We start from the raw sequence: 230216 nt of genomic DNA, 5'->3' as shown, positions 1-230216 counted from the left end.
TCGGCACCATCGCCGAGTTCGTGAGCTGGAATGCCGTCGCGCTGGACGTTTATGACTTCGACTACGGCGAACACCTGACGATGCCCAACCCGGACTATGGCAGCAAGAGCGCCGACGCGATCGCACCCGGCCAGCGGATGATCCGCGTCTACCACAAGAACGCTCAGCGGATCGAAAAGGCAGGTCTCGCGGCCCCCTACAAAGTGAAGGTCGGCCCCTGGAAGGTGACGGACACCAAGCTCCTCGCCTCCCACCGGCTCAACGTGGCAAACCACGACTAGGTCGCGCTTGCGGCGGACAAACAAGCATCACGACAATGCCCCGAGGCACCGGCGAGCGATTGCCGGTCGCTCGTGCGCCCGCCGCGCCGGAACGGACAGGGCTGCCATTCCGGCGCGCATCTCGTGCCGGCCGTGCGATTGTGTTTGATCGGGCGTTCGGTGATCGGTACGGCGCGCCGTGCGTCGGGGCCGGTTGCCCTGTCCGATGGCTGGCCGGGGCGCCGCTATCGTTGACCGCGATAGGGTGTTGGAGATCGAATTGACAGAAACTTCAGTATTGGCACCGGACCGGAACGCGGCAAAAGGGTCCTGGGTCCAGCGCCTTCGCCTGGCCTCCGGGCTGGTGCTGTTTGCCTTCGTGCTCACCCACTACCTCAACCATGCGCTGGGGCTTTACAGCGTGGAGGTCATGGAAGCTGTGGGGGCGGTCCGCCGGGCGATCTGGCACACCGATGTCGGCACAGTGCTTCTCTACGGGGCGCTGGCGGTCCATGCCGCGCTCGCCCTTTACAAGACAGCGCGGCGGCGCACCTGGCGCATCCCCATCCCCGAAGCGTTGCAGCTTGTCCTCGGGCTCATCATCCCGGTGATGCTCATCGACCATGTGGTCGGCACCCGCGGCCTCCACGACTGGTTCGACATCTCAAATTCCTATTTTGCGGTGCTGGAGCTCTTCTGGCCGGGGCTCCTCACCTGGCAGACCGTTCTCCTGTTTGTGGTGTGGGTTCATGCCGTCATCGGCCTGCGCTACTGGCTGCGGCTGAAGTCCTGGTACAAGCGGGCGATGCCCCTCCTCCTCACGCTTGCCGTTTTGGTGCCGGTGCTGGCCAGCCTCGGCTGGATCGAGGGGGCGCGCCGGATCGCGCTCACCGGCGCCGGCACGGCCGACCTCACCCGCGAGGCCGTCGCATGGTCCACGCCCATCATCCACACCGGCCGCCAGATCATTCTGGCCACCATTGCCGCCACCTTGCTGGTCGCACTGGCGGGCACGCTGGGCCTGTTTTCGCGCGGGCGCGTTTCGGTGACCTATCCCGGCCAGCGGACGGTTCTGGCCAAGCCCGGATTGACGCTACTGGAAATCAGCCGTCAGCACGGCATTCCCCACACGTCGGTCTGCGGGGGGCGGGCGCGCTGCTCCACCTGCCGCACCAGGATCGAGGAAGGGCTCGACACGCTTCCCCCGCCCGATGCCGCCGAGCGCGCCGTGCTCGAACGGATCCGCGCAACGCCCGACGTGCGGCTTGCCTGCCAGCTGCGCCCCCGCACCAACCTCACGGTGCACCCGATGTTTCCCGCGCGGGACGTCAGCGGTGTCGCAAACGTCAACACCGACAGCTACCGCTGGGGCGTGGAACAGCCCGTCGCCGTGCTTTTCGTGGATTTGCGCGGCTTTACCGCCCTGTCGGAACGGCGCCTTGCCTTCGACGTGATGTTCATCCTCAACGAATATCTGCAACTGATGAGCCGGATTGTCTTCCGCAACGGCGGGATCGTCGACAAGTTCATCGGCGATGCGGTGATGGCCCTTTACGGGGTCACCACATCGGCCGAAGTCGGCGCGCGTCAGGCGCTGACGAGCGCGGCTGAGATGATCGACGAGATCGAGACGTTGAACGCCCAGCTTCAGGCGCAGCTTGGCGAGACGCTTCGCATCGGCATCGGCATCCACGCCGGCCCCGCCATTCTGGGGCGTGTGGGCACCGGACGTGCCGGCGAGGGACTGACGGCCCTCGGCGACACGGTCAACATCGCCAGCCGGCTGGAAAGCGCCACCAAGGATTATGGCGTGCCCATGGTGGCCTCCGGCGCGACGATGGCGTTTGCCGGTGTCGATGCAAGCGCCTTCGACGTGGCGCAGATCACCGTGCGCGGCCGCACATCGAGCCTCGACGTGCACCCGGTGAAAAATGCAGCCGCCTTGCGGGCGGCGCTGGCAAACACCGGCTCGCGGGAGCCCGGCGTTGCCGGACGCACGCTGGCAGCTTCGGTCGCCGGCCCGCGCGGGTCCGAGAACGCCTGAGCGCCGGATCAGGCCTCGGTGCGCTCCGGCGGCAGAAAGAATGCCAGAACGCCGATAACGGGGAGCACCGCGCACACGTCGAACACGAAGCCGATGCCCATCGCGTCGGCAAGGACGCCGAGGGCTGCGGCGCCGAGGCCCGCAATGCCGAACGCAAAGCCGAAGAACAGCCCCGAGACCATCCCCACCCGTCCGGGCAGGACACTTTGCGCATAGACCAGAATGGCCGAGAACGCCGACGCGTTGATCAGCCCGATGAGAAAGCTGAGCGCTGCGGTCCAGAACAGGTTCATGTGCGGCAACGCCAGAGTGAACGGCAGGACACCCAGAATTGAAACGATGATGATGGTGCGCCGCCCGTAGCGGTCGCCAAGAGGGCCACCGGCAAAGGTGCCGATTGCGGCCGCGCCCAGGAAGACAAACAGGAGCAGCTGCGAGCTCTGCACGGACACGCCGAATGCCTCGATCAGGTAGAAGGTGTAAAAGCTCGTCAGGCTGGTGATGTAGATAAACTTGGAGAAGGTCAGCATCCCGAGGATCATCAGGACGAACACGGCGGAGCGGCTGATCGGCGGCGGGACCAGACGCGCCGGCCGCCCGGCCGCCAGATGCCGCGCCTTTGCCCAGCTGCCGACCTGCCACAGCACAAGCATGGCGCAAAGCGCCAGCGCGCCGAACCACACCACGCTCCCCTGCCCGAATGGCAGCACAACGAACGCGGCCAGCAGCGGCCCGATGGCGGTGCCCGCATTGCCCCCCACCTGAAAGACCGACTGGCTGAAACCGTAGCGTCCTCCCGATGCTGCCCGTGCAATGCGCGAGGAATCAGGGTGGAAGATCGCCGACCCGAGGCCGACGCACATGGCCGCGACCACCAGCAGCGCCAGGCTTCCGGCCTGGGCAAGCACCACAAGGCCGATTGACGTTGCCCCAGAAGTGTCCCCGCTCATAGCTGGACTCTGTTCGTGTTGTGGTCCCATCGGGACCGGGTTGCAAACTCGTTCGGGGTGAGGCCGCCCAGGCTGGTGTGCGGCCTGTCGTGGTTGTAGTCGGTGCGCCATTCCTCAATGATGCGGCGAGCGCCCGGAAGGCTGCGGAAGAGATGCTCGTTGAGGCACTCATCGCGGAAGCGACCGTTCAGGCTCTCTACGAAGCCGTTCTGCATCGGCTTGCCGGGCGCGATGTAGTGCCAATTGACGCGGCGGTCCTCCTGCCATTCGAGGATGGCATGGGAGGTCAGCTCGGTGCCGTTGTCGCTGACGATCGTGAGCGGCTTGCCGCGACTGACGATCAGGCGGTCGAGTTCCCGTGCCACGCGAGCCCCCGACAGTGATGTGTCGACAACGAGCGTCAGGCACTGGCGGGTGAAGTCGTCGAGCACCACCAGCACACGGAAGCGGCGCCCGTCGCTGAGCTGGTCGGAGACAAAGTCGAGGCTCCAGCGCTGGTTTGGTCCTCGCGGCAAGGTCATTGGCGCCCGCGTTCCGATGGCACGTTTTCGGCCGCCGCGCCGTCGTACACTCAGCCTCTCCTCGCGGTATAGGCGGAACAGCTTCTTGTGGTTCACCTCGATACCCTCGCGCCGCAAAAGGATATGCAGCCGCCGATAGCCGAACCGGCGCCGTTCGTTCGCCAGCGTTTTCAGGCGTTGGCGCACCGTCGCATCGTCCGGCCGCTGCGACCGGTAGCGGTAAGTCCTTGGATGCATCCCGATCAGGGCACAGGCGCGCCGCTGGGAATACCCCTTCTTTTCAATCGCCCAACTCACGAAGCCTCTCCGTGCGCTGGGCGTCAGAAGTTTTTTCCCAGAGCGTCCCGCAGCGTCGCCACATCGAGCATCTGTTCGGCGAGAAGCTTCTTCAGGCGGCCGTTCTCATCTTCCAGCGCCTTCAGCCGCCTGGCTTCAGACACTTCCATTCCGCCGTAGCGCTTGCGCCACGTGTAGAACGTCGCGTCGCTGATCCCGTGCTTGCGGCACAGCTCCGACACACCGATCCCCGCGGCATGCTCCTTCAGGACCGCGATGATCTGCTCTTCGCTGAAGCGGCTCTTCTTCATCTCCGTCTCCTTCTGACGGAGTCCAGTTCAGACCGAGGACATTCCAAGGGGCAACGTCACAGGCGAACGCGCGGGCCCCTGCCGCTAGGCAGCATCGGAGAGGCCGCGGATTCGGTCGGCAATTTCGCGGACAGAGCTGGAAGAGCGCGCCGTATTATCGGAAATATCCTTGGTCACTGCGCTCTGCTCTTCGATGGCACCCGCCGTCGCGGTCACCAGATTTTCGACCGAGTCGGCCGAAGACATGACCCGCTTCACGCCGTCGGCCACCGACTGCGCGACGGACTGCACGTTGTTTATTTCGCTGAAAATGCGGCTGGTCGCGGCCGTCGTCTGCGAGGCGAGCCCCTTTACCTCGGAGGCGACCACGGCAAACCCCTTGCCGCTTTCACCGGCGCGGGCAGCCTCGATGGTGGCGTTGAGCGACAGGAGGCTGACCTGCTTGGCAATATCGTCGATGATGTCGACGATGCCTTGCATGGAAGCCATGGATTCCAGAAGCCGCTGCGCGTTTTCGTTGGAGGTCCGCGTCAGCGTCATGATTCCCTGCGCGGCGTCGGTGGTCTGGGCCATGTTGCCGCTGATCTCGAGCACGGAGGCGGAAAGCTGCTCCACCGCAGCGGCGACACTCTCCACCCTGGCGCTGGTCTCGTCGGCCAGGCCGACGGTTTCCATCAGGCGCGTCATGTCGGTGGCGAACTTCACCACCTTGTACGGCTTGCCGTGGGAATCGAAGATCGGGTTGTAGGACGCCTGAATATAGACCGGGTTGCCGTCCTTGCGGATCCGCTTGTAGACGCGGGTCTGGTATTTGCCTTCCCGCAGCTGCTTCCAGAACGTGGCATAGTCCGCGTGGTCTTTTTCGGCAGCTTCGACGAAAATGGAGTGGTGCTTTCCCGTCACCTCTTCCAGCCGGTAGCCGAGGGTTCTGAGAAAATTCTCGTTGGCGGTCAGGATCTTACCGCTCATGTCGAACTCGATGACGGCCTGCACACGGCTGATTGCGTCGAGCTTGGCGGCGGCTTCGTCGGTCATCCGCTTGCTGGCGGTGATGTCGGTCGCGAACTTCACCACCCTGATGGGCTTGCCGTTCTCATCCATGATCGGGTTGTACGACGCCTCGATCCAGACCTCCTTGCCGTCCTTGCAGACGCGCATGAACTTTCCGGATACGAACTTTCCAGTGCCGAGTTTCTCCCAGAATTTGCGATATTCGATGCTCTTGGCGTACTCGGGCGTCACGAAGATGCTGTGATGCTTTCCCTTCACTTCATTAAGGGTGTAGCCGAGCGTCTTGAGGAAATTCTCGTTGGCGGCGGCGATCGTCCCGTCCATCGCAAACTCGATGACGGCCATGGACCGGTCGATAGCCTTGAGATGGGCATTGGACTCCCGCTCCTGGTTGTGGCGGGCCGTGACGTCGGTTGCGAACTTAACCACACGTTCGACTTCACCACCCCGGCCGAGGATGGGGTTGTAGGAGGCCTCGATCCACACTTCGCGGCCATCCTTGCAGATGCGGCGAAAACGGTCGACGAAGGGATGCCCCTTGGCAAGACGGCGCCAGAATTCGGTGTAGCGGGCACTGGCCACCTCATCCGGACTGACGAAAATGCGGTGGTGCTGGCCTTTCAGCTCATCAGCCGAATAGCCCAGCAAATTCAGAAAATTGTCGTTCGCCACCAGGATTTCACCCGATGGCTTGAAGCTGATGACCGCGTAGCTCTTGTTCAGCGCCTCTATGCTCGGATCGGCTTTACGGTAGCTCAGCATCTGTCGGCTCTCCCCTGGCGCACGTTGGTCGGACGACGCAACAGTCGACGCACGGGCGATGGCAGACGAATGGCCATGCCTTCTGCCGGCATTAAGGCCTGAGTCCGTCGTGGTCCGGTCCGTCGACTGCAGCTTCGCTCGTGCGCGCTTTCCAACGCGCAACACTGACAAGCCAATTTGTGTGCGATCTTGCTGGTGCGGACCTTTTCCCCCAGTGCGCCGAGCGATCGAGGCTGGCGACCTGTTCGCGGCGTGCGGCAGGCCTCACGGCAAAGCCATTCGGGAGCGCTGGCGATGCCGCAGGGCGCAGGTGTGCGCCCTGCCCTGTCCGGCCTGGCTACTCGATGCCGAGCTTGGCGCGGACGATTTCCTGCACCGCCTTGGGGTTGGCCTTGCCGCCGGTGGATTTCATCACCTGGCCGACGAACCAGCCTGCAAGGTTCGGCTTCAGCTTGGCCTGCTCGGCCTTTTCCGGGTTGGCTTCGATCACCGCCTCCACCGCAGCATCGATGGCGCCGGTGTCGGTGACCTGTTTCATGCCGCGGGTGTCGACAATTTCCGCAGGATCGCCGCCATCGGTCCAGACGATCTCGAACACATCCTTGGCGATCTTGCCGGAGATCACTTCGCCGGTAATGAGGTCGATGATGCCGCCGAGCTGGGCGGCGCTCACCGGGCTTGCATCAATGTCGAGACCTTCCTTGTTGAGGCGGCCGAACAGCTCGTTGATCACCCAGTTGGCGGCAAGCTTGGCGTCGCGTCCCTTCGCCACGTCCTCGAAGAAGAAGGACGAATCCGAATCGGCCACCAGAACCGACGCATCGTAGGGCGAGAGGCCGAGGGCATCCACGTAGCGGGCGCGCTTCTCGTCCGGCAGCTCGGGAAGCGAGGCGCGGATCGCCTCGATCTCGGCGTCGTCCAGCACGAGGGGCAGAAGGTCGGGGTCGGGAAAATAGCGGTAGTCGTGCGCCTCTTCCTTGGAGCGCATGGAGCGGGTTTCGCCGGTCTTGGCGTCGTAGAGGCGGGTTTCCTGGTCGATCGAACCCCCGTCTTCCAGGATCGCGATCTGGCGGCGCGCCTCGTACTCGATCGCCTGGCCTGCAAAGCGGATGGAGTTGACGTTCTTGATCTCGCAGCGGGTGCCGAGCTTGCCGCCCGGCTTGCGCACCGACACGTTGATGTCGGCTCTGAGGTTGCCCTTTTCCATGTCCGCGTCGGATGTGCCGAGATAGCGCAGGATGGTGCGCATCTTGGTGAGATAGGCGCGGGCCTCCTCGGACGAACGGATGTCGGGCTTGGAGACAATCTCCATCAGCGCCACGCCGGAGCGGTTGAGGTCGACGTAGCTTTTGGCCGGGTGCATGTCGTGGACCGACTTGCCGGCGTCCTGCTCCAGATGCAGCCGCTCGATGCCGACGACAATGCGCTCGCCGGACAGCATGTCGACGATCACTTCGCCCTCGCCCACAATAGGCTCGGCAAACTGGGAGATCTGGTAGCCCTGCGGCAGGTCGGGGTAGAAATAGTTCTTCCGGTCGAAGCGGGAGACCTTGTTGATCTGCGCCTTGAGGCCGAGGCCGGTGCGCACCGCCTGCTCCACGCACTTGGCGTTGATGACCGGGAGCATTCCGGGCATCGCGGCATCCACGAGGCTGACGTGGTCGTTCGGCTCGCCGCCGAATGCGGTGGCGGCGCCGGAGAAGAGCTTGGCGTTCGACTGGACCTGCGCATGGATCTCCATGCCGATGACGATTTCCCAGTCATGCAGCGCGCCCTTGATGTACTGCTCGGGCGCGGCCTGACGGGCGCCGAAGGCGGCGGGTGCGGCAGGTTCGGCAGCAGCGTCGCGCACATGCTCGTTCATCAAAAAACTCCTCGTCTGACTGGCGGCGGGCCCGTCGGCCACGCGGTGCAGCTGGCGGGACAATGGCCGACCGGGCCGCACCCTTGGCTTATCAGCGACGTTGCGTTGCGGTGCAAGACTGGTCGGAAGGTTCCGCGCCGCGCCGTGCCAGTACCACCACCGCGAGTGCGGTGAAAACCAGCCCCGCTGCAAGCCCGAATGTGACGCGCAGAGCCATATCGAGGGCACCGGGCGTGGCGTGCGCAAGTCCCGCCGGCCCCGCAGCTGCGGCAAACACCGCCCCCATCAGCGAGGCACCGGTGACGAGGCCGAGATTACGCGAGAGGCTGAGGTTGGCGGCCGTGGCACCGCGCCGTTCCGCCCCGACGCCAACCATGACGGCCGTGTTGTTGGCGGCCAGAAAAAGCTGGTAGCCGGGGGTGAGACACACGAGCGCGGCAACATACCCCGGCACCCCGACGAGACCCGGAAGCACCGCAAGCCCCGCCGTCGCAAGCCCCATGAGGACGAGGCCGGCCCGCACCATCGCCGCTGCACCGAACCTGTCGGTCAGGCGCCCTGCCGGGAGCCCGGAAAGCGCCGAAACCACCGGCCCGGTGGTCATGACGAGGCCGGTGGCGGCGCTCCCGAGGTGGAGCGCGCCGGTGAGGTAGAACGGCCCGACGACGAGGGTTGCCATGATCGTTGTTGCCACCAGCACGTTGGCCACGAGGCCGGGCCGGGCGCCCGTCTCGCCGGGACCCGCAGGGCGCTGCCGGACGCGCAGGAAGAGGACGAATGCGCCGGCCGCGGCACACAGGAGAAGCCCGCCGGTGACGTCTGCCGGGTTCGCCCGCGTCAACGCTGAAGCATAAAGGCCGAGCGCAAACGTCAGCGCTGATGCGGCGGGAAGGTCGATCCGGCCCGCTGCCTTGCCAGAGGATTTTCCCGGCGGGAGGTGGCGCGCGACCATCAGCGCCGCCACCAGCGCCAGGGGCACCAGCACGGCAAAGATCGTGCGCCATCCGCCGGCAGCCAGCAGGACGCCGCCCAGCGACGGCCCCAGCGCCGTCCCCACCGCGGACATGGTGCCGAGAAGGCCCATGGCACGCCCGGTGCGTGCTGCCGGCACGCTGGCCCGCACCATGGCAATGGCGAGCGCCAGAACGAACGCTGCGGCAAGCCCCTGCCCCGTCCGCGCAGCAATCAACACCGGGAACGCTGGTGCGGCAGTGGCCACAGCAGAGGCCAGCGCAAAAGCGAGAAGCGCCGAAGCCAGCACCCTCCGCCCGCCAAACCGATCGCCAAGCGCCCCGGCCGCAGGGCTCGCCACGGTCACGGCGAGGAGATAGGCGAGCACAGTCCACTGCAGCGCCGGCAAACCGACCCCGAAGGCACCGGACAGCGCCGGGAGCGCAACGCTGACGATGCTGATTCCGAGCGAGGCCAGCAGCATCGAAGCGCCGAGCGCCGCAACGGCAACGGGGGAAGCGCCGCTCGCTTCGGCAGGATTGTCGCGCAGGGTCATGGGGCCAGCCTTGTTGGGAGATGAATTTCGCGGCAGCGTACGAATTCAAGCCCACTTGAGGTCAAGCATGGAATTTCTGGACATTGGCACGGTTGCCGCGCGCACCGGCATCCCGCCCTCCACACTGCGTTATTATGAGGAGCTGGGGTTGATCGGATCGGTGGCGCGGCGCGGGTTGCGGCGGCAATTCGAGCCGCTGGTGATCGTGCAGCTGGCGCTGATCAACCTTTGCAAGATGGCCGGCTTCTCGCTGGGCGACACAGCCAAAATGTTCGGCAAGGACGGACGGCCGGACCTTTCGCGTCCGCAACTGCACGAACGGGCCGATGCGCTGGACCAGCAGATCAGCGAGCTGACCACCTTGCGCGACGCGCTGCGCCATGTGGCCGACTGCCCGGCCCCCAGTCACATGGAATGCGCCAAATTTCGCCGCCTGTTGCGCATGGCGGCCGGCCGCCCACGCCCCGCGAACGCCAGGGGCTGAGTCGCAGGCTTCAGTGGTAGGTGCGCAACGCCTCGTGACCCTCGATGAGGATGGCCGCGGGGTCGGCGGCCAGCGTGCTCTGGTGTTTGGACTTGTGCTCCGGCTCCACGTGGATCGAGATCAGCGCCTCGCCCACGGTCTTGCGCACGGCGCGCTCGATCCGGTCGCAGATCTCGTGCGCGTCGGTGACGTTCATGTCCTCCGGCACCACCAGATGAAAGTCCACGAACGTGCGGCGGCCAGCATGGCGGGCCCGCAGGTCGTGGGCCTCGATGGCACCGCCGGCACTTTTCGCGATGGCCTCGCGGATCCGGTCCAGCTCATCCGGCGGCGGGGCGGCATCCATCAGCCCGCCGACGCTCTCGCGGATAAGGCTCCAGCCGGACCAGATGACGTTGCACGCCACCGCCCCCGCCAGAAGTGGATCCAGAATGGCCCAGCCGGTGACGACCGAGAGGATGAGGCCAAGGAGAACGCCAACGGTGGTGACGGTGTCGGCGGCCAGATGGCGTCCGTCGGCACTGAGCGCGGGCGAGCGGTGGCGCCTGCCAAAGCGGATCAGCACCACGGCCCATGCCGCGTTGATGGCCCCCGCGCTGGCGTTGATGGCAAGCCCCAGCCAGGGCGCCTCGATCTGCTGCGGGTTCATGAAACCGCCGATCGCCTCGCGCAAAATGAGGAAAGCGGCCAGCACGATGAGCGCCCCCTCCAGAACGGCGGAGAGATACTCAACCTTGTGGTGCCCGTAGGGGTGGTTCTCGTCGGCGGGAAGCTGGCTGAGACGGACGGCAAACAGCGCTGCAATGGCCGCGCCCACGTTGACAACGCTTTCCAGGGCGTCGGACAACAGGGCAACGCTGCCCGTCAGCCCCCAGGCTGCGAACTTGATGCCGAGAACCGCAATGCCCACGGCAATGCTCGCGGCGGCAAGGTTGCTCGCGCTGATTGTCGGTTTGGCCGACATAACCTCTTCCCCAACATAGCCTTCGGCCAACTTGCGGGCCGCTCACGCAAACCGGCGGCACGGACACCGCTGCTGAAGCCCCTTGCCGCAGACGGACGGGACCTCACGTTCGCGGCACAAGTCGCAACGTGCCTGCAGCGGGTCAGATCTCCAGTTCCGTCTGGCTTACGCCAGCGCTGGTTGCGCCAGCGGGCCGGCCCGGTCAAGCCGCGAACCTGCATTGCTGCCACAGGAAAGTGTCGGGCGCCGGAAAACTTTCCGGCACGGCCTGACGAACGCCGCACGACAGCGCTGGACGCGCCGTGCATGTCTCGGCCATTAAACTTTAAAGTGTGACCGCGAACTGAAAATATTGCGCCAGATTGTAAAGCCCCGCCAACGAAGCTGCGAGTGCCGCGCCCGTAATCCACTCGGGGATCATCACATCCACCCTGTTGCCATGATGAAGCGGACGCCGGGCGCCCGGTCCCGGCAAGTCTACGAAGCGGTGCAGCCTCATGCAATGCACGAACGATTTGCCCGAAACCCACTGACCCCGGTGCCAGCCACAAAAAACCCGCCCGCAGCCTACGCTGCGGACGGGTTCTGTCTTCGGCAGCGCAGTCGCTGCCCGGCGGCAATCAGCGGGAATAGAACTCGATGACGAGGTTCGGTTCCATCGTGCCGGGGTACGGCACGTCACCCAGCGACGGCATGCGCACGTAGCCTGCGGTCATCTTGGTGTGGTCGATGTCGAGGTAGTCGGGCGTGTCGCGCTCGGCGAGACCGATGGATTCCAGAACGGCAAGCATGTTCTTGGACTTCTCGCGGATTTCGATCACATCGCCCGGCTTGCAGCGGTAGCTCGGGATGTTCACGCGCTTGCCGTTCACCAGCACGTGACCGTGGGAGACGAACTGGCGGGCGGCAAACACGGTCGGCACGAACTTGGCGCGGTAGACCACCGCGTCGAGACGGCTTTCCAGAAGGCCGATGAGGTTCTCGGAGGTGTCACCCCGGCGGCGAACGGCTTCGTCGTAAACGGCGCGGAACTGCTTTTCGGAGATGGAGCCGTAATAGCCCTTCAGCTTCTGCTTGGCGCGAAGCTGCAGGCCGAAGTCGCTCATCTTGCCCTTGCGGCGCTGGCCGTGCTGGCCGGGGCCGTATTCGCGCTTGTTGATCGGGCTTTTCGGCCGACCCCAGATGTTCTCGCCCATCCGGCGGTCGATCTTGTACTTCTGACTGTGGCGCTTGGTCATGTCACGTCTTCTATATCGCGCGTGGGGCCTGTCCCCACGGCACGGAGAGTGCCGGACAATCCGGCAAAGACGCCCCTCCTTTGTGCCCGCGGCGTGCCAGCCCGAACGCAATCGGGCCGGCGAGGATGCCGGAGCACTGACAGGGCCGCCGCGGTCAGCGTCCGCGCGGCCCGCGGGTGCGGGTGATGACGCAAAGGTTGCGTCTGGCGGCAGCGTTTAAGCGGTTGGCGGCGATCCGTCAACCATGCTGCCGGCATCGGCGGCGTTGTGCGCGCTTCCAGCATCCTTTAGCCGGGCAGCGACGTCATCGTCCTGTCACACGACGGCGGCAGGACGGGGTAACCCTGAAGTTAAGGAGCTGACTGTGAAGCGCATCCTATTTGCTGCCGCCGCGAGCCTCGCCGCGAGTGCCGCCCTCGCCGAACCCTCCGGCTCGCTGCTGCTCTATACCAGCCAGCCGAACGCGGACGCCCAGGCCACCGTCGACGCCTTCGAAAAGGCATACCCCGGCGTCAACGTTGAATTCTTCCGCGACGGCACCACCAAGGTGATGGCGAAGCTGGAATCCGAATTCACGGCAGGCACCCCACAGCCCGACCTTCTGCTGATTGCCGACACCGTCACCATGGAAGGCCTTGAAGCCGAAGGCCGGCTCATGGCCCATCCCGACGCTGACATTGCCGCCTACGACGCGCAGCTGATGGACCCGGAGCACCATTATTTCTCCACAAAGCTCATCACCACCGGCATTGTCTACAACACCGGCGCGGACATGAAGCCGGTGTCCTACAAGGACCTTCTGAAGCCCGAAGCCGACGGCAAGATCGCAATCCCCTCGCCGCTCACCTCCGGTGCCGCAACCATCACCATGGCAACGCTGACCGGCGACCCCGCCCTCGGCTGGGACTATTATGAGGGCCTTGCCGACCAGGACACGCTTGCCCAGGGCGGCAATGGTGGCGTCTACAAGGCGGTCGCCGGCGGCGAGAAGCTGTACGGCTTCGTCGTCGACTTTCTCGCCATCCGCAACAAGGCCGACGGCGCGCCGGTGGACTTCGTCTTCCCCACCGAAGGCGTCTCGTTCGTGACCGAGCCAGTGGCGATCCTCTCCACCGCCAAGAACCCCGAAGCCGCCAAGGCCTTCGTCGATTTCCTGCTGTCGCCCGAAGGGCAGGAACTGGCCTCCAGCCAGGGCTACCTGCCGGCCCACCCGGACGTGGCGCCGCCCGCAGGCTTCCCGGCCCGCTCCGAAATCAAGCTGATGGCGTTCGATCCGGCCAAGGCCCTTGCCGACGACCAGGCGAACAAGTTGAAGTTCCAGGACCTTTTCGGCGGCTGACATTTCCAGTTTCAAAAAACCGGGCGGCGGGGCCATTGTCCTCGCCGCCCTTCTCGTTCTGGCCGCCCTTCTGTTCGTGCTGCCGCTGGGGCGGCTGTTCGCGGTCGGCCTTGCGCCGGGCGGCATTGTGGACTTCGGCCCCCTTGCCGAGGCGCTGGACAGCCGCGCCGTGCGCCGGGCGCTGGCCAACAGCCTCGACAGCGGGATCTCCTCTGCCCTTCTTGCGACCATCACCGGCACGGTGCTCGCCCTCGTGGTCGGCCTCACCGACGTGCGCGCAAAGGGTCCGCTGATCTTCCTCATCCTCCTGCCCATGATGATCCCGCCCCATGTGACCGCCATCTCCTGGATCCAGGCGATGGGACCGTCCAGCCCCCTCCTGCGCACCCTCGGGCTTGCGCCCGAGCTTGGCTCCACCAACCCGCTCTACTCGCGCGGCGGGGTGATCCTGCTTCTGACGATCCAGCACAGTCCGCTGGTGTTTCTCATCGTGCGTGCGGCGCTGCGGGCGCAGCCGCGCGAGCTGGTGGATGCGGCGCGCGTTGCCGGTGCCTCGCCCCTGCGCGTTCTGGCCCGCGTGGTGCTGCCGCTGCTCACGCCCGCGCTTCTGGCAGGTCTGGCGCTGGCGTTCGTGTCTGCGCTGGGCAATTTCGGCATTCCGGCGCTCCTTGGCATTCCGGCGCGGTACACCACGCTGCCGGTGCTCATCTGGCAGCGGATGGCGAGCTTCGGCACCGGGATGCTGACCAATGTTGCGGTGATTGCGATGCTGATGGCGGCGCTGGCGGTAGTGGCCGTGGGCATCGTCTATGCGCTCCAGCGGTTCGGCCGCACGGCGCTGATCGGCCCGCCGCGCCCGCCGCTTGCGATCCGCCTTGGCAAGGCACGGATCTGGGTGGAGGCGGCGCTGTGGGGGTTCATCGGCGCCGTTGTGGTGTTGCCGCTGGCCGCGCTCTTCTCCACCGCGCTGGTGCGCACCTACGGCCTCCCCCTCAATCTGGAGACCCTCACGCTCGACAATTTTGCCGAAGTGCTGGTGCGCCAGGAGGTGACGGTGCGGGCCTTCCTCAACTCGTCGCTGGCTGCGGGGCTGGCGGCGCTGGCGCTGGCGGCCATTGCGGTTGCCGTCGGCCATGCCGCAACGCGCGGCCAGCGCGCCGGGCGCTTCACCGGCCGGCTGATGGAAACGCTGGGCGACATCACCTACGCAACGCCCGGCATCGTCCTGTCGATCGCCTTCATTCTGGCGTTCATCCGGCCGATACCGGGGCTCGGCGTGTCGATCTACAACACGCTGTTCATCATCGGCATCGCCTATGTGACGGCGTTCCTGTCCATCGCCCTGAAACCGGTTTCCGCGGCCTTCGCGCAGCTCGATCCGGTGCTGGACGATGCGGCGCGGGTGGCCGGCGCCGGCTACCTCAGGCGCCTCTGGCGCATCTTCGCGCCACTGGTGGCACCGGCCGCAGCATCCGGCGCCATCCTCGTCTTCCTGACCGCCTACAACGAGATCACCGTGTCGGCGCTGTTATGGTCGCCGGGCAACGAGACCATCGGCACCACCATCTTCAACTACGAAGATGGCGGCTACACCACGCTCGCCGCCGCCATGTCCGCCGTCACGGTCATCGCGACGGTGTGCCTGATGGTGCTGCTGGACCGTTTCGGCCGCCGCCTGCCCGCCGGCACGGTGCCCTGGCGCTAGGGTGCGCGGTCCACCGCTTCAGAGGCGGTAGAACGCCTCGCCGGTGCCGCGGAAGAGCTGGCGGCTTTCATCCGGCGTCAGCGCCAGCGCCCACTCCACCACGTCCACCCATTCGGGATAGGTGATCGCGTGGGTGGAGACCGGCCAGTCGCCGCCGAACATCGTGCGCTCGATGCCGAACGCTTCCACCGCAGTCACGATGAAGGGCTTCAGCTCCTCGCGGGTCCAGCGGTCATGGTCCGCCTCGGTGGCAACGCCGGAGAGCTTCAGCCAGGTGTTGGGCTCGGCGGCCAGCGCGCGGATCTGGCTGGCCCAGGGCTCCATGGTGCCGTCTGCAATGGCGGGCTTGCCGATGTGGTCCAGCACCATCTTCACACCGGGGCAGGCTCTGGCCAGCGCCACCGTGCTCGCCATCTGGCGGTAGGTGACGCAGATGTCGAACGAGAAATCGTGCGCTTCCAGCGCCTTCACCCCGGCCAGAAAATCGGGCAGCAGGCAGAATTCGGGGTCGGCCTCGCCTTGCAGGAGCCGGCGCACACCCCGCGTCAGCGGAAACTCGGCAAGCGCGGCCAGATGGTCGGCGACGGCAGCGCCGGTTTCCAGCGGCGCAAACGGCACCATCGCCCGAATGCGCGGGTCGCGTTCTGCCTGCTCGGTCACATAGCGCGCTTCCTCCAGCGCATCGGCAGGGTTCACGTCCACCTCCAGGAACACCATGGCGTCGACGTCAACGGCGCCGGTGGCCACGTCATAGTCAGCAAGGCTGTGGGGCTTGTTGATCTTCGGCGCCCCCGAAAGCCACGGATAGTCGAGCCGATCCGGTGCGATGAGGTGGAGATGCGTGTCGAGGATCGGAAAGTCAGGCACCGGCGTTTCCCTGTTCTGACGTGCAATGCACGGGTGTTGGGCCGCCGCAATCGACAGCCGACTGCAAATTAGTGTGCGGCATGGGCCGCGATCAACGCCCTACAGCGCACGCTTGAAGCCGGCGTGGCTGACCTCGAAGCCGATGCGTTCGTAGAACTGGCGGGTGCGCACGCGGCGCACATTGCTCGTGAGCTGGAGTGCGGCGCAGCCGGCCTTTCGGGCGCGGGCGGCAAGGTCGTCGAACAGCGCCTCGCCAATGCGCTGGCCGCGGCAGGCGGAGGCCACGCGGACGTCTTCCACCAGCGCGCGCGTCTGCCCCTCGCGGCCGAGACCGGACAGGATCGTGAGCTGCGCGCAGGCGACCACCGCCCCCTCCTTCACGCCGACAATCAGCGTATCGCGCGGGTTTTCCGCAATGCGCCGGAACGCCGCCAGATAGGCAGGCGCGGGCGGGTCGCTCACCGTTTCGCGGGCCGCCCCATATTCGTCGTCGGCCAGAAGAGCGACGACGGCGGCAACATCAGCCTCGGTGGCTTCGCGGAAGGTCAGCGTCATTTGAGGGCGGACGCGATGCGCCCGGCGGCCTCCTCCACCACCGCAGTCTCCCGGCAGACGCACATGCGCAGCCACGCGCGGCCGGACGCGCCGAACATGAAGCCCGGCGCAAGGCCGACCTGCGCTGCCTCGAGAATGCGGGTGCAGGCGGCGCGGCTGTCATCCTCCCCCTTGAGGCGGAAGAAGGCGTACATGCCGCCGAGCGGCTTTTCCGGCAGGTGGATTGCGTCGAGGCCCTTGAGGGCGGCGTAGGCGGCATCCACCCCGTCGCGGCAGCGGCGCTGGATCTCGGCCACCAGCGGCTCGCCGTCATTGATCGCGGCCGCCGCAGCGGCCTGAATGAAGGATGCGGTGCCGGAATTGACGTATTGCGTGACCGCCGAAAGCTTCGGGCGGACCGACTCGGGATGCACGATCCAGCCGACGCGCCACCCCGTCATCGCCCACGCCTTGGAAAATGAGTTGACGGTGAGCACCCGGTCCTCGGGCTCTGCCACCTGAAGGATCGACGGCGCGCCCCTCTCGTTGCCGAACCAGAGGCGGTTGTAGACTTCGTCCGAGATGATCCAGATGCCGCGCTTGCGCGCAAATTCCAGCATTGCGGCAAATTCATCGCGCGAGGCCGTCCAGCCGGTGGGGTTGGCGGGGCTGGAGAAGCAGATGGCTGCGGTGGTCTCGTCGCAGGCGTCGAACAGCCGGTCGAGGTCGAGCCGGGGGCGTTCGGCTTCGAGATCCAGCGGCACCGGGCGTGGCGTACCGCCCGCCAGCGTCACCACATGGCGGATGTTGGGCCACTGCGGCTCAATGGTGACGACGCTCTGGCCCGGATCGCACACCAGCATCATGGCAAGGTGGAGGGCCTGCATCCCGCCCGGCTGCACCGCGCTGCGATCCTCCGGGATCGGCACGCCGTGGAGCTTGGTCTGGTAGGCCGAGAGCGCCGCGCGCAGGTCGGCCGCGCCGCGCATGTCCGGCTCGTAGAAGGTGCGGCCGGCGGTAAGCGCATCGGCGGCAGCCTTCTTGATGAAGTCTGGCGTCACCACATCGCCTTCGCCGTACCAGAGGCGGATGACATCGTTGAGCTTGTTCGCCTTGGTGGCGAGGTCGGCGATGTTGTCGGTCTCAAGGTCGCGAATGAGCTGGCGCATGCCGTCAGCTGCGGGGGCGCGGGTGTCGAGGGCGGCGTGATCCATTGGGGCAATCCTGTGGTGGACTGTTTCCACACCTCGCGGCGCCATCCGTCAACTATCCCCTTTCGCACAAGGGTCCGGCGGGCCACGATAGCCCCCCGACAAGCCGGAACCTTGCCCGTGCCAGATCAGACGACCAACCCCCTCGCCAATCCCGAAGGCTTCAAGCTCGGTGTGTTTGCCGCCAACGCCGACGGTGGCCTTGCCATCACCACCGTGCCGGAGCGCTGGCGCGCCTCCTGGGCCGACAATGTGGCGGCGGCACAGATCGCCGACCGGGCGGGACTCGATTTCTTCCTGCCCATTGCGCGCTGGCAGGGTTTTGGCGGCGAAACCCGCGCGCGGGAGCATTCGTTCGAGACCTTCACATGGGCCGCGGCCCTTGCTGCGCTGACCGAGCGCATTGCGGTGTTTTCCACCGTCCATGTGCCGCTGGTGCATCCGGTCTATGCGGCCAAGGCGCTGGCGACGGTGGACCATGTGTCGGGCGGGCGCGCGGGGCTCAACATCGTCTGCGGCTGGAACCCGGCCGAATTTGCGATGTTCGGCGCAACGCCGGACGAGAGGGGCTATGAGCGGGCCGCCGAATGGATCCGGATCATCGAGCGCGCCTACACCGAGGATGCGCCGTTCGACTTCGACGGCGCCTACTACAACCTCAAGGGCGTGGTGAGCCGCCCCGCCAGCATCCAGACCCCCCGGCCCATGACCATGAACGCGGCATTCGGCCCGCCGGGGCGCGATTTTGCGGCGCAGCACTGCGACATGCTGTTCTCCACCTTCAGCGACATTGCCGACGGCGCCAGGCATGTGGCCGACATTTCCGCCAGAGCCGATGCAGCGGGCCGCGACGTCGGCATCCACACCGTGTGCCACGTCGTCTGCCGCGACAGTGCCGACGAGGCGCGCGAAGCCTATGACCGCTACGCCCTCCATGAGGCCGACCACGATGCGGTCGCCAACCACATGGCCGGCAAGAAGCAGTTTTCCAAGAGCCACGACGAGGATGCCTACACCCGCTACGCCCAGCGGTTTGCCGGCGGCGCAGGCACCTACCCGCTGGTCGGCACGCCGGACATGATTGCCGCCGACATCGCCCGCATTGCGGCAGAAGGGTACCGCGGCACGGCGCTTTCATTTCTCGACTACACCGCAGAGCTGCCGCATTTTTGCGAGCATGTCCTGCCGCTCCTGAAAGAGGCTGGCCTTCGATGAGCATTATGGACCCTAAGAAAGCACGGCTGAAAAAGGCGCTGAAGGCGGGCGGGCCGCTGGGCGTGGCCTGGTTCACGCTGGGCGCCCCGGTGCTGATCGAGGTGGCCGGGCGCCACGGCATGGATGCGGTGGTGATCGACATGCAGCACGGCCTGTTCGACAGGCTGTCGCTGGAGGCTGCGATAACGGCAAGTTCTGCCCCGGTTCTGGTGCGCACGCGCGACGATGCCGCCGCCAGCATCGGCGAAGCGCTGGATGCGGGCGCGGAAGGTGTGCTGGTGCCGCTGGTGGAGAGCGCGGAGGCGGCGGCAGCCGTGGTCTCCGCCTGCCGCTATCCGCCCGCCGGTCACCGCTCCGGCGGCGGCGTCCGTCCGCTGGCCGATTTCGGCACCTATTCGGCCACCGCCAACAATGCCGTCGTTGCCGGCGTGATGATCGAGACCGCAAAGGGGCTGGAGGCTGCCGCCGAAATTGCAGCATCCGGCGTCGACATGGTGTTCATCGGCACGGGCGATCTGGCGCTTTCGCTGGGTGTTGCGCCGGGAAGCGACGCGCACAACGCGGCCTGCGCAAGAATTCTGGCTGCCTGCAAGGCGGCAAAGACACCCTGCGGCGTGTTCGCCATGAGCGCTGCCGCCGCAGTCGCCCGCATTGGCGAAGGTTATGCCCTGTCGGTCACCACCATTGACGTGGCCGCCTTCGAGACCCGCACGGCCGAAGATCTTGCCCTCTTTCGCGAAAAGACCGCCAGGGCACCAGCAAAGCGCCCGCGCAAGAAGGCGGGCTGACCGCCACTGTGGCGGCCTGGTGCGCTCAGTCGTCCGCCTCGTGGTGGCGGACGAGCTTGCGCAGGAGCGACTTGAGGTGCGCGACCTCGGCTGCATCCAGCGCCTCGGTGGCGCTCTGCTCTCGGGCCGCAGCCTGATGCAGAAGCGCCATGAGCCGCTCCCTGCCCGCTTCGGTGATCTCGAGCCCCGCCGGGACCTCTGCCACCAGCCTGGCCGCGACCAGCCGCTGCCGGGCCTCAGAAAAGCGCGACTGCGACAGCATGGTGCGCGTTAAAAGGCTGTCCTCCCCGCACGGACTTTCGGCAAGGATCGCGAGCATCCGCATCTGGCCGCCTGTCGCGTCCCGCTCGGCGAGCGCGCCGGAGAATGCCGCGAAAAGGTGGTTGTAGGCACGGAAGAGCAGCGGAACCAGAAAGTCGTCGTAGGGATGGCGGGCCTCGATGGCGCTGCCCTGCTCGGGCGCCGGACCCGGATGCGCGGCAATGGCGCCATACCGCCCTTGCGCAAACACGAGGCACGGCTTTTCGAACCGCGCAAAGCGCCGCACGCGGCCGACGATGATGAGATGGTCCCCCCCGTCGAACGCCGTTTCCTGCACGCACTCGAAATGGCCTGCTGCGCCGCTGATGAGCGGCACACCGTCCAGCCCTTCGTCGCATGGGGTGGCGGCAAACTTGTCGGCGCCTGGACGGGCAAAGCGGTTGGAGAGGTCCACCTGATCCTGCGCCAGAATGGAAAAGGCGAAGGCCGGCGCGGCGGCGAAGGCTGCAAACGAGCGCGCCTTGCGGTCCACCGACCACAGGACCAGCGGCGGCTCCAGTGATACCGAGGCGAAGGAGTTGGCCGTCATCCCCACCGGCAAGCCGTCCGCCCCGCGGCAGGTGACAATGGTGACGCCGGTGGCGAACTGACCCAGCGTCTGACGCATCGCGCGCGTGTCGATCGGGTCGCTCACGCCTGCTCTGGCTCCACGACAAAGCGGCACTCTGCGGCCCCGGACGCCACGCACGCCGTTTCGGTCGCCGTGGCCGGAGCGCCGAGCACCATGGTGCCCACAATTGTCGCCATCCCGACAATGGCGTGGCAGGCCGGTCCCTCGAATGGCGCTGCGGCGCCGAAGGGGCTGTTGCGGACCGTCAGCCCGTAACCGTCGCCGATGCGCTCGAAATGCCAGCGGCCCCAGCCAAGATCCGCCGCGGTCGCTTCGATGACGCCCAGCAGCCTATCGATGCCATCGGCCGAAACATAGGTGGCGGCCGACTGCCCGCCGCGCTCGATGATGGAGTCGCGAAAGGCCTCCATCGCCGCTTGACGGGCGGCAGGGTCGAGCCTCGCGAAGATGCCCATCAACGCATCGGGGCGGATCATCATGTAGCGGATGTCGCCGTCATAATGAGCCCCGTTCGGCTCATCGTGGCGCAGTCTTTCATGGAACCTCATGGCGCCACCCTAGCAACGATCCTCACCGATGAAAGCCTCTGTTGCACAACATTCCAGCGCCCTGCCCCGGCAGACCACACCCGCGTCCGGCAAAACAGGTGGGGCCGCCGGCGTGCTCAATGGCCGAGATTGGGCAGGAACAGCGCAATCCCGGGGAAGGCGACCAGCAGCAGCACCAGAAGGAGGATGCAGGCGATGAACGGGAAACCGGCGATGTAGATCTCACGCATGGTGGTGCCGGGCGGCGCCACCCCCTTCATCACGAAGAGGAGGAGGCCGAAGGGCGGCGTGGTGAACGAGATTTCCAGCGCCAGAAGCACGATCAGGCCGAACCAGATGGGATCGAACCCCAGCTGCGCTGCCAGCGGAAAGAAGATTGGCACGGTGAGCAGCAGCATCGAAAGCTGGTCCATGAACATGCCGAGAATGAGGAGGATCATGAACATGATGAGAAGCATCGTGTACGGCCCCGCCTCCATGGAGGTCGCCCAGCCGATGAAGCCGGAGGACGCGCCGGAGAAGGCCAGAAGCTGCGAGAATGTGGATGAGCCGAAGATGATGAGGAAGCTCATCAGCGTCACCTTCAGCGCGCCGCGGCAGGCGGTGACGAACGCCGAGACCGTGAGGCAGCGGTAGATGGCTGCCAGAACGACCACGCCGAAGCAGCCGAACGCCGCCGCCTCGGTCGGCGTTGCCCACCCGGTCACCATCACCGTGATGACGAGGACGACCACTGCCACCATCGGCATCAGCTCGCTGATGAACAACTTTATGCGGTCCCCCCACGGCATTGCGACCACCTCGTAGGCGGGCGCTGAATCCGGGTTGATCCGGGCGAGCGTATAGATGAGCGCAGCGTAGAACCCGGCAAGGATAATGCCGGGGATCACACCCGCCAGAAGAAGCGAGCCGACGTCGATCCGCGCGAACGTGGCGAGAAGGACGGCGAGCGCCGACGGCGGGATGATGATGGCAAGGCCGCCGGTGCCCAGAATGGGGCCGATCGCCATCACCTTGGAATAGCCGCGCTTCATCATCTCCGGCAGCATCAGCGAACCGAGCAGCGCGGTTGACCCCATGGAGGAGCCCGACAGCGTGGCGAACGCCGTGCCGCCGCCGACGGTGACATAGGACAGCCGCGCCGGGAGCTTGCCCAGCAGCCGGTCGACCCCGTTGAAGACACGGGTTGCAAGACCCGTGTGGAAGAAGAGCTCGCCCATCAGCAAGAACAGCGGGATCGGCACCAGCGCGAAGTTGGTCATCGCGCCAAAACCGTTGTTGATGAGCTGGCCGATCCCCCGCTCGCCGCCCATGAAGATGAAGGCGCCGACCAGGTTGGCGCCAAGGAAGGCCAGCGCCACCGGCATCCCCAGCATCATCAACGTGAAGACCATGCCCAGAAGCAGGGCCAACGCCTGGTACCATTCCATCTAGTGGCTCATTCGTGAATGCCGGCTTCGCCGGAATGGAAAAGTTCAGCGCCGAACACGAACCTGGCGAACTCCACCGCCATCAGCCCGAACCCCAGGGGAATGCACGCAATCAGGATCCAGCGGGGGAAATAGAGCGAGCGCACGTCCATCTCGGCCGACGCGAAATTGGTGAGCGTGATGTCGAGCCCCTTGAGCGCCAGAACGCCTGAGATGACGACGCAGAGCGCCGAGACGATCCGCGACAGGGCGTTGCGGGCGCGCACCGGCAGATAGGCTGTCAGCACTTCGATGTAGACGTGGCCGCGCTCGCGCACGAGCCAGGGGGCGCCCAGCATCGTCAGATAGAGCAGGCCATATTCGGTGAAGGTGAAGAGGTGCGCCGAGGGCTGCAGGCCGAGATTACGCCACACCACCTGATAGACGATGATCAGCATGAAGGCCGGCAGGATGGCGCCGGCGATCACCGCCAACCCCACCACCAGAAGGTCGTACGCGCGAACGAGGTGCGTCACGCCGTGCACTTCGCCGGACGGATCACTTGTTGAAGTGCTCCATTAGCGGCTCGTAATTGTCCATCGTGCCCTGGGCTTCCATCTGCTCGCGCATCCGGTTCCAGGTGGTTTCGCGGGCAGCGTTCACGTAGTTCTCGCCCGCCTCGCCTTCCAGCGTGATCACCTTCTGGCCGCGCTTGTCGAGTTCGGCGAACTCGTCCTTGGCCAGCTGAACGAGCTTTTCCATGCTCGACTTCTCGTGCTCGATGGCAACGTCCTGGAGGATTTTCTTCGATTCGTCCGAAAGGGCGTTCCAGCTTTCGAGGTTCACGATCACCCCAAGGTCGGTGGAGAAGAAGCCGGGGTCGACGCGGTATGGCAGATACTCGTCCCACGACAGGTCCATCAGACCGATGGAGGTCCACCCGGTTGCCGAGATCGTGCCGCGCTGGAGGGCGGTGTAAAGCTCGGTGGAGGCAATGTTGAGTACCTGGCCCTTCAGGTAGTCGGTGAAGAAGGCGTTGAAGATCGGGTTGCCGCGCAGCTTCTCGCCCGAAATGTCGAGGTTGCCCTCGGCGTCCAGCTGAGGCTCTTCGGTCATGTAGAGGTGGAACTTGATGCCCGAATCCATCCAGCCGAGATAGTAGACGCCCATCTTCTCCTGGTGGATCTCGTTCAGGAGGTCGATGCCGCCGTTCTCGCGGGCTTCGGGGCCGGTGATGTTGGAGGCGACGAGCGCGTCCTTTTCGGCGACCGTGCCGCCGTAGAAGGAGCCGGGCGTATAGACCATGTCGACGATGCCGTCGCGCACCGCTGCCGGCTGCTCGAACATGCCGATGGCTTCCGGCCCGCCGCGCACGTCGATCCGGACGACGCCCTCGCCGGCCTCGTTCACCTTGTCGACGTATTCCAGAAAGCTCTTCGTGTAGATCAGCCCGGCCGGAAAGACGTGGGTCGCCGTGATGACATCTTCAGCTTTCGCTGCGCCGCTGAACGCGATGGCCGCGGTGACTACGGCCAGAATCGAACGCTTCATGGAACCCTCTCCAGTGTCGGTTGCTAGACGTTTTAGGTCTAAACTGTCTCATGCAGACGCCGTGCCGACAACACAATAAAATGCATCCGCATACTTCGGAGCATCGAAAGAGCAACCATGGCAACGATACGTCGCCGACTTGGGATGCGACTGAAAGAGGCATTCTGATCAATCCGCTTGCTTGCCGCTTGAAGTCGTTCACTATGATTTCAGGAGAGCAGGCGAAGTCTCCGCCATAACCTCTCCATTAAATACGAAGACCGGAAACAAGAATTTCCGGCACCATTTTGGGAGGTTTATGATGAAACTGCTTTATGCGGCGCTGCTTGGTGCACCGCTGGCGGCCTTGTCCGCCCATTCGGCCCTTGCACAGGCCGATCCCAAGGGGCCCGACGCGCCGGCGCAGGTGCGCCCGGCCGATGGCCCCCTCGCCGGCCGGCCCGAAACCGCCGGCGCCCAGCGCCTTGCCCCGGCCACCCCGCCGCCGCTCACCACCGCCGCGGCGGATCTGCCCCTCGGCAAGATCCAGGTGCCCGACGGCTTCAAGGTCGAAGTGTTCGCCAGTGGCATCAACAATGCGCGCACCTTGCGCGTGTCGGACGCAGGCACAGTGTTTGTCGGCAACTGGCAGGGCAACAACGTCTGGGCCATCCCGAAAGGCGGCGAGCCCAGGATGATCTATCAGGGGCTCGACTGGCCCAATGGCCTCGCCCTTCATGGCGGCGACCTCTACATTGCCGAGCACCACCGGATCGCCAAGGCTGCCGATATCGAGAACAATCTCGACAATCCGCCCGAGCTTGAGGAGATCTACGCCGATCTCGGCGAGCCGCGCCCGCACGGCTGGCGCTTTCTGGCGGTGAGCCCGGACGAGAAGCTGTACGTCTCCAACTCTGCCCCCTGCAACATCTGCGCCCTCGAAGAAGGCTTCGGCGAAGTCCGCGCCATGAACCTCGACGGGTCGGATGCCAAGGCTGTCCTGCGCGGAATGCGCAACACGGTCGGCTTCGACTTTCACCCCGCCACCGGCGACCTCTACTTCACCGACAATCAGCGTGACTGGCTGAGCGAAGACTTGCCGGAGGACGAACTCAACCGGATGAGCGACATCGGCAGCCAGCACTTCGGCTTTCCGTTCTGCCACAACGGGACGTTCACCGACCCGGAGTTCGGCTGGGGCTACTCATGCGATGATTTTACCGACCCCGTCGCCCTCCTCGGGCCGCACACTGCCCCGCTCGGCATGCGCTTTTACAACGGCGACATGTTTCCGGATGACTACAAGGGCCAGATCTTCATCGCGCGCCACGGCCCGTGGAACCGCTCCGAGAAGATTGGCGGCGACGTTGTGGTCGCCCACCTCGACGACAATGGCGACGTGACCGAGATCCAGCCGTTCCTGACCGGCCTCATCGAGAACAACGAATATATCGGCCGCCCGGTCGACGTGGAGGTGATGCCGGACGGCTCGCTTCTGGTGTCGGACGACTGGAACGGCGCCGTGTACCGGGTTTCTTATGGCGGGTAAGCGCCTTTGCGCCGGAGGGCGGCCGCGCGCTGCCCTCCTTCTTCTCCTCGCCGGTCTCGGTGCAACGCCTGCCGCGGCGCAGGATCTTTTCCACGAGCGTCAGGCCCAGTGCATCGCATGCCATGGCACCGAGGGCGTTTCGCAAAATGCCGAAGTGCCATCTCTCGGCGGCATCGACGATTATTATGCGCTGTTGCAGCTGGTCGCGTTCCGCGCCGGCAACCGAGAGAACGCGGTGATGCAGGCGGTGATGGACGGCATGTCCGACAACGACCTGCGCGCCGCATCGGCGTGGGTGGCAAGCCTGCCCGATCCGCCCCCGCCGGACAAACCCGGCGCCCCGGACCGGATGGCCGCCGCCCGCACCGTGTCGGAGGCCAACCGCTGCAACGGCTGCCACGGCGCCGACTATCGCGGCGGCCACCAGATGCCCCCCTTGCGCAACCAACGGGAGGACTACCTCACCAAGGCCCTGCTCGACTACAAGCACGAGCGGCGAATCGGCGATCGTGCCGCAATGGTCGAGGTGGTGCAGGACCTGACGGCGGACGATCTCGCCGAACTGGCCTACTTCCTGGCGCATCTGCCCGCCCCGTAGGAACGCCGCACGATACCTGCCCCAAGCAGTCCTTTTTCCGGCCGCGCCACGCGGTCGGCGCGGATCCAGCGACAATTTATTCTGACCAGTTAGCAGGGTATTAACCGAGAAACCGCACCAATGGGGCCGTCTCAAAGGACGGTCTCAATGCGTCGCAGTCTGATTCTCCTTCTTCCCTTCGTTGCCGCGGCGTGTTCGCCCAGCGCGCAACAGCCGCTGTCTCAAGCGCAGCTGATGGCGATGTCGTCCAACAACGGCGTCGATCTGCGCAGCGCGGACGCGGCCATGTTCCTCCAGAGCCCCAGCACCGGCTACATGGAAACTGCGCCTTCGGAGGGGATGCCGGTGGCCAGCGGGCCGGCCTCTGCAGCGCGGCGCGGATCGCTGTTCGGCGGCACGGGAGCCGGGCGCAGACTGTCCGCGCAGGAGGTTGCGCAGTCGCGCATGAGGCGGCAGCAGATGGCAAGCCGCAGCCGGGACCTTCCCGAGATCACGGTGCGGCCCCCGCGCGACGACATAGCGCCGGGCGGCACGAAATCGCTCCGGCAGGCCTTCGAGGCTGCTTACGAAGACAACCCGTCCATCAACCGAGCCCGCTCCAACCTGCGTGCCGCCGATGAAGGCATCGCGGTGGCCCGCTCCGGCAACCGCCCGACGGTGACCGCCAACGTGGATGCCGGCGTCCAGTCGGTGCGCAACGTCAACGTGGCGACGGCCGATTTCGATTCGGCCAACGTCACCGACCGCAGCACGCCGACGAGCCTGTCGCTTCAGCTCTCCCAGCCCCTGTTCCAGGGGTTCCGGACGCGCAACGCCACACGCGAGGCCGAGGCCACGGTGATGGCCGAACGCCAGAGGCTGCGCGCGACCGAGCAGGAGATCCTTCTGCGCGTCGCCATCGCCTTCACCGATGTGCGCCGCGCGCGCGAAGGTGTCCGGCTGCGCGAGCAGGAGGTCAGCTTTCTGGATGAGCAGGTGTCCGCCGCCCGCTCCCGGCTGGAGTTTGGCGAAGGCACCCGCACCGACATCGACCAGGCCGAGGCGCGCCTTGCCGAGACGCTGGCGCTCCTGTCCGAAGAACGCAGCAGTGCAGCGTCCGCGGCTGCAAGGTTCCGCGAACTCACCGGTCTCGCCCCCGAACAGCTGAAGGACGACGTCAGCGTCACCAGCCTTTTGCCCAAAAATCTCGGCAGCGCCCTCAGCCGCGCGCAGGACAACAACCCCGCCATCCACCTCGCCATTCACGAGTCGGACGCAGCCAACTACGGCGTGAAGCAGCTTGAGGGGCAGGCCCTTCCCCGCCTCAGCGTCGACGGTCAGGTCCGCACCGACATCGACGTGGATTCGGCCGACCGCAACGAAAGCGCCCAGGTCCGGCTTGTGCTTCAGGTGCCGATCTATCAGGGCGGCCGCGTGTCGGCCCAGGTGCGCCAGGCCAAGGAGACGGCCGGCAGTGCGCGCATTGCGGTGGATCTGGCACGGGACGAGACCCGCACCGACCTTGTCACCGCCTGGGCGACCTACACCACATCGCGCGATACGATCACGGCGGCGAAAAGCTCGGTCCGCGCCGCCTCACGCGCCGTCAACGGCGTTCTGGAAGAATTGCGGGTCGGCCAGCGCACCACGCTGGACGTTCTCAACGCCCAGCGCGACCTGATCCGCGCGCAGCTGACCATGGTGGAGGCAATCCGCCAGCGCGACGCCGCGGGCTTTGCGATCCTGAGCGCCACCGGCGACCTCAGCATCGGGATGTTCGGCCTCAACGTCCTGCCCTACGACCCGCGCCAGCACTACGCCGCGGTGAAGGACAAATGGAGCGGCATGCGCACGCCCGACGGGCGCTGAGCACAGCACCCGCCCCGCCCGTGCGCAAAATAAAAGCCCGGCCAGCTGGCCGGGCTTTCTTCGTGATGTGACCCCGCCATTGGCCGGGTGGTGGTTCAGGCGATCAGATTGTCGATCGGGCGAAGGTGCGCCGTCTCGGGGAACACCGCGCTCCCCAGCACCGCCTGATCGAGGCCCAGATGGTCGCGCAGGACGCCTTTCATCACGGCCCGCAAGTCGGTGGTGGGCATCAGGTCACGCCCCTCGAACAGGTCCTGCTCGCGCAGGCCCGGCCAGTCTGCCACCACCTTGCCGCCGGCCACCGCACCGCCCAGAAGCATCGCAACCGTGCCGCTGCCGTGGTCCGTCCCGTTGGAGCCGTTGAAGCGCACCGTGCGGCCGAACTCGGTGACGACGGCAATCACCGTGTCTTTCCAGACCGGACCAAGGCCCCGCTTCAGTGCGAGAATCACGTTGTCGAGCCGGGTTAGGCTACGGCCGAGGCGGCCATCGATCAGCGTTTGGGAGCGGTGCGTGTCAAAACCGCTGAGATCCAGAAAGCCGACGCGGGCGCCATCGTCTGCCGCCATGGCACGGGCCGCCGCCGTGGCGGCCGCAAGCTCCTGGCGTGCCGCACCGCGGCTTTCCATGCCCATGGACTCCATTCCGGCATCAATCTGCGCCGTAATTTCCATTTCAGAGCCGGCCAGCTTCTCCAGCGCCAGCCCCTCGGCCATCGCCTCCGCCAGCACCGGATCGGTGTGCTCGTAAAGGTTCATCAGGCGCAGGCGCGTGTCGTCGGAGGCGGTGGGCATTCCCGCCGGCAGCCAGGTGACGATGTTGGACGCACCTCGCAGGAGAAGCGGCGTGCCGGAAGCCGCCGCAAAACCGCCACCCCGCCGCACTCCGGAATCCACCGGCATCTGCGCCAGAGCACGACCGAGCCAGCCGTCTTTGTGATGGCTCTGCGACGTGGTGCCGTTCTCCAGAATGTCCTGCCCCTCGAAGTGGGACCGATCGCGGTAGGGCGTGTGGACGGCGTGGACGAAAAGCGCCTCGCCTCTGGTGTAAAGGTCTGCCACCGTGGGCAGATTCCGGTTGAGCATGAAGAAGTTGTTCAGGAGCAGGCCGGACTTGTCGCCGGTGAACGGCATCGCGTCATCGTCGCGCACTTCATCGTAGGCCGGATCGCCCACCGGGGCGACACAACCGAGCCCGTCCATTGCCCCGCGCAGGACAATGGTGATGAACCGCGGATCGCGGCCGCCGGCGGCCATGGCAAGGCGCGGGATCGAAGCCCATGCCGAGAACGCCGCAACGCCGCCGAGAAATGCGCGGCGGGAAGGATGATCGAACATGTGACTACTCACCTCCGGTGAAATGGGGGGCTCATGAGAAGGAGCACGAGCCCCTGACTCTGATCCTCTGCCCGGTCGACTGCTTCTTCGACAAATGGATCCAGCGCATCGCCGAACAATTTGATCGCCAGTTCGTCCGCACGCCCGGCGGTGGAGAACCGGCGCGCTATCTGCCGTGCAAAGTCCACCCGCTCCAGCATCGCGTCGCCGCCCAGAAAGGCGTTGTCGTCGCTGGGCCATCCGGCTGGTGACGGCGGCATCCACACCTGCTGTGCCAGATCGCGCGCGCTGCGACGGATGAACGGCCCCGGCAACGTCGACCCCGTGGCCCGTGCCGCGGCAATCATGAAGTCGTAGGGCGGCACGGTCTTCTTCGGCGCGCTATCCCAGGCGACGTCGCTGTCGATCAGCGCCAGCGTCATGGCACGCAGGTCGCCGCCGGTGTCGAGGAACGTGGTGCGAAGCTTTTCGATCAGCGCGTCCGGTGCCCCGTCGGCGACGAAGTGACGGGCAAACTTGGTGGCAATGTGCCTTGCGGTGGACGGATGCAATGCAAGGTCGGGGATGATCTCTTCCAGCTGCGTCTGGCCGCCCGCACCGTAGGTCTTGCCCAGAACGGTGCGGTAGCCGGGCTCATGCACGCGCTCTTCATAGATGAGGCCGTTGCCGGAGGGATGGAAGCCGCCAAGCCAGCCGGTCATCGCCTTGGCCAGCTCGACGACGTCTTCCTGGGTGTAGCCGCCGCCTGCGCCCAGCGTGTGCAGTTCCATCAGCTCACGCGCCAGGTTTTCGTTGGCGGACGCCACCCCGCGCCGCCGGCCGCGCTGGCTGTTGGGGCCAACCGAGCGCGCATTGTCGAGGTAGTAGAGCATGGCCGGGTGGGTTGTGGCCGCAGCCACCATATCTTCGAAGTAGCCCAGAACGTGCGGGCGGATCGCCTCACGCTCGAAATTGCCGACGGTGAGACGCACCGGGAAACCGCTCTTCGCCTCAATGGCAAAGTGGTTGGACCAGAACATCACCAGCCGCTCGACAAAGGCAGCGTTGGTGGCCACCGCGTGGTTGAACCGGGCTTCCACTTCGGGGTCCACCACGCTCTTGACGAGTGCGCGGTTGCCCATTCTGGCCGCTTCCTCGGCCGCGATCTCCGCCTCGGTCGCGCCGTCCCTCAAGGCCTTGCGCGCCTCACGATAGGCGGTGCGCACGACCATGTAGCGTTTACGAAGGGAGGTCCGGTCGTACAGGATCGGATCGGTCACGATCGCAACGCCCGGGTCCTGCAACTGATCGCGCAGATATCCGGCGGGATCGTCACCGATCGCTTTCATCTCGCCCGGCCGGGGGCCGAGACCGAAGCGGGTCAACGCCGTGAGGGCGCGCGGTCGCATCATCATGTTCGTTCACCACGGGTGGCACGCCATTGCGGCGCTATCATCGTCAGCCGTCGCGGCCGCCGGACCGGCGACCGAGATTGCCCTTTCGAGGTCTGTCACTGCTTGCAGGCAAACATAATCCGGACGCCTGAACGCCGTGTGACTGAGCCTTCCTCATCAAATGGGCCATCAGCGCTCGGTTCCAAGCCTGCGTTCACAGGAACCTGAACAACCGCCGAGCGGGGCCCGCGCAGCGGCACACCATCTGCAATAGTGCAGAAAAGACGCCGCCCCTCTCCCGGGCATTGACCTTTCGGCGTCAATCTTGCCCGATGGCGTCGACACCCGCCAAGCGAGATCACAATGCCGACCGTCTATCTCCACTGTGGTGCTCCGAAGACGGGAACGTCTTTCCTTCAGATCCTGTTCGCGCGCTATCAGGAACAGCTTCTTGCGGGCAATATCGTTTATCCGAGCGGTTCGCATCACGAAGCGGCAATGTCCGGCAAGATCACCTCCGGCAACGGGGTTGCCCTTGCAAATTATCTGGACCCGAGCCTGCCCCACAAGATCGACGACAAGAACGCATTCATCAACGTTCTGGAACAGACGCTGTCCGAGGCTGACGGTAAGGACGTGCTCTACTCATCGGAATTCATTACATTTGCTCGCAGGGAACGCGCGGAAACCCTCGCAAATGTCATTCAGCGGTCCGGCTACTCGGCAAGGACAATCTACTTCGTTCGCGATATCGGCAACGCGGCGCGGGCGTCCTACATCCAGCGCGTGAAGCGACACGCTGAAACGCTGAATTTCCGAGAATATCTTGAAACGTGGGATTGTCTTTACCGCGATAACATCCGCTTTCAGAAGCGGACGTTTTCCCGCGCGAATATTGCGATCCTCAATTACGAGACGGAAAAGCACAGGATTGCCGAGCTGATGTTTCGCGACATTCTCGGCCAGTCATTCGTGCCCAGCGAATCCACCGTGATCAACCGCTCGCTGACCGAGAAGGAAATCGAGCTGATGCGGATGATGAACGGGCTTTATCCAGCCGAAAGAGCACAGCGGCTGGCGACCTTCGTCAGCGATGCGCTGATGGAGATACCAAAAGAGACAGAGGCCGCTCTGGATCAGGCGGAATTAGACCTTCTGCAAGAGAAGTTTTCCGACGACGTTGCCTTCGTCAACCGCTTCATCCAGGGCCCGACCGGGATCGGGATCAGCCGCGAAACCGTTCAGCGGCGAGCCGACGTGGCGATCGACGATTTCGAGACCACGGTGATTGCAGTTCTCGCCAAGGTCGTCGCGACGGTCGACCGCGGCAAGCGGCAGGGTTGACCCCAAGGCGCTCGGCGGGCGGACCGTTCCGGCTCATCGCAGGGGCTGGAGGATCGACACGTAGTTGGCAACGGCAGCGCCGCCCATGTTGAAGATGCCAGCAAGTTTCGGCCCCGCAAGCTGCATGTCGCCCGCCTCCCCGGCAAGCTGCATGGCGCTGACCACATGCATCGAAACACCTGTGGCGCCAATGGGGTGTCCCTTGGCCTTCAGCCCGCCGGAAACGTTGACGGGCAGCTTTCCGTCCGGCTCCGTCCAGCCTTCCAGCACGGCGCGCGCGCCCTCGCCCTCTGCGGTCAGCCCCATCGCCTCGTACTCGATCAGCTCGGCGATGGTGAAGCAGTCGTGGGTCTCCACGAACGAAAGGTCGGACAGCGAAACGCCGGCGCTGGACAGCGCGCGTTTCCACGCCTCCGCACAACCTTCGAAGCGGATGATGTCGCGCTTGGACATGGGCAGGAAATCCTGCACATGGGCCGCGCCGCGGAACGCGACCGCCTTGTTCATGCGCATGGCGGTGCCAAGATCGGTGAGGACCACTGCGGCAGCGCCATCGGACACCAGCGAACAGTCGGTTCGTTTCAGCGGGCCGGCGACATAGGGGTTCTTCTCGCTCTCGGCACGGCAGAAATCGTAGCCAAGATCCTTGCGCATCTGCGCAAAGGGGTTCTTCACGCCGTTCCTGTGGTTCTTGGCGGCGATTTTCGCCAGCGCGTCGGACTGGTCGCCATGGCGCTGAAAATACATGCCCGCAATCTTGCCGAAAACGCCGGCAAAGCCTGCCGGAATGTCGCCATCTTCCGGCAGGTAGGACGCCTTGAGAAGGTTCTCGCCAATCTGCGGCCCCGGCGTCTTCGTCATCTGCTCGACGCCCACCACCAGCACGAAGCGCGCGGTGCCGGCCCGGATCGACTTGATGCCCTGATGGATCGCGCCCGACCCCGTGGCGCAGGCATTTTCCACCCGCGTTGCCGGCTTGAAGCGCAACCGGTCGTCGGCCTGGAGCACCAGCGAGGCGGTAAATTCCTGCGGGGAGAACCCACCGTTGAAGTGGCCGAGGACGATTTCGTCCACCTCGTCGGCCCCGATGCCGGCATCGGCCAGCGCATCGGTGGTGACGCGAGTGATCAGGCTCTCCACCGTCTCGTCGCCGAGCTTGCCGAAGGGCGTGTGCGCCCAGCCCACCATTGCTGCCGTCATGCTCTTCGCTCCTGCCGTCGCGTCACCCGGCCCTGGACTATAGGGGAGCGGCGGGCGGCCCGCCATGCCTCGGCCTTTGCCCCCCACCGCGCGGCGCGCGCACGACCTCCGCCGGCGCGGGGGCCCCGGCATGGCGACGCAGACAGTGGCGATCGGCGCCGCCGATTTCTCTTGCGTCCCCCTTGCCAGCGGAGGCTCAGCTGCTCGGCATCACGTAGTTGAGTGGCATGCGGCCGCCATCGGCATAAACGGTCTGGCCGGTCATGTAGCTTGCCTCGTCCGAGGCCAGAAACGCAACGATGGAGGCGATCTCCGACGGCTCTCCGATCCGCCCCATCGGCGTGCGCGACAGGACCATCCGCTTTGCGGCAGGGTCGCGGTTTACGCTTGCCAGCATCGCCGTGTCGATGGAGCCTGGACCGACCGCGTTGACGCGAATGCCGTGGGGCGCCAGCGACAGGGCGCAGACGCGGGTCAGCTGCGAGATGCCCGCCTTGGACAGCGAATAGGGCACCTGGCTCGGCAGCGCGAACACCGCGTTGATGGAGCTCATGTTGACGATGGTGCCGGGCTTGTCGCCCTCCTTCACCCGCTCCACCATGTGCCGGGCAACGGCCTGTGAGAGCAGGAACGCACCCTTGAGGTTGACCCGGAGGACGCGGTCGAAATCGTCCTCGGTCAGCTCCAGAAAATCGCCGCCGCCGACAATGCCGGCGTTGTTGACCAGAACGTGGACGTCACCGAAGGCGTTGAGCGTGGCGGCGAGCAGATTGCGCACGTCCAGCTTTTCGGAAACGTCGCATTCGAGGCCGAGGACCCTGTCCTCCGGGCCGATCCCGGCTGCAATGGCTTCGGCAGCTTCCCCGTCCACATCGGCAACGACGACGCACATTCCTTCCTCGTAAAGGCGTTCGGCCACGGCGCGGCCAATGCCCTGGGCCGCACCGGTCACGATGGCGATGCGGTCGGTCAGGCCCTTCACGCTTTCACACCTGCGAGGCGATCGGTTTCCTGCCGCAAGGCAAGAGCGATGTCATCGAGCGCTTTGGGGTCGTCGATTGTCGCGGGCATTGCAAAATCCTCTCCGTCGGCGATCTTTTTGATCGTCGCGCGCAACGTCTTGCCGGAACGCGTCTTGGGCAAGCGGGGGACGGGGATGACATGCTTGAATGCCGCAACGGGCCCGACCTCCTGGCGCACTTTGGCCACAAGTTCAGCTTCCAGTCCTGCAAATTCCACACCGTTTCCAAGGACGACGAAGCCCACAGGCACCTGCCCCTTGATCGGGTCCTCCACCCCCACCACGGCGCACTCCACCACGGCGCGGTGGGAGGTGAGCACATCCTCCATCACGCCCGTTGAAAGACGATGGCCGGCGACATTGATGACATCGTCGGTGCGCGCCATGATGAAGACGTAGCCGTCCTCGTCGACGAGCCCCGCGTCGGATGTGTCGTAGTAGCCTGGAAAACGCGTGAGATAGGCGGACCGGAAGCGCGCGTCGGCGCCCCAGAGCGTCGGCAGGCAGGACGGCGGCAGCGGCATCCGGATGGCAACATTGCCGAGGGTGCCGGGGGCCACAGGCGCGCCGTCGTCGGTGAGGATGGTGATTTCGAAACCCGGCATCGGGCAGGTGGGCGACCCGTGCTTGACCGGCAGCGGCTCCAGGCCGAACGGGTTGCCGACAATGGTCCACCCGGTTTCGGTCTGCCACCAGTGGTCGAGGACGGGTACGCCGAGCGCCCGCTCTGCCCAGGCGATGGTGGCGGGGTCGGCCCGTTCGCCCGCCAGAAAGAGCGCGCGAAAGGCCGAAAGATCATGCGCCTTGGGGCAATTGCCTTCCGGGTCTTCCTTCTTGATGGCGCGAATGGCGGTGGGGGCGGTAAACAGTGTGACCACCTTGTGGTCGGCGCACACCCGCCAGAACGCGCCCGCATCGGGCGTTCCCACCGGCTTGCCCTCGTAAAGCACCGTGGTCGCGCCCACCAGAAGCGGCGCGTAGACGATGTACGAATGGCCGACCACCCAGCCCACATCGGACGCGGCCCAGTACACCTCCCCCGGCTGCACGCCGTAGATGTTGGCCATGGACCAGGCGAGCGCGACCATGTGGCCGGCATTGTCGCGCACCACGCCCTTGGGCTGCCCGGTCGTGCCGGAGGTGTAGAGGATGTAGAGCGGATCGGTGCCCTTGAGCGGCACGCAGGGCACGTCCCGGCCCTTTGCCAGCGCGGCTTCAATGAGCGGGCCAAGGTCGTGATCGCCGGGCGGGATGCTGGCCGGGCCTTCGGCGCGTTGCAGGTAGAGCGCCGGAATGTCGAGCCCGGCGATGCGCCGCGCTTCGGAGATCAGCGGCTCGTAGGCCACGATGCGGCCCGGCTCCAGACCGCAGGATGCGGCAAGAATGACGGTGGGCGCTGCATCCTTCAGCCGTGCAGCCAGCTCCTTGGCGGCGAACCCGCCAAACACCACCGAGTGGATTGCCCCGATCCGCGCACAGGCCAGCATGGCCGCTACCGTTTGCGGGATCATTGGCATGTAGACGATGACGCGGTCGCCCTTTCTGACACCGCAATCGGCGAGCACGGCGGCAAACGCATTCACCTGGCGGTGAAGGTCGGCGTAGGTCCAGGTGGTGACGGTGCCGGTCAGGGGCGAATCGTGAATGATGGCGACCTGTTCGGCGCGGACGGGCAGATGCCGGTCGACGGTGTTCCACGCCGTGTTGCCCACGGCATCGGGGAACCAGCGGCCATAGACGCCGGCGTCTTCGTCGAACGCGCGGGTGGGAGGTTCGGTCCAGTCGATCGCGCCGGCTGCATCCAGCCAGAATTGCGCCGGATCGCGGCGCCACGCGTCCATCATCGCGGCATACTCGCCTGCCATCGGTCCCCTCCTCTTGCGCTTCTGTGGCGCCTGATGAGGAACGATGCCACCTCCCGCACCATGGCGCAAAGGATAGACGCCACGCGGCCGGACTGCCTTGCTGCACGCCTGCGCATGCCGCTCGTGCGATAAAGGGCGGCGGCTGCTGCGTTGTGGTTTTCAGCTGTGGTGATCGAGCAAGGCAGACAGGCAACAGGTGGCACGGGACTGCGCGGAACATGGTTCTGTTCTGCGCAGCCGGTGCGGGCGGGCTGAGATGGACGATGCTCATCCGGCCGGGTGGCTTGCAACCTGTACTTTAGTAATTATCAGAAGTGGCTGCGGCGCCAGAATGTTAGCGGCGGCGATTAATTTCGGAGACGTTCAAGCTCGTCCTTCAGGCGGAGCTTTTCGCGCTTGAGCGCTGCGGCAGTCAGTGAATCTGCCGATGGCTGGGTGGTTATGGACTGGAGCTGGTTCTCCAGGGCAGCGTGTTTCTTCTCCAACGAAACCATTCGCATATCTGCGGACATGTGCACCTCCGTCATTGAGACGTCATGAAGCTAGCACATCCCGCGGGAAGGAACACACCCTAAAATAGAAACTCAGAATTACTCGGCCGGATGGGTCGCCGCAGGCTGCATCAGTTTGCGGCCCTCCGCGAAGTAGATGATCACGACAACCATGGCGGAAAACAGACAGAAGCCGCCAAGAAGCGGGTAGACCGTCCCGTCATAAAGCTGGCCGACTGCGCCACCCAGAACAGCGCCGAGACCCGTCATCACAAATCCGACAAAGGACGACCCGGTGCCCGCAATGGCGCCGAGCGGCTCCATCGCCAGTGCGTTGAAGTTGGGCAGAACCAGCCCGATCAGGAAGAAGGCGAGCGACAGGAACACCATCAGTACCGACAGATGCGGCGTGCCAAAGATCTCGACGCCGACCCACATCAGCGCGGACGCCGCCATCAGTGCCAGGATGGCGCCATGGGACAGCCGGCGCATGCCCCAGGTCTGCACCAGGCGGGTGTTGACGAAGGAGGACACGATCATCATCCCCGCCACGGAGGCGAACACCAGCGGGAACCAGTCGACGATGCCATAAATGTCGGCGAAGACCTGCTGGGTGGTGGAGATGTAGGTCATCAGGCAGCCGAAGATGAAGCCCAGCGCCAGCATGTAGCCGACCGTCTGCCCGTTGCTGCAGATGGTGGCCAGCGCCACGCGAATGGACACTGGCTTGCGCGCCAAGGGCCCTGTGCGCGGGTTGGTCTCCGGCATCCGGATCAGCGTCCAAAGGAAGGTGCCTGCTGCAAAGAACAGGAGCACCACGAACACGTAACGCCAGCTCCCCAGCGCGCCGATGGTGGCGCCGATCGTCGGTGCAATCACCGGCAGGATGATGAACACGGTCATCACAAAGCTCATCACCTGGCTCATGGCGCGGCCGACGAAGCGGTCCCGCACAATGGCAACGGCGACAACCCGCGGTCCCGCGGCCCCGAGCCCCTGCACCGCACGGGCGACCAGCAGCATGGTGTAATTTTCGGCGATGATCGCCATGGCGGAACCGACGATGTAGATCAGCAGGCCGCCGAGAAGTGCCGGCTTGCGGCCCACCCGGTCCGACAGCGGACCGACGAAAATGTGCCCGATCGCGAATGCGCCCAGGTACACCGTGACCATGAATTGCTGCTTGTTGGGATCACCCAGCGCAAATGCCTCGACGATGTCCGGCAGCACCGGCAGCATGACATCCACCGACAGCGCGGTGATCGCCATCATGAACGCCGTGAGGGTGACGAACTCCCACATCGAAAGGGCGAAGGGTTGGTCGTCGGCGTTCTCATTCATAGGGATGCACTAGCACTTTTGATCATCGGTAAGGTTCACACGTAGGCCTGAAACAAGCAGTGACATAGCGCGCCGCTTGCATGGCAGAGCTGCCGGCGTTTCAGTCGGCAGTGCCGGAACGGCGCAGAAGAGCAGCTTCGCTGCGCCGTTTCATCTGGATGGCGATGACGGGCCCGGCGATAGACAGAAGGATGAGGCGCAGAATGTGGAGAACTGCCACGAACGCCACATCAAAACCGAGCAGGAACGAGAGTGCAATCATCGCATCGACGCCGCCCGGTGCATAGGCCAGGAACACCGCGCCCAGCGGCTCGCCCATCATGGTGGAAAAGACTGCCGCCACGCTGATGCAGACACTGAACGCTGCGGCAAATGCCGCCAGCGACAGCCAGACCGTAGTCCAGATGTCGCGCCCCTTGGTGGAATCGAAGCGCTGCGCCACGGATGCGCCAAGAACGATGAAGGTTGCCGCCGCCACCACCGGCGGGATGGAAATGGTCAGGATGCCGGCGCCCGACAGGATCGCCGAGATGCACAGTGGCAGCACCACCGGCCCGCTCGGAAACGTGAAACTGCGCGATACCAGCAGGCACACGAAGGCGAGGAGAAAGCTCAGCGCAACGTCGAGCGTTGTGGCGTCGGGCGCTGCGAACGCATCCATGGTCGAGCCGCCTTCGGAGCGGCCGAACACCAACGGGATGATCGCAACGAGGATGAAAAGCCGCAACGCCTGCGACATCACCACACGGTCAACGCGAGCGCCAAGCTCGACTGCGGTTGCAAGGGTCACTTGCAGTGCGCCGGGGATGGAGCCGCAAAGGGCCGTGAGCGGGTCCCACCCGCCAACGCGCCGAAGCACCAGATAGCTTGCCGCGGTGGCGCCCGAAACGGCAACGACGAGGCCGACGATGGCGACCGGGAGTTCGGCCAGCGCACTCAGCGTGTCGGGCTTGACGCCGGACCCCATCATGACGCCGAGGACCGCGAGAAAAGGCTCACGCAGATTGCGCGGCAGGTCCGTGCGCAGCCGAAGCGCCACGCAGAGGGTGACGGCCACCGCGCTGCCGGTGAGGAACGCTGCCGGGGCGCCCAGATAGTAAAAGAGCAAGGCGCCCGCTGTCCCGGCAAGGAGTGTCGTCGCGACCGGGAGAAAGCGAAGCATGAACCGTCCTTGACCTTGAAGGCCGGACGGGACCGCCCGGCGTCTTAGCGCGGCAGCGTCGTTTCACCCATGAGGTCGAGGTCGATCGCGCGCGCAGCCTGGCGTCCTTCGCGAATGGCCCAGACAACGAGGCTCTGTCCGCGGCGGACGTCCCCTGCGGCATACACCTTCGGGACGCTGGTGCGATAGTCCTCGGTGTTTGCAAAGATATTCGTGCGGCGGTCGCGCTCGAACTCGTAGGCGGTCACGTAGGTTTCCTCGCGCGGGCCGGCAAAGCCGATGGCGAAGAGGACGAGGTCGGCGCGAATGTCGAACTCGGTGCCCGGCAGCGGCTTGCGCGCAGCATCGACGCGGGCGCAGCGCACATGGGTGGCACGGCCCTTCTTGCCGACAATCTCCAGCGTGGCGGCCGCAAACTCGCGGTCCGCGCCTTCGGCCTGGCTGGACGAGGTGCGGAACTTGGTCGGCCAGTAGGGCCACACCAGGTCCTTGTTCTCGCGGATGGGGGGCATCGGACGGATGTCCATCTGCGTGACGGCGAGCGCGCCCTGGCGAATGGAGGTGCCGATGCAGTCGGACGCGGTATCGCCGCCGCCGATTACCACCACATGCTTGCCGGCGGCCACAATGGGCGTGTCCGGGAAGGTTTCGCGCGCAACGCGGCGGTTCTGCTGCACAAGGAAGGGCATGGCATAGTGGACGCCTTCCAGCTCGGCACCCGGCAGGCCCGGATCGCGCGGCCGCTCGGCGCCTGTGGTCAGGAGCATGGCGTCGTGTTTCTCCACCAGTGCGCGCAGGCGCTCGGCGTCAACGTCCGCGCCGAAGTGGAAGACCACCCCCTCGGCCTCCATCTGCGCAACGCGCCGCTCGACGCCGCCCTTCTCCATCTTGAAGTCGGGAATGCCGTAAGTCAGCAGGCCGCCGGCGCGCTGGTAGCGCTCATAGACGTGAACCTCGTGGCCGACGCGGGCGAGCTGCTGGGCCGCCGCCATGCCGGCGGAACCCGCGCCGACAATGCCGACCGTCTTGCCGGTCATCGCCTGCGGCGGCTGCGGCTTGATCCAGCCTTCTTCCCACGCACGGTCGGCAATCGCCTGTTCGATCGCCTTGATGGCCACCGGCGTGTTCTCGATGTTGAGGACGCACGCCTCTTCGCACGGAGCGGGGCAGATGCGGCCGGTGAACTCGGGGAAATTGTTGGTGGAGTGCAGGTTTTCGGACGCACGCTTCCAGTCGCCGGCGTAGACGAGGTCGTTCCAGTCGGGGATCTGGTTGTCCACCGGGCAGCCGGTGTCGGTCTGGCAGAACGGAATCCCGCAATCCATGCAGCGGGCGGCCTGACGCTCCACCTCCGGCCGGGACAGCGGCAGCGTGAATTCCTTGAAATGGCGAACCCGGTCGCTGGCGGGCTGATATTTCAGCTCCTGCCGGTCGATCTCCAGAAAGCCCGTGACTTTACCCATCGTGCGTCCCCGTTCTGCGCACGCGCATCCGCGCGCAGCCTCGTCCTTGGAATTGTCCCAGAAGCCGCCTTCTGCGGTAAATCGTGCCAGTTGGCAAGGCGACGCTGGCACCCCTCCCCGCGGCAGCGGCCCGCAGAGCGTTAATTGGCCGCTGTCTCTTTCAGGAATGCCTCGACCACTGCGGCGGAATTGCTGGCAGCCAGCCCCATGAAAACCTGCATCTCGTTGGCGGCATCGCTGCCGCCGGCAAGGTCCGACAGCGAGCGGAACACGATGAACGGCACCCCGTTGGCGTAGGCCACCTGCGCCACCGCCGCCGATTCCATGTCGAGCACCTTCGCGTCGAACGTATCGGACACGTACTGGCGGAAATCCTCATTGTCGACGAAAGCGCTGCCCGAGACACCATTGCCCCCCACAACGACCTTCGGCGCAGCCGAAAGGCACGCGCCGCTGACGCCGCAGTCCTCCAGGTCAAGCTTGTCCACCGCCTTCCTTGCGGTCGCCAGCAAGGAAGCGTCGGCCTCGAACCAGAATTTCGGCTCCGGCGCATCGCTGCCTTCGGAGCGCACCTCCATCGCCTGCGGAAACATCATCCCGTAATTGGGAAACGGCGTGCCGAAGAATGGCGGCACCTTGAAGCCGTCGTCGGTCTCCCGCGCGATCACCATGTCGAGGTAGGGACCCCATTTTTCCGCCACCACCACGTCGCCGATGTTGAGGTCCGGGTCCACGCCACCGGCAATCCCGGAAAAGACGATGGTGTCGATGTTGAAGCTGTCGATGGCCATCTGCGTGGTCATGGCGGCATTCACCATGCTGATGCCGGACAGGAACAGCACCACATCGCGGCCCCCCAGTTCGCCGGTAACAAAGCGCACACCGGCGCGCTCATAGGTGGCCGCGCCGGTCAGCTTTTCGTGGTGGACGCCCCATTCGGGCTCGAACGCCGAGATCAGCGCAACGCGCGGCGTCTCGTCCAGCTTCTGCGCCTCGGCGGTGACGGCGGAGGCTGCAAGGCCCGCCATCGCAACAATGCCGGCAGCAAGAATGGTGCGTTTCATCAAGGGGCTCCCGTCAACACAGCAATCCGGTTCGCAACATATTCGTCAGCGCCCGATCCGCTTGCACGAGAAAGATCCTTCGCCTACGCAATTTCTTGCAATAACTCCGACACGAGACCGACCATGACCCCCACCCTCCTCGGCATCGACATTGGCGGCACCAAGACCGCGTTCGTGCTGGGCGCGGCGGACGGCACCGTGATTGCGCGCCACCAGATCGCCTCCGGTGCAGAGCGGGGCTATGCGCCGATGCTGGCCGACATTTGCCGCGAGGCCGCGCTGCTGCTGGCCGCACATCCCAGCGTTGCTGCTGTGGGCGCTGCGGTGGGCGGGCCGCTCGATGCCGTGGCCGGGCGCGTTCTCGGCCCGCCGCACCTGCCGGGATGGGACGATGTTCCCCTCGCCGCAGATCTTGCTGCCCTTGGCCGCCCCGCCCGCATCGAGCATGATGCCAAGGCCGGCGCCCTTGCCGAGTGGCGCTTTGGCGCGGGCCGCGGCTCTGACGACATGGTGTTCCTCACCCTTGGCACCGGCATCGGCGCCGGGATTATCAGTGGCGGGCGGCTCCTGCGCGGCCGGGCCAACCTTGCCGGCGAGATCGGCCACTGGCGTGCCCTTCCCGATGGCCCGGCCTTTTATGGCAAAGCCGGCTCGCTGGAGGGCATCGCCAGCGGAGCGGGCATTGCGGCCCATGCAAGCTGGGGCTGGCCGGCGACCCTTGGCACCGTGGCAGACGCCAAAGCCCTCAAGGACCGGGCCGACACTGGCGACGCAGACGCTGTCGCCGCCATCGAGGCAGCCGGCACCGCGCTGGGGTCCGCCGCGGCCAGGCTGATCGACCTTCTGGCGCCGGAGCGGATCGTTCTGGGGAGCCTCGCGCAGCGCATGGGGCCTGCCTTCACCCGTCCGATGCACGCCGCCATCGCGCGCGAGGCACTCCCCGTCAGTCTTGCCGGGTGCACCGTGGTGGACGGTGCCTTCGGCCCCGCCATTGGCGATGTTGCAGCGCTCAGCGTCGCACTCACCGCCCTCGAAACCAGCAGCTGAGGACCCCCTGACGATGGACGACCAACTCCGCCAACTTGCCGCGACCTTTGAGGCCGTGCGCGCCCTTTCGCCCGACCTTGCCCGCGCCACCACCGCGATGGTGGAGACGCTTGAGGCGGGCGGCTGCATCTTTGTCTGCGGCAATGGCGGGAGCGCTGCCGAAGGGCAGCACTTCGTCACCGAGCTGGTCGGCCGCTACAAGCATGACCGGGCGGCGCTTCCATCCGTCTGGCTGGGCGGCGACACCGGTCAGATGACCTGCATCGCCAACGATTTTTCGTGGAATGACGTGTTCGCCCGCCCGCTCCGCGCGCTCGCCCGCGAGGGTGACCTGCTCCTCGCGCTGTCCACCAGCGGCCGCTCCTCCAACGTGGTGGCAGCGCTGGATGTGGCCGGCGAACTCGGCCTCCGCTCCATCGCGCTCCTTGGCGAACCCGGCAACATGCAGGCCCGCGCCACCATTCCCCTCACCGTCGGCCCGTTCGGCACCGCGCGGGTGCAGGAGGCGCATCTCTTTTTGATCCACTGCCTGTGTGACGGCATCGAGGCCGCCTTCCCGGCCGCCTGATCCATGGCCCGCCCGGCGCACGACCACGACAGCATCGCCGCCATCGCGCGGCTGCGCTTCGAGGACGGCCTGTCACAAGGCGAGATCGCGCGCCGGCTCGGCGTGTCGGAGGCGACGGTGAGCCGCGCCATCAAGCGCGCCTTCGCCGCCGGCATCCTGGAAATCCGGGTGACGCCGGCCGGCTGGCGGGACGCTGCCCGCGAGGCCGCGCTCTGCCGGACGCTGGGGCTGGACCGCGCCGTGGTGGTCTCCCCGCCCCGGAGCGGCCAGACGGCGGACCTTGCCAGAGCGACCGCCAGCGCGCTGGAGACGATGGTCGCCCCTGGCGACGTGATTGGCGTGTCAGACGGTGCCGCGGTGGCAGCGGTTGCTGCCGCCGCGCGGCGCGTTGCTGTGCGGGGCATTGAGGTGGTGCCGCTGATCGGCGGTATCGGCGCGCCCCGGCTTGCCACCCATTCGGGCGAAGTCAGCCGCGTTCTGGCCGCAGGCCTTGGCGCCAGAAGCTGGCAGCTCCCCGTGCCCGCCATTGTCGACAGTGCAGACATAGCCCGGCTGCTCGCGGCATCCGCCGCGCTGGCGGAACCCCATGCGCTGATCGCGCGCGCCAGCATCGCGCTGTTCGGCATCGGCGCCATGGACCCCTCCGCCTCCATCCTGCGCCACGGCATGATCGGTGCGGAGGCGGTCAACGCGCTGGCACGAGACGGTGCCGCGGGCTCCATCTGCGGCCGCTTCTTCAATGCGCACGGCGTTGCCCTCACCGGCGAGACCGACGGGCGCACCATGGCGATCAGTCTCGAGGCGCTAACCGCAATCCCCGTGCGGCTTGCGGTGGCGGCCGGCGATGCCAAGGTGGACGCCATTCATGCAGCAGCGCGCGGCGGGCTCATCACCGCGCTGGCAACCGACGCCGCCACCGCCGACGCGCTCGCCTAAAGCAGGCCCGCCGCGCGCGGCAGCCAGAGGCTGAGTTCCGGCACGAAGGTGATCACCATCAACAGTGCCACCAGCACCGCCACGAACAGCCAGATCTCGCGGATCATCTCCGCCACCGGGATCCCGTTCAGCGCCTTGATGATGAACAGCAAGATGCCATAGGGCGGCGTGATGAGGCCGATCATCATGTTGAAGACGATGACGATGCCGAAATGGTGCAGGTCGATCCCCGCAGCAGCCGCCGCCGGAATGAACAGCGGCGTGATCACCAGCATGATGGTCGATACGTCGAGAAAGCAGCCGAGGATCAGGTACAACACGTTGATCATGATGAAGAATTCGACCCAGCCCAGCTCGAACTGGTCGAAGAACAGGAACACCGCCTGCGGCACCCGCTCCACCGCAACCACGTAGTTGAAGATGAACGCACCGCACAGGACGATGGCGACCACAGCCGTGGTGCGCACACTCGACACGACGACGCCCCAGAACTGAACAAGGCTCAGCGTGCGGTAGGCAAACATGGCCAGCAGCAGCGCATAGAACGCCGACACGGCCGCCGCCTCGGTCGGCGTGAATGCACCCGAATAGATGCCGCCCAGAAGAATGACCGGCATCAGAAGCGGCGGGATGGCGCGCAGGACGATCCGCGGCAAGGCGCGCAGCGGCACGCCCACCTCCACCGGAAACCCGCGGCGCCTGGCAATCACCATCACCACAAGCGACAGCACCACCACAATGAGGATCGCCGGCGTGATCCCGCCCATGAAAAGCGCCCCCACCGAGGTGGAGGAGATGAGAGCGTAAAACACCATGGGAATGGATGGCGGGAAGATCGGGCCGACCACCGAGGACGTGGCGGTGATCGCGCCGGCAAAACCGCGCGGATAGCGGTTGTCTTCGATCATCATGTTGGTCAGCACCTTGCCGACGCCCGCAACATCGGACACGGCGCTGCCGCTCATGCCCGAGAAGATGAGGCTCGTCAGGATGTTGACCTGCGCAAGGCCGCCCGGAAGCCGCCCCACCAGCGCCAGCGAGAATTTCAGGAGCCGGTCGGTGATCTGCCCCGCATTCATGATGTTGGCGGCAAAGATGAACAGCGGAACGGCCAGCGCGACGAAGTTGCCGAACACCCCGTTCAGCACCTGCTCGGAGGCAAGGCCCACGTCGCGGCCGGAGATCAGCAGGTAGAAGATGCTCGACACGATCATGGCAATGCCCATGGGCATTCCGGAAACCGTCGTCCCGATCAGGATGACGATCATGGCAGGCAGGGCGATGGACGCCAGCATGTTAGGAACTCCGGCCTAGATTTGTTCGCGCCAGTTGGGCCGCAACAGCCCGTAGAAGCGGAACCCCGCCTGCACCACGAACCCGGCGACGAACAACAGGTAGCAGCCGTACACCCACGTCATCCGGACCCGGATCACCGGCGACTTCTTGCGCAGGAGAAAGTCCAGATAGTCGAGCGTGTAGGGAATGAGGATGACGAACGCCACGAAGATCAGCGCCATGGACACCAGCGCGAAGATCCTGCGCACCCGTTCGGGCACCACGTCGTAGACGACATCGAAGGTGACGTGCTCGCGGATCGGCACCATGAAGGCCGCAGCCCAGAACACGGCCCAGATGAAGGCGATCATCGTCGCCTCCTCGGTCCACGCCAGCGGCGAATTGAGGACGTAGCGGTAAAAGATCTGGACGATGAAGCCCGCGAACGTGGCGAGGAAAAGAAGGACGCCGACAGCGTCGGCGCCCCTTTTCAACCACAGCAATGCATTGCGCATCATGCCGCCCGGACCAGGGTTCAGTCAGCCAGCGCGTTGATGCGCTCGACCCAGCCTTCCGGCCATTCCTTGGCCCGGTCGGAGGTGAGGTAGACCTCTTGCACGTGGCTGCGGAAGGCGTCGACGTCAGGCTTCGTCACCGTGAGGCCCTCGGACTCGAAGAATGCCACCAGACGCTCTTCCTCGGCGTAGCGGTTCTCGTTGTTCCAGGCGCAGGCGGCCTTGGCAGCTTCCGTCACGTTCTGGCGCTGGGTTTCGTCAAGCTCGTCCCAGGTCTGGTTGTTGATGGCCATGGGCAGACCGTCGACCAGATGGTCCGTGAGCACGATCTGCTCGGTCACTTCGTAGAACTTGGCGGCTTCCACGGTGGGGAGCGGGTTGTCCTGCGCGTCGATCGTGCCGGTCTGAAGGCCGAGATAGACTTCGGAGAACGGCAGCGGCGTCGGGTTGGCGCCGAGCGCCTTGCCCAGGAACAGCCACGCCTCGTTGCCCGGCATCCGCAGCTTCACGCCGGCAAGGTCTTCCGGCGTCGAAACGTCCATTTTCTTGCGCAGGTTCAGTTCGCGGGTGCCGAGATAGCACACGTCGAGGAGCTGGATGCCCATCTCGTCCGACACCTTGGCCTTGAACTCGGCTCCAAGGTCCGAATCCATCACCTTGCGGTAGTGGTCCGCATCCTGGAACAGGTAGCCGGCGGTGAACAGGCCGAATTCGGGGATCGAATCGGCAATGAGCTGGAACGACACATAGGCCATTTCGGCATTGCCGCGCTGGAGCGCATCAAGGTCGCCGTTCTGGCCGAAGAGCGAGCCCGAATCGTAGAGCTGAATGTCGAATGTGTCCGGCTCAAGCTCGTTCAGCTTGTCGGCAAACACCTTCATTGCACGGGTGTGCAGATCGGTCGGCACGGAAACGGTGGTGAACTTCACCTCGATCGGGTCCGCCGCCAGCGCCGGGCCCATAGACGCGGCGGCCATGACGGCGCCGGACAGCGCGATAGCCGCGCCACGCATCATTGTCGTCATTGTCTTTCTTCTCCCTTTGAACTCGGGCGTTACCGCCGCTCTCGTTGTCTCAGCGCAACGCCGGCCGCAAGGCCTGCGCAATTTGCTTGCCGGAAGGTTGCAACATCAGAGCACTGATGTAAATGTTGATTTTGTCGTTAATCAGATGACTGATTGTATCAGTCACCAAACATTGGAGAACAGCTTGGCGAACAGCGACCTGCGCGGCATCGTCACGGCGGCAGCGACGCCGGTGGATGCGTCCTTCGAGGTGGATGTCCCGCGCCTGGCACAGCATTGCGCGCGGCTGCTGGAGGAAGGGTGCACCTTCGTCTCCACGTTCGGCTCCACCGGCGAGGGCGCGTCCCTTTCCACCGCGCAGAAGATTGCGGCAATGGCGGTGCTGAAGGCCGAAGGCGCCGACCTCGGGCGCCACATCCCCGCAATCATGACGCCAAGCGTGGACGAAGCGGCGGGCATGGCAAAAGCGGCGGCCGTCCTCGGCTGCCGCGCCATTTTGGTCCTGCCGCCGTTCTATTATGGCGCGGGAGACGCCGGCATAGTCGCCTTTGTCGACGAGATGCTGAAGCGCGCCGGGCGGCCGGACATCGACCTTCTCCTCTACAACATCCCCCAGCTGAGCCGGTTCGCCTACACCCCGGCTCTGGTGGACGCGATGCAGGCCGCCTTCGGCGAACAGGTTGTCGGCCTGAAGGATTCCACCGGCGACGTTGCCAACGGCGTGATGCTGGCCGAACGCTACCCCAACCTCTCGATCTTCACCGGCGACGACCGTGTGCTGACGCCACTTCTGGCCGCGGGCGGCGCGGGGATGATCGGCGGGATGCCCAACCTCTTCGCCGCCGACCTTTGCGCCATTTACGATGCCAACGGCAACGACACGGCCGCCCCGCTGGTGGAAAAGCAGGCGGCACGCATAGCCGCCGTCGATAATTTCGGCGGGATCGGCGCGCTGAAAGCCGGTCTTGCAGCACGCGACGGGCACCCCGGCTGGTGCCGCGCGGTGCCGCCGCTTCAGCCCATCGGCGCCAACGCCGCCAAGCAGCTGTTCGAGGCCTTCGGCCGGACCGGCGCATTTTTGACTGAGAATGTCTGACAGGGCGTGGTTTGTATGAAGCTGAGATCCGGGAGCCTGCACTGATGGCCGCCGCCGGTCCCGGAGCGAGGCGAGGAGCCGACAGCGTGTCTTCGGTCAAGAATGCAGCATACGAGCGCTTCCAGCAGGCCCTTCTCGAGGGCAAGCTGCGGCCCGGACAGCTCCTGTCGCAGAAGGATCTCGTTTCGCTTCTGGCGCTTTCGATCGGCGCCCTGCGCGAGCTTCTGCCCCGCCTTCAGGCGGAGGGTCTCCTCACGGTGATGCCCCAGCGCGGCATCCAGATCACCGTGATCGACCTGCCGATGATCCGCGATGCGTTCCAGATGCGCATCGCCCTTGAGCGTGAAGCCGTGATCAGCGCGCTGAAAACGCTCCCCGACGCGGTCCTTCTGGAGCAGCGCGAACGCCACATCGCGGTGGTCGAGCGGGTGCGCACTGCCCCCACCGAAGCCGACCTCGACGCCGGGCAGAGCCTCGACACAGAGTTTCACGACCTTCTCATCGGGTCCACCGGCAACGAGGTTCTGATTGGATCCTACAACGTCAACTCCAGCCGCATCCGGCTGATCAAGCTCGACCGGATCAAGCTCAGCGCAACCACCCTGCCCTCCGCCTTCGCCGACCACCTTGCCGTGATCGACGCGCTCCTGGCACGGGACCGCGAGCGGTCGATCGCGGCCATCGAGGCGCACATCCGCAATGCGCGCGAGCGTGCGATCGATCTTTAGGACCAGCGCGCCGATGTTTCGTCTCTTGCCAACCCACCTCACCTGCGAGCGGTTGGCCGCCCCGCGCGGTCTTGCGACCGCCACGCCCCGTTTCAGCTGGGCGCTCCAGGGCGACGCGGCGCGCCAGAGCGCCTACCAGATTGTCGTCGGCGCCGATGGGAACCACGTGAGCGACGGGCGTGGCAGCCACTGGGCACCCGACCCGGTCTCGTCGCAAAACCAGCACTTCATCGCATATGGCGGCCAGACGCTGGGTTCCGACGAGGTGCTGTACTGGAGCGTGCGCGTCTGGGATGAAACCGGCGCCATCTCGCCCTGGGCCGAACCGCGGGAGATTCTCACCGGCCTTCGCGACACGGATTGGCAGGCACGCTGGATCGCCCGTTACTTCGTCCTGCCCGCCGGGCGCGAAATTCCGGCCGACACGCCGTACGACAACCCCTTCCAGGCCCGCCCGGCGGACCACATGCGCTGCGACTTCACGGTAAAGCCCGGCCTTGCCCGCGCAACGCTCTACATCAGCGCGCTCGGCCTTTACGAAGCCTCGATCAACGGGCGGCGCGTTGGCGACGAGGTGATGGCGCCCGGCTGGACCGACTATCACCAGCGCGCCATCTATCAGGCGCACGATGTGACCGGCCACCTGACGGAAGGCGCCAACACGCTGGGCGCACTTCTGGGCGAAGGCTGGTATTGCGGCCGGGTCGGCCACAACCAGCGCCGCGCCGGCAACCACTATGGCGGCCGCCCCGCCCTCATCGCGCAGCTTCACCTCCACCACACGGACGGAAGCGTTGCCCGCATCGCGACCGGCCCCGAATGGACCACCCACCAGGGCCCCGTCGCCTACAGCGATTTCCTGATGGGCGAGCACTATGACGCCCGGCTCGAAATGGATGGATGGGACGCGCCGGGGTTCGATGACACCGGCTGGCAACCGGTGGAGGTCTTCGACCCGGACCCGCAACCGCCCCGGCTCGTCCCCGCCAAAAGCCCGCCCGTGCGCGAAACCGTGCGCTTCACGCCGAAGCTGGTGGGCAAGGCCCGCTCCGGCGCGCTGATCTACGATGTGGGGCAGAACATTGCTGGCTATGTCGCGCTGGACGTGACGGCGGCGCGGGGGGACAGCTTCACCCTGCGCCACGGCGAAATGCTGGATGCGGACGGCGAGCTTTACGTCGCCAATCTGCGCTTTGCGCAGGCGACCGACCATTTTACGGCACGCGGCGCCGGGCCGGAGCGCTTCAAGCCGCGCTTCACCTTCCACGGCTTCCGCTTTGTGGCGCTGACGCTGCCGGACGGGATTGCGGCGGATACAGTTTCCCTCACCGCCATCGCCATCCATTCCGATCTCGACATCACCGGCAGCTTCACCAGCGGCAACGCCATGGTGAACCAGCTTGCCGAAAACATCCTGTGGAGCCAGCGCGGCAACTTCCTGTCGGTGCCGACCGACTGCCCCCAGCGCGACGAGCGCTATGGCTGGAGCGCGGATGCGCAGGTGTTCTGGCGCACCGCCGGCTTCAACATGGATGTGAGCGCCTTCTTCGGCAAATGGTTCGACGATATTGCGGATGCGCAGCTGCCCGACGGCGCGTTCACCGACGTTGCCCCGTCCAAACCGCTGAACCCCTACCGCATCACCGCCCAACCCGGCGCGCCCGGCTGGGGGGACGGCCCGGTGCTGATGGTCTGGCAGCATTATCTGCGCTACGGCGATGCGCGCCTCATGGCCGAAGCCTACCCCGCCCTCTGCCGCTGGCTCGACCACATCGACAGCGCCAATCCGGACCGGATCCGCAAAAACGCCGTCTACAACAACTATGGCGACTGGCTGAATGTCGGTCCGCCGTCAGACCGTACGATGGTCGCCACGGCGTACTTTGCCCACACGGCGGACACCATGGCGCAGGTCGCGCACGCGCTCGGCCGCCCGGCCGACACCGCCGCCTTCGAGGCACTGGCGGGCGAGATCCGCACCGCCTTCAACGCCGCATTCGTGGACCCTGATGGCCGCATCACCGGCGATACGCAGACAGCCTATCTGCTTGCCCTCGATTTCGCACTTCTGCCCGAAACGCTGCGGCCCCGCGCCAGAGACCATCTCATCGAGGCGCTCGACCGGGCAGACGGGCACCTGCAAACCGGGTTTCTGGGGGTGCGCCATCTTTGCCCGGTCCTCGCCGACCATGGCGCGGCGGACTACGCCTACCGCCTTCTCCTCAATGAAACCTACCCCGGCTGGGGCTTTTCGGTGCGCCAGGGCGCCACCACAATCTGGGAGCGGTGGGACGGGTGGACGCCGGAAAACGGCTTCCAGAGCGCCAACATGAACTCCTTCAACCACTACGCCTACGGCAGCGTCGGCGAGTGGCTGTTTGCGCGCGTTGCCGGGATCGACTGGGACGAAACGAACCCCGGATTCGCCGCCGTTCGGCTTTGCCCCCTGTTCGATGCGCGGCTTGGCTTCGTCCGCGCATCCTACCGCGCGCCCACCGGCCTATTTTCTAGCGAATGGGAGATGACCGGGCGCAGCGTCCGCTGGCAGATCGCGCTGCCGCCCAACACCAGCGGCACCATCGAACTCAGCGCAGGCGACCGGCTCGTCAGCCTCGACGGCGCCCCCCTGCCCCAGACCAGAAACCAACAAGACCCGGAGCGGCACACCGTCGTCGCCGGGCCCCATACGCTCATCATCGAGCGCACCCAAGGAGCGACCCCATGACGACCCCGACAACGCAGCCGACACTGCACATGGTCGGCAATGCACACCTCGACCCTGTATGGCTCTGGCGCTGGCAGGAAGGCGTTGCCGAAGCGATCGGCACCTGCTGGGCGGCCATCGACCGGCTGGAAGAAGGCGACGGCTTCGTCTTCTCCAAGGGCGAGGCGCAGGTCTACGCCTGGATCGAGGAGCTGGACCCGGACCTGTTTGCAAAGATCGCGCACTATGTGGCGAGCGGACGCTGGCGCGTGGTCAACGGCTGGTGGATCCAGCCGGACTGCAACGTGCCGTCCGGCGAATCGGTGATCCGGCAGGCGCTCTATGGCAAGCGCTACTTCAAGAGCCGCTTCGGCATCGACGTGCCCACCGGCTACAACGTCGACAGTTTCGGCCATCCGGGCACGTTCCCGATGCTGCTGCAGCACACCGGCTCCACCAGCTACACCTATTCGCGCCCCGCAAAGCACGAGATGACGCTGCCGCAGGAGCTGTTCACCTGGCGCTCGCCGGACGGCTCGGAGGTGACGGCATTCCGCATCCAGGGCGCCTACAACACATCCAAGCGCGAAATGCCGCTCCCCCAGAAAACCGACCTCTCCCTTGAGTGGATGGCTGAATGGGGCCATTCGATCATGGTGTTCTACGGTGTGGGCAACCACGGCGGCGCGCCCACCATCGAGAACATCAACGAGATTGACCGCCGCATCGAAGCTGGCGAAAACCTCAAATATTCCGACCCGGAACGCTTCTTCAACGAGGTGCCGCGGGACGGGCTGCCGGTGATCGACCACGGCCTTCAGTTCCACGCCATCGGCTGCTACGCCGCCGCCTCCAGCCTGAAGACCGGCAACCGCAAGGCCGAAGCGCTGCTGGAACAGGCGGAAGCCGCCGCAACCCTTGCCCACCGCGAAGCCGGCACGCCCTACCCGCGCGAGAAGTTCGAGGAGCTTTGGCGCACGCTTCTCTTCAACCAGTTCCATGACACGCTGGGCGGCACCAGCATCGAGAGCGCGTGCATCGATTCAGAGCGCGAGCTGGCGATGGTGGCCGCCGGCGCGGAAATCATCCTCAACGCCTCGGTCCGCCACCTCGGCCGCCTCATCGGCAAGCCCGTCGATCCCACCGACGCCACGTTTTTCGTGATGAACTTCAACGGTCAGGACGCTGGCGGCCTGCTGGAAGCCGAACCCTGGGTCGACAAGGACGTGATCTCGAAGCGCGTGGTAATGGACGAAGAGGGCAACCTGATCCCCTTCCAGTACACCGACCCCGCGGGCAAGACGACGGGGCTCCAGCGGATCGTCTTCCCCGCCAGCGTGCCGGCCTACGGCTACCGCACATGGCGCTTTGTGGTCGACGAGCGCGGCACATCTGCGCCGCCGATCAGCTTCGGCGCGTCCACCGACCTTCGCACCTTCGAGACCGGCGGCTACCGCCTGACCCTCGACGCGGAAACCGGCGCCATCGGCAGCCTCACCAGCAAGCGGGAAGGGATCGAGCTTTTCACCGGCCCCGGACACCTTGCGACCATTGTGGAAGACCCGACCGACACCTGGGGCCACGGGCCGAGCAGCCTGCCCTTCGACGGAACGGACATGCGCCTTGCCGCCGTCACGCTGATCGAGACCGGGCCGGTGCGCACGGTCATCAAGGTCGTGGCCGAAGGCGGCGCTTCGGTGATGACCACCAAGATCGTCCTTCCCGAAGATGCCAGCCATCCGGTGGAACTGCGCGTTCACCTCAACTGGCGTGAGGAGCGTTGCCTTCTGCGGCTCGCCTACCCGCTTGGGATGGAGACGTTCGAATTCGAGATCCCCGGCGGGTGGGATGCGCATCCAACCGATGGCAGCGAGGTGCCCGGCCAGCGTTTCATGCGGGCGACCGGCGGCGGGCACGAGATTGCCGTCCTGAACGACGCGAAATATTCCTACGCGGTCAAGGACGGGACGCTGTTCATGACGGCGGTGCGCGCGCCTGTTTTTGCCCACCACGATCCCAACAAGATCGTCGACGGCAGCCACTACCGCTACATGGACCAGGGCGAACAGGCCTTCACGATAAATCTCTTCGCCGCGCCGAAAGTGAGCCGGAAAGAGGCCTTTGCGCTGGCCGAAACGCTGAACAAGCCGCTGGTCACCACGCCCCACGTGAGCCGCGGCGGCACTCGCGCTCACACCGGGCAGTGGCTTGCGGTGGAGGCCGACCACAGCGCCATCACCGCCCTGAAGGTTGCCGAGGAAGGCAACGGCACGATCGTCCGCGCCGTGGAGCTCGACGGCACGGATGACACGCTGCGCGTTGCCGGGCGTACCGTGCCTCTGCGGCCGCGCGGCATCACCACCGCCCGCCTCACCGATGCGGCCCTCACCCCATGCAGCGGCCTCGAAGACTGAGGCTGGCCACCCGCCGCCGGACAACAACGCGCCGCCCCGAAAAGGGCGGCGCTTTTCATTCGCGCGGCAGTTCAGCCACCCCGGCCTACCGCCTGCACGGTGGCGCCTGTAGGCTGGTCCTCCCTGAAGATGCACGCCAGAGCCGGACCAATCATGCGCGTTTTCCTCCCCCACACGCCGGACATGCTGGCCAACTACTATGGTCCGCGCGCTCTGGCGGCGCTTCGCGAGATTGCGGACGTTGCGATCAACGACACCGGCGGCATCTTGCGCGGCGCCGCACTGGCGGAGGCCGCCGCCGGTTGCAGCATAATCGTCGCCGACCGGATGACGCCCGGCGAGGCAGAAACGTTTGCAAACGCGCCGGACCTTGCTGCCTTCCTGCGCTGCGCCGTGGACGTCTCCACCATCGACATTGATGCAGCAAGCCGCCACGGCGTTCTGGTGACACGCGCCACGCCGGGGTTCGGCGTATCGGTTGCCGAAATGGGGCTCGGCTACATGATCGACCTGGCGCGCGGCATTTCCCGCAGCGTCTGCGATTTTCGCAGCGGCCGCGTGCCGGAAGGGCGAATGGGGCGCCAGCTGCGCGGCTCCACCGTCGGCATTGTCGGCTATGGCGAGATCGGACAGCATCTTGCCGCCATTGCCGCGCCGCTTGGACTGCGCGTTCTGGTCAACGACCCGCACCGGAGCGCGGACCTGCCGGGGTGCGAGAACGTTTCGTTCGGCACGCTTCTGGCGGAGGCGGACTTTGTGGTCTGCCTGGCGGTGTCGATCCCCCAGACGCGCAACCTGATGGACGGCGCTGCCTTTGCGCAGATGCAGCCCCACGCCTTCTTCATCAACCTGGCGCGGGGCGAACTGGTGGACGAGGCGGCGTTGCTGGCAGCGCTGGAGGCTGGCGAGATTGCCGGCGCTGCCATGGATGTGGGCCGCGCGGCAGACCAGCAGCCGAACCCGGCGCTCGCCCGCCGTGCCGACGTGATCGCCACGCCCCACATGGCGGGCCTGACGCCCAGCGCGGTTGAGCATCAGGCCATGGAAACGGTGGCGCAGGTGCGCGCCCTCAGCCGCGGCCAACTGCCCGAGCGCCCGCTCAACCTCGGCGCCGCCACCCGGCTTTCCCGGCTTGGCATCACCCCGCCGGGCTGATCGCTCCTAAAGCGCCGCGTTGAGGATCGCCACAAAGTCGGCCTTCTCGATGGGCCGCGCGTTGGTGGCGGTGGAATGATCGAGCACCGCATTGTCGGCAACCCCGTCGAACACATCCGCCGGGACGCCCATTTCGGTAAGATTGGACGGCATGCCAAGGTCTCGGTTGAGGGCTTCGATGGTGGCCGGCAGGTCGGCTGGCCGAGCAGCGCCCAGAATGCCGGCGAGCGCCACATATTTGGCGGCGGCCGCGTCGCTCGCCCCTTCGGCGTTGAAGGCGAGCACCGCCGGCAGCAGCACCGCATTCAGCGTCCCGTGGTGGAGCCGCAGATGCTTGAGAGCGCCAAGCGGGTGCGACAGGGAGTGGACCGCCCCCAGCCCTTTCTGGAAGGTCATCCCGCCCTGAAGGGCGCCCATCATCATTTCGGTGCGCGCGTCCATGTCGCTTCCGTTGCGCGTCGCCTCGCGGATATTGCGCGCAACACGGTGCAGACCGTCAAGCGCGATGGCCTCCGCGGGTGGGTTGTAGCGGGGGCTGAGGTAGGTCTCGATGCAGTGGGTCAACGCATCCATGCCGGTGGCGGCGGTCAGCATCGGGGGCAGGCCTACGGTCAGTTCGGGGTCGCAGATCGCGACGTCGGGGATCATGTAGGGCGAGATGAAGCCCAGCTTGCGACCGTCTTCGAGGGTGAGGAGCGCGGCGCGGCCCACCTCGCTGCCGGTGCCGGCCGTCGTCGGGATCGCCACCACCGGCGGCTTGTCCTTGCGGATACGTCCAAGGCCCCCGAGGATGACGGCATAGTCGGCCAGCGCGCCATCGTGCGTCGCCATCAGCGAAACGGCCTTGGCAAGGTCCAGCGGCGAGCCGCCGCCAAGACCCACGATCCCGTCGCAATCGTGCGCGCGGTAAAGGTCGAGCGCCTCATGGACGGCGGCCTCGGTCGGGTTTTCCGGCGTGCCGTCATAGACGGGGGTGTCGGCGCTGAGCCCGCCCGCCTTCAGCACCTCCGCAACCAGCCCGGCGGCCACAATGCCCTTGTCGGCCACAATCAGCGGCGCCTTGCAGCCGAGCGCGTCCAGCTCGTCCTTCAGCAGGGCCCGGGCCCCCGCCTCGAACTGGATCTTGGTGAGATAGGTGATCAACGCCATCTTGGCTTTCCTCGGATTGTTCTTGTCGGCTCCGGCGCGCACGCACCGCCGCAACCGATAGCCCGTGTCGCGCATCATGTCTCTGCCCGGACCCGGCCCGCTTGCCTCTCAGTCCGCCTTTGCGCCCCGGCGGCAATGATCGACGGTGCGGATGCGATCGCCTATTGTGACGCTGTGAGTTTCGAGGACCGCCTCCCCCATGCGCCGTAGACTGCCCTCGCTCAACGCTCTGCGGGTTTTCGAGGCGGCGGCGCGCAAGCTCAGCTTTTCGGCAGCGGCGGACGAGCTGAATGTCACGCAAGGGGCCGTGTCGCGCCAGATCAAGACGCTGGAGGCGGAAATCGGCGTGCCGCTTTTCGTCCGCCATGTGCGGCGGATCGCGCTGACAGCCGACGGTGCCGACCTCTACCCCGGCGTGCGCGGCGCACTGGACGAGCTGGAGCGCAGCGTCGCGCGAGTGGAAAAGCGCAAGGCCAGCGGCGTTCTGACCGTGTCGGCGCTGCCCACCTTTGCCATGAGCTGGCTGATGCCCCGGCTGGAGGACTTTTCCACGCGCAACCCCACCATCGAGGTGCATCTGGCCACCTCCATCGGCGCCGTGAACTTTTCGCGCGACGAGGTGGACCTTGCGATCCGCGTCGGCCGGATCGACGCCTCGGACGACCCCGACGCGCCGCGGATCGACCTCAAGATGATCGAGGACAGCGACAGCCTCAGATCGGAACGGCTGATGGTGGACGAGCTGGTCCCTGTCGCCGCGCCCGACTTCTTTACGGGGGCAGCGCCCGTAAAGCCGGAAGACCTGCTCGCCTACCCGCTGATCCACAACGCCACCCGCGGCAACGCCTGGCAGGACTATTTCAACGCGGCCGGCCTCACCGTGACAATCACACCGGAAGAACCGAAATTCGGCCATTATTTCATGGTGATGGCGGCAGCGAGGCGCGGCGATGGCGTGGCCGTCATCCCGCGCGTTCTGGTGGAAGAGGACATTGCCTCCGGCCGCCTCGTTCCGGCCATCGCCCACACCGTGCGCAGCGCCGGCAGCTACTATCTCCTCGGGCGCGAGCATCAGTGGGATTTCCCGATGATAAAGGCGTTTCGGGAATGGATCGCAGCGCAGGCAGCCCCCTACGAGACGGCAGAAAAAGACCGGCAACGGCTGAAATAAGCGCCACTTGTGCCCGCTTTATGGGCAACTCCATACATGACTAAAAATCATGCGTTGCGGCTCATTAATGAGTTGTCGGCTCATCAAGACCGCTTCTAACCTTTGTCACTGTGCAATCAGCGCCACCGTCGAAACCGGGCGACAGCCATCGTCGCCGGACCATCCGATCACCAAGAGGCCATTTCCTTGCCGCCAGCAGATGCAACCACCGCTCCCGCCAACATCCGCCTTGCGGTCGCAGGGCTGGGGGCCATCGGCCTTCAGGTGGTGGAGGCCGTCCAGTCGGGGAGCCTGCCGGGCTTCGAGATCGGCGCCGTGTCTGCCCGCAACATCGAAGGCGCCAGGGCAAAGCTTGCTGCCATCGGCCCGAACATCCCGGTCGTCGCCATCGGCAAACTCGAGCCCTACGCCGACATTGTGGTCGAGTGCGCCCCTGCGGCCTTGTTCGGCGAGATCGTCCGCCCCTTCGTCGAGAACGGCAAGAAGGCGGTCGTGCTCTCCATCGGCGCGCTTTTGACCAACGGCGACCTCATCGCGCTTGCCGATGAAAAGGGCGGGCAGATCATCGCCCCATCCGGCGCGCTGCTGGCGCTGGATGCCGTCACCGCTGCCGCGGAAGGCACGATTCACTCCATCAAGATGACCACGCGCAAGCCCGTGAAGGGTCTCGTCGGTGCGCCCTACCTGGTGGAACACGACATCGACCTTTCCACGGCCACCGGCCCCGTCAAAGTGTTCTCCGGGTCGGCGCGCGAGGCGGCCAAGGGGTTTCCCGCCAACCTCAACGTGGGGGCTGCGCTGGCGCTCGCCGGCATCGGGCCTGACCGCACCACCATCGAGATCTGGGCCGACCCCGCGTTGACGCGCAACACCCATTCCATCGAGGTGGATTCAGACAGCGCCAGCTTCTCGATGGCGATCGAGAACATCCCCAGCGACAACCCGAAGACCGGCCGCATCACCGCACTCTCCGTGCTGGCGGCCCTGCGCAAGATGACCGCCCCCTTGCGCGTCGGCACCTGACGCCCGGCCGCTCTGCGGCCGCAACACGCGCTTCCCCATCTTTTTCCCGCCGAGAGGAATCTGCCAATGAAGCTTTCCGCCCCCCTCACCGCAACGCTTGGCCGCTCGCTCGCGGTCGGTGCATTCGCCGCCATCGCCGCCGTCCCGGCCCATGCGCAGGACACCACGGTCTCCATGACCGTCGAGGCCAGCGCCATCCCCGCCTTCATCGCCGACGACCGCGGCTTCTTCGGCGACCTCGATGTCGAGGTCTCCAAGGTCGGTTACGATCAGGTGCAGGCGCTGCTGGTCGCCGGTGACACCGACATTGCGTGGATGTCCCCCATCGAGACGGTCCAGTTCGTCTCCGAAGGGTCGGATTTCCGCTACTTCTCCACCGCCGGCGCGCAGAACATGTACAACGGCATCGTCGTGCAGGCCGACAACGCTGACGAATACCCGGACGTGATGAGCCTTGAGGGCAAGCGCCTCGGCATTCCGGGCTTCGGCACCGGCACCTGGGCGACCTTCCGCGCCTTCTCCCGCGCCTACTACGGCGTCGAAGACCCCACCACGGTGTTCGACGTGGTGACGGCATCGTCCGGCGCGCTCCTCGCGCTGGTGGAGCGCGGCCAGGTGGATGCGGCGCTCCTGTTCTCCGGCTCGTCGGCCGCGGCCCGCTCGCTGCCGCAGTTCAAAACCATCTTCTCGTTCACCGAGGCGATGCAGGAAAATGCAGGCCAGCCTATGGTCATCAACGGCGCCGTCGCCACTGCATCGTGGCTGAAGGAAAACCCCGAGACCGCTGCCAAGATCGTCAAGGGCCTCGACGACGCCACCAAGTGGATCGGCGAGAACACGGCAGCCTTCGAGGACGGCGGCGAGTATGCCGACCTTGCGCGCGATGCCGGCTGGCTGGCCGGCCCCGAGACCGCGCAGACCGTGCTGACCCTCATCAAGGACGGCAAGTGGTACCTCACCTCTGACGCCTATACGCCCGAATGGATCGGCGCGATCTACACGCTGCTGGAAGAGGGCAAGTTCCTCGAAACGCTGCCCGAACAGGACGCTGCGTTTCTGGCTCCCGGCACCCTGCCTGCAGCCCAGTAAGGCACGCCGGAGACGATGATGAAGCCCATGTCCAGATCCCGCCGCCTTATCTTGAACGCCGCGCCCGTCGCGCTGTTCATCGGGATCTGGTGGTTTGTCACCAACTTCGTCCTCGTCCAGGCCCGCCTCTATCCTCCGCCGCTCGCCGTGGCGGAGGAGATCGTGCGGATCTTCTCCAACGAAGGCCCGCTCGGAGAACCCTACACCCACGCCGCCGCGACGTTCTTCCGGCTCATCCTCTCGTGGGGCATCGCGTTCGTCATCGGCACGCTCCTTGGCGTCCTCGCCGGGCGCAAGCGGCTGGTGTTCGACTTCTTCGCCAACCCGGTCTGGATCGCGATGGCGGTGCCGTCCGTCGTCTGGGTGTTCATCTTCTTGGTGCTGTTCGGGATCGACAACATCGTCCCCATCTCGGCGCTGGTGCTGCTCCTCTCGGCGCCCGTCTTCCTCGGCACCGCCGAGGGCGTGCGCGCCGTCCCGTCCGACCTCATCGAGATGTGCGACAGCTACAAGATCGGCCCCTGGCAGCGCCTCACGCATTTCTTCCTGCCGTGCATCGCGCCCTACATGGTCGCCAATGCGCGCGTCTCCTTCGCGCTCGGCATCCGCATCGTCCTGATTGCCGAGGTGATCGGGCTCCCCAATGGCATCGGCATCCTCGTCGCCTACTGGTCCGACACCCTCTACATGGCGCCGATCGTCGCCTGGGGCATCATCCTCATGGCCGCCGGCATGGCGATCGACCACCTGGTGTTCGGCCCGCTCCAGCGCCGCATCCGCCGCGAATCCGTCGCGTGACCGTCCGCACAAGCCCAAGGTTCTGGTGAATGACCCCCAAAGTATCCCTTGAGGACATCGACCTCTCCTTCCCCGGTGCGGAAGGCACGAAGGTCATTTACGACAAGTTCAACCTTGCCATCGAGGAAGGCTCGTTCACCGTCCTTCTCGGTCCGTCCGGCTGCGGCAAGTCCACGCTCCTCAACATCATCAATGGCCTGCTGGAACCGACCGCGGCGAAGGGCATCGTCATCGACGGCGAAGACCTGCGCAACAAGCCCGACCTTTCGCGCCAGATGGCCTACGTTTTCCAGGGCCCGCGCCTCCTGCGCTGGAAAACCCTGGCACAGAACGCCGAATTCGGCCTGCGCGGCCTCGGCGTCCAGCCCAGGGCGACGTGGCCGGCGCTGATCGAGAAATATTTTACCGCCGTGGGCCTGCGCGATTCCATGCACCAGTACCCGCACCAGGTGTCGGGCGGGATGCGGCAGCGCGCGGCAATCGTGCGCGCCTGGGTCAACGAGCCGCAAATCCTGCTGATGGACGAGCCGTTCTCCCACCTCGACGAGATCACCGCCGCCGAGATGCGCCGCCTCCTCATCAAGCTGTGGCAGAGCGAAGAGAAGCGCCGCACCATCGTCTTCGTCACGCACGACATTTCCGAGGCCGCGCAGCTTGCCACCGACATCGTGATGCTGACGCCCGCGTCCTCCTCCATCTGCCTGCGCCGCAAGGTGGATCTGCCCTGGCCGCGCCGGATGGAGGACGACGCCGTCATCGACCTCGAAAAAGAACTCCGCCACGCGTTCGCCGAGCGCGCCGGCATCAGCTTCTGACCGCCATGACCCGCATCACCGCCTACGCGGCGCAGATCTCCTCGCTCCTCGTCATCGTCGCCATCTGGTGGGTCGCGTCCGGCATTGTCGACAGCCGCGCGCTGCCCTCGCCGGCCGCCGTGTTCGACACGCTGTTCGGCCTCATCGGCAGCGGCGAGGCGTTCCAGCCGCTGCTGGCAACCCTCGGCCGCACCGTGATGGGCTTTCTGCTCGGCATCGTTCTCGGCACCGCATACGGCATTGCAGCCAACCTCTCGCGCACCTTCGACGAGCTGACGAGATGGCTGTTGCAGATCACCATCTTCACGCCGACGCTGATCCTCATCTTCCTGTTTTTGATCTCGCTGGGGCGCACCAACACCACGGTCATCATCCTGATCGGCCTCGTGATCCTCCCCGTCGTCGGCACCTACATCCGCGATGCGATGTCGGACTTCGACGAAGAGCTGACCGGCATGGCCCGCTCGTTCAAGGCGACGCTCGCCCAGCGGGTGAAAGACGTGTACCTCCCCTTTCTCATCCCGCCACTTCTGGCTGCGGGGCGCATCGGGTTCACGTTGTCGTGGAAAGTCGCGTTCCTGTCGGAGATTTTCGGCTTTCCCGGCGGCATCGGCTGGCAGGTGAAGACGAGTTACGACATTTACAACATCGTCTCGCTGCTGGCGTGGCTGATGCTGTTCATCTTCGTGCTTCTTGCCGCCGAACAGTTGATGCGCCTTGCCGAGAAAACCATCGTAAAATGGTGACGGTCCGCCGTTCGCCAGCACACCACACCGCCCCGGAAAGACCCTGATGACGTTCCAGCCGCTGTTCCACCTCGCCTTCCACGTCGACGACCTTGCGGCCGCGACCCACTTTTACGGCGACCTTCTTGGCTGCAAGAAGGGCCGCAGCACCGACACGTGGGTCGACTTCAACTTCTTCGGCCACCAGATCTCGCTCCACCAGGGCGATCCGTTCGAGGCGAAGGCCACCGGCAAGGTCGGCAACCACATGGTGCCGATGCCGCATCTGGGCGCCGTCCTCCCGCTGGACACATGGAAGGCCGTTGCCGGGCGCCTCACCGAGGCCGGCGTCGATTTCGTGATCCCGCCCACCGTGCGCTTCGAGGGTGAACCCGGCGAGCAGTGGACGATGTTCTTCCACGACCCCGCCGGCAACCCCATCGAGATCAAGGGCTTTGCCAGCGAAAACGCCGTCTGGGCCGCATGAGCGCGCTGATCCCGTTCATCACCACCGGGTCGCCCGAGCGGGCGGCGCTATGGCGTCAGAAGGTGGCGGACAGGCTTCCCGGCCATCAGGTGGTGGCACCGGAGGACATGTCCGACGCGGATGCGGCCGCCGCCCGCGTTGCCATTGTCGGCAACCCGGACCCGGAAACGCTGGCGCGCTTCACGGGGCTTGAGTGGGTGCAGAGCGTCTGGGCCGGCGTCGACAAGCTGATCGGCCGGCTGCCGGAAGACCTGCGGATTGCGCGGCTGGTGGACCCGGTCCTGGCTGAAACGATGGCCGAGGGCGTGCTTGCCCACACGCTCTACCTCCACCGCCACGTGCCGGCCTACCTCGCCCAGCAGCGCCAGCGTGTGTGGCGCCCGCTCGACCACCCGCGCGCCAGCGCCCGCACGGTCGCCATTCTCGGCCTCGGCGAACTTGGCCGTGCCGCAGCAGCCGTCCTGACCGCGGCCGGCTTTCGCGTGACCGGCTGGTCCCGCTCGCCGCGTGAGGTTCCGGGTGTCACCTGTTTCAGCGGCGCCGATGCGCTGCCTGAAGTGGTGGCGGGCGCCGACATCATCGTCGTCCTCCTGCCGCTCACCGATGCAACCCGCGGGATGCTGGACGCCGACATGCTCGCCCACTGCCGCCCCGGCGCCGGCATCATCAACGTCGCCCGCGGCCCGATCATCGACCGCGACGCTCTGATGGCAGCGCTCGACGACGGGCGCCTCGGCCATGCCGTGCTCGACGTGTTCGACGTTGAACCCCTGCCCGCCGACGACGCGATGTGGGACCATCCCGCCATCACGATGATGCCCCATGTTGCCGCGATAACGGATATGGACAGCGCCAGCCAGATTGTCGCGGACAACCTCTCCGCCTATTTCGAGACCGGCCAAATGCCGACGACGATCGACGCCGCACGCGGCTACTGAGCCTGCGGCCCTCCGCCGGGAGACACCGCGGAGGGCCTGGGAATCCAGAAAATTCAAGGCCGGTCACATGACCATTTGTCTGCCAATTCAACGGTAACGCTTGAGAGCGGTCTGGATGCACTGTAGCGTCTGCTTCGACGCTGCAAATTTGCGCACGGCCCGATTGCGTCTGATCGGCTGTTCAGCAACCATCATTCTAGGAGGCTAACACCAGCGCCATCCCTTCTGCCGACCGGCAGAATCCGCGCGCATCCTGCAGTCCGTTATCTGCCAAAAAACGATAATACGCACGCCAACGAGCGTGCTTACCGGAGGAAACAGCGAATGAATTCTACGCCCAAAAACCGTGCGATGGCCGTCCTGCGCACCCTCAGCCGCCGCACCCTGCTGGCCGCTGGCGTTGCATCCGTGGCGCTCGTCGCCGCTGCCGGCGCTCCGTCCTATGCGCAGGACGTGAAGACCCTCGCCTTCGTCGTCAACGTCCCTGCCGATTTCTGGAAGTTTGCGCGCGTCGGCACCGAAAAGGCCGATGGCGAACTCGATAACTACCAGGTCGAGTTCTACATTCCGGGCGAAATGTCCGCTGCGGCACAGAAGAAGATCATGGAAGATCTTCTCGCCAAGGGCGTCGACGGCATCGCCATCAGCCCGGTGAACCCCGACGATTCCACCGACATCCTCAACGAAGTCGCTTCCAAGGCCGTCCTCTTCACCCATGACGCCGACGCGCCCAACTCCGACCGCGTCATGTACATCGGCACCGACAACGTGGCCGCTGGCCGCCAGGCGGGCGAGCTGATGAAGAAGGCCCTGCCCGATGGCGGCACCGCAATGCTGTTCGTCGGCACCATGGACGCAGCCAACGCACGCGAGCGCTCGCAGGGCATCAAGGAAGCCATCGAAGGCACGGACATCGAGATCATCGACATCCGCACCGACGGCGGCGACCAGACCAAGGCAAAGGCCAACGCCGAAGACACCCTGTCGAAGTACCCGGACATCGACCTTCTGGTCGGCCTGTGGGCCTACAACACGCCGCAGATCTACAATGCGGTGAAGGCAGCGGGCAAAGCCGGCCAGGTCAAGATCGTCGGCTTCGACGAAGACCAGCAGACCCTCAAGGGCATCGTCGCCGGTGACATCCTCGGCACCGTCGTCCAGCAGCCTTACGAGTTCGGCTACCAGTCGATCATCAAGATGGCCAAGTACATCGACGGCGACAAATCCGTCGTGCCCGCCGACGAACTCGACATCGTGCCGACGAAGATCATCGATTCGTCGAACGTCAAAGAGTTCATCGAGCAGGTGCGCGCCATCCTCGGCAACTGATCCAGCCACCTTCGTGTAAGCAGTACTTGTGAAGTCGCCGCCGGGACATTCATTGTCCCGGCGGTCTTCAAAGGATCGGATATGCCTGAACCTCTGCTCGAGCTGCGCTCGGTCACCAAGATCTATCCGGGCGTGACTGCGCTCGACGATGTGAGCGTGGCGCTGATGCCAGGCGAAATTCTCGGCCTCATCGGCGAGAACGGCGCTGGCAAGTCCACCCTGATGAAAACCCTGGGGGGGATCGTCGCCCCCACCGCAGGCCAGATCGTGATCGACGGCGTCTCGCACGACCGTCTCACCGTGCCCGCGGCCACCGCGGCCGGGATCGCGTTCGTCCACCAGGAACTCAACCTCTTCGACAATCTCAGCATTGCCGCCAACGTCTATATCGGCCGCGAGCCGCGCTTTGGCGGGCCGCTGCGCCTCATCGACACGCGCGCCCTCAACGCCAAGGTCGCCCCGCTGCTGGAGCGTCTCGGCCTCGACGTGCGCCCGTCCGATTCGCTGGCAACCCTCTCCATCGCCCAGTGCCAGATGGTGGAGATCGCCAAGGCGCTGTCGCTGGACGCGCGCGTCATCATCATGGACGAGCCCACCTCCAGCCTCACCCTGAAGGAGACCGACCGTCTTCTGGAGGTGATGAGCGAACTGCGCGCGGCCGGCGTCTCGATCATCTACATCTCCCACCGGCTGGACGAGGTGAAGACCTCGGCGGACCGCGTGGTCGCGCTGCGCGACGGCAAGCGCGTCGGCGAACTCACCGGCGAGGGCATCACCCACGACGCGATGATCCGCCTGATGATCGGGCGCGACCTCAAATCCGTCTACATTCCGCCCAAGACCGAGCCCCGCGATTCGGGCGTCGTCATCGACAAGCTGGTCACCACCGCCCACCCGGGCAAGGAAGTCTCGTTTGCCTTCCGCCGCGGCGAGATTGTCGGCCTTGCGGGCCTCATCGGCTCAGGTCGCACCGAGCTTGCCCACGCCATCTTCGGCGTCGAGCCTGCGGTCTCCGGCCGCGTCCTTCTGGATGGCGAGCCGTTTGTGGCCAAGGCTGCCAGCGACGCCATCGACAAGGGCATCTATCTCGCGCCCGAAGACCGCAAACGCGCCGGTCTCCTTCTCGACCTGCCCATCGACCAGAACATAACGCTGGCCGATCTTGGCGCCTACTCCACGCGCGGCTTGCCCAACCGCAAGGCCGAACGGGAGGCCGCCGACAAGCAGGTCGCCTCCCTGTCCATCAAGACACCCAGCACCGGCACCCACGCCGTCAACCTGTCCGGCGGCAACCAGCAGAAGGTGGTTCTGGGCAAGTGGCTCTCCATGCGGCCGAACGCCGTGATCTTCGACGAGCCGACCCGCGGGATCGACGTGGGCGCCAAGAGCGAAATCTACGCCATCATGCGGGCGCTTGCCGACAGCGGTGTCGCGATCCTGATGATTTCCAGCGATATGGAGGAGGTCATCGGCGTCAGCGACCGGATTGCGGTGATGCACGAGGGCCGGATCAGCGGCCTCATCGAGCGGCCGGACTTTACCGAACACAATGTCATGCTTCTGGCCGTCGGCGGAACGATAGAGAAAAGAGCGCCCGAGAATGCTTAGAAAAGAAATCGGCCTGTTCATCCTGATCCTGGTGACGGGCACTGTTACCGCGCTCATCAATCCCCAGTTCATCTCCACCATCAACCTCATCAACCTTGCCAACCAGATCGGCCTGTTCGGCCTTCTGGCGCTGGGCCTTGGCGTGGTCATCGTCACCGGCGGCATCGACCTTTCGGTCGGCTCCATGCTGGCGCTGCTGGGCGTGATCTTCCTCGACCTTCTGGTCAATTACGGCCTCCCCTGGCCCGCCGTCTTCGTCATCGTCGTGTTCTTCGGGATGGTGCTGGGGTCGATCCACGGGGTGCTGATCTCGCGACTGAACCTCCAACCATTCGTCGTCACCTTGTGCGGCCTCCTCATCTACCGCGGCATCGCGCGCTACTACACCGCGGACGCCACGGAAGGTTTCGGCTATGCCGGCGGCTACGAGACGCTGGAATGGCTGACCTCGGGTCGCACCAACGGCATCCCGCACACGTTCATCTTCTTCATTCTGGTGGCGCTGGTGATGGCGGTTCTCCTGCACAAGTCGGTGCTGGGGCGGTACATCTTCGCCGTCGGCAAGAACGAGGAAGCGGCGCGCTTTTCGGGCATTCCCACCAAGGCCGTCATTGTGGCGACCTACGCGATTTCCGGCATCCTTGCCGGCATCTCGACGGTGTTCTTCGTGTTCTACACGCAGTCGGTTTCGCCCTCGGCGCACGGCAACTTCTATGAGCTTTACGCCATTGCCGCGGCGGTGCTGGGCGGGTGTTCGCTGCGCGGCGGCGAAGGTTCCATTCTGGGCATCGCGCTTGGCGTCGTGCTCCTTCAGGTGCTGCAGAACCTCGTCAACATGCTCGGCATTCCAAGCTCGCTGAACTTTGCCGTGATGGGTGCCGTCATCCTCCTCGGCGTCATTGTCGACGGGCAGCTCCAGAAGAGCTCGCGGGTTCGCTGACCGCAGCGGGCGGTGCCACCTGCGGCGCCGCCCGCCCGCAAACGCTGAAAGATCCTCATGCGACAGAACTCATCCCATCCAAGCCTCAACGGCCGGAACGTGCTCATCACCGGCGGTGGCTCCGGCATTGGCGCGGCCCACGTGGAAGCGTTCTGCGCGCAGGGCGCCAACGTCACCTTCTTCGACATCGACACGGCCGCCTCAGCGGCGCTGGTGGAGCGGCTGGAAAGCGCAGGCGGCACGGTACCCGTGTTCCAGAACGTCGATCTCACCGACATTGCGGCGCTGCGCGATGCGATCGACACGGCAAGCGCGCGGCACGGCACAATCGACGTGCTCGTCAACAACGCTGCCAACGATACCCGCCACAAGTTCAGCGAGATCGAGGACGCCTACTTCGACGACCGCGTTGCGGTGAACCTCAAGCATCTGGTGTTTGCCGCACAGGCGGTGGCGCCCGGCATGGCAGCCAAGGGCGGCGGCGTGATCATCAACACCGGGTCCATCACCTGGCACGCCGGGTTTGGCGGCCTTCCCCTCTACGCCATGGCCAAGGCAGGCATCGAAGGGCTGACCCGTGCCCTCGCCCGCGATCTCGGGCCGGACAACATCCGCGTCAACTGCATCATTCCGGGCTGGGTGATGACGGAACGCCAGCTCGCCCACTGGGTCGACGACGCAGCCCGCGCGCGGATCAAGGAGATGCAGTGCCTGCCGGGCTACGTTTTGCCGGAGGATTGCGCGCACATGGCCACCTGGCTCGCATCGGATGACAGCCGGATGATCTCCAGCCAGATTTTCGTCGTCGACGGCGGCTGGATCTAGGCTCCGGATCCAATCAGCAGCGCGACCTTTGCCCCGACAAGCTCGCCAATTTTGATTGTACCAAATTTTTTTGCGCGCGATCTGATCCATCCGCCGTGCCGGCCCGTATCTGTTTTCAACAACACGAGCGCTCACCGCGTAAGTGCACCGAAAACCGAATAGGAGTTCGCCATGAAAATGTTTATGACCGCAGTTGCTTTCGTCGGTATCAGCAGCCTGTCGTTTGCGCAGTCCCCCGAAACCCCCTCAGTCACCGCTGTCGACCAGCCCGTCGTCAACGGCGTGGTCAGCGCAAGCAGCGTGTCCGCACCAAAAAATGGCTGGCTGGTGGTCCACCGCACCGGCGCGGACATGAAGCCCGGCCCCGTGGTGGGCCATGCCCCTCTGCGCGCCGGCATGACCGAGGACGTGGCCGCCATCCTGACCGAGCCTGTCGCGTCCGGTGACATGCTCATGCTGATGGTGCACAGCGAAGACGGCGGCACCAAGACCGGCGTGTTCGAGTACACGCTGGGCGCCAAGGAAGACGGCCCGATCCGGCTTGACGGCAATCTGGTGATGACCACCATCACCGCCCAGTAACAACATTTCTTGACGCGGCCGCATCGCAAGCGGCCGCGTCAACCCTTTGGATTGACGCCCGGGCCGGCGGTTTGCGCCGCGGCGCCATAGGCTTCCACCGCTTCCAGCAATTCCGTGCATTCCGCATCGTCGATGCCGAGCGCCGCAAACTGGCGCACGATGTTGGCAAGATATTCCTTGCTGGTGCCCAGAAACCCGGTGCCGTGAGCGATGTAGTGGATCTGCTCGGCGCGGGTCAGTGCCGGGTCGATCTGTTCGGCCGCATGATCGGCCACGAAGGTGAGCGCGGACACCGTCTCGCCATCCAGCCTCGCCGTCACGAATGTCGGGATATAGCCGGGGCCCACCATTTCGCGGCGCCACAGGACTTCGGTCTCGGTGTCGATCTCGCTTCGTGCAATGCGGAAGGCGAGGCCCTCACAGCAATCCCCCCGGTCGAGCGCTGCCATCATGCCCGGATTGTCGACCGTCCCGCGCGCGCCCCAGACATCCTTTAGCACGAAGCGGCGGGCATATCCGTCGACCGTCGCGCGGCGCACCTCGGAAAAGTGAAACGCCGGGTCCCACATCAGCGATCCGTAGCCGAACACCCAGAGGTCTCCGCCGCCATGCGCCGCCAGCGTTTGCGTGCGGGAGTGTTCGCGCACCGCATCGGAGTGCAGGAGATCCAGCACCCAGGCAAGCTCGGGCCTGGTTGCAAACACCGAGCCGACGCTGGTCGTGCGAAAGAACGATTCGTGCGTGGCAGTGATCTTGTCCCGAAGTTCGGGGTGGTGGGAGAACGGGTCGTTGCTCACTGGCATGGGGCGTCCAAGGTTGGCGCCGGGTAGCGCTCTGTCTTCATTCCCCCCGCCATAGCAGATGCGTGCCACATGATCCGCGCGGGTGCGCCTGCCGCGTGCCCGGTCAGCGTGCAACCCAGATGCGCGTCGTTGCGGCCGGCGCGGCCTTGCACGGACGTCCGCCTTGCGGCACCAGTCGGCCAGGCGCGCATTGATGCAGCCACAGGACAGCATGAAACGAGGCCACCCTTGAGCGACACGCACGAGCTTGAGACCGCCGACGTTGTGGTGGTGGGCGCAGGGCTTGCCGGCCTCAGCGCGGCCCACACCCTCAAGGATCACCGCGTGGTGGTGCTGGAAGCATCAGGCCGGGTGGGTGGTCGCGTCCATTCCGAACAGCGCGGCGACTACTGGCTGAACTTCGGCGCGCACCTTTTCGGCAGCGACGAGACGCCGGCCGGCGCGCTTGCCCGCTCACTCAAGCTGCCGCTCGCGGACATTCCGGGGCACCGTTTCGGCATCGGCATGAATGGCAAGGTGGTTGCCGGCGGTCTGGCCGAGACCTTTCCACTACGGCTGCCGCTGTCGCTGGGCGACCGCATCTCGTTCGCGCGGCTCGGGCTCCGGCTGCGCAAGGGCGTTGCAGAGCTGCGCAAGGTGCAGGCGCGGCGGGACGGCGAGGCGGTGGACGCATTTCGCGCACGGCAGCTTTCATTCGAGAACAGCCGCACGCTCGGCGATTTCGCCGGCCGCCTGACACCAACGGTGCGCGACATGCTTGCCACCATCACCCAGCGCACCGCCGCCGACCCCGCCACCATGGCCGCCGGGTACGGGATGACGTCGTTTGCGCAGGTGTGGAGCCCCTACTCGTTCGCCCGCAACCTTTCCGGTGGCTCGGCCCAACTGCCGCTGGCGCTGGCGGCCGGGCTGGCCGATGTGCGGCTGAATGCGCCGGTGGAGCGGGTGAGCGCCGAGGGCGACCGCGTCACCGTCACCTACCGGATGGACGGCGCGCAACGCACCATCGTTGCCCGGCAGGCGCTCATTGCAGCGCCAGCCAACGTGGCGGCAGATATTGCGGCTGGCATTCCGGCAGAGACCACGGCAGCGCTGAAGGCGGTGCGTTATGGCGCGTTCCTGTCGGTCGCGCTTCTCACCGGCGAGCCCGGTCCGATGCCGTGGGACAACAAGTATGCGATCGCGACGCCGGGGCTCTCCTTCGGTGTGCTGTTCAACATGGCAAGCACCACCCGCACCGGGCCGCGCCAGCCGGGCGGCAGCCTGATGCTGTTTCGCGGCGGACCGGATGCGGCCCGCATGATGGACCTTGCAGACAACGAGATCGTCGAGCCGATGCTGGCCGACCTTGCCGCCCTCTACCCCGAAACGCGGGGGATCGTGCGCGAGGCTGTGGTGCAGCGCTGGCCGCAGGGCGCGCCTTACGGCTTCGTGGGCCGGGCCGCGCTGCAGGAGGCACTCTCGCGTCCCTCCGGCCCGATCCACCTTGCCGGAGACTATATGGAGTTTCCCTGCATGGATGCCGCGATTGCCACGGGCACCGAGGCCAGCCGCCGCATTGCGGCAGCGCTCGGCAGCGGACAGACGCTGGCGGCCTGAGCTGCCAGCGCCCGGTCAGAACCGGGCGATGAAGAGGACGAGGCCCGGCAGCGCAACCGTTGCAGCCAGTACCAGCGTCAGGACGATGTAGAACGGGATCTGGTAGCGCATCACCTCGCCCACCGAGCATTTTGCAATGCCTGCGGTGAGGAACAGCAGAAGGCCCACCGGCGGCGTCACGTTGCCGTAGACCAGCGCCAGGCACATGATGATGCCGAAGTGCACCGGGTCGAACCCGTAGCTTGCACCAAGCGGCGCGAACACCGGCACCAGGATGATGACCGCCGCGGTCACGTCCACCACGCAGCCGATCACCAAGACCACGCCCACCACCAGAATGATGGCGACGGATGGGCTCGCCGTCACGCTCTGGACCCAGGCGACCACCATCTGCGGCACCTGTTCCAGCGCCAGCACCCAGCCGAAGATGCCCGCCGACGCGATGATGAGCCCGATGATGCCGGTGGTGAGCGCAGCGTCGAACACGCTTCCCATCAGCCGCCGGAACCCCATCTCGCGGTAGACGAAGAGGCTGATCACCGCGGCGTAGACAACCGCCACCGCGCCCGCCTCGGTGGGCGTGAACACGCCGCCCAGAATGCCGCCGATGATGATGAGCGGGGCGACCAGCGCAGCGCTGGCGAGCCGCGCCGCCCGTGCCCGCTCGCGAAACGAAGCGCGCGCCTCCCCGCCCCAGCCCTTGCGGCGGGCCTGGACGGCATTCACCGCAAAAAGGCCCAGCGTGATCATCAGGCCGGGCACGATGCCGGACAGGAACAGCGCGCCCACCGAAACGCCGGCGAGCGAGCCGTAGATCACCATGATGATCGAAGGCGGGATGATCGGCCCGATGGCGGCGCTGGAGGCTTCCAGCGCCGCGGCGTAGCCGGCCGGATAGCCCGCCCGCTTCATGGCCGGGATCATCACCGAGCCGGTGGCCGACGCGCTGGCCGCGCTGGAGCCCGTCAACGAGGAAAAGATGGTGCTGGCGAGGACGTCCACCTGCGCAAGGCCGCCGCGCCAGTGGCCCACCATGGTCTGCGCAAAGCCGATCATCCGCCGCGCCATGCCGCCCTGCTCCATGATGGCACCGGCGAGGATGAAGAAGGGAATGGCGAGCAGCGAGGTGGAATCCAGAAGGACGAAGATGCGTTGCGGCACCACCGCCAGCGGGATCTGCATGTCCGACGTGAACAGCGCGAAGGCACCCGAAAGCCCCATTGCCGCCGCAACCGGAATGCGCAGCACGAGGAGGACGGCGAACGAGACGAGAAGCGGCGCCAGCATGTCAGGAGATGCCTTCGAGGGTGTCGGCGTCCGCCGCGGCGGGGTCACCGCGCACGAGGCCGATCAGGTGCTCGAGCACAAAAACCGCCGTCAGCGCACCGAAAATGGGGAGGATCGCCTGCACCCAGGCAATGGGAATGCCGGTCGCCGGAGACAGCGAGGTCCAGTTGAGCTGCATCAGCTGCCAGCCGCCAATGCCGACCAGCGCGGCAAAGGCGATCAGGCCGAGATCGGCAAGGATGAGGAGGCCGCGGCGCCCCTTCGGTCCGGCAACCTCTTCCAGCAGCGTGATGGCCATGTGGGTGCCACGCCGCGCCCCGATGGCGGCCGCCAGAAACACCATCCAGATGAAGCCGTAGCGGGAGGCCTCGTCGATCCAGCCGAGCGAATTTGCGAACAGGTAGCGCATCACCACCTGCCCGAACGTGATCAGGACGAAGAAGACGAACACGGCCGTGATCAGCCAGGCGATCAGGCGCTCGAAGAATTTCATGGCGGTGACAGTTCCTGTGACCCGGCGTGCAACGTCTCGCGGGTCACGGCCGGGGACAAGACGGGCACGGTCCGGGGGCCGGCCTCGGTCCCCGGACGCGCCTTGCGGGCTCTGCAATCAGGACTGAAGCATTTTCACCAGTTCGGCGCCCTCGGGGCCAAGATCGGCGGTGAGCTCGTCCCAGGTGGGCCGGACGATCTCGCGCAAGGGGGCGGTGTCCAGCGTGTTGACGGCAAGACCGCTGTCTTCCAGCGCCTTCAGCGCGGCCGCATTGTCGGCCCGGGCGGTGGCGCGCTGGGTCTGGAAGGCGGCCACCGCGGCGGCCTGCACGGCCTCCTGCTGCGCGGCATCGAGGCCGTCGAATGCCCGGCTGCCGATGACCAGGTGGATCGGGTTATAAAGGTGGCGGGTCAGCGAATAATATTTCGACACCTCGTTGAACTTCTGCTGGGTGACGGCGGCAGGCGTTCCCTCCGCCCCGTCCACAACGCCGGTCTGCATGGAGGTATATACGTCGGAGTACGGGATCGGCGTCGGCGCGGCGCCGAGCGCACGCATGGGCAGAAGGTGCAGTTTGGCCTCCGGCACGCGCAGCTTCAGGCCGTCGAAGTCCGCGGCACTCTCGATGGGGTGCACCGTGTTGAACACCGAGCGCCAGCCAAGCTCGCCCCACGCCAGAATGCGCATGTTGGCCTGCTTGGAGAGCGCTTCGGACAGCTTCTCGGAGAATTCGCCGTCCAATAGCGCGTCGGCGTGGGCTTCGTCGCGGTAGGAATAATACAGCGCCGCCGTCACCATGATCGGCGCAATGTTGGACGTATAGTCGGGGCCGGACGAGGTGATGTCCACCGAACCGAGCTTGATGCCCTCGTAAAGATCGCGAAGGTTGCCGAGCTGGCCGGCGGGGAACACCTTCACCTCCACCGCGCCGCCGGTTGCTTCGGCAACGCGGGCGGCGAAATCCTCGTAGCCCTTGTGGGTGGCGCTGTCGGTCGATTCGATGTGCGCAGCGCGCAGCGTCTTGGCCTGGGCACGGGCCACAAACGGCGTTGCGAGCAACACCGCACTGGCCGCCGCGCCGGTCATCAGGTTGCGCCGTGTCAGCGCCCATTTCGGGTTCGTGGTCATCCTGCTTCTCCCCATCTGGCCCCGCCAGTACCGGCGGATTGACGCGGAGCTTGCAGTGAAGCGGCCGATGCTGTCAAGATATTGGTTGGACCACTGGACCAATTCACCGGCGGAGCGGGCCTCGCCAGTCGCGGTTCGGGGTCGTTCAAGGGAGAGACACTTGCCGCAACCGGCCAACAAAACTCGCATCGCCGCCGTGAAGGTCGCGGCCTACCGCGTTCCGCTGACGCGGCCCTGGGTGTCCGCCGCCCACGCGATCACCCACCACGAGCACATTCTGGTGGACATCACCCTCAACAACGGCCTCACCGGCACCGGCTGGACGTCGACGATGGGAACGGCCGGCACTGCCGTGGAGGCGCTTGCAACCACGTATCTGGCGCCGATGCTGGTCGGGCGGGACGTTCACGAGCACGAGGCGCTGTGGTCGCTCCTGTGGAAGCGCAGTCACCAGCCGGGCGCGGGGGGCATTGGCGCCCTGGCCGTGGCGGGCTTCGACCTTGCCATGTGGGACCTTCGCGGCAAGGTCGCCGGTCTGCCGGTGCGCAAGCTCATCGGCGGTGCGGCGGACAGCCTCGAAGTCTATGCCAGCGCCGTGAACCTCCACCTCAGTGAGGCAGCGCTGGTGGATGAGACGCGGGCATTCCTCGACGCCGGCAACCGCCACTTCAAGATCAAGGTCGGCCGCGCGGATCTGGACGACGATCTTTCGCGGGTGGCGGCAGTGCGCAATGTGATCGGCAAGCGGCCGCTGATGCTGGACGCCAACCAGCGCTGGCGGCCCGGCGAGGCGCTGGCCCGCACCAGCGCATTCGCCCGCTTCAACCCGGTGTGGATGGAAGAGCCCATGGCGGCGGACGATCCGGAGAACCACGCGCGCCTTGCCGCCGTGTCGCCGGTCCCCGTCGCGCTTGGCGAGACCTTGTCCACCCGGCACGAATTCTGGCGCTACGTCGCGTCCGGTGCGGTGCACTATCTGCAGCCCAATGCGCTCAAGGTCGGCGGCATCAGCGAGTGGCTGAAGCTGGCGCACCTTGGCGCTTGCGCCAACCTCAACATTGCCCCGCACGGGGCGCTGGAGGCCTCGGCCATCGTTGCCGCTGCCATCCCCGGCTGTTACCCTGTGGAGAACATCGATGGTGGCAGCTTTGCCGACCAGGGGATCGTGCTCAACCCGTTGAAGATCGAGGATGGCCGCATCACGCTGACCGATGAGCCCGGCACCGGCGTCGCGTTCGACCGCGCCGCCCTTGCCCCCCACCGCATCGAACCTGGAACCGAAGTGCCCCTCGTCGACCCCGCCCCCTTCTTCGCGCGTGACTGACGCGCCGCCTCTGTCCGGCGCGCGCGCCGTCGCGCCCGTGCGCGTCTACCGCCAGGTTGCCGATGACCTTGAGCGGCGGATTTCGGCGGGGGAGTTCAAGATTGGCGAGAGGCTGCCGACCGAGCGCGCACTGGCCGGCGAATATTCCGTATCGCGCACCTGCGTGCGGGAAGCGCTGCTCGCCATGGAGATTGCGGGGCTGGTGTCGATCCGTGTCGGCTCCGGCGTGTTCGTCCTCGCCACCGAAATTCCGCAGACCAGGGCCCGCACCCTGCGGGCACATCAACATGGACCGAGCGAACTTCTGGAAGCGCGGCTGGTCATCGAACCGGAGCTTGCGGCCCTTGCCGCAGCGCGCGCCGGCGATGCCGAGATCGCGACCATCGCCGAAGCCATCGAGATCATGCGGGAGGAGCACCGGCTGGCCGCCGAGAGCGAACGGGGCGACCGCATCTTCCACTCCACCATTGCAAGCGCTGCCCACAACGGGTTGCTGCAAGCAATGATCGAGGAGGTGTGGACGGAGATGAGCGCCCCCATGTGGCAGGCGCTGCAAGCCCATATCCGCAGCCCGCTTCTGCGCCTTGGGTGGATCGAGGACCACGAGGCAGTGCTGGCGGCACTTTGCGCACGCGACCGGCGCCGCGCCCGCTCCGCCATGAAGGCACACATCGAAAGAGTGCGCGACACTCTCGACAAGGCCAAGTTTCTTTAGGCTCCGGTGCCTTTGTACCAGTCGAGGATCTGGCTGCCGCTCCACACCGCCACATCGTCCTTCGCGGCAATCTTCTCCAGAATCTTGCGCACATAAGGCGCGCGGTGCGGAACGCCGACAATGTAGGGGTGGAGCACCAGCGCCATGACGCGGGCGCCGTCCGCGCTGTCTTCGTAGAGCTGGTCGAACTGGTCGCTGGCGCGCTGGAAATATTCGCGCGCCGGGTGGTGCTGGATCAGCATCATCGCAACGTCGTTGCATTCCTGCGTATAGGGGATGTTGTGGATGGGGCCGGCGCGGGTGGCGAGCTCCACCGGCTGGTCGTCCAGCACCCAGTCGCACACATAGTCGTAGCCGGCTTCCACGAGGCGGTCCGGCGTTTCCCAGGTTTCGGTGAGGCCGGGGCCGAGCCAGCCGCGCGGGCGCGTGCCGGTGGCGTTCAGGATCGCCTCGGTGGTTTTCGCGATGTCGGCATCCTCGTCGTCCACCTTCTGCATGTTCTTCTGGGTATAGCCGTGGCCCATGAACTCCCAGCCGCGCGCGATGGCAGCGTCGGTAATCGGCCGGTAGGTCTCCACCGCCGTGCCGTTGATGGCGAGGACGGCCGGGAGGCTCAGCGCATCGAACATTTTCAGGAGGCGCCAGAAGCCGACGCGGTTGCCGTATTCGTGCCACGCCCAGTTGGGAATGTCGGGCGTGGGCGCGCCGCCGGCAGGCGGGGTCAGCACCGTGCGCGGCATCGTCTGCGTCGGGTCCCATTCCTCGATGTTGACGATGATCCAGACCACCATCCGCTTGCCGTCCGGCAAAGTGAGCGGCGCGCGCTCGGTGATGGGCGAATAGGCAAGGCGTTCGTGCGGCAGCATCGGCAGATCCTTATCGAACGGCGAGCCAGGCTCCGGTGATGACGAGGGCGAGGCCGGCCAGCTTCTGCAGGGTGAGCGGAACGGTGGCCGAGCCGAGAAGCCCGTAGTGGGCAACAACGGCCCCCACCAGAAGCTGCCCCGCCACCACCACCACAAAGAACAGCGACGCCCCGATCCGCGGAATGAGGTGCGCCGAGCCGACAATCATCAGGAACGCGCCAATTCCGGTGAGCGGCAGCCAGAGCGAAAGGCTGCGGATCCGGGAGAGATCGGAGACTTGCCCGGTTGCCACCGTCGCGATCAGCGCGGTGCTGAGGCCAACGATGAAGAACGGCACGGTCGCGAGCACCGGCGAGCCGAGCGCCCGCCCCATGGTGCCGACGAGCGGCAGGTAGAGCGCCATGACGGCGCCCACACCAAGACCGAGGAGAAGGTAGACCGGCTGCACCCCCTACCCCATCAGCCCGGGCAGGAACATGGAGATTGCCGGGATGTAGGTGATCAGCGCCAAGACGATGAGCATCAGCGCGATGAACGGGATCACCGCCTTCACCACTTCCAGATAGGACACGCGGAAGGTGGTGATGCCGATGAAGAGGTTGAGGCCGAAGGGTGGCGTCACCATCCCCAGCGCCACGTTGGCGACAATCACCGCGCCAAGATGCACCGCGTCGATGCCAGCGCCGAGCGCGGCCTGGTACATCAGCGGCGTGAGCACGATGATGAGCGAATTGGGATCGGCAAACATTCCGGCAATGAGGAAGAGGACGTTGATGATCGCAAGAATGGTGAACTCGGAAGAGCCGGCAAGGCTTGCCGTCACCTGCTGCGGGATCTGCGACAGGGTGAGGAAGTAGGTGAGCACCGTCCCCGCCGCCACCAGAATGAGGATAATCGAGATCGTCCCCGCCGAGGATGACGAGATGCGGAAAAGCTCTGGCACAGTGAGCTTGCGGTAGATCAGCACCTCGACGAACATGGCGTAGACGCACGCGAACGCCGCCGCCTCGGTGGGCGTGAACGCACCGCCATAGATGCCGCCGAGAATGATGACGGGCAGCCCCAGCGCGAATGCCGCCTCCTTGGTCTTCACCAGCCGTTCGGACCACGGGGCCTTGCGGTCTGTCGCGATGTTGTGCCGCCGCGCGTAGATATAGGCGTAGATGCACAGGACGATGGTGAACACGAAGCCCGAGCCGAGGCCGGACAGGAAGACCGCACCGATGGAGGTGTTGGTCTGGAGCGCATAAAGGATCATCGCAACCGACGGCGGGATCAGCATGGCGAGCGTCGACGCCGTGACGATGAGCCCGACCGCAAAGCCGCGCGAATAACCCTGCCGCACCAGCGCCGGGAACACGATGGGGCCGATGGACACCACCGCCGCCGGGCCGATGCCGGACATGGCGCCGAACAGCGCGCAGGCAAGGATGGTGGCAATGGCAAGACCGCCGCGCAGATGCCCGCAGAAGCTTTCCACCATGGCCACGAGGCGCGAGCCGATCTGCCCGCGCGCGATGATGTCGGCTGCGAAGATGAACAGCGGGATCGCCAGCAGCGAGAATTTGTTGACGCCGTCGACCATCCGCTGCGGCAGGACCATCCGCGGAATGGGCGGGGCAAACAGCTCGAACGTGCCGAAGGTCGCGGCAAGGATTGCAAGGAAGATCGGCGCGCCGATGACGAGAATGAACAGCGACGAGCCGAGGAGCAGCGATACGGGCATCAGGTGCGCTCCTGCGGCGTTGCGGGCTGGGTGTCCGCCGGTTCGGTGTCGACAGGATCGGCAAGGGCCGGGAGCGGCGGCAGGGTGTTGGTGATGGCGCGCACCAGTTTTTCGAGGAAGGCCACCGTCATCAGGACGGCGCCGACGCAGACCGGCGCAAAGAAAAGCCCGCGCGGCACGGGCAGCGTGGTGCCAAGCTGGCCGGTGCCAAAGGAGAAGGCGCAAAGCTGCCAGGCGCGCCAGGCCAGATAGGCCATGGTGAAGGTGCCGATCAGCGCCGCAATCCCGCGCAACGCGCGTTGCACCGGCATCGGCACCACGCGCACCAGAAGGTCGATGGAGACGTGCCCGTCCTCGCGCAGCATGGTGTAGGCCGCGACGAACGTGATCCAGACCGTGAGGAGACGGGCAAGCTCCTCACCGCCCAGGAACGTGGCGCCGATGGTGTAGCGGCCCGTCGCATTCAGGAAGATCGTGAAGGTCACGATGAGGAGGGCAATGCCCGCCGCCACCGAGACGAGCTTGTCGAGCGCGCCGAGAGCGGCGCGCGCGACGGTCAGGAAGAACGGCACGGGCTGTGTCCTCGACCGGCCGATCAATCTTCCATTTCAGCTTCGAAGGCGCCCACGATCGCTTCACCCTCTTCGCCGTTGGTCTCCACGTAGAACTGGCGCACGGTGGGAAGGATGGCGTCGCGCAGGGCGTTGCGCTCTTCCTCGGTCAGCTCGACAACGGTGAGACCGGCCTTTGCAAAGTCCGCCATCGCCTCGTCTTCCTGCTTCATCGTCTCCGAGAAGGTGAGTTCGTTGGCGCTGGGCATCGCGGCTTCGATGGCGGTGCGGCATTCATCCGAGAGGCCATCCCAGAACGGCTTGTTGACGAGGATGACCTGATCCAGCGTGCCATGGTTGGTCATGGTCAGGTGGCTCTGCACCTCGTGGAACTTCATGTTCCAGGAGGTGGGGTTGGGGTTTTCCTGCGCGTCGATGGCACCGGACTGGAGCGCCGAGTAGGTCTCCGGGAAAGGCATGGTGACGGGGGTGAGCCCCAGCGCCTTCTGCTGTTCGGCCAGCACCGGGGACGGCATCACGCGGGCAACGAGGCCGTCATAGTCCGGCAGCGCCTTCAGCGGGCGGTTGGCGGTCCACTGCTTGTAGCCGGTGCGCCACACGTCCAGCAGGACCATGTTGTGGTTGGCCATTGTCGCGCCAAGCTTCTCCATGGCGGGACCGTGCTGAAGTTCGTTCAGCTTGTCGGCGTCGGCGGGCCAGAAGAACGGCAGGTCGAACACGCCGAACAGCGGCTCGGTGCCGACAATGTAGGACGCCGGCATCACGCTCATCTCGATGGAGCCGAACTGCACACCCTCGTTGATGTCGTTGAACATGCCGAGCTGGCCGGAGGGGTAGACCTGCACGTCGAGGTCGCAGGTGTCATCTGCCTCGATCAGCTCTTCCAGCTTGCGGGCGCCAAGGTCGCGCGGATCGCCAGCGGGCAGGATATGGGCAATCTTGAGCACTTGCTGGGCATTCGCGTCCGGGGCGAATGTTGCGCCGGCCGCCAGAGCAAGGCCGAGGGCTGTCGTCACATTGAGGGCGATTTTCATGGCTGCCATCCTTCTGGGACCAGGGTTCGGGTGCCGTGCGGTGTCGGTTGCCACCACTGGCTGTTGCACCAATCCTGCAAATGACGTGCCATTAGTCAAGCAGACTTGACCAGGAAGAAAGTTCTTTTGTTGCACAAACCTCAATAGGTCGGCGGCGAGTTGACCCACACGACACGCACCTCGATGTCGCCCGCATTGCGGTATCCATGGGGGCGCTTGGAGGAGAAGAAGAACGAATCGCCCGGCCCCAGCACTGCGCGATGATCGTCCACGGTCAGCTCCAGCGAACCGTCGATGACGTAGCCCATCTCCTCGCCCTCGTGGCTGATGAGGCCGTCCGACGCCCCGCCCGGCGCAACGATGTGAAGCTGCGCCTGAAGGATGCCGTCGATCTCGAACGGCGTGAGGCTTTCCAGAACGATCCCGTCACCATGGCGCAGCGGATGGCTGACCAGTGTCGGCCGCCGCCCCTGCCGCAGGACGAAGGGGGCGCCGGCATCGGGCTCTGCAAACAGGTCGCCGATGGACGTGCCGAGCGCACGGGTGATCCGGTGCAGGGTGTTGATCGAGGGGCTGACATTGCCGTTCTCGATCTTGGACAGCATCGATTCCGAGCAGTGCGCCAGCGCTGCCACGTCTTTCAGGCGGAGGTGAGCGGCCCGGCGCATTTCCCGCAGGCGCAGGCCGACGCCCACCTCGTCCCGTTCCTCCAAAGCTGCGCTGTCTTCCATCCGAACCCTCCGGAGCCCACCAAAGTGACTTTACAAATGAGAAAGGCCGCTTGATTATCAGTCAAGCGCACACTGATGCGCCGGCGGGTGCGGTCTGCGCCTGCCATGCGATCAGCGTGCCAGACATATCCGGCGGCGCAAGTCCGCCAACAAGAGTTTCGTCGCCGCCGTCCCCAGCCCATGAAGCTGGCCCGGCGGGACGCTGCACGGAGCCACAGACATACCATGACCCAGACGACGCCGAGCCAGCGGATCGACTTCAGCCCCATCGTCGATCGCCCGCCCCTCAAGCTGCCGGACGGCGTGCGCCTCGTGGTGTGGCCCATCGTCAACCTGGAGGTCTGGGAAATCGAGCGGCCGATGGCGCGCCAGATCCTCCCCGCCCCCACCGGACAGACGCTGACGCCGGACATCCCCAACTGGGCCTGGCACGAATACGGGATGCGCGTCGGCTTCTGGCGCCTGAAGGCCGCGCTCGACCGGATGAACATCACGCCGACCCTCTCCATCAACGCCGGCGTCTGCGATGAGTACCCCCAGGTTGCCGCCGCGGCGCGCGATTCCGGGTGGGAGTTCATGGGCCACTCCTTCGTCCAGATGCCGACGCACAAGCTGGAGGACCAGGAGGCGACGATCATCAAGTCGCTGGAGACCTGCGAGAAATTCACCGGCAAGCGCCCCATCGGTTGGCTGGGTCCGGGCCTGACAGAGACCTACGAGACCCCGGAACTTCTCACCAAGCACGGCGTGAAATATTGCGGCGACTTCGTCTTCGACGACGAGCCCACCGTGATGCGCACCGACAATGGCGAACTGATCACGCTGCCCTACACCGTGGAGCTCAACGACATTCCGATGATGCTCGTCCAGCACCACGAGAGCGAGTACTTCGCCCGCCGCGTGATGGACCAGTTCGACCGCCTTTACTTGGAAGGCGCCGAGCGCGCGAAATTCCTTTCCGTCGCCGTCCACCCGTACATTTCCGGCGTCCCGCACCGGATCAAGTATTTTGAGGAGATCTTCGAGCGGATGGCCGGCCACGAGGGTGTCGAGTTCTGGACCGGCGAGCAGATCCACGACTGGTTCCAGACCACCCGGCAGGGCGCCTGAGCCATGGCCGACACAGAGAACATGATCGACGCGGCGCCCGACGACCTGTCGCCGCATTACGAGCCGATGGGCTGGCACCACTGGCCCGAATTCCCCTGGCTGTCCTACCAGTTTCGCCGGGGCCTCGGCGAAACGCAGGAAGGCGGCGGCGCGGTCTCCGAGCATTTCCTTGCCGCCTCGCGCATGATCCCCGGCGACAAGGAAAGCTGGCACCGCGAGTACATGACGGTCGCCGAAAACAATTTCGCGCGCGCCACAGAGGCGGAGAGCGCCGGCCACATCCAGACGGCAATCAACGCCTACCGCCGCGCCGCGGACCTCTACCGCCAGGCCGAGTTCCACCTGGAGCCCGACGACCCCCGCCGCCTCCCCGTCTTCGAGAAAATGGAGGCGTCGTCCCAGGGCTTCCTGCGCCACCTCAACCCGCCGGGCGAAGTGGTGGACATTCCCTACGAGGACGGCAAGCCGATCTGCGGCTACTTCGTCCGCGCGCCCTTCCCCGGCGACAGGATGCCGGTGCTGATCTGCTTCGGCGGCCTCGATTCCATCAAGGACGAGATGTGGTTCATGCAGGCGCACGGCGCCTTGCAGCGCGGCATCTCGGTGCTGATGGTGGACCTTCCGGGCCAGGGCGGCACGCTCCGCCGGCACGGCCTCACCGCCCGCGCCGACACCGAAGTTCCGGTCAGCGCCTGCATCGACTACCTGCTCACGCGGGACGACGTGGACGCCGACCGCATCGGCTGCTGCGGCTCCTCCATGGGCGGCTACTATGCGGCCCGTGCCGGGTGCTACGAGAAACGCCTTGCCGCAGTCATCGCCCACGGCGCGATCTGGTCGGTCCACGAGATGTGGGGCGACAAGGACGACAGCTTCGGCCTTGCCATGCACATCCGCTGGGTGATGGGCGGCAAGACCATGGCCGAGGCACTGGAAACCGCAAAGGCCTTCACGCTGGAAGGCCACATCGGCCACATGTCCTGCCCCTTTCTGGTCCTCCACGGTGGCCACGACGTCCTCACCGTAAAGGCCGCCACCCAGACCTATGAGGCGGCCGTTGCGGAAGGCGTCGATGCCACGCTGCGCATCGTCGCACCGGAAGAAACCGGCGCGGAGCACTGCCAGCACGACAACCCGACGCTGGGCCAGGAGATCCTGGCCGACTGGCTGGCTGACCGCTTCGGCATCGACCAGCGCGCGCTTCTGAAGACCGCATGGGCGCCGCTGACATGAACCTCGGCGTCGATGCCCCCCGCGCGGCCCTTGTCGCCATCGACTGCCACCGCGGCCACCTCGACCCGGCCGTGGCGACGATGCCGGTCGCCGCCGAGGCGGCGGAGCGCGTGATTGCAGCCAACAAGCGGCTGATGGACTGGTGCCGCAGTGCCGAAATTCCGGTGATCCACATCGTCACCCGCTACCGCAATGCCACCGAAATTGCCGCCAACCCCTTCTGGCGCACCCGCGCCGAAGATCCGGCCGCGACACGCAAGAACGTGCTCAGGCACAATCTCGACGGCATGCCCGGCTGCACCGTGATGCCGCAGCTTCTGCACCCCGCCGACCGGATCGTCGACACCAAAAAGCGCTACGACTGTTTCCGCGCCACCGACCTCGACTTTCACCTTCGTGCCCACGGGATCAACACACTCATCATCACCGGCGTGAATACGAACTCGTGCGTGATGGCCACCACCACCGCTGCCAACGTGCTCGACTATGCCGTCATCGTCGCCAGCGACTGCGTGGACACCATGGACGACCCTGCGCTGCACGACGCGGCACTCGCCATCATCGACACTGCGTTCGGCTGGGTGCGATCCACTGAAGAGATCATGGCGCTCGGCCTTTCCGGCGCCCGGAAGGGAGACGACTGATGGTCGAGGTGCGCAAGAAGGCGCTGATCGAGGTGAAGCTCGAGGCCCACTGCCCGACCATGAGCCTGACGGAAGTGAAGATGCGCGGCCACTCGATCGTGGTGGACGAGCCGCCTTTCCGTCACGGCACCGACGTCGGCCCCACCCCGCTCGAAACTATGCTTGCCGCGTTGATGAGCTGCACCCACGTGATTGCCGCCCGCATCGCCCACGAGCGCGGCGTCGCGCTCACCTTCAAGGGCATGTCCTGCGTCGGCTATCTCGACCATCGCGGCATCGACAGGGAGGCCGACGTGCCGGTCCCCTTCCCCCGCGTGGTGCTCGATATTCGAGCCGCAACCGACATGGCCGAGGCCGACCTCCCCGGCTTCCGGGATGAACTTGAGGAGCGTTGCCCCATGTCCGTGATCCTCCGCCAGGCCGGCACCAGGATCGAGCAGAACTGGACCTTCGCGTGATCATCGACGCGCACACCCACACGCTGTGCCCCGCCGTCAACGCCATGGTGGCGGACCATATCGGCCCAGAAAGCATTCCCTACCAGCGCGACATGTCGGCCGAGAGCAAGGCGGCCGACAAGGCGCAGTTCGCCGAGCTTTCGGACAAGTTCAACAACATCGAGAGGCGGCTGGCCGACATGGCGGCCATGGGCGTCGATTTTCAGGTGGTCGCCCCCGCCCCCGGCCAGCAGCATTACTGGGCACCGCCCGCGCTGCTTGCCGAAGTGAGCCGCGCCCAGAACGAGCACGTTGTGGCAATGGTCGCCAAGGCGCCGGACAAGTTTGCCGGCATCGGCACGCTGCCCCTGACCGACCCCGAGGCGTCCGTCGCGGAGATCGCGTGGGGCGTGAAGGCAGGCCTCCGCGCCTTCCAGATCGACACCCGCGCCGACACGCGCGAACTCTCCGATCGCGCGCTCGACCCGGTGTATGATGCCCTGCAAAGCCACGGCGCCGGGTTGATGATCCACCCGCTGGGCTTCTCCGATGGCGCGCGGCTCTCCCCCTTCTTCATGGTCAACTCGGTTGCGCAGCCGCTGGAAGAGCTGATCGCGTTCAACCACCTCGTTTTCGGCGGTGTGCTTGAACGATTTGCGAAGCTGAAGGTCTATATCCCCCACGGTGGCGGTTTCGCGCCGTCCTACATCGGCCGGTTCGACCACACCTGGAAGGTGCGGCCCGAAGTGCGCTGCCTCTCGCCCGAGCCGCCGTCGCACTACCTCAAGCGCCTCACCTTCGACACGTGCGTCTTCCGGCCGGACGATGTGGCGCGGCTTGTCGCCCTCGTCGGCGCCGAGCGGGTGATGCTGGGGAGCGACTACCCGTTCGACATGGGCGACACCGACCCCGTTGGCACCTTGCGCGCAGCGGGCCTCACCGAGGCGGAGTGCGCCACCATCCAGTCCGGCGTCGCTGCGGCATTCTTCAACCTGGACGCTGCCGCCTAGAGGCCCGTGTTGCGCTGCGGCGGCGGGCGCGGCACTGTCGCGCGGACACCGAGGAGAACCACCGCACGATGGCCGACCCCACCACGGACGCCCGCATTCCCGTCACCATCCTCACAGGGTTTCTGGGCGCCGGAAAAACGACGCTGCTTCGCCGCATCCTCAGCGATGCAAAGGGGGTGCGCTACGCCGTCCTCATCAACGATTTCGGCGCCCTCAACATCGATGCAGAGCTTGTGGTGGAGCGCACCGCGGACAGCGTCGCGCTGGAAAATGGCTGCGTCTGCTGTTCCATCCGCGACGATCTGGTGGAGGCCATTGCGGACCTTCTGGCCCGGGACGACAGCCCGGACCGGCTGATCATCGAGGCAAGCGGCGTCTCCCGCCCCCTCGCCATCGCCGACGCGCTGGAACAGGACGCGCTCAGCACGAAGACCGTGCTCGACGGCATCTTCTGCCTGGTCGACGCTGACAGCTTCTCCGACCTCGACTTTTCCTCCACCGAGCTTGCGCTCGATCAGGTGGCAGGGTCCGACATGGTGGTCCTCAACAAGGTCGACCTTGCGCAAGCCGCCACCATCGAAAAGGTGGAGACGACCCTGCGCGGCGCCCTGCCACGTGTGCGTATCCTGCGCGCCACCAATGCCGATGTGCCGAACGAACTCCTGTTCGGCCCGCGCGAGACGGCACCGCGCAACCCCGACGCCAGCCACCATCACGACCATGCGCACGACCACGACCATGACCACCACGACCACAGCACGGAGTATGCAACGTGGCAGTGGAGCACGGACAAGCCGGTGGAAGCGCGCCTCTTTCGCCGTGCGCTGAACCAGCTTCCCGTCGGGCTTCTCCGGGCCAAGGGCGTCCTGCGCACCGATGCGGACAGCCGCCGCCTCGTTTTCCATCTCGTCGGCAAGCGCAGAGAGATGGCGTTCGAGGAACACCCCGCGCCCGAAACCAGCACGCTGGTTGCCATCGGCCGGCACGACCAGATCGACCCCGAGGCCCTTGCCGCATTGTTCGAGGGTTGCCTCGCACACGCTCCGGCAAGCTGACATCCCGATCTGCGGACGCAAAAAAGGGCCGGCATCATCTGCCGGCCCTTTTTCATTTCAGCGGCGCAGCGCCCGTCAGTCGCGGAAGCGCTGGCGGGTGGCCACACTGGCAACAATGGTGAGGATCAGCGTCGTCCCCATCAAGACAAAGGCCACGGCCGCAGCGGATGGCCACGCGTTGAGCTGGAACTGGCTGTAGACCACAGGCGCCATCATCCGGAATTCCGGACCACCCAGCAGCACCGGCGTTGCATAGGCATTCATCGCCAGGATGAAGGTGAGGATGCCGCCGGCGGCGATCCCCGGCAGCGCCATCGGCCAGAGAACCCGCCGGAACATGGTCATCGGCGGCGCCCCGAGGCTGAACGCCGCCTCTTCGAGGTTCCGGTTGATGCCCTCCAGCACGCTTTGCAGCGTCAGCACCATGTAAGGCAGGTTCACTGCAATGATGCCGATGATCACCGCCGTTTCGGTGAACATGATCTCGGTCGGCTCCGTGGTGATGCCAAGGTCCATCAGCGTGACCGACAAGAAGCCCCGGCTGCCGAACAGCGTCATCCAACCGGCCGCACGCACCGCATTGCCCACGAACAGCGGAATCACCACGGCAATCAGCAGGAGATTCTTGAACCGCGTTTGCGTCCGCGCCAGCACATAGGCGAGCGGAAAGCCGATGACGAGGCAGATCGCCGTCGTCATGAGGGCCACCCGGACCGTCACGAAGAAGACACTGAGGAAGTACGAGTCGGTGAAGAACTCCACGAAGTTCTTCATCGTGAACGCTTCGATCATCCCCATCCGGGAATCGAAATCGTTGAAGCTGTAGCGCAGGAGGATCAGCAACGGGCCAATCACGCCCAGCGCGACGATGAACGTCGCGGGACCGATCAGCGACGCCGCGCTGAGGACGAGACGTCCCCCGCGCGGGCCGGAATCAGAAGTGGAAGCGGCCACTCAGGCCGCTCCGCAGGTCAGGGCAATCGCTGTGATCAAGCCTTGAACTCCCGGTCCCACCAGGTCTTGAGGTCGACGTCGTTTTCGAGCATCGCACCGAAGTCCATGGATTTCAGCTGCTCGATTTCTTCGGGCTTGAAGCCGATGCGCTCGTTGAGGTCGGGCGCGACGGTAGCGTTGGTGACGGTGGGGTTGTAGCCCATGTCGATGGCGAAGTTTTCCTGTGCGCCAGGCTCCAGCATGGCGTTGAGGTAGGCCCACGCGCCTTCCGGATTGGGCGAGTTCTTCGGCACCACAAAGCCAGACACGTAGGAGATCGCGCCACCTTCCGGCCACGATGCCTTCACCGGGATGCCGGCGTTCTGCCACTGCACCACACGGGCCTTCCACATGATGCCGGTGGCGATCTCTTCGGCTTTCATCCCCTGCGCGAATGCCTCGTTGGTGGGGTAGATCCGGCAGCCGGCCTTGCGCACTTCCATCAGCAGCGCCTTGGCGGCCTCGAAGTCGGTCAGGGTGCCGGTTGCGGCGAGCGATGCGGCGACGACGGTGTACTGGTACTGGATGTCGATGATGCCCAGCTTGTCGCCCCATTTGGGGTTGAACACGTCGGCGTAGCTGTGCGGAATTTCGGCTTCGGACACGAGATCGGGGTTATAGACCGGGACCTTGGCCGAATAGATGTGGCCGACGCCGTACTCATACTTCATCGAGGGAAGCAGGTTCTTGGCGTTGGGGATCTTCGAATAGTCGATCGGCTGCGTCAGGCCGAGCTCGTACACCTGGTACATGTTGGGACCGTTGAGGCCCTGCACGTCGGTGGAGCCCTGCGGCAGACGGCGCTCGGCCATCATCTTGGCGCGGCGTTCCGGGTCGCCGGCCTGATCCTGCAGGACCTCCCAGCCCTTGTCGATCAGGAACGGCTGCTCGATGTTCTTGTTGAGGAGACGCGCATAGTCGCCGCCCCACGTGCCGACAACTGCGGTTCCGGCGGACTGGGCGCGCACGATGGACGGCATACCCAGCGTCGACAGCCCTGCCGTTGCGGCAATCCCCTTCAGCACGCCGCGGCGGCCGATGCCCTTGTCAAATTTCGTCATTGCTCACTCTTCCCTGTGTTCTGGCCCGGCCACCGCCGCGGCCCTTTATTCCTGAAGGTCTGCATCGGCGGGGAACACCGCCGAGGTGGCCGCCCAGCCGACGTGAACGGTCTCGCCCACGCCGGGCAGCGCGATGTCGTGGTTTGGCACCTGCGCGATCACCTGATCCTCCGGCGAGAGGCGGATGTGAATGTCGATCATGCCGCCCAGATAAGAGACGAACTCCACCTTGCCCTCGAATGTGTTTTCAACATCCGCAATGGGCTTGGTGTCGACGAACACGCGCTCCGGGCGCAGCGCCATCACCGCAGGCCCCTCCACAGTGGCGGCGCAGCGCACATGGAGCCCGCCGCGCGTGGTCAGGTCGTGTCCCGACATGGTGCCCTTGAGGAAGCTCGACCGGCCCACGAAGTCCGCCACGAAATGGTCCGACGGGCGCTCGTAAAGATCCTGCTGCGTGCCGATCTGCCGGATGCCGCCAGCGCGCATCACCACAAGCCGGTCGGCCATGGTGAGCGCCTCTTCCTGGTCGTGCGTCACCATCACCGTGGTGATCCCGAGGCGCTGCTGCAGGTTGCGGATTTCCACCCGCACCTCGCCGCGGAGCTTTGCGTCGAGGTTGGAGAGCGGTTCGTCGAGCAGCAGCACATCCGGCCGGAAGGCGAGCGCGCGGGCAAGCGCCACGCGCTGCTGCTGGCCGCCGGAGAGCTGGCGCGGCAGCCGGTCGATCAGATGGTCGAGGCGGACGAGTTTCAGCGCCTCCACGATCTTGGTGTCGATCTCCGCCTTCGGAACGCTGCGCATCTCGAGGCCGAACGCCACGTTCTGGCCGACGGTCAGATGCGGAAACAGCGCGTAATTCTGGAACACAAGGCCGGTGTTGCGCTTCCAGGGCGGCAGCATCGTGACGTCGCGGCCACCAATTTTCACCGATCCCGCGGTCGGCTCCACAAAGCCCGCAATCATGCGCAATGTCGTGGTCTTGCCGCAGCCGGACGGGCCGAGGAGGACGAGAAACTCCCCCTCCGGCACGTCGAGCGTGACGTCACGCGCGGCATGGAAATCACCATAGCGCTTGGTGAGATTGTCGATTTCGAGGCGCGCCATCAGACCACCCGTGAGAGTTTGACGAAGCGGTCGGTGATCAGCATGGCGACCGCAATGATGAGGATCTGCAGGACGGAGATGGCCGCAATGGTCGGGTCGATCTTCCACTGGAGATATTGAAGGATGGCGATGGGGAGCGTGGTCCGCCCCGGCCCGACCAGGAACAGCGAGAGTTCAAGGTTGCCGAACGAGGCGACGAAACCGAACATCGAGCCTGCCACGACGCCCGGCAGGATGCCCGGCAGGGTAATCCGGCGGAAGGTGGTGAGACGGTTGGCGCCAAGGTTCTGCGCGGCCTCTTCCAGTGTCCGGTCAAAGCCGGAAAGGCTCGCCATGATCAGCCGCGTCATCCACGGGATCACCAGAAGGACGTGGCCGAGCACCAGCCCGCCGAACGAGTTCATCACCGAGTAACCGGACAAGATGGTGAACTCGACGAGCATCACATAGATGGCAAAGCCAAGGACGATACCCGGCACGATCAACGGCATCAGAAGGAGGTTGTTGGCCGCCCCCCGGCCGAAGAATTTCAGCCGTGACAGGCCGATGGATGCAGGCAGTGCAACCGCAAGGCCGATGAGGGTGGCAAGAATGCCCACCTCCGCACTGATGATGAAGGCATCAATGAACCGGTCGTTGGCAATCGCCTGACCGTACCACTTGAGGGAGTATCCTTCGGGCGGATAGGACGGGATCTCCTGGCTGTAGAAGGACAGCCAGGTGATGAAGATCAGCGGTGTGAGAATGTAGACGAAGGCAAGGAATGCCGCCGTCTTCAGCGCCCAGCGGCCCGGCCGCAGCCGAAGCCACGGCCGGCGCGAAGGCGACGAGGTTTCTGCCGTAACGCTCAAGCCGCCGCCCCGAGCCGGTTCTTGTAGAACGCACCACCCTTCACGATGGCCGACAGGTGCGCGCCCTGCCCTTCGAGCAACGTCACGTCCTTGGTCGGATCGCCGTCGACCACAATGAGGTCGGCCCACGCATCCGGCGCAATGGTGCCGAGCTGGCCCGGACGGCGCACCACTTCCGCCGCAATCGTCGTCGCGGCCCGGATGACGGTGATCGGCTTCTGCACCTCGGCGCGGATGGAGAACTCGCGGCTCTGGTCTTCGGCAAGATCGCCCAGAAGGTCGGACCCGTAGGCGACCTTGACGCCGGCTGCCTCGCAGATTTCCAGCGACTTGTAGCCGCCTTCAAGCACCACGGCGTTCTTTTCCAGCATCACAGGCGGCATACCGAACTGCTCGGCCCGCTCCCCCATCGCCACATAGGCAACAAGGTTGGCGACAAGGTAGGCGCCGTTCTCGGCCATCACCTTGGCGGCGCTCTCGTCGATGAGGTTGCCGTGCTCGATCGTGCGCACGCCGTTGCCGGCCGCACGCTTGATCGCCTCGGGCGAATAGGCGTGAGCGCAGACATAGCGGCCAAAGGCTTCCGCCTCCTCCACCGCCGCTTCGATCTCCTCAACGGTGAACTGCAGCGAATCCAGCGGATCGTTGGGTGAGGCAACGCCGCCCGACGCCATGATCTTCACCTGGTCGCAGCCCTGGCGCATCTGCTCGCGCACCACCTTGCGCACTTCCTCTTCGCCGTCGCAGACGACGCGGAGATAGGCGGCGGTGTTGCAGCACGGGCAGCTGAAGCCGGGGTTGGTGCGGGCGCGGCCGTCCGAATGGCCGCCGGTCGGGCCGATGGAGCGGCCTGCGATGAACAGGCGCGGACCCGGAATGATGCCCTTCTCGATGGCGGTCTTCATGCCCCAGTCGGTGCCGCCGGTGTCGCGCACGGTGGTGAAGCCGCGGTCGAGCATTGCCTTGATGCGCTTGGCACCGCGCGCGGCGGCCAGGGTCAGCGGCACGTCTTCCATGCGCCGCATGTAGACTTCGTCGTGCATGCAGTGGACGTGGCAGTCGATCAGGCCGGGCATCAGCACCTTGCCCTCGCAGTCGACCACGGTGGCGCCGGACGAGGTGATCGGCGTGTCCGACACTTCGCGGATCTTTTCGCCCTCGACCAGCACCTCGTAGCCGTCGCGCGGTTCGTCGAACGCGGGATCGAGGAGGCGGAGATTCTTGAACAGGAACATCTGGCTCATGGCCGGGCCTTTAACGCTGCACGGTGGAAGGGGGCGCCGGTCAATGCAGCGTCCTCTTGTGAATGGCGCCATCCTTCATGATGAGGCTCATGTGCTTGCCCTGTTCGCCGAACAGCGACAGGTCCTTCAGCGGGTTGCCGTCGATCACCAGAAGGTCGGCAAACGCGCCGGGCTCGAGGCAGCCGAGCTTGCCTTCCTGGCGCAGCACCTTGGCGGCGATGGTGGTGGCCGAGCGCACGATGTCGAGCGCGGGCACGACCTCGCTGCGCAGCTCGAACTCGCGGCTCTGCTCGGCCTGAAGCTGTCCCAGAAGGTCCGAGCCGTAAGCGACGGGAACGCCGGCGCGCTTGCAGATCTCCAGCGAGCGGAGGCCGCCTTCAATCACCACGTCGTTCTTCTCCAGCATGTCGGAAGACATGCCGTAGTCCACCGCCCGCTCCTTCATCGCGTAGTAGGCGACAAGGTTGGCGACGAGGAACATGTCCTTGCCGGCCATCAGCTTGGCGGATTCTTCGTCGATCAGGTTGCCGTGTTCGATGGTGCGCACGCCGGCGTGGGCCGCGCGGGTGATCGCTTCCGGCGAATAGGCGTGGGCGCAGACGTAGCGGCCGAAATTCTGCGCCTCGTCCACTGCCGCGGCCACTTCGCCCACCGAGAACTGAAGCGAATCCAGCGGGTCGAACGGCGAGGCGACGCCGCCCGACATCATGATCTTCACATGGTCGCAGCCCTGGCGCATTTCCTCGCGCACGGCCTTGCGCACCTCGGTCTTGCCGTCGGCAACGCCCATGCAGAAGGCGAGCGCGTTGCAGCAGGGGCAAAGCGCGCCGGGATCGGTCCGGCGGCGCATGTCGGAGTGGCCGCCTGTGGGGCCGAGCGCGCGGCCGGCAATGAAGAGGCGCGGGCCGACGCAGTAGCCCTGATCGACGGCGGCTTTCAGCCCCCAGTCGGCACCGCCGGTGTCGCGCACGGAGGTGAAGCCGCGGTCTAGCATCCCCTTCATGGCGGCCATGGCGTGGGCGGACATCAGCGTCAGCGGCATCGTTTCCATGCGGCTGATGAAGACTTCGGCGAGCACCACATGGACGTGGCAATCGATCAGCCCCGGCATCAAGGTGCCGCCGGCACAGTCGACGACGCCGGCATTGGGTGCGGAAATCGGCTTGTCGGAGACTTCGCGGATGAGATTGTCTTCGACCAGAAGCTCGTAACCGGGAAGGATGTCATCCTTCGTCGGGTCAAGCATTGCGAAGTTTTTGAACAGGATCTGCCCCAAGGAGCGGTCTCCGATTGTTTGTGAGCGGTGGGGTTACGCGCTGGCGCAAAAAGAATGCGCTAGCAAATATCAATGATCAAGGCGTGAGTTGGTGAACTTTTGGGCGTGATTATGCCTCATAACCGAACGGGTCATCGACGGTGTGGCAAGGCCCCGAAAACCATCGCGGGCCGTCCTTCGAGATGTAGGCGCAGTCCTCCAGGCGGATGCCGAATTCTCCGTAAATGCAAATGGTTGGCTCGATGGAGAAGCACATGCCGGGCGTGAGCGGGGTGGTGTTGCTGCGCACCATGTAACGCTCCTCGTGGACCTCGAGGCCGATGCCGTGGCCGGTGCGGTGCGGCAGGCCCGGCAAGCCATAATCCTTGCCGAAGCCGGCATTCTCGATGACCCCGCGGGACGCATCGTCGACCGCGTGGCACGGCGCGCCGATCTGGGCTGCCTCGAAACCGGCCACCTGTGCCTTCTTCTCAAGGTCCCACACTTCGCGCTGGCGCGCCGTCGGCTCGCCGAACACGTAGGAGCGCGTCATGTCGGAGCGGTACCCGCCGACAAAGCAACCAAGGTCGAACAGCACCATGTCGCCGTCCTTCAGCGTCTGGGGATAGTCGACGCCGTGGGGATAGGCAGAGGCCTCGCCAAACAGGATCAGCGGGGCGGACGGGGTTGGCGTTGCGCCAAGACGGCGGTGCGCTTCCTGCACGAAGGCCTGCGCCTCGGTGGTGGTCATCCCCTCGTGCAGCACCCGGGCAACGGCTTTCTGCACCGTTTCGGTGACGGAAAACGCCATCTGCATCAGTGCCAGCTCGGCATCCGATTTTTCCGAGCGGAGCCGTGACGCAACCTCGGTGCCGCTGATGAAATCGTAGCGGTTACCGTGTCGGCGCAGTCCGTCGAAGATGTAGAACGGGGTGGCCGGGTCCACCGCCACCACGCCATTTTCGTAACCAAGGCTGGCGATGGTGTCGGCCACCAGTGCGGTGGGGTCCTCGTGCTCTTCCCACACGCGGATGTCGTCGCCGAACTTCAGCATCGAGCGCGTCTTCGGCTCCTCGAACGCGGGGCTGAGGTAGGTGACGGGGCCTTCTGCGGGAATGATCGCGCCATGCAGCCGCTCGGTGAGCTTCAGGTTCACGCCGGTGAAGTAGAAGAGGTTGACCGAGGTATCGAGATAGAGGGCGGAGATGCCCTCCTTTTTCATCAGTGCCTGGGCGCGCGCCACGCGGTCCTGATGCTCGTCGACGCCAATCCGCTCGATGCCGGCGGTCATCGAAACCATCTTGTCGAGCTCGTCCTGCGCGGACGATCCACCAACGCCAATCGTCATCGCGTGCACACCGTCACTGTCAAAGCCGCGTCCATTGTCTGCTCCGTGTTCGAATAGAGATCGGGCGCACTCGTGCCCGATATGAGGTATTGCAAACATGCACTGCCGCCCGATCCGGGCCGCGCGTAACATGAGGTCTTTTCATGGACATGACTGCTTTCACCCGCGCCATTGCCGCGCCGAACCAGCCGACCGCCGCCTTCGAGGCGCTTTGCGACATGGCGGCGGCGCACGTCGGCGTGAAGCTCTTCACCGTGCTCACCATCGACCAGACGGCGGGGCTGCTGCGCCGCAGCTTCTCCAACATGCCGGACGCCTACCCTGCCAAGGGCACCAAGAAAATGACCGACACCCGCATCACGGACACGATGCTGAAGGATCGCACGTGGGTGCTGAGTGACGGCGCCGACGAAGTAAAGGCCAATTTCTTCGACCACGAGCTGATCATGTCGCTCGGCTGCGAAAGCTGCCTCAACGTCCCCATTGTGGTGGCGGACGAGGTGCTGGGCTCCATCAACCTCCTGCACGACGCCGGGCATTACACGCCGGAGCGGATCGAGGCTGCACAAAAGCTGAGCCACGCCGCCGCCACCGCGCTCCTGATCGAGCGTCAGTGGGGCGATTTGCTCGAAGCCTGACATCAGATTGACGGGTTCGCCACGGCCACCGGCGGCCGTGGCGGACGCTCCGCCAGAAGGCCCGTCGGCTTGATGCGCATGATGAGGATGAGAAGGCTGCCGATCACCATTTCGCGCAAGGCTGCACCCTGCGCGCCGGAAAGAACGGGCAGCATTCCCTCCAGAAAGCGGCTTCCTTCCAGAATGACCATGACGAGGAAGGCGCCGACCACCGCGCCGGTGGCATTGCCGGTGCCGCCCGCCGTCAGCGACAGGAAGATGTAGATGGTCAGAAGCGGGCGGAAAATGTCCGGCGCAATGTAGCTGGTGAAGTGGGCGTAAAGAACGCCGCCGAGGCCGAGGAGCGCGGCCCCCAGCGCAAACGCCTCCACCTTCATGCGGCGCACCGGCTTGCCGGCCACCGCGGCTGCGGTCTCGTCGTCGCGCAGTGCGCGCAGGGCCCGGCCGTAGGGGCTCCCCATCATGCGGCGCGACAGGAACCAGGCAACCGCCACCGCAACCATGGTAATGGCGGCAAACAGGGCATTGAACTGAAGCGGCGAGAGTGCGCTGCGGAACGGTCCCGGAATGCCGGAAATCCCGTCCGACCCGTTGGTCAGCCAGATCTCGTTGGCTGCCACCAGGCGGATCACTTCGCCAAACCCGAGGGTGACGATGGCGAGATAGTCCCCCCGCAGCTTGAGCGTCAGCTGCGAGACCAGCGCGCCAACCAGCGCCGCCGCCGCCATGGCGCACACTGCCCCCAGCGGGATCGGCAACCCCGCAATGGTGGTGAGCGCCGAGACATACGCGCCAACGGCAAAGAAGCCGGCAAGACCGAGGTTGATCATCCCCGTCATGCCCCAGATGACGTTGAGGCCAAGCGCCAGCATGGCGTAGATGCCGGCGAAGGTGAGTGTGGCCAGAAGGTAGCTCAGCATGCCTCAGCCTCCGGCCTGCGTTGGAGTTTTGAACGCACGCTCAATATTCCCGCTCCCCGAGAAGGCCGCGCGGGCGGAAGGTGAGGACGAGCACAATGGCAAAGAAGCCCACCGCGCTTCGGTAGGATGGCGACAGGACAATCAGCGAAAGCTCCTCGCCGATCCCCACCACCATGGCGCCCAGCACCGCACCCGGGATAGAGCCGAGCCCGCCCACAACGGCCGCCGCAAAGATCGGCAGGATGAAGCGGAACCCGGTGAGCGGGTCGATGGATGTGCCGACGCCAAGGAGCATGCCGCCGGTGCCGACCAGTCCCATGCCGAAGAAGACCGTGAGGCGGCCGACCAGAATGGGGTCGATCCCCTTCAGCTCCGCCAGCGCCGGGTTATCGGCCACCGCGCGCATCGACTTGCCGACCCGCGTGTAGCGAAGCGCCAGAAACACGGCCACCATGATGGCAACGGCGAGCAGGAAGTTCTCCACCTGCTGCGGCCCGATGCGCACGCCCAGAATGCGCCAGTCGCGCACGAGCGGCAGATCGTATCCGCGCAGGTCGTTGCCGTAGAAGAAGCGGACCGCATTTTCGAGGACGATGGTGAGCGCGATGGACGCAATGGCCGTGGTCAGCGCGCCGTGCTTGCGCAGCGGCCGCAGCGCCACCTCGTCGGAGGCAACGCCGATGATGGCCGGCACGATGAACGCCGCCACCAGCGACAGCTCGATCGGCAGCCCCAGCCCCACATTGGCCGCAAACCCCGCAAACGCGCCAATGGTGGCGTGGGAGGCCACCGAGAAATTGGGGAAGCGCAACACGGCAAACATTGCCGTGAAGCCGATGGCGGGAATCGCGAGCAGCGTTCCCATCACGATGCCGTTGACGAGGAACTGGGGGAGAAGGTCGATCATCAGGTGCGCGAGAAGTCGACCGCTGCGCCGTCTTCGATGCGCTGGAACAGGAACTGCGTTCCGGTGATGTCACCCACCTCGTTGAAGTCGCACGGCCCGCTGGCGCCGGTGTAGTTGACGGCGCCGCCGTCGGCGAGGATCGGCAGCCCTTCCAGCGCGCTGGACACCTCGGTCCCCTCGCCCTGGCTGACGGTCCGCAGATTTTCCATGATGCTTTCGCCCGACGCGGAGCCGCCCGCGGCCATGGCGAGGATGGCGAGATTGGCGTGGTCGTAGCACTGGGCCGAATAGGGATCGACAACCTCGACACCGAGGATCTTGGCGACGTTGGCGTAGGCTGCGCTGCCGATGGCGGGCGCCGGTGCCCAGGTGAAGATGCCTTCCAGCACTTCGGCGGGCAGCGCATCGAGAACGGTCTGGTTCACGGCGTAGGCCGGGCCGATGATCTTGCCCTCGTAGCCTGCCTGCCAGAGATCGCGCAGGAGCACCGTGGAGTCGGCCGTGTAGCCGCCAAGCAGGATGAAGTCCGCGCCCGAGCGCATGATGGTGTCCACCTCGGAGCGGTAGGTGCTCTTGTCGGCCTCGTAGATGAGGCTGTCCACCTCAAGCCCGGCCTCGCTGGCGATGCGGGTCATGTTGTCGATGTTGCCCTGGGCAAACGGGGTCTGCGGGCCGATCCAGCCGAGATGCGTCGCGCCCTCGTCGATCATGAACTTGGTCGCAACGTCGTTCTGGAGCTTGGAGTTGGGCTGGGTGCGGGCGATGTAGCCCTTGTGCGGCAAGAGCGTGATGGAGTCGGCGCCCGAAACGCAGAACAGCATCGTCTGGTTTTCCCAGCACAGCGGTGCAACGGCGGTGGTCACCGAGGAGGCCCACGTGCCCATGATGGCCGATACGCCATCCACGTCGATCAGCTTGCGGGCCGCGCGAATGGCCGCTTCCGGCGACGTCTGCGTGTCCTCGGAGGTGAGCGCGATCTGGCGGTCGAGCACGCCGCCCGCAGCGTTCACCCCGTCGATGACGCCGGCAATGGCGTCCCGCATGGACGGGCCGTAGTTGCCGCCGACGCCTGTGAGCGGCGTGAGGGAGCCGAGGTGGATCGGTCCGTCCTGTGCGAGCGCAGCGGGCACGCGCAGCACGTAGGGCGCGGCAATGGTTGCCGTCATCCCGGCGAGGACGCCGCGTCGCGTAAAGCTGAACTTGGCCATTTTAAGCTCCCTTAGTGCATTCCGAGGAAAGTTCGGCGGATATCGGGGTCTGAAGACAGGGCCTTGCCCGTGCCATCGGCATGGTTGAGGCCGGCTGCCAGAATGTAGGCGCGGTCGGCGATGGCGAGCGCTTCCATGGCGTTCTGCTCCACCAGCACGATCGCAACGCCGCTTGCGGCAATTTCCTTGATGACGCTGAACATCTGTTGCGCGGCGACGGGCGAGAGGCCGGCGGACGGTTCGTCCAGCAGCATCACCTGCGGTTCGACCATCATCCCGATGGCCATGGCCAGGAGCTGCCGCTGGCCGCCCGACAGGGTGCGCGCGGGATCGCTGCGCTTTTCAGCCAGCACCGGAAACCGCTCGAACAGCTCGGCAATGCGCGCGCGAACATTGGCGCGGTCGACCGTGCCGCCGATCTCGAGGTTCTCGCGCACGCTCATGGTGGCGAAGACGTTGGCCTCCTGCGGCACATAGGCGATGCCGCTGGCAACCACGTCGCGCGGGCGCATGCCCGTGAGGTTCTTGCCGCCAAGCATGACCGCGCCTTCGCGCACGTCGATCTGGCCGGTGATGGCCTTCAGCATGGTGGACTTGCCGGCGCCGTTGGGGCCGAGCACGGCGACAATCTCGCCAGCGTCCGCCGTCATCGACACGCCCTTCAGGATCATGTCGGCGCGGGTGTAGCCTGCAACGATCTTTTCGATGTCGAGCGTCGTCATGTGCGCCGTCCGAGGTATGCGTCCTGAACGCGGGTGTCGGACGTCACCTCATCGAAGGTGCCTTCCACCAGGGTGGTGCCCTCGGCCATCACGATCACCGTGTCGCAAAGCTCGGCCACGAGCGCCATGTCGTGCTCGACAATGAGAAAGGTGAGCCCCTCCTCCGCCAGCTCGCGGATGCGCTCGGCAATTTCGCGGCCCAGCGTGGGGTTCACGCCCGCCACCGGCTCGTCGAGCAGGATGAGCTTGGGCCGCCCCATCAGCGCCCGACCAATTTCCAGAAGCTTCTTCTGCCCGCCGGACAGGTCGGCAGACATGTTGGTGAGCACATGGTCGAGCTTGAGGCGGCGGGCGACTTCGCGGGCGCGGTCGGCCAGTTCCCGCTCGCGCTTCATCCAGCGGCCGGGGCGGAACAGCGCATTGCCCACATGTTCGCCAGGCTGCTTGTCGCCATGCAGGAGCAGGGTCTCGAACACGGTGAGCTTGGGAAAGCCGCGCGCAATCTGGAAGGTGCGGACGAGGCCGCGCAGGCTGATCTGGTCAGGCCGCCAGCCGGTGATTTCGGTGCCGTCGAAGGTCACGCGCCCGGTTTCGGGCGGGATGACACCGGAGATGCAGTTGAACACCGTGGTCTTGCCGGCGCCATTGGGACCGATCAGCCCGGTGATGCTGCCCGGCGCGACGGTGAACGCAGCGCCGTTCAGCGCGTGCACGCCATAGAAGCTGCGCGTCAGACCTTCGACCGATAGCAGGCCCGCCATAAATCTACCTTCGTAAAGCCCCCGGCACGACCGAGGGCTTGCGATCAACGTGCCTTGCCGAAAAGCAACGCCCGTGCCATCGCCGACCCGGTGCCTGTCATTGGAACAGCCAGCCCTTGGATTTGAAATTTCCGCTCATTTTTCGGTCACGTCAATCTCGACTGACATAAATTCTTGCCTCGCAGCATCGATGGATGATCCTGCATACACCGAGACGCCGGCCAACCGGCCAAGCCAGCGGGGATTTCGCGCCTTGTTTGTCCATGCTGCCGCGCCGCGCCGGCCCCGGCGCACAAATTTGTTGCAGCGCGGGCGATCGATTGCAAAGCGCAATCTTCTTGTGCCGGTGACACATTCCCGGTCTGCTTCACCGCCTCCCGCAGTCCCGATTCTGCATGCTTTCCATGCATTATATGTGCAATACGCACCGCGCATGCAGCCGGGCGTGTGCCAGATTGCGCGGCAGCGGTTCAGTCGTTTGCTTCGGCGGGCAGGAACTCCACGTCGTGCGCCGCAGACATCCGCACCACCTCCACCACGTCGGTCATCTCATCGAGGCCGACGAACAGATCCTTCAGCTTGCCTGCCGGAGAAACCCAGAAGAAGGCGCGGGCCGGCTTGTCCGACTTGTTGAAATAGCCGTGGGGAATGCCGCGCGGCATGCGCACGAGATCACCGGCCTTCGCGGTGGACCACTTGCCGTCGAGCTTCAGCTCCAGCTGCCCCTCCTGCACCAGAATGAACTCGTCCTGCGTGTGGTGGATATGGACGGGCACGAACTGCCCCGGCTCCGAATTCGCCTCGAAGGCAAAGCTCGTTTCGCAATCGGCCTTCGGAAAATAGACCTGGCCGAGAATGTTCCAGGACACCCCCTCGAAGCCGTCGCCCTCCGGCGTGATGCCGCCATCCAGTTCTTTGGTCATGATCGTGTCCCGCGGTTCGCTCAAGGCTGCGTCTTGCCAAGTTTGCGCATTGGCGCGTTCATTGTCATGCAGCTTTTTATAGCTGCACGGGACGGGCGCGCGCTCAGCCCGGCGGCGGGGTGGCGAGACCATCCACGAACACGTCGATCAGATGCAGGATCCGGTCTACCTGAGCGGGCATCTCAAACGCATGGCAGAGGCCCCACAGGGCGTTCAGGACCTCTCCGGGCGCCACGTCGGCCCGCACGGCGCCGCCTTTCTGTGCCCGCGCCATCAAGCCCTCCAGCGACCGGCGATTCAGCGCGGAGGCATCCTGCAGCGGTGTGGAAGCTGCATCATATTTCTGCACCAGCGCCGCAAGCATGCCCTTCTTGGTGGCAACCATCCGGACCGCGCCCTTCAGCCAGAGCCGCAGCGCATCGAGCGGCGCCTCTTCGGCTGCCAGCCGGGCCGCAAGGCCGGCAAGTTCGTCCGCCTCACGCCGGTAGACCGCCTCAAACAGCGCCTCGCGCGTGGGAAAATGCCGGTAGAGCGTGCCGATCCCGACACCGGCCGTGCGCGCCACAGCCTCAAGGCTCGCATCGGGACCACCGCCCGCGAACACGGTGCGGGCCGCCTCCAGAAGGCGCTCGCGGTTACGCAAAAAATCGGCGCGTGGCTTGCGTTTCGGCGGATCTCCGTCGGCGTCTGACACGAAAAAGAATAACCCCAGCTTGAAAGCGGAGGCCCCCTCCGTATATAAATCGTGGACCAACCCCTGCGCCCTGCAAGCGCAGCCAGCCCGCCTGAACAACTTTTCAATCAGCCCGCAGCCGACCTTTTTCATGGAGGGACGATGTGACCCATCCCCTGCGTCTGACCGTAAACGGCCACCCCCACGACGTCCATCTCGAAGATCCCCGCCCGACGCTGCTCGATGTCCTGCGCGACCGGCTCGGCCTCACCGGCACCAAGAAAGGCTGCGACCGTGGCCAGTGCGGTGCGTGCACGGTTCTGGTCGACGGCCGCCGCGTCAACAGCTGCCTCACGCTCGCGCTCAGCGTCGACGGCGCCGAGATCACCACCATCGAAGGGCTTGCCCGCAATGGCAGCCTTCACCCGGTTCAGGCCGCCTTCGTGGCGCATGACGGCTTCCAGTGCGGCTACTGCACGCCGGGCCAGATCATGAGCGCGGTCGGCCTCATCGCCGAGGGTGGCGCCGGCGACGATCCGGCCCGAATTCGCGAAGGAATGAGCGGCAATCTGTGCCGGTGCGCTGCCTACCCCGGCATTGCAGAGGCCGTCCGTGACGCCCAGCAGCGGATGGCAAAGAGCGACGGAGAGCCGGCATGAATGTCTTCGAATATGTCCGCCCCACCTCCGTTTCGGAGGCGGTTGCCGCGGCTGGCAGCGAGAGCGCGGCCTATCTTGCCGGCGGCACCAACCTGATGGACCTGATGAAGGCCGGCGTCGCGCAGCCGGCCCGGATCGTCGACATCTCGCACCTGCCGGAGCTGGGCCGCATCGAGACACTGCCGTCCGGCGACATGCGTATCGGCGCGCTTGTCTCCAACGCCGACCTTGCCCGAGACGCGGCGTTTGCGGCGGCAGCGCCCGCGGTTGCGGAGGCGCTGCTGTCCGGTGCATCGCCGCAGCTGCGCAACGCTGCCACGGTGGGCGGCAACCTGATGCAGGGCACCCGCTGCGCCTATTTCTACGACCCGCACAGCGCCTGCAACCGTCGCACGCCCGGCGCCGGGTGCGACGCCCGCGGCGGCAACACAGCGAGCCACGCCGTCCTCGGCTGGTCGGACTCCTGCATCGCCACCAATCCGTCGGACCTTTGCGTGCCACTGGTGGCGCTGGACGCGGTGGTGGAGATCGCCGGGCCGAACGGCACGCGGGAAACCGCGCTGGCCGCGTTCCACAACCTCCCCGGCGAGACGCCCGCGCAGCACACCGCACTTGCCGCCGGCGAGATGATCACCGCCGTGCGCCTGCCGGCTGGCGCTGGCAGGTTTGCCGGACATTCGCGCTACCTCAAGGTTCGCGAGCGCACGTCATTTGCGTTTGCCCTCGTGTCGGCAGCAGCGGCGCTGACGCTTGAAAATGGCGTGATCGCAGAAGCGCGGCTGGCGCTGGGCGGCGTTGCCGCGCGGCCCTGGCGCGTTCCCGCGGCAGAAGCCGTGCTCACCGGCAGCACGCCGGATGGCACGTTGTTCCGCCGTGCGGCCGAGGCCGCGCTGGAGGGGGCCCGCCCCTCCGGTAACAATGGCTACAAGATCGAACTTGCCATCCGGACCGCGACCCGCGCGCTGTCGCTGGCTGCCAGCGGCACGCCTGCGCAAATGCCCGCCATGCCCGGCTCGGTCTTCGCATCCACCACAATCAACGGTGACCAACATGGCTGAAACACTGGCATTCCCCGCAAGCCACGTTCGGCTCGGCTCCAGCGCGGGCCAGCCCGCCACCCGCCACGACGGCCCCCTGAAGGTGACGGGCGCTGCAACCTTCGCCGCCGACAACCGGCCGGATGGGCTTCTATATGCGGTCTTGGCGACTGCAGGCATTGCCCGCGGCCGGGTCACATTCATGGATCTGGCGGCGGCCGGCGCGCATCCGGGCGTGGTCCGGATCATCACGCCCGCTAACCGGCCGCCACTCGCCCACGACCCTGCCGAAAAGATGCACCGCCTCAACTTCCGGATCGAGGTGTTGCAGGACGATACCGTGCGCTACGCCGGCCAGCCGATCGCACTGGTTGTGGCAACGACGCTGGAGGCGGCCACCGAAGGCGCCCGCCTTCTGGCGCCGCAATACGCAAATGAACCTGTCAGAATCACGTTCGAAGACAGCGAGATGTTTGCGCCCGAAGCTGTCGGCCCCGGTGCGCCGCCCACGCTGGTGAAAGGCGATCTCGCAGCCGGCCTCGCCGAAGCTGCGACCACCACCGAAACCCGCATCGAGACCCCCTTCCAGTACCACAACGCCATGGAGCCCCACGCGCTTGTGGCCGCCTGGGACGGGGATCACCTCACCGTCGACATGCCGCATCAGGCCGTGGGCGTCGCGCGGGCAGACCTTGCGGCCTATTTCGGCGTACCGGCGGACAATATCCTGATCCGCAGCCCGTTCATCGGCGGCGGCTTCGGCTCCAAGGCGATCCTCGTCGGCCCGACGGTGCTTGCGGTGCTGGCAGCGCAGATGGTCGGCCAGCCGGTCAAGCTCGCCTTGCGCCGGGAGCAGATGTTCGGCCCGGTCGGCCACCGCGGCGCCACGCGCCAGCATTTGCGGCTGGGCATGGATGATGCCGGCCACCTTACCGCGCTCAGCCACGACACCACGGCCACCACAAGCCGGTTCGACGATTTTGTGGAGCCCGCCTCCAACGCCTCGCACAACATCTACGCAAGCCCGAACATGGCCATGCACCACACCGGCGCGCGGATCGACACCGGAACGCCGGGGCCGGTCCGCGGACCGGGCGAGGCCACCGGCTCGGCCGCGCTGGAGTGCGCCATGGACGAGGCAGCCGAGGCGTGCGGGATGGACCCCCTCGCCTTCCGCCTTGCCAACTATGCCGAGACTGACCCGGCCACCGGCAAGGCGTTCTCGTCCAAGGCGCTGCGGGAATGCTACGCCGAAGGGGCAGCGCGGTTCGGCTGGGCCGGCCGTCCGCTCCGCCCGCGCCAGATGCGGGACGCCAGCGGAATGCTCACCGGCTGGGGCATGGGCACGGCCATGTTTCCGTGCCCGATGTTCAACGCCGCGGCGCGGGCGACACTGCGCGCCGATGGCACGGCACTGATGGAAAGCTCGGCAGCAGAAATGGGCCAGGGCGCACTGACGGCACTTGGCCAGATTGGCGCCGACGGGCTCGGCATCGACAGCGATGCGCTGACCTTCAGCACCGGCTCCTCCGACCTGCCCGATGCCGGCATCGCAGGCGGTTCGGGGCACACCGCCACGGCCGGCAATGCCATCTTCGCCGCCGGCAGCGACGCCATCCGGAAGCTTGCGGACATTGCCACCGCAGATCCGGCATCGCCCCTGTTTGGCGCCGGCAATGCCGGTGTGGTCGGCCGCAGCGGGCGGCTGCACCGGGCCGACGACGACAGCCGCAGCGAGGCTTATGCCGACATCATGGCCCGCGCCGGCATCGCGTCGATCGAAGGCAACGGCACCGGCGCGCGCAACCCCGCATCGGCCGAGGAATACGCCATGTTCACCCACGGCGCCGTGTTTGCCGAGGTGAAGGTGGACCCGGACCTTTGCCAGATTCTCGTCACCCGGCTTGTGGGGGCGTTTGCGGCGGGCCGGATCATCAACCCGCGGCTGGCACGAAGCCAGCTGACGGGCGGGATGATCTGGGGCATCGGCTTTGCCCTGCACGAAGAGGCGGTCCATGACCCGCGCACCGGCCGCCCGATGAATGCCGACCTTGCCGGCTACCACATCCCGGTCAATGCCGACTGCCCGTCGGTTGAGGCCCTGCTGGTCGCGGAGGACGATCCCCATGTGAACGCGCTCGGCATCAAGGGTGTTGGCGAGGTGGGCATCACGGGTACGGCGGGCGCCATCGCCAATGCCGTGTGGCATGCAACGGGCATCCGTGCCGCGCGCTTCCCTATCCGCATCGAGCATCTCATCGGCTGAGGGCTGCGCCGGGAGGGGCCGCGCACCCGCCCCTCTCCGCTGAACTCAGGCGCCCAGCGCACGCACGGCGGAAACGGCAGCCGCCGTGCGGTTCTCGACACCGAGTTTGGCGAGAATCTTCTCCAGATGCTTGTTCACCGTGCCGGGGTTCAGCGTCAGGATCTCGGCAATGTCTCGGTTTGACTTGCCTTTGACGATCCAGTTCAAAACCTCGGACTCGCGCTGTGTCAGGCCGAAGCGCTCCGACAGCCTCTGCTCATCGGCAACCAGCCCCGGCGCAATCCTGAGAAGAACGTCGCCCGACGCGGTGCGGCCGATATAGGTCATCGTCAACCGCCCGTTGCCGGCACGCCACGGCGTCGCCGCCGACACGGCCGTGTGCACGACCTCCTCCACAAAGGCGATCAGCGACGCGTCGGTCACCACCACGTCGCGCCCGCGCGACCCGAGCACCGACGCGGCCATGTCCGCCGCATTGGCCGCGGTCCAGGTGACCACGCCGGTGCGGGACACGGCAATCAGCGGCTGCCCCACGGCGTCCAGCGCACTGCGCGCCTCCCGCACCACCCGCGCGTTGGAGACATGGACGGCAACGCGGGCAATCAGCTCATCCACCTTCACCGGCTTGGTGATGTAGTCGACACCGCCCGCCGCAAGCCCCGCCACAATGTGCTCCGTACCGGAAAGCCCGGTCATGAAAATCACCGGGGCGGACGTCGCGTCGGGACCCGATTTCAGGCGCCGGCAGGTCTCGAAGCCGTCGAGGCCAGGCATCAGCGCATCAAGCAGGATCGCATCCGGCTCCACGCGGCGGGCGAGCGAAATTGCGGTTGACCCGTCCCGTGCCACCAGCACGGTGAGGCCGGCCTCCTCCAGCGTGTCGATCAGCATCGCCAGTGTGTCGGGTGCATCGTCCACCACCAGAACGAGGTTGCCGGGCTCCTCATGCTTCATCGGACTCCTCCATCTCGTCGAGGATGGTTCCGAGGCGCTGCATGTCGAAGGTGGCGACGACGGAGCGCAGGTGCGCAACCGTGCCGGAAAGGTCCGGGGCATCGGCCTCGATGCGGGCGAGCGCCCGTGACAGGCCGCGGGGCCATCCGATCTCGGCAAAATGGCGAAGCTCCTCGATGTGCGCGGTGGGAAGCGGCACCAGATGGCCGCGGCGGGGCGCCGGCGCCAGGCCGGGCCGGGCGAGCGTGTAGGCAAGCCCGAGCTGCCGCTCCAGGCGCACCAGAAGGTCTTCGATGTTGATCGGCTTGGCGATGAACTCGTCGGCAAGCCCTGCCCGCGCCTCCCGCGCAAGCCGGTCCGCGGCATGGGCCGAAACCATCACGATGGGGGCATCGCACCCGCCGGCCCGCAGCTGTTCGGCAAGGTCCCAGCCGCTCATGCCGGGGAGCCGCACGTCGAGCAGGAAGAGGTCCGGCTCCATCTCCCTCACAAGGTCGAGCGCAATTTCCGCCGTGCCGGCAACATGGAGGGTGAAGCCGATCGGGCGCAGGACATCGGCCATCAGGCCGCCATGGTCCGGCTCGTCCTCCACCAGCATCAAGGTGCGCCGCGGCCCGGTGTAGCCGGTGACGATGCGGGTGTCCGTCACCGGAACCGAGGTGGTGCGGTGAACCCGCGGCAGCATCAGCCGCACCGAGAAGGCGCTGCCCGCGCCGGGAGCCGACACCACCTTGATCTCGCCGCCCTGCACTTCGGTCAGCAGCTTGGTGATGGTGAGGCCGAGCCCGGTGCCGGGCACCACCGGCCCGCCAGGCCGCTTCAGCCGCGCAAACGGCATGAAGATCCGCGGCACCTCCGCCGGGTCGATGCCGACGCCCGTGTCGGACACGGTGAAATGGGCCACCTCGCTGCGGTAGCCGACCTTGAACACCACCTCGCCCTTTTCGGTGTAGCGGATGGCGTTGGTGAGGAGGTTCATCAGGATCTGGCGCAGGCGCCGCTCGTCGCAGCGCACCCAGTCGGGCACCTTTTCTTCTTCCACGTAGGTGAAGGCGAGGCCCTTGTCGTCCGCCTGCATGCGGAACACTGCCACCAGCTGGTTGAGGAAATCCGGCAGGTTCACGGTGCCGGAATGGATTTCCAGCCGCCCCGCCTCGATCTTGGAAATGTCGAGCAACCCCTCGATCAGGCCGGACAGATGCTCGCCGCTGCGGCGGATCACCGACACCGCCTCGTGCCGGCGGGGCGGCAGGTCCGGGTCCGCCTCCATAAGCTGGGCGTATCCCAGAATGGCGTTGAGCGGCGTGCGAAGCTCATGGGTGATGCCGACCACGTAGCGGCTCTTGGCCCCGTTGGCGGCGTCCGCCTCCTTGCGTGCCTGACGCAACTGCGCGTCGGTGCGCTTGTGGGCGCGGATCTCGCGCATCAGAAGCTGGGCCTGCTCGTCGCTCTCGCGCATGGCGGTGCGGGAGGCTTCCTGCGCCAGCACGAAGAGCCAGATGGCAACGCCGGCCACAAACACCAGAACCGCGAACGAAAGCCACACCGCCTGCGCCGGCGTCGTGACCGATGCCGGATCGTTGGCCACAATGGCAACGTAACGCAGCGGGATGCCCATGAGGATGACCGCCAGCGTCATCAGCGCCGCAAACGCGGCATAGCGTGTCTTGAAGATGTGGCCGAGCCGCGGGGGGAACAGGAAGTCGACCAGGTGGCTTGCCTGCTCGCGCAACTGGGCGTGGGGCCGGCAGGCATCAGCGCAGCGCGCGTCCAGAGAACAGCACAGCGAGCAGATCATTCCGGCATAAAACGGGCAGTGGAGGATGTCGTCGGTCTCGAAATGGTTGCCGCAGACCGTGCATTCGGCCTCGCCGGTGGCGGCGGGTTCGGCGGGGCGGGCAATGTAGAAGCGCCCGCGCGTGCCCGCCGCAATCAGCGGCGCCAGCACGAAGGCGACGACGAATGCCAGCGGCGTTGCAAAGGCCGCGGCGGTGGCGCCGAAGTGGCCGGCGTGGGCCGCAAACCCCACGGCGACCGCGCCAACCATCGCGCCGAGCCCCACGGGGTTGATGTCGTAAAGGTGGCCGCGGCGAAACTCGATGCCCCTGGGGCTGAGGCCGAGCGGCTTGTTGACGGTGAGGTCCGCCACCAGCGCACCGACCCACGCCACCGCCACCGTGGCGTAGATGGTGAGCGTCGCCTCCAGCGCCGCGAACACCCCGAGCTGCATGAGCGCCAATGCGATGAGGACGTTGAAGACGAGCCACACCACCCGCCCCGGATGGGCATGGGTGAGGCGCGAGAAGAAGTTCGACCACGCAATCGAGCCGGCGTACGCATTGGTGACGTTGATCTTCAGCTGCGAAATCATGACGAACGCACCGACCAGAGCGGTCGCAATTGCCGGGTTCGTGATCGCGGTCTGAAAGGCGGCGAGGTACATGTGCGTCGGGTCGGCCGCATCCACGGCGGACGCACCAGCCGACAGCGCCAGCACGGCAAGATAGGAGCCGGCGAGCATTTTCGCGACGCCCAGCACCGACCAGCCCGGCCCCGCCACAACCAGCGCAGCCCACCAGCGCCGCCGCTCCCGCGCGGTTTTCGGCTCGGGCAGAAAGCGCAGGAAATCCACCTGCTCGCCAATCTGCGCAATCAGCGAAAACACCACGCCGGAGGCAGCGCCCAGCATCAGAAGGTCGAGCCCGCCGGTGCTGCCGGGCGGCGTGTAGCTTCCCCATTCGCGCAGCGAAACGCCGCCGGCAAACGCAACGCAGACGAACGGCACGATATGGAGGACCACCCAGATCGCCTGCGTCCATTTCTGGAAGAAGGAGATCTTGGTGAAGCCGTGCGTCACCAGCGGAATGACAACCAGCGCATTGAGGAGGTAGCCGACGCCGAGCGGGATGCCGAAACAATATTCCAGCGCCAGCGACAGGATTGCCGCCTCCAGCGCAAAGAAGATGAACGTGAACGAGGCGTAGATCAGCGACGTGATGGTCGAGCCGATATAGCCGAACCCTGCGCCGCGGGTGAGAAGGTCGATGTCCACGCCGGACTTTGCGGCGTGATAGGAGATCGGCAGCCCGGTGAGAAAGAGCAATGCGCCGACGATCATCATCGCCGCGACGGCATTGTCGAACCCGTAGGACAGGGTGAGCGCGGCGCCGATCGCCTCCAGCGCCAGAAACGAGATCGACCCGATGGCGGTGTTGGCAACCCGCATGGGTGTCCAGCGCCGGGCCCGCCGCGCAGTGAAGCGCAGCGCGAAGTCTTCCAGCGTTTCGTTTGCGACCCACTGGTTGTAGGTCCGGCGGCGGCGCGTGATCGTGTGAACCCGCGTCATCTGGCCAAATCTCCCAGTATTTCGAACGTCGCCTGATATTTCGGCATGGCAACAAAGTTCCGCTGTCTTCCCAACGCAAACAAATGCGCTGCGAAATCCTGCCATGCGCCAAGCCGGTTTTAGGAGAATGCCCCCCATAAATACCTAGCGCCATGGGTAGGACCACCCATTGTTGCGACGCAACACGCTCAGCGATGCTCCTTCACATCGGCGGCGCGCCCCGCGCCCCTGTTTCGCCAACCGAACACGATGCGAGGAGCACGATGAGCGAACAAGACAAGACGAAGCGGCCCTTCATGCCGCTCAGCCGCCGAAACATGATGATGGGCACGGCGGCCCTGTCCGCTGCACTCTTCATGCCGAAGGCACTGCGCGCGCAGGACTTTCCCACGGCCGAGGTGAACACCACCGGCCTTGCCGTCACCGACGACACGGTGACCATCGGCATCCTGCACTCGGTCACCGGCACGATGGCGATCTCGGAGACGGGCTCGGTCCAGGCCGAAAAACTCGCCATCGAGCAGATCAACGCGCAAGGCGGCATCCTTGGCCGCAAGATCGAGTTCATCCAGGAAGACGGCGCGTCCGACTGGCCGACCTTCGCCGAAAAGGCGCGCAAGCTCCTCGTCAACGACAAGGTCGCCTCCGTCATGGGGTGCTGGACCTCCGCGTCGCGCAAGGCAGTGCTGCCGGTGTTCGAGCAGTATAATGGCTTTCTCTACTATCCGACCTTTTATGAAGGCCTGGAGGAAAGCCCCAACGTCATCTACACCGGCCAGGAAGCCACGCAGCAGATCATCGCCGGGCTCGACTGGGTCAACCGCGAGAAGGGCGCGAAGACCTTCTATCTTCTGGGGTCGGACTACATCTGGCCGCGCACGTCCAACAAGATTGCGCGGGCCCACATCGAGAAGTTCCTCGATGGCGCCAAGGTGGTCGGCGAAGACTACTATCCGCTTGGCCACACCCAGTTCAACTCGGTCATCAACAAGATCCGCCTGAAAAAGCCTGACGTGATCTACGCGATCGTCGTCGGCGGCTCCAATGTTGCCTTCTACAAGCAGCTGAAGGCAGCCGGGATCGACATGACGGAGGAAAAGCCCCTCCTCCTGACCATCTCGGTAACCGAGGACGAGATCCGCGGGATTGGCGGCGAGAACATCGAAGGCGCCTACGCCTGCATGAAGTATTTCCAGTCCCTGCCGAATGAGAACAACCAGGAATTCGTCGCCGCCTTCAAGGACATGTGGGGCGAGGACATGGTGATCGGCGACGTGACGCAGGCCGCCTATCTCGGCCCTTGGCTGTGGAAGGCCGCGGTCGAGAAGGCCGGGTCGTTCGACGTGGACAAGGTGCGCGAGGCCTCCCCCGGCATCGAGTTCGACAAGGCGCCCGAAGGTTACGTGCGGATCCACGAGAACCATCACCTCTGGTCCAAGACCCGCGTCGGCCACGCGATGGCCGATGGCCAGTACGAGGTCGTCTACGAGACGGAAGACCTCGTCGAGCCGAACCCCTTCCCCGAAGGCTACCAGTAAGCCGCGGCGGCCCGGCCGCCTGAACGCAGCCGGACGGCGCCTCGCGCGCCGTCCGCGCCAGTGTCACCGCCGCGCCCGTCGCGGTGCCCTCTTCGCCAACAGCCAGGGGCGTAACGGCCATGTTCGAAGGCTATACTTCCAATGAACTCGTCGCGATCTTTGCCATGCAGGGGTTTGCCGGCCTGATCCTGTTTTCCGTCCTCGTCCTGATGGCGCTCGGCCTTGCAATCATCTTCGGACAGATGGGCGTCATCAACATGGCGCACGGCGAATTCATGATTCTGGGCGCCTACGTCACCTACCTGTGCTCAGGCTTCTTCAGCGAATATCTGCCAGCGCTTTTCGGCATCTACTTCTTCGTGGCGATGATCCTCGCCTTCTTTGCCGCCGGTGCGCTCGGCATGGCGGTGGAATGGCTCATCATCCGCCACCTCTACAAGCGCCCGCTCGATACGCTGCTCGCCACATGGGGCGTCTCGCTGATCCTTCAGCAGACCTACCGCACCGTGTTCGGCGCGCGCGAGGTCGGCGTCAGCTTGCCGGACTGGATGATGGGCTCGCTGCCGCTGACGGACATGATCGAGATCCCCATCAACGGCCTCTTCGTCATGGCGCTGGCGCTCGCCATCGCCGTCGGCGTCGGCGTCCTGATGCTGCGCTCCGGCTGGGGCAAGAAGGTCCGCGCGGTGATGTTCAACCGCCAGATGGCCGGCGCCGTCGGCATCGACACCGAGCGCGTCGACCGGATGACCTTCGGCATCGGCTGCGGCATTGCGGGCGTCGCGGGTGCCGCCTTCACGATGATCGGCTCGACCGGGCCGTCGTCGGGCCAGCTCTACATCGTCGACACCTTCCTCGTCGTCGTCTTCGGCGGCACGGCGAGCCTCTTCGGCACCATCGCCTCGGCCTTTTCCATCAGCCAGGCCCAGTCGATCATGGAGTTCTTCCTCTCCGGCTCGATGGCCAAGGTGCTCACCCTCCTGACGGTCGTCGGCATCCTCATGCTGCGCCCCCAGGGCCTCTTCAGCCTCAAGATCCGGAGCTGAGCCCGCCATGAACCGCCTTGCCAACCGCTATTTCACCCCGTCGGAGCTGCTCGGCTTCGTCGTCCTCGCCGCCATCATCTTCGTTGTCCTGCCCTCGGTGCTCGACGTTTTCCGCCTCAACCTCTTCGGCAAGTACCTCACCTATGCGTTTGTCGCGCTCGGCCTTGTTCTGTGCTGGGGCGCGGGGGGCATCCTCTCGCTCGGTCAGGGCGTCTTCTTCGGCCTTGGCGGCTACTGCATGGCGATGTTCCTGAAGCTGGAAGCGTCCTCACCGGAGAACACGTCGATCCAGTCCACCCCCGGCATCCCCGATTTCATGGACTGGAACCAGATCACCGAGATCCCGTGGTGGTGGCAGCCCTTCCACTCCCTCCCGGTTGCCATGATCGCGGTGGTCCTCGTGCCGGTCGCGCTCGCCTTCATCATCGGCGTTGCGATGTTCCGGCGGCGGGTGGGCGGCGTCTACTTCGCCATCATCACCCAGGCGATCGCCGCAATCCTGACGATCCTCATCATCGGCCAGCAGGGCTTCACCGGCGGCGTCAACGGCATCACCGACCTTCGCACGTTGCTGGGCTGGGACATCCGCACCGACAGCGCCAAGGTCACGCTCTACTTCGTCAACGGCGGGCTGCTGTTCGCCTGCCTGTTCATCGCCCACTTCGTCCGGCGCTCGAAGCTCGGCCGCCTGCTGATTGCCATCCGCGACCGTGAGGACCGGGTGCGCTTCTCCGGCTACGACGTCGCCAACTTCAAGATCTTCATCTTCTGCCTCGGCTGCGCGTTTGCGGGGATCGGCGGGGCGATGTTCACCCTCCAGGTGGGCTTCATGTCGCCTTCCTTCGTCGGCATCGTGCCGTCGATCGAGATGGTGATCTTCTGCGCCGTCGGCGGCCGCTACTCCATCTTCGGCGCGGTCTACGGCACGCTCCTCGTCAACTGGACGAAAACCACCTTCTCCGAGAGCTTCCCCGAACTCTGGCTGTTTGCCATGGGCGCCCTCTTCATCGGCGTGGTGCTCGCCTTCCCGTCCGGCCTCGCCGGCCTGTGGACCGACTACGTGGAGACCCCGATCCGCCGCTTGCGCGACCGCAAGACCGCCGACCGCCCGGCCGCCGCCGCCGCGCAACCGAACCCCGCGGAGTGAGCCCGATGAACGCGCAGGCAAAGCCCACCCAGTACACCAACAACGACTATCTCCTGTCGGTGGAGCACCTCACCGTCTCGTTCGACGGGTTCAAGGCGGTCAACGACCTCACCTTCTACGTCGACAAGAACGAGCTTCGCGTCATCATCGGCCCCAACGGCGCCGGCAAGACCACGGTGCTCGACCTCCTTTGCGGCAAGACGCGGGCAACCACGGGCTCGGTCAAGTTCAAGGGCCGCGAACTGACCCACATGCGCGAGGACCAGATCGTCCACGCCGGCGTCGGCCGCAAGTTCCAGAACCCGTCGATCTACGAGGACCTCACCGTCTTCGAAAACCTCGAAATCTCCTACCCCAAGGGCCACGGCGTTTTCGGTTCGCTGTTTTTCAAGCGCGGCGACGATGTGGTGGCGCGGGTGGATGAAGTCGCCGAGATGATCTTCCTGGAGGATCACCTGTCCCAGAAGGCCGCCACCCTCAGCCATGGCCAGAAGCAGTGGCTCGAAATCGGGATGCTGCTGATCCAGGAGCCCGAACTCCTGATGCTGGACGAGCCGGTCGCCGGCATGTCCGTCGCCGAACGGCAGAAGACCGCCGAACTCCTGAAGAAGATCATCGAGAACCGCTCCGTCATCGTCATCGAGCACGACATGGGGTTCGTCGAGGACATCGCCCACAAGGTCACTGTCCTGCACCAGGGCCAGATCCTTGCCGAGGGTTCGATGGAGACGGTGAAGAACGATCCGAAGGTCATCGAAGTCTATCTGGGGCATTGATCATGTTGCAAAATCTGTTGCGCGCCACCAACGCCGCCCCGCCTGTCGCCATCGAAGGCAGCGCCGCCCTCCGTGTCTCCGGCCTCCACGTTGCCTACGGCGAGAGCGAGGTCATCCACGGCATCGACCTCGATGTGGCGCCTGGCGAGATCGTCGCCATCATGGGCCGCAACGGCATGGGCAAGACCACGCTCATGAAGTCGCTGATGGGGATCATCCCGTCCAGGTCGGGCACCGTGGCGGTCGGCGGCGCCAACGTCACCGGGCTGAAGAGCCACCGGCGCGTTGCGGCCGGCATCGGCTACGTGCCGCAGGGCCGGCAGATCTTCTCCACCATGACCGTGGAGGAGAACATCGAGACCGGCCTCACCGTGACCGGCAACGCCGCCGTGCCGGCTTCGATCTACGATCTCTTCCCCGTCCTCCTCGAAATGCGCAGGCGACGGGGCGGCAACCTCTCCGGCGGCCAGCAGCAGCAGCTTGCCATTGCCCGTGCGCTCGCCGCCGAGCCGAAGGTTCTGCTGCTGGACGAGCCGACCGAGGGCATCCAGCCCTCCATCATCCGCGACATGGCGCGCACGCTGAAAAAGATCCGCGACGAGCGGGGCCTCTCGGTCGTCGTGTCCGAGCAGGTGCTGTCATTTGCGCTCGATGTCGCCGACCGCGTCCTCGTGATCGAGAACGGCAGGATCGCCCACGAAAGCCCGCGCGACAGCATCGACGAGGCGAAGGTCTCCCGCTTCCTCTCCGTCTGATCCCCCAACCGGCTGCCCGTGGACGGCGGCCCGTGCCCACCCGACCCGAACGAGAAGGTAAATTCAGATGCCCGATACTCTGATCAAGATCGACCTGTCCGACAGCCCCTACACCAACGAAAAGATCCACAACCGGTGGCATCCGGACATTCCGATGGCCGACTGGGTCGAGCCGGGCGACGACTTCCGCGTCGAGACCTATGACTGGACCGGCAACCAGATCAAGAACAACGACGACGCCGCCGACGTGCGCGACGTCGACCTCAGCCAGGTCCACTTCCTGTCCGGCCCGATCGGCGTCAAGGGCGCCGAACCCGGCGACCTGCTTGTGGTCGACATCCTCGACATCGGCGCCTTCGACGCAATGACCTGGGGGTTCAACGGCTTCTTTTCCAAGAAGAACGGCGGCGGCTTCCTGACCGAGCATTTCCCCGAAGCGCAGAAGTCGATCTGGGATTTCGAGGGCATGTTCACCAGGTCGCGCCATGTGCCGGGCGTTCGGTATGCCGGTCTCATCCACCCGGGCCTCATCGGCTGCCTGCCCGACCACAAGATGCTCGACATGTGGAACACACGCGAGAAGGCGCTGTTCGACACCGATCCCGACCGGGTCCCGGCGCTGGCCACCCTGCCGGACGGCGGGCCCTCCGCCCACATGGGCAAACTCTCCGGCGAGGCGCGCGACAAGGCCGCCGCTGCCGGCGCCCGCACCGTTCCCCCGCGCGAGCATGGCGGCAACTGCGACATCAAGGATCTGTCGCGCGGGTCGAAAATCTACTTCCCCGTTTACGTCGACGGGGCCGGGCTTTCGATGGGCGACCTGCACTTCAGCCAGGGCGATGGCGAAATCACCTTCTGCGGCGCCATCGAGATGGCGGGCTGGCTGCACATCAAGGTCGATCTCATCAAGGGCGGCATGGCCAAGTACGGCGTGAAGAACCCGATCTTCCGCCCCTCCCCGATCAAGCCGAAGTACGACGACTTCCTCATCTTCGAGGGCATCTCCGTCGATGAAGGCGGCAAGCAGCATTATCTGGATGTGCACATCGCCTACCGGCAGGCCTGCCTCAACGCCATCGAGTACCTGAAGAAGTTCGGCTACACCGGCGCGCAGGCCTACGCGATCCTGGGCACAGCGCCGGTACAGGGGCACATTTCCGGCGTGGTCGACATCCCCAACGCCTGCGCCACCTTGTGGCTCCCCACCGACATCTTCGAGTTCGACATGATGCCCGGAAAGGACGGACCGAAACTCCACCTTGACGGCTCCGTCGACGTGCCGCTCGCACCGGATCTCTGACCCCATGCCCACATACGACTATCTTTGCGCCGAGCACGGCCCGTTCCAGACCCACCGGCCGATGAGCGCGTCGGCCGATCCCGTGCCCTGCCCGGCCTGCAGCGCGCCTGCCCCGCGCGCCATCCTCACCGCGCCGCAGGTGGGTTCGCTGGACGGTGCCGCCCGCCACGCCCACGGCGTGAACGAGCGCTCCGCCGACAGCCCCAAACGCCTGAGCGCCCACGGCCCCGGATGTTCGTGCTGCTCATCCGGCACGAAGAAAAGCCGCAAGACCCTCCACCGTCCCGACGGCTCCAAGTCGTTCCCGGCTGCCCGGCCGTGGATGATCTCGCACTAGAAAAGAACCGGCCGAACACCCACCCCATGCCGCGCCGCCCGGCATGGGGTGCATTCATGGCACGCGGCTGAGCGCTTGCAGCAAGGCGCACTCACTGGCTGGCCCGTCCCCCGGCATGGTGCAGCGGCTGAACGCTGTCCCGCTCCGCCAGAACGAATGGCAAGATGACGCGGCTTGGCGGTGCGGACGGATTTCCAAGCCGGCGCATGAGAAGGGATGCCGCATGGCGGCCGATTTCCTGGCGGGACAGGAACAGCGACGTCAACGCAGGTTGCCAGAGACTGGCCTCCGCAATGTCGTCGAAGCCGACCACCGAAAAGTCTGCCCCCGCCTCCCGGCCAGCGCGCCGCAGCCCCAGCATCACGCCGAACGCCACCACATCGTTGAAGCACACGCATGCGGTGATGGTGCCGTCCGCCGCGAGAAGCTGGCCGATGGCGGCCATGCCGAACTCCCGCGTTGCAGGCCCGTCAACCACGATCGACGCGTCGAACGCCAGCCCCGCCTCCTCCAGCGCGCGACCGTAGCCGCCAAGCCGGTCGCGCCCGGTCGCAATCTTGCGGTTGATGCCGACCATGGCGATCCGCCGGTGGCCAAGGGCAATGAGGTGCGCTGTCGCGCTGCGCATTCCGTCAAGGTTCGCCCCGCCGACATAGTCCGCGTCAACGCCCGGCATGTCGCGCGAGAAGAGGACCAGAGGCAGCCCGCTGTCCTGCACGTCGCGAATGGTCGCCGGATCGGTGCCCGCCGAGGGGCACAGGATGATGCCGTCGACATTGTATTCGCGGAATGTCTCGATGAATTCGGCCTGCCGCTCCGGCGTTTCCTGCGAGTTGCCGAAGAGGACCACCCGGCCGATCCGCGTCATCTCCTCCTGCACCGCCGCAACGATCTCCGCAAAATAGGGGTTGGTGAGATCGTTGACGACAATGCCCACAGTGTGGGTGGAGGCCGTGCGCAGGCTGGCAGCGCCCCTGTTGTAGACGTAGCCGAGTTCGCGTGCGGCAGCTTCGATCCGCTCGCGCGTCTGTTTGGGGATGGAGGGGTGGCGGCGCAGCGCCAGCGAGACCGTTGCGCGCGACAGGCCCACTTTCTGCGCGATTTCGATCAGGCGAACCTTCCGGGGCGAGCCACCCGGCTTCGGGTCATCGGCCATCCGGGGCAATCTTCGGATCGAACGGCGCCCTCGCCTTCGCACTGCCGAAGCGCCACGCGGCAAGCGGCTTCTCCGGCCCGGCTGATCCATCAAGGGAAGGTGCGGGCCGCCCGATGTGGCCAAGCGCCATCATACCCTCGCGATGTGCATGCCGCCGTCCACATGGATGATGTCGCCGGTGGAGAAGGAAAGCTGGCCGCTCGCCAGCAACGCGGCCGCCTTGCCGACTTCCGACGGTTCGCCCCAGCGGTTGACCGGCGTGAAGTCGCCGCGCGCGTAAAGCCCGTCGTACCGTTCGCGCGCTACGGCGGTCATTGCCGTGCGGATGACGCCGGGGCGGATCTCGTAGGCGCCGATCCCGGCCTCGGCAAGGCGCACGGCGTAAAGCTTGGTCATCATCGAAAGCGCCGACTTCGAGAGGCAATATTCGGCGCGGTCAGGCGAAGCGGCGAATGCGTTGGCCGACGACACGGTGATGATGGTGCGGCCATGTCCATCGCCCGCGGCGGCATCCTCCAGCATCCGGCGGGCAACGGCCTGGGTGAGAAAGAACGTGCCGCGCAGGTTGACGCCGACAACACGATCGAAGCTTTCCGGCGTCACGTCCAGCATGTCACCCCGCGTCCTGACCGAAATGCCGGCATTGTTGACGAGGCACGCCAGCGGCCCGAACGCGGCGGCCGCGTCCACCATCGCGTCGTGGCTCGCAACATCGGCAATGTCGCCCGCAACAGGCGTGGCACGCCGGCCCGCGGCGCGCACCGCAGCCAGTGTGTCCACCAGCCCGTCGGCGGTGAGGTCGTTGGCCGCAATATCGAAACCGGCCTTTGCCAGCGCAATGGCGATGGCCTGGCCGATGCCCCGGCCGGCCCCCGTAACCAGCGCGACCTTGCGGTGTGAGTCAGCGTCCATTCGGCTCCTCCGCCAGCAGGCCCCGCGCGGTCATGTCGGCGGCGTTCGTCCCTTCCCGGGCCATCTTCAACCTCATCGTCCCGCGCACGCAGCTCGGCTGCGGGGCTTGCACAGCGTCAGGCCCCATCACATAATTGCACTTACTAGATCGATCTAGCGGATCAAGATCAAGCACAATCAAGAATCCGATCCGGGGAGAAAACCATGCCCGTTCACCAGCTTTGCGCGACCCTTTGCACCGCCCGCCGCTCCCGACCGGTGCCGCACGGCCAAAGGCGCGGGTGAGCGCAATGCAGATCGATGTGATGACACCCGAGGCGATTGCCGCCGAAATTGCGGATGGGGCGACCATCGCGGTCACCGGCTCCGGCGGCGGAATGCTGGAAGCCGACACCATCTATGCCGCGATGGAAGCAAGGTTCCTGGCAACCGGCCACCCGCGGGACCTGACGCTGATACACGCGCTGGGCATTGGCGACCGCAAGACGCTCGGCACCAACCGCTTTGCGCACGACGGCATGGTCCGCCGCGTCATCGGCGGGCACTGGACGTGGTCGAAGCCCATGCAGGCGCTGGCGAAAACAAACCGGATCGAGGCCTATTCCCTCCCAAGCGGCGTCATCAGCCTGCTTTTGCGCGAAAGCGGTGCGGGCCGCCCCGGCCTCATCACCAGAACGGGGCTCGGCACGTTCGTCGACCCCCTCCACGGCGGCGGCAGGGTCAACGCCGCCGCGGTGGACGACATTGTGGAGCGGGTGGAGCTTGGCGGCGAAACCTACCTTCGCTACCTGCCGCTGAAGGTGGACGTGGCAATCATCAAGGGCACCTTCGCCGACACGTCCGGCAACATTTCGATGATGGACGAACCGGCCGACCTCGATTCCTTTGCGGTGGCACTGGCAGGCCACAATTGCGGCGGCCGCGTTTACGTTCAGGTTCGCGACCGGGTTCAGACCGGCTCGCTCCGCCCGCGCGAGGTGAGCCTCCCCGGCATTCTGGTCGATGCCATCACCCTTTGTCCGGCGCAGGACCAGACCTACCGCGGCGGTTATGACCCGGCGCTGGCAGGGCGCGTGCGCACCACACTCGTGCCGGAACAGACGGACGCTGCAGGTGGCCCCAAGCGCGTCATCGCGCTGCGCGCCGCCATGGAGCTTTCGCCCGGCGCATGCGTCAATTTCGGCTTTGGGGCATCGGCCGGCGTTGCCGAAATCATCAGCGAACGCGACGCATTCGACCAATACTGGACGACCATAGAGCAAGGCATTCACGGTGGCTCGATGCTGACCGGCGACATGTTCGGCATGGCGGTCAACCCGGTGGCGATCCTCCCCGCCTCCAACCAGTTCGATTTTTACCATGGCGGCGGACTCGACGCCGCCTTCCTCGGCATTGCCGAGGTGGATGCCACCGGCAACGTCAACGTCAGCCACATCGGCGGCGAGATTGTCGGCCCCGGCGGCTTCATCGACATCACGCAGAACGCAAAGAAAGTGGTGTTCTGCGGCACGTTCGATGCCAGGGGCTCGAAGGTGGACGTGGCCAACGGCAGCATCCGGATCGAGCGAGACGGCGAGATCCGCAAGTTCGTGCCCAGCGTTGCCGCCATCACCTTCTCCGGCGCGGAGGCTCTGGCACGCGGGCAGGAGGTTTTCTACGTGACCGAACGCGCCGTCTTCCGCCTCGGCCCCGACGGGGTGGAGCTGATGGAAATTGCACCCGGCGCCGACCTTGATCGCGATATTCTGGCGCGGATGGAATTTGCGCCCGTGGTGCGGAACGTCAAACCGATGTCGGAGGCTCTGTTTCGCGCATGACCGGATCCCTTGAAATCACCGACCGCGGCCCGGTTCGCCAGCTTGCGATGACCGGCGTGCCAAGCCGCGGCAACCCGCTCTCGGTGGCGCTGATTGCCGCCCTCCACAGCGCCGTTCTGGCGGCCGAAGCCGATCCCGCCATCCGCGTGATGGTGCTGACGGGGACGGAGCGCTTCTTCTCCGTCGGCGCGGACCTGCGGGACGTGGACAAGCTCACCGCAACGGATGCGGTTCTGGCGAACTGGCTGAACGAATTCGACAGGATCGCCCGTTGCGCCAAGCCGATCGTGGCAGCGGTGCGCGGCCATGCCGTGGGCGGCGGCTTCGAACTGGCGCTCACATGCGACATGATCGTTGCCGCCGAAGATGCCGCCATGTCGCTCCCCGAAACCGGCATCGGCGTCATCCCCGGACAGGGCGGAACGCAGCGCATCCTCCAGCTTGCCGGCCGGGCCATTGCCGCCGACCTCGTCCTCACCGGGCGCATCCTGTCGGGGGTGGAAGCACGGGAGCTCGGGATTGTCGCCCGCACGGCGCCGGCTGCAGATGTGCTTGCCACCGCGCACGAGGTGGCAGACGCCATTGCCGCACGCAGCGAACCCGCGGTCCGCTTCGCGCGTGAAATCCTTCGCGAGGCGAGCGAAGGGCACCTCCAGCAGACACTGCGGATGGAGCGCCTGTTCGCCTCCCTCATCCTCGATACGGACGAGCGCCGCCAGCGGGTCGGCGATTTCCTGAAGAAGCGAGGCCGGTAAACCGCACGCCCAGCCTTCACCAACCAGCTGCAATCGGATACGCCGCAGGTCCCATCAGGCGACAGGAGTGCACGATGCTGCCGTGGATACCGCTTGCGACGGCAACCGCTCCGGGCGGCGGCGCACTCAGGCTCCTGCGGCGGGGCGACGAGTTTTCCATTCGCCTTTCAGACGGCAACGAGCTGATGAACAGCAGGCTCGGCGGTTCGGAGGAAGCGCTCGCCACCCTTGCGATGGAGCGCCTTGGCGAGCGCCCCGCTCCGCACGTTCTGATCGGGGGTCTCGGCATGGGGTTCACCCTGCGCGCGGCGCAATCGGTCGCGCCGCCGGGTGCCCGTCTGGTCGTGTCCGAAATCGTGCCGGAGCTGATCGACTGGGCCGGCGCACACATGGCGGCCGTCTTCGGCGAATGCCTGGCCGACCCGCGCGTGCGTGTGGAAACCGGCGATGTCCGGACTGCCATCCGCGAGGCATCCGGCACCTACGACGCCATCCTGCTTGACGTGGACAACGGCCCCGACGGCCTCACCCGCCCGGAGAATGACGCGCTCTACGCCGACAAAGGGCTTCTTGCCACACGCCGTGCACTGACGGCGGGCGGCGTCCTTGCCGTCTGGTCTGCCGCACCGGACCAGGCATTTTCGGCCCGCCTTGCCCGCTGCGGCTTCAGCGTCAGCACCCGGACCGTCCGGGCCGGCCGCACCAGGCGCGGCGGCCGCCACACCATCTGGCTTGCCGAAAAGGCACGCTGACTCTGCCCCGGTCAGGCGGCGTGCGCGTCGTCTATCCCGGAGATGGCCTGGATCAGGTTGTCCTCCGTCACCTCGTCGGTTTCGAAGGTGCGGCTGATCCGGCCGTGGTACATCGCGATGATCCGGTCCGATACGTGCAGCACCTCCGGCATCTCGGAGGAGATGACGATCACTGCGTATCCCTCCGCCGCCAGCTTGCGGATGATGTTGTGGATCTCCGACTTCGAGCCGACGTCGATGCCGCGGGTCGGCTCGTCGACAATCAGCACCTTCGGCTTCATGGCGAGCCACTTACCGATGACGATCTTCTGCTGGTTGCCGCCGGACAGATTCTTTGCCTGCTGGCGCCAGCCCGGCGTGCGGATGTCGAGGAGGGTCTTGTAGCGGTCGAAAATCTCGATCTCGTCGCCGTGGGACACGAACGGGCCGGCGGTCATCCCATCCACCTGCGGCAGGGTGATGTTGTCGCGCCCGTTCATGCCGAGCACCAGCCCCTGCCCCTTCCGGTCCTCCGGGACGAGGCTGATGCCATTGGCGATGGCGTCGACCGGCGAGGCCATGCGCGTCTCCACCCCGTCCAGCCAGATGGAACCTGCGGTCGGTTCGCGAAGGCCGAACAGCGTCTCCGCAATCTCGGTCCGCCCCGCGCCGACAAGGCCGTAAAACCCGACCACCTCGCCCCGGCGCACCGAAAACGATACGTCGGAGAAAAGCTTGCCGCAGGACAGCCCCTTCACCTCCAGCGCCACATCGCCGAGAGCATGGTCGGACACGCTGCGCGAAAGGTCCAGCGCGCGACCGATCATCAGCTGCGTGACCTCGTTCTCGTCAGTCTCGGCGGTGGTGAGCGTGCCGCGGAACTGCCCGTCGCGCAGGACCGTGATCCGATCGGTGATCTTGAAGATCTCCTCCATCCGGTGGGAGATGTAGATGATCCCGACACCCGATGCCTTGAGATCGGCAATCACGTCGAACAGCACGACCTTTTCAGCGTCGGTGAGCGATGCGGTGGGCTCGTCGAAGATGACCGCCTTGGCGTGGTGGGTCAGCGCACGAGCGATCTCGACCATCTGCTGGTTGGCGATGGAGAGCGTGCCGACGCGGGTTCGCGCGTCGAAGCTGACATTCAATTTAGAGAGGATGGCGTCGGTGGCGTCGAACAGCTGCTTGAAGTCCACCCGGCCGAACGATTTGCGCGGCAGTTCGCCAAGGTAGATATTTTCCGCCACCGAAAGCTCGGTCGCCAGCGAAAGCTCTTGGTGGATGAAGATGATACCCTTGGCCTTGGCCGCCAGGGGCGTCGCCATCCGCACCTCGGCATCATCCACGATGATCTTCCCGCCGTTGGGCTGGTACACCCCGCCAAGACACTTCATCAGCGTGGACTTGCCGGCGCCGTTCTCCCCCATCAGCGCATGGACTTCGCCAGGCAGGACGGAGAAGGACACATCGTCGAGCGCACGCACGCCGGGGAAAGTCTTGGTGATGCCCTCCAGCCGAAGAGCCGGTTTCAAATCGGTCATACCCTGAGCGCCTCCTTGCCCTTCACGTCGAGCTGGCGGTCGAGGAAGAGGACCGCGATGAGAATGATGCCGATGACGAGGTTCACGGTCTCGGTGTCGGCGCCGATGTGGCCGAGCCCCTTGCGCAGGAGCTGGATGGCGATGACCCCGCCCAGCGTCGAGATGATCGACCCCGAGCCGCCGGTGAGCTTGGTGCCGCCGAGGACGACCGCGGTGATGGCCCAAAGCTCGTAAAGGGTCCCGTCGTTGGGGTTCACCGAGCCGCTTTCGGAGTAGAACACCACCGCCGACAGCGCAGCCAGAAGGCCGATCAGCATGAAGTTGATCATCATGTGCGGACCGACGCGGATGCCGGCATTGACGGCCGCCTCGCGGTTGTCGCCGATGGCGTAAGCGTTCCGGCCGTGGACGGTGAAGCGCATCATGAACCACAGGACCAGCGTGGCGCCGACGAGGAACCATGTGGGCGTGGACAGGCCGAGGAAATGGGCCTCGGAAAAGTCGATCAGCGTCCAGTTCAGCTCCGAGGTGGGTTGCTCGCCGTTAATCATGAACACGAGGCCGCGGAAGCCGAGCATGGACCCCAGCGTGACGATGAACGCGTCGACGCCCGTCTTCCAGACGATCAGCCCGTTGACCGCGCCAAGCAGAAGACCGGTGCCGAGCGCGGCGGCCCACGCGACGATGATGGCGCCGACATCGCCCAGCGCCTGCACCGAGGGAAGACCCAGAACGGTGAGAAGCACGATGGCCGCCAGCGCGAAGATGGCGCCGACCGAAAGGTCGATGTTGCCGTTGATCATGACGACGGTCATGCCCAGCGCGATGATGCCGATGGGGGCCGATTGCTTGATGAGAAGCAGCATGTTGTCGGGCTGCAGGAAGGCGCTGTCGGTGACGGAGATCGCATCACCGACGATGGAGAAGAAGGCCAGCTCGATCAGGATGAACGCCCAGATCGCGCCGCGCTTCAGAAAGGTGGACAGGCTGCCGGGTTGCATGGGTTGCCTCCTCAAGCGATCGGTGACAGGAGCCGGCCGCGCTTGGCCGCCACGTCCAGCCACACCGCCAGGATGATGATGATCCAGGTAACCACGTACTGGGCGTAGAACTGGAGCCCGGCAATGAGCAGTCCGTTCTGGATGAAGCCCAGAATGAGAACGCCGATGACGGTCTTGAAGATGGTGCCCGAGCCGCCGAGCAAGGATGCGCCGCCGAGGATGACGGCGGCGAGAACTTCAAGTTCCAGCCCCTGCCCCACAGTATTCTGGGAGCCCAGCGAGCGGGACGCCTGGAGGATGCCGGCAACGCCCACGCACCCTGCCGAAATGAGGTAGCAGAAGAACACCGTGCGGGCCCGGCGAACGCCAGAGAAGGTTGCCGCCGTACCGTTGCCGCCAACCGCGTAGACCTTGCGGCCAAAGGGCGTTCTGGCGAGGAGAATTGTCAGGAGCACGGCAAGGGCTGCAAAGATGATGATCGGCATCGGCAGGCCGAGAATGTCGCCCTGGCCGAAGAAGGCGAACCAGGTGCCGTCCTTGTCGGCAATGTCCATGTTCTTGCCGCCCGAATAGGTGAGCGTCAGCCCGTGAATCGCCGATAGCATGCCGAGGGTCACAATCAGCGAGTTCAGCTTGAGATAGCCGATCAGGAAGCCGTTGATGGCCCCCAGCGCCAGCGTCATGACGAACATGCCGGGGATCGCCAGAAGCGGCCCCAGCCGGTCGTGAAGGTCGAGCACCACAATGGTGGAAAAGCTCATCATGGAGCCGACCGAAAGATCGAGGTTGCCGGAAATCACCACGAAGGTGACGCCCAGCGCCATCACGCCGAGAATTGCCGAGGACCGCACCACGCCCATGACATTGTCCGGGCTGAGGAAGCGGGGCGAGACGATGGTAAAGCCGATCATGAAGACGGCAAAGGCAATGAGGATGCCCTGTGAGGCCAGGATCTGGCCCCAGTTGCGCCCCGGTCCCGCCTCCTGTGCGGGCGCGGCGGGGCGCTGATTTGGTGGATTGGGGTTTGCGGTGTTGTCGGCGGCATGATCCGTCATACGAGTGTCATCCCCCCGTCGATCATCACGATCTGGCCCGTCATGTAATCGCTGTCCCTGGAGGCGAGGAACGTGGTGGTGCCGGTGATGTCACCGGGAACCGCAACGCGTCCGCGCAAGATGTTGGCTGAAAACTCTTCCATCGCCTGGCCCGGCCTTTCGGCAGCGCCGATCTCCATCAGGTCGCGGTCGACCTCTTCCCACATCTCCGTGGCGACGACGCCCGGCGCAAAACCGGTGACGGTGATGTTGTGGCGCGCAAGATCGCGCGCGGCAGACTGGGTGAGCGAGACTACCGCCCACTTGGACGCGCAGTAGGGCGCGACGTTGTCGAAGCCCTGGCGGCTCGCGACCGAGGCGGTGTTGACGATCTTGCCGCCCCCGCCTTGGGCAATCATCTGGCGGGCCGCCTCCTGAATGCCGATGAGGCAGCCGAGGCCGTTGACGCCCATGATGAAATTCCAGTTGGACTCGTCAACGTCCATGAAGCGCATGGGCTTGTTGACGCCGGCGTTGTTGAACTTCACGTCCAGCCGGCCGAACCGCTCCACGGTGCGGGCAATCATCTCGCGCACCTGGTCGCGTTCGCGCACGTCAACGGCAATGCCCATGGCGTTGCCGCCCCGTCCGTCTGCCTTTGCACTGGCAGCGTCGGCGACCCTGGCCGCCTTGTCGCCGTCGAGGTCGGCAAAGCAGACGCTTGCGCCCTCAGCCAGCAACGCCTCACCGATGGCGCGACCGATGCCGCGTGCGGCGCCCGTCACGAGACAGACACGGTCCGTGACCCTGCCCATAGCGCCCTCCCACTGTTTTATATAGTCTTTTGGAGAGGGGCACCTCGGCGCCCCTCCCGGTCTCGAAGGGTCAAAAAGCCGGCTCAGAACACCGGCTTGGTGTAGTCCTTCATGTTGTCCTGGGTGATCTTCGGCGTGTCGAAATAGTTGAGGAACGGCACGTCCTTGCCGTCCAGCACGTCGAGCGCAGTCTGGAGTGCGGCCTTCGCATCGTCCACCGGCGACTGGTAGATCGAGCCCCAGTAGTCGCCCGCGCTCATCGCGTCGTAGCCAACGGCGAAGTTGGTGGCGCCCACGAACACGATGTCACCGGCACGGCCGGCAGCCTTGGCGGCGTTCAGCGCGCCAACGCCCATGTTGTCATCGCCGGCATAAACACCGTCGATGTCGTCGTACTTGATGAGGAAGGCTTCCATCACCTGCTGCGACTTTTCGCGGTTCCAGTCGCCCGGCTGGGTCTCCATCAGGGTCACGTTGGGGCACACTTCCGGCAGGCGGTCCTCAAAGCCCTTCGCCCGCTCGATGGCGGTGGTGTAGCCCGGCTGACCCGAAACCTGGACAATCTGCGCCTCGTTCTCGGTGCCTTCGGCCTTGAACTTGTCGCACATGATTTCGGCAGCGTAGCGGCCTTGCGTGATGTTGTCGGGGCCGGAGAAGGACGCCACGAAGTCGAAGCCCGGCTCGGCGATGTTGGAATTGGTGACCACCACGGGGATGCCGGCCTGCTTGGCCTTGCGCACAGCGGGGATGACCGCCTCGCCATTGGTCGGCCAGATGATGATGGCATCCACGTCCTGCTGGATGAGGTCTTCGATCTGGGCGATCTGGCGGGCCACGTCGCCGCCGGCATCCAGAACGACCGTGTCGACCTTGTCGTTGGCGCCCGCCGCTTCGATGAACGCCTGCTCATACGTGGTCTGGTAGCTGTCCACGCCGACATTGTTCTGCGTGATGCCGATGGTGAATGCCTTGTCCTGTGCCAGAGCAGCGCCGGCAAAGGTTACCAGTGCCGTGGTGGCGGCCAGCGTAAGTGCGGTCTTCTTCATTAATCGTCCTCCCCAAGTGTGTTCGCAATCAAGTCTCACCAGCCCGCGACGTCTGTGTTCGCGGCGCTGGAGCGATGGCGGCCAACTTGCCGTGTTTGCCGCCACGAGCGTGCGTCCAATTTATCCATTTTGGATGCCTGTGTATTCGTTTTGAATATTTTGAATGTATCACCGGAGTTCGACTTCCAACACGTTCGGACGGACAGCAATGCGCACCCCCAAGAAATCCAAATTGGATCTTTCAAAAGAAATGCCGACCGGAGACCTTCTCCCCCGCGACGATACGCCGGCCCAGGGCGTTATCGGGCAGGCACGCGTGCGGCAGGTCATGACGTTCCTCGGCGATCTCGGTGTCGAGCTCGATGCACTTCTGGAGCTCGAACAGCCCAATCCACGCCTTAAAATCCTGTCCCACCTGATGCTCAGCCATCTGGAAGGCCGGCAGGTCACACCATCCTCGGCCATCGCGGCCTCCGGCGTTCCCTATGCAACGGCCACACGCCGTCTTGCCGAGCTTGTCGAAAGCGGGCTGATCGACCAGCGCGCGAAAACGAAGTCCGGCAAGAGCTTCACCCTTCACCCGTCCGAAACGCTGATCGACCGCTGGGACCAGCTCGCCTCCCGCGTGCCGCGGCTGGCCGCCCGCCTGGTGACCGACCGGTACGACGACTATTTTTTCGGCGCCAGCTACAACGCGACCCGCACCATCGGGCCGGTCCCCGCGATCGCAGAGCCGCTGCAGCTTGCCGGCGGCCTGCGCATCCTCGTCCACGGCGACCCGACCTTCATGGTCATGGGCAACCTCAAGCGCCAGTTTCAGCAGATCATCGGCACGGAGATCCACCAGCGCGCCTTCTCCATCGACAGGCTGCGCGAAGAGGCCCTTCGCAACGCAGAGCGCCGGCAAAGCCGCTACGACATCATCGCGGTGGACCTTCCCTGGATCGGCGAGTTCGCCGAGCGCGGCGTTCTTGCCCCGCTGGACGATTTCGTCGAGACCGCAAAGCTCGACCCGCCGGACTTCCACACCGCCGGCTGGCAGGCGAGCCACTGGGGCGACCGCCCTTACGGCGTTCCGGTGCAGACCACCCCGGAAGTGTTGTTCTACCGGCGCGACCTGTTCGCAGAAGCAGGTTTTGCCCCACCGCAGACCACCGACGAGCTGCTCGCCGCCGCCCGCCATTTCCACAAGCCCGACCAGGGCCGCTACGGCATTGCCTGGAACGGTGCACGCGGCACCGCGCTCGGCCACCAGTTCATGATGATCTGCGCAGACTTCGGCGCCACCGTGATCGACCTGCCGAAGATCGCCGGCGGCTTCAACGCCACGCACCTGGAAGGCGGCTCCTACCACGGCGGCTTCGATGCGCCCGAAGCGCTGGAAGCAGCAGAGTACATGCTTGAGCTCCTGCGTTATTCGCCGCCGGAAATCCTGTCGATGAGCTGGTACGAGCGCGTGCGCCCCTACGGCACCGGCAAGGTGCCGATGGCGTTCGGCTACACCCTCGTCGCCCCCTATTTCGACCTTGATCCGGACTCGCCCGCGCACGGCAAGACCGGCTACCTCCCCCACCCCGCAAAGCCCGGCCGCACCAACGTCGCCCCCGTGGGCGGCTACGTTCTGGGGATACCGACGAACCTTGCGCCGGAACGCCGCGAAGCAGTCGCCGACGCCCTCGTCACCTTCACCTCGCCCGAAGCGCAGAAGCTTTACGTCCTCAACGGCTCGCGCACCGTGCCGCGCTACTCGGTCAGCGCCGATCCCGAGGTGCGGCGCCTGTCGCCCATCTTCGAAGCCATCGAAGGGATGAGCTGGCGCGACGAGCTCCAGTTCTGGCCGCGCCCTCCGATCCCGCAGATCAGCGAAATCATCCGCATCTGCGGCGAAGGCATCCACGACATGCTGCGCGGCCTCATCACAGCCCCGGACGCGCTGGCGCGCATCCAGGAACGGACGGAAACGACCCTCGCCACCAGTCCCTGAGAGAGAACAACAATGGACATCAACCCCACACGCCTTAAGGGCAAGAACATCCTCATCACCGGCGCAGCCCGCGGGATGGGCTCCGCCAACGCCGAAAATTTTGCCGAGCAGGGCGCCAACGTCACCCTCGGCGACCTCAACCTCGAGGAAGCCCAAGGCGTGGCCGAGCGCATCAACGAGCGCGGCAACGGCAAGGCGGTCGCGGTGCGGATGGACGTGACGAAGCGCGAGGACAACGCCGCCGCCGTCGCTGCCACCGTGGAGGCGTTCGGGGAAATCAACGTCGCCGTCTTCAATGCCGGCCTCAACAAGCCGCGCTTCTTCATGGACATCGACGAGGACAACTGGGACCTCATCATGAACGTGAACACCAAGGCGATGTGGCTGGGCATGCAGGAGACTGCCAGGCAGATGATCGCACAGGGCAAGCGCGATTATCCCTACAAGCTCATCAACGTGGGCTCCATCGCATCGCGCAAGCCACTGGTCGACGTCACCGTCTACTGCACGTCCAAGTATGGCTGCCTGGCGCTCACCCACTGCGGGGCCATCGCGCTGGCCGAACACGGGATCACCGTCAACGGCTATGCGCCGGGCGTGGTCGTCACACCGCTGTGGGAACAACTCGACAAGGACCTCGTCGACATCGGCTTCAAGGAGCGCGAGGGGCAGGCCTACGACGACATCGTCCGCGATGCCCTCCAGATCAAGCGCGTGTCCTACCCCAACGACATCGTTGGAACCGCAGCCTATCTCGCAAGCCCGGACAGCGACTACATGACCGGACAGATGATTCACATCGATGGCGGCTGGTGCATCCAGTAACCGGCGCACCCACCCAAATATAAAAGCCCAAGGAACCCGCCATGAACCTTCACAACCCCGCCCTCACGCCCAACATCCTGACGCCCGTCGACCGCGAACCCGGCTGGCGCTGGGAAGGCCGCCTCCCCGCCTGGGGCCACACCTCGGTGGATTTCGAGCGCCGCGTCGACCACGACCGCCTGCGCCGCTACCGCCTCGCCCGCACGGTTGACGCGCTGAAAGCCTCCGACTGCGCAACGCTTCTTCTGTTCGACGTCAACAACATCCGCTACGTCTCCGGCACCAAGATCGGCGAGTGGGAGCGGGACAAGATGTGCCGCTTCTGCCTCCTGACCGGCGACGAGGCCCCTTACGTGTGGGATTTCGGCTCCGCCGCCGTCCACCACAAGAAATTCTCCGACTGGCTGGTGCCGGACCACTGCCGCGCCGGCGTCGTCGGCATGCGCGGCACCATTCCCCCGTCGTTCGGCCTGATGAAGCGCTATGCCGAAGAAATCGCCGGCCTCATCGAAGACGCCGGCATGAAGGGCATGCCCGTCGGCGTCGACTATGCCGAGACGGCGATGTTCCACGCCCTCAAGGAGGCCGGCATCAACGTCGTCGACGGCCAGCAGATCATGCTGTCCGCGCGCGAGATCAAGAACTGGGACGAAATCCAGCTTCTCACCCAGGCCGCCTCCATGGTCGATGGCGTCTACCACATGATCTACGAGGAGCTGAAACCCGGCGTCCGCGAGAACGACATCGTCGCCCTCAGCAACAAAATGCTTTACGAGATGGGCTCGGACGACGTGGAGGCGATCAACGCCATCTCCGGCGAACGCTGCAACCCGCACCCGCACAATTTCACCGACCGTTATTTCCGCCCCGGCGACCAGGCCTTCTTCGATATCCTGCAGGCCTACCAGGGCTACCGCACCTGCTACTACCGCACCTTCAACATCGGCATGTCGACGCCGTCCCAGAACGACGCCTACGTCAAGGCGCGCGAGTGGATCGACGCCTCCATCGCCGCCATCAAGCCCGGCGTCACCACCGACCAGGTGGCCAAGCTCTGGCCCGCCGCAGAAGAATTCGGCTTTCCCGACGAACTCTCCGCCTTCGGCCTGCAGTTCGGCCACGGCCTCGGCCTTGCGCTGCACGAGCGCCCGATCATCTCCCGCGCCGTCAGCCTGGAAAACCCCATGGAGATCCAGACCGGCATGGTGTTCGCGCTCGAAACCTACTGCCCCGCCAGTGACGGCTACTCGGCCGCCCGCATCGAGGAGGAGGTCGTCGTCACCGACACCGGCTGCGAGGTCATCAGCCTCTTCCCCGCGCAGGATCTTCCCATCGCCAACCGCTACTGACCCGGCACGGCCGTCGGGATTGGGCCGGGTCAAGGGCGAAGAGCGAAGCGTCCCTTGAAGCGGCCCGATCCCGACCAAGCCTCGCATAGGGGATCAGGAGGACCCGGAGCGCAGCGCGAAGCGTGAGCACCGGAAGCCCCCTGAACCCCTGCCACGTGGCGAACGGGAGGGGTGCGTGAGGGGAGGAACGCCCCTCACCTTCTAGAAAAACAATGCCGGCGCAGCGCGCCGTCCGTCCCCGGGAGGGAAACCATGACCGATATTGACGCGAGCGCATCCGCCGACCCGGCTCACAACGCCGAGGACTATCTCACCATGTACCGCCAGATGGTCCGCATCCGCGCCTTCGAGGACTGCGCCAACCAGCTCTACCTCTCCGCCAAGATGCCCGGCCTCACGCACATGTATTCCGGCCAGGAGGCCGTCGCGGTCGGCATCTGCGAGGCGCTGACGCCCGAGGACAACATCACCTCCACCCACCGCGGGCACGGCCACTGCGTCGCCAAGGGCGCCGAATTCCGAGAGATGTTCTGCGAGCTTCTGGGCAAGGCGGAAGGCTATTGCCGGGGCAAGGGCGGGTCGATGCACATTGCCGACCAGTCCAACGGCAACCTTGGCGCCAACGCCATCGTCGGCGGCTCGATGGGGATCGCGACGGGCGCTGCGCTCACCCACAAGATGCAGAAGACCGGCCACGTCACCGTCTGCTTCTTCGGCGACGGGGCGACCGCCCAGGGCCTCTGGTACGAGGTCATGAACATGGCCGCCCTCTGGCAGCTCCCCGTCATCTACGCCTGCGAGAACAACGGCTACTCCGAATATACCCGCACCGACGAGATTGCGGCAGGCTCCATCACCGCCCGCGCCGAAGCGTTCGGCATCGAAAGCCACACCGTCGACGGGCAGGACGTGCTGGCCGTCAACGAGCTCACGCGCGAGCTGGTGGCAAGGGCACGCAAGGGCGAAGGCCCCTTCTTCATCGAGCTGAAGACCTACCGCTATCACGGCCACCACGTGGGCGACATCAACCGCGACTACTACCGCGCCAAGGACGAGGAGGCGGAGTGGAAAAAGGTCCGCGATCCCATCACCAATTTCGGCAAGTGGCTGGAGCGCGAAGGCATCGTCGGCGCCGATGAACTGGTCTCCCTCAATGACGAGATCAAGGCCGACGCGGAAGCTGCCGTCGAATACGCACTGAACGCGGCCTACCCGGATGTGTCGGAAGTGGACGCGCACGTCTTCGCAGGCGTCGCCCATGCCCTGCCCTACCTTGACGGAGCCATCCGATGACCCGCGAAATCACGCTGAGCCAGGCCGTCAACGAGGCGATCCGCGAGGAGATGCGGCGCGATCCGACCGTCTTCGTCATCGGCGAGGATGTTGCGGAGGCCGGCACGCCGTTCAAGGTGCTGGCGGGCCTTGTCGACGAGTTCGGCAAGGAGCGGATCATCGACACGCCGATTGCCGAGCCCGGCTTCATGGGGATGGCCGTGGGCGCCGCAATGACCGGCTCGCGCCCGCTGGTGGACCTGATGTTCGGCGACTTTCTCTATCTCGTCATGGATCAGCTCTGCAATCAGGCGGCCAAAACCCACTACATGTCCGGCGGCAAGCTGACGGTGCCGCTCGTCCTCAGAACCAACCTTGGCGCCACCCGCCGGTCGGCCGCCCAGCACTCGCAGTCGCTCCACGCGCTGGTGGCGCACATTCCGGGGCTGAAGGTGGCGCTCCCCTCCTCCGCCTATGAAGCGAAGGGCCTCCTCAAGACCGCGATCCGGGACGACAACCCCGTCGTGATCTTCGAGGACAAGCTGATGTACCAGGACAAGGCGCCGGTGCCGGAGGAGGAATATCTCATCCCCTTCGGCCAGGCGAACATCCTCAGGCAGGGGCGCGACGTGACGCTCATCGGCACGTCGTCGATGGTTCAGGTGTGCCTGAAGGCGGCGTCGCTCCTCGAAAAGGACGGCATTTCGGCCGAAGTGATCGACCCCAGAACCATCGTCCCGCTCGACGAGGCGACCATCATCGACAGCGCGAAGAAGACCTCCCGCGCCATCGTGGTCGACGAGGGCCACCGCGCCTTCGGCGTCACCGCCGAAATTGCCGCGCGCATCACCGAAAAGGCGTTCTACCACCTCGACGCGCCGGTGCTCCGCTTCGGCGCCATGGATGTGCCGATCCCGTTTTCGCCCGCGCTCGAGGACCTGACGGTGCCGACGCCCGAAGCGGTCGCAGAGGGCGCGCGAAAAATCTGCCGCGGGGAGCTTCTCCATGCCGCATGACGTGATCATGCCGGCGCTGGGCATGGCGCAGGACACCGGCAAGCTGCTTGCCTGGTGCAAGGCGCCGGGCGATGCCGTTGCCGCCGGTGAGGTCCTTTTCGAGGTGGAAACCGACAAGGCCGCAATGGAGGTGGAGGCAGACCGCGACGGCTGGCTCGGCGCCACCTACGCCGCCGTTGGCGAGGACGTGCCGGTCGGCCGGACGGTTGCAATCCTCTCCGCCGAGCCGCCAGAGAATCCGGTGGCCCTGGCAATGGCCGAAGCGAAACCGGAGGCCAAACCTGCAAATGGCGCTGCGCCTGTTGCGGACAGCCGCCCGTCCGACCCGGCACCGGCGGGCCCGGCCAAACCGTCGGCATGCCCGAAGGACGGTCGCATTCTCGCGTCGCCCAGGGCGCGGCGGCTGGCAGCCGAGCGCGGCCTAGATCTGGCGCGCCTCGTCGCCGCCGGCCATCCGCAGCCCTACCATGCAGCCGACCTCGAAACCCTTGCCGCACTCCCCGCAAATGCTGCGCCGTCAGCGCAACAATATCCGGCCACCGTGGCGGGAATTGTCGTGGAGGCGGCGGCCGATCCCGCGCAGCTTGATGCGCTGGTGGCAGACCTTGGCGCAGACATGAGCCGCACACTCGCCGCCTTTGCCGCCGGCGCGCTCCGCCAGTCGATCTCCGCAGCGCCCGTCACGGTGGAGCTGCGCGAGGGGCCGAAGGTGCAAACGCTCACCGATCCGGACTTTGCGCGCTCCTCGGCAGACGGCACCGCGCCGGCTTTCATCCTGCGCAACCTCACCGCAACGCGCGTGACGAAGGCACCGGCAAGCGCCACCGGCATCCCCACACTGACGCTGACGAGAGCCGGCAACGCTCTCACCATCCGCCTCGATGCCGACCCCGACCGCATGGGCGAAGTCACCGCGCTCGATTTCATCGCCGGCTTTGCCGAGCGGATCGAAGACCCGATGCGCCAGCTCCTTTGACGAAAGGCGAAAACAAAAATGCAAAAAGCCGTGCAAACCGATCATTTCGAAACCGACCTCTTCATCGACGGCGCATTCCGGCCGGCGTCGGACGGTGCCCGCTTCGAGATCATCAACCCCGCAGACGAGACCGCGCTTGCCTCCGTCGCCTCGGCAACGATCGAAGATGCCGGCGCGGCGCTGGATGCCGCCGGCGCCGCCTTTGCGGACTGGGCCAGCCGCACGCCGCGCCAGCGCTCTGAAATCCTGTGCCGCGCATGGGAGCTGATGGACGCGCGCAAGGAGGAATTTGCCCGCCTCATCACCCTGGAAAACGGCAAGGCGCGGGCCGATGCCATGGGCGAGGCCACCTACGCGGCGGAATTCTTCCGCTGGTTTGCCGAAGAAGCGGTGCGTGCCGACGGGCTGATCGGGCGCGCGCCTGCGTCCGGTGCGCGGATTATCGTTCAGCACAAGCCAGCCGGCATCGCCGTCCTCGTCACGCCGTGGAACTACCCGGCCGCCATGGGCACCCGCAAGATCGCGCCGGCGCTGGCCGCCGGCTGCCCCGTCATCATCAAGCCCGCCAGCGAGACGCCGCTGACAATGCTCGCCCTCATGCCCCTTCTGAGGGAAGCCGGCGTGCCGGACGGCGTGGTCAACGTGCTGCCGTCGCGGCGGACGGGGCCGATCGTCGACCATCTGATGCACGACCCGCGGGTGCGCGTGGTCAGCTTCACCGGGTCCACCGGCGTGGGCCGCATCCTCCTGAAGGCTGCCGCCGATCAGGTGCTCAAGCCCGCAATGGAGCTGGGCGGCAACGCGCCGCTCATCGTGTTCGACGATGCCGACCTCGACGTGGCGGTCGAAGGCGCGATGCTCGCCAAGATGCGCAACCTTGGCGAGGCCTGCACCGCCGCCAACCGCTTTTATGTCCACGAAACCATCCACGACGCGTTCGTGGAGAAGTTCACCGCCGCCATGGGCCGCCTCCGGATGGGCAATGGCCTGGACGAAGGGGTCGATGTCGGCCCGCTGGTGAATGCGGACACGCGAGACAAGGTGGCTCACTTCGTGCGCGATGCGCTCAGCAAGGGCGCCACCTTGCACCTTGGCGGCGAGGCGCCGGACGGACCGGGCTTCTTCTATCCGCCCACGGTGATCTCCGGCGTCCCTCTCACCGCCGACTGCGTGAGCGACGAGATCTTCGGCCCGGTCGCGATGATCCAGTCGTTCACGGACACCGAAGACGTGATCCGCCGGGCCAACGAGACCGAATACGGCCTCGTCGCCTACGTGTTCACCGAGAATTTCAAGCGCGGCCTGCAGGTCTGCGAGCGGCTGGACTACGGCATGGTGGGCCTCAACCGGGGCCTCGTGTCGGATCCGGCAGCGCCCTTCGGCGGCACCAAACAGTCCGGCCTCGGGCGCGAGGGCGGGCACGAGGGAATGCACGAGTTCATGGAAGCCCAGTACATCTCGGCGGCGTGGTGATGAATTATACGGCAAGCCCCAGCACCCGCACCTACGCGGCCAACAACAGTGTCGACCTCGACGCGCTGGCCCGCGCCACCGGGCGGTCGCTCATCGGCCGCGAAGATGTCGACGCCTTCCTTTCCGGGACGCCGCGCCAGAACGCTGCTGCGCCAGCCAGCGCCAGCCCGGAGCGCTACTGGGACGTCGATCACGCTGCGTTCGGCCCGGTGCGCGAAGAGCCGGTGGCCAAGGTGTTCCGCGCCGCGGCCGCCAACCTTTCCGCCGCCAGCGCGATGATCCCGCAGGTCACCCACCACGACCGGGCCGACATGCGCGCCGTCGAGAGCCTCCGTGCCGCTTATCGCAGCGAAGCCGAACAACGGGGCGTGCGCCTCACCGCGCTCGCCTTCCATGTGGCAGCGCTTGCGCGGTGCCTGATCGAGTTTCCGCGGTTCAACGCCTCGCTGAAACCGGGCGGCGAAACTCTGGTGCTCAAGGACTATGTCCACATCGGCATTGCGGTCGATACGCCTGCCGGGCTGATGGTCCCGGTCATCCGCAATGCGGACCGCAAGGGGCTGTTCGAGATCGCGCGCGAGATCGGCGACCTTGCCAAACGCGCGCAGGCGCGCAAGCTGAGGCCCGACGAAATGGGCGGTGCATCAATGTCTATATCCAATCTTGGCGCCATTGGCGGATGCGGGTTCACACCCATCGTGAATCCGCCGGAGGTCGCGATCCTCGGCATCACGCGAACCGAGACCGTCCCCGTGTGGGACAATGCGGCATGGCAGCCGGTGCCCATGGTCCCGCTCGACCTTTCCTACGACCACCGCGTGGTGAACGGTGCGGACGCTGCGCGCTTCCTGTCGCGCTTTGCCACGCTGATTGCCGAACCGCGCCGGCTGCTGGTGCAGGAGGCCGCATTGTGACGATCCCGTTTTCACTGAAGGGCAAACGCGCGCTGGTGACGGGCGGCGCTACCGGCATTGGCGCTGCCATCGCCACTGCACTCGCCGACGCTGGCGCCGACGTTGCGATCACCGTCCACGTCTCGCCGGGTGATGACACCATCAGGGCCATCGAGGCGGCCGGGCAGCGCGGGATGGCGTTTTCCGCCGACATGGGCGCGCTGGACGCCAGCGGTGCGGAGCGGTTTGCGGACGAGGTGGCCGCCACGTTCGGGTCCATCGATATTCTGGTCAACAATGCCGGCATCATCCGCCGCGGCGATGCCATCGACCATGCCGAGGCCGACTGGCGGGCGGTGATCGCCACCAATCTCGATTCGGTCTGGTATCTCTCCCAGGCCGTCGGCCGGGGGATGTGCGCGCGCGAGACGGGGCGGATCGTCAATGTCGCGTCCGTTCTCTCTTTCCAGGGCGGTTTGCGCGTGCCGGGTTATGCAACGGCAAAACATGCGGTGACGGGCCTCACCAAGGCGCTTGCCAACGAGTGGGCGCGCAAAGGGGTCACGGTGAACGCGATCGCACCCGGATACACCATCACCGCGAACACAAAGGCGCTGCGGGAAGACCCCGAGCGCACGCGCCAGCTCCTCGAACGCATTCCGGCCGGCCGCTTCGCCGAGCCTGAAGAGATTGCAGGCGCGGCCGTGTTCCTCGCCTCGCCCGCTGCGTCCTACGTCACCGGGCACACACTTGTCGTCGATGGCGGATGGCTCGCGCGCTGAGGTGGGCCCCGTGCAACCGCCGCCCTTCTTCAGGCACGCGGGTCCCGGCCCGGCGCCGCAATGGAGCGCTTGACGTTCAATCCTGAACGGTGTCGTTTATTTGCGAACGCGACAGGAGACTGCGGCTGTGATGCGCACGGTGGATCTCAACTGCGACATGGGCGAAGGCTTCGGCCACTGGCGCTACGGCGATGCGACAGACGACGCGCTGATGGAGATCGTCTCGTCGGCCAATGTCGCCACCGGATACCACGCCGGCGACCCCAACATCATGAATGCCGTGGCCGCGCTTTGCGCCGAGCACGGCGTCGGCCTCGGCGCCCATCCGGGCTATGCCGACCGGCAGGGCTTTGGCCGCCGCGCCATTGCGGCAACGTCGGACGAGCTGGTCAACGACATCATCTATCAGCTGGGTGCGCTGCGCGAGTTCGGTCGCCGTCACGGCATTGCGATCCAGCACGTAAAACCCCACGGCGCGCTGTTCATGACGGTCGGCAAGGATGCCGAACTGGCGCGCGCCCTGGTGGATGCCCTCCGCAAGACGGCGCCGGACGCGTTCCTCTACTGCCTTCAGGGTTTTGAAGCGTTCAACGCGGCCACCGCCGCAGGCCAGCCGGTCGTGCGTGAATTTTATGCCGACCGGGACTACGACAGGACCGGCAACATCGTCTTTGCCCGCAAGATGCGCGTGCTCGACCCCGCCGAAGTGGCCGACAAGTGCGTGCGCGCCTGCACCGAGGGCAAGACGGCGACGGTCGACGGCGGCACCATCGACGTCAATTTTGAATCCATCTGCTTCCATTCCGATACGCCGGGCGCGCTCGCCATCGGCAAGGCGGTCCGCGAGGGGCTGACCGGCGCCGGGATCACCATCGCGCCGCCCGCCCATCTCGCTGCCGCCGCCTGACAGGGGACTTCATGGCCAAAGAGATCCGTTCGCCGCTTCCCGGCACCTTCTACCGTCGCCCTTCGCCGGACGAGCCCGTCTTCGTCGAAGACGGGGCCGCGGTGGAAGCCGGCGCCGTCATCGGCCTCGTGGAGGTGATGAAGAGCTTTCACGAGGTGACGGCCGAAGAGAGCGGCACCAACGTGCGTTTCAAGGTGGAAAACGAAGATCCGGTGACGGCAGGCGCCACCCTCGCCGAGATGGACTGACGCTTGGACCTCTCCGGCAAGACCCTGTTCGTCGCCAACCGCGGCGAGATTGCGGTGCGCATCGTGCGCGCTGCAAGGGCACTCGGGCTGCGGACCGTCCAGGCCTGTTCCGACGCGGACACCGACATGCTGGCCGTCCGCCTTGCCGATGCGTCTGCCAATGTCGGCCCGCCGCAGGCCGCCAAGTCCTATCTCGACATTGCGCGCGTGGTTGCTGCCGCCAGGGATGCCGGGGCCGATGCGGTTCATCCGGGCTACGGCTTTCTGGCGGAGAACCCGCGCTTTGCCGAAGCGGTTGAGGCGGCTGGCATGGTGTTCGTCGGCCCGCGCGCCGAGACCATCGCCACCATGGGCGACAAGGTGGCCGCCCGCGCCGCCGCAAAGGCTGCGGGCGTGCCGATCACGCCGGGCTCGGAGGGACGGCTCGAAGGGCTGGAGGCCGCCCGCGCCGTTGCGGCGGAAATCGGCTATCCGCTAATGATCAAGGCGGCGGCCGGCGGCGGTGGCCGCGGCATCCGCGTGGTGGAGAACGCCGAGGCGCTGGAAAAGCAGATCCCGCAGGCCGAGGCAGAGGCGCGTGCCGCCTTCGGCGATGGCGGCGTCTACATCGAGCGGCTGGTCGAGCGCGCCCGCCATGTTGAGGTGCAGATCCTGGGCGACGGCACCCGCGCCATCCACGCCTTCGAGCGCGAATGCTCGCTCCAGCGCCGCCGCCAGAAGGTGTGGGAGGAAGCGCCCGCCGCATGCCTCACCGAAGCGGAGCGTGCCGAAATCTGCGCAGCCTCCGTCCGGCTTGCCGAGCGCGTGAACTACCGCGGCGCAGGCACACTGGAATATCTCTTCGATGACGAGCGGCGCGAATTCTACTTTCTGGAGATGAACACCCGCATTCAGGTGGAGCATCCCGTCAGCGAGGCGATCACCGGCATCGACCTTGTGGCCGAGATGATCCGCGTTGCCTTCGGCGCATCGCTTTCGCTGCGCCAGGAGGATGTCACGCGGACCGGCCATGCCATCGAGGTGCGTATCAACGCCGAAGACCCGGCGAAGAACTTCATGCCCTTCCCCGGCGTTTGCGGTGCGATGACCGTGCCCGAAAATGTCCGCTTCGACACGATGCTGTACGAGGGCTACGCGATCCCCCCCTTCTACGACAGTCTCCTCGGCAAGCTGATCGTCCACGGTGCGGACCGGCCTGCCGCGCTGGCAGCGCTGCGCACGGCAATCGCGGCAATGACGCTCGAAGGGCTCAAGACCACACTCCCCCTTCACGCCGCACTGGCCGACGATCCTGCCGTGATCGCGGACACGGTACACACACGCTTTCTGGAAGACTGGCTCGCGAACAATCCCCTCGGCGCCTGAGCCGAACCCTTTGGACGGAGGACGCATGGAAACCCGATACTCCTTTGGGGGAGACGAGCACATCTTCGTCGAGGTCGACCACGAGATGAGCCTCGACGCCTTCTTCAAGGCGCTCTCGATCACCGGCGCGATTGCCGAAAAGAAGATCGCCGGCGTGACCGAGATCTGCCCCGCCAACGCCAGCTTCCAGGTCAAGTTCGACCCCGACGTGATTGCCCCCGAGGCGATGATGGCCGAGCTCAAGGCGCTGGAAAGCCGCGCCGCGGATGCGCCCAAGCGGATCACCACCCGGATCGTCGAGGTGCCGGTCTACTACCGCGACCCGTGGACCCACGAGACCCTCATGCGCTTTCGCGAGCGCCATCAGGACCCGGACGGCACCGACCTCGACTATGCCGCGCGGATCAACGGGTTCGACAGCGTCGAGGCCTTCATCGAGGCGCACCATTCCAACCCGTGGTTCGTGTCCATGGTGGGGTTCGTGTCGGGCCTGCCCTTCCTCTACCAGCTCGTCGACCGCGAGCGGCAGCTGCAGGTGCCGAAATATCTGCGCCCGCGCACCGACACGCCCAAGCTGACGGTCGGCTATGGCGGCTGCTTCGGCTGCGTCTACTCGGTGCGCGGCGCCGGCGGTTACCAGATGTTCGGCATCACGCCGATGCCGATCTTCGATCCGACGCAGACCATCAGCTACATGAAGGACTTCATGGTCTTCTTCCGGCCCGGCGATATCGTGAAGTGGAACCCGATCGACCGGGCCGAGCACGACCGGATCGAGGCCGCCGTGAAGGCAGGCACATGGTCGCCGAAGATCGCCGAGGTGGAATTCGACCTTGCCGCCTTCAACGCGGATATCGACGGCACCAACAAACGGCTGATGGAGGCCCTCAATGACGCTTGAGATCGTCAAACCCGGCCTTCTGACCACTATCCAGGACCTTGGCCGTCCGGGCTATTTCCACCTCGGCATTCCCATTGGCGGCGCCATGGACCGGCTGGCGCTGATTGCCGCCAACCGCCTTGTCGGCAATGACGAAGGCGCCGCTGCGCTGGAAGCGGTCTTCATCGGCCCGCAGATCGTCTTCGGCCGCGACGCGACGGTGGCGGTCACCGGCGCCGAAATGCCCGTGATGATCGACGGCGAGGAGAAACCGGGCTGGACCGCGCTGGCGGTCAAAGCCGGACAGGTCCTCTCCTTCGGCTACCTGAAGGACGGCGCGCGGATCTACATTGCGGTTTCCGGCGGTATCGCCACCCCGCCGCAGCTCGGCTCTCGCTCCACCTATGCCATCGGCGCGCTTGGCGGGGTGGACGGCCGCGCCGTTGCTGCGGGCGACGTGCTGCCGCTCGGCGACAGTGCCGGCGCTGCCGAAGGACGGTCGGTGTCCGCCACACTCCGGCGCCGACCGGGCGCACCGGCACGCCTGCGCGTTCTGCCGGGGCTCTACTGGCACCGGATCACCGAGGAGAGCCAGGCGAACTTCTTTGCCGACACGTGGATGGTGGCGGCGGAGGCAGACCGGATGGGCTACCGCTTCAAGGGCGGTCGGCCGCTGGAGTTCGTGCCGCGCGATCCGCCCTTCGGCGCGGGGTCGGACCCGTCCAACATTGTCGACGGGTGCTATCCCTACGGCTCCATTCAGGTGCCGGGGGGCACCGAGCCCATCGTCCTCCACCGCGATGCGGTGTCCGGCGGCGGCTATTTCATGATCGGCACGATCATCTCCGCCGACATGGACCTGATCGGCCAGCTCCAGCCCAACGTCAAAGTGAACTTCGAGGAGGTGGACATGCCCGCCGCCCTCGCCGCCCGGCACGAACGGGCCACCCTGGTCGACCAGATCCGCGCCGAGACCGCCTGAGCATGGACGCGCTCACCCCGATGCCGCTGAAGGCACCGTGGGTGGCGCGCCCCCGCGAACCGCTGCGCGTCCTCGGCACATCGGTCACGCAGATCGAGCCGGTGAAGCAGGCGGCGGAAGAGGACCTCGGCCTCGCGCTGGAGTTCATCACGCTGGACGGGACGGCAGCGCAGCGCCGGGGCGGCCTCGCCCCGGCCACCTTCGATGTTTACGATCAGTGGTTCCACGACCTCGACCTTGTGTGGCCGACAGGCTCCCTCCAGCCCATCGCGCTTTCGCGGGTCCCCCGCTGGGGCGATGCCAACGCCCTGTCCCGCACCGGCGGCGAGGCACAGCGCGCGGCCTACAGCGACCCGTCGCGCAACCTGTTCGTCCAGCTCGACGCAACGCTGGGGGCCACGCCCACGGACGCCATCTCGATGCTGCCCACCGTCCACAATGCCGACGGGTTTGCCGTTGTCGGCGACATGGACGCCACCAGCTGGGGCGCGTTTCTCGACCCGGCCCATGCAGGCAGTATCGTCCTCCACTCGGACCCTGCGATCGGTGCCGTCGAGTTTGCGCTGGCGATGCAGGCGGCGGAAGGGTTTGCGCCCGCCAACCCGTTCGACCTTTCGGTGGACGAGATCGACACGCTTGTGGCGCGGCTCTCTGCGGCCCTGTCCGCGGGCCAGTTTCTGCGGGTGTGGACCGACGAGGCGGAGGCCATCGCAGCAATGGGCCGCGGCGCGCCGACGATGGGGACGCTGTGGTGGTCCGGGGTGATCCGGCTTCGCGCCGAAGGGGTGCCGGTGCGCATGGTGATGCCGGCGGAAGGCTGCCGCGGCTGGTTTGGCGGCCTCGCCCTCTCAACGCTCGCCACCGGCTACGCGCGCGACGCCGCCTACGATTATCTCAACTGGTGGCTCGAGGGGCGTGCCGGCGCGATCCTCGCCCGCAACGGCGCCTACATGGCGGCCCCCGCCGCGGTGCGGCGCCATTTGTCGGCCGCCGAATGGGACTTCTGGTACGGGGGAGAGCCGGCTGCCGAAACAATCCGCGATCCGCTGGGCCGCGCTGTCTATGGCGCCGGAGACGTGCGCGGCGGTGGCAGTTACGCCGAACGCATGTCCCAGATTGTGGTGTGGGATACGGTCATGACGGAGCACAACTACCTTGTCCGCCGATGGGACGACGCGCTGGCGACCCCACACACCTAACCTGGAACGCGGCGGAGCCAGTCCGGCAGGTCGGGCGGGCTGAACAGCGAGAACGCCATCAGCCGGCGCCGCGTCCGCTGGGCGGAGAGGACGAGATGCTCGCGCAGCGCATTGGCCGCCGCGCCGCTGGAGCCGCGGGCGAGAAATTCCAGCACGATCGCGTGTTCTCGCAGCGAGACCAGAAAAGGACGCCCGCCCACCGCGTCGGCAAAGACGCGGTTCACAACCAGCGCAATCTGCGTCTGGTGGATCATCCGCATGAGGTGCGCATTGGGGGCGTGGGACAGAAGCGTGATGTGCATTCCCGTCTCCAGCGCGGCAAGGCGCGATGGCGCCAGCGCCGGCCCTTGCGCAAGGGCATCCTCCGTATCGGCCAGCATGGCGGCAATCATCGGCGGTGGAATGTGCGGCGCAGCCTCCAGCAGCGCCAGCGCCTCCAGCTGCTCGCGGATCCGGAAATAGTCCTGCACGTCCCGCGCGGTGAGCGGGCCGACCACCCAGTGCGAGCGGCAATCCTTGCGGATCAGGCCCCGGTCCTGCAGCCGTGACAGGAGTTCGCGCACGACGGTGCGGCTGACACCGTAGTGGTTGGCCGCCGCCTGCTCGTGGATGCGAAACTGGCCGAAGGGCAGCGCATGGGCCACCACCGCCTCGAAATCGGTGGCGATCCGCTCGGCGGTTGCAGCCCGGCGCGCTTGCGGTTCGGCCGCATCCAGCGCCAGCATCTGCGGCGTGAGGGGAACCCGGCGCGGCTCGCCGCCGCCTGCCACAACATACCCCCGCCCCTCGAAGCGGGTGAGAAGCTGCCGGCTTGCAAGGTCGGCAAGTGCGGTGCGCACCGGGGTGCGGCTGGTGCCGACCAGACGGGCGATGGCCTCTTCGGTCAGCACCGTGCCGGGCGGCAGGCTTCCGGACGCCAGCGCAGCCTCGATCTGGCTTGCAATGGCGACGTAGCGCGGCTCCGGCCGATTGGCGAACTCGGCACCGTTCGGGTCCCGCTCGAGGCGTTCGGTGGGGTTCACGCCGCTGCCATCTCCAACTTTCCCTTACGCAAAACGTACTGTGCGCACGAAGTGCGAACTTTAAGCACTCAATTTACGCGCATCCACGCTCATATCGCAGTCAATTAGCGCATTCTAGCGTCATTGCGATTTTTTGTATTTGACTCTTGCGCACAATGAGCAATCCTTGAGCCGTCAAGTAATACCGGGCCAGGATACGTAGACCATGATGGAGCTTGCAGGTCTCACCAAGCGCTACGGCGATAACGCCGCGCTCACCGACCTGTCGCTCACCGTGGCAGACGACGAATACCTCACGCTGCTTGGTCCTTCCGGCTCCGGCAAATCTACCCTCCTGCGCCTGATCGCGGGGCTTGAACGGCCGGATGCCGGCCGCATCCTCATCGACGGGCGGGACATCACGGCAGAGCCCGCACACCGCCGCGGCCTTGGCATCGTCCAGCAGAATTACGCGCTCTTTGCGCACATGAACGTGCGGGACAACATCGCTTTCGGCCTGCGCTTTCGTGAGGACGACCCCGTCACCGACGCCGGCGAGGTCGACCGCCGCGTCACGCGGATGCTGGGGCTCGTCGGCCTCGAAGGGCTCGGCGAGCGGATGACCAACGCCATCTCCGGCGGCCAGAAGCAGCGCGTCTCGCTGGCCCGCACCCTCATCACCGAGCCGCGGATCATCCTGCTCGACGAGCCGCTCGGCGCGCTCGACGCGAACCTTCGCGAACGGATGACCGTCGAGCTTCGCCGCATCCGCGCGTCCCTCGGCGTGACGTTCGTGCACGTCACCGGCAACGAGGCGGAAGCCCTTGCCATGGGCGACCGGATGATCGTGCTCGACAATGGCCGCACCATCATGGTGGACGCGCCGGACAACATCTTCGCGCGGCCCGCAACCACCCGCGTCGCGCGCTTCCTCAACGCCTACAACGTGCTCGAAGGCCATACCGAGCGCGGGACATTTCACGTCGCCGGCCGGACGTTGCCGTTGCCGCCGGGCATTGCCGAAGCCGCCTACTACGCCGTGCGCTACGACATGGCCTCGATCTCTCGCGAGGGCACGCCGGGCGGCGCGGCGAGCCTGGAGGGCACCTTCATCGCAAGCGAATTCATGGGCTCCCGCGTGATCTACATGATCAAGGGACCGGACGGACGGATCTTCGAGGTCGAACGCCACCTGTCGCGCGCGTACCCCGAAAACTACACCACCGGCGAACCGCTGACCCTGCACTGGAGCGCGAACGACGCGCTGGCCTTCGACGCTGCGGGCGATCTCATCACCCCGACCGCCATGCGCGGTGCCGCCTGATGGGTCCGTCCGTGGCCGAAACGGGCAGCGTCACCACGCCCCGCGAAAAATTCTGGAAGCGCAATCACCATCTCCTGCTGCTGGCGCCCGGCATCGTGTGGATGGTCCTGTTCCTCGTCGTCCCGCTCGCAATGATGGTCTACGTCTCGTTCTGGACGCAGACCACGTTCGCCATCTCGTCCGATCTGACGCTCGCCTCCTGGCAGGCCTTCTTTGCCTCCGACACCTATGTCGGCGCACTCCTGCGCACGCTCCGGATCTGGCTCACCGTTCTCGTGGTCACCTTCGTGATCGGCTACCCCACGGCGCTCTTCATCGGCCAGTTCGTCCGCAACAAGACCACGCAGACGATCCTGCTGGTGGCCTGCGTCATCCCGTTCTGGACCTCGTTCCTGATCCGCGTTCTGGCGTGGCGGCCGATGCTGGGGCGCGAAGGCGCGGTCAACATCGTGCTCGAAAATCTCGGCCTCATTTCCGAACCCATCGACGCGCTGCTCTTCACCGAGCTGTCCGTCGTCATCGGCATGACGCAGATCTACGTCGTCTTCATGGTCGGCCCCATCGCGTTCATGCTGGCGCGGATCGACGGCAGCCTGATCGAGGCCGCGCGCGACCTTGGCGCCTCGTCGTGGACGATTTTCCGAAAGATCATCTTCCCCTTGTCGCTGCCCGGTGTCGTCGTTGGCGCAATTTTCGTCTCGGTGATGGTGCTTGGCGAGTTTGCCACCGCGTCGGCGCTTTCGGGGCGCAAGGTGAATCTCCTCGGCAACATCATCGTCACGCAGGTCGGCTCGCTGAAATGGGCATTTGCCGCGGTCATCGGTGTCGTGCTGACGGCCGTGATGGCGGTGGTCATCACCGCGCTCCTGCGCGTCGTCGATCTCCGGAGGGAAATCTGATGCACCAGATGCCGATCCTGCGCGGGGTTCTGGGGAGCTACACCGCCCTCTTCCTCGTCTTCCTCTATGCGCCGTTCATCGTGATGGGGATCATCTCGTTCCAGTCGGGGCCGGAAGGCGGGCCGCAATTTCCGATCATCGAGTGGTCCACATACTGGTACGAGCACGTTCTCGGGTTCGCACCGCCGAGCCGGGTTGCGCCGCTGCCCATCGGCGAGGCGCTGCTGCGCTCGCTCACCCTCGCCTTTGCCACCATGCTCGTTTCCACCGTCCTCGGCACGCTGACGGCGAGCGCGTTCCGGCGGCGCTTCCGCGGCTCCGGCGTGGTGTTCTACCTGGTGGTGCTGGGGATGATGGTGCCGGGCGTGCTCCTCGGCCTCGGCATGGCGCTGGTTGCCCGCGAGGTCGGCATCCAGCCGACCTGGTGGGGCACCGCCTTCTTGCTCCACGTGGTCTACACCTACCCGTTCGCGTTCCTCGTCATGCTGGCGATCTTCAACCGCTTCGACCCGGCGGTGGAGGAAGCGGCCTGGGCGCTCGGCGTCCCGCCCGGCCGCACCTTCCGCAAGATCACGTTTCCGATGATCTTTCCGGGCGTCCTGTCGGCCATGCTGTTCGCCTTCACCCTCTCCTACGATGAGTTTCCGCGCACCCTCTTCACGGGCGGCTCGGATGTGACGATGCCCATTGCCATCTACGGCACCTTCGCGGTGGAGATTCACCCCAACCTCTTTGCATTCGGGGTGCTGACAACCCTGTTCTCGTTCGCGCTCCTTTCCGTCTACGGCATCCTGATGGCGGCCTCCGTGCGCAAGGCGCGGCGCGTGACCGGCGTGCAGGAGGACATTGCGTGAGCCGCCTTGCCCACCACCGCGCCCTTGTGACCGGCGCCGGCGCAGGGATCGGCCGCGCCATCGCGATCCGCCTTGCCGCCGAAGGCGCCAGCGTGACGGTGAACGACCTCGACCCGGCGAGTGCAGAGGCGACCGCCGCTTCAATTGCAAACGAGGGCGGCCGCGCGACAGCGGCACCCGGCGACGTGTCCAGCGAGGCGGACGTTGCCGCAATGTACGCGGCGGCGGAGGCCGCATACGGCCCGGTCACGCTGGCGGTGAACAATGCCGGCATCGTCACCCAGGTGCCGCTGGAAACAATGGATGCCGCCGCCTTCGACCGGATGATCGCGGTGCACCTCAGGGGCTGCTTCCTCGGCTGCCGGCGTGCCATCGGACCGATGCTGGCGGCAGGCTCCGGCGTCATCGTCAACATTGCAAGCCAGCTGGGGCAGATCGGCGGGACCGAGCTTGCCCACTATTCAGCCGCCAAGGCCGGCATCATCGGCCTCACCAAGTCGTTTGCACGGGAGGTCTCGGCGCGCGGCGTGCGGGTCAACGCCGTCGCGCCCGGCCCGATCAACACCGACCTTGTGCGCGCCATCTCGCAGGAGTGGCGCGACGCGAAGGCCGCTGAGCTGCCGCTGAAACGCTTTGGCGAACCTGAAGACGTTGCCGCCACCGTCGCCTTCCTCGCCAGCGACGACGCCAGGATCTACGTGGGCCAGACGCTCGGCCCCAATTCGGGAGATGTGATGCTGTGAGAACGGTTCTCATCACAGGCGCCGGAATCGGCATCGGCCGCGCCACCGCCAAGGCATTTGCGCAAGCCGGCGACCGCGTCATCGTCACCGACGTGCTCGACGCCGAAGGCAAGGCCGTCGCCGCCGAGATCGAAGCCGAAGGCGGCACAGCCGAGTTCCATGCGCTCGACGTCACCTCCACCGACAACGCCGCCGCGGTGGTGGCTGCCGTCGAGGCCGCCCACGGCGCCATCGACATTCTGGTCCTCAACGCCGGCATTGCCCACAAGGTCCCGCTGGCGGAGCTGACGGACGCAAAGTGGGACCATACCTTCGAGGTAGACCTGAAGGGAATGCTGCGCCTCGTGCGCCCTGCGGTGCCGGCCATGGTTGAAAATGGCGGCGGCGCGGTGGTGTGCCTCTCCTCCATCATGGGCGTCGCCTACGGGTGGGACGAGCATGTGGCCTACTCGGCCGCCAAGTCCGGCGTTGTCGGCTTCGTGCGCGGACTGGCGGTGGAGCTGGCGCGCAAGGGTGTGCGCGTCAACGGCATTGCGCCCGGCTACATCCGCACCGCGCAGGCACTGTCCGAGCAGCATTCGCTGGGCCCCGAAGGCCTTGAGAAGGCTGCCGACTTCATCCCCATGGGCCGCGTCGGCGAGCCTGAAGACATTGCCGACGTCATCACCTTCCTCGCCTCACCCAGCGCCCGCTACCTCACCGGACAGGTGCTGACCGTCGACGGGGGGCTCCTCGTCGGCCGCTACTGATCCACCCGACACCGCTTAACGAACACCAAGGGAGACTGACTGCATGCGAAACTTCCTTCACCCGTCCCGCCGCGGCTTCATGCGCGGCGCCAGTGCGCTGGCCGGGTCCGCCGCCTTCCTGCGCCCCGGCATGGGCTTTGCGCAGGACCTTGCCAGCGAAGAGCTGCGCACCGTCGGCCTGTCCGTCACCGTGCAGGAGCGGATCCTCAACGACTTCAAGGAAGCCTCCGGCGTCGGGTCCGTGTCCGGCAAGGCCGACATCTTCCCCAACACGCAGACCGAGCTTCTGTCGGGGTCCAGCGCCTACGACTGCTGGGAGATCATCGGCGAGCGGCTGCCGGCGATGACGATCACCAACACGATCGATTCCATTCCGGCCGCATCGCTGAAGAACTGGGCGAACATCCGCCCCATCTTCACCACCCCCGACCCCGCCATTGCCCCGCAGGCGCAGATTTCCGGTCAGATCTGGGCGGATGAAGCCAAGACGCAGCTCTGGATGGTGCCCACCGTCTTCAACTTCGATTCCATCGGCTACCGGCCCGACCTGGTGGAGGCCGAGGAAGCCAACACCTGGACCGCGCTGTTCGACGAGAAGTTCAAGGGCAAGACCGGCCTCAACGTCGACCCGCTGATCGCGTTCGGGCAGGCGATCCTTGCGATGAACTCGCTTGGCCTTCTCGATGTGCCGAACCCCGGCAACCCGGATGCCGAAGCGATCGACGAAGCCGCCAAGTTCCTCATTGCCAAGAAGAAAGCCGGCCAGTTCCGCGCGCTCTGGGGCGATTTCGGCGAGCTGGTGAACCTTCTTGCCTCCGGCGAGATGATCCTTGCCGACGCGTGGCAGCCCGCCGTGATGGCGGTGAAGGCGCAGGGCATCCCCTGCTCCTACGCGGTGCCCAAGGAAGGCTACCGCGCCTGGGCCATCGGCATCAGCCAGATCGGCAACTCGCCCAACGCCGAGGCAGTGCGCGCCTACGCCGACTACTGGCTGTCCGGCCCGCCGGCCATCATCGTCTCCGAGCAGGGCTACTACTCGCCCACCACCAACATCAAGGACGTGATGGCGCCGGAGAAATACGCCTTCTGGTACGAGGGCAAGCCGTGGCAGGGCCCGCCGGAGCGCGGCATCAGCGAAGGCGACCTGCGCGACGGCGGCAGCCTCGAGGAGCGCGCGTCCAAGGTCAGCTACTGGCACCAGTGGCCGGACGAGTACGACCGCCTCATCATGCGCTGGGACGAGTTCCTCAGCGCCTGATCACGGCCCACGGCCCGGCAGGGTGCCGCGCGCGCCCTGCCTCCGGTCCGCCCCCCGCGGAGCCTCAACAAGCCAGAAGCGAAAGACCGTCCATGAGCGAACCCGACCTCGAACTGGTGAAGCTGCGCAAGGTCTATCCGGGCGGGACCGTTGCGGTGGAGGGCTTCGACCTGCGCGTCGAGCGAGGCGAGTTCATCTCGTTCGTCGGCCCGTCCGGCTGCGGCAAGACCACGTCACTGCGGATGATCGCCGGCCTTGAGGACATCAGTGCCGGCGATCTTCTGATCCGCGGCCGCAACTTCACCAAGGTCCCGGCCGAAAAGCGCCCCACGGCCACCATTTTCCAGAACTACGCGCTGTTTCCGCACATGAGCGTTCGCCAGAACATCGCGTTCGGGCTTGAGGTTGCCGGCAAGCCCGCGCCCGAAGTCAAGGCGAAGGTGGATGCCATGATCGACACGCTGGAGCTTGGCAACGTCGCCCACCAGAGCGAGCGCAACCTCTCCGGCGGCCAGAAGCAGCGCGTGGCGCTCGCCCGCGGCCTGGTGACCGAACCCGATATCCTCCTCCTCGACGAGCCGCTCGGCGCGCTGGACGCGAACCTGCGCAAATCGATCCAGGAGGAACTGAAGCTTCTCCAGCGCAACCTTGGCATCACGTTCGTCTTCGTCACCCACGCCCAGTCCGAGGCGCTTTCGATGGGCGACCGGGTGGTGGTGATGAACCAGGGCCGGGTGGAGCAGATCTCCGCGCCGTTTGAACTTTACACACGGCCGCAATCCCATTTCGTCGCCCGGTTCATCGGCCGCAACACCATCATCGACGGCACGCTTGTCGATTTTTCGGCGGCCAAGGCGGTGGTCTCCACACGGTTCGGCCCCCTTTCCGGCGTGCCGGGCTTCAACGCCGCCAGCGCCGCACCCGGCTCGCCCGCGGCCATCGTGATCCCGTCCGAATATGTCGACATCACGCCGCAGGGCTCCAGCGCACACGGCGATGAGTTCGATGCCGTCAGCGGAGAGGTGACGGCGCTCGATGCGGTGGGCCAGGTGGTCTACGTCACCGTCCGCCTCGATGACGCGCTGGAGGTGCGCATCGAGAGCTACCGCACAAGGATCGAGGGCCGCGATATCGCGCCCGGCACCCGTGTTGACCTCAAGTGGCGGCGCGAACGCGCCACCGTCGTCCCCGGAACCTGACGCCACTCAACATCCCACAAGAAAAGCCCGCCAGCAGAAGGCGCAGTCACAGGAAAAGGAAGACCCTCATGATCCGAGTAGGCGTGGACGTCGGCGGCACCTTCACCGACATCGTGCTGGAGCGCACCCGCGCCGCGGACCAGGGCGGCAATGCGGTGGTGGTGACCAAGGTGCCATCCACCCCGCACGACCAGTCCGAAGGCGTCTGCAACGGCGTCCTCAAGGTCTGCGAGCTGGCCGGTGTTGCCCCTGGCGACATCGACGTCCTGTTCCACGGCACGACGGTTGCCACCAACATGGTGATCGAGCGCAAGGGCGCCGAGGTGGGGATGCTGACCACCCGCGGCTTCCGCGACATCCTGCACATGGCGCGCCACAAGCGGCCGCACAATTTCTCGCTCCAGTTCGACGTGCCGTGGCAGTCCGCACCGCTGGTCAAGCGCCGCAACCGCCTGCCGATCACCGAACGTCTGAAGCCGCCGACCGGCGAGATCGAAGTGGCGCTCGCAGAGGACGAGGTGCGCGAGGCGGCGGCGCTCTTCAATAAGCGCGGCATCGACGCGGTCATCATCGGCTTCCTGTTCTCCTTCCTCAACGACACGCACGAAAAGCGCGCCAAGGCCATTGTGGAGGAGGTGCTGCCCGACGCGTTCGTCTCCACCTCCAGCGGGGTGGTCAACGTCATCCGCGAGTATGAGCGGTTCTCGTCCACCGCAATGAACGCCTATATCGGCCCCAAGACCGCGCTCTACCTGCGCCGGCTGGAGTCTCGCCTGCGGGACAATGGCATCGACGCGTCGGTGCGGATCATGCAGTCCAACGGCGGTATCTCCACCGTTGCCCAGTCCGCGGCAAAGCCCATCGGGCTCCTTCTATCGGGGCCTGCGGGCGGCGTGATCGGCGGGCGGTGGACCGGCGCCCAGTCGGATGCGGCCAACGTCATCACCATCGACATCGGCGGCACCTCAGCCGACATCTCGGTCATTCAGGATGGCGAACTTCGGGTGAAAAACCCGCGAGATACTGAAGTCGCCGGCCTCCCCGTGCTGGCACCGATGATCGACATCGACGCCATCGGCGCCGGCGGCGGCTCCATTGCCTACATCGATGCCGGCGGCGCCTTCCGCGTCGGCCCCCGCTCCGCAGGCGCCGACCCCGGACCCGCCTGCTACGGCCGCGGCGGCACCGAGCCGACGGTGACGGACGCGCAGGTGGTTCTCGGCCGGCTCGACCCCAAGCGCTTCCTCGGCGGCGACCTCTCCATCGACAAGGCGAGAGCCGAAGAGGCGATCCGCACCCACATCGCCGAACCGCTCGGGATGACGACCACGGAGGCGGCGCTGGGCATCCTGAAGATCATCAACAACAACATGGCGCTTGCCATCAACGCCAACTCGGTTGCCAAGGGCATCGACCCGCGCGGGTTCACGCTGATGGGCTTTGGCGGCGCAGGTCCGCTCCATTCCGTCGCGCTGGCGGAAATGATCCAGGCCAAGGATGTGATCTCCCCCTCCCAGCCCGGCATCACCGCCGCCATGGGCCTTCTGGTGACGGACCTTCAGTATGAATACACCCGCTCCGTTCTCCAGACCCTCGACGATGCGGACGACGACGCGCTGGCCCAGATCAACGTCATCGCCGATGAACTGACCGCCGAGGCCGATGCCCAGCTGGATGCCGACGGCATTGCCACCGACCTGCGCCGCTTCAGCCGCGTGATGGAGTGCCGCTATGCCGGCCAGGGCTTCGAACTCAGGGCAGAAATGCCCGCCGAACCGCTGACGCAGGCCAACAAGCAGGCCGTCATCGACGCCTTCTTCGACGTTCACAAGGAAAGCTACGGCCACGCCTTCCGCGATCAGATCACAGAGGGCGTCACCCTGCGCGTGGTGGCCTCAGCCGCGGTGGAACCCCTGCGGCTCCCCGCGCTCGAAACCGGCAGCAGCACCAACCCCGATGTGGCGCTGCTTTACACCAGCGAAACCATCTTCGAGGACGGCGCACCGACCGATACGCCACGCTACGACCGTGGCAAGCTCCTCGCCGGCGACAGCGTGACCGGCCCCGCGATCGTCACCCAGCACAACTCCACCACCCTGGTGCCGCCCGGTTACACGGCCACCGTCCTTGCCCACGGCGACATGCGCGTCGCGCGCCAGTAGGAGACCGACCATGACCAAGGAACTCGACCCGATCACGTTGCAGGTCGTCGGCGGCGCGCTGCACTCCATCGCCGAGCAGATGGGCAACGTCCTTTACCGGATGAGCTATTCGTCGATCATCCGCGAAAGCCAGGACCTTGGCGCGGGCTTGTTCGACAGCGAATTCAACACGCTGTGCGAATCGGACTCCACGCCCATGCACATCGGCTCCCTCCCCGGCTACCTCAGCGGCATCGCCACCACGGTTCCACTGGACGCGTGGAAGCCGGGCGACTGCGTGATCCACAACCACCCCTACAAGGGCGCCTCCCACTCCCCCGACATCGCCATCGTGATGCCGGTGTTTGCGGACGGCGAGCTTGTCGGCTTCTCCGCCAACACCGCCCACCACGTAGACATCGGCGCCGCCACCCCCGGCCTCATCATCGACGTGCCGGACATGTGGGCCGAAGGGATGCTGCTCGACGGCCTCAAGCTCTACAACGAAGGCGTGCGCAACGAGGATCTGTGGAAATACATCCGCGGCAACACGCGGGTTCCGGCCCTTGTCATGGGCGACCTTGAGGCGCAGATCGCCTCCGCCCAGCTCGGCGTGCGCCGGTTCGAGGAGCTGATTGCCAAGTATGGCAAGGACACCGTCATCCAGGCGACCAAACAGCTGATGGACTACACCGAGCGCCGGATGCGCGCCGAGATCGCCAAGATCCCCGACGGCGAGTATTTCGCCGAAGGCTTCCTCGATGACGACGGGCGCGACCGCGAAAAGACGCTGCCCATCAAGGTCTGCGTTCGCGTCGAGGGCGACGGCGTGGAGGTGGATCTCACCGGCTCCTCGCCGCAGGTGCCCACCGCCTTCAACGTCCCGTTCGACGGCTCCACCAAGGTCGCAGCCTTCTTCGTCTTCCGCGCAATGCTCCTCGACACCTACACCGCTCAGGACGACATTCCGGCCAACGAGGGCTCGTTCCGCCCCATCAAGGTGACGGCGCCGGAGGGCTGCATCTTCAACCCCATCGCGCCGGCGGCGGCCGAGGCGCGGTTCTGCCAGATCCAGCGCATGTCCGACCTCGTCATCAAGGCGCTGGCCCCGGTGCTGCCGGACCGCTGCACCGCCGGCAACGCCGCCACGCTTTCGTTCGCCGCCTACTCCGGCGTCCGCCCGTCCGGCGACTACTGGGTGTTTCTGGAGGTGAACGAGGCCGCCATGGGCGGGCGGCCGGCGTCCGACGGGCCGGACACGGTGGAGGAGCTGATGCGCAACACGCGCAACAACCCGCTGGAAGACCTCGGGATGCACCTCCCCCTCATCTGCGACCGCTACGAGGTGCGCGACGACGTCCCCCCCGGCGCCGGCAAGTTCCGCGGCGGCTCGGGCGTGGTCAAATCCCAGCGCTACCTGACGCCCGGCTTCATGACCCACGAGTCCGACCGCCACCTCGACGCGCCGTGGGGCGTGTTCGGCGGCAAGGAAGGCGCTGTCGGCAAGATGGAGATCCACAACATCCATTCGGGAAAGACGCGCTCGGCCTACGCCAAGTTTTCCGGCCTGCGCACCGAGATCGGCGATGTGGTGAGCTACTACTCCCCCTCCGGCGGCGGCTACGGCGACCCGCTCGACCGCGCCCCCGAAAAGGTGCTCGACGATGTGCTCGACGGCTTCTTCGGCCCCGATCATGCGCGCGAGGCCTACGGCGTCGTCCTCACGGAGGCCGACAACGGCTACGACTGGGCGCTCGACGACACGGCCACGAAGAGCCTGCGCGACGGGATGCGGGCCTGACACCGGGATCACACCCGCTCGTGTGAAGGCGTGGACGGCCGAGGCGGGCTGTCCACGCCTGAAAACCCGCGGTGCACGGCCAGCACGCCGGAGCGGCCGCGGCGGCCGTTGCACACAAACGTGCAAACCGGCATGGCCATCGCGGCTGTGCTGGAGGTATGCTCTGCGCGGTTAAACCGCTATGGGCGGTGGACATCAATCCTGCCCATGCAGGTGACATCACGGCCTCCCGCCATCTACACTGGGGCTGGCTCCGTCACATCCCAAGCGTCCGTCGGCAATCGGCCCGCGTGCCGTGCGACGCGATGCCGGGAAAAGAACGAGTCCCAACGGATACAACCATGACCACGCTGCCCCAACAGACCTCCTCCCCGGCACACGATGGGGCGGTGGGACTGCGCAGTGCCGGCTCGCACGCTTCGGCCGGCACGCTCCTCAGGATAACCCGGATCGCGTTTCAGAAGCCGTGGTGGGTCGCCATCGCCTTCGCCTCGACGCTTGTTGCCGCAACCCTGCAGCTCTCCATCCCGGTCATTCTCGGCATCGCCGTCGACCAGACGCAGGGCGCGCTGACCGAGACCGAGGGCGCGCGCTCCGCGCTCCTGCAAACCGCCGTGCTGCTCTTCGTCATGTCGATGCTGCGGGGCGTCTTCACCACGCTGCAGAACTATTTTGGCGAGGCGGTCGGCCATGCGGTCGGCTACCAGCTGCGCCGTGCCTACTACGCCAAGGTGCAGGACCTCCACTTCAGCTTCCACGACAAGGTGCATTCGGGCGACCTCATCACGCTCGGGATGCTCGATCTGGAGGGGGTGCGCATGTTCTTCTCCACTGGCATCGTGCGGTTGCTGCTGCTCACGACCCTCATCGGCGTCGGCGGCTACGTCCTCATCTCCACAGATCCCGTCCTTGCGCTGGCGGCACTCAGTTTCGTGCCGTTCGTCGGGTGGCGCTCCGCGGTGACACGGCTCAGGCTGCGCGCAACGTGGCTCCGGCTCCAGGAGAGGCTCTCGGTCCTGTCGCGGGTGATGGAGGAGAACCTTGCCGGCATCCGCGTGGTGCGCGCCTTCGCCGCCGAGCCACTGGAGATGGACAAGTTCCACACATCATCGCTGAGCGCGCTGGAGCTTGCGCGCGAGCGCGTCGGCATCCGCGTGCGCAACACCAGCGCGATGACGTTCTCCTTCTTCGCCGCCATGGGGCTCGTCCTGTGGGTCGGCGGGCACAAGGTGATCGCGGGCGAAATTTCCGTCGGCACGCTCGCCTCCTTCCTCACCTTCATGACCATCCTGCAAATGCCGGTGCGCCAGCTCGGCATGCTGGTGAACTCCTTTGCACGCGCGTCCACCTGCGGCAGCCGCCTGTTCGACTTCCTCGACTTCGAGGTTCCGATCCGTGAAGTACCGGGCGCACCCGCCCTTGCCCTGTCCGAGGGACGCCTGTCCTTCGAAGATGTCTCCTTCACCTATCCGGGGACCGACCGGGCCGTGCTGCGCAATGTGTCGTTCGAGGCGCGCAAGGGCGAAACCATCGGCCTCGTCGGGCCGCCGGGATCGGGCAAATCCTCGCTGGTGCACCTCATCCCGCGGTTTTACGACGTCACCGGCGGCAGGATCACAATCGATGGGCAGGACATCCGCGAGATTTCGCTTCGCTCGCTCCGGCAGGCGGTCGCGGTTGTACAGCAGGACGTGTTCCTCTTCACCACGACGCTGGAAAACAACATTGCCTACGCCGACCCGTGGGCGCGCGGCAAACAGGTGGAGCGGGCCAGCGAGGCGGCGCGGCTGCACGACTACATCCTCAACCTGCCGGGCGGTTACCGCACGGTGGTTGGCGAGCGCGGCGTCTCCCTTTCCGGCGGGCAGCGCCAGCGCGTCTCCATCGCGCGCACGCTGATGCTCGACCCGTCAATTCTCGTCTTCGACGACAGCACCACCGCGCTCGACGCCAACACCGAGCGCAGCATCCGCAAGGCGATGCGCGAGAATGCATCCTCCCGCGTGACCGTCATCATCGCCCACCGGCTCAGCTCGCTGATGGATGCCGATCGGATCCTGGTGCTGGACGAAGGCCGGATCGTCGAACAGGGCAGCCACGACGAGCTTCTCTCACACGGCGGACGCTACCGCGCACTGCACGATCTGCAGGTGGGCAACGACACTCCGGCGAAGGCCCGATAATGGCAATCAGCGATCAACACCCGCCCCGCGCAACGGTCGGCTCACACCGCGTCGAGGAGGAGATGTTCGGCCGTCTGTTCGACGGCCGTGTCGTGCGCCGGATCTGGGCGTTCGTCAGCCCCTACCGGCTTAAGGTCATCATCGCAATCATCGCGGTTCTGGTCTTCACCGGGACGCAGGTTGTGATCCCCCTCATCATTCGCGATGCCATCGACAATGGCATTGTGGCGGGCGGCGAGGCCGCGCTCACGCGCGCGGTCGTCCTCTTCGGGATCGTCATTCTCATCAACTTTGCGGCGAGCTTCGTTCAGGAGAATGTCGTCGGGCAGACGGCGGAAAACGTCCTGTTCGACATCCGCGAGGCGATGTTCTCTCACCTTCAGCGCGTCTCCATGTCGTTCATGGACAAGACCGAGGTGGGGCGGCTGATGTCGCGCCTGCAGGGCGACGTGAACTCCATGCAGGAGTTTCTGGAAACCTCCGTCCTTTCGGTGGGCGACATCGTTCTCCTGTTCGGCATCATCGCCTCCATGCTGTGGCTCGATGTGCGCCTTGGCCTCCTCACCATCTCGGTGCTGCCCATCCTTTTCCTGGTGCGGGTCTTCTGGCTCCCCCGTGCGCGAAAAGCGTTCATGGCGGCGCATGAGGCCAACTCGGTCGCCAACGGGGCGCTGGCAGAAGCGATCCACGGCGTGCGGGCGGTGCAGAACATGAACCGCGAGGACGTCAACTTCGCGCTCTACACCGACAAGGCGGAGGCCAACCTCAAGGCGCACCTCACCGCGGCCCGTTTCGCGCAGGTGATGGTTCCCATTGTCGATACGCTGACCGGCCTTGCCATGGCCTTCGTCATTGTCGTCGGCGGCTCCATGGTGCTCGGCCAGACGCTCGAAGTCGGCGTGATGGTGGCGTTCCTGTTCTACATCCAGCGCTTCTTCGACCCGATCCGGTCGCTCACCATGCAATACTCGGTGATGCAACGGGCCATGGCCTCCGGCCAGCGCCTGACCGAGGTGCTCGACATCGAGGTGACGGTCCGCGACAAGTCAGGCGCTATCCCCCTCACCCGCGAGACGGAGGGGTCGATCGAGTTCCGCAACGTGACGTTCGGCTACGACCCGGCCCATCCTGTCCTGAAGAACGTGAACTTCCGGGTGAAACCAGGCGAGACGGTGGCCGTCGTCGGCCCGACCGGCTCGGGCAAGTCGAGCGCGATGGCGCTGGTGAACCGCTTTTACGACGTCCAGGAGGGCGAAGTGCTGGTCGGCGGGCACGACGTTCGCGATGTAACGCAGGCCTCGCTCGGCAAGCACATCGCCATGGTGCTGCAGGAGCCTTACCTCTTCACCGGCACCGTGTTCGAGAACATCCGCTACACAATGGTGGATGCCAGCCGCGAGGACGTCATCACCGCGGCGAAGGCCGTGGGTGCACACGACTTCATCACCGCATTGCCGGAGGGTTACGACACGCTTCTGGGCGAACGGGGCGGCAGCCTGTCTCTGGGCCAGCGCCAGCTTCTCAGTTTCGCGCGGGCGCTGGTGGTCGACGCGCCGATCCTCGTCCTCGACGAGGCAACCGCCAGCATCGACAGCTACACCGAAATGAAGATCCAGACGGCGCTGAAGCGGCTCTTGCAGGACCGGACCGGGCTCGTCATCGCCCACCGCCTCGCAACGATCAGAAACGCTGATCGCATTGTCGTCCTGCGCGACGGCGAGATCGTCGAACAGGGCACGCATGACGAGCTGATCGCCAAGGGCGGCCTCTACGCCGGCCTCTACAAGATGAACCACACCTCCTTCGACGACGCGCTCGAAACGGATTCGTGATATTTTTCGCTGGTTTCGCGGAAGAGCTGACGCGTCGAAGACCCTCGACGGGTCAGTTTTTATCCATGCGGCTTGTGGTGATGGCGATGCAGTCACACCCGAAGCGTCACCTCGAGCCATTCCGCAGCGTGCTTCATGCCGACGGCTACGTCCGCTAGAACGACATTCATAAGGCCGGCGGCACTGACGAGCCGCGCGTTCTGGAGGCCAGCTGCTGGGAACACGTCAGGCGAAAGTTCTTTGACCTTGCTGCCGGCGGCAGCGCGCCGCTGGCCGAAGCTGCGCCGAAGCGTATCGGCGAACTCTACGAGATAGAGAAGCGGGTCCGTGGCTCTCTTGCGCTCAAGCGCGAGCGGATTCTCCGGGCAGAGGCGGTGCCAAACGTCGCCGCGCTGAAGGCCTGGCTCAAGCGCGACTTCCCCCGGCTTTCGGCCAAGAGCGAAACAGCGAAGGCGAGCCGCTATGCCTCTGGCGCGCTGGCAGGCACTCGAGCGATACCTCGGCGACGGCCGCATCGAGAACGACAACAACGCTGCCGAACGGGCCATCCGCCCGATTGCGCTTGGCCGCAAGAACTGACTATTCGCGGGATCGGACAGGTGCGGCGAGCGCGCTGCCGGCATCCTGCCTCGCGCCGAGACCGCCCGCCTCAACGGCATCGACACGGAGCACTATCTGCGCGACGTACTCGCCCGCATCGCTCATGACCTGCCTCTGAACTTTCATCCAGGTCGGACCTGAGTCTCGGAGTTGGTGATTACGCCTTTCGGCGCGGTGAAAACAACAGGCCGAGCCGCGGAGTGTCCACATTGCGCAGCGGATCGGCCTGCTCTGTTCAGGTTCGCGGCGTAGGCCGCAGGGGTCTGGTAGCCGATCGCCGAGTGCGGTCGGGTGGTGTTGTAGTCGGCCGTCCACGCGGCCAGTTTCTGGCGGATGTGATCGAGGCTGAAGAACAGGCTTTCGTTCAGCAGTTCGTCACGCATCCGGCCATTGAAGCTCTCCACGAAACCATTCTGGGTCGGCTTGCCCGGCGCGATATAATGCCAGGCAACCCGATGATCCTCAGCCCAGGCCAGGATGGCTGTGGACGTGAACTCCGTGCCGTTGTCGCTGACGATGATGCCTGGGCGACCACGGCGAACAATCAACGCCGACAGTTCCCGCGCCACGCGCCGGCCCGAGATCGAGGTGTCGGGGATCGCCGCCAGACACTCGCGTGTCACATCGTCAACCACATTGAGAATGCGGAAACGCCGACCACCGGCGAGCTGATCATGCACGAAGTCCAGCGACCAGCGGGCGTTGACCTTGGCTTCAATGAGGATCGGCGCCCGAGTGCCGACGGCGCGGCGACGGGACCGGCGCCTGCGCACCGTCAGGCCTTCCTCGCGATAGAGGCGGTAAATACGGTTCTTGCCCGAGAGTTCGCCTTCCCTCCGCAGCAGGACGAACAGCCGCCGATAGCCGAACCGGCGTCGCTCGGCAGCCAGGGTGCGCAGCCGCTTGGCGATCTCGGTATCCGGCGGCCGACGGGACCGATAGCGCACCATCTTTCGATCCACCTTGACGATGGAGCAGGCCCGCCGCTCGCTGATCTCGAACACCGTTCGCAGATGAGCGACGCCTTCGCGCATGGCGGCAGACCCTACCATTTTTTTGAGAGCAGCTCGTTCAGCGCCGCCTTGTCCAGCATCGCGTCGGCCAGCAGCGATTTGAGCCGGCGGTTCTCGTCCTCCAGCGTCTTCAGCCGCTGGGCCTCAGACACGCTCATCCCGCCGAACTTGGCCTTCCACGCGTAGATCGTGCCCTCGGACACGCCGTGCTTGCGGGGCAGCTCGCCCGCCTTTGCCCCGGCATCGTTCTCCCGCAGGATCCCGATTATCTGCTCTTCCGTGAATCTCGCTCGCTTCATCCGTCCATCCTCTCAAGGGCCGGATTCTAGCTCCAAGTGGAGGAAAAATTCAGGGGCAGGTCAGACTTTATCGTGGTATTAGGGTGCCGCAAAAGCTTTTTATAAGAATCTATAGCACCCTTCATCTATCAGCGATTTTCGGGCTCTCAACCAAGCCACATCTTCTGCTGGGCAAACGCGTGTATGGCAGCCCCCCTCCCCTTCTGGAGCGGCCGCCCATCTTCGTTGCGGGTGTCTTCAGGCGCTGCGATCGTTTGGGGCTCGCCCGTGTTGCCGCAACGCTTTGCGGTACAAGGTCGGCGTGTGGCTGGTAAGGCGGCGGAAGGCTCGCGTGAAGTGCGCGGGGTCGCTGAAGCCGAGGCGGAAGGCGACCTCGGTGATCTGGATGTCGTCGCGCTGCAGGAGCCGTTCGGCCTGCTTCAGCCGCACCTCGTCGACCAGCGTGTTGAAGTGCGTTCCCTCCTGGCCGAGGCGGCGCTGCAGCGTCCGTTCTGAAAGTCCGAGATGCGCCGCGACCACCGACAGGTTGGCCCCGCCGTGCGCAAGCCGGGTCTCGACCACGGCAGAGACCGTGCCCGAAACTGTCCGCGGCGCGCGCTCCCGAACCATCGTGCGCAGTTCGCCGAGGCTGAGTGGCGGGGTGATTTGTGGCGCCAGGCGTCTGGCGTCGAGAGCCTCGGCGGGGAACACGATAGCGGGTGCCGGCGCGTCTGCGATGATGGGCACGGCGAGGGACTCCGACACTGCAAGAAGGCGGCGGGTCCTCGGATAGTCGACCTCAATCCGGTCCGGCGACCAGTCGGGCCCGAGGTAGAGGCGGAACGTGGTGAGCAGAGGCGGGATCGTGTGCTCGGCATGTTGCGCCCGGTGCTGCGGACTGCCGATGGGAACGTGATAGGCGAGCCGCGCAAGCGGCCCCTCGCGACTGAGGAAAAGCGCGGCGCCGCTCTGGTGGTAGGCGAGGCCGCGGATGAGGCGGCCGAGGCATTCCCGCAGCGTCCCGGCGGCGCGGGCGTAGACCGTCCACGACCCGAACTCGTCCATGTCGCGGCCGGCTTCCAGGCCGATCAACCCGTCGCCCGTCACCGTTGCGGCAAGGTCGAAGAGCGAGACCATGTCCTTCAGCGGCATCATCGGTGCCGGCATATCGTCGGGCATGCGCAGCACGCCGACACGCTCCATCGCGCGCCGGGCAACCTCTTCCCCGGCGCGGGCCTCGATGAGGCCAGGCAGCGGGCCAAGGCCGCGAACCGACGTCATGGCGATTGAGACCGGCATGCGAACTCCTGCTTCGGCGCGCAGACGAGCCTCGACGCTGCAACCGGATCACTGAATATAGCCCTATGATGTCAGGATTTCATGCGTTGCGGAATGCTTCGTTGGACCAAGCGGTCCAAACTCACAGGCTTGATTGGAAGGCGGCGCGCAGAACGGTTGCCCGCAGAACCCGAGATCCATCCGGGGCACAATAATCGCGAAGCATTTCGTCGATCCGGCGCGTGTCCGATCTGCGTTAGGTAACAGATACCTGAAGTGTTGCAGGCAAGTAACAACGGGCGAGCTTGGGTTTGACGCAGTCCGTTTGTCGCCAATTGGCAAGTTCGCCGAAACTCATACCGCTACGCCTCGGTCTCCAGCTGCAGAACGGCTCTTGCCTTGGTGGCGATCTCACCGGGGAAGCTCGGAACGCCGGCTGGTGGCATCGCCTTCGCGCTTGCGGAGGGCGAGCCATGGATTGGCCGCGCTCCCGTGCCGGAGCTGCCGGCGACAGGAGCAAAGGCTATGAAGATCCACGAACTTCGTTACGGGTCGCGGACCGTCGGGGCGTGTGCCGTGGCCGCCCTCCTCGGCCTTACCGGAACGGCGGCGGCGGACTGCCGGGTAACGTCCCGGACCGATGCCGCCGAGACCTATACGTGCTCCCGCTACGTCGATTTTGTCGCCCGAAACGAGTTTTCACGGGTGACGACACAATACATCTTTCAGGATCTCAGCGGCGACATCAGGGGTCGCGACCTCTTCGTGCTGCCGCCCGTCTTCGGCTTGTTCGAGCAGCCAGCGGTGGCCCTTTACGATGCCGATGCCAACGCGAACAGCGACCTCAGCATCATGTTCGATGGCGGGCCCTACGGAACGGATGCCAGAGGAATTGGCCTTGCGGTCGTCAACCGCGGCGCGGACGGCGAAAAGGGCCGCGACCGAAACAAGGCAGACGACGGCAAGCCCGGTGCAAAGAGCGGGCCTGCCTCGATCGTCGTGAAATCGGGCACGATCAGCTCTGTCTTCGATACGAATTATCCCTATGAAGCGGCAGCCATATCGGCGGCAATCCTTGCCGAGAGCTGGGGCGGCAGGGGCGGCAATGGCGGCCGGGGCATCCAGCTCACCTTCAACAAGTCGCGCGGCGGCGATGGCGGTGCCGGCGGCGACGGCAGCAATGTGAGCGTCACGGTTGCGGAAGGTGTGGCGGTGCGCAGCAAGCGCGGCATCGGGGTCGCCGCCCAGAGCATCGGCGGCGATGGGGGCAATGGCGGCAGGGCCGATGGCAGCTTCACCGAGGCAAGGGGCGGTGATGGCGGCCGCGGCGGCACAGGCGGAGAGGTGACGATCGACGTTGCCGGATCTGTCGAGGCGGGTGGCATCGGCATCGGTGCCCGCAGCCTTGGCGGTGCGGGGGGCAATGGCGGCGAAGGTGCCAGCGCCAGAGGACGCGGCGGTGCCGGTGCGGGCTCCGGCCCGGGCGGCAAGGTCGACGTCACGCTCTCAGGCTCCGTCGCGACGACCGGCAAGGACAGCACCGGTGTGGTGGCGCAGAGCGTCGGCGGCTTTTCCGGCACGGGCGGTTCGGGCTTTGGCTGGGTCGGCTACGGGGCGTCCTCGGAAAGCGCCGGGCGTGGCGGGCGCACCACGCTGACCCTCGGGAAGGGTTCGTCGATCGTGACGTCCGGGAAATACGCGGACGGCGCCATCGCGCAGAGCATCGGCGGCGGCGGCGGCGTTGGCGGTCACGGTGTCGGGCTGAAGTCGCTTGGCGGGGCCGGCTCGGCAGGCGGGGCCGGCGGCAAAGTGATCGTGAGCAGCGCAGCGTCGATCGAGACGCGCGGCGAAGGCGCGTCCGCGCTGACCGCGGCCAGCATCGGCGGCGGGGGCGGCCAATCCGGCTCCAGTGTCGGGATCGTTGCACTCGGCGGCAAAGGCGGCAGTGGCGGCGACGGCGGCTTCGTGAACGTCACCAACTCAGGCGCGCTCAGCACCAGCGGCAAGGATGCGGACGGGATCAACGCCGTCAGCATCGGTGGCGGCGGGGGCCTCGCAACGGCCACCGGCGGCATCGTGTCGATCGGCGCCAGGGGCGGCAAGGGCGGCAACGGCAACGACGTTGCGGTGCAGAACTCGGGCAACATCACAACGCGGGGCGCCATGTCCAACGCGTTTTACCTGGCCAGCATCGGCGGCGGCGGTGGCACGGGAGCCGCCGCCTGGGCGGCGGGACCGATCTTCGCCATGGCCATGGGTGGCGACGGCGGCAACGGTGGCAACGGCGGCAATGTCGAATACCGCGATATCGCCGGTAACACCGACACCATGCTGTCGACGAGCGGGGTCAAGTCGATCGGCCTTGCAGCGCAGAGCGTTGGCGGTGGCGGCGGGACCGGCGGCGGCACGGTCTCCGCTGCGGTGGGGACGAAATTCTCCGTTTCTCTCGGTATCGGCAGCGATGGCGGCAAGGGCGGCAATGCCGGCTCGGTCGATATCGACACCAGCGCAGGGATCGAGACGAAGGGCCTCATGTCTGCGGGCATCAGTGCACTGGCCACAGGCGGTGGCGGCGGCGATTCGGGCACCATATTGACCAAGGCGAAGGGCGTGGTGTCCTTCGCGCTCGGTCTGGGCGGGCAGGCTGGCAACGGCGGCGACGGCGGCAAGGTGCGCGTTGCATCGGGCGGCGCGATCACGACCCATGGTGCGCTCTCCAACGGCATCACCGCGCAGAGCGTCGGCGGTGGCGGCGGCAACGCGGAGGCCACCAGCACCGCAAGCCTTGGCATCAGCAAGCTCAGCACGAACATGTCGCTCGGCACGTCGGGTGGCGCGGGCGGCGACGGTGCCGCGGTCGATGTCGCCCAGTCGGGCGCGGTGCGCACGCAGGGCGTCCGGTCGCGTGCGATCCTTGCACAGTCGATCGGCGGTGGCGGCGGCAACGGCAGCGTCGCCAAGTCCCTCAGCCTGAAAAACCCCGTCTCCCTGGCGTTTGTCATGGGCGGCACGGGGGGCACCGGCGGTAACGGCGCCAACGTCTCCGTCAAATCGGGTGGCACGCTCACCACAAGCGGCCTGGCGGCGGGCGCCTTGCTGGCGCAGTCGGTCGGCGGCGGTGGCGGCGCTGGCGGCAACACCATCCAGGGCGATGTGCTCACCAGTCTCAACATCTCCGCCGGCCTCGGTGGCACGGGCGGTGTCGGCGGCACAGGCGGTGCCGTCAATGTCTCGACCGGCGGTGCGATCTCGACAGAGGGCAAGATGTCACCCGGCGTGATCGCGCAATCCGTCGGCGGCGGTGGCGGCGTTGGCGGTAACTCCATCACAGCTTCGCCGCTCGACATCTTGTCCGTGGCGGTCAACCTCGGTGGCGATGGCGGCAATGGCGGCACCGGCGGGACCGTCAATTACGACAACTCGGCAGGCATCACGACGAAGGGTGACGGTTCGACGGGCGTCCTTGCCCAGTCGCTCGGCGGCGGTGGCGGCGTTTCGGGACAGCAGGCGCGCTTTTCCGTGGCCCAGCGCATGAGCATTGGCCTCGGCAGCAGCGACGGTACCGGCAATGATGGCGGCAACGTCACGGCCCGCAACGCCGACGGCCTGATCGAGACCGAAGGCGACAACGCGCAGGGCCTAGTCGCCCAGTCGATCGGCGGCGGCGGCGGCATCTCCATCCTCGACCTCAATGGCAACGTCGACACGATCGATGTTTCCCTCGGCAGCACAAAGGGGCGCGGCGAGGGTGGCGCGGTTGTCGCAGAGAATGCGGGCCGTATCGCCACGGCCGGGGCTGAGAGCTACGGGCTTCTGGCGCAGTCGATCGGCGGCGGCGGTGGTGCCATCTTCTCGCAGATCCGATCGGCTGATACCAACCTTGCCGTGGGCGGCACCGGCAGCGCCGGCGGCAGCAACAGCGGCACCGTCAACGTCACCAACTCGGGCACGATAGTCACATCCGGAGATGAGGCGGCCGGCATTGTCGCCCAGAGCATCGCTGGCGGCGGCGGGCTTGCCCCCGGCGCAATGCTCGCCTTCGGAGCGAAGGCGGCTGACCTCAATGTCGGCGTTGGCGTCGGTGGCGCAGAACACGGATTCGCCCCTGTCGTGAAGGGCAGCCAGGCCAGCGCCCGCAAGGTTGCGGTGACGGCCGGCGACATCCGCACCCAGGGAATGGCCGCGCACGGGGTGGTCGCGCAGTCCGTCGGTGGATCGGGCGGGATCGGCACCATTTTGGATGCGGCCGGCAACGTCGCCCACGCGATGGCGGGCAGCGCAGGCGGAACCAGAGGCAACGGCGGCGACGTGTCCGTCACCGCCGACGGCATGATTGCGGTAAACGGCGAAGAGGCGCACGGCATCATTGCCCAGTCGGCCAGCGGCGCGGATCTTTCCAGCGGCCGGGTTACGGTCGACGTGATCGGCAGCGTCGCGGCAAACGGCAAGAACGGCCGCGCCATACTGGCCCAGAGCGAGGGCGGCAATGCGAACAAGCGCATCGCCATAAAGGTTGCCGAGGGCGGCAGCGTCTTCAGCGCGGCCGAGGCGCGGTCTGCGATCCTTCTGCTGGATGGCGCGGACAACACGATCGTCAACAAAGGCACCGTCGAAAAGGCCGGGTCGTTCGCATCCGGCAGCGATGAGAACTACGCCATTCTGGCGCTCGGCGATGCCGCCACGACCGTGACGAACACGGGCCGTCTGAGCGGCGCCACCGCCGGTGCCGATCTCACCATCGACAATATGGACGGCGCCGTCATGGAGCTCGGACGCACCAGCGACCTTGGCGTCGGTTCGCTGAAAAACGCAGGCATCCTCACCGCCGGCCAGCGCGGCAGGATCCGCCGCGTGAGGATCGCAGCGGCAAACGTCACGCAGAGCCAAGGTGGCACGATCCTCGTCGACAACCAGCTCGGCGACGGCATCGACGTTGACGCGGCGGCGGACATGATCGTCATCGATGGTGACGCATCGCTCGCCGGCACGGTCCGGACCGACCTTGTCGGCGTGAACCTCGTGCAGTCGGGCACGGCCGGCGAAGTCGCATTCCTGAAATCGGTCGGCAACCGCGCCGACGTCCGGGGCCTTGCCGTGGAAGACACCGCGACGGTGGACTACAGTCTCGTCGAGACCACCGGGTCCGGCGAAAGCACATACGGCCTCGCCTACACCGTCGATTACACGCCATGGGACGGGGACACCGGGGCGCGCGCCGCGGGCATCGCCTCCGCAAGCGTCGGCGCACAAAGTGCCAAGGCCCGGACAGCCAGCATCGGCAGCGATGTCGACCTTGGCAACGCCACCCGCTTCGGCGGCTACCTTGGTGCGCTGGTGAACGCGCGGCTTGGTGAGCGTGCTGCCATCGCAGCGGGAACAATGACCGCCGGGACGGGTGAGTACCGCTGGGTCGAAGACCTGATGGGCTACATCCTTGAGATCGACGACATCGCATCGCTGCTGACGAACTACGAACTCATGATCCCCAACGTTCACAGCGCGCCGCTGGACGCGACGATGCTCTCCAGCATCGACTTTGCCGATGCGCTTCTGGCGTGCTCCGCGTCCCCGCAGGCGACCGGTGCCGCCGTGGTGTCGGACGGTGTTTCCTGCGCGTGGGCGAAGATGCAGGGCAACTACCTTCGCCGCGGAGAGACGAACCGGACGCTCGGCTATGAAGAGGCGTCGTTCGGCCTGTCCGCCGGTCTTCAGGCCGAGATTGCGGACGGCTGGTCCGCCGGGGCTGGCATCTCGTACGAATCGGCCAACCTTTCTGCCGATTACATCTCGAGCGGCCACGGCGACCGCCTGCAGGCCGGCGTCTTCCTGGAGAAGGACTGGAACGCCTGGACCTTCGGCGCGGGCGTCACCGGCGGCTTCGGCGCCTACGACATCGATCGGCTGACACGCACGCCGGGCGGGCTCGCGAAGGCCCACAGCGACACCACCATCGGCTTCGTGTCGGCACACGCCAGGATTGCCCGTGCATTCGATATGGGCGGCTTTTCCCTCACCCCGCAATTCGACGCGGGACTGCACCACCAGTGGCGGCCCGGCTTCTCCGAAACCGGCGCAGGCGCCTACGGCGTGCGGATTGCCGCCTACGACGAGACCGCCCTCACCCTGAGCCCCGAGGTGGAGGTTGCCACCGAGCTTGCGCTGGGCGGCGCCACGGCACGGCTGTTCGCAAGAGCCGGGCTTCTGGGCGTGATTGCCGACGACAGGGTGCTTGAGGCGACCTTTACCGGCGTGCCGGGCGGCGGCCCGACGCTGAACGTGACGGACGATCCGGACCGGCTGTTCGGCAAGCTCGCCCTCGGCATCGACGCCACCCTCAACGACGACTGGAGCCTGAAGCTAGAAGGAAAATCCCTGATCGGCAGCGACCAGCAGGCCCTCTCGGGCTCCCTGCGCCTTGAGTATCGTTTCTGAGGTGAGCCACCCGGCGCGCTGCGCGATAGGGCCCAAGCGCGTCACCGCAAGTTCAGGCGCTTGGTCTTTGCCCGGGGCACGGCACTACGGCAGAGGGTGAAACGCTTGGTTGCTGACGATATCGACCCGCGCGGATGCAGGTTAACCGGGAAGAGGTCTGCCGGAACGTCATGTCGGCTCGTTGCGCGTGATCGTTGATCGAGCGGCAGGTGTGTAACGGTATATCGTGATTGGCGAACCGTTGAGGCGCCGAGCCACGTCCTCCACGGTAAAGGTGTTCTCGGCGAGCATGGCGTGCGCTGCCTACAGATCGGCCTCGCTCAGCTTCCTGGGCCGCCGCCAGTGCGGCTGCGTGCCTTCGCGGCATCGAGCCCTGCGCGGGTGCGCTCCGGTATGATCGTGCGCTCAAACTCGGCCAGATGTAGTCTTGTCGATCGCCTCGGTGAGGGCGCTAAAGCCGATATCTTGCGCCTCAAGGCCTTCGACGGGCTCGATAAGTTGCTTCACGGAGCCCGCCAGACGGTCGAGTTTCCAGACGAAGAGGGTATCGCCCTTGCGCATGTACTGGACTGCGGCGACGAGTTGCGGCCCGTCCCGCCGCGCGCCAGATGCCTTCTCGACGGACATTTTCTCGCAGCCGGCCACCTTGAGCGCATCAAGCTGAAGCGCCGGCTTCTGATACTGCGTTGAGACACGCGCGTAATCGACCCACAAAGTTCGCTGTTAAAAATCATCTAGATATACAATATTCAAGAGCCTCGTCGGGCCGAAACAGCGATTACAGCTCGCTGACGCGCAAACCTCAAAAAACGCTCATTTTCAAGAAAAATAACAGCAAAAACCACCACGTGGTTGATCTTCTTATTAGCTTCACCACTCGTGCTTGGAGCTTGGAGAAAGTCCAGAGACCAATGTATCTTATAACGCGACGTGGGTATCAGCCACGTGCGGTAGCTGGGATCTACAGCCGGGTATACTTTTCATGCAAGTAGAGGGAGTATCCCCGTGCCGTTCATCCCCACGGGATCGCGGTCCGGAGGTCGGCAGAAGGATGCGTTTTCGCGAGCGTCGGCCACTATGAAGAGGCGAGAGCTAAGCCCATGAAAACATGGTCCGCGATCCGCTCCGCGGCGGCGGCATCGAGCGGGTTGAGCGGCACCAGTATGCGATAGTAGACCGGCCCGTAAAGGGCATCGAGCGCAACCTCCAGGTCCAGGTCCGGTCGCAATTCGCCCCGTTCGATGCCAGCCAGCAGAATCTCTTTACCCTCTTCGCGGCGCGGGCGCGCGTAGCCCTCAATGAAGGCTGCGACGGTGCCGGCGTCACGCTGCCCCTCGGCGATCAGTGCGGCGAGCACCTTTCCCGTTTTGCCCGAATAGACCTCGGCGACCCGCTTCAGCTGGGCCGTGATCTGCTCGCGTGCGGTGCCGGAAGGCTTGTAGGGAATTTTCGGCGCGGTTTCGGCAAGGAACCCCGCTACCGCGAGAGCGCCTTTCGTGGGCCACCACCGGTAGATCGTGGTCTTGCCGGCGCCCGCGCGCGCCGCGACGGCTTCGACTGTGAAGCCGGCAATCCCCTCCTCTTCCAAAATGGCGTTCGCAGCCTGAAGAATCTTGACCCGCGTCGTTTCCTTGCGCGGCCGTCCGGCGCTTCGGCGCACGACGCCTGTGGCCGCAGGTTGATCAGTGGACGGGTTAGACATGGATCGTATCACGCACAAACTATCACCCTCTTCGCCTAAAAAACGAGCTTGCTCAGCGAGTAGGCATAAATACAATACGTAGTGTATCGTAATGCAGATGGAGAGAAATCCATGCCAGCTCTCACCGACGATCAAGTCGCCTTTTTTCGCCGCAACGGTTACCACTACCCGGTTAACGCCCTCTCCGCTGAAGAGGCTGCGCAGTGCCGCGCCCGCATCGAGCAATACGAGAAGGATACCGGCGAAGAGGTCAACAAGCGCCTCAAGATCAAGGCGCACCTTGCATCTCCGTGGATGTGCGAGCTGGCGCGGCATCCCGAAATCGTCTCCGCCGTGCAGTCGATCATCGGACCGGACGTGCTTCTGTTCGGCTCTTCCGCTTTCGCCAAGAATGCGCAGGACAAGCGCTTCGTCTCCTGGCATCAGGATTCGGCATACTATGGTCTCAGCCCCAACGAGGAAGTGACGGTGTGGATCGCCCTGTCGCCGGCGACCTCCGAGAGCGGCTGTCTGCGTGTTCTTCCCGGAAGCCACGAGGGCCCTGACCTCGTCCACGAAGAAACCTACGACCCCGACAATCTCCTCGCGCGCGGGCAGTCGCTCCGGGGCATCGACGACACGAAAGCGGTCGAGATGCCGCTTCAACCCGGCCAGTTCTCGATGCACCACGAGCGGACCGCGCACGACTCGCTGCCCAATCAGACTGACGACCGGCGCATCGGCATGGCGTTCTTCTACATGCCGGCCCACGTCAAATCGACGATGGCCCGCCGCTCCGCGATGCATATCTCCGGCGAAGACCGCTACGGCCACTGGGACGTGGACCCGGAGCCGCAGACCGATCTCGATCCGGTCACGATGGCCTACCTCGATTCAATCTGGGGCGACTACCGGGACGACAGCGTCACGGTTCAGGCCTCGCGCAGCAAGACCGCCGCGGCAGGCTGACAACGCTGGCCCGGCTGATCCGCGGGTCGCGTCCGCAGCCAGCCGAGCAACATGCCCTTCATGCCACCCATGCACGGGATGCACTGATGACCAGCGAAATCATTCCGGTGATCGACGCGCAGATGCTGCGTGGAACCCCCGCAGAGCGACGCACATGCGCTGATGGCATCGCAAGCGCTTGCCGTGAAGTCGGCTTCTTCCATGTGGTGAACCACAACGTCGACCCTGCCCTCCTTGCTGGCGCGTTCGACGTCGCGCAGCGTTATTTCGCCCGCCCGCTCGACGCCAAGATGCAGAACGCCCTCAGCGCAGACACGAACTTCTGCGGCTACTTCCCCATGAAGGGCGAGGTCACTGACCCCGAAATTGGCGCCGACCCGAAGGAGGGCTACGACATCGCGTTCTCCTCGGACCGTCGGCATGCCGCCCTTGAATGGCCACCCGAGCCCGCGGACCTGCCAGGCGTGCTTACCCGCTATCACGAAGCGCTGAGCGCGCTGGCGCAGGACCTGTCGCGCGGGTTCGCACTTGCGCTGGACCTCCCGGAAGACTTTTTCACCGACCGGCTCGACCATCCGACCTCGATCCTGCGGCTTCTGCACTACCCGGCGGTGAGCCACGTCGCCGACCGCGCAGCTTTGCCGGAGACAGGCTGCGGCGCGCACAGCGACTATGGCTACCTCACCATATTGGCGCAGGACGACCGCGGCGGCCTGCAGGTGCAAACGGTCGATGGAGCGTGGATCGACGTTGCGCCGCGCGCCGGCGCCTACCTTTGCAACATCGGTGAGATGATGGCGCGGTGGACCAACAATCGGTTCCGCGCAACGCCCCATCGCGTCATCCGCGTTGCGACGGACTCGCGCTATTCGGTGCCGTTTTTCTTCCACCCGAATGCCGACGTGATGATCGAAACACTGCCGACCTGCCTCGGCGAGGGCGGCGTCACGGACTATGCGCCCATCACCACCGGCCAGTACCTCACCCAGCGGCTCGCTGGCGCGTTCGTCTGACAGGCGGGAGAACCGATCGTGGCAAACTCAGACTGGTTCTCCCGCTTCTCCATCCCGCTCGAGGATGGCGTCAACGAGAGCTTCATGTGGCTTTCGCTGCACTGGCGACCCTATTTCCAAATTGCGCGCGAACCGCTCGCGGCCTTCATCGAATGGGTTTCGGCGGTGCTGGTCGCGCTGCCGCCGCCGCTGGTGCTTGCCGCGCTGTTTCTCGCGACCTGGCAGCTCAACGGCGTCGTCAGCGCTGTATGCCTTGTCGCACTCGCCACATTTGTCGGCATGATCGGCATCTGGACCGAGATGATGGAGACGCTTGCCCTCATCCTTGTCGCGGTGGCGCTTTGCCTTGCGGTCGGGTTGCCACTCGGCCTCGCCGCCGCGCGTTCGGTGCGGCTCGACAATGCGCTCAGGCCCCTGCTCGACCTGATGCAGACACTGCCGGCGTTCGTCTATCTGGTGCCAATTGTTCTGCTTGTCGGCATCGGCGACCTCCCAGGCGTGCTCGTCACCTTCGTGTTCGCCGTGCCACCCACAATCCGCTTCACCAGCCTCGGCATCCGCGGGGTTCCGGCCCCCATGGTCGAGGCCGCGAATGCCCTCGGCGCTTCATCGCGGCAGGTGCTGTTCAAGGTCGAGGTGCCGCAGGCGATGCCGTCTATCGTCGCCGGCATCAACCAGACGATCATGATGGCACTGGCCATGGTCACCTACGCATCGATGATCGGCGTCGGCGGGCTCGGCCGGCTGGTGCTGCGCGGAATCGGCCGGCTCGATATGGGACTGGCCACCGTCGGCGGCATCGGGATCGTGGCCCTCGCCATCATTTTCAGCGCCCTCATTCGGACCAGCCGGCGCCCCGCGCCGGGTCCGGCGTGGCTGAAGAACCCCCGCGCGCTGTTCGCTTTCGCCGCCGGCAACCTGGCTGCCAACCGGACACGCCCGGCACGCCATTCATCCCCTGCGCAGAGCCCTTCCGCTGTGCCACTTGGAGATTCTCCCAATGCATCATCCTGAGATCCAACGTTCGCAATCCCGCCTGATCCCGTTCGCCGGCGCTGTACTCGCGATGACCGCCCTATCCACGCCCGGTCAGGCGCAAGATCTCCCCGGAACGGGCGTCAGCGTCGAAATCGCCTACGACTCCACCGCCGAAACCGTCTTCCAGACCGAGATCGTGGCGCTGGGCCTTGAAGCGCTTGGCTACGAGCTCGAACCGCCCCTGCCGCTGCAGATCCCGGCCATGTACCTCGCCACTGCAACCGGCGATGTCGACCTCATCGCCTGCGCATGGGAGCCTCTGCAGAACGCATTCTACGACCGCGCCGGCGGCGACGGCAGCATGGTGCGCCTCGGCACGCTGATCGAGGGCGCCACGCAGGGATATTTCGTGGACAAGCCGACCGCCGAGAAATACGGCATCACCTCCATCGATCAGCTCAAGGATCCGGAGCTGGCGGCCATCTTCTCGACCGACGGCAGCTCCAACGCCCAGCTCTTCGGCTGCCCTCCCGGCTGGGGCTGCGAGCGCGCCATCGAGCACCATCTCGATGCCTATGAGCTGCGGGACACGGTCGACCACGTGCAGGGCGACATGGCCGTGATCGCGTCCGAGATCATCGCGCGTCACGCCTCCGGCGATCCGGTCGTTTACTACACGTACAACCCGCTCTGGGTGTCGCAGGTGCTGGTGCCCGGTACCGATGTGGTTCAGCTCACCGTGCCATTCACCAGCCTGCCCGAGCCGACAGATGCGGCTCTCACTACCCTCGCGGACGGGCGCAACATCGGTCACACGATCAACACGATCGGTGTCATCGCCAACAAGGACTTTGCCGAAGAGAACCCCGCTGCGGCCAAGTGGATGGAGATCGTGAAGATCCCAGTCGAAGACGTTGTCGCGGAAAACTACAGCATCTACCAGGGCGAGAAGGACGACGAGGCCATCCGCGCCCACGCCGAAGCCTGGGTTGCCGAGAACGCCGAGCAGTTCGGCGCATGGGTCGAGGAAGCGAAAGCCGCCGCGCAGTGACCATGTTTGCCCGGAACACTGTCTCGGACGGCGCGGCCTTGCCGTCCCGTCTGGCAGGCGACGGGCTGGCCGATGCGCCGGAACGACGTCCGTTGGTGACGGAGGTCCCCGCCCTCGACATCAAGGGGGTGTGGAAGCTCTATGGTGCGGCGCGCGATGTGCGCGCCGCGGCCCGTTCGATCGCCGGCGGCGCCGAAGCCGTGCTGCCGGACCGCGCCGCCATCGAAAGCGAGCATGACGTGTTCGCGGCGCTTGCCGGCGTCAGCCTCAGGGTGCGGCGGCGCGAAACGCTCGCCGTTGTCGGCCTGTCGGGCAGCGGCAAGTCCACGCTGGTGCGGCATCTGAATGGCCTTCTGACACCCACTTGCGGCGAGGTCCGCGTCGATGGGCGCGATATCAGCACACTGCGTGCGAGCGCGCTTCAGGCCCTGCGGTCAACGCACGTCGGCATGGTCTTTCAAAGCACAAGCCTGTTCCCGCACCGCACCGTGCTTCAGAACGTCATCTTCGGCCTTGAGGTGCGCGGCGTCCCGCGGCGCGACATGGAGGCGACCGCCCGCCTGTGGCTGGACCGCGTGGAACTGTCCGACTGGGCGGACCGCTACCCCGACGAACTTTCCGGCGGGATGCAGCAGCGCGTCGGCCTTGCGCGGACCCTTGCGACGGACCCCGAGATCCTGCTCCTCGACGAACCGTTCAGTGCGCTCGACCCGCTGATCCGCCGCTCCTTGCAGGACGAATTCGTCTCGCTGGTCGCCAGGTATCGCAAGACCGCGGTATTCATCACCCATGACTTTGCCGAGGCGGTGCGCATAGCGGACCGGATCGCGGTGATGTCCGATGGCAAGATCGTGCAGGTGGGCACGCCGCGGGAGGTGCTGTTCACACCCGCCACGGACTATGTCGCAAGCTTCGGAACGCGCGAGATGAAGGCGCGCTTCACGCAGGCAGCCGACATTGCGACCGCCACCCCGTCCCGTCCTGCATGCGGCACGCATACCATACCTGGTGACACGCCGGTCGCGGAAATCATCCGCATGGCAAGCGGTGAAGACGTATCCTTTGAAGTAATGGACAAGGATGGGTCAACAACAGGATGGATCGACCGCAGCGTGCTCCTGTCTTGCCTGGAGGTCATTTTTGACGATCCGCCCGCTAGGCCCAACATGACTCTATAGCCGGAGAGCTGGTGACGCGCTCCTCGTCTTTGGACCACCCGGCTGGAGGATTTCCGGGGGTGTGCGCTCAAGCCGGGGAAGCGGCCTGAACGGATTTCATCAGCTCGATCGGCATCTTCTGGCCAAGCGCGCTGTGCGGGCGAACTTCGGTGTAGTCCCTACACCAAGCCTCCATCCTGGCCCGGGCGTCGTAGAGGCTCTTGAACCAGAGGGCGTTCAGGCATTCTGCGCGGAGCTTGCCATTGAAGGACTCGATGAAGGCATTGTCGGTCGGCTTGCCCGGCCGGGAGAAGTCGAGAACGACGCCCTTCTGGCAGGCCCACAGATCCAGGTCGCGGAAGACGAACTCGCTCCCCTGGTCCACCCGGATAGCCTGTTTCCCGGCAGGTCCGTTCGAGAGGCCGCACCACGTCCTCCCTCCGATCACTAAGCCGGCGATGAAGAAGCCAACGGTCAAGCGCTGTGTGTTTTATACTCGCAAGAGTTCGGAGGAAGACCTTCAACCGCTTCGGCGCCCGTCCAGGCCAACACCCGGCCATTGTCGACGCTGACCTCTTCGAGAACGTTCAGCGTCAGCTTGATGCGAATGTGCGGTTGATGGGGACGCCAAACAGCTAAGCACCCGCCCCAGCACTCGTCGGCCGCATCTTCTATGCCACCGGCGCGCCAATGTCGCCGGCGGCATCACACGGCGCGCGTGGCAAGACTTACCGCTACACCGTGTCGGCACCATTGCATCAAGGGCGGCGCAGTCACGATGCGGAAGGTGGCGTAGTCCGCCCGTTCCCACCGCTTTCTTCGAGGCTCGGCTCAGCGAATTCTGCATCGCTTCCTCGACGGGATTAGCGTAGAGCCGCTTGACCTTTCTCCGTCGCGTCGATGTCCATCGCGACTCTATCCGGCTGACGTTGCCGACCGACCATCTCGCGACAATTCGGGCCCCTATCGATGGCGACAAAATCGTCGAGCCGGATCCGGCGGATCAAGTGCGCTCGGGCTTCCAATGTTGAACACCTCCCCGGAATCATCCTACCGGCGCCGCGTTGTCCGCCTCGCTTTCCTCGCATCCGATCTTCAGGTTGCCTTTCTCGATGGACGCCAACCGCACGGGCTGACGATCTCTACACTCAGCGCCAGCAATATTCCGCCAGATAACAAATTTCCCTGTTCTTACTCTCATTGCCGAAACTCGCCACACGACAGACGGAGCAGACCACCCCCTGAATGGTGAACAAATTCTGGGCTAAGACCACCGCCATACAAAGAATCGGCGCGGGAAGCAGGACAAAAATGCGCCCTGTCCCGCGACTTACAGACCAGCGTTCAAATCGTTGAAAAGCGTAGGGGGCGTGGCGGAGGGAGAGGGTCTGGACTCGAACGTTCTCCGCCCCCCTGACCTACGACCGTACGCTCAGTCGTCAGTGACGATCGCCACAAGAGCCATGCAGAGCTCGATCTTTTCGAAAAAGTTGCTCCCTCCGGCTAGACTCTGAACTAAAGCGGCCGCTTCCAAATATATCCTGTTGAGTGCGCCCTCGCCCGGTGGTCGGTCTGTTTGGCGGTGGTGATCGGTCCTTACGGACTTCGCATGAAGCCGACCGGATGGTCCGACGCCCCACGCCAATTCGATGCGGCGCGACCACAGCTTCGTCCCATCGTGGACCGTTAAGGGAGATGTCCAAATTTCGGACGAGGTCCATTATGAAACTCGGCATGCGGATCCAGATGGTCGCTGCGGTTCCCCTTATTGGCCTCTTGTTGGTGGCATCGACGGTCGTATGGTTCGAACTGGATAAGCTGGAGCGAACCGGGCAAGCGGTTCAGCATGTGCGCGAAGCGAAGTTCTTCGCCGCAGCGGTCCACGAGCTTCAGAAGGAGCGCGGCTTGTCCGCCGGCTTTATCGGCAACCCGGACAGCCCCTTCCGGGGACAGCTCGAAACGCAACGGCACTCCACGGACGATGCGCTGAATGCGCTCTTGCCCGTGCTGCAAGCCGAGATGAACATCAACGACGGCGTCTTGAATGCCGAGGACATCGATAACGCAAGGCGCCAGATCGCAATGCTGCCGGACTGGCGACGCGCCGTGTCCGGCGGAACGATGCCGCTTGGCGACATGGCGAAGGCTTATACCGGCCTGATCAACGAGCTGCTGGAGGGCGAAGGTCACGTCTCGACCGTAAATACGCAGGGCGAGACCAGCCGCGTCGCCGACTACTACCACGACGTCATGGCCGCAAAGGAAGCCGCCGGCCTGCAACGTGCCATGGGGGCCAACGGCTTCGGCAGCGGAACCTTCGCGCCATCCGTCTACATTCGCTTCGTCAGCCTTGCCGCGACGCAGAATGCGCTTCTGGAGCACGCCGCGCACAACGCTCCCGCCGTCCTTCGGGGACTCATCGAGACAACGCTGTCCGGGCCGGTTGTGGACCGCTTCACCAAGATGGTGAAGGTGGCGGAACAATCGCCGCGTACCGAAGACCACGAGGGGATCACGGGACAGGACTGGTTCGAGACGTCGACGGCGCGGATCGAGCTTCTGAAAGAGATCGAGGACGGAGCCGGGGTCGCGCTGGTCGCATTGGCAGAGGCCGATCAAGCGCAGGCGAAGCTGGAGCTGGTGATCGTCTGCGCCGCCACGCTCATCGTGTTTGTGCTGTGCCTGATCGTCAGCACGTTGGCGGCGCGCAGCCTGCGCCGGCCAATCGCAACGGTCGTTTCGGAAATCGGATCGCTGGCCGACGGCAACGTCAACATCGCGGTCGGCAACGTCGATCGCACGGACGAGATCGGCGCAATCGCCCGCGCGCTCGAAACGCTCCGTCAGGGCCAGATCGAGCGCCGGCGTCTCGTCGAAGATGACAGGCTGCGCGTTGAGGCCGACGAAGCGCGGGCAAAGCGGATCGAGGCGGCGATCGGGTCCTTCCGCACACGCTCCGAAGACACGCTGGAGGAGATGAGCAGCACCGGACACGGCCTCGCCGACGTGTCCAAGGAGCTGGCGACGGCCGCAACCCTCTCGCGCGAGGAGACCACCGACGCGCAGACCTCCAACTCGCAAGCGACTGCGGCCGTGCAGAACGTCGCCTCTGCAATCGAAGAGCTGCAGAATTCGGTTTCCGAAATTGCCGAACGCATTCGCCAGAACCAGAGCGCGACCGATGAGGCGGCGATTGCCGCCGGGGCCACGTCCGACCGGGTCATGGGCCTTGCAGGCGCGGCAGACCGCATTGGCGACATCACCAAGGTCATTGCCGACATTGCCGAACAGACCAACCTCCTCGCGCTCAACGCGACGATCGAGGCCGAGCGGGCAGGCTCTGCCGGTCGCGGTTTCGCAGTCGTGGCTTCGGAGGTGAAGGGGCTTGCCGACCAGACGGCAGCGGCGACAGCCCAGATCCACCAGCAGATCGGCGACATCCAGAAGGAGGGCCGCGCCGCCGTTCAGGGTATCGAGGACATCATGGCGCGGTTCGAGACGCTGCGCACCGGCGCGCTCGCGATCTCAACGGCGATGTCGCAACAGTCCAGCACCACCTCCTCGATCGGAGAGGGCATGCGAACCGCCGCGGAGGGATCCGAGAGCGCCTTCAAGCGCGTGACAGGCGCGGCAGAGGCGGTAGAGCGCACTGCCGAGGGCGCACGGGCGGTCGAGGGTGCGGCCGAGCGGATCAACAGCGTATCGGCCTCATTACGCTCGGTGGTGACCGACTTCCTCGCCACGGTGCGCACCACCTGAAGCGCACAAGCCGCGCTATTGCCGGCGCGCGCCCTCATCGCAGCGCCGGCCAGAGCCTTGGGCCCGCCGTCTTGGTAAGAGCGGGCTGCGCCGATCGTGTGCTTCCAGCGTTCACCAACAGGCCGTGCCCTTCGGGGCATATGCGCGCTGGTTCTGCCGAAACTGACGGGCTTACAGATCGCAACCGCTCCTTGCCGGAGCGTTCGCGAGGTTGACGGCTGACAGGTCGCCGGGTTCCGAGTTGCGCCAGCCGCGGTCACCCGGTCCGCGCAGAATTAAAAGGCGGCCATGTTGGCCGACGCATTGCGCTTCAATCCGCCCCCTCAATTGTAGAGGGACGGATCATCCGGCTGGGGCTCGTCGTGGATCTCCTGCGGAGCGTCAGCGGGGTCGAACACGTCCGGGGGAGCGGGACCGTCGTCGGTTTGTCCGTCATCGGCGTCCGGGTCCATTTCGTCGGCTCCGCTCGTGAGGGCCGGATCGAGAGCATGAGCGTCCGGCGCTTCGTCTGCGGGTCCGGCGCCGATCGCCTCGAGATAACGCGACGCACCGCCCTCGGTCGGCTCTGCCGACTGGGCTCCGCCGTTGCCTCCCACGGCCTGGAGGTAGTGGTCGAGGGGCGACGCCCTGGTTGGCGTCGGCTCTGCCGGCACGTCGGCCGCTTCGTCGGCGACCGCCATGTCGGCCATCGCATTGTCGCCGGGGATCCCCGGTGTGCTCGGGAAATGCCCCTCCGACGGACTATCGCCGCCGCCTTCGGCCTCCATGGGCGTGCCATGCTGGGCGAAACCTGGGTCTGCGGTCTCCTGCCCGGAAATGTCCGCCCCGGCTTCATCGACGACGCCGCCCAGGCTGTTCATCGCCCTTCCGTCCGCGTCGAGGGTGATCGTCATGTCCTCGGTGAGCGTGGTGTCCGGCGCGTCCGGGTGGGACGGCGCGACCTCGTCGGCGCCCCTGATGGTGACCTCCATCGCGTAGGTGGCGCCGCCCGATGTGGTGACGGTGACGCTGTCGGTGAGGCTGTCCCCATGGTCGAGCTGCTGGATCGCGGCCTGGGAATTGTCCGCGGTGTAGGTCCAGTGGCCGTCTGCCGTCAGCGTGAAGGTGCCGTAGGCGCCTGCGACCGGCGCAGTCGGCAACGGATCGGCAGAATCGACGGCATGGAGCGTCCCGTGCTGTGACAGGTTGCCGCCCTGCATCGACCTCTGGTCATCTTCGGTGACCATTTCGGCGTCGACATCATGGACGACCTGCGCCACCCGCGCGTCGCCCTTGTCATTGACTTCGAGCCGGAGTTCCAGCGTGTTTGTGGTAGAGGTGGGGGTCCTACCGTAAACATCGAAGGTCTCGACCGCGGTATGGCCCGCGGGGATCTGGGCAAGCCGCGCCGGATCGGGCGAATAGGTCCAGGAGCCGGACGTCATGTCCATGTGGAAGGTGCCGTAGCTCCCGTCCACAGTGTAGTCGTGGCTGGCGGACGGCCGTGCCCCGGGCAGCAGAAACATGTAGTGGGCCGATAGATCGTCGGGGTCGGTGACCCCGAGTTGTCCGCCGACGGCATGGGCCGCACCGGTCGATGGCTGCCGGGAAGCCTCGGACAGGACCCCGGGATCGTTGTCCGCCTCGATGACGATGGACAGATCCCTGGTCGTCCCGTCTGTCGCGTGGACCGTGAAGCTCTGGGTCGTGTCGGCAAGCAGGGTCTCGGTCCCGGAGCGGTCGACCGTGAAGCTCCACTGCCCGTCCCCGTCGATGGTAAAGGTGCCGTACTGCGACGTTTGCGTGCTTTGCACGAAGCCCGGCACCGTGGCCTTGTCGGTGTCGATACCCAGATCTCCGCTGACGGGCGCGGTCGCAGCCTCGTCGATACGGGCGACGGGCGAGCCGGTGATCACCGTGTAGTGGGCTCCGTGCGGGTCTACCGTGACGTCCACAGGCGCGCTCGTTGCGGTCTCGCCGGTGCCGGCATCGGTGGCAACGGCGGTGACATGCAGTGTCTGCGGACTGGAATGCAGCACCTTCAGGCCCTGCGCCTCCGCTTCCGTCACGGTCCAGGAGCCATCGGGATTGCGGCTGCCGACCGACAGCACCGCCTGCTGCAGCCCCTCGATCCGCCAGGCGGTCGACTGGTCGGTGTCGCTGGTGTCGCCCGGCGTCCCGCTGAGGTCGAGCGGAGTCTCGTAGCGGATCAGCTCTGCCTGGACCGACTTCACCTCGACATTCGTGTGCACGTAGTCCGGCTTGCCGCCCGAGGTCAGCTCGGGCGGTGGGCTCTCGGCCTCCAGCGAGATGTAGGCGAACGGCCGCGCCGTATCGATCTGAAGTTCGACGTGCCCGCCTGTCGCGTTGGCCGCAGTCCGCACGATGGTGCCTTCATCGACGATCTGACGGTTCTCGTCATAAACTGCCCAGTGGACCTGGTCGTTGTGGCCGATGGTAATTTCGCCACCGGGGCCAAACTGCTCCATCGAGACATGCGCGCTGCGCGACAATCCCTCCAGCTCGACGACGAGCGTCTCGCCCTTCTCGTTCGCCGACTGCTGGGCCGCATTGTCCGCCGTCGTGTCGAGTGTGTAGCCGGCTGTCTTGTTGGCGTTTCCAGCCGTGTCAGTCGGGACACCGCTGGTCGATTCGACGCCGAACGTCCCTCCCCGGCCCACACCGAGCCCCGTCTGACCGGCGGTTGGATCGAGGAGATTGCCGGTGCCGTCCCGATAGGCCTCGCCGTAGCCGAACCCGTGCAAGATGAAGCCGGTGGACGCGACGGTCGTTCCCGAGGCCACGGCCTCCGCATGGCTCGGGGCGAAGGTGCTGGTGCCGACGGTCGTGGCCATGGTCGGCGCGTCGATGGTGCCGTGGATCGTGACGGTGATGTCGTGCGTAGTGCCATCGACGCTCGTCACCTTGAGCATCTCCGTGACGCTCTGGCCCGGCCCGAGGTCCTGGACCGACGGCTGGCTGTTGTCGGCGTTGTAGGTCCAAAGGCCATCCGCGGTCAGCGTGAATCTGCCGTACTGACCCGCGCCCGCGGTGCCGGTGACCGGGCTGAAGGCCGCCTCGCCGAGGTCCGGGTCGGTGATCGTGAGCTGGCCACCCGCCGCAAGGTCGCCCCCCGCAAGCCCCGTGTCCTCGGTCAACGTGTCGCTGTCGACGCCCGAGATCGTCGCCGGGGTGTGGGATGGCTGAGCCGGCGCGAGGGAGGAACCGGGGCGCACCTGGGCGCGGCCCTGGTCGTCGACCGCGACGTGCAGGTCGAGCGTCGCACTTTCGCTCGTGCCGAGGATCTGGCTCTTGGCGCTGACGCTCTCGTCCACCACCTGGCCAGGTGCGAGCGTCGCGGTCTTCGACGGATCGACCGTGTAGGTCCAGTCGCCGCTCTGCGCATTGATCTTGAAGGTGCCGTAGGTTCCGTCGAGTTCGGTGAACATCCCGGGAGACGAGCCCGTTCCGCTGACGCGCTGGCCGCCTTCGATGAGGTACATCGACCCGCGAGGCGCCGGGGTGTCCGTATCCGTTTGCGCGAGATGCCCGCCCACGACCGCGGCGGGCGTGCGAACGCCGGTGCCGGCGGTGTCGACCAGCACGCTGGCATCATCCTGGCCTTCGACGAAGACACTCAACTCCGTGGTCGCCCCGTCCGTCGTGTGGACGGTGAAGGTGTCGGTCCCCGTGTCCGAGCGCAGCCCTTGCGCGGCTGTGTTGTCGACGACGTAGGTCCACCGCCCGTCCGTGTCGACGTGGAGCGTGCCGTACTGGCCCTGCTGGTCACCGGCGACGAAGCTCGGCGTGACGGCGGCATTGGTGTCGATGTCCAGATCGCCGCCGATCGGGGTCGTCGCGTCCTCGTCGGTCCGCCCAACGGGCGCGCCGGTGATGACGGTGTAGATCGCCCCGCCCGGATCGACAGTGACGGCGACCGGCTGGCTTTGCGCCGTATCGCCCGTCCCGGAATCCGTGGCGATGGCGGTGACCTGTACCTGTTCGGTACCGGTATGGACGACCGTGAGGCCCTGCGCCTCCGCGCCGGTCACAGTCCAGGACCCGTTGGGGTTCTCCGTCCCGGCCGACAGCGTTCCGCTTCGCAGCCCGTCGATCCGCCATGACACGCTCTGGTCGGTGTCGCCCGTGTCGCCGGTTGCTCCCGAAATATCCAGTGGCGTCTCGTAGCGCAACACTTCGGCCCGAACGCTCAAAACGCTGACATTTGTCGTGAACTGTTCTGTCTGCTCGGGCACCAAGTCGCCGATGTGGTAATTGCTGAACTGCCGCGCGTCGGCCGCCGTCGCTGTGTGTGCCGGTATCACCTCCGGCGCGGGCGCCTCGGCCGTCAGGGCGATGTAGCTGAAGGGCGACCCGGCGCTGATCGACAGGTCGGTCGTGAGGTTGCCGGAAAGAGTTGCCGTTGGTTGGGACTCGAATTCGCCTTCGGCGACGACACTGTGGTCCGCGGCATAGGCGGTCCAGTGCACCTTGTCGCCGTGACCGCCGAGATCCCCGAGCGAGACCGTGGCTTGCCTTGCCATACCGTCGAGTTCGATCACCAGCGTTTCACCGGCCTGCTGGGACTTGTCTGTCGCCGAGGTCGTGGCGCTGTCCAGAACGTTGTCGCGGGGTGTCCCTACAGTGGTGTTGACGCCAGTGCCGCTGTAGCCCGGGTTCGCAGCGAGAACCTCCTGCGTCAACGGCGCATCCACACCGAGGGACCCGCCGGACGCGATCCCGCCCGCAACTCGCGCGCTTGCCGTTCCCGGATCGACGAGATCGCCGCCCGCCGTCTCGTAGCCTTCGCCCAGCCCGAAGCCATGGAGCTTGAAGCCGGTGGATTGGATCGTCCCAGCCGCATCCACGTCCACCACCGCGTGTTCCGGAACGGCGACCGTGGCGCGCACCGCGGCGCCGACGGTCGGTGCGTCGATGGCGCCAGCGATCGTGACGGTGATGTCATGGGTCGTGCCGTCGACGCTGGTGACCTGCAGCGTATCCGTGAGGCTCTGGCCCGGCCCGATTTCCTGCACCGCCTGCTGGCTGTTGTCGGCCGTGTAGGTCCACTGGCCGTCCGCGCTCAGCGTGAAGGTGCCGTAGGTGCCCGCACCCGTCGCGCCCGCAATCGGCACGAAGGCGGACTCGCCCGTATCGGCATCGGTGACCGTGAGTGTGCCGCCCGCCGTCAGGTTGCCGGACGTCACGGCCTTGTCCTCGAGCAGCGTTACGCTGTCGGCACCGGCGATCTGCGCACCGTCCGGGGTGCCTGTTACGGTCACCGTGACCTCATGGGTGTCCTGCCCGCCGTGCGGGTCGGTCACGATGACGCGCAGCGTCTCGGTCGCCGGCTGGCCCAACGTCAACGCCTGGGTGGCCGGCCGGCCGTTGTCGAGCGTGTAGGTCCATCCGCCCGACTGGTCCACGCTCAGCGTGCCGTAAGTGCCGGTGGTGGAGGTGTCGACGGTCCACACCAGCGAGGAGGCACCATCGGTTCCGTCGACGTCGGTGGAGGACAGGGACCCCGTTGCGGTGGTCGTTCCGGCGTCCTCCGTGACCGCGCCGGAGTCCGTATCGGTCTTCCCGATCGTGATGATCGGGGCGTCGTTCGTGCCGTGCACCTCGAAGTGAAGGGTACGCAAGGAGTACCCGTGGTTGGGATCGAGAACGCCAATCTGAATCTGGTCGGTCTGCGTCTGCCCCTCGCCCAGCTGCTGGGTCTCCGGCTTGCCGTTATCAAGCGTATAGGTCCACTGCCCGGTGTGGGCGTCGATTGACACGCTGCCGAATGTTCCGTGTCCGCCGCCGACGACCTTCCACGTCAGATCGCCGGTCGCGTTGTCAATGTCCGTCGCCGTCAACGTCCCGGTGGCGGTGACATGCGCCGCGTTGTCCTCGGTCACGTCGCCGTCGGTCTGCCGCACTGCCGTCGTGATCACCGGACGGTCGTTCTTGCCCGCAATGGTTACGGTGATGTCGTGCGTCGTTCCGTCGACGCTGGTGACCGTAAAGGTGTCAGTGAGGGTGTCCTTCGGGCCGAGCTGGTCGATTGCGGTCTGCGCGTTGTCGGCTGTGTAGTTCCAGTGCCCCTGCGCATCGAGCGTGAACGTGCCGTATCGTCCCGCGCCTGCCGCGCCGGCGACCGGCGTGAACGCGGCCTCCCCTGCATCGACGTCGGTGATGGTCAGCGCGCCGCCAGTTTGCAGATGCCCGGTCTGAAGGTTGGTATCTTCGGTGAGCGATCCGGCATCCGTGCCGCCGATCACGGCGGGTTCCTGCACGGGCGCCACGTTGATGTGGAGCGTTGCCTCCGCGGATGCTGCCGGCGCCCCTTCACCCGGCGACAGGTCGACCACGAACTCCGAGACCTTGAGGGTGATCGGGCCGGTGAAATCCTTGGGCGGCGTCAGTTCGAGGCTGCCCAGTTCCGTTGAGTTCACGGTCCATCTTCCGGGGAATCTGGAATCAGCGACACCGTGGTTCAGCGTTGCCCCGGCGGGCACGCCGTCGATGGTAAGGCTGGCCGGCAGGTGCTCCGTCGGGTCCTTGTCGACGAGGGACGTCGCGATTGCGAGCCCGATCGGGTGATCCTCCGTGGCCGCCAGCGTCGCCGTTGCATTGTTGCCCGCCGTCGCGGTCGCGTGATCGGTGCCCTGGGTCGCCGTGACCGTCAGAGCCGGGGCGTCGATTACGCCGCGGATCTCGACCGTCAGCGCGTGCCGGGTGCCATCGACGGACGTGACCATCAAAAGGTCCGTCAGGTGCTCCCCGCGACCGAGCTGCTGAACGGCAGGTTGAGAATTGTCGAGCTGGTAGGTCCAGGTACCGTCCGGCTTGACCGAGAACGTCCCGTGCGCGCCCGCAGCCGACGGCTGCGCGGTGAACGCGGCCTCTCCCCGGTCCGGATCGACGATGTCGAGTTTGCCGCCCGCTGTCAGGACCGTGTCCTCGGTCACATGACTGGTATCGGCCCCAAGGATCTGCGGGATGTGCGGGGCGAGGTTCGGCGTCTTGTCGTTGCCCAGCGTTGGCGGCACGCGGTCCGGCGCCAGATGATCTGGCGTCGTCATCTGCTGCGGGGCGAGGTTCGGGGTCTTGTCGTTGCCGAGTGTCGGCGGCACGCGGTCCGGCGCAAGGTGGTCCGGCGGCGTCGTCTGCTGCGGGGCGAGGTTCGGGGTCTTGTCATTGCCGAGTGTCGGCGGCACGCGGTCCGGCGCAAGGTGGTCCGGCGGCGTCGTCTGCTGCGGCGCGAGGTTTGGCGTCTTGTCGTTGCCGAGCGTGGGCGGCACGCGATCCGGCGCAAGGTAGTCCGGCGGCGTCGTCTGCTGCGGCGCGAGGTTTGGGGTCTTGTCGTTGCCGAGTGTCGGCGGCACCCGGTCCGGCGCCAGGTGATCCGGCGTCGAAGTCTGCTGCCGCGCGAGGTTTGGGGTCTTGTCGTTTCCCAGCGTCGGCGGCACGCGGTCCGGCGCCAGATGGTCCGGCGGCGTCATCTGCTGCGGGGCGAGGTTCGGGGTCTTGTCGTTGCCGAGCGTCGGCGGCACGCGGTCCGGCGCCAGGTGGTCCGGCGGCGTTGTCTGCTGCGGGGCGAGGTTTGGGGTCTTGTCGTTGCCCAGCGTCGGCGGCACGCGGTCCGGCGCCAGATGGTCCGGCGGCGTCGTCTGCTGCGGGGCGAGGTTTGGGGTCTTGTCGTTGCCGAGTGTCGGCGGCACGCGGTCAGGCGCAAGGTGATCCGGCGGCGTCGTCTGCTGCGGGGCGAGATTTGGCGTCTTGTCGTTGCCGAGCGTCGGCGGCACGCGGTCCGGTGCCAGGTGATCTGGCGGCGTCGTCTGCTGCGGCGCGAGGTTCGGGGTCTTGTCGTTGCCGAGCGTTGGCGGCATCAGCGGAGGCACGGCCGTCCCCGTGGCCGTCGGCTGCGGGATCTGCCCTGGCACCTGGTCGGGCGTATTCAGCGTCGGCGGCACAAGAGGAGGCACGGCCGTGCCAGTCGTGCCAGGCTCCGGCACCCGCCCCGGCACCTCACCGTGACCGCCGACCGTCAGGGGCTCGCCCGTCTCCGGCGGGGGCGTGACCGACGGATTGCCCGGCAACGGTTGCCCGGGCGATCCGTGCGACGGCTGCGGGAACGGGCCGGCGCTGCCATGGGGAGCGTGCGGCGCGAGCGGAGAGGCGACGGTGACGCCGGAGGGTTCCATTTGCCCCGTGACGGCGCCTTTCGGGGTGAACTCCGACGTTCGCGGCGATGCCGCCGGCGCGTGGGCTCCGTCGTCGGCCGGAGATTGAGGTGCCGGTCGAGCGGTGTCGACGCCATCCGCCGCTTGCGCGGGCGGAAGGTCCGGTTCCCTCTCGACCGGCCCGGCGGGGGTTCCTTCCGCGTCGGCCGCCTTCGTCCCGCCGAACAGACCACCGAGCGCCCGGGCGAGCCAGCCGAAGCCCTCTTCAGAGCGCTTGCGCGTCGCCGCATTGTCGCGATCCATCCGCCGGGGCGCGTCTTCCCCTTCCGCTTCGGGGCGGGGTCGCGTGCCTCTCGGGTCATTCTTCCGACCAGCCATGGTGTGTTCCTCAGCGCTCGGCGAAGGCGAGATCGAGATTCGTATAGATCGGCTTCCAGACGTACTCGAAGACGGTCTTCTTTCCGGTCAGAACGTCCCCCTCGCCCGTCATGCCCGGCAGAAGCGCGAACGCGTCCGGGTCGTCGCGGAAGTACGTCTTGTCGAGCGAAACGAGAATTTCGTAGAAGGCGTTGCCGCGTTCGTCGACGATCGTGGTGGGAGAGATCTCCGAGACCTTTCCGTCCAGCGCGCCGTACCGGCTGAAGTCGAAGGCGTCGATCTTGAGCCTCACCGGCTGGCCGCGCGTGACGAAACCGACGTCACGCGGCAAAAGCTGCCCCGCGAAGCGAAGCTCCACGTCCTTGGGCACGATCTCGGCCACGAGCCCGCCGGATTCGAACACCCGGCCAACGGCCGTGTCCGGGATTGTCTGGACGAAGCCGGCCACCGGCGCGCGCAGCTCGGTTGCGTTGACCCGGCGGACAAGGCGGACGATCTGCTCTGCGACCACGGGAAGCTCCCCGTTGATCTGCGAGATCCGCGCTCGCGCCTCGGCCGCCTCGTTGAGACCGATCCGCTCCTGTGCCTCCATCAGCTCCGCAATCTCTGCCTTCAGGACGGTCTCGCGGCCGGTCAGACTGGCAAGATCGTAGTTGAAGCGTGCCTCTGCCTCGACCGCCTCGACAAAGCGGGGGCGCGGGGCGAGGCCCCGATCCACGAGGTCTCGGACCGTTTCCACGTCTTCCGCCGCCACGGCGAGCTGCCGCTGCACGGCAGGCCGCTCCTCCGCGATTGCGGCCAGGTCCGCTTCCTTCTCGGCGATCTGCCGGTCGATCACCTGACGTTCGTTCTCGAGGAACGCGCGACGGGCGGTAAGTGCTGCACTCTCGCGCCGCGCGGCCTGGATGTCGCTCCGGAGGCGATCATCTGCGTCGTGCGACCCCGGACGATGGACGCTGGATGCCGTCGCGCCGCTGCCGGCAGCGCGAGCAATCATCTCAAATTGCGGATCACGCTCCTCCACGAGCGCAGCCAGGCGCTCCCTCTCGAGAAGCAGGGCGAGCTCCTTCGCCCGCGCCTCGCGCAACTCGGAGGCCGCTTCGGCCGTGTCGAACGACACGATCGGGTCGAATGCCTCGACGAGATCGCCCTTGCGCACGTGTATCTTGGAAAGGGCACCGCCGAACTCGGTCTGGAGCCGCTGGACTTCGGTAACAGGCTCGACAGTCCCGCGTGCCTTCGCCACCTCGTCGACCGGCGTCAGCACCATCCAGGCGACAAGGGCGCCGACGCCCAGGATGGCAACGAGCGCGCCCAGGTTGGCGAGCCGGACGGCGGGCCCGTCGTTGATCTCGAAGGAATCGTAGGGGGCGCGGGTTTTCTTTGACCGTGTCATGCGAGAACCATCTTCGGCTCGGCGGCCTGCTCCGCTTCCTTCGGCACGGGGCCGAAGAAGGCGACGCCGCCCTTGTCCAGGATAAGGGCGTTGTCCGCCATCGGAACGAGTGAAACATCGTGGGTGGTCAGGAAGATCGTCGCGCGCCCCCGGTTCGCTTCGAGAAACGCCAAGAAGGCTGCCGTGGCGGCCTCGTCCGCGAAGGCGAGCGGGTCGTCGAGAAGGTAGATGCTGGGCTGGCGTTTGCCGGAACCGAGGGATCGGGGCTGCTCTCCGTCGACGAACCAGTGCGCGCGCCGCTCCACGGAGGCGACGGCGGACGCGAGGGCGTCGGCAGCGCTCCAGGTGCCGGACGCGCCGCTGCGCAGCCCTGACGCGCCGGCGGCGAAGGCTTCCGGGTGCCACAGCGCGTACTGCGCGGCGGACGGCACATAGCCGCTCAGGAGGACGACCTCGTCCGGATCGTACTGGTGAAGGTCGCGGCCGTTGACGAGGACGCGGCCGGACTGAGGCTGGAGAAGGCCAGCGAGAACTCGCAGGAGCGTGCTCTTGCCCGCCCCGTTCGGACCCATGATGACGGTCGTCTGGCCTGGCTCCACCCTGAAGGAGACGCCGGTGAGCGCCGGGTCCATGTCGGGCAGATAGCGAAAGAAGACCCCCTGGCATTCGACCGCGGGGGCGACGTCGGGGAATGGCTCGCGAACGACATCCGGTGCGGCGACCGTGGCGATGGCGAAGGACTTGCGAAGGTTCACCATCGAATGACGGACCCCGATGAGGCGCGGCAGGCCGAAGAAGAACGCCTGTGCCGGCCCGGTGATGCGCCACACGAGGAGCATCGTGCCGATCAAGACACCGGGAAGGATCGCCCCCTCGAGCGCGAGGCCGACGCCGATTGAAAGCGTCGCGAGCGCCGCCCCCGTCCCCAGCAGGTAGCCGATGGACTGGACCGCGGCGGACCGCGCGCCGGCACCGTAGCTCGCCTTCGCCGCGCGCTGGGACACTTCGGCGAAGCGGCGCAGCCAGTCCGCCGCGCCCCCGGTCGCCCGGATGTCGGCGGCGTGCTCGCCAAGATCGGACAGGAGTGCGGCACGCTCGGTCGTCGCCTTCGCGATCTCCGGCTCAAGGTGCTGCGCCGGCCGCGCCAGGAGCCATCCCACGAGCAGGAACATCGCCAGGTAGATCGCCGGGATGAGAACCATGAGCCCGCCGACGAACGCAATCGCCGCCACCGAGATCGGGACGAATGGTCCGTCGAACAGGGCGTTCGTGTTGGCCGAGGCGAAGACGTCGGCCGCGCGCGTCGCGCCCCGGACCCGCCCTTCCAGACCCTCGACGGACTGGCGCTGGAGCGATCCGAAGGGAAGGCGCAGCAGCCGGGTCTCCATGGCGCTGGTGATGGCAGCTGACAGGCGCGCATGCTCGGCTGCGAGGAAGCGGGCGCGCATTCTGCGCAGGACAAGAATGACGGCGACCGCGATCGCACCGCCCAGGATCAGCGGGAGGAGCGATTTCGGCGCGCTCGCGCCGAGGACGCGGTCGTAGATCGCCATCGTGAAAAACGGGATCGTGACCGCGATCGCGTTGATGAGAAACGAAAGGAGCAATCCGAACCGGATGCCCCGCGCGATCCGCTCATCGATGGCGCGGACGGTAACGGTGTTGGCATCTTCCGCAGACAGGCGGCGCACATGCATGAGGCGCGAGGCGCCGCGCACCCGCGCGGCGATCTTGACCTCGGTTGCCTCGACGTCGGAAAGGCAGGAGACCTCGCCGTGGCTGCGCACGATGGCGAAGGCGCCCTTGCGGCCGACGGCGACGAGGGCGCCGTCGAGCCCGTCTTTCCACGACGGCGGCACGGTGCGGTGGACGGTGGCGGAGATGCCGAGAAGCCCGAGGCCAAGGGCAGCGTCGTCGAGGCTCGAGAGACCGTCCTGCCTTGGGAGCGCGCTCGCGAAGACCTCTTCCCTGCGCTGCCAGTCGAGCCTGCCAAGGACCTCCGGGAGGATCGCCTCGAGCGGTGTCGCCACGCGGCTGGCGTCAGCAATCTCCACCGGCGCGACGTCACCGGGTGCGGGTGGCACGGCATGGGTGTTCATGCGCTCACGCTCATTTCGGAGACGACGGATGCCGGAAGCGGCACGACGGTGGACGCTGCTAACAGGAGCGGCTGCGACCGCGTGAAAGCAAGGACGGTCGTCTCCGGACAGACCTCGCGGAGGGTTGTGGCGAGGCGGTCGACCCCATCCTTGTCGAGCGCCGCCTCGGGATGGCCGAGAACGACGAGGCCGGGCACTGCGGAGAGCCCCCTGACGAGACCGATGCGCTTGACCGCACCGTCCGACAGCGGGATCGACAGCTCCGCCCCGAGCCTTGTCTGGAACCCGGCCGGAAGTCGCCCGACAAGGTCGGTGAGCCCGAGCCCGTCCGCAAGCGCCATCGCCCTTTGACCGCGGCGATCATCGAAGCCGGTGAGGTTGTCAAGGATCGTGCCGCGGAAGACGGGCGGCAGCGGAGGGACGACCGAAACGGCCCGCGGATCAGGATTAACGGTGCCGGACCCTTCTGTCAGCCTCACAGTCGCCGGATCCGCCGCCGTCCCGGAAGGCCGCTCCGCGTCGAGAAGTGCTTTGGCGACGAGACCGAAAAGGCGCAGCTCCTCGTCTTTCTCCTCGGAGGGGACGACGACCATCTCGCCGGGCGCGGCCTTTATCAGGTGCCCGGGGACGCTGATCTCGATACCGATCGGGGCGAGCGCCCGGTCGGACGAGCCCGCGCCCTCGCCGGAAATGTCGGCGTCCCTTGCTGTACGGAGCACGCGGTCGAGCTCGCGGTAGGCCGCTGCTGCGAGCTGCCGCCGGGCCAGGCCCGAGATGACCCCGAGCAGGGAGCCAACGGCCCGCTGGCCAAGGATCATGCACGCCGCAAGGCCGCCGGTCGTCATCGTCCCGTCGAGCACGGCAAGGGCGCCGAGAAGAAGGATAGCGACGGTCGATGCGAGGCCACCGACCTGGCTGATATCGAGAAGCGCGGAGCCGCGGATCTCCGACTGTTCGCTTGCCGCCGAGCGCGCGAACTCGCTGCGACGGAGACGGGCCGCCACCTCACCGGGGATCACGATGCTGCGATAGAGTTCGGCATTGCGCGCCGCCGTGACGAACTGCGAGCGGTGAACGGAGGACGCCTCGAACTGACGGCGCACAGCCGCCCGGTTCAGGGCCATGCTGGCGATAGCCGCCGTGCCGAAGACCACCACGATCGCGATTGGGGCCAGCACCACCTCGCCGCCGAGGAACCAGACGAGCGCAAGGAACACGATGGCGAACGGTGCGTCGAACAGGGCAAGCAGCGACTGGCCGACGAGAACGTCGCGCGTGCGGCCAACCGTGGCGAAGAGCTCGGCGATCCGCCCACGGCCGAGCGCGAGCAGATCCTTGCGGCTCATCGCGAGGATCCGCTCGGCCGTACGCATCGAGAGGTGATACTCGGCCGTCGTGCCGAGACGGGCGATGATCGCCGAACGGGCGAAACGGACGAGCGCGTCGAGCATGATCGCTATCGCGACCGCCGAGAGCAGCACGACTGCGGTGCCGACGGCCTGGTTGGCGAGGATCCGGTCGTAGATCTGGATCAGCGCGAGCGGAAGAGCGAGCGCGAGGACGTTTGAACCAATCGACAGGACTACGAGCCAGATTCGCGTCATGAACAGCTGCTCCTCGCCGCGAACTCGGCAGACAGAACGGTACATAGGCAGCGCCGGCAAACCAACCGAACGTCGCAAACCCGCTCAACCTCTGTACGCAGTTCGGGCCCGGTTAACTATCCAGAAAGCGAATCGGCGCCGCGTCCCGCCGCGCCCGCGGCAATCAGCGCGACCGTGCGCGGCGCAGCGTATCTGAGGGCGATTCACCGAAGGCAGAGCGATACTCGACAGCAAAGCGGCCAAGGTGCGTGAAGCCGGTATCAAGAGCGATGCTCGTCACGGACTCGTCGGGGTCGGCCGCGGCGAAGCGCTGGCGCGCCTCGTCGAGACGGATCCGTCTCAGGGCGGCGCGCGGCGTTGTGTCCCGGTGACGTTTGAAGGCGAGCTGGAGAGAGCGCTTTCCGAGCCCTACGGCGCCGGCGAGCTCGCTCACCGTGAGCGGGTCGCCGTGATGCTCGCGCATCAGTTCCTCGATACGGCGGACGTACTCGATCCCCGGCGTGCTGCGCGCCGTGGTCTTCGCGCCGGCGACGCTGTCGACGAGCTCGGCGAAAAGGTCGGCAAGGAGAGCCGCGCTGTTGTCGCGGGCGCGTTGTCCGGCAGGCGCGGACCGTGGGTCGGACAGCACGGCGCGAAGGGCCAGAAGATGATCCGTCAGCTCCTGCAGCGTGCCCGCGCCGCCTTTGAGGCAGGCTTCGACGTGTGCCAGATCCTGCCGCAGCGGTCCTGTCGCGCGTTGATGGCTCGCTTGGGGAACGAGGAGAACGAGGGCTTCGTAAGTGCCGCTTGCGTGCGGGCGCACGCGCGTGCGCCGATTATTGGGGCCAAAGAGGAGCGCGCTTCCGCGGCTGGCGGAATACTCTCCCGCATGCGTCGCGACGTCCACCGTGCCCCTCGTCGGCACAATCACGCTCGCCTTGTTGGGCTCATTCAACGACACCTCATGGCCGGTCGACACCACTTCCCACAGCTCGAGCCCATCGTTGCCGAGCGTGTCATAGCGCGTCTCCAGCCATCCGGCGTCCGGGTCCAGAAACGTGAGGTCGAGCGTTTCGGGAAACATGTCGACGCCGCCGCCCCCACAAAGAGCGCTTCCCATGATCCGCCGCCGTCGCTGCAAGCTCATCGCGAACTCCGTTCCTCATGCTTGCCAGAGATTGGCCCGCGGTGGGTGCGGGCTGCAATTTCGTTCCGTCGCCGCGAGCGTAAGATCGCACGTTTTCGTCGCGACACGGCGTCGCTCTCCCGGCAGGCGGGGGTCACGCCAGATCGTTCGCCAAGTCAGAGAACATTCCACGTTCTTTAACCCGCCGTTTTGCGTCAAGCGTCCGGTCGAACCGCCGGAACGACGGAGATTTTTTCATCTCATTCAGACGAGCGGTCACGGCAAATCCGGACAATGCACCAGCGCATAAACATATCCGAAGCGAAGTTCAGGATTCGCTTAGCGGATAGACGTGCGAGAGGGCGGCGTGTCAGTAACACCTCCCCGGCTTGCAAAAATATCCCTCAACGGATCTGCACCCTGCTCGCGCTGCCCGCCATGAGACATTCCACCCGGAGAGCGAGAACCAATCGCGAAGAGCGGAAGCCCCGAGATGCAGACATAAGATCTTAGCGAACGCTAAATTGCAAATAACACAACCTCAATTGGACAGCAATGCAAATGCTTAGAGAGACCTTACGGACCACACATTCAGCGTCCGCCCTGAAAGCGGCACCGCCGCGCAGCGCGTTACCGGTTCTGGAAAATGCAAGCTGACGAATACCGCCGAGAAAGTGGCGATGTTCGAAGGGCCGTGCACTGCCTCTCCGCTTGAGAACTGCGGCAACATGACCTTTCGAGGTCAGGACGCGTGAGACCGGGCCCTTCTTCTTCGCCGGCCAGCGCGGCCAGGAGACCTCGATGCACGGACCGGAGGAGGTGGACTACCGTGAACTGCCCGGCGGCGGCATCTTTACCTGATCGAACTTCGCAATCGCGATCGTCGAGTGATCGTTCCGCATCAGGCGGGTCAACCTGAGACGCGAGGCATCCGGCGAAAATGCGGGCCTCGCCGCGCCGGCGGTCCGGCGCGACGCCCCCGATCAACCCTATCCCAACCAAAGCGAAAGAACTCCAACATGCAGCGCACCCTTTCCGCCCTCGCTCTCACTCTCATCCTTGCCGCACCACCCGTTGGGCCGGTCATGGCGCAATCGAAATCAGTCGTGGAGTTCGCTCCAGGGAATTTCGGCACCATGGTCAACGGAACAATCGAAGGCGATGAATACATCGACTACATGCTTGGCGCCAAAGCGGGTCAGGAGATGTTCATCGAACTGACAGTGGACGGAACGAACGGAACTGGATCGGTTTACTTTAACGTTCTGCCGCCGGAATCCGCAGGCGAAGCGATCTACAACAGTTCCATTGATGGCAACAGCACCACCGTGCCGCTACCGTCAGACGGTGACTATGCGATCCGCGTTTACCAGATGGGCACCGACGCCGACGCCGGGAAAACCGCCGGCTTCCGCATCGACCTCTCCATCCAGTAACGGCTTTGGGGGTCGACGCCCCCTCACCCGGAAATGGCCTACGGGGTCCGACCGGGGATCTGGACCTCGGCCCGCACGCGGCGGGAATAGGCGTTATGGTCCGCCGAGACGTCCGGCGGCGTGGCGCTCGTCAACAAAAACGATCGGGGCCCTGCGGCTCCAGTCCGCCGCCGCTGGCCGCACCCTCAACGTGGCGACCGGGATTGGAATGCTGGACATCGTCCCGCGGCTGGCCGCTTCGTCGGAGCCCATAGCGCATCACCGCGGCGGCCCGAGGTCCGCTTCGCCCAGCGAGAACTGCAGGTGCGGACCCGAAACACCGCGAACACCCGCCGCAGAACGACGCTGCGCACCAGGCTCAAGATGGGTGAACACCGTGCCGATCCCGAGCGCGTCCGAAATGCGCACCGGCAGGCCGAACGACGCAAACACGACGAGCTGCGTCGCGATTGCGATGGCATAGCCGACGACCATGTTCGCAAGGGCCTCCACGAAAGACGTGAGGTGGATTCTTTTGTGGCAGCCCGGGGCGCATGTGCATCACGCCGGCATGACCCGCCGGCGGGCCGCGCCGTGTTTCGACGTCGCTCCAACCACGCCGACCCGACGTTACGAGGCTTGGCAACGCAACGGCTCATGCCGCGCCGGGCGCCAAGGTGGCGACCGCTGGTCCTACCTCACCAAAGTCCAGCCGAGCCCACCCTCGCGATCCAGGACGGCACCGGCGACATCACCCTTGTCAATCTGAAGGCAAGGTTCGGTGAAACCGGCGGCACCGTCTCCCTCTCGGCGCTGTCGCGCTTCTTCCGCCGCCATGAGATCACGCGCAAAAAAGACTGGCCACGCGGTTGAGCAGGACCGCGCGGACATTCTTGCCCGGCGGCACGCTTGGTTCGACGGACAGGACGAGCTCGACGCCAAGCGCCTGATTTTCGTCGACGAGACCTGGGCCTACACGAAGATGGCCCACACCCACGGCCGATGCGCCCGGCGGACTAGGCTGCGCATGCCGCTGCCGTTCGACCATTGGAAGACGACAGCGCTGCTCGCAGGGCTCTCGCTGTCGTGGATCGTCCTGCCGACGGCGTTGGACCGGGCGATCAACGGCATCTGGTTCGAGGCCTGCGTGGAGCAGGTTCTCGCACCATGCCTGTCGCCGGGCGATGTCGTCGTGATGGACAACCTCGGCAGTCAAAAGGGCTGCCGCGTTCGCGCCCTGATCGAGAGCGCCGGGGCGAGGCTCATGTTCCTGCCGCCCTATAGCCCCGACTTCAACCCGATCTAGATGGCCTTCGCCAAGATCAAGGCGCTCCTTCGAACGGCGGCGGAGCGAACCGTCACCAACCTGTGGGACCGCATCGGCGAAATCCTCGACCTCGTCACGCCGGACGAGGCCCGAGCCTAGTTCCGCGCAGCCGGCTATGACCCAGACTGAGCGCGAACCGCCCTAAGGGCTTTAGAATGGCTCTCGGGTCTAACTGCAATTATCCATGAAATAGCGCCATGCATGATCCGGCATACCCGACGCTCAATCACACAGTCAGCGCTATGCAGTTTGCTAATTAACTCTGCCAGGTAAGACCTAGCTAAATCATTGAAAAACAAGGACACTGATCAAATGGCGGAGAGACAGGGATTCGAACCCTGGGTACGATTGCTCGCACAACGGTTTTCGAGACCGCCCCGTTCGACCGCTCCGGCACCTCTCCCGCGGCGCAATACCTAGTCGGGCTTGAGCGGATCGGCAAGCCGCTAATCACCGCGCTTAACGCTATTTTTTGCCAGCGCTCCGCACTGCGCGGAGATCGCACCGCAGCGCAGACGGCCGATCACTTATTCGGAGGCGAAAGCGTTCGGGGCGCAGTGACGCCTTGGTTGAAATCGCCTTGATCGGCTTGCGACGCGGCCGGCATGATCGCATTGCCCCGCTGTGACACACGCAAGGGTCGGGCAGGCAGCAACCCCGAATAACGTCAGAGCGGTGCCGGTTCAGTACTGGCGCAGGAGTGCCACCAGCTTGCCCTGGATGCGGACGCGGTCCGAGCCGAAGATGCGCGTCTCGTACTGCGGATTGGCCGCTTCCAGCGCAACGGTGTTGCCGCGCTTGCGAAGGCGCTTCAGGGTCGCCTCCTCCTCGTCCACCAGGGCAACGACAATCTCACCGGTCTCCGCGCGGTCGGTCCGGCGGACGACAACCGTGTCACCGTCGTTGATGCCGGCGTCGATCATTGAGTCGCCGCGGACTTCGAGTGCGAAGTGTTCGCCCGGGCCGAGCATGTCGGCCGGGAGGTGAACGGCGTGGCTCTTCTGCTGGATTGCCTCGATGGGAACGCCGGCAGCAATCCGGCCCATCATCGGCACATCGACAACCTCGACAGCCGCCTGGACCGGGCGCAGCGGCGGACGGGAGAAGTTGACCCGCTCGGCCGGCCTGTTGGACCCTTCGATCACCGATGGGGAGAACCCCTTCTGGCGGGCGGGCGGCTGGATGGAATCGGGAAGACGCAACACTTCCAGCGCTCTGGCGCGGTTGGGCAGGCGCCGAATGAAGCCCCGCTCCTCAAGCGCCGTGATCAGCCGGTGGATGCCGGACTTCGACTTCAGGTCGAGCGCGTCCTTCATCTCTTCGAAGGAGGGCGGCACACCGGACTCCGTCATCCGCTGGTGGATGAACATGAGGAGATCGTACTGCTTTTTCGTCAGCATTAGCCCAACCGAATTGGCCGGCGCACACCGTGCGCGCATGAGAGTTTGCGAATCGCTTCGATCGATCCATGAACACTTTGTACACGTTCGTCGTGTGTTCTACAACCTTCTTCATTCGTTCAGGCTGCTCTCTTGGAAAAGAACAGAACTCAGAGCGCGATGTACACACACGGTTCGCCCGGCTGCGCCGCCGGCGCGTGGGGCTGGCGAACAATAAGCGCGTCCGCCCTGCTGAGTATAGCGAGCATTGACGAATCCTGCCGGTCGAATGCTGCCAAACCGCTTTCGGTGCGGCGCGCGCGCACATGGTCACGCCGCGGACCGTTCTTGGGCAGGGCGGCGGCAAGGATGCCGTCGTGCAGGGTGGGTCCCGGCGTCTCGATCCCGAGCATCGCCTCCACCAGCGGCACCAGAAACAGGATTGTGCAGACCACACCGGACACCGGGTTGCCGGGCAGGCCGAGCACCAGCGGCTCTGGCGCAAACATCAGCGGTTTCCCCGGACGGACGGCGACCTTCCAGAAATCGAGCGCAATGCCGAGGTCGGCCAGTGCCGGGCGGACAAGATCGTGGTCACCGACAGACGCGCCGCCGAGGGTGACCAGGATGTCCGCCTCATCAAGCCCGGCACGGGCGCGCCGCGCAATTTCGGCCTGATCGTCCGGGGCAATGCCAAGGTCGACGGCCACGCCGCCCGCCGCCTCCACCATTGCGGCAATTGCGGGGGTTGTGGAGGCGACAATGCTGTCCGCACCAAGGGGCGCGCCGGGGACGACGAGCTCGTCTCCCGTTGCCAGAATTGCAACCCGCGGGCGGCATTGCACCGGAACCGTGCCGTGCCCCCCTGCCCCCGCCAGGGCCACATGGCGGGGTGCAAGGCGGAGCCCGGCGGGCAGCAGGATGTCGCCTTGCGCAAAGTCGAGCGCTGCTTCGCGCATGTTGGCGCCGGGAGACAGCGTCTCTGTTGTGGTGATGGTGTCGCCGGTGCGGGTCACGTCCTCCTGGATGAGGACGGCATCGGCGCCCTCCGGGACAGGCGCGCCGGTGAAAATGCGCACGGCCTCGCCCTGTCCGAGCGGCCTTTCAAAGCGGCCGCCGGCTGCCGCCTCCCCCACCACCTGGAGCGGAGCGGAAAGATCGGCGGCGCGCACGGCGTAGCCATCCATGGCGGATGCGGCGAAGGGCGGCTGGTTGCGGAGCGCCGTCACGGGCGCGGCGAGGACGCGTCCGGTGGCGGCGGACAGCGGCACGGTTTCGGCAGCGGTCCGGCGCGCGGTGGCAAAGAGCCGGCGGCGCGCCTCGTCCACGTCGATCATGGGGCGCGCCAGTGGCCGGAGCGCCCTCCCGCTTTCTCCAGAAGGCGCACCGGGCCGATCACCATCGCACGGTCGAGTGCCTTCGCCATGTCGTAGACGGTGAGCGCGGCTGCGGTGGCGGCCGTCAACGCTTCCATCTCCACGCCGGTCTTACCCGTGGTGGTTGCGCGCGCCACAATCCGAACACCCGGCAGCGACGCATCCGGCGAGAGGTCGACCGTGACGCCGGTGAGCGCGATGGGGTGGCACAGCGGAATGATGTCCGACGTGCGCTTGGCCGCCATGATACCCGCAATGCGCGCAACCGACAGGACATCGCCCTTCTTGATGTTGCCGGCCTCGATGGCGGCGAGCGTTTCGGGCGCCATCGTCACGACGCCCTCGGCCGTGGCCGACCGCTCGGTTTCCGCCTTCGCGCCGACATTCACCATGTGCGCCGAACCGTCTGCGGCCAGATGGGTGAGGCCGCTGCCCAGAAGCGCACGGGTTGCGGCGGTCACGTCGTCGTGGCGCATCAGGCTTTCGCCAACCAGAAAGGCGTTCACGCCTGAGGACTGCAACCGCGCCACGTCGGCATTGGTGGCAATGCCGGACTCGGCAATCACCAGCCTGTCGGCCGGCACCAAAGGCGCCAGGCGTTCGGTCACGCCAAGGTCGGTGCGGAAGCTGCGCAGATCGCGGTTGTTGATGCCGATCAGCGCCGACGGCAGCCGGAGCGCGCGTTCAAGATCGCGCTCGTCGTGGACTTCCAGCAGCGCCGCCATGCCGAAGGCGGCAGCCGTGTCCACCAGCGAGGCGGCCATCTCGTCGTCCACCGCCGTCATGATGACGAGAATCGCATCGGCGCCCCAGGCCCGCGCCTGGAACACCTGCTCCGGCACGTACATGAAGTCCTTGCGCAAGGCCGGCAGCGACACCGCCTTTCGGGCATCCTCCAAGAACTCCGGCGCCCCTTGAAACGAGGGGGCATCGGTGAGGATGGAGAGGCACGCAGCGCCGCCGTCGGCGTAGGCTCTGGCCAGCGCCGGCGGGTCGAAGTCCGCGCGGATGAGGCCCTTGGAGGGGCTTGCCTTCTTGATCTCGGCAATCAGCGCGGGCTGGCCGTTGTCGGTCCGCGCCCGCAGCGCGCCGGAAAAATCGCGAGCCGGCGGCATGGCCTCGGCGCGTTCGCGCCACAGGGCCACGTCTTCGATCAGGCGCGCGGCAGCAATCTCCTGCCGCTTGTAGACCTCGATCCGGGCCAGAATGTCCGATCCGCCGTCCATCAGGGCGCGACCGCGTCGGCAACCGTAACCAGCGCGTTGAGCCGTGTCAGCGCCAGACCCTCGTCGAGGCTCCTGAAGGCGAGTGCCAGCCCCTCCTCCAGCGTTTCGGCAGCGCCCGCCACATGCAGCGCAGCGCCCGCATTGAGCGCGGCAATATCGCGGTAGGCGCCGGAAGCGCCGCCAAGCACCGCACGCAGCGCCTCGGCATTGTGGGCCGCATCGCCGCCGACCAGATCCGACGGTTCGGCGCGGGCAAGGCCCAGCGCGCCGGGTTCCACGGTGTATTCGCTGACCGCACCATCTTCGACGGAGGCCACGAAGGTCTCGCCGGTGGTGGTCATCTCGTCGAGCCCGTCACTGCCGTGAACGACAATGGCGCGCTCGGTGCCGAGCGTGTTGAGCACGTCCGCCAGCGGACGCACCCAGTCACGGGAATAGACGCCCACGAGCTGCCGCTTGACGCCGGCCGGGTTGGACAGCGGCCCCAGAAGGTTGAAGACCGTGCGCGTGCCAAGCTCCACGCGGGCCGGACCCACATGCTTCATGGCGGCGTGGTGGGCGGGCGCGAACATGAAGCCGATGCCCGCCTTCTCGATGCAGGCCGCAATGCCGATGGGCGACAGGTCGATCCGGACGCCGAGCGCCGACAGGACATCGGCCGCGCCGGAGCGCGACGACAGCGCGCGGTTGCCGTGCTTGGCCACCGGCACGCCCGCGCCTGCCACGATGAAGGCCGCGCAGGTGGACACGTTGTAGCTGCCGGAGGCATCGCCGCCGGTGCCCACAATGTCGATGGCGCTGGCGGGCGCGCTGACCGTGGTCATCTTGGCGCGCATCACCTCCACCGCGCCGGCAATCTCGTCCACCGTCTCGCCGCGAACACGCATCAGCATCAGCAGGCCGCCGATCTGTGCCGGCGTCGCTTCGCCGGACATCAGGACGTTGAAGGCCTCGCTGGCTTCGGCACGGGTGAGCGGTGCGCCGGTAGCCGCCTTTGCAATCAGCGCCTTGAGGTCAGCCATGGGCTGCCTCCGGGCGGCGGTCGGCGCCGGTCACGAGCCTTGCTCCAGACCGATGATCTGGTTCAGCACCGGCTGGTTGACCGTGGCGCCCACTTCGCCCTGGCGGGCGTTCACCAGCTCGAAGATGAGCCCCTCGGCAATCCCGTCATTCAGCGTCGTGCGGACATTTTGCAGGTCAGCCGCATTGGCAAAGAAGGCCGGCTCGGACACCTCGGTCACCTTCAGCACCACGTGGCTGCCGTCTTCGGCAATCACAGATGCGGTATGGCCGAGCGGTCCCTCAAACGCGGCCGCAATGGCCTGCTGCGGCATGGCCGCGGCAGGTGCCCCGCGCGAGATCTCGCCAGCGGTCTCCGCCGTCGCGCCGTAAGTCGCCGCGACCTCGTCCATCGGCGTGCCGCCTTCCACTGCCGCCAGCGCCTTGGCGGCGATATCGGCCAGGCGGTTCACCTTCTCGGCGCGGGTCCACGCCACCAGCACGTCGCCCTCCACGTCCGCAAACGGGCGATCCGCGGCGGGGGTCACGGTATCCACCTGCACCCAGGTGTAGCCATCGCCCACGGTAACCGGCTCGGCATCGTCGCCTTCTGCGGCGGCAAACCCCGCCGACAGCACGGCCTCGTCCACCCGCGGGTCCGGATAGGTGCCGTCAGCCGCTCGACCCTGCGCATCCACGGAGGCGACGGACCGCGTCGGCAACGAGAAGCGCTCGGCAATTTCCGCAACGCGCGCACCGCCAGCCACCGCATCCTCGACGCTGTTGTAGAGCGCGCGGATCTGGTCGCGCGCCTCGTCCAGCGCCAGTTCGGTGCGGATCTCGGCTTCAACCTGTTCCAGCGGCGTCTTCCCTGCCGCGACAATCTCCGAGACGCGCACCAGCGTGGGGCCGAAGCGCCCGTCCACCACCGCAGCGCCCTTGCGGTCCAGCGAGAAGGCCGCGTCCGCCACCGCCGGATCGACAAGATCGGACCTTGCCACCGTGCCAAGGTCCACCTCGGCGAACGTGCGGCCGAGCTCCCTCAGGACTGCGGAAAACGCAGCACCGTTGTTGAGCGCATCCACGGCCTTCTGGGCAATCTCGGGATCGTCGAGGATGATCTGCTGCACCGCGCGCTGCTCCGGCTCGCCATAGGCGCCGTTCGCATCGTAGGCGCGGCGGACCGCTTCGGCGCTCACCGCGTCCGGCTCGGCCAGCGCCTCGGGCGACAATGTCACCATCGACAGGCCGCGATACTCCGGTGCGCGGAAATCGGCCTTGTTGGCGTCGTAATAGGTCTGCAGTGCCGCTTGGGTGGGGTCCTCGATCGGACCCAGCGCATCGTCGGTCAGCGTGATGTAGCGCACCGTGCGGGTCTGATTCTGATAGCGGTTGTAGGCTTGAAGGTAGGGTTCGGGCACCTTCAGACCGCCCACCAGCGAGCCGATCAGAATATCCTGGGCGGCCGCAGCGCGCTCCACCTCAAGATATTCAGCCTCCATGTAGCGGTTGCTGCCGAGGAGCTGGTCGAACCGGGCGCGGCTGAACTCGCCGTTCGATCCGGCGAACGCTTCATCCTCGCGGATACGCTCGGCCAGCATCTCGTCGCCGATGTCGACACCCAGCGCGCGGGCGGCGTCCACCTGCAACGCTTCGGTGACCAGCTGCGACAGGACCTGGTTCGGCAGGCCGAACGCCTGGGCCTGTTGCGGGGTCAGCCCCTGGCCGGTCTGCTGGGCCATGGCGTTCATGGCACGCTGATACCGGCGCGAATATTCCGCAGCCGATACCGGTGTTTCGCCCGCCCGGGCAACTTCGGTGGGATCGATCTGGTTCACAAAGTCCGCGATGCCCCAGACGGCGAAGGACAGGACCAAGAGACCGATCAGGATTTTCGCGAAGATCGTCTTCGCGCCGCGCCTCAGTGCGTTCAGCATAATGAGAAGTACGTTCTTGCTGTTGTTATCGCTGCTATGGTGCAGCGTATACGATGATATGTTCGGGCCAACCGAGCCGCAAGCGCGACCCCGCGACCCGCGGCTCCCCCACTTCCCTGCCCGAGCGGGACGATAATTGCAAAGGGCCTTCGATGCTGATCGCTGGAAACTGGAAAATGAATGGCGACCCGAACACGCTTGGCGAGTTCGGCAAGATGATCGCCAGAGCGCCGGAAGCGGCGCACAACGGCGTCACGTTGATCGTGTGCCCGCCCGCAATCCTGACGGCCAAGTGCGCCGAGCGCGCCACGGTGTCGCCGCTGGAAATCGGCGGCCAGGATTGCCACCCGGAGCCGAACGGCGCCCACACAGGCGACATTGCCGCCGAAATGCTGGCCGCCTGCGGCGCCACCACCGTCATTGTCGGCCATTCGGAGCGCCGCGCCGACCATGGCGAGGACGATGCTCTGGTGGCGGCCAAGGCGACCGCTGCCCAGCGCGCCGGCCTGCGCGCCATCGTGTGCGTCGGCGAAACCGAAGCCGAGCGTGACGCCGGCAACGCCGAGACGGTGGTGAACGGCCAGCTTGCCGGCTCGCTGCCCGAAACGCTGGACCCGGCAAGGCTCGTCGTGGCCTACGAGCCGGTCTGGGCGATCGGCACCGGCCGCACCCCGTCCACGGACGATGTGGCCGCCATGCACGCCGCCATCCGCAAGACGCTGGACGCCCGCTTCCCCGGCGCCGCGGTCCCGATTCTTTATGGCGGCTCGGTCAAACCCTCCAACGCGGCCGAATTGCTGGCCGTGCCCGAAGTGGGCGGTGCACTGATCGGCGGCGCCAGCCTCAAGGCCGACGATTTTCTCGCCATCGCCCTCGCCGCCGTCAAGAACTAGGCGGCGGTGCGGCCATATCGCGCCAATGCGATGGTGAGATAGCCGAGCAATATCCCGTTTAGGATATGCCAGATGAAGTGTGTGCCCAGCGCAAAAGACGGGCACACACCGGCATCAATCGTCCGGAAGGTGAGCGAGACGGCGAACAGGAGCCCGCCTGTAATGAGCGCGCGCCCTGCATCCGTCCGTCCGCGTGTGCGGAGCCACGCGCCCACCACAATCAGCGCCAGGAGCGGCGTGACATACCCCTCCGACCCATTGAGCGCATTGCCGGCCAGCTGGCCAAGCGCGTTGCCGCCAGCGAAAGACAGCACCATGAACATCGCCGTCGCCACCACGGCCCCCCACCAGGGCAGACCGGCAAAACGGCGCATGGCCAGCGCGAAATAAAACAGGATGAAGATCTGGATGGGGATCACGTCCGCCATCACCGCCCAGACCGTCGCGAACGTGTGAAAGAGGAATGACCCGGTGCCGACGATGGCGATGATCGCGGCCAGCACCACCACCGGCCAGTCGAGACGTCCGCGGCGCTGCGCCACAATCAGCGCAATGATCGCCGCAATGACGAAAGCCGCGTTGGTCACCGCATTGACCGGTTCGGCCCAGAAGGAAGGGTCGAGCCGCTCGCAATAATTGTCCAGCTGCCGGGTCCAGTCCATCGCGCGCCCTCAGCCGGCCGGCTGCGCGGCGGCGTCGTCCAGCGCAGAAGCGCGCTGGAAGGCGTCGCGCTGCATCAACCGCCCGATGTAGGCCTCGAACACCGGCAGCTTCGGAATGATGCCGAACATCATGCCGAACGCGAGGTTGGAGCCGACATACAGGTCGGCCGCGCTGAACCGGTCCCCGGCGATATAGTCCCGCCCCTCGACCGCCTTCTCCAGAGCGCCGACGGCAAGGTCGAAACTGCCGTAGCCGACCGTCTTCGCGTGATCCGCCGAAGGCTCAATGTTGAGGGACCTCGCCGTCCAGGCCGCCTCCAGCGGACCCGCCGTGAAGAACAGCCACCGATAATACGCACCGCGCGCCGCCCCGGTGGGGGCAAGCCCCGCCTCCGGAAACGCGTCGGCAAGGTAGGCACAGATGGCCGCGACCTCGGTGACGACCGTTCCGTCGTGGACGATGGCCGGCACCTTCCCCATCGGGTTGATGGCAAGAAATTCTGCGCTTTTCATCGGTGCGCCATAATCCAGCATTGTCGTCTGGTAGGGGGCGCCGACCTCTTCCAGCATCCAGCGTGCGGTCCGGCCGCGCGACTGCGGGTTGGTGTAAAGCGTCAGTGTCATCGTTGGTGCTCCTCGTGCGGTGCCAGGCACCGCGCCTCTTCGCCCGAGAAATCACGCGATAAGATACCGCACAACTGCCAGCCTGCTGACATCACCACCGATCGTGACATCAGCTGCCATGCGACAGGATTTCTCTGCGCTGCCGATCAACAATTCTTGCGAATTTTGTTGCACGCCGCTTGGATAGCGCAAAGAGCGCGAGGGGATGGTGCCAGAATGGCCGCGATGGGCGAGAAGATTACGATCGGCGTCGAGGAAGAATATCTTCTGATCGACCCCGAAACCCGCGCGCTCGCCTCCCGTCCGCCAAAGGGGTTCATGGCGCGGTGCAAGGAGGTGCTGGGCAACAACGTCACCCATGAGTTCCTGCAAAGCCAGGTGGAGATCGGCACCGGCGTCTGCCACACGGTGGCCGACGCGCGGGCCGAGCTGATCACCATGCGCCGCGCTGTGGCCGAGGCCGCCAAGGACCACGGGATGCGGATGATTGCCGCCTCCACCCACCCCTGGGCCCACTGGCAGGAGCAGGAACCGGTGGACATGGAGCGCTACCGGATCATCGGCGCGGAACACCGCTCGCTGGCCCGCCGCATGTCCATCTGCGGCATGCACGTCCATGCCGGCATAGAGGACAAGAACCTGCGCGTGGACCTGATGGGTCAGGTCACCTACTTCATGCCGCACCTTCTGGCGCTGTCCACCTCATCGCCCTTCTGGGAGGGGCACGACACGGGGCTGAAGGCGTTTCGCCCCATCATCATCGGTGACCTGCCGCGCTCCGGCCTGCCCGAAACGTTCGAAAGCTGGAGCGACTGGACCGAGCTGACCGACGATCTCGCCGCCACCGGCATGGTCACCGATCCGTCCAAGATCTGGTGGGACATCCGCCCGTCCAGCAACCACCCGACGCTTGAACTCAGGGTCTGCGACATCTGCACCTATGTGGAGGACGGGCTCACCATTGCCGCGCTCTACCAGGCGACGCTGGCCTTCCTCCTCCACCTTCGCAAGAACAACCAGCGCTGGCGCCAGTACCGCCGCCTTCTGGTGCAGGAGAACAAGTGGCGCGCCCAGCGCTACGGCGTGGAAGCGGAGCTGGGCGACTTCGGCATCCGCAAGAAGGTGCCGTTCGCCGATCTGGTGGAGGAAATGATCGAGCTGCTGGGCGATTGCGCGGAGGCGGTCGGTTGCCGGGCGGAGGTGGAGAATGCCCGCCAGATCGTCGCCCGCGGCACCAGCGCCGACCATCAGCTGAAGATCTACAACACCGCGCTTGAGGCCGGCGAAAGCGACCGCGAGGCGCAGGTGAAGATCGTCGACTGGCTGGTCGAGCAGTCCGTTGCGGTCGATACGCCGACCTTTCCCTAGCCGGCGTCGCCACACACACCCCAAGTGCCGCATTGTGCAGCGCAGCATGAAGGCCTATCTGCCTATGTGCAATCACAGTCCCAGGCAGGCAAGCACCTCTAGACGGGCAGTGCCAACCGGAAAGGCCCGTCGATGACCATCCACATGGACCGCAGCGCCGCCGGCACCGAGCCGCGCCTTCATCCGGCCGCCGCCGCACTTCTGGAAAACACGCCGACGCCCGAAGCGGTCGACCGCTTTCTGGCCGACCACGACTTTCCCCTGGTCGAGCCGGGGTCGGCACTGTTTGCCTGGCGCGGCCATGCCGACGCAGTGGCGATGGTGCGCTGGATCCACGCAGGGATCGACCGTGCCGCCTTCTGGCGCGTGCCGGACACCGACCTGTGGCTCCTGGTCCTCGCCGTGGAGGATGGCGGCCGCTTCGAGTACAAGCTTGCCATCCGCTATGGGGATCACGAAGAGTGGCAGCTCGACCAGCTCAACCCCGAGCGCGCCGCCGACCCCTTTGGCGAAAACTCCGCCTGCCGCACCTACGGCTATGCCCGGCCGGCGTGGACGGAGGACCACGGCGCCCCGCGCGGCATCATCGCGCCGTTCGAGGTGCAGAGCGAGACGTTCGGCGAGACGCGGCACGAGCGGATCTACCTGCCGCCGAACCACGATCGAGACGCGCCCTACCCCCTCGTCGTCATCCACGACGGGGCAGATTTCGTCACCTACGCCAACCTCTCCATCGCGCTGGACAACCTCATCCATGCCGGCGACATCCCGCCCCTGGTCGCAGCCCTTGTGCAGACCGGCGATCGCATGGGCGAATACCCGAGGGGCCGCCGCCACGCCCGCTACATCGTGACGGAAATGCTGCCGGCGCTGGAAGCGCGGCTGAAACTGGCGGATGACCCGGCAGACCGGGTTCTTCTCGGCGCCAGCCTCGGCGCCGTCGCATCCCTTTCCACAGCATTTCGCTTTCCGGGTGTTTTCGGCGGTCTGATCCTGCAATCGGGCTCGTTCATCCTCGACGAGAAGACCCTGCAATCGCGCGAGCACCCTGTGTTCGTGCGGATCGCCAAGCTGGTTGCCGTGCTGCGCCGGGCGCCCAAGCTCATCGGGACACGCGCCTTCGTTTCAACCGGCGAGCTGGAAGGCCTTGCCGACGAGAACCGGAAGCTGGCCGGCTTGCTGCGCGAACAGGGTGTCGATGTCCGGTTCAAGAGTGCGTGGGACGGGCACCACTGGCACAATTGGCGCGATCAACTGCGCGACGGCTTGATGTGGGCACTGAACCGGTCAGATACTCCCAACTAAATAAAGCGCTCCCTCGCGAGGTTGCGTTGCAAGGGAGAGACTATGGCACAGCGCAACGTCAACATCGGCCTCTCGCTCGGCGCCGATATCTGCTGGCCCATCTGCTACGAAAGCCTCTTCGAGGGTCTGAAGCTTGACGGGATGGCACTGGGTGCCGACCGCCTCGACTTCAACTGCGAACGGGTCACCATCGAGCCGTTCAACCTGCGCCAGCCGGTGAAATACGATGTTGTGATCGACCGCCTGACCCACTGGTACTCCACCAGTCGCGAGTGGATCAAGAAAGCCATCGTCCTCAACGACCTCTACGTCTACAACAACCCGTGGTCGCTCCAGTCCAACGAGAAGCACACCTCGTATTGCGCGATGATGCGCCTCGGCCTCCCCATCCCCAACACATGGCTGATGCCGCCCAAGGCGTACGAGGCGTCCGACGATCTGGAAGCAACGCTGCGCCAATACGCGCGAATGTTCTCGCTGGAGGAGATTGGCGAGAAGATCGGCTACCCGTTCTTCATGAAACCCTACCATGGCGGCGGCTGGAAGGGCGTCTCGAAGATCGACGACGCCGGCGATTTCCAGCGCGACTATGATGCCAGCGGCACCGAGGTGATGAACCTTCAGGCCGCCGTCTTGCCGTTCGAGCGGTTCGTGCGCTGCGTCGGCCTCGGGCCGCAGACCCGCAAGGTCAACTACGACCCCTCCGCCCCGCTCCACGACCGCTACCGCATGGAAACCGGCTTCCTCTCCGCCGAAGACGCGCGGATGCTGGAGAACACCACCCTCACCATCAACGCCTTCTTCGGCTGGGACTTCAACTCCTGCGAAGCCCTCCTCCGAAACGGCACCTGGCACCCGATCGACTTTGCCAACGCCTGCCCCGACAGCCAGGTGACCAGCCTCCATTTCCACTTCCCGTGGCTGATAAAGGCGAACCTCAGATGGTCCATCTTCGCCGCCGCCACCGACAAGAAAATGCGCAAGACGCTGGACTGGGAGCCCTTCTTCGCCGTTGCCGACCGCGACCTGCCGCTCGCCGAACGGCTTGAGGAATACGAGAAGATCGCCCACCAGCGGTTCGAAACCGAGCGATTCCGAGACTTCTGCCGCACCCACCTCAGCCACCTCGACGCGCTCGCCTACGACTTCTTCGGCTCGGCGAAGATGCGCGATGCCGTCCACCAGAAGGTGCGTGCCCTCTTCCCGCCGCACGAGGTGGACGAGTTCACCGAGCTGTTCTTCCAGCGCGTTGAAAAATGGCGCGAAGAGGAAGGCCGCCATGGCGATCAAGACGGCTTCTAGCTGGCATTCGGACCGGATCGGCGAAACCGCCACCCTCATCCGCTGGGGCCATTTCGGCACCCCGGTCCTGCTGTTTCCGACCGCAGGCGGCGATGCTGACGAGGCGGAGCGGATGGGCCTCATCGGCGCGGTCTGGCCTCTGATCGAGGCGGGGCGGATCAAGGTCTACTCGGTCGATTCCATTGCCGGCCGGGCGCTGGCTGCCGGTTGGGGCACGGTGGAACACCGCTGCTGGCTTCTCAACGGCTTCGAGGCGTTCGTGGCCCACGAAGTGGTGCCAGCCATTCATGCCGATTGCGCCACCGACGGGATCGACATCATTGCCGCCGGCGCCTCCATCGGCGCGTTCAAGGCCACGGCGGTCACCTGCCGCTATCCATGGCTGTTTCGCGCCGCCATCGGGATGAGCGGCAGCTACGACCTCGAAACCCTGCTCGGCTTTCGCGGCAATGGCGACTTCTACCTCTCGTCGCCGCTCCTCTTTGCCGAAGGGCTGGAGGGTGAGGCGCTCGCCCTCCTCCGGCGCCGTTTCGTTCTGCTGGCGTTCGGCGAGGGGCGCTGGGAAAGCCCGGACGAGGCATGGCGGCTTGCCGGCATTCTGGGCCGCAAGGGCGTTCCCAACCGCGTCGATTCCTGGGGCCCGCAATACGACCACGACTGGCCCACCTGGCGTGAAATGCTGCCCCGATACCTCAGCGAACTGGCCTGATCCCATGAACGTCATTTTCATCGAGCCATCGTTCCCCAGCAACCAGCGCGAGTTCGTCCGTGCGCTTCACGCTGTCGGTGCCACCGTCCACGGCATCGGAGAGCGGCCTTATGACTGGCTGGACGAGGAAACGCGGCAACGTCTTGCCAGCTACCAGCAGATCGGCGCCGTCACCGACGAGGGTGCGCTGGAATGGGCGGTGCGCAAGGCGCAGGACCAGTTCTGGGTGGACCGGCTCGAAACCGTGATCGAGGCCCATACGCTGCCCGTGGCCAATGTGCGCGAACGCACCGGCATTCCGGGAACCACCGCGCGCACCGCATATCTCTGCCGCGACAAGGTTGCCATGAAGGATGTCTTGCGCGCAGCGGGCGTGCCGACCGCGGCCTCTGCGGGCATTTCGTCTGCCGCAGAGGCGTTCGACTTTGCCGGCGCCTTCGGCTTCCCCGTCATCATCAAGCCGCGCTCTGCAGCCGGCGCCGCCGGCACCTTTCGCGCCCGCGACGCGGCCGAGCTGGAAGACGTGGTGCAACGGTCCGGGCTTGCCGATGGTGTGCCGGCCGCCATCGAGGAGTTCATCGAAGGCCACGAAGGCTTCTACGACACGCTGTGCGTCGGCGGCCGGGTCCAGCACGACTTCATCAGCCACTATTATCCCAACGTGCTGGAAGCCATGCGCACACGCTGGATCTCGCCGCAGATTGTCGCCACCAACCGGATGGACGCCCCCGCCTACGCCGAGGTGAAGGCGATGGGCCAGAAGGTGATCGACGCGCTCGGAATCTGGACCACGGCAACGCACATGGAGTGGTTCTTCGGACCCAGGGGGCTGAAATTTTCCGAAATCGGCTGCCGTCCGCCCGGCGTTGGCCAGTGGGACAGCTACTGCGCCGGCAACGAGTTCGACCTTTACCGCCAGTGGGCGATGGCCGTCTGCCATGGCCGGGTGGATGTCGCCCCCTCACGCCGTTACGCCGCCGGCATCATTGCGCTGCGGCCCGAACGGGACGGGCGGATCACCGGCTACAGCGGCACCGAGGCCATCTGGGACAGATATGGCGACAACATCGTCAGCCACCATTTTCCGCCCCCCGGCACGCCGACACAGGCCGTGGAGGCCGGCTACATGGCCAACGCCTGGGCAAGGGTGCGCCACGAGGACTACGACACCTTGCGCAACATTCTGGACGATATGGGCGAAAGCATAAAAGTTCATGCCGGCTGAAGGTCAGGCGCGGGCGGGCAGCCTGTCCATCAGGTCATTGACCATGCGCAAGACCCATGGTTCCCTTGCCGCGATGGCATTGCCCGCAGAAGGCAGGCCACCGGAGGAACGCGGAGGCCGACACTGACCCCCCTCATTGCGCTGGATGCGATCACCAAGCGCTTCCCCGGCGTCATTGCGCTCGGAAACGCATCGTTCGTCCTCAAACCTGGCGAAGTGCATGCCCTGATGGGCGAGAACGGCGCCGGCAAGTCCACGCTGATGAAGATCGTCTCGGGCATCTATCAGCGCGATGGCGGCACGATGCTGGTCGACGGCAAGCCCGCCAGCATCACCAGCCCGCGCGAGGCGCAGGCCGCCGGCATCTGCATCATTCATCAGGAGCTTGCCCTGATGAACGATCTCACCGCTGCCCAGAACATCTTCATCGGCCGCGAGCCGCGCCGCCGCTTCGGCCGGCTGGACGAGGCTGCGCTGAACCGCGACACCGCGAAGATCTTCGCCTCCATGAACCTCGATCTCGATCCGCGCGTCCGGGTCGGCACCCTCACTATCGCCAAGCAGCAGATGGTGGAGATCGCCAAGGCGCTGTCCTTCCGCTCGCGCGTTCTCATCATGGACGAGCCGACCGCCGCACTGAACGACCGTGAGGTGGAGGAACTCTTCGTCATCATCGGCCGGCTGAAGGCGGAAGGCGTCGGCATCATCTACATCAGCCACAAGATGGACGAGCTGAAGCGCATCGCCGACCGCGTGACCGTGATGCGTGACGGCGAGACCGTGGGCACGGTCGACGCGGCGGAGACGCCGGTTTCCGAAATCATCGCCATGATGGTGGGCCGCACCCTGGCCGACGAAACCGTGAATGTGCCTGACCTGCGCGATGCGTCGATTGCGCTGGACGTGAAGAATCTCTCGCGGGGCAGCGCCATCCGCAATGTCAGCTTCTCGGTGCGCAAGGGCGAGATCCTGGGGTTTGCGGGACTGATGGGCGCCGGCCGCACCGAGGTGGCACGCGCCATCTTCGGGGCCGACCCGCGCGATACCGGGACCATCGCCGTCGATGGCCGAGAGGTCGAGATCAACAGTCCCGCCGACGCAGTTGCAGCCGGGATCGGCTACCTGTCGGAAGATCGCAAGCATTTCGGCCTTGCCACCCCCATGAGCGTGCGCGCCAACATTGCGATGGCGTCCATGGCGCGCTTCACCACCCGGCTCGGGACGCTTGAAGAAAGCGGGATGCGGACGTCGGCGGAGAATTTCATCGAGAAGCTCTCCATCCGCACGCCCTCGGACCGGCAGGAGGTGCGCTACCTCTCCGGCGGCAACCAGCAGAAGGTCGTGATGGCCAAATGGCTGCTGCGGGACAGCGAGATCCTGATTTTCGACGAGCCGACCCGCGGCATCGACGTTGGCGCCAAGGCCGAAATCTACCGCCTTCTCAACGAATTGGCGCGCCAGAGCCGCGCCATCATCGTCATCTCGTCAGACCTGCCGGAGATCCTGCGGCTGTCTCACCGCATTGCGGTGATGTGCGAGGGGCGCCTCACCGGCATCCTGCCCGGCGGCAGCGGCACCACGCAGGAAAAGATCATGCATCTGGCCACAAAGCGCGACGCCGCCATGGCGCCCGATGCCCCAGTCGAGACCGACGCTGCCCCGAAGGAACCTGCATGACGACCACCAACGCCGCCCGCACCGGCGCAGGCGCCCGCCTCCTGTCCGGCGGCGCCTACCAGAAGCTTCTCGCCTTCGCGAGCCTTGTGGCGCTTCTGGTCATCTTCTCGCTCGCCTCCCCCAACTTCATGCAGACGCCGAATATTCTGGCCATCCTGCAGGCCACCAGCGTGAACGGCGTACTGGCCGTGGCGGTGACGCTGGTGATCATCACCGGCGGCATCGACCTTTCGGTCGGCACCATGATGACGTTTTGCGCGGTTCTGACCGGCGTTGTCCTCACCTACTGGGGCATGCCGCTGGCGCTTGGCATCATCACGTCCATCGGCATTGGCGCGCTGTGCGGGGTATGCTCGGGCACTTTTGTCGCCAAGATGAAGATCCCGCCCTTTATCGCAACGCTCGGGATGATGCTGATCCTGAAAGGTCTGGCGCTGGTCATCTCCGGCACCCGGCCGATCTATTTCAACGACACGCCGGGGTTCGACCTCATTGCCCGCGGATCGCTGATTGGCGAGATCTTCCCCGCCGTGCCCATCCCCAACGGGGTTCTCATCTTTTTCCTCGTGGCCGCCGGCACGGCGTACATTCTGGAAAAGACCATTTTGGGCCGGTACACCTTCGCGCTTGGCTCCAACGAGGAGGCCGTGCGCCTTTCCGGCGTCAACGTCGACGCGTGGAAGATCGCGATCTACGCCACCGCGGGCGCCATCGTCGGCATTGCGGGGCTGCTGATTGCCTCGCGGCTCAACTCGGCCCAGCCGGCCCTCGGCCTCGGCTACGAGCTGGAGGCCATTGCCGCCGTGGTGATCGGCGGTACATCGCTTTCGGGCGGGCGCGGGACCATCCTCGGCACGGTCATCGGCGCGCTGATCATGGCGGTCCTCACCAACGGGCTGCGCATCCTTTCGGTGGCGCAGGAGTGGCAGACCGTCGTCACCGGCGCCATCATCATTCTTGCCGTCTACGCGGACCAGGTGCGCCGCCGGACGACATGATCCGCTCAAGACAAAGAAGGCCGCACGAGCCTTCGAGCGACACAACAGGGAGAAACAACCAATGCTGAAACAAATCGTCCTTGCCGCGGTGGGCGCCGCATTCCTGAGCGCCCCCGCCATGGCCCAGGACACGCTTTTCATTCCGCTGATCTCCAAGGGCTTCCAGCACCAGTTCTGGCAGGCCGTGAAACAGGGCGCGGACAAGGCGGCCGACGAGTTCGACGTCAGGGTCACCTTCGAGGGGCCGGACAACGAGACCATGGTCGACCGCCAGATCGACATGCTGGCGGCCGCGCTTGCCAACAACCCGCAGGCGGTGGGCTTTGCCGCGCTCGACAGCCAGGCCGCCATCCCGCTGCTGCGACAGGCCCAGAAGGCCGGCATCCCGGTGATCGCGTTCGACTCCGGCGTCGACAGCGACATTCCGATCACCACCACCTCCACCGACAACGTTGCCGCCGCAGCGCTGGCCGCCGACAAGATGGCCGAGCTGATCGGCAACGCCGGCCAGGTTGCCGTGGTCGCGCACGACCAGACCAGCCGCACCGGCATCGACCGCGTGGACGGGTTCACCAACCGCATGGCGGAAGCGCATCCCGACATCGAGGTGGTGACCGTCCAGTACGGCGGCGGCGACCAGCTCGAATCGACCGAGATCACCAAGGCCATTCTTCAGGGCAACCCGGAAATCAAGGGCATTTTCGGCGCCAACGAGGGGTCTGCCATCGGCGTCGTCAACGGGGTGAGCGAGATGGGGCGCGATAATGTCGTCATCATCGGCTACGATTCCGGCGCGGCGCAGAAGAAAGCGATCCGTGATGGCGTGATGGCAGGCGCCATCACCCAGAACCCGGTGGGCATCGGCTACGAAACGGTGAAGGCTGCCGTGGATGCGATCAGAAATGCCGAAGTGCCGCCCAGCATCGACACCGGCTTCTACTGGTACGACAAGTCCAACATGGATGACCCCGAGATTGCGGCAGTCCTTTACGACTGACCGCAGACCCGCAAGGGAGGGCCGCGCAAGCGCGGCCCTTATTCTTCAAGCCAAAATTGTGCTATGACCTACGCGTCATCTGCTGGTTGGAGCCGTTGCCATGCATGGACCCGAATCCCTCGTCGTCGACCTTGTGGAATGGGTGGCGCGCGGCCCGCGCGCCTACACCGAAGTGATGGACGCCTGGCGAACCTCCTGCCCCCGGCTTCCGGTGTGGGAAGACGCGATGGACCGCGGCCTCGTGCGCCGGGAACGCTCGCGCGAAGGGGTCGCCATGGTGCGCGTCACGGCCGACGGGCTGGCGCTGCTGGCCGACCACGGCAAAGCCCCCCACCAGACCGCCCCGGCCCGGACCGCCACCGCACACAGCTGATCGGCCGGACGCAGGACCGCGCTCCGAGGGCATTTGTGTTGACGGCCGGCCGCCGGGCGCAACCATGTGCGCCGGAAGCGGCCGCCAACACGCTGACCTTGCGCCGGTTTCGCGTGGTGGACCTCAGCGCGCGCGCTGGTATGCACAGCTTGGTCGTCAGCAATGCACCAGCCGGTGTTGCAGCGCACAATCCAAGACGACATCTTGAGCTCACAGGCAGCCGCACGGGTTGCCTCAATCGTCAAGTGAGTCAGGGGAATTGTCATGGTCACACGCGCTCGTACCGCGCCGCATCGTTTTGAAGGTCGCGCCCTTCACCGCTCGTCCGATGGCCTGTTTTCCGACATTGGTGGCGCAATCCGCGCCGGCCGTGAAGCCGAGCGCCTGTTCCAGCTGAGCGAAGCCGAACTGGAACGCCGCGGCCTGTCCCGCAACGAAGTCGTGCACCACGCCTTCCGCGAATATCTCAACCTCACGGTCTGACCCCGCGTCCGACCGACGAGACCCGGCAAGGCCGTCCCTGCGGCCTTGCACGAGGCTTGTCCTGACTGCTCCCATTTGCTGACATCCTCCACACGGACAGTTTATTCGTCCGTGGCGGAAAGCCCGCCTACATTGGCGGCAGGCCCTGATGCCGGATGCAAACGGAGTGATACGATGAACAAGCCCTTTTCGATGACCGCAATTGCCGCTGCCGTGGCCGCTGCAGGCACGCTGGCCGCGACTGCCCCCGCCCATGCCGCAAACGAGAAGTGCTACGGCATCTCTCTCGCTGGTGACAACGATTGCGCGGCGGGCCCCGGCACCACATGCGCCGGCACCTCCAAGGTCGACTATCAGGGCAATGCCTGGACCCTGGTGCCCGAAGGCACCTGCACCGACTATTCCACCACCGCCAGCGCAGAAAAGTTCCAGCTTCCGGCCATGGCCGACGGCGATGCCCGCGAAGGCTCGCTGAAGCCGCTCGACCGCGACGTGCCGTCCGCCTGATGATCTGCCGGACGCAGCAAGGGAAAGCTCCGAGGCGCAGCCCTTCGGGGCAGGGCCGGTGAGCGGCTTTTCCTGCCCGGCCGGCATCCCGGCGCGGGCTGGTGCAGGCTTCAAGCTTGCGCACGCCAACGCCATCCTCGATGCGCCGGATCAGCTTGGCTTTGTGGAGATCCACGCCGAAAACTTCATGGGCGACGGCGGTGTGCCCCATCGCCTCCTCACCGCGGTGCGCGAGCGCCTCCCTGTCTCGCTGCACGGTGTCGGCCTCTCCATCGGTGCCGAAGGCCCGCTCGACAAGGCGCATCTTGCACGCCTTGGCGCTGTCGCCGCCCGGTACGAGCCGGGGCTAGTCTCCGAGCATCTGGCATGGTCCACCCACGACGGCGCCTACTACAACGACCTTCTGCCCCTCCCCTATACCGCCGGAACGCTGGCCCGCGTGGTCTCCCACATCAACGAGGTGCAGGACACGCTTGGCCGCACCATGCTTCTGGAGAACCCGTCCAGCTACCTGGCGTTCGACTCTTCGACCATGGACGAGCTCTCCTTCATGAAGGCCGTCACCCGGCAGACCGGCTGCGGCCTCATTCTCGACGTGAACAACGTCTTCATCTCTGCCGCCAATCTCGGTTTCACTGCGCACGATTATATCGCCGCATTTCCGGTGGAGGCCGTTGGCGAGATCCACCTTGCCGGCCACGCCGAGGACGCCGACGCTACCGGCGCACCGCTCCTGATCGACACGCACGACCGCCCGGTCGCCCCGCCGGTCTGGTCGCTCTACCGCGCGGTTCTGGAACGAACTGGCCGGCCCGTTCCAACCCTTATCGAGTGGGACACCGACATTCCGCCGTTCGAGATTCTGGCGGCCGAAGTGTCCCGCGCCGACCGCATCTTGCAGGCCTGCGCCGCCACCGAGGGCGTCGGCTAAGCCCGTGCAGCGCCCGCCTTCCACACAGGACCGCTTTCTCAAAGCCCTTGCAGGCGGCACGTCGCCGGAAGGCCTCAGCAACGGCAGGGGCCGGCCTGCGCCTGACCGGATGGACGTCTACCGCAACAATGTCGCCGCCTCGCTGCGCGACAGCCTGCGCACCACGTTCGCCACCACCGCGCGCCTGATGGGCGACGCCTTCTTCGACGCCGCCGCCGTGGATTATGCCCGCCAGAGGCCGCCGCAAAGCCCGATCCTGGCCCGCTACGGCGCAACCTTTGCCGACTTTCTGGCCCAGTTGCCGGGGCTCACCGCGTACCCGTTCGTGCCCGAGGTGGGGCGGATCGAGTTCGCCCGCGTCACCGCCTACCATGCCGCGGACGCCGAGCCGCTCGGCGGCGACGCGCTGGCCGACCTTGGCCCCCAGGCGCTGGTCGGCGTGCAGCTCGTGGCGCACCCCGCCACCGCGCTGATCCGCACACCCGCCGGCGGCCTTGCGGCGTTCCAGGCCAACCAGACGCCGCCGCTCGCCCAGACGCCGGCTGCGGCGGCGCTCGTCACCCGCCCCGCCTTCACCGTGCTGACCCGGCCGCTGGACGATGCTGCCGCCACATTTGCCGAAAATCTCCTGCACGGCGCGCCACTTGGCGAAGCGGCGCAGGTGCAGGGACTCGACCTTGCCGGCGCCCTGGCGCAACTGTTGTCGGCCGGGGCGTTTCACACACGCGTCGTTCCCACGGGCTGAAATGCCCCCAATAACCGGATTGCAAGTTTCATGGTCGTCAGGCTGCACAACGCATTTTTTCTCAATCTCCAGCGCTTTCTGGAGGACTGGCTGATCGGCACGATGGGCCGGCTCGTCTTTGCGGGCGTGCTCCTCGTCTATTTCTGGAACAGCGCGATGACCAAGCTCGGCGACGGCCTGATGGGGATCATCAACCTGTCGCCGGGTGCCTACGCGCAGATCCTGCCCAAGGAGATGGAGGCCGTCAGCTACGACCCGTCGCAGCTCGGCGTTCTGGAGCATGTCGTCGTCCATGCCGGGACCTACGCCGAGTTCATCCTCCCCGCGCTGATTGTGGTGGGCCTGTTCACCCGCCTCGCCTCGCTGGGGATGATCGCCTTCATTGCGGTGATGACGTGGACCGACATCACCCAGCACGGCGCCGACGCCGCCACCATCGGCTCGTGGTTCTCGGCCGAATCCGGCTCGGCCATTGCCGACCAGCGGTCGCTCTGGGTGTTCCTCCTCGTCTGCCTGACGCTGAAGGGCGCCGGGCCGCTCTCCCTCGATGCCCTTCTGGGACGGCTGCGAGGCGTCCGGTGAGCTTCGGCTCCGACAACTGGGCGGGCGCCGCCGATGCGGTGATGGCCACGCTGGCCGAGGCCAACGACGGTCAGGCCCCCGCCTATGGCGACGATGCGTGGACCGGCCGCGCGTGCGACCTTCTCAGGCAATGGTTCGAGCGGGACGTGTCGGTGTTCTTCGTGTCCACCGGCACGGCGGCCAATTCGCTGGCGCTTGCGCTTTACAGCAAGCCGGGCGGCGCCGTGATGTGTCATGTCGATGCCCATCTGGCGCGTGACGAGGCCGGTGGCCCGCTTCTTTTCGCCCCCGGCACCCAGCTTGACGTGCTGGATGGCGCGGCAGGCCGGATCACGACCGAAGGGCTCAGCGCGCGGCTGGCGCAATATCCCCCCGGTGTCGTCCACCACGGGCGCCCCGCGGTGGTCTCGATCACGAACGTCAACGAAATCGGCCAGTGCTACACCGCAGCGGACATTGCAGAACTTGCCGCCCTCGCCCACGGGCGTGACTGCGCGCTGCACATGGACGGCGCGCGCTTTGCCAACGCCCTGGCGCACACGGGCGCTGCCCCGGCCGACATCACGTGGCGTGCCGGCGTGGATGTCCTCTCGCTGGGCTTCACCAAGACCGGAGGCTGGGCCGCCGAAGCCGTGGTCCTGTTCGACACGGCCCTGCGCGAAGACGCTGCCTACCGCCACAAGCAGGCAGCGCAACTGTTCTCGAAAAACCGCTTTGCCAGCGCGCAATTCGTGGCGCTCTTGCGGGACAACCATGTGCTTGGCCTTGCCGGCCATGCCAACGCCATGGCCGCACGAATCGCGACCACGCTGGAAGCCAGCGGCGCGGCATCGCTGGTGATGCCGACCCAGTCCAACGAGGTGTTTGCGTTCGTATCCCCCGAAGCTGTGGCGCGGCTCAACGCGGCGGGCATCGTCTGCGCGCCCTACGGGTTCCGCTCAGCCTTCATTCCCGAGCCGCCGCAGGATGGCTGGGAGCTCCGGCGCTTCGTCGCCAGCTTCCGGACGAGTGATGGGGAAATCGACGCGCTCGCGAAGGCACTCGCCGGCTGACAGCCGGTGCCGGCGTCGTTCACGCGATGCCGGCGCCCACCAGCGCCTGCTCGATGCGCTCCACGTCCACCGGGTTGTTCAGCTCCCAGAACGGCCGCCCCTTGGCCTCCACCTCCACGCAGGCGATGGATGCGCCATTTTCCAGAAAGCGCAGCTGCTCCAGCCCCTCGCGCATTTCCAGAATGCCGGGCTCCCAGGACAGATATTGCGACAGCGCCTTGGGCGTGTAGGCATAAAGGCCAACGTGGTGGAACACGGTGCGCGCAGCGGCCTCGCTCTCGATCCCGTCCGCGTAGGGGATCAGCTCCTTGGAGAAATAAAGCGCCCGGTTGTCCCGGTCCATCACCGCCAGCGTCCCGCCAACCCGGCCATTGCGCCGGTCGCTCCGAAAGCGGCTGAGGATCTGCATGTCGCAGCGCAGGACCGGAGTGGCGACGTCTTGCGAGCCGATCCCCGATACCAGCGCCTCCACAAAATCGGGCGGCGTCAGCGGTGCATCCCCTTGCACGTTGATCATCAATTCGGGCGTCGGCGAGATGCGGGACAGAACCTCCGCGCAGCGCTCCGTGCCATTGCGGCATTTGGGGGACGTCATCATCACCTCGGCGCCAAACTGGTTGGCGTGGGCGGCAATGCGCGAATCGTCGGTGGCGACGATCACCCGGTCGATCCCCTTGGCCTCCACGGCGGCAAGGAAGGTGCGCTCCACCAGCGAGCGCGATTTGCCGGTGGCTCCCTTGAGCGCCACAAGCGGCTTGCCGGGATAACGGACAGACTGGTAGCGCGCCGGAATGGCGACGACGACACTCATGGCACGCCTTTCACAAGAACGATTTCGAGCGGCGCTTTGGAACGCCGTGCGGCTTGCTAGCGCCCCCTGCCGCAAAATGAAAGCGGCCCGTCCGCGAGGACGAGCCGCCTTGGTCCGGTCACCCGCTGTAGCGGGCGAGCCGGCCGGTCAGTTGCCGGGAACGCAAGCACAAGCCTGCCGGCAAACCCGTTTCTGCCGTGTTACGATGCGCTGGCGTCGATCGCCTTGGTGCCGCCCTCGATCTGGACAATGCGGGGCTTCTTGGCCTCCGGCACTTCCCGCTTGAGGGAGACGTGGAGCAGGCCGTGATCCAGAGCGGCACCGGTCACGAAAACGTGGTCGGCAAGCTGGAAACGGCGCTCGAACGCACGTGCGGCAATGCCGCGGTACAGCATGTTCTCGTTGTTGTCGTCCGTTTCGGCCTTGGCGCCGGTCACGGTGAGCGTGTTTTCCTTCACCTCGACGGTCAGCTCGTCTTCCTTGAAGCCGGCCACTGCCATGGTGATGCGGTACTCATCGTCGGTCACCCGCTCGATGTTGTAGGGCGGGTAGGACGGGGTCTGGTTGACGCCGGTCTGGTTGTCCAGAAGCGAAAACAGACGGTCGAAACCGACGGTGGAACGGTAAAGTGGGGTGAGATCGAATTGACGCATAGTCGTCCTCCATGAGAAGCAACGGTTGGACACTGCCGGTCTCTGGCCAGTGCCTCGGTTCGTATGCGGCCCCGATACCGGCGACCGCTGACCGAGATTTGGGAGTGGTCTGCCCCGCGTTCAAGGGTAGAATGTGATCATGGCAGAGGGCGTGGAGTTGGCGTGACGAGAGCGGACTGGGGCTCCACGGATCTCGGCGGCACGATCGGGACGCTCCACGCCGGAGCGAAGCTGCGCGTTGCCCATTGGCCGGGCGCAGCGGACGGGCCGGGCACGGTGGTGCTGGTCCAGGGCCGCGGCGAATTCATCGAAATGTACAGCGAGACCATTGCCGATCTCAACGATCGCGGCTTTGCCGTCATCGCGTTTGATTTTCGCGGCCAGGGCGGCTCGGCGCGAAGGGTGCGCACCGGCGGCCACATCGACAGCTACCGCCATTATGTGGAGGACCTGTGTGCCGTGGTCCGCCATGCCGCGCAGCTCGGCCTGCCGCGACCCTACACGCTGCTCGCCCACTCCATGGGCGGCCTTGTCGCCACCCTGGCCACCCCCGTTCTGGCAAGCGAGGTCGACCGCGTCGTCTCCGTCGCCCCGCTGTTCAGGATTGCGCGGCTGCCGATGCCCTCTGGCATGGTTGCCGCGCTCTCGTGGATCGGCGCCCGTGTGGGCCTCTCGCGCACCCTCGTCACCAAAGCGCGGCCGCTCCCGGACATGACGACGTTCGCAGACAACCGGATCACCAGCGATCCGGCACGGTATTCTGCGTTCTGCAAGCTGGCTGCGGACAATCCGGGCCTCATGATCGGCCCGCCGACCTTCGGCTGGCTGAGCGCCACATTCCGCGCCATGGGCCAGGCGCGGCGGATGCAGAACGGCCTTTTGCCGGTGCCATCGCTGTTCATCGCCTGCGGGGCGGACCGTGTGGTTTCGCCCGTCGCCATCGACGTGTTTGCCCGCAACGTCAAAGGCGGCGGGATCGTCATCATGCGCCACGCCCGCCACCAGCTCCTTCTGGAGCGTGACCACCTGCGCAACCTGTTCTTTGCCGCGTTCGATGCGTTCGTCACCAACCAGCCGGCGGACGCAAAACGGAAAAAGGCGCGCCGCGCCGGCCGCGGGCTGAAATTTGTGGTGGGTCGCACCGGCAACCCGGTGCCGCCCCGTGCGTCGCTTCCCCAAAGTGGCGATGAATTGCCGCTGGCGCCGCTGCCGCAGGCAGAACCTGCCGCAACTGTGGCGGCGATCGACCCGCAACCGGCGGTGCAGGCAGCACCCGATACCGGCGATGCCGACGCCGCAGCCGAGGACATCGGCGACACGTCCGTCGCTGGCCGCTTCGACAACCTGCGCGAGCGGATCGAAGCCGGGCGCAAGCACACAGCGCAACTATCCCGCGTCGATGCCGAAACGGGTGCCGGGACTGCAGAGGCGGAACCGACCGTGCCGGGTCCGCTTCGCACGCGGATTGCGCCGCCACGGCCGGTGAAACGCGGCCGCGGCGCCAAGCCGGCGAGGCGCCGCTGATGGGCGCGTGGGACTTCTTCGCAAGGGCCGTGCAGAGCATGGGCGCAGCCGGCAGCGAAGCGTTCGACCGGCTGCGCGGCGCCGTCGGCACCGGACCGCAGGCGCGCGAAGCCGCGTTCTCCATGGCCGTGGTGGCGCTGGCGGCCAAGATGGCCCGCGCGGACGGTGTGGTCACAATGTCGGAGGCCACCACCTTCTGGAGCCGGTTCGACGTGCCGCCCGATGCCGTCAAGCCGATCCGCCGGCTGTTCGAGCTTGCCCAGCAGGACGTTGCCGGCTTCGAGGCCTACGCCCAGAAGATCGCGGACCTCTTCCCCGACGACGACGCGGTGCGCGAGGACATTCTGGATATCCTCTTCACCATCGCGGCCGCCGATGGCGTGCTCCACGAGGCCGAGGATGCCTTCCTTACGCGCGTTGCGGAGATATTCGCGCTGGACGGGGTGCGCGTGAACCGCGTCAAGGCGCGCCACCTCAGCCCGGACGGCGACCCCTACGCTCTCCTCGGCGTCAGCCCCAACATGCCGCTGGATGAGATCCGGCGCAAATGGCGCGAACTTGTCACCGAACATCACCCCGACATGCTGATCGCGCGCGGTGTGCCGCCCGAGTTCGTGAAGATCGCGAACGACCGGCTGGCCGTCATCAACGCCGCCTACGAGGCGATCGTCCGCCACGCGGAATGAGTGTGCCGGTCTTCGTCCCCTCCCCCAATTTCGACGTGCGCTCCGGCCCGCCGGACATGGTGGTCCTCCATTATACCGACATGGAAGACGCTGCCGGCGCGCAGGCTTGGCTGTGCAACCCGGAAAGCCGGGTCAGCGCCCACTACCTCATCGGCGCAGACGGCAAGGTGACGCAGATGGTGCGTGAGGAAGACCGCGCCTGGCACGCCGGTGTCTCGCACTGGGACGGCTCCAGCGACGTCAACAGCCGCAGCATCGGCATCGAGCTCGACAGTCCGGGCCACCGGCCGGGCCCACCGAGCTTTCCCGCTGCGCAAATGGCGGCGCTCCTCACCCTGCTTGAAGCGATATGTTCTCGGTGGAGTATTGCACCGCGCAACGTGGTGGCCCACTCGGACGTGGCGCCGCTGCGCAAGATCGACCCGGGCGAAGGCTTTCCATGGTCGCAGCTGATCGAGGCCGGGCTGGCGCTGGGGGTGAAGGCCGTCCCCCCGGCTGACGACGTCACGGCGCCCTCGCTGTTCGCGGCATTGAACCGGTGCGGCTATAAAATGCCGGACGATGATGCCGAGGCCGCGGCGCTGGTGCGCGCCTTTCACCGGCGGATGCGGCCGGATGCCGTGGATGCCCAAGCCGACGGGCTCACGCTGGCGCTTGCCCGCGCCTTTGCCGATGCGGTGGCTGCCGATCGGGCAGCCGATCCGCACCGCTGACTTACTGGCGGCGCAGGTCCGACAGGAACTGGTTGGAGGCGAACCCGTCGGGAATGGCGCCGGCCTTCTTCTGGTAGTTGCGGATCGCCTTGCGCGTATTGGGGCCAACGCTGCCGTCGATCCCGCCGGTGGGGAACCCGCGCCGCGTCAGGATCGACTGCATTTCGCGCACTTCGGCGCGAGACAGCGGACGTTCGTTGCGCGGCCAGCTCTGTGAAAAATCACCGCCGCCCACAATCCGGTCCGCCAGATGCCCGACGCCCAGCGCGTAGGCATCGGCGTTGTTGTAGCGCTTGATGACATCGAAGTTCTTCAGCATCAGGAACGCAGGTCCCTTCGCCCCGGCAGGATAGTAGAGATAGGCCTGATCGGACGGGCGCGGCCAGGGCCGTCCATTGGTGCGCTTGATGCCGAGGCTCGACCATTCGCGCAGCGAGCGCTTCTTCTTGCCGTCGGCCTTCGAGTGGTCGAAGTTCGATGGGATCGCCACCTCGTAGCCCCAGGTCTGCTGGTAGTTCCAGCCGGCTTTCTTGAGGTAGTTGGCGGTGGAGGCAAACGCATCGGGGATCGAGCGCCAGATGTCGCGCTTGCCGTCGCCATCAAAGTCAGCAGCGTAGGCCTGCCAGCTTGTGGGAATGAACTGCGTGTGGCCCATCGCGGCGCCCCAGGACGAGTTCATCTTGTTCAGCGGAACGTGGCCGTCCTGCGCGATCTTCAGCGCAGCGGCAAACTGCTTGGTCCAGAAGGTGTTACGGCGGCCGCCCATGCAGGCCAGCGTCGCTGCTGCCTGCACCGCGTTGTGGTCGCCCATGTAGGAGCCGTAGCTGGTCTCCATCCCCCAGATCGCCAGCACCACTTCCGGGTCGACCTGGTAGCGCGCGCCAATCTGCTTCAGCGTCGAACCGTGCTTGCGCAGCATCTGCCTGCCGGTGGAAACGCGCTTGTCGCTGACGGCCGTATCCAGATATTCCCAGATCGGCTTGACGAATTCGGCCTGCTTGTTGGCGAATTTCAGCGTGGTCTTGTCGGGCCGGAGATTGCGGGTCGCCGCGTCGAATGTGGCGCGGCTGACGCCTGCACTGCGCGCCGCGGACCATTTGCCGGCAACGCAATTGGAAAACGCGTCCGCGGCTGCCGGACGTACATTGGTGAGCGTTCCAGCCCCCAACGTGATGGCGGCAAGAGCCGCGCCCCCCGCAAGGCGCAAAATCGTCGATCTGGCGAACATCGCTGCGCAACTCCAAAATAACGTCAAACGAACTTGTTGTCGTAAATTGGTTGAAAGTGCCTTTACCAAAACGGGGCACGGAATGCGAACTTCGCCGTACCTCGCCTTGTCAGACGCCGCGCACTCGCAAGAATGCGCGCCAAATCATGTCTCTAGCCCTCCGCACTGCGGCTTTTGCGGGAGGCTGCATCCGCAATGGCAATGGCCGTCAGGTTCAAAATGCCGCGGGCGGTGGTGGACTGGGTGGTGATGTGCGCCGAAAGGCGGGTGCCCAGAAGGATCGGGCCGACGTGCAGCGCGTCGGTCACGCCCTGAAGCAGCGTCATCGCGATGTGCGCCGAATCGATGTTGGGGAAGACCAGGAGGTTGGCGCTCCCCGTCAGCGGACTATCGGGCATCGCGCGGTTGCGCACGCTCTCGATCAGCGCATCCTCACCGTTCATCTCGCCGTCCACCTCCAGATCCGGCGCCAGCTTGCGCAAGATGGCGAGCGCCTCGCGCATCTGCACAGCCGAGGCGACGTCACGCGAGCCGAAGTGCGACGCCGACAGGAGCGCCACCCGCGGCGTGATGCCGAACGCGCGCACCTTTTCGGCCGCGAGCATTGTCATCTCGGCAATTTGCTTGGGCGACGGGTGGTCGCTGACCATGGTATCCACCAGGAACAGTGTTTCCCGGTCCGACAGGAGCAGCGAGAGGGCGGCAAGGTTGCTCACGCCCTCCTCCACGCCAATCACCTGCGCAATGGCCTTCACGTGGGACTTGTAGGAGCCTTCGGCGCCGCAGATCAGCGCATCGGCCTCGCCGCGCAGCACCGCGAGCGCGCCGATCACGGTGGTGTTGGTGCGCACCACGGTGCGCGCTGCGCTGGGCGTCACCCCCTTGCGGCCGACGAGGCCGAAATACTCGTCCACGTACTCGCGGTAGCGGGGATCGTCTTCGGGGTCGATCTGCTCGGCGTCGTGCGGCACGCGGGTGAGCCCGGCACGTTCGGCCCGCGCTTCCATGACCCGGCGGCGACCGATGAGCACGGGCGTGCCGAAGCCCTCCTCCAGCAAGATCTCCGCAGCGCGCAGCACGCGCTCGTCCTCGGCTTCGGCGAACACGATGCGGTTGGTGCTGTTGGCCGCGGCAGCCGAGGCGAACAGCGGCTTCATGATGGAGCCGGAGCGGAACACGAAGCGGGCAAGACGCTCGCTGTAGGCCGCCATGTCCGCGATGGGCCGCTGGGCAACGCCGGTCTCGGCCGCAGCCTTGGCGACGGCCGGTGCAATGCGCAGGATCAGCCGCGGGTCGAACGGCGCCGGGATGAGATATTCCGGCCCGAACGTCGAGACGACACCGCCGTAGGCCCGCGCGACTTCCTCGGTCGGCCGCTCGCGCGCCAGCGAGGCGATGGCCTCGACGGCGGCGAGCTTCATCTCTTCGTTGATCGCCGTCGCGCCGGCATCCAGCGCGCCCCGGAAGAGGTAGGGGAAGCAGATGACGTTGTTGACCTGGTTGGGGAAATCGGACCGGCCGGTGCAGATCAGCGCATCCGGGCGGATTTCCTTCACGAGGTCAGGCATGATTTCGGGCGTGGGGTTGGCGAGCGCCAGAACCATCGGCCGCTCGGCCATGTCCTTGACCATCTCCGGCTTCACGATGCCGGCGGCGGACAGGCCGAGGAAAATGTCGGCCCCCACCATCGCTTCACGCAGCGTACGCAGCTCCGTGGTGCGCGCGAATTTCGCCTTCCACGGGTCCATGCTCTCGTTGCGGCCCTCGTGGACCACGCCGTCAATGTCGGTGACGATGATGTTTTCGAGTTTTGCGCCCAACGACAGAAGTAGGTTGAGGCAGGACAGCGCCGCCGCCCCCGCGCCCGCCGTCACGATGCGCATCTCGCTGAGGTTCTTGCCGGAGATGCGCAGACCGTTGAGGACCGCCGCGGACACGATGATCGCGGTGCCGTGCTGGTCGTCGTGGAAGACGGGGATCGCCATCCGCTTCTTCAGCTCTTCCTCGATGGCAAAGCAGTCCGGCCCGCGAATGTCTTCAAGGTTGATGCCGCCGAAGGACGGTTCGAGCGCTGCCACAATGTCGCAGAATTTCTCGATGTTCGTCTCGTCGACCTCGATGTCGATGCCGTCGATGTTGGCGAACTTCTTGAAGAGGACGGCCTTGCCCTCCATCACCGGCTTGGAGGCCAGCGGCCCGATGGCGCCTAGCCCCAGCACCGCCGTGCCGTTGGTGATGACGGCGACCACGTTGCCGCGCGCGGTATAGTCGAGCGCGGTCAGCGGATCGCGCGCAATTTCGAGGCAGGGCGCGGCGACGCCCGGCGAGTAGGCCAGCGAGAGATCGCGCTGGGTGGCCAGCGGCTTCGTGGCCTTGATCTCTAGCTTTCCGGCAGGCTCCCGGCTGTGATAGGCGAGCGCGGCAAGGTCGAGTGCGGTGGGCTGGTCGGTCATGGCGGTCCTCGTGCACCTCTGGAGTATGGGCGGAGCAGGCCGAGAGCAACAAGGTGGAATGGGTCTAATGCCGAAAATCGACGAAACACGGCCATTTCATGCGGTCAATTTTCGGGTGATCACCGTCTCCGACAGCCGCACGCCAGCCACGGACAAATCCGGCGACACTCTGGCAGACCGCATCGAAGCCGCAGGCCACACCCTTTGCGCACGGACCATCGTGCCGGACGATGCGGATGCCATTCGCGCCGCCGTGATGGATGGCGTGGACGACCCCGGCACCGATGTCGTGCTGACCACCGGCGGCACGGGCTTTACCGGGCGGGACGTGACGCCGGAGGCGCTGGAGCCGCTTTTCACCAAGCGGATGGAGGGCTTTTCGGCCGTGTTTCACGCTCTCTCGTTTGGAAAGATCGGCACCTCCACCATCCAGTCGCGCGCCACCGCCGGGCTGATCGGGACCACGTTCGTATTCGTGCTGCCGGGGTCGCCGGGGGCGTGCCGCGATGCGTGGGACGGCGTCTTCGCCCAGCAGTTCGACTTCCGCTTCCGCCCCTGCAACTTTGTCGAAATAATGCCGCGCCTCGCCGAACGATAGGCGCGCGAAAAATAGAACAAAACGTGATTGAGCGCCGTGTGAAGCCAGCGTATTCTCGGCCCCGGCAGGAGATCTTTATGGCCGTATCACTGAACATAGCGCGAACTCAAAAGCCGGGGCGCGGTGCGGGCATCAACCCGGACGGCCGGTTCGAGCCTGAGCGGCGGGCCAAGGCGGACGACGGCTGGGGCACCGACCCGGAGGCCGACCTGCCGCCGCTGCGCACCCGCGTGACCGACGAGGCGGCGCGCACCATCATCACCCGCAATGCATCGCCCGACATCGGCTTCGACCGGTCGATCAACGCCTATCGCGGCTGCGAGCACGGTTGCGTCTACTGTTTCGCACGGCCTTCCCACGCCTATCTCGGCCTGTCGCCCGGCCTCGATTTCGAGACGCGGCTCTACGCCAAACCGAACGCTGCGGCGTTGCTGGAGCGGGAGCTTTCAGCGCCCTCCTACAAGCCCCGCTCCATCGCCATCGGCACCAACACCGACCCCTACCAGCCCATCGAGCGAACCCGCCGCATAACCCGAGAGATCCTGGAGGTTCTGGCGCGCGTGCGGCACCCGGTCGGCATTGTCACGAAGTCCGATCTGGTGCTGCGCGACCTCGACATTCTGGGCCCGATGGCCGCCGACAACCTCACCAAGGTCGGCCTTTCGGTGACAACGCTCGACCCGCACCTTGCCCGCCTGATGGAGCCGCGCGCGCCGACGCCGAAGAAGCGGCTTGCCGCCATCGCGGCACTCAGCGCAGCGGGTGTGCCGGTCAGCGCCCTCATTGCGCCGATCATCCCCGCCATCAACGACCACGAGATCGAGGACATTGTGGCCGCCGTTGCCGAGGCCGGCGCAACCCGCGTGAACTTTGTGATGCTGCGCCTTCCGCACGAGGTGAGCGACATCATGCGCGACTGGCTCGGCCGGCATTTTCCGGACCGGGCACGGCGGGTGATGTCGGTGATGCAGGCGATGCGCGGCGGCAAGGATTACGACGCCCGCTGGGGCCACCGCCAGCGCGGCGAAGGCCCGTTTGCCGACGCGATTGCAGCGCGCATGGCGCTGGCGTCCAAGCGGCACGGCCTTGATGTCGGCTCGCTGCGGCTGCGCACGGACCTGTTTCAGCCGCCGCAGCGGGAGCGCGCGCAACTGGAGCTCTTTTAGGGGCGTGGTCCTACAAGGCAGCCTGCAGCCTTGCAGCG

General features: G+C 66.0%; 197 protein-coding genes, 1 tRNA gene and 3 pseudogenes (2 of these 201 running past the window's edge). 114 read left to right on the top strand and 87 right to left on the bottom strand.

What is annotated here, in order from left to right; all coding sequences use genetic code 11:
- Window positions 1–281 carry the end of a hypothetical protein gene (locus RDV64_RS15495; protein WP_309195822.1) on the top strand. The gene continues 487 nt to the left of window position 1, outside the view, so the window shows 281 of its 768 coding nt (coding positions 488–768); its start codon lies beyond the left edge, outside the window; the stop codon is at window positions 279–281.
- Between the two features lie 259 nt (window positions 282–540).
- On the top strand, window positions 541–2304 hold the full coding sequence (locus tag RDV64_RS15490) for an adenylate/guanylate cyclase domain-containing protein (protein ID WP_309195821.1): 1764 nt from the start codon (window positions 541–543) through the stop codon (window positions 2302–2304).
- An 8-nt stretch (window positions 2305–2312) separates the two neighbouring features.
- Here the strand turns inward: RDV64_RS15490 and RDV64_RS15485 are convergent, their stop codons facing one another.
- The 5 genes from RDV64_RS15485 to RDV64_RS15465 all read right to left on the bottom strand — a co-directional run bounded on the left by RDV64_RS15485 (window position 2313) and on the right by RDV64_RS15465 (window position 9506).
- Window positions 2313–3254 carry an MFS transporter gene (locus tag RDV64_RS15485; RefSeq protein WP_309195820.1) on the bottom strand — a complete coding sequence of 314 codons (942 nt, stop codon included), beginning with the start codon at window positions 3252–3254 and terminating at the stop codon, window positions 2313–2315.
- A protein-coding gene (locus RDV64_RS15480; protein WP_309195819.1) for an IS3 family transposase occupies window positions 3251–4362 on the bottom strand; the annotation gives its coding sequence in 2 pieces (ribosomal slippage) (window positions 3251–4113 and window positions 4113–4362; 1113 coding nt in all). Before RDV64_RS15480 ends, RDV64_RS15485 begins: the two co-directional genes overlap by 4 nt.
- An 84-nt stretch (window positions 4363–4446) precedes the next feature.
- The gene (locus RDV64_RS15475; protein WP_309195818.1) at window positions 4447–6135 is read right to left on the bottom strand and encodes a PAS domain-containing methyl-accepting chemotaxis protein; all 1689 of its coding nucleotides are present in this window, start codon (window positions 6133–6135) and stop codon (window positions 4447–4449) included.
- A 337-nt stretch (window positions 6136–6472) separates the two neighbouring features.
- Window positions 6473–7999 (bottom strand): Asp-tRNA(Asn)/Glu-tRNA(Gln) amidotransferase subunit GatB, encoded by a 1527-nt coding sequence (gene gatB, locus RDV64_RS15470; RefSeq protein WP_309195817.1) that lies wholly within the window; start codon window positions 7997–7999, stop codon window positions 6473–6475.
- Window positions 8000–8090: 91 nt separating this feature from the next.
- The gene (locus RDV64_RS15465; protein WP_309195816.1) at window positions 8091–9506 is read right to left on the bottom strand and encodes an MFS transporter; all 1416 of its coding nucleotides are present in this window, start codon (window positions 9504–9506) and stop codon (window positions 8091–8093) included.
- A 67-nt stretch (window positions 9507–9573) separates the two neighbouring features.
- Between RDV64_RS15465 and RDV64_RS15460 the strand changes: the two genes are divergently transcribed.
- Window positions 9574–9990, top strand: coding sequence for a helix-turn-helix domain-containing protein (locus RDV64_RS15460; protein WP_309195815.1), 417 nt, complete (start codon window positions 9574–9576; stop codon window positions 9988–9990).
- A gap of 10 nt (window positions 9991–10000) precedes the next feature.
- On the opposite strand, the gene RDV64_RS15455 is transcribed toward RDV64_RS15460, so the two are convergent.
- Both RDV64_RS15455 and rpsD read right to left on the bottom strand, forming a co-directional pair.
- The gene (locus RDV64_RS15455; protein ID WP_309195814.1) at window positions 10001–10954 is read right to left on the bottom strand and encodes a cation diffusion facilitator family transporter; all 954 of its coding nucleotides are present in this window, start codon (window positions 10952–10954) and stop codon (window positions 10001–10003) included.
- Window positions 10955–11574: 620 nt separating this feature from the next.
- Complete coding sequence (gene rpsD, locus RDV64_RS15450) at window positions 11575–12192, bottom strand: 30S ribosomal protein S4 (RefSeq protein WP_309195813.1); 618 nt, start codon at window positions 12190–12192, stop codon at window positions 11575–11577.
- 364 nt (window positions 12193–12556) lie between these two features.
- Between rpsD and RDV64_RS15445 the strand changes: the two genes are divergently transcribed.
- Together RDV64_RS15445 and RDV64_RS15440 are read left to right on the top strand one after the other, a co-directional pair.
- A complete protein-coding gene (locus RDV64_RS15445; protein WP_309195812.1) occupies window positions 12557–13531 on the top strand; it encodes an extracellular solute-binding protein in 975 nt (324 codons plus the stop codon).
- A 76-nt stretch (window positions 13532–13607) separates the two neighbouring features.
- Window positions 13608–15236, top strand: coding sequence for an iron ABC transporter permease (locus tag RDV64_RS15440; protein ID WP_309195811.1), 1629 nt, complete (start codon window positions 13608–13610; stop codon window positions 15234–15236).
- Window positions 15237–15254: 18 nt separating this feature from the next.
- Here the strand turns inward: RDV64_RS15440 and RDV64_RS15435 are convergent, their stop codons facing one another.
- The 3 genes from RDV64_RS15435 to RDV64_RS15425 form a co-directional block, all read right to left on the bottom strand.
- A complete protein-coding gene (locus RDV64_RS15435; RefSeq protein WP_309195810.1) occupies window positions 15255–16103 on the bottom strand; it encodes an amidohydrolase family protein in 849 nt (282 codons plus the stop codon).
- A gap of 99 nt (window positions 16104–16202) precedes the next feature.
- On the bottom strand, window positions 16203–16658 hold the full coding sequence (locus tag RDV64_RS15430; RefSeq protein WP_309195809.1) for a GNAT family N-acetyltransferase: 456 nt from the start codon (window positions 16656–16658) through the stop codon (window positions 16203–16205).
- A complete protein-coding gene (locus RDV64_RS15425) occupies window positions 16655–17851 on the bottom strand; it encodes a pyridoxal phosphate-dependent aminotransferase (RefSeq protein ID WP_309195808.1) in 1197 nt (398 codons plus the stop codon). The genes RDV64_RS15430 and RDV64_RS15425 overlap by 4 nt, the downstream gene beginning before the upstream one ends.
- 117 nt (window positions 17852–17968) lie before the next feature.
- Here RDV64_RS15425 and RDV64_RS15420 point away from each other — a divergent pair, with 117 nt between their 5' ends.
- Together RDV64_RS15420 and RDV64_RS15415 are read left to right on the top strand one after the other, a co-directional pair.
- Complete coding sequence (locus tag RDV64_RS15420) at window positions 17969–19063, top strand: LLM class flavin-dependent oxidoreductase (RefSeq protein WP_309195807.1); 1095 nt, start codon at window positions 17969–17971, stop codon at window positions 19061–19063.
- Between the two features lie 5 nt (window positions 19064–19068).
- Entirely contained in the window at window positions 19069–19851 is a 783-nt protein-coding gene (locus RDV64_RS15415) for an aldolase/citrate lyase family protein (protein ID WP_309195806.1), read from the top strand.
- A 25-nt stretch (window positions 19852–19876) separates the two neighbouring features.
- Here RDV64_RS15415 and RDV64_RS15410 read toward each other — a convergent pair whose 3' ends face one another.
- From RDV64_RS15410 to dctP, 5 genes are all read right to left on the bottom strand, one after another.
- Window positions 19877–20806: a flavin reductase gene (locus RDV64_RS15410; RefSeq protein ID WP_309195805.1), complete on the bottom strand. Its 930-nt coding sequence runs from the start codon at window positions 20804–20806 to the stop codon at window positions 19877–19879.
- Window positions 20803–21291, bottom strand: a complete 489-nt coding sequence (locus RDV64_RS15405; RefSeq protein ID WP_309195804.1) for a 4-vinyl reductase — start codon at window positions 21289–21291, stop codon at window positions 20803–20805. The genes RDV64_RS15410 and RDV64_RS15405 overlap by 4 nt, the downstream gene beginning before the upstream one ends.
- Before the next feature lie 116 nt (window positions 21292–21407).
- Window positions 21408–22721: a TRAP transporter large permease gene (locus RDV64_RS15400; RefSeq protein ID WP_309195803.1), complete on the bottom strand. Its 1314-nt coding sequence runs from the start codon at window positions 22719–22721 to the stop codon at window positions 21408–21410.
- 8 nt (window positions 22722–22729) lie between these two features.
- On the bottom strand, window positions 22730–23236 hold the full coding sequence (locus RDV64_RS15395) for a TRAP transporter small permease (protein WP_309195802.1): 507 nt from the start codon (window positions 23234–23236) through the stop codon (window positions 22730–22732).
- Between the two features lie 22 nt (window positions 23237–23258).
- Entirely contained in the window at window positions 23259–24251 is a 993-nt protein-coding gene (gene dctP, locus RDV64_RS15390) for a TRAP transporter substrate-binding protein DctP (protein ID WP_309195801.1), read from the bottom strand.
- A 298-nt stretch (window positions 24252–24549) separates the two neighbouring features.
- On the opposite strand from dctP, the gene RDV64_RS15385 reads away from it, so the two are divergent.
- The 3 genes from RDV64_RS15385 (at window position 24550) to RDV64_RS15375 (ending at window position 28225) form a co-directional block, all read left to right on the top strand.
- Entirely contained in the window at window positions 24550–25779 is a 1230-nt protein-coding gene (locus RDV64_RS15385; RefSeq protein WP_309195800.1) for a PQQ-dependent sugar dehydrogenase, read from the top strand.
- Window positions 25769–26377, top strand: a complete 609-nt coding sequence (locus RDV64_RS15380; RefSeq protein WP_309195799.1) for a c-type cytochrome — start codon at window positions 25769–25771, stop codon at window positions 26375–26377. The genes RDV64_RS15385 and RDV64_RS15380 overlap by 11 nt, the downstream gene beginning before the upstream one ends.
- Before the next feature lie 147 nt (window positions 26378–26524).
- Entirely contained in the window at window positions 26525–28225 is a 1701-nt protein-coding gene (locus RDV64_RS15375) for a TolC family outer membrane protein (RefSeq protein WP_309195798.1), read from the top strand.
- A gap of 95 nt (window positions 28226–28320) precedes the next feature.
- On the opposite strand, the gene RDV64_RS15370 is transcribed toward RDV64_RS15375, so the two are convergent.
- On the bottom strand, window positions 28321–29562 hold the full coding sequence (locus RDV64_RS15370) for a DUF1501 domain-containing protein (protein ID WP_309195797.1): 1242 nt from the start codon (window positions 29560–29562) through the stop codon (window positions 28321–28323).
- A gap of 8 nt (window positions 29563–29570) precedes the next feature.
- Window positions 29571–30956, bottom strand: coding sequence for a DUF1800 domain-containing protein (locus RDV64_RS15365; protein WP_309195796.1), 1386 nt, complete (start codon window positions 30954–30956; stop codon window positions 29571–29573).
- Between the two features lie 342 nt (window positions 30957–31298).
- Here RDV64_RS15365 and RDV64_RS15360 point away from each other — a divergent pair, with 342 nt between their 5' ends.
- Window positions 31299–32279 carry a hypothetical protein gene (locus RDV64_RS15360; protein WP_309195795.1) on the top strand — a complete coding sequence of 327 codons (981 nt, stop codon included), beginning with the start codon at window positions 31299–31301 and terminating at the stop codon, window positions 32277–32279.
- Between the two features lie 33 nt (window positions 32280–32312).
- Here the strand turns inward: RDV64_RS15360 and RDV64_RS15355 are convergent, their stop codons facing one another.
- From RDV64_RS15355 to RDV64_RS15320, 8 genes are all read right to left on the bottom strand, one after another.
- Window positions 32313–33479, bottom strand: coding sequence for an acetyl-CoA acetyltransferase (locus RDV64_RS15355; protein ID WP_309195794.1), 1167 nt, complete (start codon window positions 33477–33479; stop codon window positions 32313–32315).
- Window positions 33480–33675: 196 nt separating this feature from the next.
- On the bottom strand, window positions 33676–34461 hold the full coding sequence (locus tag RDV64_RS15350) for an SDR family NAD(P)-dependent oxidoreductase (protein ID WP_375143755.1): 786 nt from the start codon (window positions 34459–34461) through the stop codon (window positions 33676–33678).
- Window positions 34458–36365, bottom strand: a complete 1908-nt coding sequence (locus RDV64_RS15345) for an AMP-binding protein (protein WP_309195793.1) — start codon at window positions 36363–36365, stop codon at window positions 34458–34460. Before RDV64_RS15345 ends, RDV64_RS15350 begins: the two co-directional genes overlap by 4 nt.
- A 347-nt stretch (window positions 36366–36712) precedes the next feature.
- Complete coding sequence (locus tag RDV64_RS15340; RefSeq protein WP_309199519.1) at window positions 36713–36859, bottom strand: YdcH family protein; 147 nt, start codon at window positions 36857–36859, stop codon at window positions 36713–36715.
- Between the two features lie 96 nt (window positions 36860–36955).
- Window positions 36956–38197, bottom strand: a complete 1242-nt coding sequence (locus RDV64_RS15335) for a multidrug effflux MFS transporter (protein ID WP_309195792.1) — start codon at window positions 38195–38197, stop codon at window positions 36956–36958.
- Window positions 38198–38297: 100 nt separating this feature from the next.
- Window positions 38298–39359: an AbrB family transcriptional regulator gene (locus tag RDV64_RS15330; protein ID WP_309195791.1), complete on the bottom strand. Its 1062-nt coding sequence runs from the start codon at window positions 39357–39359 to the stop codon at window positions 38298–38300.
- 44 nt (window positions 39360–39403) lie between these two features.
- Entirely contained in the window at window positions 39404–40822 is a 1419-nt protein-coding gene (locus RDV64_RS15325) for a glutamate synthase subunit beta (RefSeq protein ID WP_309195790.1), read from the bottom strand.
- Window positions 40823–40962: 140 nt separating this feature from the next.
- A complete protein-coding gene (locus RDV64_RS15320; RefSeq protein ID WP_309195789.1) occupies window positions 40963–41886 on the bottom strand; it encodes a 5'-methylthioadenosine/S-adenosylhomocysteine nucleosidase in 924 nt (307 codons plus the stop codon).
- Window positions 41887–42009: 123 nt separating this feature from the next.
- On the opposite strand from RDV64_RS15320, the gene RDV64_RS15315 reads away from it, so the two are divergent.
- From RDV64_RS15315 to RDV64_RS15305, 3 genes are read left to right on the top strand one after another with little or no spacing between them, the layout of a single operon-like run.
- Complete coding sequence (locus RDV64_RS15315; protein WP_309195788.1) at window positions 42010–42933, top strand: ROK family protein; 924 nt, start codon at window positions 42010–42012, stop codon at window positions 42931–42933.
- A 13-nt stretch (window positions 42934–42946) separates the two neighbouring features.
- Complete coding sequence (locus RDV64_RS15310) at window positions 42947–43501, top strand: SIS domain-containing protein (protein WP_309195787.1); 555 nt, start codon at window positions 42947–42949, stop codon at window positions 43499–43501.
- A 3-nt stretch (window positions 43502–43504) separates the two neighbouring features.
- Window positions 43505–44437 carry a sugar-binding domain-containing protein gene (locus RDV64_RS15305; RefSeq protein ID WP_309195786.1) on the top strand — a complete coding sequence of 311 codons (933 nt, stop codon included), beginning with the start codon at window positions 43505–43507 and terminating at the stop codon, window positions 44435–44437.
- On the opposite strand, the gene RDV64_RS15300 is transcribed toward RDV64_RS15305, so the two are convergent.
- From RDV64_RS15300 to RDV64_RS15290, 3 genes are read right to left on the bottom strand one after another with little or no spacing between them, the layout of a single operon-like run.
- Window positions 44434–45732: a TRAP transporter large permease gene (locus tag RDV64_RS15300; RefSeq protein ID WP_309195785.1), complete on the bottom strand. Its 1299-nt coding sequence runs from the start codon at window positions 45730–45732 to the stop codon at window positions 44434–44436. The genes RDV64_RS15305 and RDV64_RS15300 overlap by 4 nt on opposite strands.
- A gap of 15 nt (window positions 45733–45747) precedes the next feature.
- Window positions 45748–46230, bottom strand: a complete 483-nt coding sequence (locus RDV64_RS15295) for a TRAP transporter small permease (protein ID WP_309195784.1) — start codon at window positions 46228–46230, stop codon at window positions 45748–45750.
- A 17-nt stretch (window positions 46231–46247) separates the two neighbouring features.
- The gene (locus tag RDV64_RS15290; protein ID WP_309195783.1) at window positions 46248–47252 is read right to left on the bottom strand and encodes a sialic acid TRAP transporter substrate-binding protein SiaP; all 1005 of its coding nucleotides are present in this window, start codon (window positions 47250–47252) and stop codon (window positions 46248–46250) included.
- A 184-nt stretch (window positions 47253–47436) separates the two neighbouring features.
- Between RDV64_RS15290 and RDV64_RS15285 the strand changes: the two genes are divergently transcribed.
- The 5 genes from RDV64_RS15285 to RDV64_RS15265 all read left to right on the top strand — a co-directional run bounded on the left by RDV64_RS15285 (window position 47437) and on the right by RDV64_RS15265 (window position 55349).
- Window positions 47437–48348, top strand: coding sequence for a dihydrodipicolinate synthase family protein (locus tag RDV64_RS15285; RefSeq protein WP_309195782.1), 912 nt, complete (start codon window positions 47437–47439; stop codon window positions 48346–48348).
- A gap of 86 nt (window positions 48349–48434) precedes the next feature.
- Complete coding sequence (locus tag RDV64_RS15280; RefSeq protein ID WP_309195781.1) at window positions 48435–49076, top strand: GntR family transcriptional regulator; 642 nt, start codon at window positions 48435–48437, stop codon at window positions 49074–49076.
- 13 nt (window positions 49077–49089) lie between these two features.
- Window positions 49090–51801, top strand: a complete 2712-nt coding sequence (locus RDV64_RS15275) for a family 78 glycoside hydrolase catalytic domain (protein ID WP_309195780.1) — start codon at window positions 49090–49092, stop codon at window positions 51799–51801.
- Window positions 51798–54194, top strand: coding sequence for a glycoside hydrolase family 38 C-terminal domain-containing protein (locus RDV64_RS15270; protein ID WP_309195779.1), 2397 nt, complete (start codon window positions 51798–51800; stop codon window positions 54192–54194). The genes RDV64_RS15275 and RDV64_RS15270 overlap by 4 nt, the downstream gene beginning before the upstream one ends.
- Before the next feature lie 153 nt (window positions 54195–54347).
- Entirely contained in the window at window positions 54348–55349 is a 1002-nt protein-coding gene (locus RDV64_RS15265; protein WP_309195778.1) for an NAD(P)-dependent oxidoreductase, read from the top strand.
- Between the two features lie 6 nt (window positions 55350–55355).
- Here RDV64_RS15265 and RDV64_RS15260 read toward each other — a convergent pair whose 3' ends face one another.
- Window positions 55356–56498, bottom strand: coding sequence for an iron-containing alcohol dehydrogenase (locus tag RDV64_RS15260; RefSeq protein WP_309195777.1), 1143 nt, complete (start codon window positions 56496–56498; stop codon window positions 55356–55358).
- 199 nt (window positions 56499–56697) lie between these two features.
- Between RDV64_RS15260 and gcvA the strand changes: the two genes are divergently transcribed.
- From gcvA to RDV64_RS15195, 13 genes are all read left to right on the top strand, one after another.
- On the top strand, window positions 56698–57669 hold the full coding sequence (gcvA, locus tag RDV64_RS15255; RefSeq protein WP_309195776.1) for a transcriptional regulator GcvA: 972 nt from the start codon (window positions 56698–56700) through the stop codon (window positions 57667–57669).
- A gap of 186 nt (window positions 57670–57855) precedes the next feature.
- Entirely contained in the window at window positions 57856–58692 is an 837-nt protein-coding gene (locus tag RDV64_RS15250; protein WP_309195775.1) for an aspartate dehydrogenase, read from the top strand.
- Window positions 58693–58758: 66 nt separating this feature from the next.
- Window positions 58759–59781 carry an ABC transporter substrate-binding protein gene (locus tag RDV64_RS15245; protein ID WP_309195774.1) on the top strand — a complete coding sequence of 341 codons (1023 nt, stop codon included), beginning with the start codon at window positions 58759–58761 and terminating at the stop codon, window positions 59779–59781.
- A gap of 27 nt (window positions 59782–59808) precedes the next feature.
- Window positions 59809–60579 (top strand): ABC transporter permease subunit, encoded by a 771-nt coding sequence (locus RDV64_RS15240; RefSeq protein WP_309195773.1) that lies wholly within the window; start codon window positions 59809–59811, stop codon window positions 60577–60579.
- A gap of 29 nt (window positions 60580–60608) precedes the next feature.
- Window positions 60609–61394, top strand: a complete 786-nt coding sequence (locus RDV64_RS15235; RefSeq protein ID WP_309195772.1) for an ATP-binding cassette domain-containing protein — start codon at window positions 60609–60611, stop codon at window positions 61392–61394.
- A gap of 5 nt (window positions 61395–61399) precedes the next feature.
- Window positions 61400–62140 carry an ABC transporter permease subunit gene (locus RDV64_RS15230; RefSeq protein ID WP_309195771.1) on the top strand — a complete coding sequence of 247 codons (741 nt, stop codon included), beginning with the start codon at window positions 61400–61402 and terminating at the stop codon, window positions 62138–62140.
- Between the two features lie 46 nt (window positions 62141–62186).
- Window positions 62187–62606, top strand: a complete 420-nt coding sequence (locus RDV64_RS15225; RefSeq protein ID WP_309195770.1) for a VOC family protein — start codon at window positions 62187–62189, stop codon at window positions 62604–62606.
- Window positions 62603–63544 (top strand): glyoxylate/hydroxypyruvate reductase A, encoded by a 942-nt coding sequence (locus RDV64_RS15220; RefSeq protein ID WP_309195769.1) that lies wholly within the window; start codon window positions 62603–62605, stop codon window positions 63542–63544. The genes RDV64_RS15225 and RDV64_RS15220 overlap by 4 nt, the downstream gene beginning before the upstream one ends.
- Before the next feature lie 324 nt (window positions 63545–63868).
- Window positions 63869–64873: a sugar-binding protein gene (locus RDV64_RS15215; protein WP_375143754.1), complete on the top strand. Its 1005-nt coding sequence runs from the start codon at window positions 63869–63871 to the stop codon at window positions 64871–64873.
- Window positions 64874–64954: 81 nt separating this feature from the next.
- Entirely contained in the window at window positions 64955–66481 is a 1527-nt protein-coding gene (locus RDV64_RS15210) for a sugar ABC transporter ATP-binding protein (RefSeq protein ID WP_309195768.1), read from the top strand.
- Window positions 66474–67421 carry an ABC transporter permease gene (locus RDV64_RS15205; RefSeq protein WP_309195767.1) on the top strand — a complete coding sequence of 316 codons (948 nt, stop codon included), beginning with the start codon at window positions 66474–66476 and terminating at the stop codon, window positions 67419–67421. The genes RDV64_RS15210 and RDV64_RS15205 overlap by 8 nt, the downstream gene beginning before the upstream one ends.
- 57 nt (window positions 67422–67478) lie before the next feature.
- Window positions 67479–68246 (top strand): SDR family NAD(P)-dependent oxidoreductase, encoded by a 768-nt coding sequence (locus RDV64_RS15200; protein WP_309195766.1) that lies wholly within the window; start codon window positions 67479–67481, stop codon window positions 68244–68246.
- Window positions 68247–68429: 183 nt separating this feature from the next.
- Complete coding sequence (locus tag RDV64_RS15195) at window positions 68430–68828, top strand: hypothetical protein (protein ID WP_309195765.1); 399 nt, start codon at window positions 68430–68432, stop codon at window positions 68826–68828.
- 38 nt (window positions 68829–68866) lie between these two features.
- Here the strand turns inward: RDV64_RS15195 and RDV64_RS15190 are convergent, their stop codons facing one another.
- Window positions 68867–69631, bottom strand: coding sequence for a gamma-glutamylcyclotransferase (locus tag RDV64_RS15190; RefSeq protein WP_309195764.1), 765 nt, complete (start codon window positions 69629–69631; stop codon window positions 68867–68869).
- 228 nt (window positions 69632–69859) lie between these two features.
- On the opposite strand from RDV64_RS15190, the gene RDV64_RS15185 reads away from it, so the two are divergent.
- On the top strand, window positions 69860–71230 hold the full coding sequence (locus RDV64_RS15185) for an NAD(P)/FAD-dependent oxidoreductase (protein ID WP_309195763.1): 1371 nt from the start codon (window positions 69860–69862) through the stop codon (window positions 71228–71230).
- Between the two features lie 15 nt (window positions 71231–71245).
- Here RDV64_RS15185 and RDV64_RS15180 read toward each other — a convergent pair whose 3' ends face one another.
- The 3 genes from RDV64_RS15180 to RDV64_RS15170 all read right to left on the bottom strand — a co-directional run bounded on the left by RDV64_RS15180 (window position 71246) and on the right by RDV64_RS15170 (window position 74138).
- Window positions 71246–72517 (bottom strand): TRAP transporter large permease, encoded by a 1272-nt coding sequence (locus RDV64_RS15180; protein WP_309195762.1) that lies wholly within the window; start codon window positions 72515–72517, stop codon window positions 71246–71248.
- A 1-nt stretch (window position 72518) separates the two neighbouring features.
- Window positions 72519–73010, bottom strand: coding sequence for a TRAP transporter small permease (locus RDV64_RS15175; RefSeq protein WP_309195761.1), 492 nt, complete (start codon window positions 73008–73010; stop codon window positions 72519–72521).
- A 117-nt stretch (window positions 73011–73127) separates the two neighbouring features.
- On the bottom strand, window positions 73128–74138 hold the full coding sequence (locus RDV64_RS15170) for a TRAP transporter substrate-binding protein (RefSeq protein ID WP_309195760.1): 1011 nt from the start codon (window positions 74136–74138) through the stop codon (window positions 73128–73130).
- A gap of 160 nt (window positions 74139–74298) precedes the next feature.
- On the opposite strand from RDV64_RS15170, the gene RDV64_RS15165 reads away from it, so the two are divergent.
- Window positions 74299–75462, top strand: a complete 1164-nt coding sequence (locus RDV64_RS15165) for a mandelate racemase/muconate lactonizing enzyme family protein (protein WP_309195759.1) — start codon at window positions 74299–74301, stop codon at window positions 75460–75462.
- The gene (locus RDV64_RS15160; RefSeq protein ID WP_309195758.1) at window positions 75455–76177 is read left to right on the top strand and encodes an FCD domain-containing protein; all 723 of its coding nucleotides are present in this window, start codon (window positions 75455–75457) and stop codon (window positions 76175–76177) included. Before RDV64_RS15165 ends, RDV64_RS15160 begins: the two co-directional genes overlap by 8 nt.
- Here RDV64_RS15160 and RDV64_RS15155 read toward each other — a convergent pair.
- From RDV64_RS15155 to RDV64_RS15130, 6 genes are all read right to left on the bottom strand, one after another.
- On the bottom strand, window positions 76174–77043 hold the full coding sequence (locus tag RDV64_RS15155; RefSeq protein ID WP_309195757.1) for a polysaccharide deacetylase family protein: 870 nt from the start codon (window positions 77041–77043) through the stop codon (window positions 76174–76176). The genes RDV64_RS15160 and RDV64_RS15155 overlap by 4 nt on opposite strands.
- Before the next feature lie 10 nt (window positions 77044–77053).
- Window positions 77054–77491 carry a DMT family transporter gene (locus tag RDV64_RS15150; RefSeq protein ID WP_309195756.1) on the bottom strand — a complete coding sequence of 146 codons (438 nt, stop codon included), beginning with the start codon at window positions 77489–77491 and terminating at the stop codon, window positions 77054–77056.
- 3 nt (window positions 77492–77494) lie between these two features.
- Window positions 77495–78769 (bottom strand): TRAP transporter large permease, encoded by a 1275-nt coding sequence (locus tag RDV64_RS15145; RefSeq protein ID WP_309195755.1) that lies wholly within the window; start codon window positions 78767–78769, stop codon window positions 77495–77497.
- Window positions 78769–79341, bottom strand: a complete 573-nt coding sequence (locus RDV64_RS15140; protein WP_309195754.1) for a TRAP transporter small permease — start codon at window positions 79339–79341, stop codon at window positions 78769–78771. The genes RDV64_RS15145 and RDV64_RS15140 overlap by 1 nt, the downstream gene beginning before the upstream one ends.
- Window positions 79342–79364: 23 nt before the next feature.
- Complete coding sequence (locus RDV64_RS15135) at window positions 79365–80375, bottom strand: TRAP transporter substrate-binding protein (protein ID WP_309195753.1); 1011 nt, start codon at window positions 80373–80375, stop codon at window positions 79365–79367.
- Window positions 80376–80515: 140 nt separating this feature from the next.
- Window positions 80516–81106: a cupin domain-containing protein gene (locus tag RDV64_RS15130; protein WP_309195752.1), complete on the bottom strand. Its 591-nt coding sequence runs from the start codon at window positions 81104–81106 to the stop codon at window positions 80516–80518.
- Window positions 81107–81331: 225 nt separating this feature from the next.
- Here RDV64_RS15130 and RDV64_RS15125 point away from each other — a divergent pair, with 225 nt between their 5' ends.
- From RDV64_RS15125 to RDV64_RS15100, 6 genes are all read left to right on the top strand, one after another.
- Complete coding sequence (locus tag RDV64_RS15125) at window positions 81332–82216, top strand: polysaccharide deacetylase family protein (protein WP_309195751.1); 885 nt, start codon at window positions 81332–81334, stop codon at window positions 82214–82216.
- A gap of 3 nt (window positions 82217–82219) precedes the next feature.
- A complete protein-coding gene (locus tag RDV64_RS15120) occupies window positions 82220–83449 on the top strand; it encodes an alpha/beta hydrolase (RefSeq protein WP_309195750.1) in 1230 nt (409 codons plus the stop codon).
- The gene (locus RDV64_RS15115; RefSeq protein ID WP_309195749.1) at window positions 83431–84093 is read left to right on the top strand and encodes a cysteine hydrolase; all 663 of its coding nucleotides are present in this window, start codon (window positions 83431–83433) and stop codon (window positions 84091–84093) included. Before RDV64_RS15120 ends, RDV64_RS15115 begins: the two co-directional genes overlap by 19 nt.
- Window positions 84093–84551, top strand: a complete 459-nt coding sequence (locus RDV64_RS15110; RefSeq protein ID WP_309195748.1) for an OsmC family protein — start codon at window positions 84093–84095, stop codon at window positions 84549–84551. The genes RDV64_RS15115 and RDV64_RS15110 overlap by 1 nt, the downstream gene beginning before the upstream one ends.
- Window positions 84548–85540, top strand: coding sequence for an amidohydrolase family protein (locus RDV64_RS15105; RefSeq protein ID WP_309195747.1), 993 nt, complete (start codon window positions 84548–84550; stop codon window positions 85538–85540). Before RDV64_RS15110 ends, RDV64_RS15105 begins: the two co-directional genes overlap by 4 nt.
- Window positions 85541–85608: 68 nt before the next feature.
- A complete protein-coding gene (locus tag RDV64_RS15100) occupies window positions 85609–86595 on the top strand; it encodes a GTP-binding protein (protein ID WP_309195746.1) in 987 nt (328 codons plus the stop codon).
- Window positions 86596–86670: 75 nt separating this feature from the next.
- Here RDV64_RS15100 and RDV64_RS15095 read toward each other — a convergent pair whose 3' ends face one another.
- The 7 genes from RDV64_RS15095 to RDV64_RS15065 all read right to left on the bottom strand — a co-directional run bounded on the left by RDV64_RS15095 (window position 86671) and on the right by RDV64_RS15065 (window position 94454).
- Entirely contained in the window at window positions 86671–87549 is an 879-nt protein-coding gene (locus RDV64_RS15095; protein WP_309195745.1) for an ABC transporter permease, read from the bottom strand.
- Between the two features lie 35 nt (window positions 87550–87584).
- Window positions 87585–88649, bottom strand: coding sequence for an extracellular solute-binding protein (locus RDV64_RS15090; RefSeq protein WP_309195744.1), 1065 nt, complete (start codon window positions 88647–88649; stop codon window positions 87585–87587).
- A gap of 45 nt (window positions 88650–88694) precedes the next feature.
- Window positions 88695–89756, bottom strand: a complete 1062-nt coding sequence (locus tag RDV64_RS15085) for an ABC transporter ATP-binding protein (RefSeq protein WP_309195743.1) — start codon at window positions 89754–89756, stop codon at window positions 88695–88697.
- Window positions 89756–90607, bottom strand: coding sequence for an ABC transporter permease (locus RDV64_RS15080; RefSeq protein WP_309195742.1), 852 nt, complete (start codon window positions 90605–90607; stop codon window positions 89756–89758). The genes RDV64_RS15085 and RDV64_RS15080 overlap by 1 nt, the downstream gene beginning before the upstream one ends.
- Window positions 90604–91851 (bottom strand): amidohydrolase family protein, encoded by a 1248-nt coding sequence (locus RDV64_RS15075; RefSeq protein WP_309195741.1) that lies wholly within the window; start codon window positions 91849–91851, stop codon window positions 90604–90606. The genes RDV64_RS15080 and RDV64_RS15075 overlap by 4 nt, the downstream gene beginning before the upstream one ends.
- Before the next feature lie 40 nt (window positions 91852–91891).
- Window positions 91892–93097: an amidohydrolase family protein gene (locus RDV64_RS15070; protein WP_309195740.1), complete on the bottom strand. Its 1206-nt coding sequence runs from the start codon at window positions 93095–93097 to the stop codon at window positions 91892–91894.
- 139 nt (window positions 93098–93236) lie between these two features.
- Window positions 93237–94454: a Xaa-Pro peptidase family protein gene (locus RDV64_RS15065; RefSeq protein WP_309195739.1), complete on the bottom strand. Its 1218-nt coding sequence runs from the start codon at window positions 94452–94454 to the stop codon at window positions 93237–93239.
- Window positions 94455–94597: 143 nt separating this feature from the next.
- Between RDV64_RS15065 and RDV64_RS15060 the strand changes: the two genes are divergently transcribed.
- A complete protein-coding gene (locus RDV64_RS15060; protein WP_309195738.1) occupies window positions 94598–95092 on the top strand; it encodes a GAF domain-containing protein in 495 nt (164 codons plus the stop codon).
- A 2-nt stretch (window positions 95093–95094) separates the two neighbouring features.
- Here the strand turns inward: RDV64_RS15060 and RDV64_RS15055 are convergent, their stop codons facing one another.
- The 7 genes from RDV64_RS15055 to RDV64_RS15025 all read right to left on the bottom strand — a co-directional run bounded on the left by RDV64_RS15055 (window position 95095) and on the right by RDV64_RS15025 (window position 101176).
- Window positions 95095–96012: a branched-chain amino acid ABC transporter permease gene (locus RDV64_RS15055; RefSeq protein WP_309195737.1), complete on the bottom strand. Its 918-nt coding sequence runs from the start codon at window positions 96010–96012 to the stop codon at window positions 95095–95097.
- 40 nt (window positions 96013–96052) lie between these two features.
- Complete coding sequence (locus tag RDV64_RS15050; RefSeq protein WP_309195736.1) at window positions 96053–96919, bottom strand: branched-chain amino acid ABC transporter permease; 867 nt, start codon at window positions 96917–96919, stop codon at window positions 96053–96055.
- Window positions 96919–98127 (bottom strand): ABC transporter substrate-binding protein, encoded by a 1209-nt coding sequence (locus tag RDV64_RS15045; RefSeq protein ID WP_309195735.1) that lies wholly within the window; start codon window positions 98125–98127, stop codon window positions 96919–96921. The genes RDV64_RS15050 and RDV64_RS15045 overlap by 1 nt, the downstream gene beginning before the upstream one ends.
- 11 nt (window positions 98128–98138) lie before the next feature.
- A complete protein-coding gene (locus RDV64_RS15040) occupies window positions 98139–98849 on the bottom strand; it encodes an ABC transporter ATP-binding protein (protein WP_309195734.1) in 711 nt (236 codons plus the stop codon).
- On the bottom strand, window positions 98846–99610 hold the full coding sequence (locus RDV64_RS15035) for an ABC transporter ATP-binding protein (RefSeq protein ID WP_309195733.1): 765 nt from the start codon (window positions 99608–99610) through the stop codon (window positions 98846–98848). Before RDV64_RS15035 ends, RDV64_RS15040 begins: the two co-directional genes overlap by 4 nt.
- A gap of 470 nt (window positions 99611–100080) precedes the next feature.
- Window positions 100081–100533: a cupin domain-containing protein gene (locus RDV64_RS15030; protein WP_309195732.1), complete on the bottom strand. Its 453-nt coding sequence runs from the start codon at window positions 100531–100533 to the stop codon at window positions 100081–100083.
- Between the two features lie 103 nt (window positions 100534–100636).
- A complete protein-coding gene (locus RDV64_RS15025) occupies window positions 100637–101176 on the bottom strand; it encodes a helix-turn-helix domain-containing protein (protein WP_309195731.1) in 540 nt (179 codons plus the stop codon).
- 194 nt (window positions 101177–101370) lie between these two features.
- On the opposite strand from RDV64_RS15025, the gene RDV64_RS15020 reads away from it, so the two are divergent.
- From RDV64_RS15020 to RDV64_RS15010, 3 genes are read left to right on the top strand one after another with little or no spacing between them, the layout of a single operon-like run.
- Window positions 101371–101865, top strand: a complete 495-nt coding sequence (locus RDV64_RS15020; RefSeq protein WP_309195730.1) for a 2Fe-2S iron-sulfur cluster-binding protein — start codon at window positions 101371–101373, stop codon at window positions 101863–101865.
- The gene (locus tag RDV64_RS15015; RefSeq protein WP_309195729.1) at window positions 101862–102923 is read left to right on the top strand and encodes a xanthine dehydrogenase family protein subunit M; all 1062 of its coding nucleotides are present in this window, start codon (window positions 101862–101864) and stop codon (window positions 102921–102923) included. Before RDV64_RS15020 ends, RDV64_RS15015 begins: the two co-directional genes overlap by 4 nt.
- Window positions 102916–105168, top strand: coding sequence for a xanthine dehydrogenase family protein molybdopterin-binding subunit (locus RDV64_RS15010; protein ID WP_309195728.1), 2253 nt, complete (start codon window positions 102916–102918; stop codon window positions 105166–105168). The genes RDV64_RS15015 and RDV64_RS15010 overlap by 8 nt, the downstream gene beginning before the upstream one ends.
- A 45-nt stretch (window positions 105169–105213) precedes the next feature.
- Here RDV64_RS15010 and RDV64_RS15005 read toward each other — a convergent pair whose 3' ends face one another.
- Window positions 105214–106122 carry a response regulator transcription factor gene (locus tag RDV64_RS15005; RefSeq protein WP_309195727.1) on the bottom strand — a complete coding sequence of 303 codons (909 nt, stop codon included), beginning with the start codon at window positions 106120–106122 and terminating at the stop codon, window positions 105214–105216.
- On the bottom strand, window positions 106112–109468 hold the full coding sequence (locus RDV64_RS15000; RefSeq protein WP_309195726.1) for an ATP-binding protein: 3357 nt from the start codon (window positions 109466–109468) through the stop codon (window positions 106112–106114). The genes RDV64_RS15005 and RDV64_RS15000 overlap by 11 nt, the downstream gene beginning before the upstream one ends.
- Before the next feature lie 356 nt (window positions 109469–109824).
- On the opposite strand from RDV64_RS15000, the gene urtA reads away from it, so the two are divergent.
- From urtA to RDV64_RS14965, 7 genes are all read left to right on the top strand, one after another.
- Window positions 109825–111006: an urea ABC transporter substrate-binding protein gene (urtA, locus tag RDV64_RS14995; protein WP_375143834.1), complete on the top strand. Its 1182-nt coding sequence runs from the start codon at window positions 109825–109827 to the stop codon at window positions 111004–111006.
- Window positions 111007–111125: 119 nt separating this feature from the next.
- Window positions 111126–112052, top strand: a complete 927-nt coding sequence (gene urtB / locus RDV64_RS14990; protein WP_309195724.1) for an urea ABC transporter permease subunit UrtB — start codon at window positions 111126–111128, stop codon at window positions 112050–112052.
- A gap of 7 nt (window positions 112053–112059) precedes the next feature.
- On the top strand, window positions 112060–113199 hold the full coding sequence (gene urtC, locus RDV64_RS14985) for an urea ABC transporter permease subunit UrtC (RefSeq protein ID WP_309195723.1): 1140 nt from the start codon (window positions 112060–112062) through the stop codon (window positions 113197–113199).
- 5 nt (window positions 113200–113204) lie between these two features.
- Window positions 113205–113975 carry an urea ABC transporter ATP-binding protein UrtD gene (urtD, locus tag RDV64_RS14980; RefSeq protein ID WP_309195722.1) on the top strand — a complete coding sequence of 257 codons (771 nt, stop codon included), beginning with the start codon at window positions 113205–113207 and terminating at the stop codon, window positions 113973–113975.
- A 2-nt stretch (window positions 113976–113977) separates the two neighbouring features.
- Window positions 113978–114730: an urea ABC transporter ATP-binding subunit UrtE gene (gene urtE / locus RDV64_RS14975; RefSeq protein ID WP_309195721.1), complete on the top strand. Its 753-nt coding sequence runs from the start codon at window positions 113978–113980 to the stop codon at window positions 114728–114730.
- A 67-nt stretch (window positions 114731–114797) separates the two neighbouring features.
- The gene (gene fmdA / locus RDV64_RS14970) at window positions 114798–116030 is read left to right on the top strand and encodes a formamidase (RefSeq protein WP_309195720.1); all 1233 of its coding nucleotides are present in this window, start codon (window positions 114798–114800) and stop codon (window positions 116028–116030) included.
- Between the two features lie 4 nt (window positions 116031–116034).
- Complete coding sequence (locus tag RDV64_RS14965) at window positions 116035–116367, top strand: zinc ribbon domain-containing protein (RefSeq protein ID WP_309195719.1); 333 nt, start codon at window positions 116035–116037, stop codon at window positions 116365–116367.
- Window positions 116368–116458: 91 nt separating this feature from the next.
- Here RDV64_RS14965 and RDV64_RS14960 read toward each other — a convergent pair whose 3' ends face one another.
- Complete coding sequence (locus tag RDV64_RS14960) at window positions 116459–117523, bottom strand: LacI family DNA-binding transcriptional regulator (protein ID WP_309195718.1); 1065 nt, start codon at window positions 117521–117523, stop codon at window positions 116459–116461.
- Between the two features lie 129 nt (window positions 117524–117652).
- A complete protein-coding gene (locus RDV64_RS14955; RefSeq protein WP_309195717.1) occupies window positions 117653–118435 on the bottom strand; it encodes a 3-ketoacyl-ACP reductase in 783 nt (260 codons plus the stop codon).
- Between the two features lie 290 nt (window positions 118436–118725).
- Here RDV64_RS14955 and RDV64_RS14950 point away from each other — a divergent pair, with 290 nt between their 5' ends.
- The 3 genes from RDV64_RS14950 (at window position 118726) to RDV64_RS14940 (ending at window position 121759) form a co-directional block, all read left to right on the top strand.
- Complete coding sequence (locus RDV64_RS14950; protein WP_309195716.1) at window positions 118726–120252, top strand: CoA-transferase; 1527 nt, start codon at window positions 118726–118728, stop codon at window positions 120250–120252.
- Entirely contained in the window at window positions 120249–121007 is a 759-nt protein-coding gene (locus RDV64_RS14945) for an enoyl-CoA hydratase/isomerase family protein (protein ID WP_309195715.1), read from the top strand. The genes RDV64_RS14950 and RDV64_RS14945 overlap by 4 nt, the downstream gene beginning before the upstream one ends.
- Before the next feature lie 74 nt (window positions 121008–121081).
- Window positions 121082–121759: a spermidine synthase gene (locus tag RDV64_RS14940; protein WP_309195714.1), complete on the top strand. Its 678-nt coding sequence runs from the start codon at window positions 121082–121084 to the stop codon at window positions 121757–121759.
- Between the two features lie 11 nt (window positions 121760–121770).
- Here the strand turns inward: RDV64_RS14940 and RDV64_RS14935 are convergent, their stop codons facing one another.
- From RDV64_RS14935 to RDV64_RS14915, 5 genes are all read right to left on the bottom strand, one after another.
- Window positions 121771–123282: a sugar ABC transporter ATP-binding protein gene (locus RDV64_RS14935; RefSeq protein ID WP_309195713.1), complete on the bottom strand. Its 1512-nt coding sequence runs from the start codon at window positions 123280–123282 to the stop codon at window positions 121771–121773.
- On the bottom strand, window positions 123279–124283 hold the full coding sequence (locus RDV64_RS14930; protein ID WP_309195712.1) for an ABC transporter permease: 1005 nt from the start codon (window positions 124281–124283) through the stop codon (window positions 123279–123281). Before RDV64_RS14930 ends, RDV64_RS14935 begins: the two co-directional genes overlap by 4 nt.
- An 11-nt stretch (window positions 124284–124294) precedes the next feature.
- A complete protein-coding gene (locus tag RDV64_RS14925) occupies window positions 124295–125338 on the bottom strand; it encodes an ABC transporter permease (RefSeq protein WP_309195711.1) in 1044 nt (347 codons plus the stop codon).
- Window positions 125335–126132: an SDR family oxidoreductase gene (locus RDV64_RS14920; RefSeq protein WP_309195710.1), complete on the bottom strand. Its 798-nt coding sequence runs from the start codon at window positions 126130–126132 to the stop codon at window positions 125335–125337. Before RDV64_RS14920 ends, RDV64_RS14925 begins: the two co-directional genes overlap by 4 nt.
- An 83-nt stretch (window positions 126133–126215) precedes the next feature.
- Window positions 126216–127178, bottom strand: a complete 963-nt coding sequence (locus RDV64_RS14915) for a sugar ABC transporter substrate-binding protein (protein ID WP_309195709.1) — start codon at window positions 127176–127178, stop codon at window positions 126216–126218.
- Between the two features lie 232 nt (window positions 127179–127410).
- Here RDV64_RS14915 and RDV64_RS14910 point away from each other — a divergent pair, with 232 nt between their 5' ends.
- From RDV64_RS14910 to RDV64_RS14840, 15 genes are all read left to right on the top strand, one after another.
- Window positions 127411–129162 carry an extracellular solute-binding protein gene (locus RDV64_RS14910; RefSeq protein ID WP_309195708.1) on the top strand — a complete coding sequence of 584 codons (1752 nt, stop codon included), beginning with the start codon at window positions 127411–127413 and terminating at the stop codon, window positions 129160–129162.
- A 12-nt stretch (window positions 129163–129174) separates the two neighbouring features.
- Window positions 129175–129987 (top strand): SDR family oxidoreductase, encoded by an 813-nt coding sequence (locus RDV64_RS14905; protein WP_309195707.1) that lies wholly within the window; start codon window positions 129175–129177, stop codon window positions 129985–129987.
- A 41-nt stretch (window positions 129988–130028) separates the two neighbouring features.
- On the top strand, window positions 130029–131336 hold the full coding sequence (locus RDV64_RS14900; RefSeq protein ID WP_309195706.1) for a Xaa-Pro peptidase family protein: 1308 nt from the start codon (window positions 130029–130031) through the stop codon (window positions 131334–131336).
- A 252-nt stretch (window positions 131337–131588) separates the two neighbouring features.
- On the top strand, window positions 131589–132629 hold the full coding sequence (locus RDV64_RS14895; protein ID WP_309195705.1) for a thiamine pyrophosphate-dependent dehydrogenase E1 component subunit alpha: 1041 nt from the start codon (window positions 131589–131591) through the stop codon (window positions 132627–132629).
- A complete protein-coding gene (locus RDV64_RS14890; RefSeq protein WP_309195704.1) occupies window positions 132626–133624 on the top strand; it encodes an alpha-ketoacid dehydrogenase subunit beta in 999 nt (332 codons plus the stop codon). Before RDV64_RS14895 ends, RDV64_RS14890 begins: the two co-directional genes overlap by 4 nt.
- On the top strand, window positions 133614–134600 hold the full coding sequence (locus RDV64_RS14885; RefSeq protein WP_309195703.1) for a biotin/lipoyl-containing protein: 987 nt from the start codon (window positions 133614–133616) through the stop codon (window positions 134598–134600). The genes RDV64_RS14890 and RDV64_RS14885 overlap by 11 nt, the downstream gene beginning before the upstream one ends.
- An 18-nt stretch (window positions 134601–134618) precedes the next feature.
- Window positions 134619–136073, top strand: coding sequence for an NAD-dependent succinate-semialdehyde dehydrogenase (locus RDV64_RS14880; RefSeq protein WP_309195702.1), 1455 nt, complete (start codon window positions 134619–134621; stop codon window positions 136071–136073).
- Window positions 136073–136987 (top strand): 2-oxo acid dehydrogenase subunit E2, encoded by a 915-nt coding sequence (locus RDV64_RS14875; RefSeq protein WP_309195701.1) that lies wholly within the window; start codon window positions 136073–136075, stop codon window positions 136985–136987. The genes RDV64_RS14880 and RDV64_RS14875 overlap by 1 nt, the downstream gene beginning before the upstream one ends.
- Window positions 136984–137748 (top strand): SDR family oxidoreductase, encoded by a 765-nt coding sequence (locus RDV64_RS14870; protein ID WP_309195700.1) that lies wholly within the window; start codon window positions 136984–136986, stop codon window positions 137746–137748. The genes RDV64_RS14875 and RDV64_RS14870 overlap by 4 nt, the downstream gene beginning before the upstream one ends.
- Before the next feature lie 130 nt (window positions 137749–137878).
- Window positions 137879–138655 (top strand): 5-oxoprolinase subunit PxpA, encoded by a 777-nt coding sequence (gene pxpA / locus RDV64_RS14865; RefSeq protein ID WP_309195699.1) that lies wholly within the window; start codon window positions 137879–137881, stop codon window positions 138653–138655.
- 11 nt (window positions 138656–138666) lie between these two features.
- Entirely contained in the window at window positions 138667–138903 is a 237-nt protein-coding gene (locus RDV64_RS14860) for an acetyl-CoA carboxylase (RefSeq protein WP_309195698.1), read from the top strand.
- 3 nt (window positions 138904–138906) lie between these two features.
- Window positions 138907–140268: an acetyl-CoA carboxylase biotin carboxylase subunit gene (locus RDV64_RS14855; protein WP_309195697.1), complete on the top strand. Its 1362-nt coding sequence runs from the start codon at window positions 138907–138909 to the stop codon at window positions 140266–140268.
- Between the two features lie 25 nt (window positions 140269–140293).
- Window positions 140294–141169: an allophanate hydrolase subunit 1 gene (locus tag RDV64_RS14850; protein WP_309195696.1), complete on the top strand. Its 876-nt coding sequence runs from the start codon at window positions 140294–140296 to the stop codon at window positions 141167–141169.
- On the top strand, window positions 141159–142130 hold the full coding sequence (locus RDV64_RS14845; protein WP_309195695.1) for a biotin-dependent carboxyltransferase family protein: 972 nt from the start codon (window positions 141159–141161) through the stop codon (window positions 142128–142130). The genes RDV64_RS14850 and RDV64_RS14845 overlap by 11 nt, the downstream gene beginning before the upstream one ends.
- Window positions 142131–142132: 2 nt before the next feature.
- Window positions 142133–143329: an extracellular solute-binding protein gene (locus RDV64_RS14840; protein ID WP_309195694.1), complete on the top strand. Its 1197-nt coding sequence runs from the start codon at window positions 142133–142135 to the stop codon at window positions 143327–143329.
- Here RDV64_RS14840 and RDV64_RS14835 read toward each other — a convergent pair.
- Window positions 143326–144351: a GntR family transcriptional regulator gene (locus RDV64_RS14835; protein WP_309195693.1), complete on the bottom strand. Its 1026-nt coding sequence runs from the start codon at window positions 144349–144351 to the stop codon at window positions 143326–143328. The two genes, RDV64_RS14840 and RDV64_RS14835, sit on opposite strands and share 4 nt — an antisense overlap.
- 205 nt (window positions 144352–144556) lie before the next feature.
- Between RDV64_RS14835 and RDV64_RS14830 the strand changes: the two genes are divergently transcribed.
- The 14 genes and pseudogenes from RDV64_RS14830 (at window position 144557) to RDV64_RS23870 (ending at window position 160054) form a co-directional block, all read left to right on the top strand.
- On the top strand, window positions 144557–145654 hold the full coding sequence (locus RDV64_RS14830) for an ABC transporter ATP-binding protein (protein WP_309195692.1): 1098 nt from the start codon (window positions 144557–144559) through the stop codon (window positions 145652–145654).
- The gene (locus RDV64_RS14825; RefSeq protein ID WP_309195691.1) at window positions 145654–146553 is read left to right on the top strand and encodes an ABC transporter permease; all 900 of its coding nucleotides are present in this window, start codon (window positions 145654–145656) and stop codon (window positions 146551–146553) included. Before RDV64_RS14830 ends, RDV64_RS14825 begins: the two co-directional genes overlap by 1 nt.
- Before the next feature lie 8 nt (window positions 146554–146561).
- The gene (locus tag RDV64_RS14820; protein WP_309199517.1) at window positions 146562–147407 is read left to right on the top strand and encodes an ABC transporter permease; all 846 of its coding nucleotides are present in this window, start codon (window positions 146562–146564) and stop codon (window positions 147405–147407) included.
- A complete protein-coding gene (locus RDV64_RS14815) occupies window positions 147404–148150 on the top strand; it encodes an SDR family NAD(P)-dependent oxidoreductase (protein ID WP_309195690.1) in 747 nt (248 codons plus the stop codon). The genes RDV64_RS14820 and RDV64_RS14815 overlap by 4 nt, the downstream gene beginning before the upstream one ends.
- Window positions 148147–148899: an SDR family NAD(P)-dependent oxidoreductase gene (locus tag RDV64_RS14810; RefSeq protein ID WP_309195689.1), complete on the top strand. Its 753-nt coding sequence runs from the start codon at window positions 148147–148149 to the stop codon at window positions 148897–148899. Before RDV64_RS14815 ends, RDV64_RS14810 begins: the two co-directional genes overlap by 4 nt.
- A 79-nt stretch (window positions 148900–148978) precedes the next feature.
- Window positions 148979–150157: an extracellular solute-binding protein gene (locus tag RDV64_RS14805; protein WP_309199516.1), complete on the top strand. Its 1179-nt coding sequence runs from the start codon at window positions 148979–148981 to the stop codon at window positions 150155–150157.
- Between the two features lie 92 nt (window positions 150158–150249).
- Window positions 150250–151356, top strand: coding sequence for an ABC transporter ATP-binding protein (locus RDV64_RS14800; RefSeq protein ID WP_309195688.1), 1107 nt, complete (start codon window positions 150250–150252; stop codon window positions 151354–151356).
- A 68-nt stretch (window positions 151357–151424) separates the two neighbouring features.
- Window positions 151425–153518: a hydantoinase/oxoprolinase family protein gene (locus RDV64_RS14795; RefSeq protein WP_309195687.1), complete on the top strand. Its 2094-nt coding sequence runs from the start codon at window positions 151425–151427 to the stop codon at window positions 153516–153518.
- A gap of 10 nt (window positions 153519–153528) precedes the next feature.
- Window positions 153529–155298, top strand: a complete 1770-nt coding sequence (locus RDV64_RS14790; RefSeq protein ID WP_309195686.1) for a hydantoinase B/oxoprolinase family protein — start codon at window positions 153529–153531, stop codon at window positions 155296–155298.
- A gap of 341 nt (window positions 155299–155639) precedes the next feature.
- Window positions 155640–157481 (top strand): ABC transporter ATP-binding protein, encoded by a 1842-nt coding sequence (locus RDV64_RS14785; protein ID WP_309195685.1) that lies wholly within the window; start codon window positions 155640–155642, stop codon window positions 157479–157481.
- Entirely contained in the window at window positions 157481–159313 is a 1833-nt protein-coding gene (locus RDV64_RS14780; RefSeq protein ID WP_309195684.1) for an ABC transporter ATP-binding protein, read from the top strand. The genes RDV64_RS14785 and RDV64_RS14780 overlap by 1 nt, the downstream gene beginning before the upstream one ends.
- Window positions 159314–159477: 164 nt before the next feature.
- Window positions 159478–159723 (top strand): annotated as a pseudogene (locus RDV64_RS23875) (transposase); the annotation flags it as partial.
- Window positions 159724–159775: 52 nt separating this feature from the next.
- Entirely contained in the window at window positions 159776–159892 is a 117-nt protein-coding gene (locus RDV64_RS14775) for a transposase (RefSeq protein WP_375143753.1), read from the top strand.
- Window positions 159893–159934: 42 nt separating this feature from the next.
- Window positions 159935–160054, top strand: a complete 120-nt coding sequence (locus RDV64_RS23870) for a transposase domain-containing protein (RefSeq protein ID WP_375143833.1) — start codon at window positions 159935–159937, stop codon at window positions 160052–160054.
- Here RDV64_RS23870 and RDV64_RS14765 read toward each other — a convergent pair.
- Window positions 160036–161225 (bottom strand): IS3 family transposase gene (locus RDV64_RS14765; RefSeq protein WP_309195682.1). Its coding sequence is split into 2 segments (ribosomal slippage): window positions 160036–160973 and window positions 160973–161225, totalling 1191 coding nucleotides; the frame shifts between segments, so codons are not numbered across the junction. The genes RDV64_RS23870 and RDV64_RS14765 overlap by 19 nt on opposite strands.
- 237 nt (window positions 161226–161462) lie before the next feature.
- Window positions 161463–162503: a helix-turn-helix domain-containing protein gene (locus RDV64_RS14760; RefSeq protein ID WP_309195681.1), complete on the bottom strand. Its 1041-nt coding sequence runs from the start codon at window positions 162501–162503 to the stop codon at window positions 161463–161465.
- A gap of 504 nt (window positions 162504–163007) precedes the next feature.
- Here RDV64_RS14760 and RDV64_RS14755 point away from each other — a divergent pair.
- Window positions 163008–168914: a hypothetical protein gene (locus RDV64_RS14755; RefSeq protein ID WP_309195680.1), complete on the top strand. Its 5907-nt coding sequence runs from the start codon at window positions 163008–163010 to the stop codon at window positions 168912–168914.
- Between the two features lie 405 nt (window positions 168915–169319).
- Here RDV64_RS14755 and RDV64_RS14750 read toward each other — a convergent pair whose 3' ends face one another.
- Together RDV64_RS14750 and RDV64_RS14745 are read right to left on the bottom strand one after the other, a co-directional pair.
- Window positions 169320–169628, bottom strand: a complete 309-nt coding sequence (locus tag RDV64_RS14750) for a recombinase family protein (RefSeq protein WP_309195679.1) — start codon at window positions 169626–169628, stop codon at window positions 169320–169322.
- Window positions 169629–169989: 361 nt separating this feature from the next.
- Window positions 169990–170616, bottom strand: a complete 627-nt coding sequence (locus RDV64_RS14745) for a TetR/AcrR family transcriptional regulator (RefSeq protein ID WP_309195678.1) — start codon at window positions 170614–170616, stop codon at window positions 169990–169992.
- Between the two features lie 111 nt (window positions 170617–170727).
- Here RDV64_RS14745 and RDV64_RS14740 point away from each other — a divergent pair, with 111 nt between their 5' ends.
- The 5 genes from RDV64_RS14740 to RDV64_RS14720 all read left to right on the top strand — a co-directional run bounded on the left by RDV64_RS14740 (window position 170728) and on the right by RDV64_RS14720 (window position 175784).
- The gene (locus RDV64_RS14740; protein WP_309195677.1) at window positions 170728–171564 is read left to right on the top strand and encodes a phytanoyl-CoA dioxygenase family protein; all 837 of its coding nucleotides are present in this window, start codon (window positions 170728–170730) and stop codon (window positions 171562–171564) included.
- Window positions 171565–171650: 86 nt separating this feature from the next.
- Window positions 171651–172577: a 2OG-Fe(II) oxygenase family protein gene (locus RDV64_RS14735; RefSeq protein ID WP_309195676.1), complete on the top strand. Its 927-nt coding sequence runs from the start codon at window positions 171651–171653 to the stop codon at window positions 172575–172577.
- A gap of 18 nt (window positions 172578–172595) precedes the next feature.
- On the top strand, window positions 172596–173591 hold the full coding sequence (locus tag RDV64_RS14730; protein WP_309195675.1) for an ABC transporter permease subunit: 996 nt from the start codon (window positions 172596–172598) through the stop codon (window positions 173589–173591).
- A 52-nt stretch (window positions 173592–173643) separates the two neighbouring features.
- On the top strand, window positions 173644–174606 hold the full coding sequence (proX, locus tag RDV64_RS14725; protein ID WP_309195674.1) for a glycine betaine/L-proline ABC transporter substrate-binding protein ProX: 963 nt from the start codon (window positions 173644–173646) through the stop codon (window positions 174604–174606).
- 38 nt (window positions 174607–174644) lie between these two features.
- On the top strand, window positions 174645–175784 hold the full coding sequence (locus RDV64_RS14720) for an ATP-binding cassette domain-containing protein (RefSeq protein WP_309195673.1): 1140 nt from the start codon (window positions 174645–174647) through the stop codon (window positions 175782–175784).
- Between the two features lie 67 nt (window positions 175785–175851).
- Here RDV64_RS14720 and RDV64_RS14715 read toward each other — a convergent pair.
- Window positions 175852–176230, bottom strand: a pseudogene (locus RDV64_RS14715) (integrase core domain-containing protein); the annotation flags it as partial.
- A gap of 1255 nt (window positions 176231–177485) precedes the next feature.
- Here RDV64_RS14715 and RDV64_RS14710 point away from each other — a divergent pair.
- Entirely contained in the window at window positions 177486–179522 is a 2037-nt protein-coding gene (locus tag RDV64_RS14710; RefSeq protein ID WP_309195672.1) for a methyl-accepting chemotaxis protein, read from the top strand.
- Window positions 179523–179845: 323 nt separating this feature from the next.
- Here the strand turns inward: RDV64_RS14710 and RDV64_RS14705 are convergent, their stop codons facing one another.
- The 5 genes from RDV64_RS14705 to RDV64_RS14685 all read right to left on the bottom strand — a co-directional run bounded on the left by RDV64_RS14705 (window position 179846) and on the right by RDV64_RS14685 (window position 194275).
- Window positions 179846–187975 (bottom strand): VCBS domain-containing protein, encoded by an 8130-nt coding sequence (locus RDV64_RS14705; protein ID WP_309195671.1) that lies wholly within the window; start codon window positions 187973–187975, stop codon window positions 179846–179848.
- An 85-nt stretch (window positions 187976–188060) separates the two neighbouring features.
- A complete protein-coding gene (locus tag RDV64_RS14700; RefSeq protein WP_309195670.1) occupies window positions 188061–189446 on the bottom strand; it encodes an HlyD family type I secretion periplasmic adaptor subunit in 1386 nt (461 codons plus the stop codon).
- Entirely contained in the window at window positions 189443–191545 is a 2103-nt protein-coding gene (locus RDV64_RS14695) for an ATP-binding cassette domain-containing protein (RefSeq protein WP_309195669.1), read from the bottom strand. The genes RDV64_RS14700 and RDV64_RS14695 overlap by 4 nt, the downstream gene beginning before the upstream one ends.
- Window positions 191542–193149: a hypothetical protein gene (locus RDV64_RS14690; RefSeq protein ID WP_309195668.1), complete on the bottom strand. Its 1608-nt coding sequence runs from the start codon at window positions 193147–193149 to the stop codon at window positions 191542–191544. Before RDV64_RS14690 ends, RDV64_RS14695 begins: the two co-directional genes overlap by 4 nt.
- Before the next feature lie 163 nt (window positions 193150–193312).
- A complete protein-coding gene (locus RDV64_RS14685; protein ID WP_309195667.1) occupies window positions 193313–194275 on the bottom strand; it encodes an AraC family transcriptional regulator in 963 nt (320 codons plus the stop codon).
- Between the two features lie 998 nt (window positions 194276–195273).
- Between RDV64_RS14685 and RDV64_RS14680 the strand changes: the two genes are divergently transcribed.
- A complete protein-coding gene (locus RDV64_RS14680) occupies window positions 195274–195690 on the top strand; it encodes a hypothetical protein (protein WP_309195666.1) in 417 nt (138 codons plus the stop codon).
- A 258-nt stretch (window positions 195691–195948) separates the two neighbouring features.
- Here RDV64_RS14680 and RDV64_RS14675 read toward each other — a convergent pair whose 3' ends face one another.
- Window positions 195949–196164, bottom strand: a complete 216-nt coding sequence (locus RDV64_RS14675; protein WP_309195665.1) for a hypothetical protein — start codon at window positions 196162–196164, stop codon at window positions 195949–195951.
- Window positions 196165–196240: 76 nt separating this feature from the next.
- On the opposite strand from RDV64_RS14675, the pseudogene RDV64_RS14670 reads away from it, so the two are divergent.
- Window positions 196241–197095, top strand: a pseudogene (locus RDV64_RS14670) (IS630 family transposase).
- Between the two features lie 214 nt (window positions 197096–197309).
- Here the strand turns inward: RDV64_RS14670 and RDV64_RS14665 are convergent.
- The 6 genes from RDV64_RS14665 to RDV64_RS14640 form a co-directional block, all read right to left on the bottom strand.
- A tRNA-Ser gene (locus RDV64_RS14665) sits at window positions 197310–197399 on the bottom strand.
- 280 nt (window positions 197400–197679) lie between these two features.
- Entirely contained in the window at window positions 197680–198396 is a 717-nt protein-coding gene (gene lexA / locus RDV64_RS14660) for a transcriptional repressor LexA (protein ID WP_309195664.1), read from the bottom strand.
- 149 nt (window positions 198397–198545) lie between these two features.
- A complete protein-coding gene (gene glp, locus RDV64_RS14655; protein WP_309195663.1) occupies window positions 198546–199712 on the bottom strand; it encodes a gephyrin-like molybdotransferase Glp in 1167 nt (388 codons plus the stop codon).
- Entirely contained in the window at window positions 199709–200977 is a 1269-nt protein-coding gene (gene trpC, locus RDV64_RS14650) for an indole-3-glycerol phosphate synthase TrpC (RefSeq protein ID WP_309195662.1), read from the bottom strand. Before trpC ends, glp begins: the two co-directional genes overlap by 4 nt.
- Entirely contained in the window at window positions 200977–201999 is a 1023-nt protein-coding gene (gene trpD, locus RDV64_RS14645) for an anthranilate phosphoribosyltransferase (protein ID WP_309195661.1), read from the bottom strand. Before trpD ends, trpC begins: the two co-directional genes overlap by 1 nt.
- A 30-nt stretch (window positions 202000–202029) precedes the next feature.
- The gene (locus tag RDV64_RS14640) at window positions 202030–203913 is read right to left on the bottom strand and encodes a SurA N-terminal domain-containing protein (RefSeq protein ID WP_309195660.1); all 1884 of its coding nucleotides are present in this window, start codon (window positions 203911–203913) and stop codon (window positions 202030–202032) included.
- 152 nt (window positions 203914–204065) lie between these two features.
- Here RDV64_RS14640 and tpiA point away from each other — a divergent pair, with 152 nt between their 5' ends.
- Window positions 204066–204806 (top strand): triose-phosphate isomerase, encoded by a 741-nt coding sequence (gene tpiA, locus RDV64_RS14635; protein ID WP_309195659.1) that lies wholly within the window; start codon window positions 204066–204068, stop codon window positions 204804–204806.
- Here the strand turns inward: tpiA and RDV64_RS14630 are convergent.
- Together RDV64_RS14630 and RDV64_RS14625 are read right to left on the bottom strand one after the other, a co-directional pair.
- On the bottom strand, window positions 204803–205468 hold the full coding sequence (locus RDV64_RS14630; protein WP_309195658.1) for a ceramidase domain-containing protein: 666 nt from the start codon (window positions 205466–205468) through the stop codon (window positions 204803–204805). The two genes, tpiA and RDV64_RS14630, sit on opposite strands and share 4 nt — an antisense overlap.
- Window positions 205469–205477: 9 nt before the next feature.
- Window positions 205478–206092, bottom strand: a complete 615-nt coding sequence (locus RDV64_RS14625; RefSeq protein ID WP_309195657.1) for a glutathione S-transferase family protein — start codon at window positions 206090–206092, stop codon at window positions 205478–205480.
- A 225-nt stretch (window positions 206093–206317) separates the two neighbouring features.
- Here RDV64_RS14625 and RDV64_RS14620 point away from each other — a divergent pair, with 225 nt between their 5' ends.
- The 15 genes from RDV64_RS14620 to RDV64_RS14550 all read left to right on the top strand — a co-directional run bounded on the left by RDV64_RS14620 (window position 206318) and on the right by RDV64_RS14550 (window position 220346).
- Window positions 206318–207460, top strand: coding sequence for a carboxylate-amine ligase (locus RDV64_RS14620; protein ID WP_309195656.1), 1143 nt, complete (start codon window positions 206318–206320; stop codon window positions 207458–207460).
- 132 nt (window positions 207461–207592) lie between these two features.
- Window positions 207593–208765 (top strand): alpha/beta hydrolase-fold protein, encoded by a 1173-nt coding sequence (locus tag RDV64_RS14615; protein WP_309195655.1) that lies wholly within the window; start codon window positions 207593–207595, stop codon window positions 208763–208765.
- Window positions 208766–208807: 42 nt separating this feature from the next.
- Complete coding sequence (locus tag RDV64_RS14610) at window positions 208808–210067, top strand: hypothetical protein (protein ID WP_309195654.1); 1260 nt, start codon at window positions 208808–208810, stop codon at window positions 210065–210067.
- Window positions 210045–210776, top strand: coding sequence for an alpha/beta hydrolase-fold protein (locus RDV64_RS14605; RefSeq protein ID WP_309195653.1), 732 nt, complete (start codon window positions 210045–210047; stop codon window positions 210774–210776). Before RDV64_RS14610 ends, RDV64_RS14605 begins: the two co-directional genes overlap by 23 nt.
- A 4-nt stretch (window positions 210777–210780) precedes the next feature.
- The gene (locus RDV64_RS14600) at window positions 210781–212001 is read left to right on the top strand and encodes an ATP-grasp domain-containing protein (RefSeq protein ID WP_309195652.1); all 1221 of its coding nucleotides are present in this window, start codon (window positions 210781–210783) and stop codon (window positions 211999–212001) included.
- Window positions 212002–212124: 123 nt separating this feature from the next.
- Complete coding sequence (locus tag RDV64_RS14595) at window positions 212125–213678, top strand: sugar ABC transporter ATP-binding protein (RefSeq protein ID WP_309199515.1); 1554 nt, start codon at window positions 212125–212127, stop codon at window positions 213676–213678.
- Window positions 213675–214676, top strand: coding sequence for an ABC transporter permease (locus RDV64_RS14590; RefSeq protein WP_309195651.1), 1002 nt, complete (start codon window positions 213675–213677; stop codon window positions 214674–214676). Before RDV64_RS14595 ends, RDV64_RS14590 begins: the two co-directional genes overlap by 4 nt.
- 61 nt (window positions 214677–214737) lie before the next feature.
- The gene (locus RDV64_RS14585) at window positions 214738–215673 is read left to right on the top strand and encodes an ABC transporter substrate-binding protein (protein ID WP_309195650.1); all 936 of its coding nucleotides are present in this window, start codon (window positions 214738–214740) and stop codon (window positions 215671–215673) included.
- Window positions 215674–215773: 100 nt separating this feature from the next.
- Entirely contained in the window at window positions 215774–216046 is a 273-nt protein-coding gene (locus tag RDV64_RS14580; RefSeq protein WP_309195649.1) for a hypothetical protein, read from the top strand.
- A 264-nt stretch (window positions 216047–216310) separates the two neighbouring features.
- On the top strand, window positions 216311–216529 hold the full coding sequence (locus RDV64_RS14575; RefSeq protein WP_309195648.1) for a hypothetical protein: 219 nt from the start codon (window positions 216311–216313) through the stop codon (window positions 216527–216529).
- A gap of 174 nt (window positions 216530–216703) precedes the next feature.
- On the top strand, window positions 216704–217036 hold the full coding sequence (locus RDV64_RS14570) for a DUF2282 domain-containing protein (protein WP_309195647.1): 333 nt from the start codon (window positions 216704–216706) through the stop codon (window positions 217034–217036).
- Between the two features lie 58 nt (window positions 217037–217094).
- Window positions 217095–217967 (top strand): DUF692 domain-containing protein, encoded by an 873-nt coding sequence (locus RDV64_RS14565; RefSeq protein ID WP_309195646.1) that lies wholly within the window; start codon window positions 217095–217097, stop codon window positions 217965–217967.
- A gap of 4 nt (window positions 217968–217971) precedes the next feature.
- Complete coding sequence (locus RDV64_RS14560; protein WP_309195645.1) at window positions 217972–218712, top strand: DNA-binding domain-containing protein; 741 nt, start codon at window positions 217972–217974, stop codon at window positions 218710–218712.
- Between the two features lie 30 nt (window positions 218713–218742).
- The gene (locus RDV64_RS14555) at window positions 218743–219294 is read left to right on the top strand and encodes a DoxX family protein (RefSeq protein ID WP_309195644.1); all 552 of its coding nucleotides are present in this window, start codon (window positions 218743–218745) and stop codon (window positions 219292–219294) included.
- Window positions 219291–220346, top strand: coding sequence for a beta-eliminating lyase-related protein (locus RDV64_RS14550; RefSeq protein WP_309195643.1), 1056 nt, complete (start codon window positions 219291–219293; stop codon window positions 220344–220346). The genes RDV64_RS14555 and RDV64_RS14550 overlap by 4 nt, the downstream gene beginning before the upstream one ends.
- A gap of 19 nt (window positions 220347–220365) precedes the next feature.
- On the opposite strand, the gene RDV64_RS14545 is transcribed toward RDV64_RS14550, so the two are convergent.
- Window positions 220366–221157: a manno-octulosonate cytidylyltransferase gene (locus RDV64_RS14545; protein WP_309195642.1), complete on the bottom strand. Its 792-nt coding sequence runs from the start codon at window positions 221155–221157 to the stop codon at window positions 220366–220368.
- A gap of 200 nt (window positions 221158–221357) precedes the next feature.
- Window positions 221358–221810, bottom strand: a complete 453-nt coding sequence (locus tag RDV64_RS14540) for an Hsp20 family protein (RefSeq protein ID WP_309195641.1) — start codon at window positions 221808–221810, stop codon at window positions 221358–221360.
- 162 nt (window positions 221811–221972) lie between these two features.
- Here RDV64_RS14540 and RDV64_RS14535 point away from each other — a divergent pair, with 162 nt between their 5' ends.
- The 3 genes from RDV64_RS14535 to RDV64_RS14525 are packed head-to-tail and all read left to right on the top strand — an operon-like array spanning window position 221973 to window position 224733.
- Window positions 221973–223334, top strand: coding sequence for an alpha/beta fold hydrolase (locus tag RDV64_RS14535; RefSeq protein WP_309195640.1), 1362 nt, complete (start codon window positions 221973–221975; stop codon window positions 223332–223334).
- Window positions 223334–224020, top strand: a complete 687-nt coding sequence (locus RDV64_RS14530; protein ID WP_309195639.1) for a DnaJ family molecular chaperone — start codon at window positions 223334–223336, stop codon at window positions 224018–224020. Before RDV64_RS14535 ends, RDV64_RS14530 begins: the two co-directional genes overlap by 1 nt.
- A gap of 2 nt (window positions 224021–224022) precedes the next feature.
- The gene (locus RDV64_RS14525) at window positions 224023–224733 is read left to right on the top strand and encodes an N-acetylmuramoyl-L-alanine amidase (RefSeq protein WP_309195638.1); all 711 of its coding nucleotides are present in this window, start codon (window positions 224023–224025) and stop codon (window positions 224731–224733) included.
- A 1-nt stretch (window position 224734) separates the two neighbouring features.
- On the opposite strand, the gene RDV64_RS14520 is transcribed toward RDV64_RS14525, so the two are convergent.
- Both RDV64_RS14520 and RDV64_RS14515 read right to left on the bottom strand, forming a co-directional pair.
- Window positions 224735–225961, bottom strand: a complete 1227-nt coding sequence (locus RDV64_RS14520) for a lytic murein transglycosylase (RefSeq protein ID WP_309195637.1) — start codon at window positions 225959–225961, stop codon at window positions 224735–224737.
- A gap of 152 nt (window positions 225962–226113) precedes the next feature.
- Window positions 226114–228414: an NADP-dependent malic enzyme gene (locus RDV64_RS14515; RefSeq protein WP_309195636.1), complete on the bottom strand. Its 2301-nt coding sequence runs from the start codon at window positions 228412–228414 to the stop codon at window positions 226114–226116.
- 67 nt (window positions 228415–228481) lie between these two features.
- Here RDV64_RS14515 and moaB point away from each other — a divergent pair, with 67 nt between their 5' ends.
- Window positions 228482–229012, top strand: coding sequence for a molybdenum cofactor biosynthesis protein B (moaB, locus tag RDV64_RS14510; RefSeq protein ID WP_309195635.1), 531 nt, complete (start codon window positions 228482–228484; stop codon window positions 229010–229012).
- 77 nt (window positions 229013–229089) lie between these two features.
- Window positions 229090–230178 (top strand): PA0069 family radical SAM protein, encoded by a 1089-nt coding sequence (locus RDV64_RS14505; RefSeq protein WP_309195634.1) that lies wholly within the window; start codon window positions 229090–229092, stop codon window positions 230176–230178.
- A 10-nt stretch (window positions 230179–230188) separates the two neighbouring features.
- Here the strand turns inward: RDV64_RS14505 and RDV64_RS14500 are convergent, their stop codons facing one another.
- On the bottom strand, window positions 230189–230216 hold the 3' portion of the coding sequence (locus RDV64_RS14500; RefSeq protein ID WP_309195633.1) for a ribonuclease HII. The gene runs 578 nt beyond the window's last position; the window shows 28 of its 606 coding nt (coding positions 579–606); its start codon lies beyond the right edge, outside the window; the stop codon is at window positions 230189–230191.

The sequence above is a fragment of the Acuticoccus sp. MNP-M23 genome, assembly GCF_031195445.1.
Taxonomy (GTDB): Bacteria; Pseudomonadota; Alphaproteobacteria; order Rhizobiales; family Amorphaceae; genus Acuticoccus.
Note: the sequence above shows the minus strand (reverse complement) of the source record. Positions and strands in the feature narration are given on the sequence as shown.

What these genes read in the sequence shown, in the direction of transcription:
- RDV64_RS15065 (WP_309195739.1), bottom strand. Translation starts at nt 94,454, where the DNA reads ATGACGATTGGCGTTGGTGGATCGTCCGCGCAGGACGAGCTCGACAAG.
- RDV64_RS14880 (WP_309195702.1), top strand. Translation starts at nt 134,619, where the DNA reads ATGCAAAAAGCCGTGCAAACCGATCATTTCGAAACCGACCTCTTCATC.
- RDV64_RS15465 (WP_309195816.1), bottom strand. Translation starts at nt 9,506, where the DNA reads ATGACCCTGCGCGACAATCCTGCCGAAGCGAGCGGCGCTTCCCCCGTT.
- RDV64_RS14780 (WP_309195684.1), top strand. Translation starts at nt 157,481, where the DNA reads ATGGCAATCAGCGATCAACACCCGCCCCGCGCAACGGTCGGCTCACAC.
- RDV64_RS14940 (WP_309195714.1), top strand. Translation starts at nt 121,082, where the DNA reads ATGCTGCCGTGGATACCGCTTGCGACGGCAACCGCTCCGGGCGGCGGC.
- RDV64_RS15100 (WP_309195746.1), top strand. Translation starts at nt 85,609, where the DNA reads ATGGCCGACCCCACCACGGACGCCCGCATTCCCGTCACCATCCTCACA.
- RDV64_RS15325 (WP_309195790.1), bottom strand. Translation starts at nt 40,822, where the DNA reads ATGGGTAAAGTCACGGGCTTTCTGGAGATCGACCGGCAGGAGCTGAAA.
- RDV64_RS15245 (WP_309195774.1), top strand. Translation starts at nt 58,759, where the DNA reads ATGAAGCTTTCCGCCCCCCTCACCGCAACGCTTGGCCGCTCGCTCGCG.
- RDV64_RS15475 (WP_309195818.1), bottom strand. Translation starts at nt 6,135, where the DNA reads ATGCTGAGCTACCGTAAAGCCGATCCGAGCATAGAGGCGCTGAACAAG.
- RDV64_RS15130 (WP_309195752.1), bottom strand. Translation starts at nt 81,106, where the DNA reads ATGGAAGACAGCGCAGCTTTGGAGGAACGGGACGAGGTGGGCGTCGGC.
- RDV64_RS15335 (WP_309195792.1), bottom strand. Translation starts at nt 38,197, where the DNA reads ATGAATGAGAACGCCGACGACCAACCCTTCGCCCTTTCGATGTGGGAG.
- RDV64_RS14845 (WP_309195695.1), top strand. Translation starts at nt 141,159, where the DNA reads ATGACGCTTGAGATCGTCAAACCCGGCCTTCTGACCACTATCCAGGAC.
- RDV64_RS14915 (WP_309195709.1), bottom strand. Translation starts at nt 127,178, where the DNA reads ATGAAGAAGACCGCACTTACGCTGGCCGCCACCACGGCACTGGTAACC.
- gcvA (WP_309195776.1), top strand. Translation starts at nt 56,698, where the DNA reads ATGCGCCGTAGACTGCCCTCGCTCAACGCTCTGCGGGTTTTCGAGGCG.
- RDV64_RS14545 (WP_309195642.1), bottom strand. Translation starts at nt 221,157, where the DNA reads ATGAGTGTCGTCGTCGCCATTCCGGCGCGCTACCAGTCTGTCCGTTAT.
- RDV64_RS14505 (WP_309195634.1), top strand. Translation starts at nt 229,090, where the DNA reads ATGGCCGTATCACTGAACATAGCGCGAACTCAAAAGCCGGGGCGCGGT.
- RDV64_RS15305 (WP_309195786.1), top strand. Translation starts at nt 43,505, where the DNA reads ATGGCCCGCCCGGCGCACGACCACGACAGCATCGCCGCCATCGCGCGG.
- RDV64_RS15340 (WP_309199519.1), bottom strand. Translation starts at nt 36,859, where the DNA reads ATGGTTTCGTTGGAGAAGAAACACGCTGCCCTGGAGAACCAGCTCCAG.
- RDV64_RS14640 (WP_309195660.1), bottom strand. Translation starts at nt 203,913, where the DNA reads ATGCTGAACGCACTGAGGCGCGGCGCGAAGACGATCTTCGCGAAAATC.
- RDV64_RS14935 (WP_309195713.1), bottom strand. Translation starts at nt 123,282, where the DNA reads ATGACCGATTTGAAACCGGCTCTTCGGCTGGAGGGCATCACCAAGACT.
- RDV64_RS14790 (WP_309195686.1), top strand. Translation starts at nt 153,529, where the DNA reads ATGACCAAGGAACTCGACCCGATCACGTTGCAGGTCGTCGGCGGCGCG.
- RDV64_RS14605 (WP_309195653.1), top strand. Translation starts at nt 210,045, where the DNA reads ATGGCGATCAAGACGGCTTCTAGCTGGCATTCGGACCGGATCGGCGAA.
- RDV64_RS14585 (WP_309195650.1), top strand. Translation starts at nt 214,738, where the DNA reads ATGCTGAAACAAATCGTCCTTGCCGCGGTGGGCGCCGCATTCCTGAGC.
- RDV64_RS14610 (WP_309195654.1), top strand. Translation starts at nt 208,808, where the DNA reads ATGGCACAGCGCAACGTCAACATCGGCCTCTCGCTCGGCGCCGATATC.
- RDV64_RS15115 (WP_309195749.1), top strand. Translation starts at nt 83,431, where the DNA reads ATGGGCGCCGCTGACATGAACCTCGGCGTCGATGCCCCCCGCGCGGCC.
- RDV64_RS15035 (WP_309195733.1), bottom strand. Translation starts at nt 99,610, where the DNA reads ATGGCGGGCCTGCTATCGGTCGAAGGTCTGACGCGCAGCTTCTATGGC.
- RDV64_RS14675 (WP_309195665.1), bottom strand. Translation starts at nt 196,164, where the DNA reads ATGGTCGTCGGCTATGCCATCGCAATCGCGACGCAGCTCGTCGTGTTT.
- RDV64_RS15290 (WP_309195783.1), bottom strand. Translation starts at nt 47,252, where the DNA reads ATGACGACAATGATGCGTGGCGCGGCTATCGCGCTGTCCGGCGCCGTC.
- RDV64_RS15355 (WP_309195794.1), bottom strand. Translation starts at nt 33,479, where the DNA reads ATGACGGCAGCAATGGTGGGCTGGGCGCACACGCCCTTCGGCAAGCTC.
- RDV64_RS15120 (WP_309195750.1), top strand. Translation starts at nt 82,220, where the DNA reads ATGGCCGACACAGAGAACATGATCGACGCGGCGCCCGACGACCTGTCG.
- RDV64_RS14705 (WP_309195671.1), bottom strand. Translation starts at nt 187,975, where the DNA reads ATGGATCGCGACAATGCGGCGACGCGCAAGCGCTCTGAAGAGGGCTTC.
- RDV64_RS15385 (WP_309195800.1), top strand. Translation starts at nt 24,550, where the DNA reads ATGATGAAACTGCTTTATGCGGCGCTGCTTGGTGCACCGCTGGCGGCC.
- RDV64_RS14740 (WP_309195677.1), top strand. Translation starts at nt 170,728, where the DNA reads ATGCCAGCTCTCACCGACGATCAAGTCGCCTTTTTTCGCCGCAACGGT.
- RDV64_RS15040 (WP_309195734.1), bottom strand. Translation starts at nt 98,849, where the DNA reads ATGACGACGCTCGACATCGAAAAGATCGTTGCAGGCTACACCCGCGCC.
- RDV64_RS15460 (WP_309195815.1), top strand. Translation starts at nt 9,574, where the DNA reads ATGGAATTTCTGGACATTGGCACGGTTGCCGCGCGCACCGGCATCCCG.
- RDV64_RS14875 (WP_309195701.1), top strand. Translation starts at nt 136,073, where the DNA reads ATGAATTATACGGCAAGCCCCAGCACCCGCACCTACGCGGCCAACAAC.
- RDV64_RS14575 (WP_309195648.1), top strand. Translation starts at nt 216,311, where the DNA reads ATGGTCACACGCGCTCGTACCGCGCCGCATCGTTTTGAAGGTCGCGCC.
- RDV64_RS15195 (WP_309195765.1), top strand. Translation starts at nt 68,430, where the DNA reads ATGACCGCAGTTGCTTTCGTCGGTATCAGCAGCCTGTCGTTTGCGCAG.
- tpiA (WP_309195659.1), top strand. Translation starts at nt 204,066, where the DNA reads ATGCTGATCGCTGGAAACTGGAAAATGAATGGCGACCCGAACACGCTT.
- RDV64_RS14540 (WP_309195641.1), bottom strand. Translation starts at nt 221,810, where the DNA reads ATGCGTCAATTCGATCTCACCCCACTTTACCGTTCCACCGTCGGTTTC.
- RDV64_RS15005 (WP_309195727.1), bottom strand. Translation starts at nt 106,122, where the DNA reads ATGAAGCATGAGGAGCCCGGCAACCTCGTTCTGGTGGTGGACGATGCA.
- RDV64_RS14955 (WP_309195717.1), bottom strand. Translation starts at nt 118,435, where the DNA reads ATGGACGCTGACTCACACCGCAAGGTCGCGCTGGTTACGGGGGCCGGC.
- RDV64_RS15055 (WP_309195737.1), bottom strand. Translation starts at nt 96,012, where the DNA reads ATGCTGAGCTACCTTCTGGCCACACTCACCTTCGCCGGCATCTACGCC.
- RDV64_RS15235 (WP_309195772.1), top strand. Translation starts at nt 60,609, where the DNA reads ATGACCCCCAAAGTATCCCTTGAGGACATCGACCTCTCCTTCCCCGGT.
- RDV64_RS14960 (WP_309195718.1), bottom strand. Translation starts at nt 117,523, where the DNA reads ATGGCCGATGACCCGAAGCCGGGTGGCTCGCCCCGGAAGGTTCGCCTG.
- RDV64_RS15270 (WP_309195779.1), top strand. Translation starts at nt 51,798, where the DNA reads ATGACGACCCCGACAACGCAGCCGACACTGCACATGGTCGGCAATGCA.
- rpsD (WP_309195813.1), bottom strand. Translation starts at nt 12,192, where the DNA reads ATGACCAAGCGCCACAGTCAGAAGTACAAGATCGACCGCCGGATGGGC.
- RDV64_RS14600 (WP_309195652.1), top strand. Translation starts at nt 210,781, where the DNA reads ATGAACGTCATTTTCATCGAGCCATCGTTCCCCAGCAACCAGCGCGAG.
- RDV64_RS15275 (WP_309195780.1), top strand. Translation starts at nt 49,090, where the DNA reads ATGTTTCGTCTCTTGCCAACCCACCTCACCTGCGAGCGGTTGGCCGCC.
- trpD (WP_309195661.1), bottom strand. Translation starts at nt 201,999, where the DNA reads ATGGCTGACCTCAAGGCGCTGATTGCAAAGGCGGCTACCGGCGCACCG.
- RDV64_RS14620 (WP_309195656.1), top strand. Translation starts at nt 206,318, where the DNA reads ATGGGCGAGAAGATTACGATCGGCGTCGAGGAAGAATATCTTCTGATC.
- RDV64_RS15090 (WP_309195744.1), bottom strand. Translation starts at nt 88,649, where the DNA reads ATGACGAAATTTGACAAGGGCATCGGCCGCCGCGGCGTGCTGAAGGGG.
- RDV64_RS15300 (WP_309195785.1), bottom strand. Translation starts at nt 45,732, where the DNA reads ATGCTGGCGTCCATCGCCCTGCCTGCCATGATCGTCATCCTGATCGGG.
- RDV64_RS15295 (WP_309195784.1), bottom strand. Translation starts at nt 46,230, where the DNA reads ATGATGCGCAATGCATTGCTGTGGTTGAAAAGGGGCGCCGACGCTGTC.
- RDV64_RS14690 (WP_309195668.1), bottom strand. Translation starts at nt 193,149, where the DNA reads ATGACGCGAATCTGGCTCGTAGTCCTGTCGATTGGTTCAAACGTCCTC.
- RDV64_RS15180 (WP_309195762.1), bottom strand. Translation starts at nt 72,517, where the DNA reads ATGCTGGCGCCGCTTCTCGTCTCGTTCGCCGTCCTCCTCGTGCTGCGC.
- RDV64_RS14710 (WP_309195672.1), top strand. Translation starts at nt 177,486, where the DNA reads ATGAAACTCGGCATGCGGATCCAGATGGTCGCTGCGGTTCCCCTTATT.
- RDV64_RS14900 (WP_309195706.1), top strand. Translation starts at nt 130,029, where the DNA reads ATGAACCTTCACAACCCCGCCCTCACGCCCAACATCCTGACGCCCGTC.
- gatB (WP_309195817.1), bottom strand. Translation starts at nt 7,999, where the DNA reads ATGAACGAGCATGTGCGCGACGCTGCTGCCGAACCTGCCGCACCCGCC.
- RDV64_RS15345 (WP_309195793.1), bottom strand. Translation starts at nt 36,365, where the DNA reads ATGGCAGGCGAGTATGCCGCGATGATGGACGCGTGGCGCCGCGATCCG.
- RDV64_RS15330 (WP_309195791.1), bottom strand. Translation starts at nt 39,359, where the DNA reads ATGCTTCGCTTTCTCCCGGTCGCGACGACACTCCTTGCCGGGACAGCG.
- RDV64_RS14590 (WP_309195651.1), top strand. Translation starts at nt 213,675, where the DNA reads ATGACGACCACCAACGCCGCCCGCACCGGCGCAGGCGCCCGCCTCCTG.
- RDV64_RS15310 (WP_309195787.1), top strand. Translation starts at nt 42,947, where the DNA reads ATGGACGACCAACTCCGCCAACTTGCCGCGACCTTTGAGGCCGTGCGC.
- RDV64_RS15125 (WP_309195751.1), top strand. Translation starts at nt 81,332, where the DNA reads ATGACCCAGACGACGCCGAGCCAGCGGATCGACTTCAGCCCCATCGTC.
- RDV64_RS15170 (WP_309195760.1), bottom strand. Translation starts at nt 74,138, where the DNA reads ATGACCACGAACCCGAAATGGGCGCTGACACGGCGCAACCTGATGACC.
- RDV64_RS14775 (WP_375143753.1), top strand. Translation starts at nt 159,776, where the DNA reads ATGCCTCTGGCGCGCTGGCAGGCACTCGAGCGATACCTCGGCGACGGC.
- RDV64_RS15220 (WP_309195769.1), top strand. Translation starts at nt 62,603, where the DNA reads ATGAGCGCGCTGATCCCGTTCATCACCACCGGGTCGCCCGAGCGGGCG.
- RDV64_RS14920 (WP_309195710.1), bottom strand. Translation starts at nt 126,132, where the DNA reads ATGGGCAGGGTCACGGACCGTGTCTGTCTCGTGACGGGCGCCGCACGC.
- RDV64_RS15240 (WP_309195773.1), top strand. Translation starts at nt 59,809, where the DNA reads ATGTCCAGATCCCGCCGCCTTATCTTGAACGCCGCGCCCGTCGCGCTG.
- RDV64_RS14850 (WP_309195696.1), top strand. Translation starts at nt 140,294, where the DNA reads ATGGAAACCCGATACTCCTTTGGGGGAGACGAGCACATCTTCGTCGAG.
- RDV64_RS14925 (WP_309195711.1), bottom strand. Translation starts at nt 125,338, where the DNA reads ATGACGGATCATGCCGCCGACAACACCGCAAACCCCAATCCACCAAAT.
- RDV64_RS15430 (WP_309195809.1), bottom strand. Translation starts at nt 16,658, where the DNA reads ATGACGCTGACCTTCCGCGAAGCCACCGAGGCTGATGTTGCCGCCGTC.
- RDV64_RS14615 (WP_309195655.1), top strand. Translation starts at nt 207,593, where the DNA reads ATGACCATCCACATGGACCGCAGCGCCGCCGGCACCGAGCCGCGCCTT.
- RDV64_RS15010 (WP_309195728.1), top strand. Translation starts at nt 102,916, where the DNA reads ATGGCTGAAACACTGGCATTCCCCGCAAGCCACGTTCGGCTCGGCTCC.
- RDV64_RS15365 (WP_309195796.1), bottom strand. Translation starts at nt 30,956, where the DNA reads ATGATGATGCGACCGCGCGCCCTCACGGCGTTGACCCGCTTCGGTCTC.
- RDV64_RS15145 (WP_309195755.1), bottom strand. Translation starts at nt 78,769, where the DNA reads ATGCCCGTATCGCTGCTCCTCGGCTCGTCGCTGTTCATTCTCGTCATC.
- RDV64_RS15205 (WP_309195767.1), top strand. Translation starts at nt 66,474, where the DNA reads ATGCTTAGAAAAGAAATCGGCCTGTTCATCCTGATCCTGGTGACGGGC.
- RDV64_RS15455 (WP_309195814.1), bottom strand. Translation starts at nt 10,954, where the DNA reads ATGTCGGCCAAACCGACAATCAGCGCGAGCAACCTTGCCGCCGCGAGC.
- moaB (WP_309195635.1), top strand. Translation starts at nt 228,482, where the DNA reads ATGCCGAAAATCGACGAAACACGGCCATTTCATGCGGTCAATTTTCGG.
- RDV64_RS14530 (WP_309195639.1), top strand. Translation starts at nt 223,334, where the DNA reads ATGGGCGCGTGGGACTTCTTCGCAAGGGCCGTGCAGAGCATGGGCGCA.
- RDV64_RS14570 (WP_309195647.1), top strand. Translation starts at nt 216,704, where the DNA reads ATGAACAAGCCCTTTTCGATGACCGCAATTGCCGCTGCCGTGGCCGCT.
- RDV64_RS15215 (WP_375143754.1), top strand. Translation starts at nt 63,869, where the DNA reads ATGAATTCTACGCCCAAAAACCGTGCGATGGCCGTCCTGCGCACCCTC.
- RDV64_RS15175 (WP_309195761.1), bottom strand. Translation starts at nt 73,010, where the DNA reads ATGAAATTCTTCGAGCGCCTGATCGCCTGGCTGATCACGGCCGTGTTC.
- fmdA (WP_309195720.1), top strand. Translation starts at nt 114,798, where the DNA reads ATGCCCGATACTCTGATCAAGATCGACCTGTCCGACAGCCCCTACACC.
- RDV64_RS14905 (WP_309195707.1), top strand. Translation starts at nt 129,175, where the DNA reads ATGGACATCAACCCCACACGCCTTAAGGGCAAGAACATCCTCATCACC.
- dctP (WP_309195801.1), bottom strand. Translation starts at nt 24,251, where the DNA reads ATGAAGCGTTCGATTCTGGCCGTAGTCACCGCGGCCATCGCGTTCAGC.
- RDV64_RS14760 (WP_309195681.1), bottom strand. Translation starts at nt 162,503, where the DNA reads ATGCCGGTCTCAATCGCCATGACGTCGGTTCGCGGCCTTGGCCCGCTG.
- RDV64_RS14515 (WP_309195636.1), bottom strand. Translation starts at nt 228,414, where the DNA reads ATGACCGACCAGCCCACCGCACTCGACCTTGCCGCGCTCGCCTATCAC.
- glp (WP_309195663.1), bottom strand. Translation starts at nt 199,712, where the DNA reads ATGATCGACGTGGACGAGGCGCGCCGCCGGCTCTTTGCCACCGCGCGC.
- RDV64_RS14800 (WP_309195688.1), top strand. Translation starts at nt 150,250, where the DNA reads ATGAGCGAACCCGACCTCGAACTGGTGAAGCTGCGCAAGGTCTATCCG.
- RDV64_RS15380 (WP_309195799.1), top strand. Translation starts at nt 25,769, where the DNA reads ATGGCGGGTAAGCGCCTTTGCGCCGGAGGGCGGCCGCGCGCTGCCCTC.
- RDV64_RS14625 (WP_309195657.1), bottom strand. Translation starts at nt 206,092, where the DNA reads ATGACACTGACGCTTTACACCAACCCGCAGTCGCGCGGCCGGACCGCA.
- RDV64_RS15050 (WP_309195736.1), bottom strand. Translation starts at nt 96,919, where the DNA reads ATGATCGACCTTCTCCCCCAGTTCCTCGTCAACGGCATCGTGATGGGA.
- RDV64_RS15230 (WP_309195771.1), top strand. Translation starts at nt 61,400, where the DNA reads ATGACCCGCATCACCGCCTACGCGGCGCAGATCTCCTCGCTCCTCGTC.
- urtB (WP_309195724.1), top strand. Translation starts at nt 111,126, where the DNA reads ATGTTCGAAGGCTATACTTCCAATGAACTCGTCGCGATCTTTGCCATG.
- RDV64_RS14965 (WP_309195719.1), top strand. Translation starts at nt 116,035, where the DNA reads ATGCCCACATACGACTATCTTTGCGCCGAGCACGGCCCGTTCCAGACC.
- RDV64_RS15060 (WP_309195738.1), top strand. Translation starts at nt 94,598, where the DNA reads ATGGACATGACTGCTTTCACCCGCGCCATTGCCGCGCCGAACCAGCCG.
- RDV64_RS15000 (WP_309195726.1), bottom strand. Translation starts at nt 109,468, where the DNA reads ATGACGCGGGTTCACACGATCACGCGCCGCCGCCGGACCTACAACCAG.
- RDV64_RS14755 (WP_309195680.1), top strand. Translation starts at nt 163,008, where the DNA reads ATGAAGATCCACGAACTTCGTTACGGGTCGCGGACCGTCGGGGCGTGT.
- RDV64_RS14700 (WP_309195670.1), bottom strand. Translation starts at nt 189,446, where the DNA reads ATGACACGGTCAAAGAAAACCCGCGCCCCCTACGATTCCTTCGAGATC.
- RDV64_RS15405 (WP_309195804.1), bottom strand. Translation starts at nt 21,291, where the DNA reads ATGAGGTTCCATGAAAGACTGCGCCACGATGAGCCGAACGGGGCTCAT.
- RDV64_RS15200 (WP_309195766.1), top strand. Translation starts at nt 67,479, where the DNA reads ATGCGACAGAACTCATCCCATCCAAGCCTCAACGGCCGGAACGTGCTC.
- urtD (WP_309195722.1), top strand. Translation starts at nt 113,205, where the DNA reads ATGAACGCGCAGGCAAAGCCCACCCAGTACACCAACAACGACTATCTC.
- RDV64_RS15110 (WP_309195748.1), top strand. Translation starts at nt 84,093, where the DNA reads ATGGTCGAGGTGCGCAAGAAGGCGCTGATCGAGGTGAAGCTCGAGGCC.
- RDV64_RS14785 (WP_309195685.1), top strand. Translation starts at nt 155,640, where the DNA reads ATGACCACGCTGCCCCAACAGACCTCCTCCCCGGCACACGATGGGGCG.
- RDV64_RS14825 (WP_309195691.1), top strand. Translation starts at nt 145,654, where the DNA reads ATGGGTCCGTCCGTGGCCGAAACGGGCAGCGTCACCACGCCCCGCGAA.
- urtC (WP_309195723.1), top strand. Translation starts at nt 112,060, where the DNA reads ATGAACCGCCTTGCCAACCGCTATTTCACCCCGTCGGAGCTGCTCGGC.
- RDV64_RS15070 (WP_309195740.1), bottom strand. Translation starts at nt 93,097, where the DNA reads ATGCTTGACCCGACGAAGGATGACATCCTTCCCGGTTACGAGCTTCTG.
- RDV64_RS14885 (WP_309195703.1), top strand. Translation starts at nt 133,614, where the DNA reads ATGCCGCATGACGTGATCATGCCGGCGCTGGGCATGGCGCAGGACACC.
- RDV64_RS14680 (WP_309195666.1), top strand. Translation starts at nt 195,274, where the DNA reads ATGCAGCGCACCCTTTCCGCCCTCGCTCTCACTCTCATCCTTGCCGCA.
- RDV64_RS15135 (WP_309195753.1), bottom strand. Translation starts at nt 80,375, where the DNA reads ATGAAAATCGCCCTCAATGTGACGACAGCCCTCGGCCTTGCTCTGGCG.
- urtE (WP_309195721.1), top strand. Translation starts at nt 113,978, where the DNA reads ATGTTGCAAAATCTGTTGCGCGCCACCAACGCCGCCCCGCCTGTCGCC.
- RDV64_RS14895 (WP_309195705.1), top strand. Translation starts at nt 131,589, where the DNA reads ATGACCGATATTGACGCGAGCGCATCCGCCGACCCGGCTCACAACGCC.
- RDV64_RS15225 (WP_309195770.1), top strand. Translation starts at nt 62,187, where the DNA reads ATGACGTTCCAGCCGCTGTTCCACCTCGCCTTCCACGTCGACGACCTT.
- RDV64_RS15015 (WP_309195729.1), top strand. Translation starts at nt 101,862, where the DNA reads ATGAATGTCTTCGAATATGTCCGCCCCACCTCCGTTTCGGAGGCGGTT.
- RDV64_RS14820 (WP_309199517.1), top strand. Translation starts at nt 146,562, where the DNA reads ATGCCGATCCTGCGCGGGGTTCTGGGGAGCTACACCGCCCTCTTCCTC.
- RDV64_RS15375 (WP_309195798.1), top strand. Translation starts at nt 26,525, where the DNA reads ATGCGTCGCAGTCTGATTCTCCTTCTTCCCTTCGTTGCCGCGGCGTGT.
- RDV64_RS15320 (WP_309195789.1), bottom strand. Translation starts at nt 41,886, where the DNA reads ATGAAACGCACCATTCTTGCTGCCGGCATTGTTGCGATGGCGGGCCTT.
- RDV64_RS14685 (WP_309195667.1), bottom strand. Translation starts at nt 194,275, where the DNA reads ATGAGCTTGCAGCGACGGCGGCGGATCATGGGAAGCGCTCTTTGTGGG.
- RDV64_RS15315 (WP_309195788.1), top strand. Translation starts at nt 42,010, where the DNA reads ATGACCCCCACCCTCCTCGGCATCGACATTGGCGGCACCAAGACCGCG.
- RDV64_RS15370 (WP_309195797.1), bottom strand. Translation starts at nt 29,562, where the DNA reads ATGTTCGATCATCCTTCCCGCCGCGCATTTCTCGGCGGCGTTGCGGCG.
- RDV64_RS14890 (WP_309195704.1), top strand. Translation starts at nt 132,626, where the DNA reads ATGACCCGCGAAATCACGCTGAGCCAGGCCGTCAACGAGGCGATCCGC.
- RDV64_RS14630 (WP_309195658.1), bottom strand. Translation starts at nt 205,468, where the DNA reads ATGGACTGGACCCGGCAGCTGGACAATTATTGCGAGCGGCTCGACCCT.
- pxpA (WP_309195699.1), top strand. Translation starts at nt 137,879, where the DNA reads ATGCGCACGGTGGATCTCAACTGCGACATGGGCGAAGGCTTCGGCCAC.
- RDV64_RS14555 (WP_309195644.1), top strand. Translation starts at nt 218,743, where the DNA reads ATGGTCGTCAGGCTGCACAACGCATTTTTTCTCAATCTCCAGCGCTTT.
- RDV64_RS15190 (WP_309195764.1), bottom strand. Translation starts at nt 69,631, where the DNA reads ATGCCAGTGAGCAACGACCCGTTCTCCCACCACCCCGAACTTCGGGAC.
- RDV64_RS14580 (WP_309195649.1), top strand. Translation starts at nt 215,774, where the DNA reads ATGCATGGACCCGAATCCCTCGTCGTCGACCTTGTGGAATGGGTGGCG.
- RDV64_RS14745 (WP_309195678.1), bottom strand. Translation starts at nt 170,616, where the DNA reads ATGTCTAACCCGTCCACTGATCAACCTGCGGCCACAGGCGTCGTGCGC.
- RDV64_RS14950 (WP_309195716.1), top strand. Translation starts at nt 118,726, where the DNA reads ATGCAGATCGATGTGATGACACCCGAGGCGATTGCCGCCGAAATTGCG.
- RDV64_RS15400 (WP_309195803.1), bottom strand. Translation starts at nt 22,721, where the DNA reads ATGGAATGGTACCAGGCGTTGGCCCTGCTTCTGGGCATGGTCTTCACG.
- RDV64_RS14840 (WP_309195694.1), top strand. Translation starts at nt 142,133, where the DNA reads ATGGACGCGCTCACCCCGATGCCGCTGAAGGCACCGTGGGTGGCGCGC.
- RDV64_RS15030 (WP_309195732.1), bottom strand. Translation starts at nt 100,533, where the DNA reads ATGACCAAAGAACTGGATGGCGGCATCACGCCGGAGGGCGACGGCTTC.
- RDV64_RS14830 (WP_309195692.1), top strand. Translation starts at nt 144,557, where the DNA reads ATGATGGAGCTTGCAGGTCTCACCAAGCGCTACGGCGATAACGCCGCG.
- RDV64_RS15485 (WP_309195820.1), bottom strand. Translation starts at nt 3,254, where the DNA reads ATGAGCGGGGACACTTCTGGGGCAACGTCAATCGGCCTTGTGGTGCTT.
- RDV64_RS14945 (WP_309195715.1), top strand. Translation starts at nt 120,249, where the DNA reads ATGACCGGATCCCTTGAAATCACCGACCGCGGCCCGGTTCGCCAGCTT.
- RDV64_RS15415 (WP_309195806.1), top strand. Translation starts at nt 19,069, where the DNA reads ATGGACCCTAAGAAAGCACGGCTGAAAAAGGCGCTGAAGGCGGGCGGG.
- proX (WP_309195674.1), top strand. Translation starts at nt 173,644, where the DNA reads ATGACCGCCCTATCCACGCCCGGTCAGGCGCAAGATCTCCCCGGAACG.
- RDV64_RS15085 (WP_309195743.1), bottom strand. Translation starts at nt 89,756, where the DNA reads ATGGCGCGCCTCGAAATCGACAATCTCACCAAGCGCTATGGTGATTTC.
- RDV64_RS14795 (WP_309195687.1), top strand. Translation starts at nt 151,425, where the DNA reads ATGATCCGAGTAGGCGTGGACGTCGGCGGCACCTTCACCGACATCGTG.
- RDV64_RS15075 (WP_309195741.1), bottom strand. Translation starts at nt 91,851, where the DNA reads ATGAGCCAGATGTTCCTGTTCAAGAATCTCCGCCTCCTCGATCCCGCG.
- RDV64_RS15360 (WP_309195795.1), top strand. Translation starts at nt 31,299, where the DNA reads ATGCCGACCGTCTATCTCCACTGTGGTGCTCCGAAGACGGGAACGTCT.
- RDV64_RS15045 (WP_309195735.1), bottom strand. Translation starts at nt 98,127, where the DNA reads ATGGCCAAGTTCAGCTTTACGCGACGCGGCGTCCTCGCCGGGATGACG.
- trpC (WP_309195662.1), bottom strand. Translation starts at nt 200,977, where the DNA reads ATGGACGGCGGATCGGACATTCTGGCCCGGATCGAGGTCTACAAGCGG.
- RDV64_RS14695 (WP_309195669.1), bottom strand. Translation starts at nt 191,545, where the DNA reads ATGAACACCCATGCCGTGCCACCCGCACCCGGTGACGTCGCGCCGGTG.
- RDV64_RS14805 (WP_309199516.1), top strand. Translation starts at nt 148,979, where the DNA reads ATGCGCGGCGCCAGTGCGCTGGCCGGGTCCGCCGCCTTCCTGCGCCCC.
- RDV64_RS14520 (WP_309195637.1), bottom strand. Translation starts at nt 225,961, where the DNA reads ATGTTCGCCAGATCGACGATTTTGCGCCTTGCGGGGGGCGCGGCTCTT.
- RDV64_RS15425 (WP_309195808.1), bottom strand. Translation starts at nt 17,851, where the DNA reads ATGGATCACGCCGCCCTCGACACCCGCGCCCCCGCAGCTGACGGCATG.
- RDV64_RS15210 (WP_309195768.1), top strand. Translation starts at nt 64,955, where the DNA reads ATGCCTGAACCTCTGCTCGAGCTGCGCTCGGTCACCAAGATCTATCCG.
- RDV64_RS14735 (WP_309195676.1), top strand. Translation starts at nt 171,651, where the DNA reads ATGACCAGCGAAATCATTCCGGTGATCGACGCGCAGATGCTGCGTGGA.
- lexA (WP_309195664.1), bottom strand. Translation starts at nt 198,396, where the DNA reads ATGCTGACGAAAAAGCAGTACGATCTCCTCATGTTCATCCACCAGCGG.
- RDV64_RS15260 (WP_309195777.1), bottom strand. Translation starts at nt 56,498, where the DNA reads ATGGCGTTGATCACCTATCTCACCAAGATCCAGTTCGAGGCGGGGGCC.
- RDV64_RS15265 (WP_309195778.1), top strand. Translation starts at nt 54,348, where the DNA reads ATGCGCGTTTTCCTCCCCCACACGCCGGACATGCTGGCCAACTACTAT.
- urtA (WP_375143834.1), top strand. Translation starts at nt 109,825, where the DNA reads ATGCCGAAGGCACTGCGCGCGCAGGACTTTCCCACGGCCGAGGTGAAC.
- RDV64_RS14860 (WP_309195698.1), top strand. Translation starts at nt 138,667, where the DNA reads ATGGCCAAAGAGATCCGTTCGCCGCTTCCCGGCACCTTCTACCGTCGC.
- RDV64_RS14930 (WP_309195712.1), bottom strand. Translation starts at nt 124,283, where the DNA reads ATGCAACCCGGCAGCCTGTCCACCTTTCTGAAGCGCGGCGCGATCTGG.
- RDV64_RS15155 (WP_309195757.1), bottom strand. Translation starts at nt 77,043, where the DNA reads ATGCTGCCGCACGAACGCCTTGCCTATTCGCCCATCACCGAGCGCGCG.